At 36.7% G+C, this 230686-nt stretch carries 164 protein-coding genes and 7 tRNA genes (2 of these 171 only partly in view); 81 read left to right on the top strand and 90 right to left on the bottom strand.

The features are described 5' to 3' along the window. From ACN1CN_RS11730 to ACN1CN_RS11720, 3 genes are all read left to right on the top strand, one after another. Positions 1–948, top strand: the 3' portion of a protein-coding gene (locus ACN1CN_RS11730; RefSeq protein ID WP_419135799.1) for a sensor protein KdpD. The gene continues 174 nt to the left of window position 1, outside the view; the window shows 948 of its 1122 coding nt (coding positions 175–1122); its start codon lies off the left edge, out of view; it ends in the stop codon at positions 946–948. Positions 949–1038: 90 nt separating this feature from the next. Further along, positions 1039–2760 carry a cell wall metabolism sensor histidine kinase WalK gene (locus ACN1CN_RS11725; protein ID WP_264523035.1) on the top strand — a complete coding sequence of 574 codons (1722 nt, stop codon included), beginning with the start codon at positions 1039–1041 and terminating at the stop codon, positions 2758–2760. 737 nt (positions 2761–3497) lie between these two features. After that, entirely contained in the window at positions 3498–4259 is a 762-nt protein-coding gene (locus ACN1CN_RS11720; RefSeq protein WP_419135798.1) for a phosphatase PAP2 family protein, read from the top strand. Positions 4260–4407: 148 nt separating this feature from the next. On the opposite strand, the gene ACN1CN_RS11715 is transcribed toward ACN1CN_RS11720, so the two are convergent. Further along, positions 4408–5181, bottom strand: coding sequence for an XRE family transcriptional regulator (locus ACN1CN_RS11715; RefSeq protein ID WP_264523033.1), 774 nt, complete (start codon positions 5179–5181; stop codon positions 4408–4410). Between the two features lie 85 nt (positions 5182–5266). On the opposite strand from ACN1CN_RS11715, the gene dinB reads away from it, so the two are divergent. The 5 genes from dinB to ACN1CN_RS11690 all read left to right on the top strand — a co-directional run bounded on the left by dinB (position 5267) and on the right by ACN1CN_RS11690 (position 12349). After that, positions 5267–6448: a DNA polymerase IV gene (dinB, locus tag ACN1CN_RS11710; RefSeq protein ID WP_264523032.1), complete on the top strand. Its 1182-nt coding sequence runs from the start codon at positions 5267–5269 to the stop codon at positions 6446–6448. A 3-nt stretch (positions 6449–6451) separates the two neighbouring features. After that, entirely contained in the window at positions 6452–9505 is a 3054-nt protein-coding gene (locus ACN1CN_RS11705) for a DNA polymerase III subunit alpha (RefSeq protein ID WP_419135797.1), read from the top strand. A gap of 144 nt (positions 9506–9649) precedes the next feature. Further along, on the top strand, positions 9650–11038 hold the full coding sequence (locus ACN1CN_RS11700) for an exonuclease domain-containing protein (RefSeq protein ID WP_419135796.1): 1389 nt from the start codon (positions 9650–9652) through the stop codon (positions 11036–11038). A 48-nt stretch (positions 11039–11086) separates the two neighbouring features. Further along, positions 11087–11713 carry an alpha-ketoglutarate-dependent dioxygenase AlkB family protein gene (locus ACN1CN_RS11695; RefSeq protein ID WP_291285326.1) on the top strand — a complete coding sequence of 209 codons (627 nt, stop codon included), beginning with the start codon at positions 11087–11089 and terminating at the stop codon, positions 11711–11713. Positions 11714–11887: 174 nt separating this feature from the next. Then, positions 11888–12349, top strand: a complete 462-nt coding sequence (locus tag ACN1CN_RS11690; protein ID WP_291285327.1) for a DUF1810 domain-containing protein — start codon at positions 11888–11890, stop codon at positions 12347–12349. A 198-nt stretch (positions 12350–12547) separates the two neighbouring features. Here the strand turns inward: ACN1CN_RS11690 and ACN1CN_RS11685 are convergent, their stop codons facing one another. After that, on the bottom strand, positions 12548–13960 hold the full coding sequence (locus tag ACN1CN_RS11685; RefSeq protein WP_264523027.1) for an APC family permease: 1413 nt from the start codon (positions 13958–13960) through the stop codon (positions 12548–12550). 534 nt (positions 13961–14494) lie between these two features. Between ACN1CN_RS11685 and ACN1CN_RS11680 the strand changes: the two genes are divergently transcribed. Together ACN1CN_RS11680 and ACN1CN_RS11675 are read left to right on the top strand one after the other, a co-directional pair. Continuing rightward, positions 14495–15919, top strand: a complete 1425-nt coding sequence (locus ACN1CN_RS11680) for a sensor histidine kinase (RefSeq protein ID WP_419135795.1) — start codon at positions 14495–14497, stop codon at positions 15917–15919. Continuing rightward, positions 15909–16298, top strand: a complete 390-nt coding sequence (locus tag ACN1CN_RS11675; protein ID WP_419135794.1) for a response regulator — start codon at positions 15909–15911, stop codon at positions 16296–16298. The genes ACN1CN_RS11680 and ACN1CN_RS11675 overlap by 11 nt, the downstream gene beginning before the upstream one ends. 3 nt (positions 16299–16301) lie before the next feature. Here ACN1CN_RS11675 and ACN1CN_RS11670 read toward each other — a convergent pair whose 3' ends face one another. Continuing rightward, the gene (locus ACN1CN_RS11670; RefSeq protein ID WP_419135793.1) at positions 16302–17441 is read right to left on the bottom strand and encodes an NlpC/P60 family protein; all 1140 of its coding nucleotides are present in this window, start codon (positions 17439–17441) and stop codon (positions 16302–16304) included. A gap of 255 nt (positions 17442–17696) precedes the next feature. Here ACN1CN_RS11670 and ACN1CN_RS11665 point away from each other — a divergent pair, with 255 nt between their 5' ends. Then, entirely contained in the window at positions 17697–19082 is a 1386-nt protein-coding gene (locus ACN1CN_RS11665) for a carboxypeptidase-like regulatory domain-containing protein (protein WP_419135792.1), read from the top strand. Positions 19083–19150: 68 nt separating this feature from the next. After that, positions 19151–20530, top strand: a complete 1380-nt coding sequence (locus tag ACN1CN_RS11660; protein WP_419135791.1) for a carboxypeptidase-like regulatory domain-containing protein — start codon at positions 19151–19153, stop codon at positions 20528–20530. An 81-nt stretch (positions 20531–20611) separates the two neighbouring features. Here the strand turns inward: ACN1CN_RS11660 and ACN1CN_RS11655 are convergent, their stop codons facing one another. After that, the gene (locus ACN1CN_RS11655) at positions 20612–22876 is read right to left on the bottom strand and encodes an aconitate hydratase (protein ID WP_419135789.1); all 2265 of its coding nucleotides are present in this window, start codon (positions 22874–22876) and stop codon (positions 20612–20614) included. A gap of 126 nt (positions 22877–23002) precedes the next feature. After that, positions 23003–25774 carry a bifunctional aconitate hydratase 2/2-methylisocitrate dehydratase gene (locus tag ACN1CN_RS11650; RefSeq protein ID WP_419135788.1) on the bottom strand — a complete coding sequence of 924 codons (2772 nt, stop codon included), beginning with the start codon at positions 25772–25774 and terminating at the stop codon, positions 23003–23005. 438 nt (positions 25775–26212) lie between these two features. Between ACN1CN_RS11650 and ACN1CN_RS11645 the strand changes: the two genes are divergently transcribed. Further along, on the top strand, positions 26213–28705 hold the full coding sequence (locus tag ACN1CN_RS11645) for an XrtN system VIT domain-containing protein (protein WP_419135786.1): 2493 nt from the start codon (positions 26213–26215) through the stop codon (positions 28703–28705). Beyond that, positions 28705–29952, top strand: a complete 1248-nt coding sequence (gene xrtN, locus ACN1CN_RS11640) for an exosortase N (RefSeq protein ID WP_419135785.1) — start codon at positions 28705–28707, stop codon at positions 29950–29952. The genes ACN1CN_RS11645 and xrtN overlap by 1 nt, the downstream gene beginning before the upstream one ends. 38 nt (positions 29953–29990) lie before the next feature. Here xrtN and ACN1CN_RS11635 read toward each other — a convergent pair whose 3' ends face one another. Next, positions 29991–30944: an AAA family ATPase gene (locus tag ACN1CN_RS11635; protein WP_264523014.1), complete on the bottom strand. Its 954-nt coding sequence runs from the start codon at positions 30942–30944 to the stop codon at positions 29991–29993. 78 nt (positions 30945–31022) lie between these two features. Then, positions 31023–32456 carry a peptidylprolyl isomerase gene (locus ACN1CN_RS11630; protein WP_264523013.1) on the bottom strand — a complete coding sequence of 478 codons (1434 nt, stop codon included), beginning with the start codon at positions 32454–32456 and terminating at the stop codon, positions 31023–31025. Positions 32457–32987: 531 nt separating this feature from the next. Here ACN1CN_RS11630 and ACN1CN_RS11625 point away from each other — a divergent pair. Together ACN1CN_RS11625 and ACN1CN_RS11620 are read left to right on the top strand one after the other, a co-directional pair. After that, positions 32988–34430, top strand: a complete 1443-nt coding sequence (locus ACN1CN_RS11625) for an alpha-amylase (RefSeq protein ID WP_419135784.1) — start codon at positions 32988–32990, stop codon at positions 34428–34430. A gap of 381 nt (positions 34431–34811) precedes the next feature. Continuing rightward, positions 34812–36404: a peptide chain release factor 3 gene (locus tag ACN1CN_RS11620; RefSeq protein WP_264523011.1), complete on the top strand. Its 1593-nt coding sequence runs from the start codon at positions 34812–34814 to the stop codon at positions 36402–36404. A gap of 331 nt (positions 36405–36735) precedes the next feature. On the opposite strand, the gene ACN1CN_RS11615 is transcribed toward ACN1CN_RS11620, so the two are convergent. From ACN1CN_RS11615 to ACN1CN_RS11495, 25 genes are all read right to left on the bottom strand, one after another. After that, the gene (locus ACN1CN_RS11615; RefSeq protein ID WP_017496730.1) at positions 36736–37047 is read right to left on the bottom strand and encodes a DUF3467 domain-containing protein; all 312 of its coding nucleotides are present in this window, start codon (positions 37045–37047) and stop codon (positions 36736–36738) included. 11 nt (positions 37048–37058) lie between these two features. Then, on the bottom strand, positions 37059–41366 hold the full coding sequence (gene rpoC / locus ACN1CN_RS11610; RefSeq protein ID WP_264523010.1) for a DNA-directed RNA polymerase subunit beta': 4308 nt from the start codon (positions 41364–41366) through the stop codon (positions 37059–37061). Between the two features lie 288 nt (positions 41367–41654). Further along, entirely contained in the window at positions 41655–45467 is a 3813-nt protein-coding gene (rpoB, locus tag ACN1CN_RS11605; protein ID WP_264523009.1) for a DNA-directed RNA polymerase subunit beta, read from the bottom strand. A 264-nt stretch (positions 45468–45731) separates the two neighbouring features. Continuing rightward, complete coding sequence (gene rplL / locus ACN1CN_RS11600) at positions 45732–46103, bottom strand: 50S ribosomal protein L7/L12 (RefSeq protein WP_007807437.1); 372 nt, start codon at positions 46101–46103, stop codon at positions 45732–45734. Between the two features lie 92 nt (positions 46104–46195). Further along, positions 46196–46699 (bottom strand): 50S ribosomal protein L10, encoded by a 504-nt coding sequence (rplJ, locus tag ACN1CN_RS11595; RefSeq protein WP_029273446.1) that lies wholly within the window; start codon positions 46697–46699, stop codon positions 46196–46198. 22 nt (positions 46700–46721) lie between these two features. Further along, positions 46722–47411, bottom strand: coding sequence for a 50S ribosomal protein L1 (rplA, locus tag ACN1CN_RS11590; protein ID WP_017496725.1), 690 nt, complete (start codon positions 47409–47411; stop codon positions 46722–46724). 13 nt (positions 47412–47424) lie between these two features. Beyond that, on the bottom strand, positions 47425–47862 hold the full coding sequence (gene rplK / locus ACN1CN_RS11585; protein ID WP_026713295.1) for a 50S ribosomal protein L11: 438 nt from the start codon (positions 47860–47862) through the stop codon (positions 47425–47427). 67 nt (positions 47863–47929) lie between these two features. Next, positions 47930–48481 carry a transcription termination/antitermination protein NusG gene (gene nusG, locus ACN1CN_RS11580; RefSeq protein WP_173964703.1) on the bottom strand — a complete coding sequence of 184 codons (552 nt, stop codon included), beginning with the start codon at positions 48479–48481 and terminating at the stop codon, positions 47930–47932. Positions 48482–48491: 10 nt separating this feature from the next. Continuing rightward, positions 48492–48689, bottom strand: coding sequence for a preprotein translocase subunit SecE (gene secE, locus ACN1CN_RS11575; RefSeq protein ID WP_008466927.1), 198 nt, complete (start codon positions 48687–48689; stop codon positions 48492–48494). Positions 48690–48707: 18 nt separating this feature from the next. Next, positions 48708–48778, bottom strand: a tRNA-Trp gene (locus ACN1CN_RS11570). A gap of 61 nt (positions 48779–48839) precedes the next feature. Then, positions 48840–50027, bottom strand: coding sequence for an elongation factor Tu (gene tuf / locus ACN1CN_RS11565; RefSeq protein WP_007807448.1), 1188 nt, complete (start codon positions 50025–50027; stop codon positions 48840–48842). Positions 50028–50082: 55 nt separating this feature from the next. Continuing rightward, positions 50083–50154, bottom strand: a tRNA-Thr gene (locus ACN1CN_RS11560). A gap of 82 nt (positions 50155–50236) precedes the next feature. Then, positions 50237–50317 (bottom strand) — tRNA-Tyr (locus ACN1CN_RS11555). Positions 50318–50438: 121 nt separating this feature from the next. Then, a tRNA-Thr gene (locus ACN1CN_RS11550) sits at positions 50439–50512 on the bottom strand. Between the two features lie 90 nt (positions 50513–50602). After that, positions 50603–50905 carry a ribosome hibernation-promoting factor, HPF/YfiA family gene (hpf, locus tag ACN1CN_RS11545; protein WP_264523008.1) on the bottom strand — a complete coding sequence of 101 codons (303 nt, stop codon included), beginning with the start codon at positions 50903–50905 and terminating at the stop codon, positions 50603–50605. 31 nt (positions 50906–50936) lie between these two features. Next, positions 50937–51833, bottom strand: coding sequence for a tyrosine-type recombinase/integrase (locus ACN1CN_RS11540; RefSeq protein ID WP_419135781.1), 897 nt, complete (start codon positions 51831–51833; stop codon positions 50937–50939). Positions 51834–51969: 136 nt separating this feature from the next. After that, a complete protein-coding gene (gene rpsU, locus ACN1CN_RS11535; RefSeq protein ID WP_035684969.1) occupies positions 51970–52164 on the bottom strand; it encodes a 30S ribosomal protein S21 in 195 nt (64 codons plus the stop codon). Positions 52165–52419: 255 nt separating this feature from the next. Further along, positions 52420–52935 (bottom strand): hypothetical protein, encoded by a 516-nt coding sequence (locus tag ACN1CN_RS11530; protein WP_419135780.1) that lies wholly within the window; start codon positions 52933–52935, stop codon positions 52420–52422. Positions 52936–53020: 85 nt separating this feature from the next. After that, positions 53021–53479, bottom strand: coding sequence for a hypothetical protein (locus tag ACN1CN_RS11525; protein ID WP_419135779.1), 459 nt, complete (start codon positions 53477–53479; stop codon positions 53021–53023). A gap of 81 nt (positions 53480–53560) precedes the next feature. Then, positions 53561–54016, bottom strand: a complete 456-nt coding sequence (locus tag ACN1CN_RS11520; RefSeq protein ID WP_419135778.1) for a hypothetical protein — start codon at positions 54014–54016, stop codon at positions 53561–53563. Positions 54017–54307: 291 nt separating this feature from the next. Beyond that, positions 54308–54694 carry a hypothetical protein gene (locus ACN1CN_RS11515; RefSeq protein ID WP_419135777.1) on the bottom strand — a complete coding sequence of 129 codons (387 nt, stop codon included), beginning with the start codon at positions 54692–54694 and terminating at the stop codon, positions 54308–54310. 129 nt (positions 54695–54823) lie between these two features. Then, positions 54824–55297: a hypothetical protein gene (locus ACN1CN_RS11510; RefSeq protein ID WP_419135776.1), complete on the bottom strand. Its 474-nt coding sequence runs from the start codon at positions 55295–55297 to the stop codon at positions 54824–54826. Beyond that, on the bottom strand, positions 55285–57069 hold the full coding sequence (locus tag ACN1CN_RS11505) for a hypothetical protein (RefSeq protein WP_419135775.1): 1785 nt from the start codon (positions 57067–57069) through the stop codon (positions 55285–55287). The genes ACN1CN_RS11510 and ACN1CN_RS11505 overlap by 13 nt, the downstream gene beginning before the upstream one ends. Before the next feature lie 56 nt (positions 57070–57125). After that, positions 57126–58268, bottom strand: coding sequence for an acyl-CoA dehydrogenase family protein (locus tag ACN1CN_RS11500; RefSeq protein WP_419135774.1), 1143 nt, complete (start codon positions 58266–58268; stop codon positions 57126–57128). Positions 58269–58285: 17 nt separating this feature from the next. Continuing rightward, positions 58286–59173: a ComEA family DNA-binding protein gene (locus tag ACN1CN_RS11495; protein WP_419135773.1), complete on the bottom strand. Its 888-nt coding sequence runs from the start codon at positions 59171–59173 to the stop codon at positions 58286–58288. A gap of 274 nt (positions 59174–59447) precedes the next feature. Here ACN1CN_RS11495 and ACN1CN_RS11490 point away from each other — a divergent pair, with 274 nt between their 5' ends. Further along, complete coding sequence (locus tag ACN1CN_RS11490; protein ID WP_291285343.1) at positions 59448–60917, top strand: APC family permease; 1470 nt, start codon at positions 59448–59450, stop codon at positions 60915–60917. Between the two features lie 52 nt (positions 60918–60969). Here the strand turns inward: ACN1CN_RS11490 and ACN1CN_RS11485 are convergent, their stop codons facing one another. The 7 genes from ACN1CN_RS11485 to ACN1CN_RS11455 all read right to left on the bottom strand — a co-directional run bounded on the left by ACN1CN_RS11485 (position 60970) and on the right by ACN1CN_RS11455 (position 71476). Further along, entirely contained in the window at positions 60970–61197 is a 228-nt protein-coding gene (locus tag ACN1CN_RS11485; RefSeq protein WP_007810860.1) for a PspC family transcriptional regulator, read from the bottom strand. 108 nt (positions 61198–61305) lie between these two features. Next, positions 61306–62574: a DUF2851 family protein gene (locus ACN1CN_RS11480; RefSeq protein WP_419135772.1), complete on the bottom strand. Its 1269-nt coding sequence runs from the start codon at positions 62572–62574 to the stop codon at positions 61306–61308. Between the two features lie 71 nt (positions 62575–62645). After that, positions 62646–63128 (bottom strand): 3'-5' exonuclease, encoded by a 483-nt coding sequence (locus ACN1CN_RS11475; RefSeq protein ID WP_419135809.1) that lies wholly within the window; start codon positions 63126–63128, stop codon positions 62646–62648. An 86-nt stretch (positions 63129–63214) separates the two neighbouring features. Further along, entirely contained in the window at positions 63215–64576 is a 1362-nt protein-coding gene (locus tag ACN1CN_RS11470; protein WP_291285345.1) for a pyridoxal-phosphate dependent enzyme, read from the bottom strand. Positions 64577–64626: 50 nt separating this feature from the next. Further along, positions 64627–66594, bottom strand: coding sequence for a putative porin (locus ACN1CN_RS11465; protein ID WP_419135771.1), 1968 nt, complete (start codon positions 66592–66594; stop codon positions 64627–64629). A 183-nt stretch (positions 66595–66777) separates the two neighbouring features. Then, positions 66778–68361: a RagB/SusD family nutrient uptake outer membrane protein gene (locus tag ACN1CN_RS11460; RefSeq protein WP_291285347.1), complete on the bottom strand. Its 1584-nt coding sequence runs from the start codon at positions 68359–68361 to the stop codon at positions 66778–66780. Between the two features lie 10 nt (positions 68362–68371). Then, complete coding sequence (locus ACN1CN_RS11455; protein ID WP_419135770.1) at positions 68372–71476, bottom strand: SusC/RagA family TonB-linked outer membrane protein; 3105 nt, start codon at positions 71474–71476, stop codon at positions 68372–68374. 385 nt (positions 71477–71861) lie between these two features. On the opposite strand from ACN1CN_RS11455, the gene ACN1CN_RS11450 reads away from it, so the two are divergent. Together ACN1CN_RS11450 and ACN1CN_RS11445 are read left to right on the top strand one after the other, a co-directional pair. Beyond that, on the top strand, positions 71862–72518 hold the full coding sequence (locus tag ACN1CN_RS11450) for a ribonuclease HII (RefSeq protein ID WP_419135769.1): 657 nt from the start codon (positions 71862–71864) through the stop codon (positions 72516–72518). A gap of 270 nt (positions 72519–72788) precedes the next feature. After that, a complete protein-coding gene (locus tag ACN1CN_RS11445) occupies positions 72789–73718 on the top strand; it encodes an OmpA family protein (protein WP_419135768.1) in 930 nt (309 codons plus the stop codon). A gap of 142 nt (positions 73719–73860) precedes the next feature. Here the strand turns inward: ACN1CN_RS11445 and ACN1CN_RS11440 are convergent, their stop codons facing one another. From ACN1CN_RS11440 to ACN1CN_RS11415, 6 genes are all read right to left on the bottom strand, one after another. Continuing rightward, positions 73861–76236: a TonB-dependent receptor gene (locus tag ACN1CN_RS11440; protein ID WP_419135767.1), complete on the bottom strand. Its 2376-nt coding sequence runs from the start codon at positions 76234–76236 to the stop codon at positions 73861–73863. A gap of 67 nt (positions 76237–76303) precedes the next feature. After that, a complete protein-coding gene (locus ACN1CN_RS11435; RefSeq protein WP_419135766.1) occupies positions 76304–76885 on the bottom strand; it encodes a Crp/Fnr family transcriptional regulator in 582 nt (193 codons plus the stop codon). 95 nt (positions 76886–76980) lie between these two features. Continuing rightward, a complete protein-coding gene (locus ACN1CN_RS11430; protein WP_419135765.1) occupies positions 76981–77571 on the bottom strand; it encodes an NAD(P)H-dependent oxidoreductase in 591 nt (196 codons plus the stop codon). Between the two features lie 78 nt (positions 77572–77649). Beyond that, complete coding sequence (locus ACN1CN_RS11425; protein ID WP_419135764.1) at positions 77650–78471, bottom strand: AraC family transcriptional regulator; 822 nt, start codon at positions 78469–78471, stop codon at positions 77650–77652. A 25-nt stretch (positions 78472–78496) separates the two neighbouring features. Continuing rightward, entirely contained in the window at positions 78497–79195 is a 699-nt protein-coding gene (gene lipB, locus ACN1CN_RS11420; RefSeq protein WP_264522994.1) for a lipoyl(octanoyl) transferase LipB, read from the bottom strand. A gap of 5 nt (positions 79196–79200) precedes the next feature. Further along, on the bottom strand, positions 79201–79956 hold the full coding sequence (locus tag ACN1CN_RS11415; protein ID WP_264522993.1) for a hypothetical protein: 756 nt from the start codon (positions 79954–79956) through the stop codon (positions 79201–79203). A 219-nt stretch (positions 79957–80175) separates the two neighbouring features. On the opposite strand from ACN1CN_RS11415, the gene lysS reads away from it, so the two are divergent. The 3 genes from lysS (at position 80176) to ACN1CN_RS11400 (ending at position 82540) form a co-directional block, all read left to right on the top strand. Next, complete coding sequence (lysS, locus tag ACN1CN_RS11410; RefSeq protein WP_017496702.1) at positions 80176–81876, top strand: lysine--tRNA ligase; 1701 nt, start codon at positions 80176–80178, stop codon at positions 81874–81876. A gap of 140 nt (positions 81877–82016) precedes the next feature. Beyond that, on the top strand, positions 82017–82250 hold the full coding sequence (locus tag ACN1CN_RS11405; protein WP_419135763.1) for a hypothetical protein: 234 nt from the start codon (positions 82017–82019) through the stop codon (positions 82248–82250). Then, positions 82235–82540 carry a type II toxin-antitoxin system RelE/ParE family toxin gene (locus ACN1CN_RS11400; RefSeq protein ID WP_419135761.1) on the top strand — a complete coding sequence of 102 codons (306 nt, stop codon included), beginning with the start codon at positions 82235–82237 and terminating at the stop codon, positions 82538–82540. The genes ACN1CN_RS11405 and ACN1CN_RS11400 overlap by 16 nt, the downstream gene beginning before the upstream one ends. 57 nt (positions 82541–82597) lie before the next feature. Here ACN1CN_RS11400 and ACN1CN_RS11395 read toward each other — a convergent pair whose 3' ends face one another. The 4 genes from ACN1CN_RS11395 to ACN1CN_RS11380 form a co-directional block, all read right to left on the bottom strand. Further along, positions 82598–83200, bottom strand: coding sequence for a hypothetical protein (locus ACN1CN_RS11395; protein ID WP_419135760.1), 603 nt, complete (start codon positions 83198–83200; stop codon positions 82598–82600). A 75-nt stretch (positions 83201–83275) separates the two neighbouring features. Continuing rightward, a complete protein-coding gene (locus ACN1CN_RS11390) occupies positions 83276–84301 on the bottom strand; it encodes a 2-hydroxyacid dehydrogenase (RefSeq protein ID WP_419135759.1) in 1026 nt (341 codons plus the stop codon). An 88-nt stretch (positions 84302–84389) separates the two neighbouring features. Continuing rightward, positions 84390–84806: a hypothetical protein gene (locus tag ACN1CN_RS11385; protein ID WP_419135758.1), complete on the bottom strand. Its 417-nt coding sequence runs from the start codon at positions 84804–84806 to the stop codon at positions 84390–84392. A gap of 77 nt (positions 84807–84883) precedes the next feature. After that, complete coding sequence (locus tag ACN1CN_RS11380; protein ID WP_419135756.1) at positions 84884–85807, bottom strand: DUF4274 domain-containing protein; 924 nt, start codon at positions 85805–85807, stop codon at positions 84884–84886. Between the two features lie 243 nt (positions 85808–86050). Here ACN1CN_RS11380 and ACN1CN_RS11375 point away from each other — a divergent pair, with 243 nt between their 5' ends. Continuing rightward, positions 86051–86491 carry a hypothetical protein gene (locus ACN1CN_RS11375; protein WP_264522988.1) on the top strand — a complete coding sequence of 147 codons (441 nt, stop codon included), beginning with the start codon at positions 86051–86053 and terminating at the stop codon, positions 86489–86491. A 55-nt stretch (positions 86492–86546) separates the two neighbouring features. Here the strand turns inward: ACN1CN_RS11375 and ACN1CN_RS11370 are convergent, their stop codons facing one another. The 5 genes from ACN1CN_RS11370 to ACN1CN_RS11350 form a co-directional block, all read right to left on the bottom strand. Further along, positions 86547–89021: a zinc-dependent metalloprotease gene (locus ACN1CN_RS11370; RefSeq protein WP_419135755.1), complete on the bottom strand. Its 2475-nt coding sequence runs from the start codon at positions 89019–89021 to the stop codon at positions 86547–86549. Between the two features lie 287 nt (positions 89022–89308). Beyond that, complete coding sequence (hemL, locus tag ACN1CN_RS11365; RefSeq protein WP_419135754.1) at positions 89309–90595, bottom strand: glutamate-1-semialdehyde 2,1-aminomutase; 1287 nt, start codon at positions 90593–90595, stop codon at positions 89309–89311. A gap of 82 nt (positions 90596–90677) precedes the next feature. Then, positions 90678–91571 carry a glucosaminidase domain-containing protein gene (locus tag ACN1CN_RS11360; RefSeq protein WP_264522985.1) on the bottom strand — a complete coding sequence of 298 codons (894 nt, stop codon included), beginning with the start codon at positions 91569–91571 and terminating at the stop codon, positions 90678–90680. Further along, positions 91564–92460, bottom strand: a complete 897-nt coding sequence (locus ACN1CN_RS11355) for a 1-aminocyclopropane-1-carboxylate deaminase/D-cysteine desulfhydrase (RefSeq protein ID WP_419135753.1) — start codon at positions 92458–92460, stop codon at positions 91564–91566. Before ACN1CN_RS11355 ends, ACN1CN_RS11360 begins: the two co-directional genes overlap by 8 nt. A 3-nt stretch (positions 92461–92463) precedes the next feature. Then, on the bottom strand, positions 92464–92805 hold the full coding sequence (locus ACN1CN_RS11350) for a hypothetical protein (RefSeq protein WP_419135752.1): 342 nt from the start codon (positions 92803–92805) through the stop codon (positions 92464–92466). Between the two features lie 111 nt (positions 92806–92916). On the opposite strand from ACN1CN_RS11350, the gene ACN1CN_RS11345 reads away from it, so the two are divergent. From ACN1CN_RS11345 to ilvA, 4 genes are all read left to right on the top strand, one after another. Beyond that, positions 92917–93102 carry a DUF5522 domain-containing protein gene (locus tag ACN1CN_RS11345; RefSeq protein WP_264522982.1) on the top strand — a complete coding sequence of 62 codons (186 nt, stop codon included), beginning with the start codon at positions 92917–92919 and terminating at the stop codon, positions 93100–93102. A gap of 353 nt (positions 93103–93455) precedes the next feature. Beyond that, a complete protein-coding gene (locus tag ACN1CN_RS11340) occupies positions 93456–95432 on the top strand; it encodes a urocanate hydratase (protein ID WP_419135750.1) in 1977 nt (658 codons plus the stop codon). A 101-nt stretch (positions 95433–95533) separates the two neighbouring features. After that, positions 95534–96073, top strand: a complete 540-nt coding sequence (locus ACN1CN_RS11335; RefSeq protein ID WP_419135749.1) for a DUF4136 domain-containing protein — start codon at positions 95534–95536, stop codon at positions 96071–96073. A gap of 242 nt (positions 96074–96315) precedes the next feature. After that, the gene (gene ilvA / locus ACN1CN_RS11330; RefSeq protein WP_419135748.1) at positions 96316–97560 is read left to right on the top strand and encodes a threonine ammonia-lyase IlvA; all 1245 of its coding nucleotides are present in this window, start codon (positions 96316–96318) and stop codon (positions 97558–97560) included. Between the two features lie 80 nt (positions 97561–97640). Here the strand turns inward: ilvA and ACN1CN_RS11325 are convergent, their stop codons facing one another. Beyond that, positions 97641–99797, bottom strand: a complete 2157-nt coding sequence (locus ACN1CN_RS11325) for an RICIN domain-containing protein (protein ID WP_419135747.1) — start codon at positions 99795–99797, stop codon at positions 97641–97643. Positions 99798–100181: 384 nt separating this feature from the next. Here ACN1CN_RS11325 and ACN1CN_RS11320 point away from each other — a divergent pair, with 384 nt between their 5' ends. The 3 genes from ACN1CN_RS11320 (at position 100182) to ACN1CN_RS11310 (ending at position 103137) form a co-directional block, all read left to right on the top strand. Beyond that, the gene (locus ACN1CN_RS11320; RefSeq protein WP_419135746.1) at positions 100182–100568 is read left to right on the top strand and encodes a group III truncated hemoglobin; all 387 of its coding nucleotides are present in this window, start codon (positions 100182–100184) and stop codon (positions 100566–100568) included. 226 nt (positions 100569–100794) lie between these two features. Next, positions 100795–101235: a hypothetical protein gene (locus tag ACN1CN_RS11315; RefSeq protein WP_291285368.1), complete on the top strand. Its 441-nt coding sequence runs from the start codon at positions 100795–100797 to the stop codon at positions 101233–101235. Positions 101236–101379: 144 nt separating this feature from the next. Next, a complete protein-coding gene (locus ACN1CN_RS11310; RefSeq protein ID WP_419135745.1) occupies positions 101380–103137 on the top strand; it encodes an aromatic amino acid hydroxylase in 1758 nt (585 codons plus the stop codon). Positions 103138–103289: 152 nt separating this feature from the next. Here the strand turns inward: ACN1CN_RS11310 and ACN1CN_RS11305 are convergent, their stop codons facing one another. The 3 genes from ACN1CN_RS11305 to ACN1CN_RS11295 all read right to left on the bottom strand — a co-directional run bounded on the left by ACN1CN_RS11305 (position 103290) and on the right by ACN1CN_RS11295 (position 111429). Further along, on the bottom strand, positions 103290–103919 hold the full coding sequence (locus tag ACN1CN_RS11305) for a DUF4230 domain-containing protein (protein WP_419135744.1): 630 nt from the start codon (positions 103917–103919) through the stop codon (positions 103290–103292). Positions 103920–104036: 117 nt separating this feature from the next. Next, a complete protein-coding gene (locus ACN1CN_RS11300; protein ID WP_419135743.1) occupies positions 104037–106355 on the bottom strand; it encodes a BamA/TamA family outer membrane protein in 2319 nt (772 codons plus the stop codon). Then, a complete protein-coding gene (locus ACN1CN_RS11295) occupies positions 106339–111429 on the bottom strand; it encodes a translocation/assembly module TamB domain-containing protein (protein WP_419135742.1) in 5091 nt (1696 codons plus the stop codon). Before ACN1CN_RS11295 ends, ACN1CN_RS11300 begins: the two co-directional genes overlap by 17 nt. 596 nt (positions 111430–112025) lie before the next feature. Between ACN1CN_RS11295 and ACN1CN_RS11290 the strand changes: the two genes are divergently transcribed. From ACN1CN_RS11290 to ACN1CN_RS11280, 3 genes are read left to right on the top strand one after another with little or no spacing between them, the layout of a single operon-like run. Then, on the top strand, positions 112026–116612 hold the full coding sequence (locus ACN1CN_RS11290) for a gliding motility-associated C-terminal domain-containing protein (protein ID WP_419135741.1): 4587 nt from the start codon (positions 112026–112028) through the stop codon (positions 116610–116612). A 58-nt stretch (positions 116613–116670) separates the two neighbouring features. Then, the gene (locus tag ACN1CN_RS11285) at positions 116671–117594 is read left to right on the top strand and encodes a type IX secretion system membrane protein PorP/SprF (protein WP_419135740.1); all 924 of its coding nucleotides are present in this window, start codon (positions 116671–116673) and stop codon (positions 117592–117594) included. 11 nt (positions 117595–117605) lie between these two features. After that, the gene (locus ACN1CN_RS11280) at positions 117606–119543 is read left to right on the top strand and encodes an OmpA family protein (protein WP_419135739.1); all 1938 of its coding nucleotides are present in this window, start codon (positions 117606–117608) and stop codon (positions 119541–119543) included. A 114-nt stretch (positions 119544–119657) separates the two neighbouring features. Here ACN1CN_RS11280 and ACN1CN_RS11275 read toward each other — a convergent pair whose 3' ends face one another. Together ACN1CN_RS11275 and ACN1CN_RS11270 are read right to left on the bottom strand one after the other, a co-directional pair. Further along, positions 119658–120614 carry a GSCFA domain-containing protein gene (locus ACN1CN_RS11275; RefSeq protein ID WP_419135738.1) on the bottom strand — a complete coding sequence of 319 codons (957 nt, stop codon included), beginning with the start codon at positions 120612–120614 and terminating at the stop codon, positions 119658–119660. Between the two features lie 97 nt (positions 120615–120711). Next, positions 120712–121467, bottom strand: coding sequence for a hypothetical protein (locus ACN1CN_RS11270; protein WP_419135737.1), 756 nt, complete (start codon positions 121465–121467; stop codon positions 120712–120714). A 380-nt stretch (positions 121468–121847) separates the two neighbouring features. Between ACN1CN_RS11270 and ACN1CN_RS11265 the strand changes: the two genes are divergently transcribed. Continuing rightward, positions 121848–123593 (top strand): ABC transporter ATP-binding protein, encoded by a 1746-nt coding sequence (locus ACN1CN_RS11265; RefSeq protein ID WP_419135736.1) that lies wholly within the window; start codon positions 121848–121850, stop codon positions 123591–123593. A 251-nt stretch (positions 123594–123844) separates the two neighbouring features. On the opposite strand, the gene alaS is transcribed toward ACN1CN_RS11265, so the two are convergent. Then, the gene (alaS, locus tag ACN1CN_RS11260; RefSeq protein ID WP_419135735.1) at positions 123845–126475 is read right to left on the bottom strand and encodes an alanine--tRNA ligase; all 2631 of its coding nucleotides are present in this window, start codon (positions 126473–126475) and stop codon (positions 123845–123847) included. A gap of 265 nt (positions 126476–126740) precedes the next feature. On the opposite strand from alaS, the gene ACN1CN_RS11255 reads away from it, so the two are divergent. The 7 genes from ACN1CN_RS11255 to ACN1CN_RS11225 all read left to right on the top strand — a co-directional run bounded on the left by ACN1CN_RS11255 (position 126741) and on the right by ACN1CN_RS11225 (position 133425). After that, positions 126741–127718, top strand: coding sequence for a M23 family metallopeptidase (locus ACN1CN_RS11255; protein ID WP_419135734.1), 978 nt, complete (start codon positions 126741–126743; stop codon positions 127716–127718). Between the two features lie 47 nt (positions 127719–127765). Continuing rightward, positions 127766–128098 carry a MerR family transcriptional regulator gene (locus ACN1CN_RS11250; RefSeq protein ID WP_291285379.1) on the top strand — a complete coding sequence of 111 codons (333 nt, stop codon included), beginning with the start codon at positions 127766–127768 and terminating at the stop codon, positions 128096–128098. 41 nt (positions 128099–128139) lie between these two features. Further along, a complete protein-coding gene (locus ACN1CN_RS11245; protein WP_419135733.1) occupies positions 128140–128724 on the top strand; it encodes a LemA family protein in 585 nt (194 codons plus the stop codon). A 91-nt stretch (positions 128725–128815) separates the two neighbouring features. Then, a complete protein-coding gene (locus ACN1CN_RS11240) occupies positions 128816–129253 on the top strand; it encodes a TPM domain-containing protein (protein ID WP_419135732.1) in 438 nt (145 codons plus the stop codon). 3 nt (positions 129254–129256) lie between these two features. Beyond that, a complete protein-coding gene (locus ACN1CN_RS11235; protein ID WP_419135731.1) occupies positions 129257–130084 on the top strand; it encodes a TPM domain-containing protein in 828 nt (275 codons plus the stop codon). A 130-nt stretch (positions 130085–130214) separates the two neighbouring features. Continuing rightward, the gene (locus ACN1CN_RS11230) at positions 130215–130628 is read left to right on the top strand and encodes an RrF2 family transcriptional regulator (RefSeq protein ID WP_173964655.1); all 414 of its coding nucleotides are present in this window, start codon (positions 130215–130217) and stop codon (positions 130626–130628) included. A gap of 250 nt (positions 130629–130878) precedes the next feature. Then, positions 130879–133425, top strand: a complete 2547-nt coding sequence (locus ACN1CN_RS11225) for a TonB-dependent receptor (protein WP_419135729.1) — start codon at positions 130879–130881, stop codon at positions 133423–133425. Positions 133426–133559: 134 nt separating this feature from the next. Here the strand turns inward: ACN1CN_RS11225 and ACN1CN_RS11220 are convergent, their stop codons facing one another. After that, positions 133560–136310, bottom strand: a complete 2751-nt coding sequence (locus tag ACN1CN_RS11220) for an outer membrane beta-barrel protein (protein ID WP_419135728.1) — start codon at positions 136308–136310, stop codon at positions 133560–133562. 226 nt (positions 136311–136536) lie between these two features. On the opposite strand from ACN1CN_RS11220, the gene ACN1CN_RS11215 reads away from it, so the two are divergent. From ACN1CN_RS11215 to ACN1CN_RS11205, 3 genes are all read left to right on the top strand, one after another. Continuing rightward, positions 136537–137202, top strand: coding sequence for a hypothetical protein (locus ACN1CN_RS11215; protein ID WP_419135727.1), 666 nt, complete (start codon positions 136537–136539; stop codon positions 137200–137202). Between the two features lie 151 nt (positions 137203–137353). Then, positions 137354–138094: a hypothetical protein gene (locus ACN1CN_RS11210; RefSeq protein ID WP_419135726.1), complete on the top strand. Its 741-nt coding sequence runs from the start codon at positions 137354–137356 to the stop codon at positions 138092–138094. A gap of 165 nt (positions 138095–138259) precedes the next feature. Beyond that, complete coding sequence (locus ACN1CN_RS11205; RefSeq protein WP_419135725.1) at positions 138260–138997, top strand: methyltransferase domain-containing protein; 738 nt, start codon at positions 138260–138262, stop codon at positions 138995–138997. A gap of 491 nt (positions 138998–139488) precedes the next feature. Here the strand turns inward: ACN1CN_RS11205 and der are convergent, their stop codons facing one another. Together der and era are read right to left on the bottom strand one after the other, a co-directional pair. Beyond that, positions 139489–140796 (bottom strand): ribosome biogenesis GTPase Der, encoded by a 1308-nt coding sequence (der, locus tag ACN1CN_RS11200; protein ID WP_017498805.1) that lies wholly within the window; start codon positions 140794–140796, stop codon positions 139489–139491. Between the two features lie 365 nt (positions 140797–141161). Beyond that, complete coding sequence (gene era / locus ACN1CN_RS11195; protein WP_291285385.1) at positions 141162–142043, bottom strand: GTPase Era; 882 nt, start codon at positions 142041–142043, stop codon at positions 141162–141164. A gap of 116 nt (positions 142044–142159) precedes the next feature. Here era and ACN1CN_RS11190 point away from each other — a divergent pair. Continuing rightward, positions 142160–142232, top strand: a tRNA-Met gene (locus tag ACN1CN_RS11190). A 189-nt stretch (positions 142233–142421) separates the two neighbouring features. Here ACN1CN_RS11190 and ACN1CN_RS11185 read toward each other — a convergent pair. The 3 genes from ACN1CN_RS11185 to ACN1CN_RS11175 all read right to left on the bottom strand — a co-directional run bounded on the left by ACN1CN_RS11185 (position 142422) and on the right by ACN1CN_RS11175 (position 144950). Further along, the gene (locus tag ACN1CN_RS11185) at positions 142422–142934 is read right to left on the bottom strand and encodes a DUF4304 domain-containing protein (RefSeq protein WP_419135723.1); all 513 of its coding nucleotides are present in this window, start codon (positions 142932–142934) and stop codon (positions 142422–142424) included. A 163-nt stretch (positions 142935–143097) separates the two neighbouring features. After that, the gene (locus tag ACN1CN_RS11180; protein ID WP_419135722.1) at positions 143098–144276 is read right to left on the bottom strand and encodes an immunity 26/phosphotriesterase HocA family protein; all 1179 of its coding nucleotides are present in this window, start codon (positions 144274–144276) and stop codon (positions 143098–143100) included. 377 nt (positions 144277–144653) lie between these two features. Continuing rightward, the gene (locus tag ACN1CN_RS11175; protein WP_419135720.1) at positions 144654–144950 is read right to left on the bottom strand and encodes a hypothetical protein; all 297 of its coding nucleotides are present in this window, start codon (positions 144948–144950) and stop codon (positions 144654–144656) included. Positions 144951–145407: 457 nt separating this feature from the next. Here ACN1CN_RS11175 and ACN1CN_RS11170 point away from each other — a divergent pair, with 457 nt between their 5' ends. Both ACN1CN_RS11170 and ACN1CN_RS11165 read left to right on the top strand, forming a co-directional pair. Continuing rightward, positions 145408–145908: a GNAT family N-acetyltransferase gene (locus ACN1CN_RS11170; protein WP_419135719.1), complete on the top strand. Its 501-nt coding sequence runs from the start codon at positions 145408–145410 to the stop codon at positions 145906–145908. A gap of 340 nt (positions 145909–146248) precedes the next feature. Beyond that, on the top strand, positions 146249–147553 hold the full coding sequence (locus ACN1CN_RS11165) for a M20/M25/M40 family metallo-hydrolase (protein WP_419135717.1): 1305 nt from the start codon (positions 146249–146251) through the stop codon (positions 147551–147553). A gap of 297 nt (positions 147554–147850) precedes the next feature. Here ACN1CN_RS11165 and ACN1CN_RS11160 read toward each other — a convergent pair whose 3' ends face one another. The 3 genes from ACN1CN_RS11160 to ACN1CN_RS11150 all read right to left on the bottom strand — a co-directional run bounded on the left by ACN1CN_RS11160 (position 147851) and on the right by ACN1CN_RS11150 (position 150045). After that, positions 147851–148363, bottom strand: a complete 513-nt coding sequence (locus ACN1CN_RS11160) for a hypothetical protein (protein ID WP_419135716.1) — start codon at positions 148361–148363, stop codon at positions 147851–147853. 1 nt (position 148364) lies between these two features. Next, positions 148365–148640 (bottom strand): hypothetical protein, encoded by a 276-nt coding sequence (locus ACN1CN_RS11155; protein WP_419135715.1) that lies wholly within the window; start codon positions 148638–148640, stop codon positions 148365–148367. Between the two features lie 244 nt (positions 148641–148884). Continuing rightward, the gene (locus tag ACN1CN_RS11150; protein WP_419135714.1) at positions 148885–150045 is read right to left on the bottom strand and encodes a histidine decarboxylase; all 1161 of its coding nucleotides are present in this window, start codon (positions 150043–150045) and stop codon (positions 148885–148887) included. Between the two features lie 153 nt (positions 150046–150198). Between ACN1CN_RS11150 and ACN1CN_RS11145 the strand changes: the two genes are divergently transcribed. The 4 genes from ACN1CN_RS11145 (at position 150199) to ACN1CN_RS11130 (ending at position 153597) form a co-directional block, all read left to right on the top strand. After that, positions 150199–150651, top strand: a complete 453-nt coding sequence (locus ACN1CN_RS11145; RefSeq protein ID WP_419135713.1) for an Lrp/AsnC family transcriptional regulator — start codon at positions 150199–150201, stop codon at positions 150649–150651. A 439-nt stretch (positions 150652–151090) separates the two neighbouring features. Beyond that, positions 151091–151162 (top strand) — tRNA-Glu (locus ACN1CN_RS11140). Between the two features lie 337 nt (positions 151163–151499). Then, a complete protein-coding gene (locus tag ACN1CN_RS11135) occupies positions 151500–151949 on the top strand; it encodes a hypothetical protein (protein WP_419135712.1) in 450 nt (149 codons plus the stop codon). 91 nt (positions 151950–152040) lie between these two features. Further along, complete coding sequence (locus tag ACN1CN_RS11130) at positions 152041–153597, top strand: S41 family peptidase (RefSeq protein ID WP_419135711.1); 1557 nt, start codon at positions 152041–152043, stop codon at positions 153595–153597. A 229-nt stretch (positions 153598–153826) separates the two neighbouring features. On the opposite strand, the gene ACN1CN_RS11125 is transcribed toward ACN1CN_RS11130, so the two are convergent. Together ACN1CN_RS11125 and ACN1CN_RS11120 are read right to left on the bottom strand one after the other, a co-directional pair. Beyond that, complete coding sequence (locus tag ACN1CN_RS11125; protein ID WP_419135710.1) at positions 153827–155821, bottom strand: hypothetical protein; 1995 nt, start codon at positions 155819–155821, stop codon at positions 153827–153829. Positions 155822–155863: 42 nt separating this feature from the next. Next, complete coding sequence (locus ACN1CN_RS11120) at positions 155864–157582, bottom strand: alpha-keto acid decarboxylase family protein (RefSeq protein WP_419135709.1); 1719 nt, start codon at positions 157580–157582, stop codon at positions 155864–155866. A gap of 779 nt (positions 157583–158361) precedes the next feature. On the opposite strand from ACN1CN_RS11120, the gene ACN1CN_RS11115 reads away from it, so the two are divergent. The 18 genes from ACN1CN_RS11115 to ACN1CN_RS11030 all read left to right on the top strand — a co-directional run bounded on the left by ACN1CN_RS11115 (position 158362) and on the right by ACN1CN_RS11030 (position 185311). Next, a complete protein-coding gene (locus tag ACN1CN_RS11115) occupies positions 158362–158964 on the top strand; it encodes a DUF4255 domain-containing protein (RefSeq protein WP_291285401.1) in 603 nt (200 codons plus the stop codon). After that, positions 158961–159812: a hypothetical protein gene (locus ACN1CN_RS11110; RefSeq protein ID WP_419135708.1), complete on the top strand. Its 852-nt coding sequence runs from the start codon at positions 158961–158963 to the stop codon at positions 159810–159812. Before ACN1CN_RS11115 ends, ACN1CN_RS11110 begins: the two co-directional genes overlap by 4 nt. A gap of 19 nt (positions 159813–159831) precedes the next feature. Next, positions 159832–161928 carry a phage tail sheath C-terminal domain-containing protein gene (locus ACN1CN_RS11105; protein ID WP_419135707.1) on the top strand — a complete coding sequence of 699 codons (2097 nt, stop codon included), beginning with the start codon at positions 159832–159834 and terminating at the stop codon, positions 161926–161928. 34 nt (positions 161929–161962) lie between these two features. Next, the gene (locus ACN1CN_RS11100) at positions 161963–162391 is read left to right on the top strand and encodes a phage tail protein (protein ID WP_264522945.1); all 429 of its coding nucleotides are present in this window, start codon (positions 161963–161965) and stop codon (positions 162389–162391) included. A gap of 2 nt (positions 162392–162393) precedes the next feature. Continuing rightward, positions 162394–162840 (top strand): phage tail protein, encoded by a 447-nt coding sequence (locus tag ACN1CN_RS11095; RefSeq protein ID WP_264522944.1) that lies wholly within the window; start codon positions 162394–162396, stop codon positions 162838–162840. A gap of 2 nt (positions 162841–162842) precedes the next feature. Beyond that, entirely contained in the window at positions 162843–163001 is a 159-nt protein-coding gene (locus ACN1CN_RS11090; RefSeq protein WP_291285404.1) for a DUF5908 family protein, read from the top strand. Positions 163002–163004: 3 nt separating this feature from the next. Continuing rightward, entirely contained in the window at positions 163005–163688 is a 684-nt protein-coding gene (locus ACN1CN_RS11085) for a CIS tube protein (RefSeq protein WP_264522942.1), read from the top strand. Next, on the top strand, positions 163688–165433 hold the full coding sequence (vgrG, locus tag ACN1CN_RS11080; RefSeq protein WP_264522941.1) for a type VI secretion system tip protein VgrG: 1746 nt from the start codon (positions 163688–163690) through the stop codon (positions 165431–165433). The genes ACN1CN_RS11085 and vgrG overlap by 1 nt, the downstream gene beginning before the upstream one ends. Before the next feature lie 101 nt (positions 165434–165534). Beyond that, on the top strand, positions 165535–165825 hold the full coding sequence (locus tag ACN1CN_RS11075) for a PAAR domain-containing protein (protein WP_264522940.1): 291 nt from the start codon (positions 165535–165537) through the stop codon (positions 165823–165825). Positions 165826–165827: 2 nt separating this feature from the next. Beyond that, positions 165828–166238 (top strand): GPW/gp25 family protein, encoded by a 411-nt coding sequence (locus ACN1CN_RS11070; protein ID WP_264522939.1) that lies wholly within the window; start codon positions 165828–165830, stop codon positions 166236–166238. A gap of 11 nt (positions 166239–166249) precedes the next feature. Then, positions 166250–169462 (top strand): baseplate J/gp47 family protein, encoded by a 3213-nt coding sequence (locus tag ACN1CN_RS11065; protein ID WP_419135705.1) that lies wholly within the window; start codon positions 166250–166252, stop codon positions 169460–169462. Next, a complete protein-coding gene (locus ACN1CN_RS11060) occupies positions 169450–172197 on the top strand; it encodes a hypothetical protein (RefSeq protein WP_419135703.1) in 2748 nt (915 codons plus the stop codon). The genes ACN1CN_RS11065 and ACN1CN_RS11060 overlap by 13 nt, the downstream gene beginning before the upstream one ends. Before the next feature lie 12 nt (positions 172198–172209). Further along, positions 172210–174903, top strand: coding sequence for a hypothetical protein (locus ACN1CN_RS11055; RefSeq protein WP_419135702.1), 2694 nt, complete (start codon positions 172210–172212; stop codon positions 174901–174903). A 211-nt stretch (positions 174904–175114) separates the two neighbouring features. Further along, positions 175115–177184 (top strand): contractile injection system tape measure protein, encoded by a 2070-nt coding sequence (locus ACN1CN_RS11050; RefSeq protein WP_419135701.1) that lies wholly within the window; start codon positions 175115–175117, stop codon positions 177182–177184. 12 nt (positions 177185–177196) lie between these two features. After that, a complete protein-coding gene (locus ACN1CN_RS11045; protein ID WP_419135699.1) occupies positions 177197–178270 on the top strand; it encodes a DUF4157 domain-containing protein in 1074 nt (357 codons plus the stop codon). Between the two features lie 21 nt (positions 178271–178291). After that, the gene (locus ACN1CN_RS11040) at positions 178292–182725 is read left to right on the top strand and encodes an eCIS core domain-containing protein (protein ID WP_419135698.1); all 4434 of its coding nucleotides are present in this window, start codon (positions 178292–178294) and stop codon (positions 182723–182725) included. 2 nt (positions 182726–182727) lie between these two features. Next, on the top strand, positions 182728–183954 hold the full coding sequence (locus tag ACN1CN_RS11035) for a hypothetical protein (RefSeq protein WP_419135697.1): 1227 nt from the start codon (positions 182728–182730) through the stop codon (positions 183952–183954). A gap of 52 nt (positions 183955–184006) precedes the next feature. Then, positions 184007–185311 (top strand): ATP-binding protein, encoded by a 1305-nt coding sequence (locus ACN1CN_RS11030; protein ID WP_419135696.1) that lies wholly within the window; start codon positions 184007–184009, stop codon positions 185309–185311. A 25-nt stretch (positions 185312–185336) separates the two neighbouring features. On the opposite strand, the gene ACN1CN_RS11025 is transcribed toward ACN1CN_RS11030, so the two are convergent. Further along, complete coding sequence (locus tag ACN1CN_RS11025; protein ID WP_419135694.1) at positions 185337–186026, bottom strand: LytR/AlgR family response regulator transcription factor; 690 nt, start codon at positions 186024–186026, stop codon at positions 185337–185339. Next, a complete protein-coding gene (locus ACN1CN_RS11020; protein ID WP_419135693.1) occupies positions 186023–187045 on the bottom strand; it encodes a sensor histidine kinase in 1023 nt (340 codons plus the stop codon). The genes ACN1CN_RS11025 and ACN1CN_RS11020 overlap by 4 nt, the downstream gene beginning before the upstream one ends. Positions 187046–187184: 139 nt before the next feature. Here ACN1CN_RS11020 and ACN1CN_RS11015 point away from each other — a divergent pair, with 139 nt between their 5' ends. The 5 genes from ACN1CN_RS11015 (at position 187185) to ACN1CN_RS10995 (ending at position 192432) form a co-directional block, all read left to right on the top strand. After that, positions 187185–189575, top strand: coding sequence for a TonB-dependent receptor domain-containing protein (locus ACN1CN_RS11015; protein ID WP_419135692.1), 2391 nt, complete (start codon positions 187185–187187; stop codon positions 189573–189575). Positions 189576–189755: 180 nt separating this feature from the next. Beyond that, on the top strand, positions 189756–191285 hold the full coding sequence (locus tag ACN1CN_RS11010) for an ArnT family glycosyltransferase (protein WP_419135691.1): 1530 nt from the start codon (positions 189756–189758) through the stop codon (positions 191283–191285). Next, a complete protein-coding gene (locus ACN1CN_RS11005) occupies positions 191278–191802 on the top strand; it encodes a DUF4269 domain-containing protein (protein ID WP_419135690.1) in 525 nt (174 codons plus the stop codon). The genes ACN1CN_RS11010 and ACN1CN_RS11005 overlap by 8 nt, the downstream gene beginning before the upstream one ends. Positions 191803–191929: 127 nt before the next feature. After that, positions 191930–192002, top strand: a tRNA-Met gene (locus ACN1CN_RS11000). Positions 192003–192177: 175 nt separating this feature from the next. Beyond that, positions 192178–192432, top strand: a complete 255-nt coding sequence (locus ACN1CN_RS10995) for a GIY-YIG nuclease family protein (protein WP_419135689.1) — start codon at positions 192178–192180, stop codon at positions 192430–192432. A 156-nt stretch (positions 192433–192588) separates the two neighbouring features. Here ACN1CN_RS10995 and ACN1CN_RS10990 read toward each other — a convergent pair whose 3' ends face one another. After that, positions 192589–193137, bottom strand: coding sequence for a hypothetical protein (locus ACN1CN_RS10990; protein WP_419135688.1), 549 nt, complete (start codon positions 193135–193137; stop codon positions 192589–192591). Between the two features lie 137 nt (positions 193138–193274). Here ACN1CN_RS10990 and ACN1CN_RS10985 point away from each other — a divergent pair, with 137 nt between their 5' ends. Further along, positions 193275–194165: a winged helix-turn-helix domain-containing protein gene (locus tag ACN1CN_RS10985; protein ID WP_419135687.1), complete on the top strand. Its 891-nt coding sequence runs from the start codon at positions 193275–193277 to the stop codon at positions 194163–194165. A gap of 316 nt (positions 194166–194481) precedes the next feature. Here the strand turns inward: ACN1CN_RS10985 and ACN1CN_RS10980 are convergent, their stop codons facing one another. Then, entirely contained in the window at positions 194482–196494 is a 2013-nt protein-coding gene (locus ACN1CN_RS10980; RefSeq protein WP_419135686.1) for a M13 family metallopeptidase, read from the bottom strand. A gap of 655 nt (positions 196495–197149) precedes the next feature. Between ACN1CN_RS10980 and ACN1CN_RS10975 the strand changes: the two genes are divergently transcribed. The 3 genes from ACN1CN_RS10975 to ACN1CN_RS10965 are packed head-to-tail and all read left to right on the top strand — an operon-like array spanning position 197150 to position 202653. Next, positions 197150–201319 (top strand): DUF6531 domain-containing protein, encoded by a 4170-nt coding sequence (locus ACN1CN_RS10975; RefSeq protein WP_419135685.1) that lies wholly within the window; start codon positions 197150–197152, stop codon positions 201317–201319. A 3-nt stretch (positions 201320–201322) separates the two neighbouring features. Beyond that, positions 201323–202171: a leucine-rich repeat domain-containing protein gene (locus ACN1CN_RS10970; protein WP_419135684.1), complete on the top strand. Its 849-nt coding sequence runs from the start codon at positions 201323–201325 to the stop codon at positions 202169–202171. 47 nt (positions 202172–202218) lie between these two features. Then, entirely contained in the window at positions 202219–202653 is a 435-nt protein-coding gene (locus ACN1CN_RS10965; RefSeq protein WP_419135683.1) for an SMI1/KNR4 family protein, read from the top strand. Between the two features lie 93 nt (positions 202654–202746). Here ACN1CN_RS10965 and ACN1CN_RS10960 read toward each other — a convergent pair whose 3' ends face one another. Further along, on the bottom strand, positions 202747–203481 hold the full coding sequence (locus ACN1CN_RS10960; RefSeq protein ID WP_419135682.1) for a class I SAM-dependent methyltransferase: 735 nt from the start codon (positions 203479–203481) through the stop codon (positions 202747–202749). A gap of 633 nt (positions 203482–204114) precedes the next feature. Here ACN1CN_RS10960 and ACN1CN_RS10955 point away from each other — a divergent pair. Beyond that, positions 204115–205212 carry an exopolyphosphatase gene (locus ACN1CN_RS10955; protein ID WP_419135681.1) on the top strand — a complete coding sequence of 366 codons (1098 nt, stop codon included), beginning with the start codon at positions 204115–204117 and terminating at the stop codon, positions 205210–205212. A 98-nt stretch (positions 205213–205310) separates the two neighbouring features. Here the strand turns inward: ACN1CN_RS10955 and ACN1CN_RS10950 are convergent, their stop codons facing one another. Next, complete coding sequence (locus ACN1CN_RS10950) at positions 205311–207260, bottom strand: outer membrane beta-barrel protein (protein WP_419135680.1); 1950 nt, start codon at positions 207258–207260, stop codon at positions 205311–205313. 483 nt (positions 207261–207743) lie between these two features. Next, complete coding sequence (locus ACN1CN_RS10945; protein ID WP_419135679.1) at positions 207744–209480, bottom strand: hypothetical protein; 1737 nt, start codon at positions 209478–209480, stop codon at positions 207744–207746. 218 nt (positions 209481–209698) lie between these two features. On the opposite strand from ACN1CN_RS10945, the gene ACN1CN_RS10940 reads away from it, so the two are divergent. Both ACN1CN_RS10940 and ACN1CN_RS10935 read left to right on the top strand, forming a co-directional pair. Then, on the top strand, positions 209699–210415 hold the full coding sequence (locus ACN1CN_RS10940) for a S24 family peptidase (RefSeq protein WP_419135678.1): 717 nt from the start codon (positions 209699–209701) through the stop codon (positions 210413–210415). Between the two features lie 123 nt (positions 210416–210538). Continuing rightward, positions 210539–211087, top strand: coding sequence for a DUF4494 domain-containing protein (locus ACN1CN_RS10935; RefSeq protein WP_264522909.1), 549 nt, complete (start codon positions 210539–210541; stop codon positions 211085–211087). Positions 211088–211294: 207 nt separating this feature from the next. Here ACN1CN_RS10935 and ACN1CN_RS10930 read toward each other — a convergent pair whose 3' ends face one another. From ACN1CN_RS10930 to ACN1CN_RS10880, 11 genes are all read right to left on the bottom strand, one after another. Continuing rightward, the gene (locus ACN1CN_RS10930) at positions 211295–212299 is read right to left on the bottom strand and encodes an isoaspartyl peptidase/L-asparaginase family protein (protein WP_291285774.1); all 1005 of its coding nucleotides are present in this window, start codon (positions 212297–212299) and stop codon (positions 211295–211297) included. A 93-nt stretch (positions 212300–212392) separates the two neighbouring features. Then, on the bottom strand, positions 212393–213295 hold the full coding sequence (locus tag ACN1CN_RS10925; RefSeq protein WP_419135677.1) for an ROK family protein: 903 nt from the start codon (positions 213293–213295) through the stop codon (positions 212393–212395). Between the two features lie 119 nt (positions 213296–213414). Continuing rightward, the gene (locus tag ACN1CN_RS10920; RefSeq protein WP_291285776.1) at positions 213415–214875 is read right to left on the bottom strand and encodes a glycoside hydrolase family 125 protein; all 1461 of its coding nucleotides are present in this window, start codon (positions 214873–214875) and stop codon (positions 213415–213417) included. Between the two features lie 4 nt (positions 214876–214879). Further along, positions 214880–217165 carry a GH92 family glycosyl hydrolase gene (locus ACN1CN_RS10915; RefSeq protein WP_419135676.1) on the bottom strand — a complete coding sequence of 762 codons (2286 nt, stop codon included), beginning with the start codon at positions 217163–217165 and terminating at the stop codon, positions 214880–214882. A gap of 124 nt (positions 217166–217289) precedes the next feature. Further along, entirely contained in the window at positions 217290–219566 is a 2277-nt protein-coding gene (locus tag ACN1CN_RS10910) for a GH92 family glycosyl hydrolase (RefSeq protein ID WP_419135675.1), read from the bottom strand. A gap of 233 nt (positions 219567–219799) precedes the next feature. After that, positions 219800–221788, bottom strand: coding sequence for a beta-mannosidase (locus ACN1CN_RS10905; RefSeq protein ID WP_419135674.1), 1989 nt, complete (start codon positions 221786–221788; stop codon positions 219800–219802). 561 nt (positions 221789–222349) lie between these two features. After that, entirely contained in the window at positions 222350–223867 is a 1518-nt protein-coding gene (locus ACN1CN_RS10900) for a SusD/RagB family nutrient-binding outer membrane lipoprotein (protein WP_291285780.1), read from the bottom strand. Positions 223868–223882: 15 nt separating this feature from the next. After that, positions 223883–226972 carry a SusC/RagA family TonB-linked outer membrane protein gene (locus ACN1CN_RS10895; RefSeq protein ID WP_419135673.1) on the bottom strand — a complete coding sequence of 1030 codons (3090 nt, stop codon included), beginning with the start codon at positions 226970–226972 and terminating at the stop codon, positions 223883–223885. 313 nt (positions 226973–227285) lie between these two features. Next, positions 227286–228296: a LacI family DNA-binding transcriptional regulator gene (locus ACN1CN_RS10890; protein ID WP_264522900.1), complete on the bottom strand. Its 1011-nt coding sequence runs from the start codon at positions 228294–228296 to the stop codon at positions 227286–227288. Between the two features lie 299 nt (positions 228297–228595). Further along, entirely contained in the window at positions 228596–229564 is a 969-nt protein-coding gene (locus tag ACN1CN_RS10885; RefSeq protein ID WP_419135672.1) for a type I phosphomannose isomerase catalytic subunit, read from the bottom strand. Positions 229565–229878: 314 nt separating this feature from the next. Then, positions 229879–230686: the 3' portion of a glycoside hydrolase family 97 protein gene (locus ACN1CN_RS10880; RefSeq protein ID WP_419135671.1), read on the bottom strand. Its footprint extends 1295 nt past the window's final position; 808 of the gene's 2103 nt are visible here — the last part of the coding sequence; its start codon lies off the right edge, out of view; it ends in the stop codon at positions 229879–229881.

Raw genomic sequence — 230686 nt, 5'->3', positions numbered from 1 at the left:
ACGCACATGCGAAAAGAAACGCATGAGCTTTTATCTGGTTTGCCTGTGATTCCACGGCGAACCATTTTCTATAAAGGGAAAGAGCTCGAAGAACTCGACGTACAGGCGATAATCAACCTTAGACCCGAAGTTGTCATTGTTGATGAACTCGCGCACACCAACGTTGAAGGAAGCAAAAACGAAAAACGCTGGCAGGATGTTCTGGAAATTCTGGAAGCCGGAATCAATGTGATATCGGCAGTGAATATTCAGCATATTGAAAGTTTAAATGAAGACGTTAAACGCATCACAAGTATTGATATTCAGGAACGTATTCCTGATAATGTTTTGCGACTGGCCGATGAAGTTGTAAATATCGATTTGACCTCTGAAGATTTGATTGCACGTTTAAAAGAAGGAAAAATTTATACGGCAGATAAGATTCAGACCGCTTTGTCTAATTTTTTCAAATCGGAACAAATTTTACAATTGCGTGAATTGGCTTTGAAAGAAGTAGCCAGTCAGGTAGTTCGAAAAGTAGAAAACGAAGTACCCCAGTTGCATGCTTTAAGACACGAAAAATTACTGGCCTGTATTAGCAGCAACGACAAAACAGCAAAAATTGTAATCAGAAAAGCGGCACGTTTGGCAAGTTATTATAATGGATCCTGGTATGTTTTGTATGTAGAAACTCCCAAAGAAAGCAGTACCAAAATTGCATTGGACAAACAACGGCATTTGATTAATAATTTTAAACTGGCTGTTCAACTGGGTGCCGAAGTGATTAAAACAGAGAACAAAAATATTGCCGACGCCATTTTAATGACGGTCGAAGAAAAGCACATTACAACTGTATGTATTGGGAAACCGCATTTAAATTTATTTAAAGTAATTTTGTCTACAACAATTTTCAGACGTCTATTGAATAGTCTGTCTTTATCAAATGTTGATCTTGTTATATTATCGTAAAATGTGAAATGTTTTATGTAAAATGTGAGATGTTTTTGCGAAATACATTTTACATTTCACAACTAACTTTTTTACTAGAAAAAGCAAAAAATGAGAATTAAAACCAAATTGAATCTGGGAGTCGGGTTGTTATTTTTAATGATTATTATACTCTCGTTAGTGAGCGGATATGCTGTTTTTTTAATCAAAGCAGATACCGAGAATATTCTGAAAGCGAATTACAATACGCTGGAATATTCCAGAAATATGATTTTATCTCTGGACGAAATCAAAGTGAATACTGATAGTACGATTCATACTTTTAAGGAATATCTTGAAAAACAAACCCGAAACGTTACAGAACCCGGAGAGAAAGAAGCCACTGCCAAACTAGAAAATGACTTTGCGCTTTTAGAAAAAAATGGTTCTAATGAAACCGTGAAAGCACAAATCAGGCAGGATATTTTTTCGATTATGAAACTCAATCTGGATGCCATCAAGCAAAAAAGTGATATTGCCAGACATACCGCCGAAAATGCCAATTTATGGATTGCCATTGTGGGAACGCTCTGCTTTTTAATCGCCTTTAACCTACTCGTTAATTTACCCAATAATATTGCCAATCCAATTAAGGAATTAACGCAGAGTATTAAGGAAATTGCCAATAAAAATTATTCTGAACGGGTACATTTTACCAATCACAACGAATACGGTGATCTGGCAAAATCCTTTAATACCATGGCGCAAAAACTACAGGAATACAACAATAGTAATTTGTACAAATTATTCTTCGAGAAAAAACGACTGGAAACCCTGATTAATAACATGCACGATCCTATTATTGGATTAGACCAGGAAGGCGTGATTTTGTTTGTGAATGATGAAGCCCTCAAAATCATCGGAATGAAACTCGAAGATGTTATTGGTCAATCGGCTTCAGCTTTGGCTGTCTCCAATGATTTAATTCGCTCTTTGATTCTCAAAGAACCGGCTGCCGATTCTCAGAAGAAACACCCAATGAAAATTTTTGCTCACGGGAAAGAAAGTTATTTTGATAAAGAAACCATCAACATCACCATAACTCCAACGGGCGAAGAAAAGGAAATTAATATTGGTGACGTAATCATCCTGCGAAATATTACCTTGTTTAAAGAACTCGATTTTGCAAAGACTAATTTTATCGCAACCGTTTCGCACGAATTAAAAACACCCATTGCTTCTATAAAACTAAGCCTTCAATTGCTTCAAAACAATAAAACAGGCGAAATGAACGACGATCAGAAACAACTTGTCGAAAGCATTAAAGAAGACAGTCAGCGCTTATTGAAGATTACAGGCGAATTGCTTAATTTATCACAATTAGAAACCGGAAATATTCAGTTAAACATTGAGAAAAGCAATCCTTATTCGATTGTAAATTATGCCACCGAAGCCGTAAAAATTCAGGCCGAACAAAAACAAATCAAACTCATTGTTGAAGCCAATGAACACCTGCAAGATGTAAAAGCCGACAGTGAAAAAACAGGATGGGTTTTGATTAATTATTTGTCGAATGCGATTACCTATTCGTCTGAAAAAAGTACAATTACCATCCGGTTAAAAGAAGAAAACGATCAAATTACATTTGAGGTTATCGATACCGGAAAAGGAATTGATGCCCGCTATAAAGACAAAGTCTTCGATAAATATTTTCAAATTCCGGGAAGCCAGAAATCAGGAACCGGATTGGGGCTCGCCATCAGCAAAGAATTTATCGAAGCTCAAAACGGAACTATTGGTGTTGAGAGTAATTTGGGATTAGGAAGTACGTTTTGGTTTTCGTTGAAGGTTTAGATATTTTATTTTTCGAAGAAAAAGAGCAATCGGATCAAAAAATTTCCAATACAAAAGAACCATAGGTTCGTACATATTTATAGGACCGGATTTTAATCCGGTCAATCAAGTAAACCCGCGAATCAAAGAGCCATAGGCTCGACCTATTTTGTCGGCCGGATTTTAATCCGATCCCGTTATAATAAAAATTAAAACATGAATCGTTCCGATGGAACTCTTTAAATACACATCAATTTTCGACGGATTAAAATCCGTCGCTACAATTATAAACCATTCCTACGGAATTATATAATATTTAGCCAATCTTAACTCAATTCTCTATTTTAAAGCCGGATTTTAATCCGATTGGTAAGAAATCCCACAATACAAAAGAACCATAGGTTCGTACATATTTATAGGGCCGGATTTCAATCCGGTCAATCAAGGAAACCCGCAAATCAAAGAGCCATAGGCTCGACCTGTTTTGTCGGCCAGATTTCAATCCGGTCCCGTTATCATAAAAATTAAAATATGAATCGTTCCGATGGAACTCTTTAAAATGCACACCAATTTTCGACGGATTAAAAATCCGTCGCTACAATTATAAACCATTCCTACGGAATTATATAATATTTAGCCAATCTTAATTCAATTCTCTATTTTAAAGCCACCGGGTTAATATTCGCTTAAGGTTCAATTAAACCAAAAATACTTAGGTCAGACATACGTTATTATTGCAACTTTTAACAATAACGAAGATGTTTTACAAAGCGATTTCTCTGGTATTTTTATTTGGTTTTTTGGGTGCCAATGCACAGCAAAATGATTCTATTACAAAAATTGACAGTACTTCACGACAATTAAAATTCAACTACAAACAACTAATCATTCCGGGGGTATTAATTGGCTACGGAGTAATTGGACTTGAAAGTGATCAGTTACTGAGTTTCAATTCGCAAATTAAGAAAGAAGTTACCGAAGACATTGACAACAAAATCACTATTGATGATTTCTCTCAATATGCGCCGGCTGCTTCGGTTTATGCGCTGAATGCTTTTGGTGTGAAAGGAAAGAATACTATACGGGATCGGTCTGTCATTTTTGTAACTTCATACGTTATTATGGCTTCAACTGTTTTGGGTTTAAAATCGATTTCACATGTAGAAAGACCTGATGGAAGTTCGAACAACTCTTTTCCTTCAGGGCATACCGCGACTGCTTTTGCCGGAGCGGAGTTTTTATGGCAGGAATACAAAGACAAATCAATTTGGTACGGAATTGCCGGTTATGCCGTAGCAACCGGAACCGGACTTTTCAGAATTTACAACAACCGTCATTGGTTAACGGATGTTGCTGCCGGAGCCGGAATCGGGATTTTGAGTACTAAAATTGCCTACTGGATCAATCCCTATATTACCAAAAAACTATTTAAATCATCTTCCGAAAACAAATCAACTTCTATGGTAATGCCTTTTTATAATGGCAAACAATACGGATTGGGGTTTGTGAAGGTTTTTTAGTTTTTTTATCACAGATTAAAGGGATTGTCTTTTGCCACAAATTCACGAATTCTAATTTAAAATAATTCGTGAATTACTTCGTCCGTTCGCTATCGCTCGGGTTGTGGCGGAAAAAAAATAACCTGTGCCATCTGTGGCAAAAAAACTTTTACGTATTCGAAGTATTATTCTTTATCTCCATTACCTCTCTTTTTACCTCCAGAAGTAAGTCTTTCATACTTTGAGATTCTGTCTGTTCATGGCGTTTATCACTTCTTCCAATATTACATTCGTATTCCCAGATTTCTAAGATATCAGAGGCTTTCACTTCATAATTTGGATAAAAACGATTATCAGATTCTAAAACCAAAGTGTTCTTTTTGTTTTTGTTCAGACGTTTGTAAACCATTCCTTCATTTTTGGTAATCAGGATATACGTCTTACCGTCCATCACCTCTCCCAGCCTTTCTACATAACGGCCAATAATAATAGATCCGTCTTCATGTGGCGGCATCGAATCGCCTTCAACAGGAAATCCGCGATGTTTACCCGGTCCCAAAAACGGAAGCGAAACTTGCTGTAAACTTTCGATATATTCCGGATCGGCATATCCGTTTAGATAACCTGCTTTTGCTCTTTGGGATACAATTTCGATATAATTCTCCCCAAAACGGTCTACCTGTATGGGCAGAATGAGTCGGTTGCCTTCCAGTTTTATCAAATTTTCGATATCAATCTTTCGTATATCGACAGACAATAGTAAATCAATACTAGTATGAAAATATAAGGCAATTTGTTTCAAGATATCGTACGGCGCCTCAGAGGTTCCGTCCTCGTATTTAACATATCTTCCTCGGGTAATCTTTAGGTTCTCAGCTAATTTCTCCTGCGATATTTTATGCTTAACCCTCAATGCTCTGATGTTATCTGAAAATAGGGACATAATTAATTTGTTATAATTTGGAACAACAAATATACAAAAAAATGTTATCATCTGTACTAATTTTGTTTACTACAAAAACAAGAAAATGGCAAGGGCAATTGTACATATGGATCTGGATACCTTTTTTGTATCCTGTGAAAGACGCACCAACTCTGAACTCAACGGAATCCCGCTTATTATAGGCGGCGGAGACCGTGGTGTTGTGGCCTCTTGTTCGTATGAAGCCCGTAAATTTGGTGTCCGTTCTGCTATGCCGATCCGTATGGCATTAAAACTTTGTCCGGACGCAAAAGTCATGAAAGGCGATATGGAATTGTATTCGCAATTATCGCATGATGTTACACAAATTCTTCAGGATAAAGCGCCTGTTTTAGAAAAAGCCAGTATCGATGAGTTTTATCTCGACATTACCGGAATGGATAAATTTCACGGAAGTTATAAATGGACCAACGAACTGGCACAATCTGTAATTAAAGAAACCGGATTACCCATTAGTTTTTCATTGTCTATTAATAAAACCGTTTCTAAAATAGCCACCGGAGAAGGCAAACCAGTAGGAAATCTTGAAATTCCGGAACAAGGGGTACAGGACTTTTTAAATCCTTTATCCATTCAGAAAATTCCAATGGTTGGGGCGGTTACTTTTCAGCTTTTGTCCAGAATTGGCATTCGTAAAATTCAAACACTAGCCGAAATGCCTGCCGAAGTTTTACAACAGATGATTGGTAAAAATGGTCTCGAGCTCTGGAAAAAAGCCCACGGAATTGACCACACTCCCGTAGAACCTTACACGGAAAGAAAATCAATATCTACCGAAACTACTTTTTCTCAGGATACAATCGACATTGCAAAACTGAGAAGAATACTTTTAGGAATGGTCGAAAAACTGGCTTTCCAGCTTCGGGCTGAACAATGGCTCACCTCAACGGTTACGGTTAAAATACGCTACGCCAATTTTGATACCGAAACCAAACAATCTAAAATTGCCTATACCTCAGCAGACCACATTCTGACCAAAAATGTGACAGAACTCTTTGAAAAAGTTTACCAGCGCCGAATGCGACTTCGCCTGATTGGCATTCGCTTTAGCGGACTCGTACGCGGAACTTATCAAATTGATCTTTTTGAAGACACCCAGGAAATGTTATCGCTCTACGCCGCTATGGACAAAATGAAAAGCCGTTATGGTTTTGATGCCGTAATGCGTTGTGCAGGAGCTCATTTTAAACCCAATACTAAGGACGAAATTTTAAAACGTATCAAATAAATCATGTATCTCAACTGCCATTCCTTCCACTCGCTTCGCTACGGCACAATTCCGCTTAAGGATTTGGTCGGGCATGCCGCTTCTTGTGGTGTAAAAGCTATGGCACTTACAGATATTAATACGATAACCGGAATTTATGATTTTATAAAAGCCTGTCAGCAAAAAGAAATTAAACCTTTAGTTGGGATAGAATTTCGATACCATCATCAATTCCGATATATTGGTTTGGCTCAAAATACGGAAGGTTTAGGCGAAATGAACCGCTTCTTAACCGATCACAATTTCAGCGGAGCACCTTTGCCTTTGATTGCACCCGAATTCAAATCGGTCTTTGTGATTTATACGCTGGAAAATGCTCCGGTAACCCTTCGCGAAAATGAATTTATCGGGATTCGAACAGATGAAGTTTCTAAACTTTTTACGGCTGAATTTAAAAGCCGAATTGCTAAAATGGTCATTCTTCAACCGATAACTTTTACAAACAAAAGAGAGTTTAACCTACATAAAATTCTGCGGGCGATTGATACCAATACTCTTTTATCGAAGTTAACGGAATCTGATTATTGCAAAAATTCTGAAACAATACAGCCTTTAGAAGCGCTGTTGCCTTACTATGAGAATTATCCTGAAATTATAGCCAACACTCAGCAAATAATCGATTCCTGTAATTTTGAATATGATTTTGGAGTTCCAAAAAACAAAAAATTCTACACCAAAAGCCGCCAGGAAGATTTAGAAAAACTGACCGATTTGGCTTGGGAAGGATTCAAAAACCGTTATGAAGACGAAAATCTGGAAGCCAAAAAACGTGTCGAAAAAGAGCTGAAAGTTATTGATGAATTAGAATTCAGCGGTTATTTTCTTATCACCTGGGATATTGTACAATACAGCAACAGTCAAGGTTTTATGCATATTGGCCGGGGCAGTGGTGCCAACAGTATTATTGCCTATTGTCTCGGAATTACAGACATCTGCCCTATCGAACTGGATTTATACTTTGAACGTTTTTTAAACCTCAACCGCAAAACGCCTCCCGATTTTGATATTGACTGGAGCTGGAAAGAACGCAACATCATTTTAGAATATATCTTCGATAAATACGGTCGTGATCGTGTCGCTTTCTGTGGCACCAATGTCGAATTCAAATACCGGTCGATTTTTAGAGAAGTTGGAAAAGTATTTGGTCTTCCGAAAGAAGAACTCGATATGCTGGCCAAAAATCCAATGGCGTTGCACGAAACCAATTCGATTGTAAAATTGGTACAGCAATATGGCATGATGCTCGAAAAATACCCCAATCACCGCAGTATGCATGCCTGTGGTATTCTGATTTCTGAAGAACCTATTACGAATTATACTCCCTTGGAAATGCCTCCAAAAGGCTTTCCTATCGTGCTTTTTGACATGCACATTGCCGAAGAGATTGGTTTTGAGAAATTCGATATTTTAAGTCAGCGTGGTATTGGACATATTGACGACAGCGTAAAACTGATCGAAAAAAACCGTGGTATAAAAGTGGACATCCGCAATACTTCAATTTCTAAAGACGAAGCTTTATGCAACGTTTATTTGGCTCAGGGTCGCACTATTGGCTGCTTTTATATCGAAAGTCCTGCCATGCGCGGTTTATTACGCCGGTTGAATTGTGACAATTATAAAATTCTGGTAGCGGCTTCCTCTATCATCCGTCCCGGTGTAGCACAATCCGGAATGATGAAAGAGTATATTTTTCGTCATAATAACCCAAATCAGTTTCAATATTTTCATGACGTTTTTAAGGAACAGCTTGGCGAAACTTACGGCATTATGGTCTATCAGGAAGATGTGATCAAAATCGCTCAGCACTATGGCGGTCTTCCCGCTGCTGACGGCGATATTCTGCGTCGTGCCATGTCTGGAAAAGGAAGGTCTCTGGAAGCCTTACAAAAAGTAAAAGATAACTTTTTTGCCTGTTGTGCCCAGAAAGGACATCCCGAAATGCTGAGTCAGGAAATTTACCGTCAGATTGAATCTTTTGCGGGATACTCTTTTTGTAAAGCCCATTCGGCTTCTTATGCCGTAGAAAGTTATCAGAGTTTGTTCCTGAAAGTGTATTATCCTGTAGAGTTTATGACCGCAGTAATCAATAATCAGGGCGGATTTTACAGAACCGAAGTTTATGTGCACGAAGCACGTATGTCAGGTGGCAGCATTCACAACCCGTGTGTGAATAAAAGCGAATATCAGACTACTTTGTATGGCACAGACATTTATCTTGGCTTTATGCATTTGAAGAGCCTTGAATCTAAAACAGCGCATTTAATTGAGTCGGATCGGGAGAAAAACGGTGCTTTTCTTTCTTTAGAGGATTTTATCAACAGAATCCCTATTGGCATTGAAAGCATGAAAATTCTAATTTTTATAGATGCTTTTCGTTTTACCGGAAAAACCAAAAATCAGCTTTTGGTTGTCGCAAGTTTACTTCTTAATAATTTCAAACCCGAAAACAGAAACCTGAGGCTGATGCAGGAACCGGTAAAGGAATACAAGCTTCCTACTCTGGAACGTTCTTTATATGAAGATGCTTTTGATGAAATTGAGCTATTAAGTTTTCCTGTATCCTGCACTGTTTTTGATCTTTTACAAACCAAATACCGCGGCGATATTATGGCCAAAGATTTAGTAAGCCATCATAAAAAACAAGTTCGCATGCTCGCTTATCTCATTTCAAGAAAACAAGTTCCTACCAAAAAAGGAACGATGTATTTTGGCACCTGGATCGATCATGAAGGTACTTATTTTGACACTGCCCATTTTCCGGACAGCCTGACCAACTATCCTTTTCAGGGTGGCGGCTGCTATCTTTTGTTAGGCAATGTCGAAGTCGATTATCATTTTCCAACAATTACCATAACCAAGATGGCCAAAATGCCTTTTATTCCGGATCCGCGTTATATGGATGCTAAAGATCAGTTTAAAACACAACGCCAAATTAAGGAAGATGTTAGTCCAACACATCGGGCCCCTTATCCTCAAGGACATGAGATTAATTTGCCCCGGCACCGAATGAAATTTTAAAACACATAACCAGTTGAGCACAATTTTTTAAACACATAGAAAAACATAGTTTCAAAATAATAACAAAGGCGTTTCACTTGCCGACTATGTCCCTATGTGTTAAAGTTTTAAACATTAAATTAAGTTTGACGTTATATAAATGAGATGAAAAAGCAAGAATATGCCATAGTCGATATTGAAACCACAGGCGGGAATGCCAGTGGCAGCTGCATTACAGAAATTGCCATTGTCATTCACGATGGCGAAAAAGTAACAGACCGCTTTGAAACACTTGTAAACCCACAGAAGGAAATACCACTTGCTATTTTTGCCTTAACGGGAATTAATAACGAAATGGTAGCTAATGCGCCAATCTTCGATGACATTTCAGATAAAGTATTAGAGATGCTTACCGATCGAATCTTTGTGGCTCATAATGTCAATTTTGATTATTCGTTTGTTCGTCATGAACTTGAACAAGCCGGTCTTAAATGGACCGCCAGAAAGTTATGTACCGTTCGCGCAGCCCGAAAAATCAGACCGGGTTTTCCCTCCTATAGTTTAGGAAAGCTTTGCCATTCGCTCGACATCCCTTTAGAAAACCAGCATCGTGCCGGCGGAGATGCAGATGCTACCGCTATATTGTTTTCGCGATTACTCGAATGGGATGAGGAAGGTTATATAGAACAAATGATCAAAAACACGGCACAAGATCAGCGTTTACCTCCTAACCTTCCGCCAGAAGATTTTAATCAATTGCCCGAAAAACCGGGTGTCTATTATTTTTATAATGAGGTAAAAAAAGTAATCTACGTGGGAAAGGCGGTTAATATAAAAAAACGTGTTGCCTCTCATTTTAGCGGTCACAAAATTAATCCGCAAAGACAACATTTCTTACGCAATATTTATTCCATTTCCTATGAAGTTTGTGGCAACGAGTTAATGGCGCTGCTGTTAGAATGCACCGAAATCAAGCATCTTTGGCCAACTTACAACAGGGCTTTAAAACGATTTGAACCAAAATTTGGATTGTACGAATATGAAGCCCGCAACGGATATAAATATCTGGCTATCGGGAAACTCAATAAATTTCAGCAGTGTATTGAGCATTTCAGCAGTTTACACGAAGCAACCAATATGCTGCGGGGTTTAGCAGAACGATTTGAAATTGATTATAGATTTTGCAAATATTCAAAACCTGAAGAAGGAGAATCATTTCAGAATAATGATGTAAAAGACTTGCCGGAGGTTTCCCTTCACAATGAACAAGTCGACAATGCTATTGATTTTTTATTAAGCAACAGACCCACTTTTGCCATTATAGAAAAAGGAAGAACAGCACACGAACGCAGCTGCATCTGGATAGAAAACGGTCATTTTTATGGCATGGGATATATTCCGTTGGATGTTGCGATTACAGATCCTTCAGAAGTAAAAAATTATGCCACGCCTTATAAAAGCAATCAATACATTGTGCAATTGATTTTTGCTTACGCAGAGAAAAATCCCCGAAAAGTTTTTTTCAACAAAAATTTGCTACAATCAAGGATCTAAAACGAACCTAATTTTTAAAATAGAGCTATAACCCTAAAGTATTGACTTATGACACTATTTAGCGATACCGAATTATTTGCCACAGGTTTGGAAGGAAAAAAAATATTTGACCTGCCTGATGCAGAACTTATTTTGATCGATAACTTCTTCAGCAAAGAAGAATCTGATCGTTTTTATGAAAAATTACTTCGTCAAACGAAATGGAGAGAATATGAAATGGAAATGTATGATAAAATTGTTACAGCTCCCCGAATGATTTCCTGGTACGAAGACAAAGATAATGTTGGAGCAGATCAAAATGGTCCTGACTGGACTTATGAATTGTTAAGAATTAGAGGCCGTGTCGAAAGAGAAACCCAACTCGAATTTAATAGTCTGCTGCTTAATTTATATCGAGATGGCAATGATGGTGTTTCCTGGCACAGCGACAAAGAACATAACTCCGGACCAAACCCAATTATCGCTTCGGTCACTTTTGGCGAAACCCGAATGTTCCGATTGCGTCATAAATTCCGAAAAGAGATTCCACAAGTAGAGATTCCGCTGCATCATGGTTCTTTTCTATTAATGTCCGGAACGACCAATAGTTTTTGGCAACATCAGGTTCCCAAAACTGCTCGTGATGTTTTACCCAGGATCAACCTCACCTTTAGGAGAACCAACAGAAAAAGTTGATTTTGTAAAACTTGTCCTGAAATATAATAACTCAAAGGGCGTTATTTCTACTGTAAAATAGTGTAGAAAATTCCTCCTCTAAAAGTTAAAATACTCAGTGTATGAACCTTTTATTAGGCAAACCCTATCTTTTTTACTACTTTTGCAACCTTTTTTTACATATACATTACCACAATGGCTTATTCAAACAATGATTTAATGCGTTTTTTAGATGCGCAAAACAAACTTTATCTTACTGCCCTTTCTGAAATTAAAAAAGGAAAAAAGGAGACACACTGGATGTGGTTCATTTTTCCTCAAATTAAAGGATTGGGTAAGAGCGATACTGCAAATTATTATGCCATTAACGATCTAAAAGAAGCAACCGAGTTTTTAGAACACCCTATTTTAGGAAAACATCTTATCGAAATTTCAGAGCTGTTTTTAACTTTTAAAAGAAAGTCAGCCGATGGAATTTTAGGTGATTTAAACGCGCGTAAATTACGTTCGTCTATGACTCTTTTCTCTTTAGTCGAAAATACAAATCCTGTATTTCAGGAAATCTTAGATGCTTTTTTCTCAGGAGAAACGGATCCTCTTACATTGTCTATTATTAATTCAACTATAGAATCATCTGTTGAAGCTGAAATGGCTTAGTTTGCATAAGCCCGCTTTTTTAGATTATTTACATTTAAGAAACACTACTCCTTTTGCTTTTGCAGATTAGTAGTGTTTTTTTTTAGTCCTCCAAACCGTATACAAAAAATGCCTTGCTAAAAACAAGGCATTTATATTTTGCAGGCAAATTTACAGTTCTCTGAACCTTTGCCTCTCTGAACCTATGTAACTCTAATATTATTCTTTCGGTTTCGTCAAGTAATACACCGGAATTCCCGTTAACATAATCAAAACTCCCCATCCGCAGGTTGAGAATTTGGTAAGCAACAGCGAAATACAAATTGCAGTTGCAATTACAATGTACAGCATTGGTAAAAATGGGTATCCAAAGGCTCTATAGGGTCTTTCGGCTTCCGGCATTTTTTTTCTCAAGATGAAAATTCCATAAATAGTTAAAATGTAAAAAATCAATACAATGATAATTACAAAATCTAATAAATCGCCATACTTTCCTGTCAGACACAAAGCAGAGGCCCAGAAACACTGTGCCCACAAAGCCCAGCCCGGAACACTTGATTCGTTCAAAACGGCTGCTTTTTTAAAGAAAAGGCCGTCCTTTGCCATGGTATAATATACTCTTGCACCAGCCATAATTAGTCCGTTGTTGCAGGCAAAAGTCGAAATCATAATCATGATCGCAATAATCAGCGTACCAATATTACCAAAAATATAATGCGAAGCCACTACCGCTACACGGTCTGATTTGGCTGTAGCAATCTCGTCTAACGGAACTACCGCCAAATACATTAAATTGGTCAAAACATAGATAATCGTTACAATAAAAGTTCCTAAGAACAAACTGAAACCTACGTTACGCTTTGGGTTTTTAATTTCACCCGCAATAAAAGTAACCCCATTCCAGGCATCACTAGAAAATAACGAACCCACCATCGCGGCCGAAATTCCACTAATCAAAGCTGTTCCGCTAATAGGCAGCCACGAGCCGCTTTCTGCATTATAGGTACGCGTTGCCCAGGCATTAGCACCCCAATTGGCATCCCAAATCGAAGCTTTTGCACCTAATGTTAATCCAAAAACGATTAATCCAAGTAAGGATAAAATTTTGATAATAGTCAGAACGGTTTGCAGAATTTTTCCATTCTTCACCCCGCGGCTATTAATCAGGGTTAACACCACAATTGTAAAAATCGAAACCAACTGAGCAGCGTTGAGCTTAAAAGCCCCCAGTTCATAAAGTATATTTTCATCGCTCAATGGCTCATACAAATAAGCGGCAAACTTGGAGAAAGCCACTCCAACCGCAGCAATCGTTCCGGTCTGGATTACAGCAAAAAAACTCCAGCCATACAAAAAGGCAATTAGTTTATTGTAAGCTTCCTTTAGGTACACATATTGTCCTCCTGCTTTCGGAAACATTGCGCTAAGCTCGCCGTAACTCACAGCAGCTATTACCGTAATCAGTCCTGAAAGGAGCCAAATTAATGTTAGCCATCCTGCCGAGCCTACTTGTCTGGTGATATCGGCGCTCACGATAAATATTCCTGATCCAATCATAGAACCTACCACAAGCATGGTTCCGTCTAATAATCCCAGTTCTCTTTTAAAATCTTCCTGGTCGTTTTCTTGCATAATTTTAGTTTTTTGGTTGGTTAAAGATATACTTTTTTCTTAAAAATCAAATTCCAAATTCCAAACTCCAAATTCCAACAATCTAAAAATCGTTTTATAGACTAGCGGAACCTCGTTTTTAAATCACATGAAGAATCGTTAAACAAAACAATAATGCATTCTGGGATATTTTTATTTGTGTTATTTTCCCATTTCTAAGTTAAGTTTTGCACCATACAATACCCCCTAATGGATCAAAATTCGAAAAACAAAAATAAAATGCGCTATAACATTAAATTATATAAAAAAACAACGTGAAAAATAAAATTAACAAGAAAAACTAGCTCATTTGTAAAACTATATCGTTTTTTTATTAAATTTATAAAGGCGCAAATCAATCTTAGGAAATTAAGTTTTTATTAACAATTGTTTATTTCAAAACCGTTAAAAAACAAAACTCTCAGTAACCTGCTTTTTCTCAGAAAGACACGTTCGATCATTAAGTACTCTTACCAGATAAAGAAAAAGCAGCATGAACCTCCAAATCTGAAAATTATGTCTAAGAGTCCGTTTTTTAAAAATACACGTTTCCCGAATGTTTTCATTCCCTTGATAATTGTATTTATTTCCTGCGCTTTACTGATCTGCATCAACTTTTTTACAATCAAAATATTATCTGCCAACAGGGCTTATGTTAATGGGGAATCACATTATTCAAAAGGGCAAAAAGACGCGGCACGATATCTCATTATGTACCTTTTTACTAAAGACCCCAACCAATGGAAACTCTTTTCCCAGGAATTAAAAGTACCTCAGGGGGACGGTACCGCCAGAAGAGCTCTTTTAAAAGAAGGAGATAGCGAAACTGCCCGACAAGGATTTCTGACAGGGCGAAATCACGAAGAGGACCTTGACGATATTATCTGGCTCTTTGTAAACTTTAAAGATGTATCCTTTTTGGCAAAAGCAATTCACGAATGGGGTCAGGGTGACGAATTAATATTCAAATTAGCCACGCTGGGTCAACAGGTAGATGCCGAGATAAAACAAAATCGTCTGACTCCCGCCAGTCAGCAAAAATTTCTAAACGAAATTAGCATCATCAGCGACAAACTGACTATTAACGAACGTAACTTCCTGAATACTTTGGGAGAGGGAACACGAAAAATCAAGAGCCTTCTTATTATAACCAATATTGTTTTTATTCTGATTATCGTGATAAGCGTATGTTCGTACTACGCGATTATGGTAAAACGCTTACTGATTTCCAAGAAAGAAATTGAAGAAAAAAACGAAAACCTGCTCCTTGTCAATCACGAGCTGGATCGTTTTGTTTATAGTGCCTCTCATGACCTGAGATCGCCTATAACGTCCTTAAAAGGTCTGATCGAAATTACGCAGCTTGAAGATGATATTGATCAAATCAGAGACTATTTAACACTGATGCATAAAAGTCTCACCAAGCAGGATCAGTTTATAATTGACATTATAGATTACTCTAAAAACAAACGAAAACAGGTTGTAATCGAACCTGTGAGCTTAAAGGAATTAATTGACGAATCTATTTTGCAATTGATGCACATCGAAAATGCCAACAAAATAAATTTTAAAAAGGAATTATTGGTCGATATCATCCAAAGCGATGACTTGCGTTTAAGAATCATTATTTCGAATTTGCTTTCAAATGCCATCAAATATGCCGATGTCAATAAGCCCGAAATGTTTATTTCGATTAAAACTTATACAGATGAAGGCTATGATAAAATAGAAATAACAGATAACGGAATTGGCATTAAAGACGAATTTAAAGACAGTATTTTTGAGATGTATTTTGGTACAAACAAAAACAAAGGTTCGGGATTAGGTCTTTACATTGCAAAAGAAGCTTTAGAAAACATCAAAGGAACTATTTCGGTTTTCTCTGAAAACACGGTCGGGAGTAAATTTATTGTAGCAATTCCACATTCTCATGCAAACTAAACCCGAATTTCTAATCGTCGACGACAATTTGATCGATCAGCTTGTCATTAAACAGTTACTAAAAAAAGTGCTTGATATTGACGAGGTCTTTATCGCCAACAATGGGAAGGAAGGAATTCAGTGGCTTGCTGCTAAAAGAAACAGTCATCCACTCATCATTTTACTGGATATTCAAATGCCAATAATGAATGGTTTCGAATTTTTGGAAGAATTCCGTAAACTAAAAAAAGACGTAAAAAAAGGGATTCGAATTTTTGTACTATCCTCGACCTTAGATCTGGATGAAATTGCAAAAATTAATAAAAACAAGTATGTAAATGCTTTTTTGAACAAACCTTTTCCTATAGAGGAATTTAAAGCCTTACTGTTTAACTATTAAAAACTATTGAAGAACTCTGTTTACCTGAGAAAAGCTTCTTTGGTAATAAGGCTCCTTAGTAGAGGAAATCATTACACCGCCGTGAGTAGAAGAGTGTACAAATTTAATTTCTCCTTCTGTTACCTCAACGACCATCCCAACATGATTGATACGGCGTCTTCCGTTGGTTTTAAAGAAAATCAGATCTCCCTTTTGTGCCGCTTCGCTTTCAACCCTAACTCCAATTCTGGATTGTTCGATCGAACTTCTCGGCAGCTTAATATCAAAACTATTAAAGGTACAGATCATTAGTCCTGAACAATCAAAACCGGCTTTTGTTGTTCCGCCTGACCGGTAACGTGTTCCAATATTCTCTGTTGCATTTACAATCAGTTGATCAATCAAATCAGCATTATTGCCCAATCTTACAAATGTAGAATCTTTTTTTACGGTAGTATCTTCAGCAATCTGAATCGGTGGTGTTGCTGTACCGGTTTCGGCAGGTTTCATTTCCTGTAAAGCTGCTGCTTTTTCGGGTGAAACATTAATTTTAAGCAGGTAACCCACTTTTAGCCTCTTCTTAATCGCAGGATTTTGTTTTTCTAATTCCTTAACGGTTATCCCAAACTCTTTTGCGATGGCATATTTTGTTTCTTTTGGTAAAACCTCTCTGCTTACTTCAACCTTCGCAGGTTCCTGAATATTCTCGATTACCGGAGCAGTCGTCGCTACAGCGGTGTTTGTGTCGGTATTAGTTGGGATGTTAATTTGTTGTCCAATTTTTAAACCTTCACTTTCTAAAAGCGGATTGGCTTTTTTTAAGTCATCAACTGAAACATTGTATTTTTTTGAAATTCCCCAAAGTGTTTCTTTAGCTAAAACTTCATGAGAACCCGGAGTTACAACCGGAGTAGTATTGGCAACCGTTTCGGCAGTTTTTTTAGCAACTGTCTTATTGCGGTTTGGTATTAATAAAATGGAATTTAGTTTTAGAACTTTGGGCGCTTTCGGATTTGCTTCTGCAATATCTTTTGGTTTTACTCCGTATTTTTTAGCAATTACTGTAAGATTCTCTCCTTGTGAGATTTTGTGCTTAATATACTTTTCTTGTGAAAAAACACCAACACTGAAAAAAAACAAAATTACTATTAACCTGGAAACCATTCTTTATTACATTTTTATCTTTTATTACACGCTCTGAATTGAATTACTTTCTGAATTATAAACTCAGAAAAAGGGAATTATTTTACCCGATAAGCGAATTTAACTTTTTAAAGTAAAAAAAGCACCTTTTTTAACAACTTATTTTGTTCAAATTAACAATTCCGGCATAAAAATTGAGTCAACCCTTTGAAATAATGCTCTTTATAAAAGACACTATTTTCAAACCAAAACAACCAATCCTAACCCAAAAACCGTGTGAAAAAACTACTCTTACTTTTCATTCTATCCCCTTTATTATCAATTGCTCAGAATATAAATGGCATTATAGTTTCTCAGGAAACCAAACTTCCAATTGCAAATACCAATGTATTTGCCTTATCAAGCAAAACTGGAACCGTAACGGATGAAGAAGGTAAATTTTCTTTAAAGCTCCTTTCAAAATTTAAAGACAATGAGGTACTAGAATTCTCACATATTGGTTATGCTTCCGCACAATTCTCTCTCAGCTATCTGAAAAAACAAAACTATAAGGTTTTTCTTGAAGATGAAGTCCAAAATCTATCGGGTGTAACGGTTAAAGCCACTCCCAAATTGAATTTAAAACTTCCCTACAGCAAATTAACTTCAATGAAACATAGTATTTTTTCGTTTGGCTCTTTTTTGAAGGACGATAAAATTTACATCATTGGCGGCGACGCTTCTTATGAGGTGGACCGACTGGAACTAATACGATCCAAAAGAGCCGATTTTACCTTAACCACTTATCTGGAAGCCTATCAGCAAAACGCTGTTCTTTCTTATTTTAGAAGAGATTTCTCTATTTACGACATCAAAACAAATACCTGGGAATATCCGAAATTAGAACCAAAATTAAAGAAAAGAGCCCATCATAACATCCATTACTACAACAATTCGATTTATGTTTTAGGCGGAAAATCACTTAAGGTCAATCAAAAAAGCAATTGGGAATACCTTCAAAATGAAAACGAAGTTCTGGACCTAAACAATCAAACGATTAAAACGGATTATACGACCCCGCATCAGGCAGCTGATTTTGCGTCCTTTACTTACAAGGATAATATTATTGTAATGGGAGGTTCTTTAAAATTGTCTGAAAGTGGAAAAAAAGATTTTACCAACAAGGTACATTTGTACAACATTACTTCAGGATACTGGTATGAACTTGATCCTATGCCAACCGCAAAAGAAACATCCGGAATTGTGATAGACGACACTATTTATCTTATTGGTGGAGATGACGGAAAACCGGTATCTAAAATAGAAACCTTTGACTTAAACACTCAGGCATGGCAAACAGAAGGCGATTTATTTTACGGACTGGAAAAACCAACCATAGCCTATCACGACAATACGATTTATATTTATGAAGATCGCACAATGTACACTTACGATTTAAAAACAAAGCAACTTAAGGAATACGAAACGGAGTTAGCCCTAAAGTATTCCACGATGTATTTTGCCGATAATAAATTGTATGTTTTAGGAGGACGCACGGAAAGTAAATTTGAAAAAGCTCCTTCCTCAAGTATTTTTACATTTGATCTTGAAGATTTCAAAAATACGAAACCTGCCCGAACTAAAACCCTAAAGAGAGAAATGAACCTTGCCAAAGCCAATTAAAAACGCTTTTCAGTATTCGAAACTAATTTACTTTATAACAACCAAAAATCAATCTTAATCTGAACAGTGTGAAAAAATTAATTTTACTTTTTATTTTTTGCCCCTTATTAGCCGTCGCCCAAAACATAAAAGGCGTAGTCGTATCTCAAAAAGGCAATCTTCCGCTTGAAAATACCAATATATTGGCGCTATCAAGCAAAACAGGGACGATAACGGATGAGAACGGTAAGTTTTCTTTAAAACTTCTTCCCGAATTTAAAAATGAGGAGACCATAGAGTTCTCTCATTTGGGATACAAAACAATAAGAATATCACTGAGCTATTTAACAAGGCAAAATTTTACCGTTTCACTTGAAGAAAACGTTGAAAATTTATCCGGAGTAACTATTGCCTCTAATTCAAAATTAAAAACTAAGGTTTCATTCAGCAAATTAGCCTCTTTAAAATATCCTATTTTCTCCTTTGGTTCTTTTTTAAAAGAGGATAAAATTTATGTTAGCGGTGGAGATGCTTATTCGGAAGTAGACCAGCTGGCAAAAGTACGGGCCAAAAAAGCCGACCCAAACTTTCAGGATTTTCTGGAGGAAGCTCAAAATACAGGAAAACGCCATTATAAAAAACACCTTTCTGTTTATGACATAAAGAATGACACCTGGGAGGTTCAGGATTTAAAACTGCTGCCCAGAGCTTATCATAACATTCATTTCTACAACAACCTGATTTATGTTTTGGGTGGTAAAAAAATAATGGTTAACAAGATCAGCAGTTGGGAATACTTACAAGATAAGATTGAAGTGGTTGATCTTGATAAACATAGTATTAAAATAGATAAGGCAAATCCGCATCAGGCAGCTGATTTTGCTTCCTTTAGTTATAACGACAATATCATTGTAGCCGGAGGATCGGTAAAAATGGACAAAAAGGGTAAAAAAGATTTTACCGATAAAATGCATTTGTACAATATCACATCAGGATACTGGTACGAGCTTCCCAGTATGCTAACCGCTAAAGAAACGACGGGGATATTGATTGACAACAAAATTTATTTCATTGGCGGATACAATGGAAAACCTTTGTCGCAAATAGAAACTTTTGACTTGACAACAGAAAAATGGGGGTTTCCCGGTGAATTATTCACTCCCTTAGAAAGGCCTGCTATTGCCTATAACAACAATATCATTTACTTTTTTGAGGATCGAAAAATATACACTTACGATTTAAAAACAAAGCAGTTAAAAGAATTTGAAATCGAACTGGAGTCAAAACGTGCTGCGATGTATTACTACAACAATAAATTATATATTATTGGAGGACGCATCGACAATAGCTATTCTCAAATACCCTCAGAAAAAGTATTCAGCATTGATCTCGATGAATTTGAAACCACAAAACCTAATAAAACGAAGATCTTATCGCAAGAAGTGAGTGCTGCTAAACCTATTGAGTAAACACAAAAGCTTGCCTATTTCAATTATAAAAAAAATGCTCTGTTTTCACAGAGCATTTTTAATAGCAATAAATCGTATCGATTAGGCTTTCCCGGCAGCAATTAAGTTTAGTGCCGAACCAGCAACGAACCAGCCAATCTGGCCTTCGTTGTAGGTATGGTTGGCCAGAATAATATCTTTGGTACCATCAGCGTGAACGAACTCTAATGTTAATGGTTTTCCCGGAGCAAACTCGGTTAAATCTGTAAAATTGATTGTATCGTTCTCCTGAATTTTATCGTAATCGGCTTCATTAGCAAAAGTCAATCCCAAAAGACCTTGTTTTTTAAGGTTTGTTTCGTGAATACGGGCAAACGATTTTACCAACACGGCTTTAACGCCTAAGAAACGTGGCTCCATAGCCGCATGCTCACGAGACGAACCTTCTCCATAATTGTGATCTCCCACAACAATAGACGGAACTCCTGCAGCCTTGTATGCACGGGCTACAGCCGGAACAGCGTCATATACGCCGGTTAGTTGATTTTTAACCGAGTTCGTTTTTTGATTGAATGCATTTACGGCACCAATCAGCATATTGTTGGAAATGTTATCTAAATGTCCACGGAAACGCAACCACGGTCCTGCCATAGAAATGTGATCGGTTGTACATTTTCCGAATGCTTTTATCAGCAGTTTAGCCCCCGTGATGTTTTTACCATCCCAGGCATCAAACGGAGCTAATAATTGCAAACGTTCAGACGTTGGACTTACGACTACCTGAACTCCTGAACCGTCTTCAGCAGGCGACTGGAATCCCGGATCTTTAACATCAAATCCTTTTGGAGGCAATTCGTCTCCTGTAGGCTCTTCTAACATTACTTCTTCTCCATCTTCATTGATCAAAGTGTCTGTTAATGGATTAAAACTTAAATCTCCTGCAATGGCCATAGCCGTCACCAATTCGGGCGAACCTACGAAGGCTAAAGTGTTCGGGTTACCATCTGCACGTTTGGAGAAATTACGATTGAAAGAGTGAACGATGGTGTTTCTTTCTTCCTTCTCTGCCCCTTCTCTGTCCCACATACCAATACAAGGTCCGCAGGCATTAGCAAAAACAGTCGCTCCAATTTTATGGAAGGTATCGATAAAACCATCACGTTCGATGGTATAACGCACTACTTCAGAACCTGGCGTAATTGTAAATTGAGATTTCGTTTTTAAGTTTTTTGCACTTACCTGTCTGGCCAAAGAAGCCGCACGAGAGATATCTTCGTAAGAGGAGTTGGTACAAGAACCTATTAAACCTACCTGAATTTGCAAAGGCCAGTTATTTTTGATGGCTTCCTCTTTCATTTTAGAAATTGGGGTCGCTAAATCCGGAGTAAAAGGACCGTTTAAATGGGGTTCTAATTCGGATAAATTGATTTCGATCACCTGATCAAAATATTTTTCCGGGTTAGCATATACTTCCGGGTCTCCTGTTAAATAAGAAGCCACTTTATCGGCAGCATCCGCAACATCAGCTCTGTTTGTAGAACGCAGGTAACGGCTCATAGAGGCATCATAACCAAAAGTTGAAGTTGTAGCTCCGATTTCAGCTCCCATGTTACAAATCGTCCCTTTTCCGGTACAGGACATAGAAGTTGCTCCTTCGCCAAAATATTCAACAATAGCTCCTGTACCGCCTTTTACAGTCAATATACCGGCTACTTTAAGAATAACATCTTTAGGGGCTGTCCAGCCTGATAATTTACCCGTTAGTTTTACTCCAATTAATTTTGGAAATTTCAACTCCCAGGCCATTCCAGACATCACATCTACAGCATCTGCTCCACCAACACCAATAGCAACCATTCCTAAACCTCCTGCATTTACGGTGTGCGAATCGGTACCAATCATCATTCCTCCCGGGAATGCATAATTTTCAAGCACTACCTGGTGAATAATTCCCGCTCCCGGTTTCCAGAAACCAATTCCGTATTTATTAGAAACTGACGATAAGAAATCGAAAACCTCATTACTTTGTGTTTTTGCTCTGGCCAAATCGGTTGCAGCATCTACTTTTGCCTGAATCAGGTGATCGCAATGTACGGTTGTAGGCACTGCCACCTTAGCTTTACCGGCGTGCATAAACTGCAACAATGCCATTTGAGCTGTTGCGTCCTGGCAGGCCACACGATCCGGTGCAAAATCAACATAATCTACTCCTCTTCCAAACGCCTTTGTCGGATTTCCATCCCATAGGTGATTGTATAAAATTTTCTCTGTTAAGGTAAGTGGACGACCAACAATTTCGCGTGCTTTATCAACACGACCTGGCATGTTCTCATACACTTTTTTAATCATTTCAATATCAAAAGCCATAAGTATAATTGTTTTTGTTTGTTTTTTTGAACATCCCAAGTTACAAAAAATAGAGGAGTTGTAAAAGAAAAAGCCCGAGTTTATCACTCGGGCTCTCTATATATAATGATTATAACTAATCGTATATTACATCACTAATTGTTTGTTTGAAGGTGCAAACTTGGTCAAATTAATTCCTTCAACTGCAGTTGTATACTCTTCTAATGTTGGAGTTCTACCCAAAATTGTAGACAATACCACTACTGGTGTAGAAGAAAGTAAAGACTCTCCTTTTTTACCATCTGTATCCTCTACAACTCTTCCTTGGAACAAACGTGTAGAAGTTGCCATTACAGTATCTCCTTTTGCCGCTTTTTCCTGGTTCCCCATACAAAGGTTACATCCTGGGCGCTCTAAGTACAACATGTTTTCGTATTCTGTACGTGCTGCACCTTTTGGAGCACTATCATCAAATTCAAAACCGGAATATCTTTGTAAAACTTCCCAGTCTCCTTCTGCTTTCAACTCGTCTACGATATTGTAAGTAGGCGGCGCAACAACCAAAGGTGCATTAAATTCAACTTTTCCTGTTTGTGCTTCAACGTTTTTCAACATTTGAGCAAGGATTTTCATATCGCCTTTGTGTACCATACAAGATCCGATAAATCCAAGATCCACTTTTTTCACTCCTCCATAGAACGATAAAGGTCTGATGGTATCGTGCGTATATCGTTTAGAAACATCAGCATTGTTTACGTCCGGATCTGCGATCATTGGCTCAGCAATCAGATCCAAATCAACTACTACTTCAGCGTAGTATTTTGCATTGGCATCCGGCGTTAAAGCTGGTTTCTCAGAAGTTCTGATTTCTTCAATTCTCTTATTTGCTTTGTTGATTAACCCCTGAAGAACACGTTTTTCATTGTCCATTCCTTTGTCGATCATGATCTGGATTCTGCCTTTTGCAATTTCCAATGATTCGATTAAAGTATCGTCCTCAGAAATACAGATAGAAGCTTTTGCTTTCATCTCTGCAGTCCAGTCTGTAAAGGTAAACGCCTGGTCAGCAGTAAGTGTTCCAATATGAACCTCAATAATTCTACCCTGGAATACATTCTCTCCACCAAACTGATGCAACATCTGAGCCTGAGTAGCATGAACCACATCACGGAAGTCCATATACCCTTTCATATCTCCTTTGAACGTTACTTTTACAGATTCCGGAATTGGCATTGAAGCCTCACCCGTAGCAAGTGCAAGAGCAACTGTTCCTGAGTCAGCACCAAAAGCAACTCCTTTAGACATTCTGGTATGTGAGTCACCACCAATAATGATCGCCCACTCATCAATCGTAATATCGTTAAGAACTTTGTGAATTACATCGGTCATTGCATGGTAAACGCCTTTCGGGTCACGAGCTGTAATCAAACCGAAATCGTTCATAAATTTCATCAATTTCGGAATGTTTGCCTGCGCTTTTTTATCCCAAACCGAAGCAGTGTGACAACCAGACTGGTAAGCACCATCAACGATTGGCGAAATTATAGTTGCTGCCATAGATTCTAACTCCTGAGCCGTCATAAGACCCGTTGTATCTTGTGAACCTACGATATTAACTTCAACACGAACATCTGAACCAGCGTGCAGTACTTTTCCTGGTGTTGTACCTACTGCATTTCTGTTGAAGATTTTCTCTACAGCAGTAAGACCTTGTCCTTCAATAGATATTTCTTTTGACGGAGCAAATACAACCGGAGCTGTAACCCCTAAAGTTTTCGCTGCAAATGTTTGAAGTTTTTTACCAAATACGATAGCATAAGAACCACCTGCTTTGATAAATTCCATTTTTTGAGGAGTAAATGCTTTCGAAATGTCGATCAATTCCTGATCTCCATTGTACAGCTTTTTCTCTTTAATATTGATGGTTAAAACTGTTCCTGTAGCAACAGAATAAGTTTGCTCCAAAATTGGTTCGTCATTTTCGTTACGAACAATATTTCCTTCAGCATCAACCTTTTTTACCCAGTTTTTAAGGTCAAGACCAATACCACCAGTAACGTCAACAGTCGTTAAGAAAATTGGAGAAATACCATTTGTACCTCCAACAATTGGAGCGATATTTACGAATGGAATGTATGGGCTTGCTTGTTTTCCTGTCCAAAGTGCCACGTTATTTACACCTGACATTCTTGAAGATCCCACTCCCATTGTTCCTTTTTCAGCAATTAACATTACGCTTTTATCAGGATGTTGTGCCTGTAAAGCTCTAATTTCCTGCTGTGCTTGTGGCGTAATCATACATTGCCCGTGAAGTTCACGATCTGAACGTGAGTGCGCCTGATTTCCCGGAGAAAGTAAATCGGTTGAAATATCTCCTTCACCGGCGATAAAAGTAACGACTTTAATTTCGTCTGCTACTTCCGGAAGTTTTGTAAAGAATTCTGCCTGTGCATAGCTCTCCAAAATTTCTTTCGCAACTTCATTATTATTTTTAAACGCTTCTACCAAACGAGCTGTATCTGCTTCGTAAAGGAAAACCTGTGTTTTAAGAACTTTTGCAGCCTCTTTTGCAATAGCAACATCACTACCTAAAGCCAAATCAAGCAGTACCTTAATAGAAGGACCACCTTTCATGTGAGATAATAATTCAAAAGCAAAAGCAGGAGTAATTTCGTTTACTACAGCTTCACCAAGAATAATTTCTTTTAAAAACTCAGCCTTTTCACCTGCAGCACTAGTAGTACCAGGCAAAGTATTGTAAATAAAAAATTTAAGAGAATCTTCTCTATATGGATTGTTTACATCCTTAATCTGCGAAATGATTTCACTTACTAATTCTGCACCATCGATTGGTTTTGGATGAAGACCCTGGCCTTTTCTTTCCTCGATCTCTTTAATGTAATCTTGATAAGTATTCATAATATTATAGAAGTCTTTTTATTTTTTGTTTGCAAATTTAGCTATTAAAGCCGAGAATTAAAAAAAATATAACAGAAGTCGCCTTTTCAAAAATTATTATTGCTAAAAAACAATTTTCGTTGCTTATTTTTGCCAAAATTCCAATTTTTTATTAAAAAACTGAATTATTACTATTTTAAAATCCTTTCTTTAGCAAAGTCGAAATTCGTTGTTATAAACGAAGTGAGATTTTACTTCCGCTTTAACGAAGAACCTTTCTAAATAAGCAATTACAACGTTATAGTAGCACTTTTTTCCCTCCCCTTTTTTTCATTTTAAAACATCATTTGTCCGCGTTACCCTTTTTCGTGATTCAAAAAAAAAAAGTAAAATAAAAAACCTGTAAATCAAATTCTTTAATAACTTTGCAATTCAAAGTACTTTTAAACAAATACAACTATGAAAAACAAACTAGCCGCTTTCGAACTTTACACTCAAAAAACCGGAGTGACCATTGGTTTAATCGCAACCTTTTTCAGCAGCCTTTTCCTGATTGCTGCTCTTATCTCTAAAGAATTTCGATTTCATGATTTTGAAACAATTGCTATACCTAGCCTTATAGCTGAATTTGTATATGGAATTGTTCTTTCGTTTATGATCTTAAAAAACAAAGAGACTTATATTCACCTGACTCCTTTTTTAATCCTGAACTGGTTTATCGGATGTTTCTCTTTAAATATCCTTGTTCCTATTTTCCATGATCTTCAAATATGGGTTTATTTGGCTACGCTGTTTTTTTGTCTGTCTAATTTTTTCATCTACAACAAGGCAGACGAAAATCAAAGCAGATCTGTTTCCTTTTTCATAAATGGTTTATCTTTTGGGATCATCTTGTATTTTGCAATCTACCTGATTCCGATCATGCCATTTTCTTTCATGGCCATTATAGTTTTAGGGTTAGGATTTTACGGATTAGTCCCTGCATTGGTTCTTGTCATCCATCTGATAACAATGGCTCGCTATCTTAATCGAAATAAAAATTACACCCTTGCTTTTGGCGCCGGTTTCTTAGCTGTACTCCTGAGCTTAACTTTTTTTACCATTGGATTGCGTATCGAAAGCAATAAAATAGTACAATCGGCTGCAATCAGTTCCTTTGATCAGAATGAGAACTTACCCCGTTATATTTCGATCTCTCAGAATTTAAAACCTAACTTTTTCAATGAGATATTATTAAAAAAAGACATCGTTTACATTCCGCTTCATGACCTCTTTTCTTTTAACCGTTTTGGTTCCTTCAGCACTAAACAGTTCAATGAGGAAAAAATACACAATCCGTTTATATCTGTTGCGTATCTGTTCTGCAAAGACCTGAATATTCACAATGATGACAAAATCAATATTCTGAAATCAAACTTTGACAAACGATTAGAAACTGAAGAACAACTGTGGAGCGGCAAAAGTTTATTTACCAAAACCATTAAGGAAGATGTAAAACTGTACCCTGACGCGCATCTGGCTTATACTGAAGTTACCATGAAGATTGCCTGTCCTGAAGATACCTGGAGGGATCAGGAAGCTATTTATTCTTTCCAATTGCCGGAAGGTTCTGTTGCAACCTCATTGTCACTATGGGTAAACGGAGTTGAAAGAAAAGGGGTTTTGACTACGAAAGAGAAAGCGAAGGCGGCCTATAATCAAATTGTAGGTGTAGAAAGCCGTGATCCGTCTTTAATGCAATGGAAAGAAGGAAATGAAGTCGTGGTTAGAGTTTTTCCTATCAATGCCAGGACTCCACGAACTTTTAAATGTGGTTTTACAACTCCTTTAAAAGTGGAAGACAACCAAATGAAATACCAGAGTCTTTCTATTAAAGGTCCAAACATTTCGAATGCCGAAACGATATCACGAATTCAAAGCGTTGGAAGTACAAAAATTGAAACCAGCAAAGATTTTGAACGAAACAAAGGCCATTACATCAATCAATCAAAAGGACTAGACCATTGGGAAGCTTATATGCCGCTCACCAAAGCCTCAAACTCATTCGCATGGAAAAACAAAGTTTACGAAGTAAAGAACATTCAAAAAACGACAGTTCCCTTTACTCCTTCAGAAATTATACTGGACTTAAACAGCAGCTGGACAACCAAACAAATAGAATCGTATGTGAATTTAAACAAAACCAACTTATTTGTTTTTATAAATGACGAAAAGAAAGAAATCAACAAAGACAATTTTAGAGCCCTTGCATTAGAGTTTGAAGATCTTCATTATTCGTTGTTACCTCTTTATAAAATGGCTAAAAACAGTTTAATCGTTACCAAATGCGGGACGTTCTCTGCCAATTTTGAGGAGCTTGAAGATTGCAACTATTTAAAAAGAATCAAAACCGAAACAAAACCGAAAAATTTAAAAGTGATTAATATTTCATCCGATATTAATCCGTTTTGGCAAACGGTAAAAGAACAAAAATATGTCGATTACTTCCAGACCAGTTTAAGAAACAGCTTAGAACTGATTGATAAAAAACAATTTGTACTGTTTAAAACAGCACCGAATGCGGTTAATATCGAAGCTGCCAATATTGTGATTACAGAAAACCCTCAAACCAATATCCCTAAAAAAAGTGGGCCGGATCACATTTACAGAATGTACGCTTTTGGAAAAGTACTTGAAGAACAGGTAAAAATTCAAAACGATACTTTAGTGCAGAATCAATATGTGGATTTAGCCAAAGATGCCAATATTGTTACACCGATAACTTCCTTAATTGTTCTTGAAACCGATGAAGATTACAAAAATAACGGCATTGAGAAAAACGTTGATACCCTTGGAAATGCTTCTGTCAATAATGACGGCGCTGTTCCTGAACCTCATGAATGGCTAATGATTATTCTGGGATCGACAATCCTTTTCTTTTATTACAGAAAACACAAAAAGCAAACGATTTAATGAAATCATTTTTATTTCAATACCAAAATGCCATTGCGATCCTGACGCTGCTGCTATTATTGGGTATCAACTTTGATATCGTCCGCTCCGGTTTGGATCGCAATCTTTTTGGAATTTCATTTTCAATAGTCTTATTCATTATCGGGGGTAGAAAAACGTCATTTAATATGAACTACCCCCTTTTGGGATTGATTCTTTTACTAGAATTCATAAGCTATCGGCTGCACACCAAATCGCTGCATTTTTTAGCTTTGGCGCTATCCGCCTGTTTTCTATTTTACAGTCTTACGAGGAAATTTTCGTTTATCGCTTTTATCTGCATTCTGTTATTCTCCTCACTGTTTACTACCTTTTTTGATTATTTGACCGTCGAAATTAAACAGACGCTTTGTTACGGGGTATATTTAACGTTAAAAAATTTCATTCCTATTACCAAAATCGAAGGTGTTAATTTCTATATCGATAATGCAAAAATCACCATCGACACCGCCTGCATGGGGCTCTCGATGTTTAAAACTGGTTTACTTGTTGGTGCTTTTTTATTGACTTTGGAAGAACGCAAGCAGCATAAATATTACAACGTCAAACAAATTTTCCTCTTCTGTTTTGTGATGATTCTACTCAATCTCATTTCAAATTATTTCAGAATCATCGTTTTAATTTTAGTGGATTGTACCGAAGAAAACACCTTACATCATAGCATTGGCTTACTCTGTTTTGTCTTTTATCAAATTATACCGCTGTTGTTTTTAATACGCTTTTTTAAACCAAATCAGGAAGAAATTGCTGGCCGCCCGACTTCTGGCAAATTTGCCTTGTTTCCAATTGCCATCGCTTTTTTAATACTATTGGTAACTAGTTTTGAAATCAAAAAAGAACTAAAACATAACTTGCTTGAAAATCTGAATACAACGTATACTAGCACGAAAGGAATATGGGTTACCAATGAAGTTTTTAAAATTGCAACTCCCGAAAAGCTTATTTACATTAAAACACCCTCTCACAATCCTTTGATTTGCTGGACCGGAAATGGTTATAAAGTAATCGAATCTAAAGTGATTCAAAAAAACAATGAAGAAATCTGTTTTGTCCGAATGGAGAAAAACCAGGCACAGTATTACTCGTATTGGTGGTACGAATGCGGTGGTAAAAAATACACCTCTCTTGTCGAGGTGCTTTTCATAAAGCTTTTGTACAATAAACCTGTTCGCTTAATAAACGAAACCAGCCGTACAAAATTGCTATAAAAAAAGCCTGATACAAATTGTATCAGGCTCTATATCGTTTACAACAGTTTCTGAATAATTTTTTCTTCTGTTATTCCTTCGGCATCTGCTTTATAATTTTTAATAATTCTGTGTCTTAAAATTCCGGTTGCCACTGCTTTGACGTCTTCAATATCCGGGGAAAATTTCCCATTGAAAGCAGCATGGGCTTTTGCAGCCAAAATCAAGTTTTGAGAAGCTCTTGGTCCTGCCCCCCAGTCTAAATAATTTTTAACGAAATCATTTGACAAAGCATTGTCCGGACGTGTTTTGCTTACTAAAGTTACTGCATATTCAATAACATTATCGGCTACAGGGATTCTGCGAATCAAATGCTGAAAATCGATAATTTCCTGCGCGCTAAACAATGGATTAATGGTTGTTTTAGCATCAGAGGTGGTACGTTTCACTACCTGAACTTCTTCTTCAAAAGTTGGGTATTCCAACTTAATCGCAAACATAAAACGGTCTAACTGTGCTTCCGGCAACGGATAGGTCCCTTCCTGTTCAATTGGGTTTTGAGTTGCCAATACGAAATAAGGCAAATCTAATTTATAGTTTTGACCCGCGATGGTAACAGAACGTTCCTGCATGGCTTCCAATAAAGCGGCCTGCGTTTTAGGCGGAGTTCTGTTGATCTCATCAGCCAAAATGATGTTGGAGAAAATAGGCCCTTTGATGAATTTAAATTGTCTGTTTTCATCCAGAATTTCACTTCCCAAAATATCCGAAGGCATTAAATCCGGCGTAAACTGAATTCTCTTAAAATCTAAACCCAAAGCCTGAGACAAAGTATTAATCATTAATGTTTTTGCCAGACCCGGAACACCAATCAAAAGAGCATGACCACCTGAAAATATACACAGTAAAATTTGGTCTACAACGGCATCCTGGCCTACAATAATTTTTGCTATTTCGTTTTTTAATTCGTTTCGTTTCTGAACTAAATTATGAATTGCTGTTACGTCAGACATTTAGATATGTTTTTAAATTTAAAAAGAGTTAGTATTATGAATTCATAAAACTAACTCTTTTTCTTTATTTAATAAAAATTATTTTTTAAGCCAATTGTACACAAAGTTACAATCTCTGTACTCTCCAATAATTTTGATATAAGTATCTTTTATTTTGTTATCAAACCATTTTGAAATGGTCGTGATCTGCTTTTCTTTCAATGCCAATTCTTTAATTTTGGTATAATCCTTAGCATAATCTGCAACGTGCTGCTCAATTCTATTGGTAACGGTAATTAATTTGTATGTTTTTTTACCTTTATCGTCTGTATTTAAAAGCGGTTGTGAAATTTCATCGTCTTTTAAGTTAGAAACCTGGCTGTATAAAGTCGGGTCCATTTTAGTCAATTCAAAACGGGTGTCCTGAGTATTTGGATTTACCAGCGTTCCTCCGTTTGCTCTTGTTTCTTTCTCGTCTGATTCTGTTCTTGCAGCATCTGCAAAAGTAATCTCCTTATTAACAATCTTGTTTCTGATGTTTGCAATTCTTTCTTTCGCCTCTTTCAACGCTGCTTCTGAAACTGTTGGAGCAATTAAAATATGGCGCAGTTCCACTTCCTGACCTTTAATTTTTTCAACCATTATGATATGGTATCCAAAAGTAGTTTTAAAAGGTTCTGAAATCTCTCCTGCTGCTAAACTAAAAGCAACATCTTTAAATTCTTTTACGAAAGGTGTTTTTCGGGTCATTTTATAAAAACCTCCCGTTGGTGATGATCCCGGATCTTGTGAATACAGTACTGCTTTTGTTGCAAAACTCGATCCTTCAAGCACATCTTTTCGAATAGCATTAAGTCTGTCTTTTACCTTTTGCTCATCTTCTGCCGAAACTTTAGGCTCTACCACGATTTGTGCTACTTCCATCTCTGCTCCAAAAGTTGGCAATTCATCTTTTGGTATCTTTTTAAAGAAATTACGAACTTCTTCCGGTGTAATTTCAACGGCATCCACAATTTTCTTAGTCATTTCTGACGCTAATTTTTGCTCTTTTAAGATATCTGCAAAATAGGTTTTAAATTCTTCTACTGAGTTCTTTTTGTAATACGCTACAACTTTATTGATGTCACCCACCTGTTGTACCATATAATTCAATCGCTCGTCCATCATGCTTCTTACTTCGGCATCACTTACTACGATACTATCCTGAATCGCCTGATGCGCATACAGTTTATCTTCTAAAAGTTTCCCCAGCATTTGACATCTTGTAATGTCTTTTGTAGATCCTCCCTGTGCTGAAATTTCTAAAAATCCTTTATCAATATCTGAATCTAAAACAATATAATCTCCAACTGTAGCAATAATACCGTCAATTTTCAGCTTTTGCCCGGATGGTACGGTAAGAGCCGGTTTGCTAACTACTGTATCCTTAATAACTTCCTGAGCCGAAATAATTGAGTTGAAAAAAAATAAAAAACACATTGTCAACACGAATTTGAAATCAATTGTTTTTAGCGATAATTTTTTTAATAACATTATTTAAAATTTAATTTGAATGTAAAGGTCTTGCTTTAGAATTTCGTCTTAAACCGAACTTACTTTGAAATACTTCAGGGATATACTTCCGGAAACATTAAACAATTAAGATCTAGTTCATTTTGACTTATAACGAACAAAAATAACAATTCAATTACATAATACAACTATCAGCAATACTATTAACAAAAAATTATAGGGCTGATCTTCAATTTCAACTGAAACAGACTTCATAGCGCTGTTAAATAGCGGCGACAAACGGCTACAACTTACGATTAAACCCTGAAACAATGCGCTTTAGAAATCGTCCTTATTAAATTCTAAAGCATTAAATACGGCTGCAATAAAAAAAGTTATCCATACTACAACGTTTTCGTGGGATAACTATTTTCCTGCAAATTCAAATGAAATCAAAAAACACATACTTTAGATACGTAATTACTAATTTAAAAGGGTATAAATTACGAATAACGCTTCTTTTTGTCTCGACAGATTACAATTACAAACTTTATTAACCTATCTCAACCAATTATGAAAAAACCAATTCTACAACTTTACCTGCTTGCAGCGATGACTGCATTTTTAGGTTCCTGTTCGCAAAATGAAACCATTGAAACAGAATCAAAAGCTCAGAGTGAGCAATTTGAAATTATTAACGTTACCCATCATGACGGAAGACCTTTTAGTACAGGCACTTCCAATTCGTCCTTAACCGGAAAGTATGTAGACAATCCGGGTGGCGGAGTGATGATGCAGGCCTTTTACTGGGATGTTCCGTCTGGTGGAACCTGGTGGAATACGGTAAGTGGCAAAGTTACGGCCTGGTCTAATGCAGGAATCGGGTCTATATGGCTGCCTCCAGCTTCTAAGGCACAAAACGGCGCTTTCTCGATGGGATACGACCCTACCGATTATTTCGATTTTGGCGATTACAACCAAAATGGTTCTGTAGAAACCCGATTTGGTTCTAAAACCGAATTGGTGAACTTAATTACCGCTGCACACACAGAAAACATGAAGGTATACGCCGATATTGTGATCAATCATAATAGTGGCGGACAATCCGAAGCCAATCCTTTTACGGGAACGAATACGTGGACTAATTTTAGCGGCGTGGCTTCCGGAAAGTTTACCCGTAATTATAACGACTTCTACAAAAACAGTTATGGCAATAATGACGAGGGTGCTTTTGGAGGCTTCCCTGATTTATGCCATGCCAACCCGCATGTACAGGACTGGCTCTGGCTGAGAGCTGACGGTGTGGGTAAATATTACAAAAACACGATGAAGTTTGACGGCTGGAGATTCGATTATGTAAAAGGTTTCGGTGCCTGGGTCGTAAATTCGTGGAATGCGAATGTTGGCGGATTCTCGGTTGGAGAATTATGGGATTCGAATGTAAACGTGTTAAATGACTGGGCAAACAGCGCAAACAGTTCTGTTTTTGACTTTGCCTGTTATTACAAAATGAATGATGCTTTTGACGGAAACAATCTGGCATTACTGAATGATGATATGATGTGGAAAAGAAACCCTTACAAAGCCGTGACCTTTGTAACCAATCATGATACCGATGAAATCTGGAGCAAATTATTAGCGTATTCCTACATCCTGACACATGAAGGGTATCCGACTATTTTTTACCGCGATTATGAGGAATGGTTAGACAAAAGCAAACTAAACAATCTGATCTGGATTCACAACAATAAAGCAACCGGAACAACTTCTATCCTCTATTCTGACAATGATGAATATGTAGCGAGAAGAAACGGTTACAACGGAAATCCCGGATTGGTTGTTTACATCAACAACTCTGACACCTGGCAGGAAAGATGGATTCAAACCAACTGGGCCAGTACCCAAATTAAAGATTTCACCGGAAACTCGAGCTGGTATCCTACTACCCAGGCCGACAAATGGGTAAAAATACAATGTCCTCCAAAAGGATATTCTGTTTGGTCGATTAATCAATAGCTTAAACTAAAAATAACTATTAGGGCTGTCTTAAAACAAGACAGCTTTTTTTTTACTGCATCCCGGAAGGGCATAATTTTGATAAAAAAAACACACTGCACTTTTAAAAGAACCCTCTAGAGATAAGACATATCGCTCCTCCGGAGCTTTTTTCTATCCTCGATACTGTTTGCTTTAAAGATTTCGCTCCGCTGGAGCAAACGACATCAAATCTAAATAAAATATCACACCCCATTTCATCTTCAAGAACCTTTTAAATTAAAAAAAAGAGAATATTTTACTTTAAAATATCTTTTTAAAAGAAAGTCTTCCAAATTTAAGAACTGAATATTTTTATAAAGCTGTATTTAATAGTACTTTTGCAACCTATTTATACGAAATATGAGCTTTTTAAAAGAAATACAACGCAGAAGAACATTTGGAATTATATCGCATCCTGATGCCGGTAAAACAACTTTAACAGAGAAGTTATTGTTATTTGGAGGGGCTATTCAGGAAGCGGGAGCTGTAAAAAACAATAAAATTAAAAAAGGAGCAACGAGTGATTTCATGGAAATCGAACGCCAGAGAGGTATTTCGGTTTCAACATCTGTACTTGCTTTTAATTATAAAGACAAAAAAATCAACATCCTTGATACTCCGGGACACAAGGATTTTGCAGAAGATACTTTTAGAACTTTAACCGCTGTTGACAGTGTTATTGTTGTAATTGACGTTGCAAAAGGGGTCGAAGAACAAACAGAGAAATTAGTAGCTGTTTGTAGAATGCGTAACATCCCGATGATTGTTTTCATCAACAAATTAGACCGTGAAGGAAAAGATGCTTTTGACCTTATGGACGAAGTGGAGCAAAAACTTGGTCTTACCGTTACACCACTAAGTTTCCCTATCGGAATGGGGTATGATTTTCAGGGAATTTATAATCTTTGGGAACAAAACATTAACCTTTTCAGCGGAGACAGCCGTAAAAACATCGAAGAGACGATTGCTTTTTCTGATGTTCAAAACAATCCTGAATTAGATAAAATTGTGGGTCAGAAAGCTGCTGAAAAACTTCGTGAAGAATTAGAATTGATCGACGAAGTTTATCCAAAATTTGATCGTCAGGATTATTTAGATGGTAAACTACAACCGGTATTTTTTGGTTCGGCTTTGAATAATTTTGGGGTTCGCGAATTGTTAGATTGTTTTGTTACAATCGCTCCGTCTCCAAGACCAAAAGATTCTGAAACCCGTTTGGTTGATCCGGCGGAGGAAAAAATGACTGGTTTTGTGTTTAAAATCCACGCCAATATGGATCCGAAACACAGAGACCGTCTGGCCTTTATTAAAATTGTTTCGGGAACTTTTGAAAGAAACAAGCCTTATTACCACGTTCGTCAAAAGAAAAATTTAAAATTCTCGAGTCCAAATGCATTTTTCGCTGAGAAAAAAGAAATTGTAGATATTTCGTATCCTGGGGACATCGTTGGTTTACACGATACAGGAAATTTTAAAATTGGTGATACCTTAACCGAAGGAGAAATAATGAGTTTCAAAGGAATTCCAAGTTTCTCTCCGGAACACTTTAGATACATCAACAACGCTGATCCTATGAAAGCTAAGCAATTAGAAAAAGGAGTTGATCAGTTGATGGACGAAGGAGTAGCGCAGTTGTTTACTCTGGAAATGAACAATCGTAAGGTTATCGGAACTGTTGGAGCACTTCAATATGAGGTAATTCAGTATCGTTTAGAGCACGAATACGGTGCAAAATGTACGTATGAAAACTTCCCGGTTCACAAAGCATGCTGGGTTAAACCGGATGATGCCAAGAATGATGAATTTAAAGAATTCAAGCGTATCAAACAAAAATTCCTTGCTCATGATAAATACGGTCAGTTGGTATTCCTTGCCGATTCTGACTTTACGATTCAAATGACACAAAGTAAATACCCAAGTGTGAAGTTGTTCTTCACCTCAGAATTTGACTAAGAAATTTCAAAATATCCCATAAAAAAAGCGCTAATTTAAAATTAGCGCTTTTTTTTAATTTGAATTAATCGAACCTTAATTAGTTAATATATTCCAATAATTAATAATCTTTTATTTAGGAGGTGGCAATCTAGAACAATCCATTCAAAACAAAAAATTTTGTCGACGAAAACAAAAATAAATCCGTTGAACTACACTTTCTGTTTGTTTGGATCTCCAACTGTATCCCATTTTCTAAATTTATACCCATCTGTTTTTTAACAACGGTAAAAGCTGTCAAAATTTTCATTTTTTTCCATAAAAAAAGCCCCATCGCTGGGGCTTTTAAAATTTATGCTTGTCCCGCAGGACCAAAATTAAGCGGTATTGGAGCTTGTTCCGTCTCTTTGATTTCGCCATGAGCGACTTCAAAACGATGAATATTTTCACCAATTGCTTTTAATAATCTTTTAGCATGTTGTGGCGTCAAGACAATTCTTGACTTTACTTTGGCTTTAGGAATACCAGGCATAATACTCACAAAATCTAAAACAAATTCTGAGGATGAGTGGTTGATAATCGCAAGATTGGAATAAATTCCTTCTGCGATAGTTTCGTCTAACTCAATATTAATCTGTTCTTGTTGTTGGTTCGGATTACTCATAGTTTCCTAAATTAATAAATATATTCTTCTTTATTAGCCATCATTTCATTGTAATCGTCTTTAGATCCTACGATAGTGTTATCGTATTCTCTCATACCAGTTCCCGCAGGAATTCTGTGTCCAACAATTACATTTTCTTTCAATCCTTCTAAATCATCTACTTTACCAGCTACAGCAGCTTCGTTAAGTACTTTTGTTGTTTCCTGGAAGGAAGCAGCAGAGATGAATGATTTAGTTTGTAGCGAAGCTCTTGTAATACCTTGTAAAACTGGCGTTGCAGTTGCAGTAATTACATCTCTGGCTACAACCAGATTTTTATCATTTCGTTTTAGCAATGAGTTCTCATCACGTAAATCACGAGGTGTAATAATCTGACCTGGTTTTAGTACAGCAGAGTCTCCGGCATCTTCAACTACTTTCATACCGTATAATTTATCGTTTTGAACGATGAAATCTTTAGTGTGAATCAATTGATCTTCAAGGAATAATGTATCTCCCGGATCCTGAACTCTTACTTTACGCATCATTTGACGAATAACTACCTCAAAGTGCTTGTCATTAATTTTTACCCCTTGTAAACGGTATACCTCTTGAATTTCATTTACCAAGTACTGTTGAACAGCAGCCGGTCCTTGAATTCTTAAAATATCGTCCGGTGTAATTGCACCGTCAGACAATGGTACTCCTGCTCTTACGAAGTCATTCTCCTGTACTAAGATTTGGCTTGAAAGTTTAACTAAATACTTTTTAATTTCACCAAATTTAGATTCGATAACGATCTCACGGTTACCTCTTTTGATTTTTCCAAAAGAAACAACACCATCAATTTCAGATACAACTGCAGGGTTTGAAGGGTTACGAGCCTCAAGCAACTCGGTAATTCTTGGTAAACCTCCTGTAATATCTCCCGCTTTAGAAGAACGACGTGGAATTTTAACCAATACTTTACCTGCTTTAATTTTCTCACCGTTTTCAACCATTAAGTGTGCACCTACTGGTAAGTTGTAAGAACGAATCAATTCACCTTCTTTACCGTAAACCAATAAAGTTGGGATTAATTTTTTGTTTCTTGCCTCAGAAATTACTTTTTCCTGGAATCCTGTTTGCTCATCGATTTCAACCATGTATGATTGTCCTTGCTCTAAATCTTCGTAAGCAATCTTACCTGTAAATTCAGAAACAATTACACCATTATATGGATCCCACTTACAGATCACAGATCCTTTAGTAACTACTTCGCCATCCTTAACAAAGATACTAGATCCGTAAGGAATGTTGTGTGTATTTAAAACGATTCCAGTTTTCTCGTCAACTAATTTTAATTCTGTTGAACGTGATACTACGATATCAACCGCATTACCTTCACTGTCCTCACCTTTAACTGTTTTTAAATCTTCAATCTCAAGTCTACCGTTGAATCTTGTAACAATACTAGATTCTTCAGAAATACCTCCAGCAACCCCTCCAACGTGGAACGTACGAAGTGTTAACTGTGTACCTGGCTCTCCAATAGACTGAGCTGCAATAACTCCAACAGCTTCACCTCTTTGTGTCATTTTTCCGGTAGCTAAGTTTCTACCGTAACATTTAGCACAAATACCTTTTAAAGCCTCACAAGTTAATGGAGATCTAACTTCTACTCTTTCAATCGGAGAAGCTTCGATAACTCTCATGATTGCTTCAGTAATTTGTTGTCCGGATTGAACCAGAACTTCATTCGTAAGAGGATTAATAACATCTTGCAATGCAACACGTCCTAAAATTCTTTCTCCTAAAGATTCAACAATTTCCTCATTTTTCTTCAATGCAGAAACTTCAACACCTCTTAAAGTACCACAGTCTTCGATGTTTACAATAACATCCTGAGATACGTCATGAAGCCTTCTTGTTAAGTAACCAGCATCGGCCGTTTTAAGAGCCGTATCCGCAAGACCTTTACGAGCACCGTGAGTAGAAATAAAGTACTCAAGAATCGAAAGACCTTCCTTAAAGTTAGAAAGAATCGGGTTTTCAATAATCTCACCACCACCGGCAGTAGATTTTTTAGGCTTAGCCATCAAACCACGCATACCTGTTAACTGACGAATCTGCTCCTTAGAACCCCTCGCCCCAGAGTCAAGCATCATATATACAGAGTTGAAACCTTGTTGGTCTTCTCTAATATTTTTCATTGCTAATTCTGTTAACTGAGCATTCGCAGAAGTCCATACGTCAATAACCTGGTTGTAACGCTCGTTATTGGTAATAAGACCCATGTTATAGTTTGTTGAGATACCTTCAACTTGCTCTCTGGCATCTGCAATTAACTTAGTTTTTTGTTCCGGGATTCTAATATCACCAAGAGAGAATGATAAACCTCCTCTAAATGCAAATTTATAACCCATATCTTTCATATTGTCCAAGAAAGCTGCCGTTGTAGGTACATCAGTCACACTTAAAATGTGTCCGATAATATCTCTAAGGTTTTTCTTAGTCAATACGTCATTGATATATCCAGCTGCTTCAGGTACTACTTCGTTAAATAATACACGTCCCGCAGTTGTTTGAATAATCTGGTACACTAATTCTCCAGCCTCATTAAAATCTTTCGCTCTAATTTTCACACGAGCATTCAATTCTAATCTTCCTTCGTTTAATGCAATGTTTACTTCTTCAGCAGAATAGAAAGTCAAATCCTGACCTAAAATAATGTGATCTTCTGTAGAAATACGCTCTTTGGTCATATAGTATAGACCCAAAACCATGTCCTGAGAAGGTACCGTAATTGGAGCACCATTTGCAGGGTTAAGGATATTGTGAGAAGCCAACATTAATAATTGTGCCTCTAAAATAGCCTCTGGTCCTAAAGGTAAGTGAACCGCCATCTGATCCCCATCGAAATCGGCGTTGAATGCCGTACATACTAATGGGTGTAACTGAATCGCTTTTCCTTCAATTAATTTTGGCTGGAAAGCCTGAATACCAAGTCTGTGCAAAGTAGGAGCACGGTTCAGTAATACTGGGTGTCCTTTAATTACGTTTTCAAGAATATCCCAAACTACCGGCTCTTTTTTGTCTATAATTTTCTTAGCAGATTTTACTGTTTTTACAATACCTCTTTCAATCAATTTACGGATAACGAAAGGTTTGTATAATTCAGATGCCATATCTTTTGGCAATCCACATTCGAATAATTTTAACTCAGGACCAACAACAATTACCGAACGAGCAGAATAATCCACACGTTTTCCAAGTAAGTTTTGACGGAAACGTCCTTGCTTACCTTTTAAGGAATCAGATAATGATTTTAATGGTCTGTTAGATTCTGTTTTAACAGCAGAAGCTTTACGCGTGTTGTCAAATAATGAATCTACAGATTCCTGCAACATACGTTTTTCGTTTCTTAAGATTACTTCAGGAGCTTTAATCTCCATTAATCTTTTCAAACGGTTGTTACGGATGATTACACGACGGTATAAGTCGTTCAAATCTGAAGTTGCAAAACGACCTCCATCAAGTGGCACAAGCGGACGTAATTCTGGTGGAATAACAGGAACCACTTTCATGATCATCCATTCAGGACGGTTTTCGCGGTTTAAGTTAGACTCACGGAAAGACTCAACAACTTGTAATCTTTTTAAAGCTTCCGTTTTACGTTGCTTAGAAGTTTCGTTGTTAGCGCTGTGTCTTAATTCATAAGATAAAGCATCTAAGTCGATACGAGCTAATAAATCCATAATACACTCTGCTCCCATTTTGGCAACAAATTTATTTGGATCTAAATCATCTAAATATTGGTTTTCCTGTGGAAGAGTATCTAAAATATTCAAATATTCTTCTTCAGTTAAGAAATCTAATCTTTGTAGTGATTCTCCATCTGCATTTTTAGCAATACCAGCCTGGATTACTACGTATCTTTCATAGTAAATGATCATATCTAATTTCTTAGATGGAAGACCAAGGATATAACCAATTTTGTTTGGAAGAGAACGGAAATACCAGATGTGAGCGATAGGCACAACAAGGTTGATGTGTCCTACTCTGTCACGACGTACTTTTTTCTCGGTAACTTCAACACCACAACGGTCACAGATGATACCTTTGTAACGAATTCTTTTATATTTTCCACAAGCACACTCAAAATCCTTAACAGGTCCGAAGATTCTTTCGCAGAAAAGTCCGTCACGCTCTGGCTTGTGAGTTCTGTAGTTAATTGTTTCCGGCTTTAAAACCTCTCCTCTTGATTCTTTCAGGATAGATTCTGGTGAAGCCAATCCAATAGAAATTTTGTTAAATCTTTTTACTGGATTCTTATCTTTATTGTTTCTATTATTCATCATAGTTTTTACTATTGATTTACTGCTGTTTAAAAATTGATTTTAGATTTCATAATCTCCATCTTTCGAAAGTTACCTTCAAAAGAGTTAAATCATCGCGCTTACCTCGGTTTACTTCTCTAAACCTCAAACTTAAATTTGAAGTGCTAGTTATAAAATGCCTTGCATTGTTATAAAAAATCGGAACGGGTTACGGGTATAAATCTTAAAAACTTTAATACTATTAGTAACAGTGAACAGTCTCAGTTTTCAGTGTAAACTGAATGCTGAGACTGTAACTGAAAACTTTTATTATTCTTCCAAACGAAGATCTAAACCTAGACCTTTCAATTCGTGCATTAATACGTTGAATGATTCTGGTAAACCTGGTTCTGGCATAGTTTCTCCCTTAACGATAGCTTCGTAAGTTTTAGCTCTACCAATAACGTCATCAGATTTAACCGTTAAGATTTCACGTAGCGTACTTGATGCTCCATAAGCCTCAAGTGCCCAAACCTCCATCTCTCCAAAACGCTGACCTCCAAATTGAGCCTTACCTCCAAGTGGTTGTTGCGTAATCAATGAGTATGGTCCGATAGAACGTGCGTGCATCTTATCATCAACCATGTGTCCTAATTTAAGCATGTAAATTACACCCACAGTTGCTTTTTGTGCAAAACGCTCACCAGTTCCACCATCATAAAGATAGGTATGTCCAAAACGTGGTACGTTAGCCTCATCAGTCAAAGCATTGATCTGGTCAAGAGAAGCACCGTCAAAAATTGGAGTAGCAAATTTTCTACCCAAGTTCATACCAGCCCATCCAAGAACCGTCTCATAAATCTGACCAATGTTCATACGTGAAGGTACCCCAAGTGGATTCAATACGATATCTACCGGTGTTCCATCTTCAAGGAAAGGCATATCTTCATGACGAACGATTCTAGCAACAATACCTTTGTTACCGTGACGTCCTGCCATTTTATCCCCTACTTTCAGTTTACGTTTTTTAGCGATATAAATTTTCGCCAATTTCAAGATTCCAGATGGTAATTCATCTCCAACTGTAATAGTGAATTTTTCTCTTCTTAAAGATCCTTGTAAGTCGTTTAGCTTAATTTTATAGTTATGAATTAAATCATTCACCATTTTATTAGTAGCATCATCAGCAACCCATTGACCTTTGCTTAAGTGAGCAAAATCTTCCACTGCGTAAAGCATTTTTTGAGTATATTTTTTACCTTTTGGTAAAACTTCTTCACCCAAATCATTCATTACACCCTGAGATGTTTTTCCGTTAACGATCAGAAATAATTTCTCCACCAATCTGTCTTTTAATTCAACAAATTTAGTTTCGAACTCCATTTCTAAAGCGCCTAAAGCATCTTTATCCTGAGTACGTTTACGTTTATCTTTTACGGCTCTTGCAAATAATTTTTTGTCAAGAACTACACCGTGTAAAGATGGAGAAGCTTTTAATGAAGCATCTTTTACATCACCTGCTTTATCCCCGAAGATTGCACGAAGCAATTTCTCTTCCGGAGTAGGATCTGATTCTCCTTTTGGTGTAATTTTTCCAATCAAAATGTCGCCAGGTTTAACCTCTGCTCCAATTCTGATCATACCGTTTTCATCTAAATCTTTAGTAGCTTCTTCAGAAACGTTAGGAATATCGTTTGTTAACTCTTCGTTTCCTAACTTCGTATCTCTAACCTCTAATGAATAATCATCAACGTGGATAGAAGTAAAAATATCATCACGAACTACTTTTTCAGAAATTACAATTGCATCCTCGAAGTTGTACCCTTTCCATGGCATGAACGCAACTTTTAAGTTTCTACCTAAAGCTAATTCTCCATTTTGAGTAGCATAACCTTCTGACAATACTTGTCCAGGAATAACTCTGTCACCTTTTCTTACGATTGGTTTCAGGTTAATACTTGTTCCCTGATTGGTTTTTCTAAATTTAATAAGGTTGTATGTTTTCTCATCAGCATCAAAACTAACCATTCTCTCGTCTTCTGTACGATCGTATTTGATAGTAATGATATTTGCATCAACATATTCAACAGTTCCATGCCCTTCAGCATTGATTAATACTCTTGAATCTGAAGCTACCTGACGCTCTAAACCTGTACCTACAATTGGTGCTTCCGGACGGATCAAAGGAACCGCCTGACGCATCATGTTTGATCCCATCAACGCACGGTTCGCATCATCATGCTCCAAGAAAGGAATCAATGACGCAGAAATCGATGCAATCTGATTAGGCGCAACGTCTGTATAATGAACTACAGATGGCTCAACAACCGGGAAGTCACCTTCCTCACGAGCAATAACATTGCTAGCTGTAATTTTACCAGTTTCATCCATTTCAATGTTTGCCTGAGCAATCATTTTACCTTCTTCTTCTTCAGCACTTAAGTAAATTGGAGTACTTTCTAAATCAACTACACCATTAGTTACTTTACGGTAAGGTGTTTCGATGAAACCCATTCCGTTTACTTTTGCATAAACACCAAGAGATGAAATCAAACCAATGTTTGGTCCCTCTGGAGTTTCAATCGGACATAAACGACCATAGTGTGTATAGTGAACGTCACGAACCTCGAAACCAGCTCTCTCTCTCGAAAGTCCACCTGGTCCAAGTGCAGAAAGTCTTCTTTTGTGTGTAATCTCAGCTAATGGATTCGTTTGATCCATAAATTGAGACAACTGGTTCGTACCAAAGAAAGAGTTGATAACTGATGATAATGTTTTAGCATTAATCAAATCAATTGGTGTAAACACCTCGTTATCTCTAACGTTCATTCTCTCACGAATAGTTCTCGCCATACGTGCTAAACCAACACCGAATTGTTGAGACAATTGTTCTCCAACTGTTCTAACACGACGGTTTGATAAGTGATCAATATCATCAATCTCTGCTTTAGAGTTGATCAATTCGATCAAATATTTTACGATTGTAATGATATCTTCTTTGGTAAGCACTTGCTTGTCCATAGGGATATCTAAATCTAATTTTTTGTTCATTCTGTAACGACCAACTTCACCTAAGTTATAACGTTGATCCGAGAAGAACAATTTATCTATAATACCACGAGCAGTTTCTTCATCAGGCGGTTCTGCATTACGCAATTGTCTGTAGATATGCTCAACAGCTTCTTTTTCAGAGTTTGTTGGATCTTTTTGTAACGTGTTGTGGATAATAGCATAATCTGCCTGGTTATTATCCTCTTTGTGTAACAAAATAGATTTAACGTTAGAATCGATGATTTCTTCAACATTATCTTTGTCGATAATTGTATCACGATCAAGGATGATTTCGTTACGTTCGATAGAAACTACCTCTCCGGTATCTTCATCTACGAAATCCTCGTGCCATGTGTTTAGTACACGTGCAGCAAGTCTTCTTCCGATATACTTTTTAATACCTGTTTTAGAAACTTTAATTTCCTCAGCTAAGTCAAAAATTTCAAGGATGTCCTTATCTCTTTCAAACCCGATTGCACGGAATAAAGTAGTAACTGGTAATTTTTTCTTTCTATCGATATAGGCGTACATAACGCTGTTAATATCTGTAGAAAATTCTATCCAGGATCCTTTAAAAGGAATTACTCTGGCAGAATAAAGTTTTGTTCCATTTGCGTGGAATGATTGTCCAAAGAAAACCCCAGGAGAACGGTGTAGCTGAGATACTACTACACGCTCGGCACCATTGATTACAAAAGTACCACTTGGAGTCATATAAGGTATTGTTCCAAGATAAACATCCTGTACAATAGTTTCAAAATCTTCGTGTTCTGGATCTGTACAGTATAGTTTCAACCTGGCTTTTAAAGGCACACTATAAGTAAGACCTCTCTCTATACATTCTTGAATTGTATAACGTGGTGGATCAACAAAATAATCTAGGAATTCCAATACAAAGTTGTTTCTTGTATCTGTGATTGGAAAGTTTTCCATGAAGGTGTTGTACAACCCTTCGTTGCCTCTTTCGTCAGATTTAGTTTCTAGTTGAAAAAAATCTTTAAAAGATTTAACCTGAACATCTAGAAAATCCGGATAGTCAGGAATATTTTTTGTAGAGGCAAAATTCAATCTTTCAGTCTGATTTGTTATCATCAATGGACAAAATTTTGATTAAAAAAAAGTAATTTTTTTGTGTAAAAACACACTGTTTAATCTATACTTTCTTATTATAATCAATACATCTTTAAAAATAAACCTCTAAAGTTGGTTTAATTTTTTTCTTCGTACTGATCAAAAACTTTTTCGTATTTTAAACTATTTGATAATAAAACTTGATATATTTTATTATACGAAAAATGGTTTAGACCCTTGGATGATTCCACCCAAGGTCTAAACCTAGTTCTAAACTGTGTTTTGTTATTTTAACTCAACAACAGCTCCAGCTTCTTCTAATGATTTTTTAAGACCTTCAGCCTCTTCTTTAGAAACACCTTCTTTAACGTTACTTGGAGCACCGTCAACTACATCTTTAGCTTCTTTAAGACCTAAACCTGTAAGTTCTTTTACTAATTTCACAACTGCTAATTTAGAAGCACCAGCTTCTTTTAATACAACTGTAAATTCAGTTTGTGCTTCTTCAGCAGCACCTTCTCCACCACCAGCAGCAACTACTACAGCTGCAGCAGCAGGCTCGATACCATACTCGTCTTTTAATATTGTTGCTAATTCGTTAACTTCTTTAACTGTTAAGTTAACTAATTGTTCTGCGAATTGTTTCAAATCTGCCATTTTTTCTATCGTTTAAAATGATTTGTAAAATTATATTTTGTTTATTGTGCGCTATTTAAGCAGCAAGGAAAACAATTTCCTCACTATAAGTATTAAGCCTCAGCTTCTTCTTCGCTACCAGCGAATTTGTTTTGTAAAGCTGAAATAATTCTTTGAGCTGGAGATTGTAACAACCCGATAAGCTCTCCAAGAAGTTCTTCTTTAGACTTAATAGTTGCTAATGCCTCTAATTGGTTATCTCCAATGTATACTTCAGAATTGATGTAAGCACCTTTTAAAACTGGTTTATCAGATTTCTTACGGAAATCTTTGATAATTTTTCCAGGAGCATTAGCTACATCAGAAATGAAGATAGCACTATTACCAGTTAAAACTGTAGGTAAATCACCATAATCATTAGCAGAAGCTTCCATTGCTTTTGCAAGCAAAGTGTTCTTTACAACTTCTAATTTGATACCTGCTTTAAAACAAGCTCTTCTTAAGTTTGAAGTTGTTTCTGCGTTTAAACCAGAAATATCAGATACATAAATGATATTTGTACCAGCTAACTGCGCAGTTAAATTTTCAATCGCGATTGATTTTTCTTCTCTAGTCATACTAAAAATTTTTAACTACCAATTATACTGCTTTTGGGTCTAATGCAATAGCAGGACTCATAGTGCTTGTAAGGTGAATACCTTTAATGTAGGTACCTTTAGCAGCAGTTGGTTTAAGTTTTATTAATGTTTGAATAATTTCGTGTGCGTTGTCAACAATTTGCTCAGCTCCAAAAGAAACTTTACCAATTCCTGCGTGAACGATACCAGTTTTATCAACTTTAAAGTCAATTTTACCAGCTTTAACCTCTGCAACAGCTTTTGCAACATCCATAGTTACAGTACCTGTTTTAGGGTTTGGCATTAAACCTCTAGGTCCTAAAATACGACCTAATGGACCTAATTTACCCATAACTGCTGGCATAGTGATGATAACATCAACATCTGTCCAACCGTCTTTAATTTTTTGTAAATAGTCATCAAGACCAACATAGTCTGCACCAGCTTCTTTAGCTTCCGCTTCTTTATCTGGAGTAACTAATGCTAATACTTTAACATCTTTACCTGTTCCGTGAGGTAATGTAACTACACCTCTAACCATTTGATTCGCTTTTCTTGGATCTACACCCAAACGAACTGCGATATCAACAGACTCATCAAATTTTGCAGAAGCAACTACTTTTAATAATGCCGCAGCATCTTTAAGAGAATATAGTTTGTTCTTTTCAATTTTTGAAGCAGCCTCTTTTTGCTTTTTTGTTAATTTTGCCATGTCTTTTTCTTAATTAAAAAGGAGCATCTCCTGATACGGTTATACCCATAGATCTAGCTGTTCCAGCAACCATACTCATTGCTTTTTCTACTGTAAAAGCGTTTAAGTCAGGCATTTTGTCTTCAGCAATTGCTCTAATTTGTTCCCAAGTAACACTAGCTACTTTTTTACGATTAGGCTCACCAGAACCAGATTTTAGCTTTGCAGCTTCCATTAACTGAACCGCTGCTGGAGGAGTCTTAACGACAAAATCAAATGATTTGTCTTTATACACAGTGATTTGCACTGGGCATATTTTGCCAGGTTTATCCTGAGTTCTAGCATTAAATTGCTTACAGAACTCCATGATGTTTACCCCAGCAGCTCCTAAAGCAGGTCCAACCGGTGGCGACGGGTTCGCAGCACCTCCCTTAACTTGTAGTTTAACTACCTTACTAATTTCTTTAGCCATTTTTAAAAAATTTAACACTGCAATCAATGGAAGCGATTGCAATGGATATTATATATGTAACAAAAAATTATACTTTTTCAACTTGCATAAAGCTCAATTCTAATGGTGTTTTTCTTCCGAAAATCTTAACCATTACTTCAAGTTTACGCTTTTCTTCATTGATTTTTTCAACCGAACCGTTAAATCCGTTGAAAGGACCATCGATCACTTTAACCGTTTCACCAAGGCTGAAAGGAATAGAACGAGTATCTGTATTTACAGCTAACTCATCTACTTTACCTAACATTCTATTTACTTCAGAAAGTCTCAAAGGAACAGGTTCTCCACCTTTGATCTCACCTAAAAATCCAATTACACTAGTAATAGACTTAATAATATGAGGTATCTCACCAACCAAATTGGCTTCGATCATAACATATCCAGGGAAATAAACTTTATCCTTAGACATTTTCTTTCCTTCTTTTACAGTAACTACTTTTTCTGTAGGTACCAAAACTTGGGAAACATAATCGCCCATACCTAATCTGGCAATCTCAGTTTCGATGTAAGCTTTGACTTTGTTTTCCTGTCCGCTTACAGCTCTAACCACGTACCATTTTTTCACATTATTATCTGCCATCACAAAAAAATTATCCTTTTAACCAGTTAAAAAATCCAGCCAAAGCTTTTGCAAAAAATTCGTCTACTCCCCATGTTGCCAAAGCGAATAAGATCGAAAATACAGCCACAACAATTGTCAATTTTTGAACCTCAGCCCAAGCAGGCCAAGTAACATTTGACTTTAACTCTTCGAAAGCCTCTGATAAATAATTAGTAACTTTTGTCATTTGATATATTTTTTATTGCACGGGCGGAGGGATTCGAACCCCCATCAACGGTTTTGGAGACCGCTATTCTACCCTTGAACTACGCCCGTAATTAAAAGCCAGTGACTTCAGTTAAGAAAATCAACTGGCTTTTTTATAATTTTTATAGGATTATCCTACAATTTCAGTCACCTGACCTGCTCCTACAGTTCTACCACCTTCACGGATAGCAAAACGTAAACCTACGCTCATTGCGATTGGGCTTAATAAAGAAACATTGATAGTCAAGTTATCTCCTGGCATTACCATCTCTACTCCTTCTGGTAAAGTAATAACTCCTGTTACGTCAGTTGTACGTACGTAGAACTGTGGACGGTAGTTATTATGGAATGGAGTGTGACGTCCACCTTCTTCTTTTTTCAAGATATACACCTCAGCTTTGAAAGTAGCGTGTGGTTTTACTGATCCTGGCTTAATGATAACCATTCCTCTTTTGATAGATTCTTTATCAATACCTCTTAACAATAAACCTACGTTATCTCCAGCTTCACCTCTATCAAGGATTTTACGGAACATCTCAACTCCTGTAATAGTAGAAGTTAATTTATCAGCTCCCATACCAATGATTTCAACTGGATCTCCTGTATTAGCAATACCTGTTTCGATACGACCTGTAGCAACAGTTCCACGACCAGTAATTGTAAATACGTCTTCAACCGGCATCAAGAATGGTTTTGCTACGTCACGCACTGGCTCTTCGATCCAAGCATCAACAGCTTCCATTAATTCAATGATTTTTGGTACCCAAGCAGGATCATTATTCAATCCTCCTAAAGCAGAACCTTGAACTACAGGACCATTATCTCCATCATATTCGTAGAAAGATAATAAATCTCTAATTTCCATCTCAACAAGCTCTAACAACTCAGCATCATCAACCATATCCACTTTGTTCATGAAAACAACGATTCTTGGAATACCAACCTGACGACCTAAAAGGATGTGCTCACGAGTTTGTGGCATTGGACCATCTGTAGCAGCAACTACTAAGATAGCCCCGTCCATTTGAGCTGCTCCAGTAACCATGTTCTTTACGTAATCCGCGTGACCTGGACAGTCAACGTGAGCGTAGTGACGGTTAGCTGTTTCATACTCTACGTGTGATGTATTAATAGTAATACCTCTTTCTTTCTCCTCTGGAGCGTTATCGATTTGATCAAACGATTTTGCTTGACAGTAACCAGCATCAGACAATACTTTTGTAATTGCTGCAGTTAATGTAGTTTTTCCGTGATCCACGTGTCCAATTGTACCTATGTTTAAGTGCGGTTTGGAACGATTAAAATTCTCCTTTGCCATTTTACTTAATTTTTAATCTTAGTTATATATTAATTTTCAATTTCCTACTTACTTGAGCCAACTACGGGAATTGAACCCGTGACCTCTTCCTTACCAAGGAAGCACTCTACCCCTGAGCTAAGTCGGCAGAGAGTTCTGACTTTTGAATTTAAATTTCAAGCTAAACACCTGAAAATCATAGCTCAAAATCTTAACTACTTCTTTATTTGTGGGGAGAGCAGGATTCGAACCTGCGAAGTTCACACAGCAGATTTACAGTCTGCCCTCGTTGGCCGCTTGAGTATCTCCCCTAATAACTTATGATTTCAGATTTGTGATTTTAGATTTTACTCCAAAATCTCTTCCTTAATCATAATTACTTTTTTCAATAATTTTAAAGAACAATTTCAAATCGCATTTGAAATATTTTTGAGCCGATAGAGGGACTCGAACCCACGACCTGCTGATTACAAATCAGCTGCTCTAGCCAGCTGAGCTACATCGGCAATTGCATTAAAAAAGTCCGCTATTTCTAACGGACTGCAAATGTAGCCATTTTATCTTTTAATCAAAACATTTTTTGAAAAAAATTTCAATTATATATGTGCTCTTATTTTTTCTTTCCTTTTTACAAGTAACCTCTCTAGTGATTCAGCCGAAAGTTCGACCGCCTCTTCGAATGTTTTACACTGCTTTTTAACCAAAAAATCATCCCCCGGTACATTAATCTTAATCTCTACTGCTTTATTCTCCTTGTCACTTGTTCTCTCTACTTTTAAGAAAACATCCGCCGAAACAACACGATCATAATATTTTTCCAATTTATCCATTCTCTCCTGAATAAAATCTACCAATTTTCTGTCAACAGCAAAGTTAACTGCATGAACATCTACCTTCATAATACAAATTTTAGGGTTAAACATTTCAGAATTACTGTTTGTTTCTGGGATGCGCATTTGTATATACTTTTTTAAGTTCCGCTAAACTATTATGAGTATAGACTTGTGTAGACGCCAAACTCGAATGCCCCAATAATTCCTTAACTGAATTTAAATCTGCTCCGTTATTTAATAAGTGTGTCGCAAAAGTATGCCGAAGCACATGCGGACTCTTTTTTACCTTTTCAGAGACTTTACTAAAGTAAGAATTTATTAATCGATACACAAAAGATTCACTCAATTTTAACCCTTTGCCCGAAATAAAAAAATAATCCTCATCGACTATCTTTTCAATCAATGCTCTTTCCCTTAAATACAAATTCAACTGCTCCGCAATTATTGGCAATATCGGAATAACACGTTCTTTATTTCGCTTCCCTAAAACCTTAAGTACCCCAGAAGACAAATCAACATTATATTTCATCAAATGAATCAACTCCGCTCTTCGCATTCCTGTAGCATAAAAAAGATCTACAATAAGTCTGTCACGAATTTCTTCGAACCCGCAAGGATTACCAACCTCCAACATTAAATCCGTTAGCTCTTTTTCAGAAAAAGGGATCTGAATAATTTTAGGCGTCTTTAATGCTTTGTGCTTCAGCATCGGACTCACTTCAATTTGCTTTGTTTTTAAAAGAAATTTATAAAACGACTTCAAAGATGCCATTTTTCGATTGACCGAAACATTAGAAACTCCTCCATCAACCAAAGAAACAATCCAACTCCTAATCTGACCGTAACTCACCTGCTCAATTGCATCCTGATCAAAAGCATCCTTATTAAACTCCTCAAAAGACGAGATGTCGTTCAGATAAGCCACAACAGTATGTGCCGAATACTTTTTCTCCAGCTCCAAATACTCACGAAACGCCTCTTTATTTGATTTCATAAAAATACAAGACTACAACACCATTACAGCTGCAAAAACCAGACACAAAACAGTAAATTTTAAACACAAAAAAACCGTTAGCATCAAAGTTATAATTTTTTGATGACTAACGGTAATTATTTTTGAAAAGCTACTACTAACTCTCTAAACTGTCTCTCAAGTTTTGGATGTAAGCCGCTTTTTGAATTTGAGCTCTTTTGATTACAGAAGGCTTAATAAAAGCAGTACGTGCTCTTAATTGACGAACAGTTCCTGTTTTATCAAATTTTCTTTTATAGCGCTTTAATGCTCTATCGATATTTTCTCCGTCTTTAATTGGTATAATTAACATAATATTGACACCTCCTCTCGTTAAGGCTGCAAAAGTATATATTAATTATGAATTACGAGCCATAAAATGTGATTTTTTTTTAATGTGAGATGTAAGATGCGAAATGTAGCATGTATACTGAGTTAATTAATAACCCATATCTCGCATTTTACTTTTTACAATTCACATTTCACAAAATCTACTCTTTAAGTAAGTTTCTCGAAATAACTACTTTTTGAACACACTCAAACCGTGTCAATATTTACAAACAAAGTTCTAGTTTTTCGAAGCTCTTTCTCCATAATCATCATAGCCAAATGGATTTCTCCATTTAACCGGATAAACAACAAACTGCTTATCATTTATAATTTCTATTACATAAGTTTTAAAAATATTGTCTTTTGTTATTGGACGGTGGTAAATATCTTTTTTTCTTTTATAAAAATCCAATAGTTTTTTACGTCCCTCTACCTCTTTCTTTTTCAACTCCATTATACTCAAAACCTTATATTCTTCAATTTTTTTTATATCAATAGTATCGGCCTTATCAACATATAACAATGAAATATAATTATCATTTCCTCCACTACTACAATCCTCAACACCAGTAGTTTCTTTTGTGCAATTCAAATTAAAAATTACACCATTATGCTCTTCGGAAAAAACTTTTTCAACTTTTGGACAAATTGGATTGTAATTATACCCTATATAAATTGTTGCTTTTTCTATTTTCTGCCCATACCCAACAGAAATAAATAGAAAAAGGCAAATGTTAGTTAAAATACGGTTCATTTTAATAAATATTTAAAAACTTTCATCCTGAGAAATTAACACCCAAACTAGAGCTGGGCACAATCTTATATCGTCATTCCACCTATTAATCAACAACATCCATAGTATATGTTTCCCATTTTAAATAGGTACCATCTTTTAGTTGATGAATAATATAACTCGGATCTTTTACAAAATAAATACTATCTTGAAATTGTTTGATAGTTATAAATTTTATCCCTTTTAATGATTTTAATTTTTCAGGCTTTCCACCCCAAGAATAAAACCCTATAGAAAAATCAGGAAGCCTAACTTCGCTAGGGTTTTCCCCACTTGTCCTTATGTTTTTCACCCTCTCATTATAAGTCTTAATTACCTTATCCCTTTCTTTTTTAGATTCATATTTTTTTACATAAATACTAAAATGAACCCCACTTGTATCTTTATCAATAGTATACTCTCTGAGCGCTTTACTTTTTAAATCTAAAAAAACGATCTTACTATTTCGTTTTTTTTCTACTTGTGAAAACCATAAATAAAAACTGCTTAGAAATAAAAAAAACAAGCAAAAATTTTATTGGTGACATGGCGTATTGGTATCTATAAAATTATATTCTAACTACTATTCTTTACTCTATAATCAAAGCTAAATCTCTTCCGTAGTCATAGCAGACCATTGTAAGTAAGTTCCATCCTTTAGCTTATGAATGATATAAGTAGGGCTAGACGTTTTGTATCCACTTTTTTGAAACTGTTTAATGTTAATGAATTTCAAACCCTTTAAAGATTTTATTCTTTTGGGCTTCTCATTTAAAACATACAGACCTACAGAAAAGCTTGAAAGTCCCATACTATCTGGATCATCTATTTGATTATGATACTTCTCTGTTACTCTCTCTCTTTCTTTTTTAGATTCATACTTTTTTATATAAATACTAAAACTAGCTCCGGTTGTATCTTTATTAATAGAATATTCTCGTAGAGATTTATCATTTAAGTCTAGATATATAGTAATCCGTTTGCTCTCTTTTTTTTCCTGTGCCAATAATGTATTTGAAAAAAGAATCACAATACATAAGATTATTCTTTTGATTACTGACATTTGGAATTATTTTTATAAAGTTGGTATACGTTTCTAACATTTGAAGTCTTTCATTTTTAGACTTATTTACCCAAACTGCTGTCGGCTGTCATGGTAACCCTGTTGCCGTCTGGCTTTCCTATTCCTATTACCCTCAACAACTCCTAGCAATAGTTAAGTCCGATACTTATAATTAAGAATTACCAGGTATTTTCTCGATAGAGAGATCACATCAATATTTCATAGCTTCCTTTTCATTATAAAGAATATTACAATAAATCCCCGAGAAAGTATCTTTCGTTTTCTTTACAATTAATCTATGATTTTACCTTTAACAACCCAAATTCTTTCTACAGGATAAAGATATCCTGAATTCTTTTTATGTTCTTTATAAACATATATATCATAAAACATAGAATAATAGAATGAAACATTTTTTCTTGAATCGTAAGCCTTACTTTTTAGTATATATGAATTCATATCATTTAAATTGGATACAAAATTTTTAATAGTATTGAATTTTACATATTTTTTGTTTTCATGATATTTAAAAGTAACCCCATCTATGATAAAAACATTTTGATCAAAAGACATTTCTTGTTTGACAAATAACAAAATCTTCTTCTCTTTCTTAATCTGCCCGAAAAAGCTAAAAGAATTAAACAATATAAATAGAATAAATATTTTATATAGCTTCATTTTATTGATAAACCTTAAATCGATCTTAAAAAAACTCTTATTAACAAGAGATATTTATTCTATAAAATTATAAAAACTCCAAATTCTAACTAATTCTTAAAATGTGTAATTCTTACTTTAAGATCAAAGCTAAATCTCATCCATAGTTATAGCCAACCATCTTAAATAAGTGCCGTCTTTTAATTTATGAATGATATAAGTAGGATTTGATGTTCTATAATCATTATCACGGAACTGTTTAAGAGTAATAAATTTAATTCCTTTTAATGATTTTAATTTTTCAGGTTTTTCATTATAAACAAGAAAGCTGATTGAAAAAGTAGGAAGCCTTACCTCGCTAGGATTTATTTTACTCGTTCTAATATTCTTTACCATATCCTTATATATTTCAGTCGCTTTATCTCTCTCTTTTTTAGATTGATATTTTTTAAAATAGACACTAAAATGAGCATTCATTGTATCTTTGTCAATTTCATAACTCTCTAGCGCTTTATCTTTTAAATCAAGATATATCGAATTCCGATTATATTCATTGTGTCCCTGAGAAAACATAATCTTAATTGAAAATATAAATATGACAATTATTAACTTTATTTTTGACATGATGGATTTGTATTAAGAAAGTTTTTATAAATATTTATAAGTCTCACTCTTTCAGTTTTAGATATATTTACCCAAGCGGCAGTAGGCTGCGGAGGCAAACCTGTTATCGCGTTAGGCTCATCTTTCCCCATTAAACCACTCCAGGCTATGGCGGTATAAACATCTTCAGCTTGTGTATTATCGTATTGTTTAAGAATATCCTTAATCGTATTTATCGAAAGTTGTGCCATATACTCATGCTGTGGATCAGAAATTGAGCCTCCAATAGGAATGTCGTACAAATACATTGTATAATATTCTGCTATTTTAGGCTGATCGTCACGAATACTTTCTATAAATTCTGCTGACCATGATATTTCTTTCTTCCCTGAAAGCGCTAAAAGTTTTTCAAACATTTCTGCATGTAAAATTTCATGTGCAAAATTTTTAGCTATATTAAGAGCTGGAGTATCTAATTTTCCAGGGTTAAATTTTATCTCAATTAAACCATTTTTTGGCTGATAAGTTACTGCACTGGCGTTTGGATGCTCAGGATCAACACCAACACTTAATGTTAAATTGGCCAGAGAAAAATCTCCATCGAATCTCTTTAAATAATTTTGAAAAGTCGCCGAACCACCAAGCTGTGTATAAACTCCCATCAAACACTTATTATCCGAAAAAGTGGGATGCAGTATTATCCTGTATTTCAAATCGACAACACTTCCGTCTTTTAAGGCATCAATCATCGCCAAAGCAAAATTCTTATCTTCCTCGCTTGGATTATTGTAGACCATGCTATACACCAGACTAAGCGCTTCCGGAGTATTCATGAGATAAACCATTTGGGCCTTACTCATCTGGATTTTTGTCTTAATAACCGCTATCGTCTCTGAAGCTGTACTCACCGGAACATAACCCGGAGGTGGTGTTTGATCAGGACAATCGCTTGCCTTTTTACTTGTACCGGGCGCTTTTACCAATGGTCTGAAGTAAAAAAAATAATTCGCACCGCTACCGCCATTAGCACCAGGCGAAACTCCACCGAGAATACTGGTTCCTCCTCCGCTGTAGTATGTGGTTGTTCCTACCGAAACAGAATAGATTCCACCGCTACTGCTTGCCGACACATTATAACCGGCAACTGTAGTGTTAAACCCTGAAGGTGTCGAAGGCGTACCGCCACCACCACCAACTGCCCCTCCAACTGCTCCGGTATTACTACCTGAACCCGAAGGGGGAATAAAAATTTTAGGACAAGGATCGTCACCACTGCTTGATTTACCAGTAAAACTTCCTGAATTTTGGGTTAGAACCCCCATTTCTGTTGATCCTACAAAATAATTAAAATCGAAATTATGAGATTTAAAATTGGGGAAATCAGCGGGGTTGCACGTATATTTTATTACGTACTGTGATTGCTCCCCGGTTGGCAATACATTAATAATTAAATTATAAAATACATTCTCCGGACTATCTTCATAAATAAAACTGATGCTATAGTTTACAACACCCTCATTGTCTTTTGTTTTAACAATGTTCTGCGTTGCAAATATAGCATCAAGTAAACCATTCCAATTTTCACCGGAACGAGCAGTATTATTTATGTTATCCGTACTTATATAATTTTGTATATCTGCCGGCAACTGTTTTAAATTCAACAAATCACTCTTAAAAGGAGCGGTTGCAACTATTTCTTTAGTATCGTCTGATACATCTTTTTCGCACCCTAAAAGAACAATACCAAAACATAGTATAATAAGGTTTGAAAAATTGATAATCTTCAATCTCATAGTTTGTTTGTTTTTTACTCACTACAAACATATGAAAACAACACAGAAAAAACCTACTACTCTTTAAGTAAGTTTCTGGAAATAACCACTTTTTGAATTTCAGTTGTTCCTTCTCCGATCGTACACAATTTAGAGTCTCTGTAAAACTTCTCTACCGGAAAATCTTTGGTATACCCATAACCTCCGTGAATCTGAACAGCCTCATTGGCGATCTTCACACATGCTTCTGAAGCATACATCTTAGCCATAGCCCCAAGTGTTGTAACCGGCTTATGCTGTTGTTTTAAGAAAGCAGCTTTATGCAGTAGCAATTCCGACGCTTCAATTTCAGTAGCCATATCCGCCAGCTTGAAAGAGATTCCCTGAAAATTACTGATAGGCTGACCAAATTGATATCTTTCTTTTGAATATTTCAAAGCTGCTTCATAAGCGCCTTTTGCGATCCCTAAAGATAATGCCCCAATTGAAATTCGTCCTCCATCTAATATTTTCATGGCCTGAACAAACCCCTGCCCTACTTCTCCTAATCTGTTCGCATCCGGAACACGACAGCTATCAAAAACCAATTCGGCCGTTTCACTGGCACGCATTCCTAGTTTATTTTCTTTTTTTCCTGAACTAAATCCTTTCATTCCTTTCTCAAAAACGAAAGCCGTCATTCCTTTTGAGTCGCCTTTTTCACCAGTACGAACAATTACTACGGCAATATCACCTGAAATAGCATGCGTGATGAAGTTCTTAGCTCCATTTACAATCCATTCGTCACCGTCTTTAACGGCTGTAGTGTTCATTCCTCCTGCATCCGATCCAGTATTGTGCTCTGTTAATCCCCACGCTCCAATATATTCGGCTGTGGCTAATTTTGGCAACCATTTTTTCTTTTGTTCTTCGTTTCCAAAAGTCAAAATGTGGTTGGTGCATAATGAATTATGAGCCGCAACCGATAAACCAATTGAAGGATCAACTTTTGCAATTTCTTCTACAACGGTAATATATTCGTGGTATCCTAAACCGGAACCTCCGTATTCTTCGGGAACCAAAACTCCCATATACCCCATTTCTCCCAGTTGTTTAAACAGGGAAACCGGAAAAACCTGAGATTCATCCCATTCCATCACATTGGGTCTGATATTTTTCTCCGCAAATTCTTTTATTGACTGCGCAATCATCAACTGCGTTTCGTTATATTCAAAGTTCATTGTAATTCTGTTTTTTTTTAGAACTCCAAATATAAACTAATTATTTTTGCTTTTTCAATAGGAAAATCTTTAATTTTTGATAAATCCTCAATATTATTAATTTTTCCATTCATGCTTCGATACGTTACAATTTCTTTGGCTAACGCATATCGGAAATACGGAAACTTTGCCAATTCTTTCAAAGACGCATCATTTACAGCTATTCTTTTAAAAGAAGAAGGCATTACAGCTTTATAATGCAAACTTAGTTCATTGACAACTTCAGGCGAAAGCCCCCACACCTCATTCATTTGCTCCATCGAAACAAAACATCCCAAAATCTCTCTTTGTTTTAATATCCTTAAAGATAAAGCTTCACCAATACCATAGAGCTGAATAAGATCTTCCCGGGTTGCCGTATTGATATCCTGAACTATTATTTTTTCTTTTTTAGAAACAAGTTCCCGCACAAACTCTTTTCTTTCGATTTTAGGCTTTGCTTTATTTCCAACCCAATTGGGAAATTTAAACAGAGGAGAGATGACACGAAGTAACGAATCTGAAATTTTTGTGACCGCCTGAAATTCTATTGCTGAATTTACATATTTGTTCTCTTTTCTAAAAGCCAATAGCCGATCGATCTCCTGAACTGACATCCCAAGTTTATAGCCTTTATAATCGGTAATGAAATTTGGATTAAAAGAATACACCTTTCTTTGCTCGTCGGACTTTAAATGTTTTAAAGAATCGATTTCGGACTGCAACGAGAGCCATTGTTTTTCTTCGGGAAAGATTTTATCCGCCGGGCTAAAGTCAACAAAAAAATAAACGGTCTGCAAAACCACTATGATTACAAAAAGCAAAAAAATTCCTTTCCGCTGCTCTTTTGTAAACCTAAAATAGACTGCAAAATCTTTTAAACTCATTTTATTCGAACTTTTTCTTTCTTAAATAGTGCACTAAAATAGAGAAAAAGTGTTGATTTAGTAAGAAAATTAACAAGAATTATGTGTTTCAGAAAATTACACTTTTCATTATTTATGCCCAATTAATTTAATGAATCTCAGTATTTAAAGATCAATCAGCGGGGGTTTTGTCAAAATATTTAATATTTTACAACTAAAAACGAGATAATTGTTTTTAGTTTTTACAAAAAACGATACATTTGGAGCTTAGTAACAAATAAACCAATAAAATAGTATGTCAATTTGGAGAGTTAAACCGATATCAGCCTTTGAGGCCGATATGAAAAAAAGTGATTTAAAAAGAGTTCTAGGAAAATGGAGCCTTACAGCCATTGGTGTTGGTGCCATTATTGGTGGAGGAATTTTTGTACTTACAGGTACTGGAGCATATTACCATGCAGGTCCAGCGTTAGCTGTTTCTTTCATCATTGCGGGGATTGCCTGCGTTTTTGCAGCTCTTTGTTATTCTGAGTTTGCCTCTATTTTACCTGTTGAAGGTTCTGCTTATGCTTATGCATACGGAACAATTGGAGAAATTTTTGCATGGATTATCGGTTGGGGACTTATTCTTGAATATGCAATGGGATCGATGACGGTCGCCGTCTCCTGGTCCGGATATTTCAATAAACTGCTCAAAATGTTTCATATCCATTTACCTGAATGGCTCACAACAGATCCTGCTAGTTACACCGGAGAAGGCTTTTCTATGAACTTACCGGCTTTTTTAATTGTTATTTTGGTTATTTCCATACTTATTAAAGGAACAAAAAGCGCCGCAAAAGCAAACAATTTTATTGTTATCTTAAAGGTTTCTGCTGTAATATTTGTAATTATTGCCGGTCTTTTCTTTATTAATACGGCTAACTGGTCTCCATTTATTCCAGCAGCTACTCAAATTATTGAAAAAGAAACTACTCACAACGCATACGGAATTGGAGGAATTGTATCCGGAGCCGCTGCTATTTTCTTTGCTTACGTTGGTTTCGATGCTGTTTCTACTCAGGCAGGAGAAGCGGTTAACCCTAAAAAGGATGTTCCGTTTGCTATTATTGCTTCCCTATTAATTTGTACTACTTTATATATACTTGTTTCTTTAGTACTAACAGGTATGATGAACTATAAAGATTTTAACCCGCTAGGAAAATATCCAGATGCTATTAAAGCTCCTGTGGCTTATGCATTTGATATTGCCGGACAAGGATGGGCTGGTCTTATCATTACTATTGCTGCAACGATAGGTCTTGTTTCGGTATTAATGGTTATGATTATGGGACAATCAAGAATTTTCCTTGGTATGTCTAAAGACGGATTAATTCCTGCTGTATTCTCTAAAGTTAATCCACTTTCTGGAACTCCAAAAACCAACTTAATCATATTAGGTGGTATTATTGCTACAGTTGCTGCTTTTACACCTATCAATAAATTAGCTGATATGACCAGTTTTGGTACTTTGTTTGCCTTTACAATGGTTTGTATCGCAGTTTGGATTTTAAGAGTAAAACAACCTGGATTAACAAGAACTTTTAAAGTTCCTGCACTTCCTATTATTGCTGTTTTAGGTATAGCGATCAACACTTATTTAATGATCAATTTAAGCCACGATGCTCAATTTCTTTCACTAGGATGGTTAGCTGTTGGTATTTTGGTTTATTTTGGATACAGTAAAAAAAGATCAAGACTTAACAACAGTACCGAAAACGAATAAACATTGTTCTATAAAACTAAAAGCTCCAAATTAAACATTTGGAGCTTTTTTTTTATAAGTCAAAAACAGAAGTTCGTTTTGCTCGGATCAAATCTTTCAACCGAATCCAAAAGGCAAGGGTTAAATAAACGCCAAAACCTAAACCGGCTGTAACAAATGAAATGTAAATAAAAAACAATCTTACACTGGTAACGCGCATCCCCAGTTTATCAGCCAATCTGGAAGATACATGAAAACCATATTTTTCAAAAAAGAACTTTAGTTTTAAAATAGCGGACATGTTATTGATTTTAGATTGTAGATTTTTGATTTGTCACTTTCTACAAAAGTACAAAATTATCACATTTTCTAATTATCTAATTGCCTCATTATCTAATTATCTAATTACCTAATTAGTCTTAAGCAAATCAATTCCCAATGCACATCGCAAACAGGCTTTTTGATTGCAGTACTCTTTTTTAAGTTCTAAAAGGGCCTGAGTTTCAAAAGCATTTTTAGCCTTTACTCCAAAGAAATCAAATTTATCGATAATGGCATTGCGCTCCGGTGCTACCTGATTCATAAAAGCAATTAGCTCTTCAGAAATTAATTCGTCTCTCGTGCGTGCATAGGCAAACTGAAGCGGAATGATGGTATTTATGATGAGCAGATCTATAAATGCAGGAGATAAAGCCTTTGGTTTCCTGACACTTTCTTTATCAAACTGGTAATGATTTCGCCAATACGGACTTGCTGAAACCAGAAACAATTGACGTACTTCTGCTACCGATTTTACAGCAATTACTTTTGAAAACAGGTTTTGCTCCCGGTATAAATTGGCCAATTGCGAGAGTCGAATAGTCGGGAAATTATCGGGACGATGTTTAAAAAACTGAACCGGATCGATATGACACTTCTTCACCTGATATTTGTTCAGCAAATAATCATATCTGGTATTTAAGTCGGTAAAATAGACATCTTCTTTCCCGGAATCTAATAAACCTGTGGTTCCAAAAAACAATGCTTCCAGATTTTCAACTTCAAAACTTTCTTTTCTGATCATTGAAAAAGGGAGCGATTTGGCCATTTGCAGAAAAGAATTCGCATTGGTGTTTAATCCAAAATTCTTTGCGAATAACGAGAATAAAACGGCTTCCCAGTCCTGTTGATTTTCTCTGAGCAAATCATAAATGAATTCGGACTTACGTTCTAAACGTTCAAAAAACAGCCTCTCCTGCCAGTTTTTAAAAACGAATGCGTCAATTTTAGCGATGTCTTTTTCGCAAAAAATCCATGATTTTGGTGTTAACAAGGCATTGTAATTTGAAAGTATCTCCGCGGCCGTATACTCCTTTAAAACCAAAACCGGAATCTCGGTATTGTTTTTACCAAAAATTTCGGTGTCGTGCTCCCAAACCACATGCAAAATTACATTGTGATAGGCCGGGTCCTTTTCGTGACCATGCACATACCAATCTGAAGATTTTAGATGTATTTCGATATTACCAGCCCATTTTTGATTGCCTATTATAATTTGCGCATTAAAAAAATCCGGTCCCGAAAGCCCGAGATAATCGCCAGTTTTAATAATAGTGAGCGGCTCATTTTGAGTAGTTCTTAAATTCAGGGTTTCAAACTTTCTGAATCTCCAGAGATAATGAAGAAAATCTTCTTTCATGTTTAGGCTTATACGATGGTTTGCAAAGCTCTAAATTAATAAAAAATACTATTTATCTTACAAAATATATTTTATTTTAACAGATACAATCTGGCACAGGCACGTGCATCTGATAATGCTTCATGATGATTTAACTGAATTTTCATCTCGCGGCAACAGTCACTCAATTTAGTTGGTTTGAAGCCTTTTGCTTTGTAAATTTTAACCGTACACTCCCACTTAGCTGCAATATTCAAATCCTCATAATTCAGTCCGTAAAGCGCCATTGATTTCATTAGTACGTTGCGGTCAAAACTTTCATTATGTGCCACGACCACTCTGTTTTTTAATCTTTTTTCGATTTCGGGATAAACCTGTACAAAAGATTTTGCAGCAACAGTATCTCGCGGATATATACCATGAACCTGAATGGTGAAGGGATTGTACTGATTGTTTGGCGGCTTGATGAGTGTAACAAATTCGTCTACAATTATTCCGTTTTCTACCGTTACAATCCCAACCGAACACGGATGGTAACTGGTTGCAGTTTCAAAGTCTATGGCGGTAAAGTTCATATGCTGTGTTATAGGAGTAAAAAAATCCATAAATCTAATTGTTTCCAACCAGATTTATGGATTTATAAATTTATTAAAAAATTGCTTTATTTTATTGATCCGATAATATCATATTTTGTAATGATATGATGATTTCCGTTTTCAAGATCTACTAAAACAGCGTCATTTTCTTTGGTAAATAACTTAGATACCTCTTCAATTGGAGTTCCTAATTTTACAATTGGGAAAGGTTTCCCCATTACTTCTTTAATTGGTTTTTCGGCAACGTTTTTATCGGCAACATAACTTCTGAATAAGTCTGTTTCGTCAACAGAACCCACAAACCCGTTGATATCTACTACCGGAATTTGCGAAATTTTGTATTTACGCATACGCTCGATTGCGTGAGAAACTAGTTCTTCGGTACGAACAACGATTAATTGTTTATCGATATGATCTTTTATAACATCCTCGGCTTTTGTTACATTTTCTTCCAAGAAGCCACGTTCGCGCATCCAGTCGTCATTAAACATTTTACCTACATAACGGCTTCCTGAATCGTGAAATAATACTACTACCACATCATCCGGCTTGAAATGTTCTTTTAGCTGTAACAGTCCTTTTATACAGGCTCCGGCAGAGTTTCCAACAAAAATAGCTTCTTCCAATGCAATTTTTCTGGTGTAAACAGCTGCATCTTTATCGGTTACTTTAGTGAATCCGTCAATTAAAGAGAAGTCAACGTTTTTAGGCAAAATATCTTCTCCAATTCCTTCTGTGATGTACGAATAGATTTCGTTTTCGTCAAAAATTCCGGTTTCATGGTATTTTTTAAAAACAGAACCGTAGGTATCAATTCCCCAAATTTTAATGTTTGGATTTTTTTCTTTCAGGTATTTTCCAACTCCTGAAATCGTTCCTCCTGTTCCTACTCCCACTACAAAATGCGTGATCTTTCCATCGGTCTGTTTCCAGATTTCTGGTCCGGTTTGCTCATAATGTGCCAATGAATTAGACATGTTATCGTATTGATTCACATACCATGAATTTGGTGTTTCACTAGCCAGACGTTTTGAAACTGAGTAATAAGAACGTGGATCTGTAGGCTCCACATCGGTAGGACAAACGACCACTTTAGCTCCTACTGCACGCAGGATATCCATTTTTTCTTTAGACTGTTTGTCTGATATTACACAAATCAGTTTGTAGCCTTTGATGATGGCTACAAGTGCCAATCCCATTCCTGTATTTCCTGAAGTACCTTCAATAATGGTTCCTCCTGGTTTTAATCGGCCATCTGCCTCTGCATCTTCAATCATTTTCACGGCCATTCTGTCTTTAACAGAATTCCCGGGATTAAAAGTTTCGACTTTTGCCAATACCAGCGCATCTATTTCAGCAACAATTTTGTTGAGTTTTACCAATGGTGTATTACCGATTGTTTCTAAAATGTTTTTTGAAAAGTCCATTTCTATTTGAATTTTAATATTTGGTTTTTAAAAATATGAGACGCCTAATTTTATTGGAAGAAGTTCCAAACCAAACCAAATCGGATCACAAAATCGCGATAAGGATTATTAGGTGCCGAATAATAATCGCCTTTTGAAAATAAAGCGTTTATGTGTTCTGCTTTTAAATAAAAGCGGGTTTGACGAATTCTGGCATTTACAAAAAGATCGAATAACGGGTAACCCCCTATCTTTTTGTTATGCTGAACAAAAAATTCTCCGATAACCGGATTATAGTCGTTTCCGTAATATTTTGTAAAATAATTAAATACTACTCCAGATTGCATGTACAATGCTTTCTTAAAAAAGTGTCCCGAATAATAGAATGTATTTCTGGTTACGAAATCGGGCACATTTAAAATCAGATCTGATTGTTCTACTTTTTGATACAAAAGTGTATTGTCTAATGCAAATCGCCCAAATTTAAACTCACGGCCTGCTTTAATTTCAAGGTAATTAATAGCACTACCGTATTGAGCCGGCTTAATAATCTGAGTATGTGCCGCAGTCTGAATATCCGAAGATTTGTCTTCAAAATACAAATGATCGTTTAGAACGGTGTATTGCACTTCTGCGTTTACCCAGGGTGTGGCAACACTGGCACTAAGCGAATTAATTTTTTCGTTTTTAAAATTATTCGACCAGTTGTACTCGGTGTAGCTGCTTTGGTATAAATTGAAGTTGTTGTTTGGCAATTTATTGATGTTACGATATCTAAAATCAAACTGAATTTTATCATTCATGTCGTATCTTAATTTCGCATCTAAATTAGAAAGCGACTGATTGGTAATGGATCTTGAATACAAGAAACGACCGTTCCATTTGTTCTTTTGATATTCGTATTGCCCTCCGAAATTATTAATCTGCAAAAATAAATTATCCGGAATGACTGTTTTGTCCTTATGGATTATAATTCTTCCGTATTCATAATTTGATCTGTAATCGTCTACGAAAAAATTAAATTTTCCTAAAAGAGAATTTTCGTAGGCAAGTCCAACCTTATTATATAGTCTTTCGTATTTTGTTTTATCGTTAATCCCACTAGTAACATACGAATCTCCAAATCGCTGAACCAGTGTATTACCAACATTTGAAGTTAATGTCGCCTGAGTGTACTCAAAAAGTTTATTTTCGTAATTAAACTGGTGCGTTACATATAAATTATTGTTTCCGTTTTTCGGATTTACTCGGAATGCATGATCAAAAAACAAACGTCTTCCTTTCAAAAAAGATTTAGCATCTGTTAGGTATACTTGTAGCCTTTGACGGTTTTTATAATCCTTATTATCGCTTTCAAAATCTGTGGAAGTTGTAATCCCTCCATTTTCTTCATTTGAAATGTCCTGATACGTATAGTGAGCATTTATGGCATACCTTTTATCTGTTGTGGCATAACTGGTGGTGAATCTGAAATTTCCTGCACTTACCAATTGGTTTATATAATCTCCTTCTGAGCGTAAGCCTTTGTAAGCGATAGAAAAGTTAAGATTTTTTGAGGTGTTTAACGTAATAAAGGAGTCTACGTTCTGACCTTTATTGATGGTGGTGTTAAAAAACAATTCAGTAAAAGGAGTTGCCGCCGAATAATAACGAATCTGATCGGCTTCCATATAATTAAAATGTTTACCGCTAAAACCAATTTCCGGGTAAGGAGAAAAATTCGTTAAACTGTATTGCAGTGTATTAAAAGTTTGTCCGATGTTTGAGAAAGCCAAAAGCCCGAAATCATCTTTTCTAAGATGATTTTGTTTGTAGGCGCTTTTTAAGGTTAGCGAGGTATCTACGTAAGTGGTATCGTGCTCCAATGTGATAATCTGATATTGATCTATGGTAGCAATCTTGGCTTTTTTCTTTTTTACCGTATCAGTTATACTTGAATATTTGGTGTTCATGTCTAAGTTATTTTTAGATGCAGTTTTTTCCTGAGAAAATACTAAAGTTGGCACAACTAAAAGATATAGAAAAATGAATATTCTCATTTGATGGTTTTATAGGTAATTATTACGACAAAATTTATCAGGCAAAGGTAAAAGATAAAAACGTATAAAAAAACAAATCATTGTTATCTGGATTCTTTTTCAAACCAAACTGTTGAAACAAAAACCCCCAATCAAAAAATTGATTGAGGGCTTTCAAAAAAAATCAAAATATTTATCTTAATTCTACCAGTCTGGGTTTTGTCCTAGACCTGGATTAGTTTGCATTTCAATTTGTGGTATTGGCCAAATAAATTTATAATCTGCATAAGGAAGAGCAGGAACTCCATAAGGACCTGTATAAGGTGTTCCTAAAGTGTATAATGCAGCAGCTGGTGCAGCATTAGCCAATTTTGCAGGTACACCATTAATTGCTACAGCTGCAATTGGATCTCCTTGAAGTCTGCTAATATCAGACCATCTGCGTCCTTCCATTAAGAATTCGATTCTTCTTTCGATAAGAATACCAGCAACCAAATCAGCTGGTGTAGCAAAAGAAGCAGCAGTATAAGCCTGTCCAACCGGATTAGCCGGAGTTGCTACAGGATTACCCAATGCTCTGTTTCTTACAGAGTTTAATAAAGTAAGAGCTACTGTAGTGTTTGACAAACGAGCCTGAGCTTCTGCCATATTCAATACTACTTCAGCATATCTGATAACCGGAGCAGCATCTGTTAAGTTTGTAATGTCAGAATATTTGTTAGTATATTTTCTTCCAGCTACAGTTTTAATCATAACTCCCTCTTCTCTTCTTTTATCATCCGCTAACCATTTGCTATTTCTCCAAATAATAGGGCTAATATTTACTAAAGCTCTATTGTTCAAAATACTAGCCAAACCTGCATTAACTCCAGGGTTAGCTGTAGCTGAATGCTGAATAGAGAAGATAGATTCTGTATTAGACAAGTTACTTGCAGGAACAAATACGTCACCAGGTTTAGCAGTCAAAGTGTATACACCATTTAACTTAACACCTTCAGTAATTACGTTTGCCCAGTCTCTTTTTTGAAGATATACTCTTGTTTTGAAAGCGATAGCTGCAGATTTAGTTGCTTTAGCCACTACTCTACCTCCTGCAAATCCATTTGATGTGATCAATTTTTCAGCATCATTCAAATCTGCAATTACTTTATCATAACATTGAGCAACTGAGTTTCTAGGTTTTACGTTTTCAGCATCAATTTCTGCCTGAGTGTTAATACCAACTTCTCTGTAAGGAATACCCGCGTGAGTAGCACCTGGAGTGTGGAAATAAGGTCTTGCAAAATAGTTTAACAATTCAAAATGTGTAATTGCTCTTAAAAATTTAGCTTGTCCGATATAGTCATCACCAACTGCTTTAGTGATAACACCTTTTGCAACAGCGTCAGTTGTACCTTCGATCATTAAGTTACATCTGTTGATTAATCTGTAACCATCAACCCAGTAGTACACGTTGTTAGCCGATGTAGGATCATACGTTTGAGTATAAGTAAGCTGATAAAAAGTTGCGTTATTTACAGCATCTTCTCCCATACATTCTCCTTGTTCAACAAAAGCAGCTCCCCAAACATAACCTCTACCTCCGTTTGAAGTTCCACTGTTATAAGTACCAATAGCAGCTGCGTTATAAACACCATTCATATATGTTTCGATATAAGCAGGCGTTGAAAAGGCAACATCTGTAGGAACGTTATTTACAGGAACAAGATCTAATATCTTGTCTTCTGAGCATGAGTTCAGCCCTAAGACAACTACAGATAGTAAAATTGATTTTATTATATTTTTCATATTTTTCATTTTATAAACTTACATTAAGACCCACTGATATCACTTTAGAACGAGGAGTACCGTTAATATCTACTCCAGACGTTTCCATCTCTGGGTTAATACCTTTATAATCAGAGATCAACCAAATATTTTGTGCCTGAACATAGATTCTAAAGTTATCCACTTTTAATTTATCTAACAATAATTTTGGTAAAGTGTAACCTAAACTAATATTGTCAAGTGAAATAAAGTCTCCTTTTTCAACAAAACGTGAACTTGCATTTCCAGAAAGGTTAGTAAATGTATTAGAACTAGCCCATAATCTTGGAGTCCATCCGTCTCCAGGATTGTCAACACTTTGCCATCTTCCTAAAATCTCTGTTCCGTTATTGTTAAAGTTTTGGTTCATTAACTCTCTTCTTGTAGAGTTGAAAATTTTATTTCCTCCACTAAATCTGAACATGAAACCAAAATCAATATTTTTATATTTCATTGTAGAACTTACAGATCCGTAATAAGTTGGAAGTGTATTTCCTAAAATAACTTTATCAGTCGCAGCACTTAAAGTCGCCGGAGTTGTCATATTAGCAGGATTGCTTGGATCGAATGCAAAATAAGTTGAAGATGCAAGATTTCCTTGTACTAAACTTCCATCCGCTTTATAGTAAACCGGGTTACCATTTGCTTTGTTAACTCCCCAATATTTAAATCCGTATAATGAGTTCATAGACTCACCTTGTCTAAGGATCAAGTTAGGTGCAATATTAGTATCAGAAGAAGTACCTCCAATAATATCCTGACCGTCTACTAATTCAGTTACAACGTTTTTAGACAATGTTAAGTTAGAAGATACATCCCATTTAAAGTTTTCATTATTGATTGCTTTAAAGCTTACAGCAAACTCATACCCTTCGTTGTACAATTTACCAATGTTTTTGTTAGTTGTATTAAACGGAATACCTAAAGAAGGTGAAACCGGTACAGCCAAAATTAACTTGTCGATATTATTTCTGTAGTAATCAAATCCGATAGTTAATCTGTTGTTGAACAATCCAACATCAGCACCAAAATCGATTTTTTCACTAGATTCCCATTGAAGTACTGGGTTTCCAAATTGAGAATAACCAATACCATTTGTAGGTCCGTAAGGAGACGGAGCTGTTAAATCCATGTATGGGTAGTTTCCAATTTCAGTATTTCCAACTTTTGAGTAAGAAGCTCTAAGTTTGAAATCAGAAAGTGTATTGCTGATAGGCTGCATGAAATCTTCTTTCGAAACTGTCCAACCTGCAGAAACTCCAGGGAAATTAGTCCATCTTTTATCTTTTCCTAATTTAGAGATACCGTCTCTTCTGATCGATCCTTGTAGGAAGTATTTCTCTTTATAGTTGTAAGTGAAACGACCTAAGTAAGACATGATACCATTCTCAGTGATAGATCCACCTGAATCTTTAGTAATATAAGAGTTGGTAACAAGGTTTTTATCGTAGAAATCACTGATGATATCACTTCCCTGACCAAAGAAATATTGGTATTTTTGTTTTTGGTATTCCGCTACTGCAGTTACACCAATATTATGATTTTCTGCAAAAGTCTTTTTATAGTTTAAGATATTTTGCCAGTTCCATCTTGCATACTCTGTGTTATCATTGATTAAATAACCGTTTCTTGAACGACCATCACCATGAACCGGGTTCCAATATTGGAATCCACCAGTGATAGAGTTATCAGCACTTACCTGAAGTCTGTAGCTTAAATCAGAAGTAATTTTAGCATTTGCAAAAACATTCAATAAAGTTCTGTTTACTTTAGAATAGTATTTGTTGTGATCTAAAGCATAAACAATATTCGTAATGTTATCTCCTACAGGATCTGTATTATCCCATTTTCCAACTGTATTAGTTCCCAATGGTAAAGTTAAGTTATATCCAGTTGGGTTAGCAGCATCGTAAATTGGAACGTTAGGTAACTGTCTGATCGTGTTGAAAATGTTCCCTGAAAGTCCATTAGAACTAGTATTTAAACCATTGTATTCTGTTCTGGTAACACTTAAATTTGTACCAATACTCAACCATTTATTAATATCCTGATCAATATTCGCTCTAACAGAATATCTTTTCATGCTATTCGCTAAATTGATACCATCCTGATCAGTATATCCAAGAGATAAATAATATTTCGTTTTATCAGAACCTCCGCTAAAAGAAAGGTTATGTGTCATTTGAGGAGCATTTCTCAAAACTGCACCTTGCCAGTCTGTATTATACGTACTTCCAACAGCCCAAGGAGCTTGTCCTCTGTTTGTTCTTTTCTCGTTAGCAATAACTAAGAAATCAGGAGTTTGTAATAAATCGTATTTTTTTGCAGCACTAGCCACACCAAAATTAGTTGAATACGTTACTTTTAAACTTCCTTTTTTACCGCTTTTTGTAGTAATTAAAATTACTCCATTTGCTGCTCTCGAACCGTAAATTGCAGTTGCAGCACCATCTTTTAAGATATCAAATGACTCGATATCATCCGGGTTAATGTCTGCTAATCCATTTGTATTAGCTGAACCTCCGATATCTCCTGAAAGAATAGGCATACCATCTACAACGATTAATGGATCAGTTCCACTTGAAATAGAAGCAATACCTCTAATTCTAATTTTTGGAGCTACTCCAATAATTCCACTATTGGTTACAACCTGAACCCCTGCTGCTCTACCGGCTAATACACCCTCGAAACTTGGAGTTACAAGATTAGAAATGTCGCTTCCTGCAATTTTTGAGATCGAACCAGTTACTTCCTTTCTCTTTTGAACACCGTAACCTACAACTACAACCTCATTCATTAATTGAGCCTCTGACTCTAATACAACATTTACTGAATTTGAAGAACCAACAGTTGCTTGTTTATTATTCATACCTACATATGAAAAAACTAACACATCACCTGTCTTTGCTTTGATAGAATAACTACCGTCAAAATCAGTTTGAGTACTTACTTTTGATCCTTTCACAAGAACATTTACTCCCGGAATAACCCCTGTTTTATCAGAGACCTTTCCAGTCACAGTTCTCTCCTGAGCAAAAGAAAACTGCATAGATAACGCCACAACCAGCGTAAAAATCCATTTAAATTTTAATTTCATTTTAATTTATTTTGAATTAGTATGGCGCAAACATCTTAATTATTTCTTAAAACTCCAAAAGTTTTTAACTTAATTTTAATCTAAATTCCTAAACATCTCTCAATATCCATCACAATTTATTTAGATTTTATTCTTTTTAATAGCAATATTCCTTAATTTTTATTAAAAATATAGATTTATGTAAATTTAACACTTAACAGGCTTTTAACAATTAAGCCCGCAAATAAACAAAGCTGTTAAAAAACGGTATCTGCTTTTGCGAACATCGTTTTTATTGCCTTTTTTTTTATCTTTTCCATAAATTCAGCCTATTTTTAAAAAAAGATTTTAAATGCTATTCACAAAAAATTGTAATATTTTTGATCTTACTATAAAAAAACACAAAATGCTTCAAAAAAATTTTTCAAAATACCTTTTAGAAACCGGAACTGACGAAGCAGGTCGGGGATGTTTGGCAGGTCCTGTAACTGCAGCAGCCGTAATTTTACCAGCTGATTTTGAAAACCAAATTCTAAACGACAGTAAACAATTGTCTGAAAAAACAAGATCCCTGTTAAAACCTGTTATAGAAGAACAAGCCATTTGTTTTGCCGTTACCCATTTACTTCCTGACGAAATCGACGAAATAAACATCCTAAATGCTTCGATGAAAGGAATGCAGGAATGTGTTTTGAAGTTAAATCCTACACCTGAATTTATTATTGTTGATGGAAACCGTTCGCTGAATGCAAAACTGGGGCTTAAGAATACTGTTGGGAAACAATTTACCACAGCTGAAATCGAATTGCTAAAATCGATTCCTAATCAAAGTATCATAAAAGGAGATGCGAAATTTTTAAGTATTGCTGCGGCTTCTGTTCTTGCAAAAACCTATCGTGATGAATACATGGATCTGATTCATGAAGAATTTCCAATGTACAACTGGAAAAAAAATAAAGGTTATCCAACAAAAGAGCACCGCGAGGCTATTAAAAAGTATGGCACTACAAAATACCACCGAATGTCTTTCAGATTACTGCCTACTCAATTGGAATTGTTTTAAAGGAACGACATCCTAATTTTAGCCAGACACCAACAAATTGCTGCTCAACACGCCAAAACACGAAGACAGAACCAATACTAACGATCACTTTTTCAAAATAATAACTCAAAAAAACGGATTAAATTGGGTCATTTTTTTTTGTTAAAATCTCTTCGCTTTGTTATCTTTGATTTTCAACACAAAACTAACCACATGAAAATCAAATTTTTAACATTATCTCTAATTGCGTGTCTCACCCTGGCGTGCAATTCTAACAAAAAGCAGAATGATGTGACAGATAGCACTGATTCGCTTGTATCGACCCCAACTACTCAAACCCCTTCGACAGCAGCAACAAATAAATTCGACAGTAATGCTATCCCGGTTTCAGACAAACCTCTTGGTGCTTTCCCTTACTTTAACCTGCCTGAAAATTACGAAGGCACTCCAAAGAATAATACAGCAGATTACGACGTTGCTTATTTTTGGGTAAAAGACCATTTTGAAAAACCGGAAGGAAAAATGTTCTACGCCAGAATTACTGCAAAAGAAGGAAAATCATACAGTGATCTTGAAGTAGCAAAAAATTTAGACGAGTTAATTAAAAGTGTTGATGGGGTAAAAGTATCTGAAATGAAAGTTCCCGCTGATTCCTCTCATACGATTCCGGATAACAACCGCGTTAAATACATGAACGGCTATGGTTTTATAGCCAATGCAATTACCACCACCTACCTTATTCGACGTGCCGACAGAAACATTTGGGTACAGCTTACTCCTGGTGACGATGCTGTATCGGCCGGATGGATGATTCTGGAAACAAAACCTTTTAAAATGACGGCCTCGCTTACCAAAGCAGATGAAATGAAGAAAGAGCTTGATTCTAAAGGTCACATCGCGCTGTACATTAATTTCGACACCAATAAAGCTACTATAAAAACTGAATCTTCGCCTATAGTTGATGAAATTCAGAAATTGCTAACTGCGAATGCCAGTCTTAAAATTGCTATTGAAGGTCACACCGATAATACCGGGGTTGCAGCACAAAACAAAAAGCTTTCGGAAGAAAGAGCAAATGCGGTAAAAACGGCTTTAATCGCTAAGGGGATAAATGCAGCAAGATTGCAAACAAAAGGCTGGGGTTCTGACAAACCTATTGCCGACAATACCAGTGAAGAAAACAAAGCAAAAAATCGCAGGGTAGAAATTGTAAAATTGTAATACCCCTCAAAGTTTTAATTTGCGATATCTAATAAAAAATCATCCAACTGATTTAGATCAGAGGCAGATGGTTTAAAAACAACAAATGAAAACGGAAGATTCCTGTATTGTTTTCATTTGTTGTTTTCTTCTATGTAAAAAACTAAAATTGAAATTTATATCCAAAATCAGGTGAAAAACCAATTTGATCTTTTTGGTTCACACTATTGGTTAATCGGTTGTATTCCTTCGTAAAAATATTGGTATGGTTGGTCACGTTTTGAAGGTCGATGTAAAACTGATGAAATCTTTTCTTGGTTTTGCTGTTGAATTTAATTCCGAATTTAACATCCAGTCTTAAATAAGGATTGTACTGTTTGCTAAAGGCATTTGCATCATCTCTAATTTCATAGCCCGCATTATTGGAAGCAACCAGATCGACGGGTGTGTAATAACGTCCTCCGGCAGTTGTGAATTTGGTATCAATCGAAAAAACATTTTTCTTTGCCTTCCCTATTCTAAATTCTTTTCCCCCCAACAGGTTAACAATATATCCGTTATTAAAAGGGGAGTTTCGCTCTATACCATCGCTTCCTTTATATTTACTTTCAAAAAGCGAAGTGGTAAACAAAGCATAATAGCCCTCACTAAAGAATTTCTCGACGGTAAATTCAATCCCCTGATTGTATCCACTTCCTTTACTGACCAAAGAAGTTTTATCAATAGAATAACCAAAATCGGCTCCTTCCGTTAAGGTCGAATAACTGCTTGGAAAAGACTGCACTCCTGCCTTGCTGATATCCTGATAATAAAGCTCTACTTTTCCCCTCCATTTTCTGGCCAGTCGCACATCATAGCCCAAAACATAATGCTGACTTTGAACCAAATCCAGATTCTTGTTGGTCTGAACCTGACTACCGTTTACGAATTCATTCAGAAATAGTATTGGAACGGCAACGCTTTGATGGTGCAAACCATAACCAAAACTAATGGTGTTTCTCTGATTTACGGCATAAGCCAGAGCGGCTCTGGGTTCAAAAGCAAATTCTTTATTTATAGAAAAGTACTGCCCGTGTATCCCTGCATTAAAAGTTAGTTTTTCGGTCAAACGAAATTGTCCCTGAGCAAAGGGCTGAATAACATTATAATTCCCGTTGTTGTTTATCAGCTGTACAAAGTCGGGATAACCGTCGCCATCATTGTCCTGCTGTCGGTCACGCGAGGACATTTTAGCATCGAGGGTATAATTCTCGAATAACAAACCCGCTCTAAAAGTTGTTTTTTTATTAATTTTAGAATTGAATAAAGTCGAGAACGTAACCCTATTTTCATTGTTATTGATAGCTGTAAAAGGCAAACGATTTTCTGCCGCTGTATTGAAGTCATAATAACGGAAATTCTCGTAGGAGTTATTTGAATTTGAAAAACCGACAATGGTTTTCAAATACGATTTTGTTCCAATGTCCAGATTGTGTTTCAATCCAAACGAAGCAAATCCCGATTTTACGTAGGCATCTTCATCCTGGGCTGCAAAAGGATCTTCCTTGTCTATTTTATCTCCCAGAAAATCAATATCCGACGTTCCGTAGATTCCAAAAAGGGAAAAATTTCCCGCTTTACTTTTTCCCAAATCAACATTAAAACTGATGTCTCTATAATTGGGCTGTGCATCTGTACCCGCTATTCCCAGAACCCCGACAAAGCCATATCTTGCAGACGCTACAAACGAACCTCCTTTTTTTCCAAGCGGCCCTTCTGCCATAAATTCGACTCCTGGATAAGCACCGGCACTCAGCATGTATTCGTAATCATCGGGATTTCCTTTGCGGAAGCTCAGATCAAAAACACCTCCAATTGCATTTCCATACTCCGCCGGAAAGGCTGATGTTAAAAAATCAGAATTGGCCAAAAGATTTGGATTCAGTGCCGAAATGGGTCCTCCGGTAGTTCCCAATGTTGAGAAGTGATTTGGACTTGGAACCGGCATTCCTTCAATTCTCCACAACATTCCCGATGGCGAATTCCCACGAACCACAATATCATTTCGGCTGTCATCTCCGGTAGAAACTCCGGCAAAATTAGAAACCAAACGTGCCACATCGCTCCTTCCTCCGGCATAACGATTGACTTCTTCTGTAGTAAACTGCTTGGTCGATACTAAGGCCATTTTGTTAATCGGTTTGGCTTTATTAGAGCCTGATGACACTATAATTTCATCAAGGGTATTGAATTTTTCGATCATCGAAACCGTTAACAAATTATCTTTTCCTGTGGTGATATCAAGATCCGAAACAGAAGTGTTTTCATAACCTTGAAAGCTAAAACTCAGACTCTGTCGCCCCAAAGGGACATTCGCCAGTTTAAAATTACCATCCGCATCTGAAGTGGCATTTTTCTTCTCGTCGCCTATCAGGAAAACAACAACTCCAATAAGTGGTTTTTCGGATTGCTTATCGATAATTTTTCCTTTTACAGTTCCCGTCTGAGCATAGCTCAACACCCCTAAAAGGCTTATAATAATCAAGAATATTCTTTTCATTTTTATTTTGCTTTACAGTTATAAAAGCAAAAGTAAAGAGCTGAATTTTCTTAAAAATTGACTTGGGTTAAGATTTACTGTTCAATGTAATTCTGGTTCTGATCCGACTTAAACTTTCCGGTTGAATTCCCAGATAACTGGCGATGTGTTTTAGCGAAACTCTTTCGACTACTTTTGGGCAGTATTTTACAAACCGCAAATAACGTTCTTCGTGCGACAATAAAGACATTGCCATATTTCTGCCCGTTAATCCTTTGATGGTTCTTTCCATCATAATGCGTAGGAAAGAGTTAAACACCGGATATTCGGAAACCAGTTTTTCAAAATCATGTTTGTAGGCCAAATACAGCACGCAGTCTTCCAGCGCTTCGATATTCAGCAATGAAGGTTTGTTGTATAAAAAACTCTCAAAATCAGAGTACCAGTCATTTTCAAAAAAGAAGTTTCCGGTAGATTCAACCCCATCAAGCGAGTAATAATACCGAATGCAGCCCTCGGCAATAAATACTCCAAAATTACAAACGTCGCCTTCCACTAAAAGATGTTCGTTTTTTTTGATTTTCTTTAGTTTAAGTATGTTTTTAAAGGCCATACTTTCCGTTTCATTAAATTCCATAAATCGGGACAGGTCTGTAATTACATTTTGCATGATATCGGGGGTTTTTAGAAAGAAATGGTTTAATAGATAACTAAAACTATTCAAAAAAATTGCCTTAAACAGCTCTAAAGCAGAAATATAACAAATTAGCTACATACCACCTTTTCCTGAAACATTTCTTTAAGCTGGCTGGTCCATTCTGAAATATTTTCGTCAGAAGCTCTGTCGGCCTTATCAAAGTAAAAATGTTTTTGAACTTCCAATCCGCAGTATTTAAAAATTCCGAAGTCTGAGGTTAAGGCCAAAGCTTTATCCATTCCGATGGACTCGTATTCTGCATTTGATTTCCCGTGCGAATTGATTATGACAGTTTGTTTCCCGGTCAACAGCCCTTTTTGAATCCCCTGATCGTAGCGATAGGCAAATCCATAACTAAAAACCCGATCGATATACCCTTTCATGATCGCCGGCATTCCGGTCCACCAAATTGGGTAAATAAAAACAATACGATCGGCCCAGCTGATAAAATCCTGTTCTGTTTTTACCTCGTCGGCGATTTCTCCCATTCTTTGCCCACTCATATCCTCCAGGGATAAAACCGGATTAAAATGGATGGCGTTTAAATCGCGTACGATAACTTCTTGCCCTGATTTCTCAAGATTTTCTACAACAATTTGTTTGAAGTAATGGTTTAAACTAGCTGAATTGGGATGTGCGTAAACAATTAAATTTTTCATGTTTTATGTTTTTTAAGATTGAACATGACAAATGTAAAACTGCTGATCCGATCACAATTGTAAGAAAACGAAAAGGGGCTATTCTGTCTTTGAGTTACAGATATCGTTTTGAAATTTCAGGAATTTGGTTGGAGAGATGTTCATATAATGTTTAAAATCATGTATCAACTGACTCTGATCATAATAACCGCATTGCTCAACAATGGCAAGCCAATCTGTTTTAGAGCTTTTTAAAATATCTTTTTGAATTGCTTCTACTGCTTTTAAAAAACGTTCGTAACGGCTAATTTCTTTGATGGTATAACCAAAAAACTTCTTTTGATTGAGTTGAATGTTTCGTTCTGATTGATTTGTTTTAGAGGCAATCGCTTTTATCGGATTGATGTTTTTTGCTCTAAAATCGCTTAAAAGAGAGGTAATGGAGTGCTGTTCCCGCAAATAAGGCCTGCAAAACTCTAAAATATGATCTACCCGCTCTTTTGGATCCGAGAATTCTTTTAGTTCCTCCCATAAAGCGGTAAAGCAATTTTCGGCCATCAAAGTATCCGGGTGAACCGGCAAAGAATGGGTTAAAAGCGCATTTCCAAAGAACCGATAGAAAGCATCTTCTTTGAAGTTGGCTACCAGAATCTCCGAATCAGGATTTAAGGTGTAATCAAAAGCCTGTTTTATTGGGCCTAAAACAATACATCGTTCTGCTTCCAGAATCGTATTTTGCTGTGATTTTAAAGATGCTCCTTTTCCAAAAACAAAGACTAAGATCGTCTGAAAACTGGGTAATAATGTTTTGGTTACCGGAATATCGGTTTTATTCTCTGCAAAGTAAAAATGCGAGAAAACGGTATCAAATGCTGAAGGAACAGCAATTTTATAATTGTTATTTTCTTCAGCATCTGCCATACTTTTTTATATTTCGAAAGCCTGTTTAAACAAACTCTGCTTCAAACAAACGGGTTAAATGTTTTATGATTTTTGCTTTTACTTCTGCTTCGTCTACTTTTTCAACACCAAGTTCTACCTGCAATGAAGTCACACCTTTACCGCGAATTCCACACGGAATAATGTTATCAAAGTACCCCAAATCGACATTGACATTTAAAGCAAATCCGTGCATGGTTACCCAGCGTGAAGCGCGAACGCCAAGCGCACAAATTTTTCTGGCAAAGGGAGTTCCGACATCTAACCAGACTCCGGTTTCTCCATCACTTCGTCCGCACTTTAAACCATATTCTTCTAAAGTGAGGATAATCGATTCTTCAAGAAAACGCAAATACTTATGAATATCGGTAAAGAAATTTTCCAGATCCAGAATGGGATACCCCACAATCTGTCCTGGTCCGTGATAGGTAATATCGCCACCACGATTGATTTTATAAAAGGTGGCGCCTTTGGCCTCCAATTGTTTTTCATTTAAGAGTAAGTTCTCGAAATCACCGCTTTTTCCCAGTGTATAAACATGCGGATGTTCTACAAACAACAAGTAGTTGGGTGTTTCTAAATCAAGCTCTTCTCTTCGGTTTCTGATTTTTAGGTCGACTATGTCTTTAAAAAGTTCTTCCTGATATTCCCAGGTCGATTTATAGTCTTTACTTCCTAAATCCTGAAGTTGAATTTTTTTATTCATTGTAATTATTTTTCAAACTCAACATCAAAGTTAAGCTTGTCAGGATTCTCCATATAATCCGTGAAAGGGTATTGAATTGTAATTGTTTTTCGGTCTTCACTAAACAAAGCCGTCGGATTTGAGACTTTTTTAATGCGTTTTGGGAAATGGTATTTTATCACATAAGTAGAGGATGAAAAAACCATTTTTGACATTTCGGCGGTTGAATCCTGTACTTTTGCGGCCAGTTTTTGTTTGTCGACTATAGCTTTACGGCTAAATTTCTTTCCGTCATAATTGTAGTTTACTTTACTGCTGTTATCTCCGAAACCTCCTGAAAAAGGTGTTGAAGCATCTGCTCCTCCTGTCAGTTTTTGAAGGGTGTTGATGGATTGTAATATGTCGTGTAATTCGTTTACATTTTTAAAATTTTCTGAAAAGTCCATCAGAAATTCTTTTTTCTCCTCGTTCGTTTTAATATTAACCACAAGGTCTTCCAGTTTTTTAATCTCACTTTGAGCTTCAGGAGATAATTTTGAAATGCTTTCGCTTTTATCCGCCAATAATTGTTTGAAGGTAAAAGTAGAATCTACATTTTTTTTGGCATCAGCTCCCAATTGATCGCCTATCTGATTCCCTGCCATTGCCATTAAAGAAGAACCGTCCATGTTTAAAGAGAACTTTCCGGTTCCGTTATCATTCACATAAATGCTCTCGGTAAAGGTGCAACTTGTCAGTGTTGCTACTAAAAAAGAAAAGCTAAGTAGTTTGTATAATCTCATCGTGGTTAATTTTTTCTCAAAGATACGAAGTTTGGCGGATTCTCAGATTGTTGGATTCTTAGATTCTTAGAACCTAAGAGCCATAGAAAAAAATACAAGCAGATAAGGAGACAAAACTCCCTTGAAAACCCGAAAATTACTGCTTCAAAAAATCTAAAATCAGCATTCTGAAATCTACATTCTTTTCTTTATCTTTGCACACTTAAAAAAGAGCACAAAATGGCACTATCAGAACAAGAAATCATCCGAAGAGAAAAACTTCAAAACTTACGCAACTTAGGAATCAATCCTTATCCGGCTAATCTTTTTCCTGTAAATCATACTTCAAAGCAAATAAAGGAGTCATTTGAAGAGGGTAAGAAGGTGATCGTTGCAGGACGTTTGATGAGTGTTCGTGATCAGGGGAAAGCTTGTTTTGCTGAATTGCAGGATAGCGAAGGACGTATTCAATTGTATGTGAATCGCGATGTTTTGTGTGAAGGTGACGATAAAACGTTATACAATCAGGTTTTTAAAAAATTAACCGATTTAGGTGACTTTATTGGTATCGAAGGTGAATTGTTTACGACTCAGGTTGGAGCAAAATGTATTCGTGTAAGCGGTTTTACTTTTTTGAGTAAAACATTACGTCCGTTGCCTTTACCAAAAGTTGACGAGGACGGAAATGTACACGATGCTTTTAATGATGCTGAATTGCGTTACAGAATGCGTTATGTAGATCTAACGGTGAATCAGCATGTTAAAGAGACTTTCATCAAACGTACCAAGTTATTTACCGCTATGCGTGGTTATTTTAACGATGCAGGATATCTTGAGGTTGACACTCCGGTTTTGCAATCGATTCCGGGTGGTGCTTCGGCAAGACCTTTTATCACGCATCATAATTCGCTTGACATTCCGCTTTACATGCGTATTGCAAACGAATTGTATTTAAAAAGATTAATTGTTGGTGGATTTGAAGGTGTTTATGAGTTTTCCAGAAACTTCCGTAATGAAGGAATGGACAGAACGCATAACCCTGAGTTTACAGCAATGGAAATATATGTAGCCTACAAAGACTACAACTGGATGATGGAATTTGCAGAAGGCCTGCTGGAGCATTGTGCTATTGCTGTAAACGGAACTAGTGAAGTTACTTTTGGCGAGCACCAAATTAACTTTAAAGCGCCTTACGCTCGTGTTACGATGACAGATTCGATCAAACATTTTACTGGTTTTGATATCTCAGGAAAAACAGAAGAAGAGCTGTTTGAAGCTGCAAAAGGAATGGGAATCGAAGTGGATAAAACAATGGGGAAAGGAAAACTAATTGATGAAATCTTTGGTGCAAAATGTGAAGGAAATTACATTCAGCCTACTTTCATTACAGATTACCCGAAAGAAATGTCTCCGTTATGTAAAGAACACCGCGATAATCCAGACTTAACAGAACGTTTTGAATTAATGGTTTGTGGTAAAGAAATTGCGAATGCTTATTCTGAATTAAACGACCCAATTGATCAAAGAGAGCGTTTTGAAGATCAAATGCGTCTGGCTGCAAAAGGTGATGATGAAGCAAATGGCATTATCGACGAGGATTTCTTAAGAGCCTTAGAATATGGTATGCCGCCAACATCTGGAATGGGAATTGGAATGGACCGTTTGATTATGTACTTAACCAATAACGCATCGATTCAGGAAGTTTTATTGTTCCCGCAAATGCGCCCGGAGAAAAAACAGACTGTCGAATTATCAGACGAAGAGAAATTTATCGTAGACTTATTGAAAGGAAATGAAAATAAAATGGATCTTCAGCAACTAAAAATTACTGCGAATTTAAGCGGTAAAAAATGGGATGCGTCTATGAAAAACTTATCTAAACACGGTTTGACTAAAGTAGCTGTTGAAGGCGAATTTAAATTTGTGGAATTGGTAGGATAGTTTTTTTAAAAAAATTCAAATTTTGGAAAATCCAAATTCCAAAACTGATTTATAATAATTCAAACCCGACAGGTTTTAAAAACCTGTCGGGTTTATTTTTAGTATATTTTGTATAACTTTGATATTCAAAACTTATGACGATGGGAACACTAGAACTAAAATTAGAAATATTTGACAGACTCAAAAACATTGAGGATATTACTTTACTTGAAAAAATCAGAGGTCTTTTAAAAAACACAGATACTTCTAAAACCTATCAATTAGAGCAATATGAAATAGATGTTCTTAATGAAAGCGAGGAAGACATAAAATATGGAAGAGTTATTTCTCAGGAGGATTTAGACAAGGAAGATTTAGAATGGCTGTCAAAGTAATCTGGACTAAAACTGCTGTTTTACAAAGAAGAAAAATATTGATTTACTGGACTAAAAGAAATAAATCATCTGTTTATTCTAAAAAGTTAATTGCCGAAATTGCACAAAGAGTTCAGTTTTTAATTCTCAATCCTGAAATCTACGTTAAAACAAATTTTCCTCGCATACGGACATCGACATTAGGACATTATAATATTTTCTATAAATTAACTCCCACAGAACTGATTGTAATAGCCTTTTGGGACAATCGTCAAAATCCCAAAACGTTAACTAAAATTTTAAAAAAATAAAAAGTAAACCCGACAGGTTTTAAAAACCTGTCGGGTTTATTATTTAATACAATTTGATTAAAACGAGTACTTCTCCAACTTCTTCCCATCGATATCCAAAACCGTCGTACTTTCTCTTGTAGCTTCCTCTTTAACAACTTCCTGAACAGATGGGTTTGAAGGATATTTTCCATTTTTCAGTTTTAGAAGATGAAATTTTCCTCCGCTTACCGCTATTAAATCATAAAATTTTTCAGTTACTGAAGTGGTTACATAAATCGGGAAATCGGTTACGGTGAAAGAATTGATCAAACTTCCGTCATTATTCAAAATGTATCCTGAGCAGCCTCCGCTTCCACAAAAATAAGGATTGGAAAAACCGACAAAGTACTCTTCCTTTTTATCATTATTTAAATCAAAAGCACTATAATAAAAGAATCTGTCGTCGGCTGTCATGGCTGGCAGATCTTTCTTCAACAATACTAAAAGCTGTTTTCTGATGGTCTCGACTGCTTTATCGTCTTTGTGCGGAGCATCGCTTACGTCTGCTGTTCCTGTTGCTGTTTTTGTTATGGTGTCAGTTGCAATGGCTTCCACAACATTCTCTTCTCCTGTTTTTTCTTTATTCTGGCAAGAAATCATTCCTAAAACTAGAAATGCCATTAAAATTTTTCTTTTCATGTTTTCTCTTTTTTTTATTTTTACGATTCCGTTTCTAAACCCGACAGGTTTTGAAAACCTGTAGCGTTTGTCAATTTAAACCAACAAAGCGGTTTTATTTTCAATAGCATTATCCGTCAATAAAGACTTAATATTGTTAAAGGTAACCAAAGCAATCTGTGTTAAGGCTTCATTGGTAAAAAACGCCTGATGCGCAGTCACCAAAACATTTGGAAAACTCATTAAACGCTGAATGGCATCATCCTGTATAATATCGGCGGAAAGATCTCTGAAGAATAGCTTTTCTTCCTGTTCGTAAACATCAATTCCCAAATATCCTATTTTGCCTTCTTTCAAACCTTCAATAACAGCGGCTGTTTCAATCAATCCGCCACGGCTTGTATTGATAAGCATTACGCTGTCTTTCATTAAAGCAATAGACTTTTTATTGATAACATGCTTCGTTTGATCGTTTAAAGGGCAATGCAACGAGATAATATCGCTGGACTTGAAAATCTCGTCCAACGAAACAAACTGTACGCCATCTTTCTCCATTTCGGCATTTGTTACGATGTCATACGCCAGAACTTTACAGCCAAAACCTTTTGCAATCTTAGCGAAAGCTTTCCCTATATTTCCCGTTCCGATGATTCCGATGGTTTTCCCAAACAAATCAAAACCTAATAATCCGTTTAGTGAAAATTTTTGCTCCCGAACTCTATTGTAAGCTTTATGTGTTTTTCGGTTCAGCGTTAGAATCATTGCCATCGCGTGCTCTGCAACGGCCTGAGGCGAGTATGCAGGAACCCGACATACTTTGATATTGTACTTTTTAGCAGCATCCAAATCAACATTATTAAAACCCGCGCAACGCAAAGCAATAATCTTCACTCCTTTTTCAGCCAATTGTTTCAACACTGCTTCATTGACGATATCATTTACAAAAACACAAACAATCGAAGCATTTTCGATCAAAATCACGGTTTGGGGATTTAATTGTGTTTCAAAGAAATCCAATTCAAACCCAAAAGCATCATTGTATTTATTGAAGAACGTTTTATCGTAAGGCTGCGTTGAAAAAAAAGCTATTTTGTTTGTATTTACTGTATCCTTTAAACTCATCTTGATTACTATTTTTGAGGTTCTTATCTTCCTGTTCTACTAAATTAAACAATTCTTCTGAAGTAACTTCTGATCCTGAAAAATCAGCTTACTTTAAATATTCTTTTCCATGTGCAACAACCAATCCCTCTTTTGGACAGAGACCCGAAACATCATAACCTAAACATCTAAGAATCTCTAAACCATCTATAACTGCTACTTTATTACCGCCATTCCATCCCATTTTCAAGCCGTATAAAATGCATTCTCTGATATATTTTGGCCGGTTTAAATTGATATTTTCAGTTTCTTTATCAGACACTCTGGTTAACACTACTCCTGTATTTAAAGGGTTTCCGGCATACAAATCTTCCCAGGTAACGAAGCTGATTTTCAATGGAGTTTGTTTATGATCTTCCAGGAATATCGTTATTTCAAATGTTGCCGCTTCTGTATCAAGCGCATATTTAGTAACGCTTTTGTACCAATAAACATTCTCTTCAACTGTAATTTTTCTTAATGCCATACGTTTAAAATGTTACGATTTGAAAAAACAAACGATCTCTTCGTTTCTTTTTTTTAGCAAAAAATCCTCCTAACTTGTTATGCTCTAAACTTCAAATGATCTGTGCTAAACAATAATCCGATTCCGCTGTAAGGGTCTCTCTTAAGATCATAAAAATCATTTACGCCTTCCAGGTCTTTGTACAAATCAGAAATGATCGAAGCAGGCTGAAATCCGTCTATGGTGTGGGCTATAATGGTATCTGCCAGACAAGTCAATTCTTTTGTTGCATTTGCAACTCCCAGATTATTTCCGGTTTCCCAATCCCATACAATCCAGTCCCACTGATGTTTTTTATGCATGCAATCCATCCATAAATACGACAGATTATTGATTTTTATCTTCCCCAGTTCTTTGATTTTCCAGTATTCGACACTTTCAACAATTGCGTTTACTGCCGTATCCGTATCGTCATAAACAAAGTCCGGATTTGAAAGTTGAATAATCTTTACAGCATCCGTTATCCTGGTTGCAATTGTTTTCAACTCCTTTTCGTTGGGTTTCCTTAAAAAAGCAAATTCAATATCCAATCGTTCGAAAGATACTCCTCCAGTTTTAAGCAACATTTCACCCGGAATGCATGCTACAGTAGAATTTTCATCCAAAAATTCGGGATTCGGATCAAACGAAAAGTTCTCGTCCTGATAAAAGCCGGTAAGATATCTTTCCTCGATTTCTTTCAACAATTTATACTGTTCAAAATACAAATCGTCTTTGACTTGCTCTTCACTCGTAAACCGACAAAAATAATCGGGTTGCAGCAGCCAATACAAACAAAGAACTGTTCCTTTATCAAGTGTTTTTTGTTGGATCATCCATTCAAAAGGTTCGATTCCATCATCATAATTCCAGTTTTGCACAAACTGATGCCATTCTGCGGCAGTTAATTTTTGATACGACATTTCTCCGTTTACCGCTTTTAAAACCCGGTTTTTATTTTTTTTGCTAAATGATTCTTCCATTTTTTGATTCTGATGATGGCCGTTCCTGATTTTTAATATTAAAACAAATTTAAAAAACCATTTCTTATAAAAACATGATAAAAAGCATGAACCACCGAAGACACCCCATACCCCTCTAAAATCCAAATAACTAAACTGTTATTCTGTTTAAATTTGTTAAATAATCTATAATTCTGACGATCGGATTAAACCTCTTTAATCCGATAAAGTCTAAACTATATAAACAATTAAAAAACGTACATCATGAAGAAATTACTTATCGCAGCTTTGTTATTCGTTGGAATAGCGAGTTTTGCACAAGAGGCAGATCAAAAACCTGCACGCGAACCAAGAGAAAGACTAAGTCCAGAACAACGCAATGAAAAGAAGTTAAAAAAACTCACTTCGGAACTCAATTTAGATGCCAATCAGCAAGCGCAGATCAAACAGCTTTTAGCGGACAGAAGTGCCAAAGCTGAAAAATATAAAGAAGACCGCAAAAGCAAGAAAGAAAACGGTACAAGCCTGACAACAGAAGACAAAGTTGCTTTTAGAAAACAAATGCTGGATGAACAAGCTGCTAACGATGCCAAAATGAAATCGATTCTAAATGCCGATCAGTATAAAAAATGGACTTCCATTCAGGACGAAAATAAAGAAAAAGCAAAAGAGAAAATGAGAGAACACAAAAAAGCAAACAACTAATATTGTTCATAAAAAAAGAGGCCTTAAAAAGCCTCTTTTTCTTTGTTATAAAATCTTATTTCGGATTAAGTATTAAGTCTATTCTCTTAATACAATCCTCGTAATGATACTTGGTTTCTGCATTTACAGGTCTCGCCTTTGCTGCCAAAAGTGTCGTTCTTAGCGCATTCAACTCACCACGTACCAAAGCTCTCACATCAGACTGGTTTACATTATAATATACCACTGATCGATCAGACGGCTTAATTTCTTCGGTCATTAATGCCCCCATTCGATCGATATAACCGCGTTGCAGGTTTCTTCTGTAGATGGTCACATTTCCGGGTGCTGCTGCTTCTTTCCAGATTCCTTTTCGTGTATCTCTCAATAAATCCAGCGCTTTATAAGTATCTCCTCCAACAATTTCATTATCTACTAATCTTCCAATACGGCCAATACTAAGCAAACTATTCAACTGTCTTACCTGTAAGCTTCTGAATCTTTCCGCATAACCTGCAAAATCAGTATTCTTCAAAGTCGTAACATTTACCATCCATGTTGGCGAAGCAAAAGCATTTGCCTGGAGCCAGTTCATTGCTTCAATCTGTTTGGCTTTCGGTACTACCTCGTAAACATTTCCGGTCTGATTTGGATTTTTCGTATTTTCATAAACTCCGCCAACATTAGTCACCACATGACCTACATAGCGACTCCAAACGTCCAGCATTTCTTTGTACAATTCGTCCAGATCGTCGTAGTTATTCGTCACATTACTCGTCCATTCGTTCAAATGTGCGGCTACATATTCCAGATTTTTAAGTCCGTAAGTACTTGCTTTCATTGAATTATTCCCGATATCTTCTGTTTGTGAAGAAGGATCAAAAGCACTGCTTTGTTTTCCAAATTTGTACAAAGGATTTCCTGCTTTATCCAAAATCCATTTGTCTAAAGTAGCGGACTCGTCCTGAGGAGATTTCGCATTCGGAATAACTCTATACCCCCAGTTTAAGGCATAGTGATCATACGCTCCCATTTTACGAATAAAGCGAATGTTTTTATCTCCCGGCTGTGCAATATAATTGTACCTTGCATAGTCCATTATACTCGCCGAAATTCCGTTTTGCTGCGTAAAATCACCATTTCGGTAACTTTCTACATCATACGCACAGCTTGCGCCCATATTGTGCGGAAAGCCTAAAGCATGCCCCACTTCGTGAGCAATTACCATACGCATCATTTCTCCCATTTCCTCGTCGCTCGTCTGCAAAGTTCTTGCTGACGGATTTGCCGCTCCGGTTTCCAACAAATACCTGTTTCTGTACGAACGTAAATGGTTGTGGTACCAGATCACATCGCTTTCGATAATTTCACCGCTTCTTGGGTCTGAAACACTCGGACCAACTGCATTTCGGGTGGTACTTGCAACGTAACGAACCACCGAATAGCGAACATCTTCCGGGCTAAAATCAGGATCTTCCTCTTTTGTTGGGGCATCTTTTGCAATAATAGCATTCTTAAAACCTGCCGTCTCAAAAGGTTTTTGCCATTCTTCTATCCCTTGTTTGATGTATTTTCGAAGTTTTTCAGGAGTAGCAGGGTCTAAATAATAAACGATAGGTTTTACCGGTTCAACCAATTCTCCTCTTGCATACGCTTCCGGATCTTTTGGTTCCAGTCTCCAACGGCGAATGTAGGTTTTAAGATCCGATTTCAATTCATTGCTTCCATAATCGTACTGACTTACCGTAAACCAGCCTACCCTTGGGTCAGCCAGCCTTGGTGTCATAGGTACTTCAGGCAGCAAAATCATCGATTGGTTCATTTGAATACTAATCGATTCGGTATCTTCCAGCATCGATGGTTTAGAAGCATTATAAGTCATATCCTGAATTACTTCGATGTTCATTGGAAAACTTTTGATCGTATTGATAAAACTTCTTGAATCGTCAAGTCCTTTTACTTTATACGTTTCGCGCATTTCTGACGAAATTCCACTGATCGCCTTAACATCTGTACTGTAAAATTTAGTAACATCAACCACCGTGTTTGCAGAATCTTTACTAAAAGCTACGATATCAAAAGCGAATAAGGTAGGCTCATAATTATTTGATTTTACCGAAATACTAATCGGCAAACTATCATTGGCAACTGCATTGTATGATTTTGACTTGATCAGAATTTTATCCTGAAAACGCTGCCAGACTATTAATTGCTCATTGGTTTCTGATCCGGCGTTTACATAACCTCCACCCAAATTAGAAGGCAGTTTTGACAATCTGCTTACTAAAAGCATGTCTTTGTTCAGGTATTTATTCGGAATCTCGAAATAGTATTTTTTATCGACTTTGTGCACTTTAAAAAGTCCGTCATCAGAGACCGCGTCTTTGGTAATTACCTTACTGTAGTCTTTAATGGCAGATTCTGGTTTTTTCTCCGGTGCGGCAGCTGCGGGGTCGTCTTTTTTTGATTTTTTCTTGTTTGATTGCGCAAACTGAGAAACAGGAAATAGCATAAAGGCAGCTATCGTAGTAGAAATGAAAAATTTCTTCATTTATTACGGGTTTAATGGTTATTTAATAAACAAAAATAATTTTTATCCTGAATATACACCCCAAAACCTATTTATTAACTTTTCATTAACTACTTGCAGTTTTTAGAGTTTAAATTGTGAAAATGAGACTGAATAGTGTGAGATGTGAGATGTGAGATGTGAGATGTAAACTGCGACTGAACACTGAGACTGAACACCGTGACTGAAAACTAAAAAAAAAGACCCAGCTTTACTAAAAAAACTGAGCCTCCAATTGAAAAAAAATATATGTTTTTAACTGCTAAGATCTAAAAGGTCTTTGAAACTTTATCAATCGCATTAATGGTAAAATCCAAATCTTCATAGGTTAAGGCATCTGTAATAAACCAGGTTTCATAAGCCGATGGTGCGATATAAACTCCTTCCTGCAATAAGCCATGGAAGAATTTCTTAAACGTTTCATTATCACCTTTTGCGGCAGTTTGAAAATCAACAACCGGATTTGCATCAAAATGAACAGAGATCATCGATCCTACTCTATTGATGGTGAAAACAACATTATTCGCTTTTAAAACCCTGTCGATTCCGGCTTCCAAATAAGCCGTTTTTTCTTCCAATCGGGTGAAAATAGCACGATCATTATCTAACGATTGCAGCATCGCCAATCCTGCCGCCATGGCTAGTGGATTACCCGATAATGTCCCAGCCTGATAAACAGGTCCAAGCGGTGCCAGATAGTTCATGATTTCTTCACGGGCAGCAAAAGCTCCTACAGGCAAACCTCCACCAATTACTTTTCCGAAAGTTACAATATCGGCATTGATATTATACAATTCCTGAACTCCTCCGCGAGCCAGACGGAAACCTGTCATAACCTCATCAAAAATCAGTAAAATTCCGTTGGCCGTACACAATTCTCTCAAACCTTCCAGAAAACCTTTTTGAGGAGGGATACAACCCATATTTCCTGCAACAGCTTCGATGATAATGGCAGCGATTTCGCCTTTATTAGCTTCGATTAAAGTTTTTACATTCTCTAAATCATTGTACTTCGCTAACAAAGTATCTTTTGCAGTACCTTCTGTAACTCCCGGGCTGTTTGGCGATCCAAAAGTTACTGCCCCGCTTCCGGCCTGAATCAAAAATGAATCTGAATGTCCGTGATAGCAGCCTGCAAATTTGATGATTTTATCTCTTTTTGTAAATCCGCGAGCCAGACGAATTGCACTCATACAAGCCTCGGTACCTGAATTTACAAATCTTATTTTATCGATATTCGGAACCATAGAAACTGCCAAAGCAGCAATCTCCGTTTCTAATTCCGTTGGCATTCCAAATGAAGTACCCAATTTTGCTTTTTCAATTACAGCATCCACAACCGGTTGGTAGGCATGACCCAAAACCATTGGCCCCCATGAATTGATATAATCGATTAATTTATTTCCGTCCTCGTCATACAAATAAGCACCTTTGGCACTTTTTACAAAAATTGGAGTTCCACCAACTGCTTTAAACGCTCTTACCGGTGAATTTACCCCTCCAGGAATTACTTTTTCTGCTTCAGCAAAAAGCTGACTACTTCTTTTATATATCATTATGATTTTAGATTTTTTGAATTCTGATTTTAGATTTTAAAGAACTTAAACTAAGACTTAAAACTGAGACTGAGACTAAACACTACTTCACTCTAAGCTTCTGCCCGACAGAAAGTGCGTTGTCTGAAAGATTATTTTTCTGTTTTAAATCGTCAACCAAAAGGTTGAATTTTTTTGAAATCGAATATAAGGTATCTCCTTTTTGAACTTCGTATAAATTAGGATCGTTCGAATTAGCATTAGAAGGAGAACCAGAAGGTGAAGAACTTTTTACCGGAGCTGATTTCTCAAAAGGTTTGTAGCTTTTTCCGGTAACCTGACAATCGTACTGGTGCAGATTGTATCGTTCGATATAACTAATTAATTTATCCGGGTAATTGGGATCTGTGGCATAACCAGCCGCTCTTAGCCCTTTTGCCCAGGATTTATAATCGTCTTTTTCGTAAGTAAATAAAGTGGCATATCTATTTTTGCCAACCAAAAACAAGGCATGATCTCTATACGATTCTGCAGCTTCTGTATATTTCCTGAAACATTCCTGAGCCGAATCATCATCATGACGCACACTCTCTCCCAGCCAGTCTTTGTGACATTTAATTCCAAAATGATTATTGGCTTCCAGCGCCAAATCGCCTTTTCCGGCACCGGATTCTAAAATTCCCTGCGCCAGAATAATACTTGCAGGAATACCGTATTTCTGCATATTCCCTATGGCAATATCTTTGAATTGTAAAATATAATTGTTGATTAAATCGCTGGTTACAACTGTTTTTGAAGTAGACTGGATGACCTCGGTTGTATTATTTGTAGAAGGGTATTTTTTGCCAATTGGTTTGGTGTACGTTGGCTTTTTGGTTGTCGCCACTTTAGGCCTCTGGATTGCCGCCGCTTTTTTGGTCGTCGCGATAGTAGGTTTACTTGAAGAACAACCTACTAAAGTCACCAGCATTAAAAGTGCTATTATTTTTTTAACCATTGCTTTTGAGTATTGGTAATTTTTTCTGCTTCAATTTAATATTCATCCCTTCAATTCCCTGCAATCCGCCGGTATGGATCAATAAAATTCTTGAATGTGCAGGAAAATAGTTTTTATGTATTAAATCTATAACGCCAAAAACCATCTTTCCCGTATAAATTGGATCCAAAGGCACTTTATTTTCTTCAAAAAAAGCATTGATAAATTCAATTAATTCTAAATTTACCTTCCCATAACCTCCAAAATGATAGTCAGAAATTAAATTCCAGTTATCTTTTTGTGCAAAAATACGAATTTCATCGGTTAAAAAGTCACCTTTTAACGCCGGAAACCCTAAAATTTTCTGATGTGGCAGTGCACTATTAATCAATCCCGCTATCGTGCCGCCTGTTCCTACCGCACAGCAAACAAAATCAAAACGTGCATCTTCTTCGGTCAAAATCTCTTCACAGCCTTTTACTGCCCATTCATTGGTTCCGCCTTCAGGCACTAAATAGAAGTCGCCAAACTTGTCTTTTAGCTTTTCGATAAAGGCATTTTCATTTTTAAGCCGATACTCCTCCCGCGTCACAAATTCAAACTGCATTCCGTTTTCCTGAGCAAATTTTAGCGTTGGATTCTCCTCTGTTTTATCCCAAAGCTCCTCGCCTCTAATCACGCCAATCGTTCTAAAACCCTGCTCTTTTCCAGCATAAGCAACGGCTGCAATATGATTGGAAAAAGCACCACCAAAAGTCAGCAGAGTCTCTTTATTTTCGGCTTTCGCCTGAAGCAAATTGTATTTCAGTTTTCGGAACTTATTCCCGGAAACAAAGGGATGAATCAAATCTTCCCGTTTTATGCTCAACGAAATAGCATTGGGGAAGGCGATATGAATTTCCTGATTCAAAATCTATTTGTGTTTTAAAGTTAAGTAATTTAAAAAGCCAAAGAAAGGTCGGTTTTTCAAATAATTTAAATGGGTTTCATTGGCGTAAGCTTCTCTCTCAAAACTTATATTGCGATAGGCCAGCTCCTTGTTTTTATATTGAATCAGCCGAATGGCATATTCTAAAACATAAAAAACATAAAACGGAATTACCAATAATTCTAATTGCTGTCTCAGGTGAATTTTTTCATGATGCACAAAAACAGCATTTTCTTTATCGGTATCGTATTTCAAAATGACAAACGGAAACACAGCCATTCCCCGATACCCTTTTGGAATTAAATATTTAGCAACAATCAGAAACATTAGCTGTAAAATTTATAAATTTGTAGATGAAAATTGTCCGATTTCATTAAAACCACAATCAATTAATTATTTTTGACTTTAAAAAGCGGGACCGGAACTCAATGCAGATTTATGAAAGAGCAAAGTAATGAAAATAAATTAATCGAAGGGGAAGATTTTTACTATACGCCTGAAGGTTATAAATGCTTTACTGAAAAATACCATCTAAAACGTGGTTATTGCTGTAAAAGTGGCTGTCGTCATTGTCCGTACGGATTTGATAAACGAACTGGACAAATAAGAAAAAACGCGAATTAGAGAATTTCTTAAATTTTAAAACTAACTAATTTTACACGTTGTCGCCCTGAGCGAAGTCGAAGGACAAATCTAAAATCTAAAATCAACAATCTAAAATATTTATATGGATATTCTGTTTCGAAAATTTAGGATTACCATCCACAAATCCTATCACAGGTCGGATATCCGTTATCCTTAGTTATTTTTTAATTAGAGAATGGGGCAATTTGAAAATGAGATAATTATTTTATTTCTTTAATTGCCATGTCGCTCCGATGGAGCTTATAGCCTATTTAATAAATCGCAGATTATTGCTTGCTTAGATCAAAACCTTAGCAGCTTAGAATCTTAGCAACTTAGTACCTTAAAAAAAAATGACTTTTAAAGAACAAATACAACAAGGAATTCCAACAATATTACCTCCAAAGGCAACATACGATTTAGCGATTAACCACGCGCCAAAACGAAAAGAAATTTTATCGGCAGAAGAAAAAAAACTGGCTTTAAAAAATGCATTGCGATACTTTGAAGCAAAACACCATACCGAATTAATTCAGGAGTTTTCAGAAGAATTAGAAACGTACGGACGTATTTATATGTACCGTTTTCGTCCGGATTACAGAATGTATGCCCGACCAATTGACGAATATCCGGGAAAATCAGTACAAGCAAAAGCAATTATGCACATGATTCAGAACAATCTGGATTATGCTGTAGCGCAACACCCGCACGAATTGATTACCTATGGTGGAAATGGAGCCGTTTTTCAAAACTGGGCACAATATTTATTGACGATGCAATATTTGTCTGAAATGACAGACGAGCAAACACTGACCATGTATTCAGGTCATCCGATGGGATTGTTTCCTTCACATGCAGAAGCACCAAGAGTTGTAGTAACAAACGGAATGGTGATTCCTAATTACTCTCAACCGGACGATTGGGAGAAAATGAATGCTTTAGGTGTTTCACAATACGGACAAATGACCGCCGGAAGTTATATGTACATTGGACCACAGGGAATTGTACACGGAACAACGATTACGGTTTTGAATGGTTTTAGAAAAATCAAACAAAATCCGGAAGGAAATCTGTTTGTAACTTCAGGACTTGGTGGAATGTCGGGTGCACAGCCAAAAGCAGGAAACATTGCAGGCTGTATCACCGTTTGTGCAGAGGTAAATCCAAAAATTACAAAAATTCGCCACGAACAGGGCTGGATCAATGAAATTGTTACCTCAACTGACGAACTGGTCAAAAGAGTGCTTACGGCAAAAGCCAATAAAGAAGTGGTTTCCATCGCTTATTTAGGAAATGTGGTAGACGTTTGGGAATGTTTTGACAAAGAAAACATCAAAATTGATTTGGGTTCTGACCAGACTTCTCTTCATAATCCGTGGGCCGGAGGTTATTATCCTGCCGGAATTTCGTTTGAAGAGGCTAATGAAATGATGGCCAGCAATCCGGAACTTTTCAAAGAAAAAGTACAGGAATCTTTGCGCCGTCAAGCCAAAGCCATTAATAAACATACCGCAAAAGGAACTTACTTTTTTGATTACGGAAATGCCTTTTTATTAGAAGCTTCCCGAGCAGGTGCTGATGTGATGGCCGAAAACAATATTGATTTTAGATACCCTAGTTACGTTCAGGATATCATGGGACCAATGTGTTTCGATTACGGTTTTGGTCCGTTTAGATGGGTTTGTACTTCCGGAAAACCTGAAGATTTACAAAAAACAGATACCATAGCAAGTCAGGTATTGGAAGAAATGGCCAAAACAGCTCCGGATGAAATTCAGCAGCAAATGCAGGATAACATCAAATGGATCAAAGGTGCACAGGAAAACAAACTGGTTGTGGGTTCACAAGCCAGAATTTTATATGCCGATGCAGAAGGCCGAATTAAAATTGCCGAAGCTTTTAACCAGGCTATTGCCAAAGGTGAAATTGGAACGGTTGTTTTAGGACGCGATCATCATGACGTTTCGGGAACGGATTCTCCATACAGAGAAACTTCCAATATCTACGACGGATCCCGCTTTACAGCCGATATGGCGATTCAAAACGTGATTGGCGACAGCTTTAGAGGTGCAACCTGGGTTTCTATACATAATGGCGGCGGAGTTGGCTGGGGAGAGGTTATAAACGGTGGCTTTGGTATGGTTCTTGATGGCTCTAAGGAGGCTTCAAAACGTTTAGCATCAATGCTTTTTTGGGATGTTAACAACGGAATTTCAAGAAGAAGCTGGGCCAGAAATGACGAAGCTATTTTTGCGATAAAAAGAGCAATGGAAGTTCAGCCTTTATTAAAAGTAACTTTGCCTAATATCGTAGATGAAAATCTGTTTTAGAAAAAAGGAACTTCAGCTACGCTCAGTCTGACAGATCGATTGTTCATTCTGACCAATAGCTCAGCCTGGCAGATCAAAGAGAACATTAAATTTTTAAACATATGAAAACATTCAAATTAGTACCCGTTTTTTTGCTTTTAATACTAGCATCATGCAGCACAGTTAGTGTTTACTCTGATTACGACAAAAACGTAGATTTTGCCTCTTACAAAACGTATGCTTTCTTTAAGCCCGGAATTGATAAGGTCGAAATATCTGATTTGGATAAAAGACGTATTCTACGTGCCATCGATGATCAAATGCAGGCCAAAGGTTTTACCAAAAGCGAAAACCCTGATTTATTAGTGAATATTTTTACTAAAGCAAGGGAACAAGTAAATGTAAATCAATTTAGTGCCGGCTGGGGTTACGGTTGGGGTTGGGGATGGAATCCATACATGATGTACGGAGGAAATCAGACTACCGTTTCAACTTCTACCGAAGGAACTTTATTCATTGACCTGATTGATGCTAAAAAGAAAGAAATGATCTGGCAGGGAGAAGGTGTTGGAACTTTAACCAAAAACGTTGCTAAAAAAGACGAAAAGGTTGCTGAGTTTGTAACTAAAATTTTAGCACAATACCCTCCTGTTAAAAAATAATTCATACATTTGCGATTCAATTATCTGAAATGAAAAACTTAAATAACATTATTATCTCTATTACTATTATTGCAATTCAGCAATAATGGCGAGGTAACATGTAAATAAGTAAACAAAATACAATTTATAAAACCTCCCACAACGGGAGGTTTTTTTTATTTAAAAAATATTGCAAAACATTTTATCACAGATTAAAAATCTTATCAAATCCTTTAAGCTGTGGCAAAAACAATTTAATCATTATGAATTTATTTAACGAAGTACTTGCTGCTAAAAAGCAACTTGAAAATGTAGTTGCCGCTACTCCACTCACCCAAAATTTAAATCTTTCGGAAGAGTTTAAATCGACCATTTTATTAAAAAGGGAAGATTTACAAATTGTTCGGTCGTACAAAATCAGAGGGGCTTACAACAAGATTTCCTCGTTAACTGAAACTGAAAAAGCAAGCGGAATTGTATGTGCCAGTGCAGGAAATCATGCACAGGGAGTTGCTTATTCCTGCCATCTTTTGCAAATCAAAGGCAAAATATACATGCCCAAAACCACTCCGAAGCAAAAAGTAAAACAAGTACAGCTGTTTGGAAAATCGTTTGTTGAAATTGTACTTACCGGAGATACTTTTGATGATGCTTATGCCTCGGCCACAGCAGATGCTGCCGAAAGCAAAAAGATCTTCATTCACCCTTTTGACGACGATAAAGTTATTGCCGGTCAGGGAACTGTAGGATTGGAAATTTTAGAGAGTTACAACGAGCCTATCGATTATGTTTTTGTGCCCATTGGCGGTGGCGGACTGGCTTCGGGGCTGTCTGAAGTTTTTAAACAGCTGAGTCCAAATACAAAAATTATTGGCGTTGAACCCAAAGGAGCTCCATCGATGAAAACCTCTATTGAGAAAAAGAAAAACACCGCTTTAAAAACAATTGATAAATTTGTGGATGGCGCTGCCGTAAAACAAGTTGGCGATAAAACTTTTGAAATCTGCCGTCATAATTTAGACGACATTGTTCTGGTTCCCGAAGGAAAAGTCTGCACTACGATTTTGCGTTTGTACAACGAAGAGGCTATGGTAGTAGAGCCGGCAGGAGCACTGACGATCGCTGCTTTGGATTTTTACAAAGATAAAATCAAAGGCAAAAAAGTCGTTTGTGTAGTGAGCGGAAGCAATAATGATATTGAAAGAACTGCCGAAATAAAAGAACGTTCTTTGCTGTATGAAGGCCTGATGCATTATTTTATGATTCAGTTTCCGCAGCGTCCGGGGGCTTTAAAGGAATTTGTAAACAATATTTTAGGTCCTGATGACGATATCACCTATTTCCAGTTTGCAAAGAAAAACAGCCGCGAAGTTGGCTCTGTAGTCGTTGGTTTAGAACTAAAAAACAAAAAAGATATTCTCGCCATTAAAGTAAATATGACTAAGAATGGTTTTGAATTTCAATACCTCAACGACAATCAGGATTTATTTACGCAACTGATAGGATAAAACAAACGGCTGTCTGAATTTTAAATCAGACAGCCGTTTCAAAACAAAATAAAATTACTACTTAAACTTAGGATTTGTACTTATTGTTTTACTACTTTTTTAGCATATGACGTTTTACTGTCTTTAACTTTTACCACATAAAGTCCTTTTGGTAACTTCGAGATTTCTATCTCCGTTTCATTTCCATTTCTAAATTCAACGGTTCTTTTTAAAACACTTTGACCTGTAACCGCATAAACTTCGACTTCACCTGCACCTGAATTTGGGGTATTGATTTTCAAATAATTATTTGTCGAATTGATGTACGCAGAAAAAGCAGTCTCGCTTGCCGTCACAGTCTCGGCTGTTAAAGCCTGTTTGGCGGTTGAAGCTTCTACCTGTACCAGCTGCCATTGTTGGTTTAAACCTCCTCCGTATGCCCACACCTGGATATTCGCACCATTTGCTGTAGAAACATTTTCAACATCCAGCGATTTCCCGCTATTCACATTAAGAATCTGATAGTAACCTCCGCCAACACTTGTAACCGTCCATTTAAACTCATTTGAAGCGGAGAATGTTTTTTGCTGCACTTTTATCCCATCGGCCGTACTATTATTCTCAGTTGCCAGATACATTCCGGTCGATTTTACAATAATGTAGTAATTGCCGCTTCCGTCAGGAACAAACTTCCAGCGCTGGTTGCTTCCTCCTCCGTTAGTAATGTCATATTGCTGAATGCGGCCTCCGCTTGTTGTCGAATTATCAGCAACATCTAATCCTTTATTACTGTTTCTTGAAATAATATTATAGTAGCCCGGAAAAGAAGTTGACGGCGGTGCTCCTGCTGACCAGTTAAAAGTAACCGCTGATGATGCCGGAACTGAATAATTAAATGCTGAAGATCCTGAAACTACTTTTATGGTATTGGCCGATCCTGAATTATAAACTACAAGTGCGATCGATCCGTCAGGGTTTCTAAAACTTACGGTTTGAATTGTTCCGTTAGTACTTGACGAACCAATTCTTACTGCACCGGGTTTTACAAATTTTGAGATTTGACCAATAATATAATAAGCTACATTTTTGGTATAACTTGTACTATTATTAACGGTAATTGCGCCTAAACAGGTACTGCATCCGCCCGGCGTTCGCGGCCCAAGACCCGAATTATTGGCAGCATTCCATTCCAAAACCGTTTTTGCCCAGTTATTAGTACTTCCAATTACAACATTTTGCATGTGCCAGCCAAAATCACCGCTAAAACTTCCACCTGAGCCGGTGTATTGCTCTGTAAAATAAACATTTTTGTTTGTTGCATTTCGCACTGTTGACATGGCAGAAATATTCCCCAAATACAAATGAAACGCTGCTCCGTCAACATAACTGCTGTTGTTCAAAACATCAATAGGATAGGCTGTATTGTCGCAGTTGTGATCAAATGCTATAATTTTTATATTGCCATAACCCGCTGCTGCCATCTGTGGACCGAGCTGCGTATTGATAAAATTCTTTTGTTCTGTCGAATTCATCAACATACTCGGTTCGTTGTGTGGATTTTCGGGTTCATTTTGAGGCGTGATGCCCCAAATCGAAATTCCCTGTGCCTGCATGGCCGCAAAGTATTTCACAAAATACCTCGCATAAGCAGCGTAATATTGTGTCTGCAAACTTCCACCTACCCATGAGTTGTTAGTTTTCATCCATCTTGGTGCCGACCACGGAGTTGCCAGTATTTTGATGTTTGGATTAATAAGCTGTATCTTCTTTATAATAGGAATCAAATAGGTCAAATCTGGTCCGTTGAGACTAAAATTATTCATATTCACATCACCCGCAGTTTCATTATAACTGTACGAAGAACTGCTTAAATCTGAAGCTCCTATACTAATACGAATTACACTGGCATTCAAACCCGTCACCGGATGATACAAATCATTCAACAGCTGATTTTGCTGTGTTGCCGCCATTCCGCTAATGACTTCGCAACTGCCTTCGGTAAGGGTGTAACCAAAACCGTCCATGGTTTGATAGGTTGTTCCTGCATTAACAGTTACAGTAGAGGGATTACTTCCTGAATTTGTGCCGAAACTTACGGTGCCCTGCTGTTGCAATAATTTGGTCTGATCGCCGCTGGTTATCCATGGAGTAACTGTTTGACCAATCATATTAATCGTAAATGAAATCATAAAAAAGACATACAGCCATACTTTACGATTCCTTTTCTCTGGTAATTTTGGGGTAGTTTTGTTCATCATTTTTTTGTTTTTGGATAATTAAATTTTTCTTATTTTTTAAGATTAATTTTGTTAATACCATCCAATATTATGTCAATTTCTTTTAAATCAACAATTTAAAAGCTTTACAAATACACATCATTCCAAAAACTTACCTTTACAAAACCTTATCCTTTTATTCCACAAATGCCTGATTAATAAACAATTACAAATATAAAAATCAATCAAAATACTGTTTCTCCAGTTTCACCCCTTCCAAAAAGAAATTATTCCTTCTAAAAATGGTTTTTTGAGTGCTGCGAAACTATTTTCCATTGAACAGAACAAATAACCTGAAAATGATAAATATCACCGATTACAGCTAAGTTAATCGTATTTTTGTCTTTCAATTTATAGTAAGAAAACATGGCAGCTCTTAAAGACATCTCAAACCTGGAAGACATAAAATTAATGGTAGACAGCTTTTATGATAAAGTAAGAAAGGACGATTTACTGGGCCCTATTTTTAATGCCAAATTGCAGGATCGCTGGCCTGAGCATTTAGAAAAAATGTATGGCTTTTGGCAAACGATACTGTTTGATGTTCGCGCCTACTCGGGAAGTCCTTTTCCTCCACACAAACAATTACCGGTAGATAAAACTCATTTTGACCGCTGGACATTACTCTTTAACACTTCGATCGACGGACTGTTTTCAGGAACTATAACCGAAGAAGCAAAAATGCGGGCAGCCAACATGGCCTACATGTTCAATTATAAAATTGATTATTTCAGGAACCCCGAAAACCACTAATTACTTTTGAAGCTGCAATTAGTTGGAATTACTATTTGTTATGAAGAAAATATCCTCTATTTTTAAACCAAAATTGACGTTTAACCTCATAGAAACACAGGTTCTATAGCCCTTACAAAAGGCGGTTCACTTCATTTAAATGCACCTAGTGTCTCAAATCATTTTTCACTCCTACACCCCAACAAATTAAATTTACACTAACCTATACCCCTTATTACATTTGAATATGAAAAAAGTACTACTCTCTTTTTTATTATCTCTATTCTTTTTAAACCTCACACAAGCACAATCAGCAAAAAACACTTTGTACAAAGGAACGGTTGACGGAAAAATAAACGTTACCCTTTACATCAAGGCTGAAGAAAACCCGTGCACTGCCGATTTAATGTACACCTCGATGTACCGTTATGATAAATCGGGCAATTGGATTCAGCTTGATATTACTCAGAACATCAAAAACGAAAATCAGCTTGCACTGGTAGAACATGCTTTTACAGGTTTGTTTATTCTAAAAAAAGAAGGAACTGCTTTTAGCGGTTTATGGATTAGTCCTGACAGCAAAAAACAATTAAAAGTGGATCTGAAAGAGGCCTCAATGACCAAAAAAGAGATTGAAAAATACGAGAAGGCACTCGAGAAAGTAAATTACGAAAATAACGATTGCTAGGTATCAATTCTGTTTTTTACTGTTGTAAAAGAAATCCGCGAAAAATGCAATAAAAAATCATTTCGACTAAAAAAATTGTGCAGAATAGCAAAATTTAGCATCTTTAATTTGTAATTTTACATTCTAATCTACAACGTTTTCGAAATGAATGCCAGTATTGAAACAAACCCGTTATTAGAGCGATTGCCTAAACATTTAAAGCAATTTATTAAACCTCAGGATTATGGTGATTACACCCCAATTAATCAGGCGGTTTGGCGCTATGTGATGCGCAAAAATGTAGATTATCTTTCAAGAGTAGCGCACCATTCTTATCTGGATGGTTTGAAAAAAACGGGTATCGAAATTGACTCCATTCCAAGTATGTACGGAATGAATCGAATACTGACTGAAATTGGATGGGCAGCTGTTGCAGTGGACGGATTTATTCCGCCAAACGCTTTTATGGAATTTCAGGCGTATAACGTTTTGGTTATTGCTTCAGACATTCGTCAATTAGAACATATCGAATATACCCCGGCACCAGATATTATCCATGAAGGTGCAGGTCATGCTCCTATTATTGCCAATCCGGAATATGCAGAGTATTTAAGACGTTTTGGAGAAATTGGCTGTAAAGCCATCTCCTCTCATAAAGATTATCAGATGTATGAAGCGATCCGACTGCTTTCAATTTTGAAAGAAGCCGAAGATACGCCTCAGGAAAAAATAGACGAAGCTGAAAAAGCGGTTGCCGATTTACAAAACAATATGGGTGAATTGTCTGAAATGGCCCAAATTCGAAACCTGCATTGGTGGACGGTAGAATACGGTTTGATCGGAACAGTTGAAGATCCAAAAATATATGGTGCAGGTTTGCTATCCTCTATCGGAGAAAGTGCCTGGTGTATGACGGATAATGTGAAAAAAATCCCGTATAACATCTCTGCGGCCAATCAGAATTTTGATATCACACAGTTGCAGCCTCAGCTTTATGTAACACCAAATTTTTCTTATTTGAGTTTGGTTTTAGAAGAGTTTGCTAATAAAATGGCTTTAAGAACCGGAGGTTTATCCGGAATACAAAAACTAATTCATTCCAATGCTTTAGGAACCATTGAACTGAGTACCGGTTTACAGGTTTCAGGTGTCTTTACCAATGTTCTGGAAGACGAAGGAAGACCAATTTACATTCAGACTACCGGAAAAACGGCTTTATCGTACCGCGAAAAAGAATTGGTTGGTCACGGAACTTTAACACACCCACACGGATTCGGAAGTCCGATTGGGAAACTAAAAGGCTTTAACCTGGCGATTGAAGATATGAGTCCAATGGATTTACAGGCTTATTCGATTGTAGAAAATGAAACCGTAAAATTAGAATTCGAAGGTAATATTATTGTTGAAGGTGAAATCATTACAGGCTCCAGAAACCTGCATGGTGAAATCATTCTGATCAGTTTCAGAAATTGTACGGTGACGCATGGTGAGACCGTTTTGTTTCAGCCTGAATGGGGGAATTATGATATGGCGATTGGTAAAAAAGTCGTTTCGGCTTTCTCCGGTCCGGCCGATGTAAATAGTTTCGATCTGATCAATACCGTACCCAAAACAACTACTATAAAAGCAAAACATTCAGACGAACGTGATGACTTAGAAGTCTTGTATCAAACTGTTCGTATGATTAGAGAAAATAAAGGGGCAACGACTGAATTAAAGGATGTATTTTACAAACTAAAAGAAAACCACCCGAATGATTGGTTACTGGCCGTTGAAATTACCGAGCTTTTAGAACACTCCAATGAGAAACAACTTTTACAGGAGGTTTTGGTTCATCTGGATCAGTTGAAGCTGAAACGTCCGGAAGTAGCCCATTTGATTTCGGGAGGTTTGGATTTGATTTTTGATAAGGAGGCGGTTTAGTTTAGAAGTTATTGTAAGTTGCTAAGCTTCTGAGATACTAAGGTTCTGAGTTTAAAAAAAAAAAATCTTGTCATTTTTGACAAACAATAGCAATCTGGTTGAAAATAAAAACTTAGAACCTTAGTATCTTAGCGTCTTAGTACCTCAAATAATCAAAGCTTCAAATCCTGATTCAGTTCTTTCTCAGATTCAATAGTTTTACCGTTGTATTGCAGTTTCCAGCCCATTGAATTGGTCAGGATTAAGATTTTAGACAATTCGCTTATTAATCGGTTCTGAGCATTTGTTTTCAGTGTAGAGCCCTCTATTTTTTTAGCCAGATTCGCTTTTACCGATTTATTGATTTTGTTGTAATCGTCTCCGGTAAATGGGTTCAGTTTGCTTTGTTCTACATCGTAAAACTGTATGTCCGGATTGATGGTGATTTCTTCTTTTGGAATGTTTAAAATCGTAATCGTTTTGTTCTTCTCGTCGATATCGTACTTCATTTTATGCAAATCGTAGGCTACGGTAACATTTGCATTGACCACTACAAGCGCTTTCTTCTCAAAGGAAACCATGTCCATTAAATACTTCTGCTGATTTTTATAGGTAATGACTTCAGAGAAATGGCCTTCGGTAACGACTAACTTTCCAACATTTAAGATTTGCTGTTGAATCAGATTGGTATTATAGTCGATAGTCGAATCGTCGTCTTTTTTGAATTCACAATACTTGAATGCCAGTACTATTACAAGTACGACCGCAACCAAAACTAGTATTCTCTTTATTAAATTTTGCATTCCATTAATTTATTAGACCAATTTACTTCTTTTTTTCAAGAGGTTAAACGTTTTCTGCTACGTTTTTTTTCAGCACCTGAACACTAGCGAAAAGGAAATTAAATTCGCAAAAAAAGACTAAAAAGGATATCCAATTGCAATGTTTAAAATCAAATTGTCTTTTCTCCAGGGGCCGCTTCCAAAATTAATATCGTCGATAACCCATCGCTGTCCTTGTGGCAAATAGGGTTTTCTCAACGGAAATGCCAGATCGGTTCTTAAAACCAGAAAAGACAAATCAAAACGCAATCCGGCTCCGGCTCCTACGGCAATATCTTTCATGAAATCTTTGGTAATTTCTCCGCCCTTCTTGTTTGGATCCGAATTGAGCAGCCACACATTTCCTGCATCTACAAATACAGCACCCCGAACAATACTAAAAAGTTTTGCTCTGTATTCGGTACTAAACTCCAGTTTCAAATCGCCTGACTGATCCGGAAGAAAGTTATTAGTCGTTTGTGTGTTGAGATAACTTCCCGGCCCGAGTGATCTGGCTCTGAAAGCCCGAATGCTATTGGTTCCTCCTACCACAAATTGTTTAGCCGTTGGCAAAGCTCGTGAATTTCCGTACGGAAGTCCTATTCCCAAAATAATCCTGCTGGCCAACTCACTTTCTTTTCCCAGTTTTAAATAATGCCTGAAATCACCTCTCATTTTTACGAACTGACTAAACGGAACGTCAAATATCTTTATGGTATCATTCTTCTTAATATTAGCGCCTGTCACCAGACCTGTAATGTTTCCGGCCAAATCTAAATCACCACTAAAGTAAAACGTATTTTTTCTACGCTTTTGCATGGTATTGGTGTAGGTGTAGGTATAAGTTGGCCCAAAAATAAGCTGCTTTTCAATTACTTTTTCCAAAGATGGATCTTGTTTAATATCTGCTAAATATTCAGCCGTCACGTGATTGGGACTCACATAAGTCACATCAATTACATTCAGTTGATGTTCTTTCCGAATGTTCTCTTTCCACTGGTATCCAAAAGATGTTTTAAACGAATTTAAAGCATACAATTGTGTTCGGTTTTGATATTCATACCGCACTGTTGCTTTGGTTCGCGGCACATATTCACTGGAACCTTCAATATGAAAAAACGGAACGATAAATCTTGGCCAGGTTAAACTGGTTTCTGTTCCAAGTTTGTAAATGTTTCTCCCGTTATTCGCTCCTGAAAGCTGAAAATCGGCACCGCCAAAAATAGAAACCGTCAGTAATTCTGCACCGCGAAATAAGTTTCTGTTGTTCCAATTTAGATTTACTTCTGTTCCAGTATAACTGGCCGAATTTGTTTTCCCCAAAACTTCTACCCGAATAAATTTCTTTGGCAAAAGTGTTAGATAATAATACGCATCCAGCGCATTTGGCAAACTATCAGAAGGCTTAAATTCATTCTTAACAAAACTGAATGTTCCCAGATTCACAAAGCGATTTAGGGTCAGATTGTGGTCTTTACGGTTGTAGACATCTCCTTTTTTGAAGTAGATCGCGCGGTCAAAAACTCTTGGTTTAAAAGTATTCGCCGTATCAATAATGGTGAAGTCTTTGTACTGAACCACATCTTTGGGCTGGTATTTTACACTGTCTTTTGAAATGGTAAAATTCGGATAAACTATAACTTTATTAATCTTGTAAGCGGTAAGCGCTTTTGGAGGCGTATCTGCTTTAATGACCAATCTAATTTTTACTTCATGATCTCCTTTACTGCTGTCGACCTGAGCCAAAAGATAGTCAGGGTTAAAATAATAATACCCTTTCTCCTTCAGTCTGGCGTCGATACGCTCCCGTTCTGCTTTTATAACATCCAAATCATAGGGCTGCCCCACTTTCAACAAACTTCTTCGGCTTGATCTTCCGATTATTCTGGACATTGCCAATGAATCATCAGGAAAAATCACGCTTTTAATCGTGTACTGCTTTTTGGGCACTACTGTATATTCTGCCGTAGCTCTTTTATCGCTAACGGTCGAGTCGGCACTCACGCGGGTTTTAAAATACCCTCTGTTTTCGGTAAAATTCCGAAGAACAGCGGCATTATAGTCTAAGTCGACTTTACTAAAAAGTACTGGAGGTTCGCCCACTTTAGTGCGCAGCCAATATCGGATTCCTTTTTGCTTTTTAGGTTCTCCGGCCATATTATAAAACCATAGTTTAGGCCGCAATCCCAGAAACTGTTTGTTTGGTTTCGGGCGCAGCAAATCATTCAGTTCGCTCTCCAGTTCTTTTCGTTCTTTCTTTTTAAGAATAGAATCTTTTACAGTTACAGAACCTCCTGTGTATAATAAATCGCCTTCCGGCAAATACTTTGTATTACTGCATCCAAAAACAAAAAATAAGGATAGCGCAGCAAAACAGCTGATGTATTTCATGCTCCTGTTGCTATGTTTTTTGCTCATTTCCTTCTATTTGATTTTCCTTTTTTTGCTTCTCTTCTTTCTCTTTGAGTTTATTTTTTTCCTTGCGCAGTTTCTCTTCTCTTATCATTTCTTTTTCGGCTGCACTGCGATGAAAAAGCTCGCGGAATTTATTATAACTCATGGTGATGATAAAGGCAACCCCTGTTTCGACTACCTGTCCTTCAACGGCCACCTGATATTCGTTTTTTCGATATGCACGAACCATATAACGGCCGTCTTTCGTTAATTGATAATCCAGTGCCACATCGCCTGCAATATTCGTACTCTGTTCGTTGGCGCGTTCCTGGCCTTCCACCGCAAAGCTACTTCCTACAGTAACTTTTAATCGGTCGTTTAACAGCTTTTTAGAAACCCCTACGTTCAAATCTGTTCTGTTTTCTCTGCTTCCCGATGTATAATCGTCTGTTGACTCGAGATCAAATTCTAACTGAACTCCGGTGATTAATTCTCCGGCAAGATCATTTAATTGCTGTGACAAAATTTTACTCACACTTTGTCGTGCCAAAGATTCTGCACTGGTTCCCCCGCTTTCGCTCGAAAATGGGTTTTCGCCAATAAATCGGTTCAATAGTAAAAGAGCAAAAACCTGTTTGTTCAATTCTGCCGGTTCTTGTCTTAACTGCTGGAGTTTTGCTTTAGTAAGTGAAACTACATTTGCAGAAACATCATTATTGCCCTCCGGAAGTACGATATCAAAAGTGATTTCAGGTTTTAAAAGCTCCCCGTTCATTTTCAACAAGGTCTGAAACGGAATTTTCTGCTTATAGGTGTTTCGCTCGGTCGGATTATCCGTTGGCAATTGATTGCCCAATAAATCTATTGGTGCGGTGTTTACTTTATAAATCGCCGTTATATTCAGATTGGCCATGGTAGGCTCACCGTTCCAAATGATATAACTTCCTTTCTGAATATCAAATTTTCGTCGGATCATGTTGAAATTCATCTCATAAGCCCCATCCGAAAACTCGTATTTACCCGTTAAAGTTGTTTTTCCTGACGGATCGATTCCACCGGTAAGTTCGGCTTCTCCTTTTAAATTCAAATAATCACCGTTTCCTTTATCGATAACCAGTGTGAGTTCAGCTTCTTTGTCGATCGAAATAGCCACACTTACATCCATCCCCACTAACCTCGATTGATTGAGTTTTTGCTCCATCGCAGCCGTTTGTTTCAGGTACTGATTGTCTTCGTTGACAAACTCTACTATTCCGTCACGATCCGCTATGGAAGGATCGGATTGTGGCATTACCACGGTAAACTTAGTCGCTTTGTTTATTTTGATATTCCCACCAACTACAGGATTTTCAAGTGTTCCTTTGATGTTTAGTTTCGTATCTAACAACAGATCTCCATAAAACAAATCGTTGTCTTTTTCCTTCGAATGTATGGCTCTGAAATTATCTGCAACAACGGTTAAACCAAAGTCAAAACGAGTGTAATCTGTCGATTTGATGGTTCCGTTTACAATCAGTTCATTGTCATTTTCATCATGCAATGTGAAGGTATCAAAGGTGATCACATCGTTTTGAAGTGTTATTTTTTCATCGACTGTTTTAAAATAGGAGTTGAACTTTGTTACTCTGAACCCTGTTTCTTTAAAGTTGAGTTCTCCGTTTACTTTTGGAGCGGTTGCGTTTCCGGTAATTTTGAAATTCCCTGTTAAATACCCCGTCCCTTCAGTTAGATTGCCCATACTAAAGCCCTGAATGCTTTTGATGTTCAGTTTGTTCAGATTTAAATCAAAGTCCAGATTTCCATCGTCTATTTTGTAATTTCCGGTCAGATTCACCTCATTTCCTTCTCCGTCAAGCGTAACATTTGCTGCCAGTAAATTTGCTGTTTTATTGTCGACTTTTACCGCAATATTTCCAACCGGCTCTCCTTTAAAAGCAAACTGATCTATTTTTATGTCCGAAGTAAAAGTAGGTTTCGTCATCACATTTTCAACCAGAGCATTTCCATTGATCAGCCCCTGCATCAACAATTGATCTTTTTTGACGATGTTCATAATCGTCTCTATTTTGAAGTTGACAAAATCAACCTGCAACGGTGCATTATCCTGCTCTCCATGCGATTGAACTCTTAATTCGTTACCCGAATTTTCTAAGTTAAATTTATTGACATACAATCTTTTACCTCCAAACTCCACCACATTTTCCGGATCTATATTCCATTTATCATAGTTCAGAATAAAATTTTGAGCATCAATCCTGAGGCTGTTTTTTGAACCGTCATGTTTTAAATCTCCGGCAATAAAATACTGCTGTTTTTCTTTGGCATCTTTTACTTCCAATGCATAATCGAGAATATTGTTTTCGATTTTTCCGGACAAACTTGTAAACGGAATTTTTAAAGATCCGCTTTCAATCGTGCCAAACGAAACCTTGTATTCTAAAGCATTCTCTTTGGCTTCAATGTTAATTTTCCCATCGGCAATGGTATTGTCTGCATATACAATTCTCGGAATACTTCCGTTGATTTGAAGAGAATCGGTTACATTGTTATATTTCCCTGTCAGGGTAATCGGCTCTAAACCTTTTAATTCCGGGAGCAGTTTCAGTAAAATAGGATCGTTATCCACCTTTATTGTAAACGCCAAACGCTGCTCATCGGATTCGCCCTTTACTTTCGGATTTTTTAAATCAATGTATTTTGAGGCTGTTTTTTTCAGTGCTGCTGCTAAAGTCGTCAGTTTGTATTTACCATCGATTTCGGCGTTTAAAAACTGAGAAGATACTTTGATGTTGTTTCGATTTTGATCAGCAAAGGCAATTACCCGAATTGAATCGAGAATGATCGGTTCTGCCTCCTGTGCAATCTGAATGTTCGAAAGAAACACTTTTCCGTTTAAAAAATCAGGATTACTATTGGCAATATCGGCATCGACATTTCCGCGCAGCTTCATCGGACCGGCATGCAGGTTTAGTTTTTCGAGATCGGCAATGTCCAGGTTTAATTTTAACTGAATCGTAGGATACTTGTCTTTGGTATCTCCGCTTGCCGTTAAATTGAAATTCAGATTCGGGTCTTTCATTCCTGAATTTACCGCAAAAGAACCATTCGCAATATGCCCTTTTAAAGCCAAATCTTTATAGGTATATTTATTAAAGACTGCTTTCTGAACCAATCCGTCAAATTCTGCCTGAGCCGTTTTCGGGTCCAAACCTTTGCCTTTTACTTTTGCTTTAAGCGTAATTCTTCCTATTGAATCGTTTTTAATCAGTCTTCCCAAATCAAAATCGAGTAAGTAAACGGTCGCATCGTATTTTTCTTTTTTCTTGAACCTTTGATCAAACAAGGCGGCTACTTTTGCCTTACCGAAACTGCTGCTCAATGCCAGATTGGTTTTAAAATTCTGAACCGAACCTTTGAACTTTCCTTGTACATTTAACTGAGCGGGCAACTGAATGTTTTTCGGAATGGTTCCTGCTGGTACAAATGAATAAATATCTTTGGAGGTACTGGAAAACTTTTTGATGTCTAAATCATAATCTGCTTTTTGCGCGTCAGGCAGGCCTTTTATCTTTCCCGAAACAGCGACTTTTGTGCTTCCGATTCCACTCATTTCGAACTGTGGAATAGTCAGGTCTTTTATTTTTCCGCTCAAACGGGTGTTGAGATGCAAAACTGCATTTGGATTGCTTTTAAACGGATTGGTCTTTTGTAAATCGGGGGCAAAAAGCAAGATGTCCTTAAATCCGATTTTAGACTGGCTTAAAACGGCATCCAAAGTAAGATTGCCCAAGTCTTTAGAAATGGAAGCTATTGAAGGATAAGCAACCTTAATACTATTTTGAAAAAGTGTTTGCGGAGTTTTTAAATACAAATCGTTCAGGTACGCATTCTTCGGACCATAAAAGAAATTGGTTTTTAAAGCCTGCAACTGTAAACCGCTTTTATCGTTTACCGTCAGCGTTTTTATATTTCCTGAAATTGTATCATTCCCATAATACAATTTCTCTGCTTTAAAATTGAGCTGATCCAAATCCATATGACTATAATCGATTCCTTTAGCAATAGGCTTTGATTGCATATCATCAAATTTGAAGGCTATATTTTGTATGTCGATACGGTTTAGTTTTACTTTCCAGCCGGCCTGTTTTATGGCTGTGGTATCTAAATCAGGAGTTTGAAGCTGTTTGTCTTTTGCGCCCAGTCGTAAATTTCCTTTTAGATTTTTTAGTTCGAAAGCCTCAAAATCCAATAACTGACGGTTCAGATCAATTTTGTTTACCGATAAATTCAGCTCATCCAGTTTGATTCCCGAATCCAATCTGGAGTCTTTGTTGTCATACGCAATATCAATTTTTGCGAACCGGATCTTCCCTAATTTCAAATTGAAATCGGTTCTTTTCGAAATGGTATCAACGGTTTGCACCGATGCTTCTGCGATCTTCTCGACCACATCCTGATTCAATACTACTTTTAATCCGTTTAAATCAATATTCGGAATATTGAAATTCATTTTATCCAGATCGAATTCTTTGAATTTGGTATCAAAATGCGTGAGTTTTACGCGGATGTCATTTTTTGAAAAATCATCTTTAAAATCAAACTTTACATTGTCAAGATTTACTTTTACAACCGAAATTTTAAAAGGTTTGGCATTTGGATCTTCCGTTTTTGGTTCTTTCGATTCAAATGCTTTGATAATATAATCAAAATTAAAAACGCCTTTTTTATCTCTCGAAATACGAGCCGTTGTATTTTGCAGCGAAACAGAGTTAATTTCCAGTTCACTGTTGATCAGTTTAAACAAATCAACATCGAGCTCTAAACGTTTCCCGCTTAACAGTGTATCCTTTTTTTGATCTTCAAAGTAAAAACCTTCCAAAACAATATCTTTCGGAAATTCTATCGAAATGTGTTCTAGGGATACTTTGGTTTTTATCTTTTTATGCAGATAGGTAATCGCCTTATCTTTTACAAAATTCTGTACCGACGGAACCTGAATTAAAATAATAAGAAGCAATAAAAGCGTAATTACAGAAGCCATGCACCAAAGCAGTACACGAAGTGTTTTTTTTAGAAAATGAATGGTCTTTTTATTCATACGTCAATAAAACACATTTGGATTAATTTTAATTCATACAAAACTGTATTTACAAATTTGTGAAATTTAAACTTTAACAATTTACACAATTACCTGCAATTATTCTAAAATTTAGAGACAAATAATTGTTTTCTTACTTTTCTCGAGCCATGAAGGTACGAAGGTGTACACAAAAAACACAACCTTTAGAAACCAAAAACCTCACACTTATCAATGTCAGATTAAAAGGCTGTCATCGTTAATTTTCTCTAAAATTTAGATCTCTAAACACAATCAGACGGCTCCTTCTTGTCTTTTTAAGTTTTTTGTTTTGTACACAAATCTACTGTCTTTTGACCATTTATACTTGTCACCTGTTACTTAAAATAACCTCTTATTTCATTAACAATCCAATTATTGAATCTGAATTATTTGTCTTGATTGTCCTAAATACCTTTGCAGTAAGTTATGATAAAGGATGATGTTAATCAATTCAGCTTTGAAGGCATTACACATTTCATTATTGAGTTAAAAGAAATTTTAATGCCTTCTTCTGAATTGTCATTCTTCTAAACTTACCATACCCAAATCCAAAAACTTAATTTAACGAACTCACTATGAAGCCACTAAAATTAATCGTTGCGCTTTTCTATTTACTGCCTTTTGGTGCAGTTGCCCAAGCGGAAATTTCTGCTGTTGCAACTGATGCTTCCTGTACTGGTGATGGTAGAGCCGATGGTACAATTTCGATCACAGTTAAAAATGTTTCTCAGCCTCTGGTCTATGCTGTTGTAAAATCTCCTTATGATCCGGCTAATATTATTGCTTCTTCGGTTTCTCTGATTACGCATTTAGAACCGGGAGATTATTTTTATGGTTATTACGAAAACAATATTTTTATAAAAGCTGCCACTACCATAAAAGTAGGCAGCACCTATTCTTCCGTTTCACCAAGTATTACACGTTTTGATGCAGAAAATTACACCTATTGTGCATCAGAACCCAATCCTTTAGGCAGCATAAACATTACCATAAATAATGGTAACCCTCCATACACCATTGCCTTACTTAACGCTTCCGATAACAGTATTGTGCAAAATATACAAACCTCCAGCGGCTATTCGTCGCTAAAAGGTATGCCTAGCGGCTCTTATAAAGTCAGAGCCACCGATAATTGCGGTACCGTTATTTCTCCTCCCACCATAGTAAATCTCGCACCCAATGTGACACTTAAAGCCAATGATATTATTCTTGAAAAAGGAGAAATCGGTAACGTTGATCTTGTCTATAACATTCCCGGAAATGTCTGTTCGGGCATTAGCAGTGCTTCACTTCCTAACGGATTATTGGCTGTAGCCACTGGTGGGGCTCATATTAACCCTTTAATCTCTCCCCGTTTTTCAGGAACTCAAAACTATATTTATAAACTTGAAATTCAGAATGGATCAGGCTGGAATGTCTATGATAATTTGACGTATAATCAGGTTCGTCAATCTTTTCCGCTGCCTTCTGATCGCTCTAAATGGGGAATTGTCCGCCTGAGTGCCACTTATTGTAATCTGACCAAAACCGTTGAATTGGATTATGGTGCATCTTCTATTGGAATCCCAAGACCTTTTACCGATTTTGAATTTAGTATCGAAGATGATCCTCTGAATAACAATTGTAATGATACCGGACAGGTTTTGCTAAAAAACGTACCTAAAGATCAGGGAGGATGTCTTCCCTATACTGTAGAAGTAACTGACAACAGTACCGGTATCAAAAATACTTATACGATTACGGCTATAAACAGTTTGGTAGTCTGTAAACTCGATATTGGTAAAAACTACACTATAAAAGTAACGGATCATACCGGAATCGAAACAACAGCGTACACTTTTTTCAACAGAACGTCAAACACATCACCTGTAAAAACGGATATTACCGACCCAAAAAATGTTTTTATCGATCCTAATTACTTTTCTCCGGATAAGGATATAAGAGCCAAAGTACAATTTTTCACAGGGCCAAGCGGTAAATTCTTTGGCAGATCGGCACTGGCGGTATACCCTCCCATGGCTACTCCGGGCTTTGTAGGATTACAGGGAGAGGTTACTGTAAGCCTTGTAAGCGGTCCTTCTCCATTGGCTATAACAAAAGGTTCCGTGATTGGACTGGGAAACCAGTTACTGCCGGGGACCTATGCTATAAGAATCCAGGATTCCGGTTGTTTTAACGAAGTCTTTGACGTTGTTTTAGACAGTTATTTCACCAAAATTGAAATCACTAAGGTTAGCGCTGTACCCTCGCCAAGTGTTTGCGACCGCTATATCAAGAATGTAACGGTACAGGTTTCCGGTGTTGGCAAAACAGCCATGGACGATCATTTAAGAAGGCTCTACGGAATTGATTTTATCGATCTGGGATTTCTTACTGTACCTCCCGGTGCCAATCGTTTAAGCATTCCCGGTAACGCTACTATGTTAAGAACCGGAATTTTCAACTTTTCTTTTGAACCGGATGTGGCAGGGAACTATGAAATCGGTTTATCGCGACGTGTTGTGATGGGTATTTTGAATAAAAATCAATTATGGGAAAATACTTCGACCGCTGCCTTAAAGGTTACGCCTAACTTCCCTGTTTTTGATTTATCTAAATCAGGCGGAATTATCTGTTCAGGAAATGCTACAGGGGAGCTTCATGTCAAAGTGGATCAGGTCACTGAAGCAGTCACTTATTTTATAAAAAAAGAAACGGATACCGATTTTCCGTCAACCGGGCAAAAAGATCCTGTATTTAGAGGGCTGACATCAGGAAATTATATCGTAAAAGCAAAAACAACCTGCTATGAAGTCCTACAGCCTCTGATTTTAAGAAGTTCATTTTCAAAGCTAATAAGCGGAGAGAGTACCGTTTGTATCGGAGGGAACATCAAATTATCTGTCATACAAATTGGACCAGTAAATTCTATAAAGTGGACCTTGCCTAATGGTACTCAAATTGATGCCGCGGAACTGAATATCAATAATGTGACGGCTGCACAAATTGGCACCTACAAAGTAGAAATTAGTTCTTTAGGAGGATGTTATTTTACAGAATCTGTCAACGTTAGACTTGGAGGTCTTTCTACCCCAACAGGAAACGCTACACAGCAATTCTGCGCTGCTGCTAAGGCTACAGTAGCTGATTTAATAACCACAGAAACCGATGTTATCTGGTACGATGCATCAACAGGAGGAAATATTATTCCATCCGCAGCACTATTAATCGATGGTAAAACCTATTACGGAGCTGTAAAGTCCGGTACATGTGAGAGTACCGACCGTTTGGCTGTAAACGTTAGTATTACTGATCCAAAAACACCAACTGGCGCTGCTACACAGCAATTCTGTACTGCCGTTAAGGCCACAGTAGGGGATCTAGCAGTTTCGGGAACCGGTATTATTTGGTACGATGCATCAACAGGTGGAAATATCATTCCATCCGCAACACTACTAATTGATGGTAAAACCTATTACGGAACTGCAAAATCTGGTACATGTGAGAGTACCAACCGTTTGGCCGTAACCGTTAGTATTAGTGATCCAAAAACACCAACTGGTGCTGCTACACAGCAATTCTGTACCTCCGCTAAGGCTACGGTAGCTAATTTAGCAGCCTCTGGAACCGGTATTATTTGGTACGATGCAGCAACAGGTGGAACTATCATTCCATCTACAACACGACTAATTGACGGCAAAACCTATTATGGAGCTGTAAAGTCAGGTACATGTGAGAGTACCAACCGTTTGCCCGTAACCGTTAGTATTACTGATCCAAAAACACCAACTGGTGCTGCTACACAACAATTCTGCGCTGCTGTTAAGGCTACAGTAGCTAATTTAGTAGCCTCTGGAACCGGTATTAGCTGGTACGATGCATCAACAGCTGGAAATATTATTCCATCCACAACACGACTAATTGATGGTAAAACCTATTACGGAGCTGCAAAGTCAGGTACATGTGAGAGTACCAACCGTTTGGCCGTAACTGTTAGCATTAGTGATCCAAAAACACCAACTGGTACAGCCACACAGCATTTCTGCGCCGATAAGGCTACAGTAGCCGATTTAGCAGCTTCCGGAACCGGTATTATCTGGTACGATGCACCTACAGGAGGAAATATCATTCCATCCGCAACACTACTAATTGACGGTAAAACCTATTACGGAGCTGCAAAATCTGGTACCTGTGAGAGTACCGACCGTTTGGCCGTTACTGCAATTGTTAAAAATAATCTCCCTAATAAGGAGCCCGATTGGCATGCATCAACCTGTGTTACTGAAAAAGTAACCTACAACACTGTTCCCGGAATGTCCTCTTACAATTGGCATGTTTCAAAAGAAGGGACTATCGTAAATGGAGGTCACCCATCAGATGATTTTGTAACGGTTTTGTGGAATCATATAGGAAAAGGTTCTATAGAAGTCAATTATATTGATGAAACGAAATGCGACCCTCTTGTAATTATTCATTTTTCTATAGATGTAGTATCGTGTTCAAAACCCGATGGAGATTTTGATGGAGATATTGCATTAAAGAAAACCATAAACGATCCAATGGCAAACATCGGCCAACAGATTGTATTTACTATAGCTGCTGAAAATCTGGGAGAGCATAATTTCAACGATGTTCAAATTAGAGATATACTTCCGTCAGGATACATTTATACCTCGTCCAAAACTTCTTCCGGAGATTATAATGTAACAACCGGAATATGGAATTTACCCAACTTATCAGGCAAACAAACGGAAACATTGACTATAACAGCAAAAGTAAAATCAACAGGAAATTATCTGAACATTGTCTTTCTGGAAAATTCAACTCCGGAAGATCGCAATCCGCATAATAATAAAGCTCAGGCCGGTATTATAAATCCGGAAGTAATTGTTTTCAATATGGTTTCCCCAAATGGAGACGGCCGAAACGATTACTTCGAGATTAGAGGTCTCGAACGGTTCCCAAACAATACAGTAACAATATATAATTCCTGGGGAGTCAAAGTATTTGAAACTCAAAATTATGGTGCAAATAATAATTTCTTTCGCGGAATTTCTGAAGGCCGGGCAACCGTAAATAAACATGAAGGATTACCTCCGGGGACCTATTTTTATGTGCTCTCCTATGGAAACGGTGCGCTGATGACGGAAAAAAGCGGATACTTACATCTTACTTTCAGATAAAATACAGAGGATTTCAACATCCATTCGCAAAGAAGTTTCACCAAAAATAAAGATACAAATGAAAAAAAAATTAATTTTTTTAAGGTTCTTATTGCTTTTTAATATCATAAATATTGCCGCTCAACAAAATGCTCAATATACACAATACATGTACAATACCATAAATATCAATCCTGCTTATGCGGGATCAAGAGGGGTACTGAGTACTTTTGGGCTGTATCGGGCACAATGGATTGGTCTTGAAGGAGCTCCGAAAACCAGCACTTTTTCAATTAACTCCCCTATAAACAATAGTAATTTAGGTGTGGGTGTTTCTCTTGTAAATGACAAAATTGGTGCCTCTGATAAAAACTCTTTTTCAACAGATTTTTCGTATACGGTTCAGACTTCAGACAATTTTAAACTTTCATTCGGTCTTAAAGGAACTGTCAGTCTTTTTAATCTGGACACCAGCAAACTCAATCCCGCAGATTTGAACGATCCGCATTTACAAAATTTAAACAATGTCATCTCTCCAAATATCGGAGCCGGAGTCTATTGGCATTCTGACAAGGCTTACATCGGTTTGTCGGTACCGGATTTTATAGAGACCAATTATTATGATGATAATGAAGTTGCCATATTCAAAAATAGAATCAACTACTACTTAATGGGAGGATACGTATTCAATTTAAGTCCTTACAATAACATAAAATTCAAACCCGCAGTGCTTGCAAAACTAGTACAGGGTGCTCCCCTGCAGGTGGATGCCTCGGCCAATTTTATGTTCAACGATAAATTTATGGTTGGACTCGCCTATCGATGGGATGCCGCTTTTAGTACCATGGTTGGTTTTCAGGTTTCGGATGGTATGTACATCGGTTACGGTTATGATCTTGAATCGACAAAACTAAACAATTACAGTAATGGTTCACATGAAGTATTCCTGCGTTTTGAGTTTACCCGAAAACAAAGTAAAATGACAACTCCACGTTTCTTTTAAAATTATTTATTATGAAAAATTATATGCCCTTTTATATATTGCTAATAAGTTTATTTTCATTACACCTCTATTCGCAAACCACTAAAATAGCCACGGCAGACAAACAATATGCCAACTATGCCTATGTTGATGCCATTAAAACTTACGAAAGAGTGGCCTCAAAAGGCTACAAGTCTGCAGATATGTTCAAAAAGCTGGGTAACTCTTTTTACTTTAATGCTGAATTTGATAAGGCTGCAAAATGGTATGACGAATTATTTGCGGTGACTGGCGATGTGGAACCTGAATATTATTACCGATATGCACAATCGTTAAAATCAACAAACCGCACAGAGAAAGCCAATCAGATGCTTGATGTATTCAATCAAAAGTCAAAAAATGACACAAGAGGCAAGCTGTACAAAAAAAATGAAAACTATCTGGATTTGATTAAAGCCAATTCCGGACGCTACACGATTGAAAACGCTGGGATAAATAGTAAATATTCGGACTATGGAACAGCATTTTTCCAAAACAAAATTGTTTTTGCCACAGCAAGAGATACGGGAAGGCTGGGGCAACAAAGACATAAATGGACAGGGGAAAATTTCACCAATCTCTATGAAGCCGATTTGGATAAAGATTTTAACCCTGGTACACCCAAAAAAATAAAGTCGAAAATCAACAGCAAATTCCACGAATCATCCCCTGCTTTTACAAAAGACGGAACAACTATTTATTTTACACGCAATAATTATATTGATGGAAAAAAAGGAAAAAATGAACAAAAAATTACCTTCATAAAAATATACAAAGCCACTCTTGACAAAAAAAATGAGTGGAGCAATATTGTAGAACTACCTTTTAACAGCAATGAATACAGTACTGCGCATCCTGTTCTCAGCCCGGATGAAAAAACCTTATACTTTGCGTCGGATATGCCGGGAACAATAGGACAATCTGATATTTACATGGTCAAAATTCTTGGCAATGGAGGATACAGTCCGCCTCAAAATTTAGGCCTAGGAATCAATACTGAAGGAAAGGAAACATTTCCTTTTGTAACCGATGACAATGAAATTTATTTTGCTTCAGACGGACATCCCGGACTTGGTGGCTTAGATGTTTTTGTTGGAAAAATTAGCGATACCGGTGTGAGTAATATTCAAAATTTAGGAGCGGATATCAATTCTCCTAACGATGATTTTGCCTATATTATAGATGCCAAATCACGAAGAGGTTTTTTCTCGTCGAACAGAAAAAGCGGGCAAGGATCAGATGACATTTATAAATTTTTAGAAACACAAAGATTAAATACGGCTCACGAATTGTATGGCGTTGTAACTGATCTGGAAACCGATGAAGTTTTGCCAAATGCCAAACTTACCTTGTACGATCATGATCTGAATGTAAAAGATTCTACCTACTCTGATAAAAAAGGAAACTATAGTTTCATTATAGATCCTGATGTTCCGTACTACATCAGGGCCAAGAAAGAAAACTACACCACCTGGGAGCAAAGAATAGTGCTGTCAAAAGACCGCTCAAAAACCAATTTACCCATTCCGCTTGAAAAATCCCGTTACATCGTAACCGTCGGAGATGATTTAGGTAAATGTTTTGGTATCAAAATGATTTATTTCGATTTAGACAAATCCAATATTGGAAAAGAAGCCGCTTTAGACCTTGAAAAAATTCTGGATGTACTGAATCAGTATCCTAAAATGAAATTAGACATTCGCTCGCATACAGACAGCCGTCATACGCATCAATACAATCAGCTGCTATCGGATAAAAGAGCTAAATCTACTATAGACTGGCTGGTAAAAAATGGTGTGGATAAAAACAGATTAACCGGCAAAGGTTATGGTGAAACACAGCTTGTGAACCACTGCTCTGATAATGTAAAATGTACGGAAGAAGAGCATCAGATGAACAGAAGAAGTGAGTTTATTATTTCTGCACTCTAAAAACAACTGTGCTAAATCGCGGGAAATACAACGTTTCGTTTAAACTTTGTATTTCCCGCGATTTCGTTTTTCCGGTTTATTTATTTGGCCTGTTTAAAAACATAAAATCAGGATTTAAAACCTGATATGAGAAAATTTAGCGTTTAGACTTTCTGCTTTTTGATGCAGTTTGGCTAAGAATTTCTGATGTTGTTCAGACTCGGGATTGAAGCTTCGATGACGCAGACTCTTCTGAATTTCATCTACCTCTTTCATGGTCGAAGTACTGTTTTCGGCAATATAGTTTTCGCTGAATCGCTGCCAGATATAATCAATTGCTACAGCGTTGGGGTGCAGCATATCTTCGGCATAAAAGCGGTAATCCCGAAGTTCGTCCATCATAATTTCGTAAGACGGAAAATATCCTAATTTTTGATTGTAGATTGTAGCTTGCAGATTGTGGTGAAGTCCTGCAAATAAATGTGATTTACTCAGTTGATTTTCGGCAAAACCATCTTTGATATGTCGGACAGGAGAAACGGTAAAAACGAAATTTACATTCGGATTTAAAACCTGAATCAAATCTATTGTATGCTGAATGCTTTTTTGAATTACGTCAACTGATAGCAGCTCTTTTGCGAATTGTTTTTGAGGGACTTTATGGCAATTGGCCACAATCTGATCGCTTTCTAAATTCCGGTAAACCCACGAAGTTCCGTAGGTGATAATGATATGTGACGCTTCCTGTAAGTGTCTGGCCGTTTCTGAAACGGTTTTGTTTAAGGTTTCCAATAATTCCTGTCGGTCCGAATGGCTTAAATCCGAATGTACCTCAAAACAATGCCAGCGTTCGTTATGAAAAAAAACATCTTTTTCGGTGTATACTTCCTGCTTTACTACCCGGCTGATTATCTTCTCAATTGAAACCGGATTAAAGATAATCCCAAACGGATTTGTGGCGTTTTGAAACTTGAAGTAATCAAATTTCTCCGCCATATTCTCTGCAAAGCAAGACCCTATCGCCATTACTTTCGAAGTATAATCGATTGGATTATTGGTTTTAGAAATTGGAATTTGGGTTCTGAATTGCATGACATTTAATTTGAACACGAATTTCACCAATTTTCAGCAATAAAAAAACCAAATACAGAAGTATTTGGTTTTTCATATAAATTCTAAAAACTGCTTTTTAGTATGTGTACTGCGCTGTCTCGTTTAATGCACCGCCATTTCCAAATTGTTTTTTCTCAGTTGGGAAATTACTATCGTTGTAAAGATAAGAGAAAGTACTAACAAAAGTTGACGTTGATGAAGTACCTGTAATTTTAACAACATTATTAGCCGAAGCACTTTCTTCCATACCTAACAAAAGTTTAATCCCCGTAACATTAGCAGTAGGATTCTTTTTTGAATCATATTCGTAAGTATAAGTAGAGTTTGGTTTACCATAGAAAGAGCTCTCGTATTTCACTAAGTTACCGTCTTTGTAGGTATATTTTCCAATCTTTCCACCTTCTTCTTCAACTCCTGTTTTAGCATTAATATAAAACTCTGCAAAAGAAACGGTACCGTCTCCGTTATGTGTATATTTTGTTTTATAATATCGAGTCTCCCCTGTATTTTTTACAGTTTCAGAAGCTAATTTTCCTGCAGAATAGCTATACTCAGTAGTCGATTGAAGTGCTTTATCTGTTCCGAATTCTTCCGTTTTTGAGATTAAATCGTCAATATAATGGTATTTTATAGTGTAACCGTCATCATCAGTTTCAGTTACCAATTTATTCCCCTCATATTTCATTTCTGAAAAGTAATTGTCTTTAGCATCAGAATAAGAATATGCTACTTTTGATGGTTTTAATGAAGAAGATGCATCTGCAGCATCATCGCTTGAACATGAAGTTAGTACCAGGGCTAAAGCACTAAAAAGGCATAAAATTTTTTTCATTTGGGTTTGATTAAATTATTTTGCTGCAAACGTAATACAACCCAAAATGAAAACCTTACGGTATCCCACATTGAAAAATATGACATACCCCAAAAATTGCTGTCAATTCACTAATAACAAAGCATGTATCTAAAAATTAGTAGTGCTAAAAATTCATAAAAAAAGTAAAACACCTCATAAATGCTTAGCTTTTTTCTTAGTTTTTATTCTATTGCTCTAGTGTTTAAAAAAGATGTTTTATGAAAAATTAAAACATTTAGGAGTAAAAAAATACCGGTAATTTCAGCTGTAAAAAAATTTACATTTTTAATAACAAAAAGCAACTTAACAGCGTTAAACTATTCATTACTTTTGCATCTTCCACAAATTCAATTTTACTTATGAAATTATTGTATTCTTATATAATCAAACACAAAATGCTCTTGTTTTTTGCTTTGGTTATGGCTTCTATTAACATCTGTTTTAGCTTGTCAGACTCTATTATTACGGGTAAACTTATGCAGGATTGCGGTGTTGGTTTACATAAATACGCCGGAAACGAAATTGGTTTTATCAAATCGCTGTCGTTCTGGCTCGGACTATCTCTTGGTGCTGCAATGGTTTCCAGAATTACCAAAAACTTTCAGGACTATTTTACGAATGTAGTAATTCAGCGCACCGGAGCGCAAATGTATACGGATGGAATTAAAAAATCACTCGATCTGCCGTTTGCTGAATTTGAAGATCAGCGAAGTGGTGAAACTTTGAGCAAATTGACCAAAGTACGCTCTGATTCTGAGAAGTTAATTACACTATCAATCTCTTTAATTTTTCAAACTGTCATTGGTTTTGTATTCGTGATTGTTTATGTCGCCCGAATCGATTATCGTATTTCGCTTATCTTTTTGGTTACGGCTCCAATTATTGCCTTGGTAAGTTCGTACTTAGGTAAAAAGATAAAAGTTGTTTCTAAAAAAATCGTAAATCAAACCAATGCTCTGGCTGGTTCTACAACCGAAAGTTTAAGAAACATTGAATTGGTAAAAAGTCTTGGTTTAACGTATCAGGAAGAAAAACGTCTTAACCTGAACACCTTTAAAATTCTGCAACTCGAACTTCAGAAAATCCGTTTTATCAGAAGTTTGAGTTTTATACAGGGTACAACAGTTCATTTTTTAAGAACCTGCGTGGTCTTTACGTTGTATTATTTCTTGTTTGGGAATAAAATTATTGTAGGTGATTTATTGACCATGGTGTTTTTCACCTTCTTTATTTTTGGGCCTTTACAAGAACTAGGGAATTTTATTATCGCGCTTAATGAAACAAAGGTTTCAATGGAAAATTTCAAAACCTTACTGAGTGCTCCTAAAGAATTTCGCCCAAAGAATCCTAAACACGTTGGAGCAATCCAGTCCCTGCTTTTCTCTAATGTGAGTTTCCAGCACAAAACAGCTAAATTTAAAGCTGTAGAAAATATTAATTTCGATATCAAACAAGGTCAAACCGTCGCTTTTGTGGGGCCTTCAGGATCAGGGAAAACCACTTTGGTAAAATTACTGGTTGGATTGTACACACCCGCTGAAGGTCAGGTGTTTTACAACGACATCGATTCGGCAGAAATTGATTTGCTGGATCTAAGAAAGCAATTAGGATTCGTTACTCAGGACGCACAACTGTTCTCAGGAACCATTCGGGAGAATTTATTATTCGTAAGACCTAATGCAACCGATGAAGACTTATACGACGCTTTAAAAAGAGCGAGCTGTGAAAAACTGCTGCAACGTGCAGAAGACGGCCTAAATACCACAATCGGTGAAGGAGGAATCAAAGTTTCCGGTGGAGAAAAACAACGTTTATCGATTGCCCGCGCTATATTAAGAAATCCGAATTTATTGATTTTTGATGAAGCTACCTCTGCTTTAGACTCTATTACCGAAGAAGAAATCAATACCACAATTCGTAATATATCAGACAAAAACAGAATCACGGTTTTAATTGCGCATCGTTTATCAACCGTAATGCATGCGGATAAGATTTTTGTTCTGGAACAAGGAAAAATCATCGAACAGGGAAAACACGAAGATTTAATTTTCGAAAAAGGATTGTATTATGCGATGTGGCGCCAGCAGATAGGTGAACGTAAATAATGTTTTTAAGGTGCTGAGGCGCTAAGGTACTAAGGTTCTAAGATAAAAATAAATTAAGACAAAGGGCTTTAGCCAAACGTAACAGTTTAGCTAAAGCCCTTTTCTTTTTAACTTCAAGAAACATCCAGCTGAAGCTGAACGCTGTTGAATTTACATTAAATACAAAACCCGACAGGTTTTAAAAACCTGTCGGGTTTGTTATAAAATTTTAAAAGCTTAGAACCTTAGATCCTTAGCGACTTAGAAAAAAATTACTTCACAAAATCCACTGCTTTAGCTAGAGCCTCAGCGATTCCGTCAGCATTTTTACCTCCTGCGGTAGCGAAGAAAGGCTGTCCTCCTCCTCCTCCCTGGATGTATTTTCCTAATTCACGAACTACTTGTCCTGCGTTTAGTTTTCTTTCGGCAACTAATTCTTTAGAGATGTAACATGTTAACATCGGTTTTCCATCTTCGGCAGTAGCCAAAAGTAAAAACAGATTGTTTCCTAAATTCCCTAAATCATAAGCCAGATCTTTTGCTCCTTCGGCATTCAGATCCACTTGTTTGGCAAGGAATTGGATTCCGTTTACTTCTTGTAATTCTTTTGCCAAATCACCTTTCATGTTTTTGGCTTTATCTTTCAATAGTACTTCCAGTTGTTTTTTCAACTGAATGTTTTCTTCCTGTAAAGACTGGATCGCTTTCACAGGATCCTGAGCGTTCTTCAAGGTCTCTTTAATTTCGTCATAAGAAAGCAATTGCGACTCAAAATAATCTTTTGCAGCTTCACTGGTGATTGCCTCAATTCTTCTGATTCCTGCTGCTACAGCTCCTTCTGAAACAATTTTAAAATGCCAGATATCTGAAGTATTTGCTACGTGAGTTCCACCGCACAATTCGACAGAATCGCCAAACTTAATCATACGAACCAGATCTCCATATTTCTCACCAAACAAAGCAATTGCTCCTTCTTCAAGAGCCTGATCTTTGGAAATGGCTCTTTTTTCAATTAAAGGCAAACTCTCACGAATTCTTGCATTCACAAAATTCTCTACTTCTTTCAATTCCTCATCGGATACTTTTGAGAAGTGAGAAAAGTCAAAACGCAAGGAAGCATTTCGAACCATAGATCCTTTTTGCTCGATATGAGTACCTAATATTTTACGCAATCCCTGGTGCAATAAATGCGTAGCCGAGTGATTTGACGATGTTTTTGCTCTTTGATTCGCATCAACAACAGCATTAAAAGTTCCTGTTAGATTTTCAGGTAACGATTTTGCCAAATGTATCGTTTGATTGTTTTCTTTTTTAGTATCGATGATGTAAACGATATCACCATTTTGAGACTCCAGATACCCCTTATCTCCGGTCTGTCCTCCGCTTTCTCCATAAAACGGAGTTGCATTGAAAACCAACTGGTAAATTTCACCATCTTTTACACTATCTACCCTGCGGTATTTCGTGATTTTTACCTGATGTGATAATCTGTCGTACCCTACAAATTCCTGAATATCATCTTCTACAAGTACATTCCAGTCACCAGCAGTAACTTTTGAAGCTGCACGCGAACGTTCTTTTTGCAATTGTAGTTGCTCCTGAAATCCTTTTTCATCCAGTTTCAATCCTTTTTCAGAAAGAATCAAAGCCGTTAAATCGATAGGAAAACCATAAGTATCATACAATTCAAAAGCTTTTTTACCATCAATTGTATCTCCTGTATTGTTTAAAATCACAGCATCTAAAAGCACCAATCCCTGATCAAGCGTACGTAAGAAAGAGTTTTCTTCTTCACGAATCACATTCGAGCAAAGTGCTTTTTGAGTTCTGATTTCCGGGAAAGAATCTCCCATTTGTTCACTCAAAGTTTCTACTAATTTATAGATAAAAGCTTCTTTTATATTTAAGAAAGTAAATCCGTAACGAATTGCACGACGCAAAATTCGACGAATTACATAACCAGCCCCCGTGTTAGATGGTAACTGTCCATCAGCAATAGCAAAAGCTACCGCACGAACGTGGTCAGCAATAACACGAATCGCAATATTTACTTTTTCTTCCGCTTCATTTGATGCTTTAACCGTATAATTTGCTCCGGTAATCGTTTCAATTTCTCTAATCAAAGGCATGAAAACATCGGTATCATAATTCGATGTTTTTCCTTGTAATGCCATACACAAACGCTCAAATCCCATTCCGGTATCTACGTGTTGTGCCGGAAGTTTTTCTAACGAACCATCAGCCTTACGGTTGAATTCCATGAATACATTATTCCAGATTTCAACTACCTGTGGATGATCGTTGTTTACTAAACTTTTACCCGAAACGGCTGCTTTCTCTTCCGGAGTACGCAAATCAACATGAATTTCAGAACAAGGTCCGCAAGGTCCCTGATCTCCCATTTCCCAGAAATTGTCTTTTTTATTTCCTAGAATAATTCGGTCTTCATCAATTAATTCTTTCCAGATATCCCAGGCTTCCTGGTCAAACGGAACGTTATCTTCTTTACTTCCTTCGAAAACCGAAACATAAAGGTTTTCTTTTGGAATTTTATATACTTCTGTCAGTAATTCCCAAGCCCAGTTGATTGCTTCTTTTTTGAAGTAATCACCAAAAGACCAGTTTCCTAACATCTCAAACATGGTATGGTGATAAGTATCAATACCTACTTCTTCAAGATCATTATGTTTTCCGGAAACACGAAGACATTTTTGCGTATCGGCAATTCTTGGACTTTTTGGCGTTCCATTTCCTAAGAAATATTCTTTAAACTGGGCCATTCCCGAGTTGTTGAACATTAAGGTTGGGTCGTCTTTAAGTACAATAGGAGCTGATGGCACGATAGTGTGTCCTTTACTCTCAAAAAAATCTAAAAATTGTTTACGTACGTCTTGTGATTTCATATTAAAATTAGAAAATGTGTCAATTGAAAATGTAATAATTAATTAGGGAATATGTGAATCTGAAAATGTGATACTTACCTCTTTTTAGCACAAAAATTAAAGTTAAAAACAATAAATTTCGCTTTTAAGACATTATCTAATTATCAAATTGACACATTATCTAATTTGTTTTAATCTTGAAAAAAGCTGCGAACATCATGAAACATTTATTAAATTTGTTCGACTAACTTATTTTACAAGCTGCAAAAATAGGGTATTTTAAAATATGGCGAAAGTAAAATATTATTACGACTCAGAAAATCTGGCTTATACGAAAATAAAGACCCGAAAAAGGGCTAAAATTGGCTATGCTTTACTATTTTTATTGGCTTCGGCACTGTTTGGCTTTTTAGTTTTTATCCTTTTAATCAATACGCCTTATTTCGAAACACCAAAAGATCGCTTACAGGCACGTGAAATTGAAAACCTGAAATTACAATATGCCGTTTTAAACAGAAAAATGGACGAGATCGATGCCGTTGCAGAAGCATTAGAAAACAGAGACAATAACATATACCGAGTCTATTTTAATAAAGCCGAAATTCCGGATTCTCTTCGAAAAGCAGGTTTTAGAGATTATAGAAAATACAAAGATTTAGAAGGTTACAACAATTCTCAGCTGGTTTTAAACACCACAAAACGAATCGACCGCCTCTCTAAAGAATTGGCCATTCAGTCCAAATCGTTGGATGAAATTCTAAAGCTGGCAAGTACAAAAGGCAATTTATTACTGGCGATTCCGGCAATTCAGCCTGTACGAAACGAGAATTTAATACGTATGGCTTCGGGTTTTGGATACCGAACCGATCCGTTTACCAAAGTAAGAAAAATGCATAACGGAATGGATTTCACCGCCAAAACAGGTTCTCCGGTTTATGCTACAGGAGATGGTGTTATCGATCGGGCTGATAATTCGGCGTCAGGATTTGGAAACCATGTGGTCATCAGGCATGGTTTTGGCTACGAAAGTTTGTATGCACATTTAAGCAAATACAATTGCAGACCCGGACAGCGTGTAAAACGAGGCGACGTTATTGGTTATGTGGGAAGTACGGGAAGATCTGAAGGACCACACTGTCATTATGAAGTGCACAAAGACGGAAAAGTTGTAAATCCGCTGAACTTCTACTACGGTAATATTTCGGCAGTCGAATATGTGGCCATTTCACAAATGGCGAACCAGGAAAATCAGTCATTAGATTAATACTGTAAAAAGTAGTATTTTTGGAATAAAATAGAAAATTAAGAAACATGCATATTGAGCTTTCAAAAGATAAACGATATTATAGTATTGGCGAAGTAGCCAAAGCTTTTAATGTCAATGCATCATTGATTCGGTTTTGGGATAGCGAATTTGATATTTTGAAACCTAAAAAAAATGCCAAAGGCAACAGAATGTTTACACCCGAAGACATTACCAACTTACAATTGATTTATCATTTGGTTAAAGAAAGAGGTTTTACGCTTGAAGGTGCCAAAACACATTTGAAAGAAGGACAAAAGAAAACATTAGATAAATTCGAAATAATACGTAAATTAGAGACCATTAAAATACAATTAACCGAAATTAAGAACGAATTATAACATATTAAATAAATCAGAAACAAACTTAAATCAAAACAGATATGAAAAAATGGTTAATCCCCGTAGGAATTATTGTAGCACTAGTTATAATTATTGCAGTTTGGTCAATTGGAATTAAAAATAGCGCTTTACAACACAGTCAGGCTGTTAATAAAGAGTGGGGAAATGTGAGTACCACTTACCAAAGACGTAATGACCTTATCGGAAACTTAGTGAACACTGTAAAAGGGGCTGCCGATTTTGAAAAATCAACTTTAACGGCTGTTATTGAAGCAAGAGCAAAAGCAACTTCTGTAACAATTGACCCAAGTAATGTAACTCCTGAGCAATTAGCACAGTTCAATCAGGCACAAAGCGGAGTATCCTCTTCTTTGTCAAAATTGTTAGTTTCTGTTGAGCAGTATCCAACGTTAAAAGCAAACGAAAACTTCCTGAAATTACAGGATGAACTGGCTAGTACTGAAAATCAAATTTTAACGGCAAGAACCCGTTTTAACGAATCGGTACAAACCTACAACGGATATGTTCTTTCTATTCCTAACAAATGGTTTTTAAGTGAATACAAAGAAAAACCATACTTTGAAGCGGTTGCCGGAGCAGAAAAACCAGTTGAAGTAAAATTCTAAAAATTAGATTTAATATTTTTGATTAACGATTTTAGACTACAGTTTAATGCTGAAAACTAAAATCGTTAATCTTCACTCAAAAATAATTTCGATGTCAAAAGTAGAAGATTTTTTATCCAAAGAAGAAGAGCTGGAAATTGTTGAAGCGATTCGCGTGTCCGAAAAAAACACTTCTGGCGAAATTAGAGTACATATAGAACAAAGCTCTTCCAAGGCTCCTTTTGACAGGGCTCTGGAAGTTTTTCATGAATTAAAAATGCACGAAACCTCACTTAAAAACGGGGTGCTGTTTTACTTTGCCGTAGCCGATAAAACTTTTGCAATTTGTGGAGACAAAGGCATAAACGATGTGGTTACCACAGATTTTTGGGATTGTACCAAAGACGCCATGATTGTACAATTTAAATCAGGAAAATTTAAACAAGGTATTGTTGACGGTATTTTGAATGCCGGCGAACAATTAAAAAAATACTTTCCGTGGTCTGAAGGTGACACCAACGAATTATCAAACGAAATATCAAAAGGATAAATAATGAAGAATTCCAAATACAAAATCTCAAATTCCAACAGAATTTTTCAGCTTACTCTTTTGTTTATCGCGCTTATTACCTGTAACAGTATTTTTGCACAATTTACAATTCCGGAAAAACCAACTTTACAAACTTCAGTTTACGATTATGCCAACATTTTAAGCGCAACTGAAAAAGCACAGCTGGAACAAAAACTAATACGTTATTCAGATTCGACTACCACTCAAATTGTAGTGATCACCATCGAGAGTTTAAAAGGCGAAGATGTAAGTCAGTTGGCCACTAAATGGGGACAAACCTGGGGAATTGGAGGAACTGCAAAAGACGATAATGGTGTAATTATCCTGCTGGCAAAGAACGAGAAAAAAATTGCCATAAATCCCGGTTATGGTCTTGAAGACAGACTGACTGCGGGAATTGGCGGAACGATAATCCGAAATATCATTATTCCGGAGTTCAAAGCCGGAAGTTTTTACAACGGACTAGACAAAGGAACGGATGCGATCATTGATGTTTTTAAAGGAAAATTTAAAGGCGAGCGCAAGCAAACCAAAGGAAAAAGTTTTCCGATACTGCCTTTCATTGTAATTGTTGTAATTGTATTAATTTTGCTGTCCCGAAATAAAAGAGGCGGCGGAGATAATTCAGGCAACAATAGCGGTGGCGGAGGCCCTAGCCTGCTTGATGTGATCATTCTAAGTAACCTTGGAAGAAGCAGCGGAGGCGGATTTGGAGGCTTCGGCGGTGGATCATCCGGTGGCGGAGGTGGTTTTGGCGGCGGTTTTGGCGGTGGAGGCTTCTCTGGAGGAGGTTCAAGCGGAGGCTGGTAGAGTTGCTCTTTTTGCAGTCGCAGTGACAGTCTCAGTCTCAGTTCACAGCTTACATTTCACAGCTTACATTTTACAGCTTACATTTCACATTTTACAGCTTACATTTTACAAATTTATAATTCAAAAATAGATGTTATCACATAAAGCAAAATACGCCCTTAAGGCCTTACTTTATTTAGCAGAACAGGAAGAAAATCACATTTCAAGAACCATTGAGATTGCTGATGGAGCCAATATTCCTAAAAAGTTCCTCGAGCAGATTTTATTGGATCTGAAACGAGGTCGTTTTGTGAGCAGTAAGCAGGGAAAATTTGGCGGATATTATCTGATACGCTCTAAAAATGATATTACTCTGGCAGAAATTCACCGTTTATTTGACGGTGCAATTGCGCTATTGCCTTGTGCCTCATTAAACTTTTACGAACCTTGTTCGGATTGTAAAACCGAGGAAGAATGCAGTCTAAGACACGGTTTAATGATCATCCGCGATGAGACTCTTAAAGCCATGCAAGGCATCACAATCGCCTCATTGGTAAAGAAATAAAAAAATATTTTTTAATTCCTAGTAAATCGATAGAATTTATATATATATTTGCAAAAAATAATTCACAAACCATTTACAAAATTTTAACTATGAAAGTACATTCGCAACCAATCAATGTATCAAAAAATCTTTTGCAAAGAAATTATAATATTCAGTTCACTACCGTGAAAAACAATTCTTCTACAATGTGTATGTGTTGGTAAAAAAATTTTATTTTAAATTCTACTAATCACATATACTTAATATAAAAATGAAAAATTCGATAAAAAATATACTTACTATTCTCTCCATTTTTACTTTCTCCATATCATTTGCCCAAAACATTGAAGGTGTAGTTAAAACAAGTGAAAACATCCCATTAGAAGCGGCTAATATTGTTATAAAAGGAACAACTTCCAATACGACTTCGGATCAAAACGGAAAATTCAGTATCGACAGCAAAGGAAAACTTCCTGTAACCCTGTTAATTCAATATGTAGGATACAAAACTACCGAGATTGAACTTGTCGATTTACCAACAGCTCCTTTGCAGGTAACGATTAAAGAGGAAAACGAACTTATTGAAGTGGTGGTTTCTTCAAGACGAAGAATCGAAAAAGTACAGGATGTGCCTATCGCAATATCCGTAATTACAGGAAAACAAGCAGAACAAACCGGAGCTTTTAACGTAAACCGTATTAAAGAACTAGTTCCTTCTGTACAATTATACTCCTCAAATCCAAGAAATACCGGAATCAACATTCGTAGTCTTGGTTCTCCTTTCGGACTTACTAATGACGGAATCGATCCCGGAGTTGGTTTTTATGTAGATGGTGTTTATTATGCCCGTCCTGCCGCAACTACTCTTGACTTTATTGATGTAGATCAAATCGAGGTCTTACGCGGGCCACAAGGATCTTTATTTGGTAAAAATACTACCTCAGGAGCTTTTAACATTACAACACGCAAACCAAGTTTTACCAGTGGTGCCGATTTTGAGGTGAGCTACGGAAATTATGCTTTTCTTCAGGCTAAAGCATCGGTTACAGGAGCTTTAAGTAAAAAAATAGCAGGTCGTATCTCTTTTTCAGGTACGCAGCGTGACGGTTTAATCGACAATGTGGCAACCGGAAGACCGACCAACAGCTTAAACAATCAGGGGATTAGAGGTCAATTACTTTTTACTCCATCAGATAATACCAATATTATTTTGGCTGCCGATATCACAACTCAGCGTCCGGATGGATACGCACAGGTTGTTGCAGGTGTTGCGCCTACGCAAAGAGCTGCTTACAGACAGTTTGATGCGATCATTAAAGATTTAAACTATCAGCTTCCAAGTCAAAATGCTTTTGACCGAAAAATTGATCATGATACTCCATGGCGTTCAGGACAGGACATGGGTGGTGTTTCGCTTAATATAGATACTAAAATTGGATCAGGAACACTTACCTCAACTACTGCATGGCGTTTTTGGAACTGGGATCCTTCAAATGACAGAGACTTTACAGGATTACAGGTTTTGGCTAAATCTCAAAACCCAACTAGACAAACACAATTTACTCAGGAGGTACGTTATGCAGGTCAGCTGACCTCAAAAATTAGCGGTGTAGTGGGCGCTTTCTTTATTGATCAGACTTCGCAGACAAACGGAACAGAGGAATCGGGTAATGCACAATGGAGATTCTCTCAAAGCAGTACCAGCGCATTATGGAAAACTCCGGGTCTTTTTGAAGGATACGGAATTAAAACAGACGCCAGAATCAGAGCTTCGAGTGCTGCCGTTTTTGGTCAGATTGATTGGGCTATTACAGAAAGATTACACGTATTACCAGGTTTAAGATATAACTTTGACAAAAAAGATGCTAATTACAGCCGTACAACCTACGGTGGTCTTCAAACTACCGATCCGGCTTTACTGGCGCTTAAAAAATCAGTTTACTCTGATCAGTCTTTTGCTTCTAACACTGACAATACCGATTTTTCAGGAAACATAACGGTATCTTACAAAGCATCAGACAAAATCAATGCTTATGCGACCTATGCTAAAAGTTACAAACCGGTGGGTGTGAATGTTGCCGGACTTCCAACAGATTCAAAAGGATTGCCATTATTGGATCTTGCCGTAATCAAACCTGAAAAAGTAAATCATTATGAGGTAGGAGTAAAAACTTCTCCATTTAAAAACTCAGTATTCAACGTGACTTTCTTTAATACGGAAATCAAAGATTTTCAAACCAATGTTCAGGCTGCCGAACTTGGAGTAAACCGTGGTTACCTTGCCAATGCTGATAAAGTACGTGTAAGAGGTGCTGAAATTGATGCAAGTTTTGTTTTTAGCCAGCACCTGACTGTAAATGCAGCTGCTACTTATACCGATGCAAAATATGTTAAGTTTACGAATGCACCACTTCCGTTAGAAGAAACAGGAGCTCCTGTAGCCTTTAAAGATGTATCAGGATCAGAATTACCCGGAGCATCAAAATGGGCAGGATCTTTAGGGGGTGAGCTTTCTGACAATGCAAAATTCTTCGGAAACAAAGGAAAAATATTCGTAGCGGTTGATTCTTATGCACGTTCTAAGTTTTCATCAAGCCCTTCCGCTTCAAAATACCTAGTCGTTCAGGGATATGCTATTTTCAACGCACGTTTAGGATTCCGTGCATCAGAAGGATTATCCGTTCAATTCTGGGGAAGAAACCTTTTAAACAAAGATTACTACGAGCAATTGTTACCTGCAGGTGGAAATTCCGGACAATATGCAGGAGTAATTGGAGATCAAAGAACTTACGGAGTAACTTTGAAATATTCTTTGTAAACAGTTAGTTAATTTTCAATACATCAAACGAGACCGGTTTTTAAATCTGTCTCGTTTTTTTATTTCAGGTTCTCGAATCCATTTTAAGTATAAAAGCTTAGCCCCTCAGCAACTCAGTAACTCTGAACCTTCCTTTACTCCATCTGCCTTCTCTTCTTCCCTTTTTCAGCAGCAGCAAAATTCCCTATTTTGTAGCTCAATGAAAACATCACATAACGTTTCAGAACTGTATTTTCTTCATCCCGAATGGAAGTCGCCGAAATGGTTCTGGTAGCACTTTGATTTTGATTTAAGACATCGTAAACTTTTATTTTAGCATATACCTTTTTATCAAAAAAGCCATAGGAAAGGCTGGTATTCCAGAGATAAAAATCCTTTTTGAAATTGCCCGAAATATCCGAATTATAAGTGTACCCAAAATCGTTTCCGAAAATTAAGTTTGCAGGCCAGTAACTTGTTGTTTGCAAATTGATCCGGTGCACTACATTTGAACTGGCATCTCGTGAAGAGTTCTCGTATTTGGTTTCATTATAGGACAAACTATAGGCAGGAGAAATAATAAGCAGCTCACCATATTCATACGTAAAATTGACTTTTGGAGTAATCGCTGTCGATTTTGCATTGTACAATACCGCATTTGTAAACCCTTTATCGAAAGAATAGCTGCCATTTAATCCGAAACCATATCTAAAAAGATGTGCCCCTCTTTTAACGGACTGATTCCAGTTTCCGCCAATCGAAGTCGTGTAAGTTCCTGAGATATTCGCGTAAGTTGTGGTTCTTTTTCCGCTATCATCATAAATTGAAGTTGAAACCACATCGTTGTTGTAGTAGTCCCCTTTTATGAACAAACTGTAACCGGAACGGGTTCGGAAATCATAGTCTCTGAAACTAAAATTAGCACTGTTTTTTTCGATAAGATTTAAATCAGGATTCCCGGTAATGGTATTCAACGGATTGGTTAAATTTAAAACCGGCAGCAGCTGAACCGCTGTAGGAAGCGCATTCGAATAATCGTACCTGAATGACATATTTTTGGAACGGCTAAATTTATATCGAATCTGAAAATCGCCATAAGGTAAAATATATCGTTTGTTCAAATCAGTAGTATTGTTCAGATATAGCGAGTGATTGTCAAATTCTACCATTGCTGTACGCGAATTTAGATTGACCGTAAACTTTCTCTTTTGCCAGGTTAATCCAACTTTTGGGCTGAACGAATTTTGCTTTGAGGAAGTATAATTTGTTAGAGACGCATTGAGATCTGAATACGATTGTGTCGCATCATCAAAATCGAATGTTTTGGCATCTTTAATTTCCTTCGTCCAATCAAAATTAGAGCCGAATCTTATTCGCAAAGAATCCGTCACAGGCTCTGTATATTCAAGTTCAAGCGAATACGTATCACTCTTATTATTGTTTAAACTCTTCTGATTTCTATCGTCATTAGGTTTACTGTCCTGATAAAAAATAGTTTGAGACAGATTTTGCACCTCATTATCGGTACTGGTATTGTTGCTGTCAAAAGAAAGATTAAAATTGCGGTGTTCTTTCTTGAACCCTTTATTAAAATTTATGGTGTTCCCTAAACTGGTATTTGTACTTTCTGAATACGATTTAACATTACTTTCATTCAGAGAATTTCCATTCTCGTCTTCAGAAAAGCTCGAAGAAGACGAATTACTGTTCGAACGCGATTGATTCACTTTTGGTATGATAACCAATCGGCTTGTCGGGTCGATCACATATTCTAATTCAAAATTCACATTGTTTCCGGTGGTTTCATTTCTTGCCTTAGAATCAGAGGATGTGGCAATATTTCCGGTAGGCAAAAAACTAACCTGATCGGATTTGCTATCGTTATTGTTAATCGAATTCGAAAAATTATAACTCCCCATAGCCATCAAACTTTTCGACCAATCGTCAGAGTAATTAAGCCCAACGAGGTTTGATTGTGTAATTCCTTTACTGCCTCCCGAATTTCCACTATTGCTCCTGCTATTTCGTCCTCCGCCCATATTATCAAATACTTCATCCATCGCAAAACCGCTAGAATTAATATTGTTTGAGGAGGCCAGTACGCTTATTTTTTGCTTGTTGTTAAAAAAGTTCAGGAGCAGACTGCTTTCATATCGTTCATCAGAACCATAACCGCCCAGTATTTTTCCAAAGTAGCCTTTATTTTTCTTTTCGTCGATCGTGATATTGATACTCGAAAAATCCGAAGTCGACTCTTGTTTGGCAAGCTCTTCCTTCTTCGTTTTAAAATCAGACACCTGAATTTTTTTGATTATTTCAGCAGGAAGGTTCTTCAATGCTATGGCACCGTCTTTATTAAAAAACGTCTTCCCGTTTACCAGGACCTGATTGACTTCTCTCCCGTTCACCGTAACTTTACCATCAGCTGCCACATCAAAACCCGGCAATTGTTTCAATAAAGTTTCTACATTCGAGTCCGGGCGCACTTTGTATGATGATGCATTAAATTCTAAAGTATCTTTTTTAATGGTAATTGGCGGAACTTCGCTTTTAATCACGACATCCTTTAAAACATTTACATTTTCAAGCAAATACAATTTCCCAAAATCTTTACTTTCGGGAATGCTCTTTTCTTCCTCAAAATAAGGCTGGTATCCCATATAGTTAACCTTCAGAAAAACAGGTTTGTCGTACTTTTTGGTTTTAATGCTAAAAGCACCGTTTTTATCTGTTGTGGCATATTCGATTACCGTAGAATCTTTAACGGTTGTAAAATAAACCGTTGCCAGCTCGAGTGGCAATTGGGTGTTGATATCTACGACGGTTCCTTTAAGAACAATGTCATTCTGTGCACTGGCCGAATAACAAAAAAGGAAAACAATCAGATAATACAAAAATTTGGTCATGAAAAGGATTTGTTAGAAATAGTAAGACTGCAAAAGAGTCAAAAGGTTTATTGTGAACGAAACATTCGGTCAAATAGTATATTATTTGGTTTTAGACTAATGCTTTAAGAAACAGCTAGTCATAAAGAATTCCTTTTATGAGTTATTAAGAATTATCTATATATTTGGTTAAATAAAATACCACATTTATCATATATCCAAGTTAACTACAATTAAACTTAAAAACATGCTACCATTAAAAATTAAGACAAAACTTTTCACATTAGAAATATTTAGAAGAGGCATTGTATTTACGATCGCTTCTGCCTTATTTGCTTCTGGTGTTAACCTTTGTAATGGCAATATAATACTTTTAATAGTTTCAATATTTAATAAACAAGTATTCAATGAAGAAAATAATGAATATGGCTTTTGGGTAGGCCTAATCTTGATAGTAATATCGCTTTTTCTTTTTTATTTAATAATCATAAATTGGAGGATTGAAATTTACTCAAAAACTTTTCTTCAACTAAGAAGAACGTTTGATAAATACGGTACAGCAATTAATCACAGAACATCATACGCTAGCTCAACAAAACTTAGAGAACTTCATACTGAAGCGTATGAATCATATAAAAATACTGTTGAATTCTTAAATGAAAACCAAACATACTTAGATATTGAAACTTATAATTTAGCAAGAAATATAAATTTCAATATTGGAAGTCAATTCATAGAATTAGATATTTACATTAAAGAAGTATGTAAAATCGAAAATGATGTTAAAACTGATTATCGTCCTGAGTTAGCAAATAAAGCCTTAACAGGTGATATTGAGGATTTAAAAGAAAAATTTAATGAATTTGTTACAATTATTAAGCAAAAAGAAAAATTTAAGATAAGTACAAATTAACAGCAGTTAGCAGCTACAACAATAGAATCAATTGGCTTAATGAAAAGTTAATTTTATATTTGGGATAATTTAGCAAATCCGAATAATGAACTTAATTTAGTCCCAAAACGACCGTAGTATCAGAACGTTGTGTAATAATAAACAAAAAAATATGGAAATAGCCCGTTTTTTAAAAGGTAATTTTGGAAATATATTAGGAATAATCGGAATTATCCTTGCTTATTATTTTTACTATAAAGGAAAAAGTAAAAAAGAAATTTTTTATGAAATCATAGGCTTTAATCTAATAAACGAAAACTTAAACCAAAAAGTTTCTGAATTAAAAATTTCATATAAAAACAAAGACATTAAGTATTTAACCGTTTCAAAAATAGCGATTTGGAATTCTGGAAATACTACAATTTGGGAAAATGAAATTCCCGAAAACAATAAAATACAAATTAACATTTGTAATAATTATGAAATACTAGAATACGAATTAATAGAAAATGAAGATGTTGATTCTAAACTTAATATAACTAAAATTGACGATAAGCATTTAGAAATTAATTTCAAATTTTTAGAACCTAACAAAGGGGTCGTTCTAAAATTGATACATACTAGTAAGACTTCTAATGATGTGTCAATAAAAGGAAGAATTATAGGAGGCTCAGAAATAAAGCGAATAAATGATATAGGCCGAAATAATAAAGAAAGAGAACATTGGTCAACAAAGTATTTTGGTTTTCTCTTCGGTGTTATTTTGTTACTAGGTTCATTTCATTACGAATTCATTTCTTTTACTTTTATATTTCTCTTTTCTTTTGGAATTCTAATTACACTTACTGCGATATATCAAATAACACTAAAAAAAGTTCCAAAAAGTTATGAAAAAATATACTTAGATAAATAAAACAATATTATACAACAGCTAAAACAACGATTTTAGAGAATAAGCTTCATTGAAAAGTGGTTTTGCAATTGAGATGATTTTGCAAATCGAAAGAATGGGCTTAATTTCCAAGCCTGTTGCAATATCAGAACATCTTGAACAATTTTAATTCAAACCGCTTAAATTATGGATGAAACTTTACGGATATATTGGGAATTATATAACGAGATATTTTCTAATGAATTAATGATTCACAAGAGTCATAATTTACTAAGAAATTTTGAAGAAGAATTTATTGAAGGACCAATACTTGAATTAGGCTGCGGACAGAGTAGTTTCTTGGTAGAGTTTTCAAAAACTGGAAAAGAAATATTTGCAATTGACAATGAAGAGTTCCAATTAAATTTATTAAAAAAAAGAATCGAATCATACGCTGGAAAAGATGCTGGTAAATTACATTTATTGAATATTACAATTCCAAAGAAAGAAATTCCTCAAGAAATATTTTCATTGGTTATTGCTTCTGATTTTTTACATTTTTTTTCAATAAATGAATGTAAAAATATTATTTCTCAGATAATTTCAAGAACACAAAAAAAATCTTTAATATATGTTAGGGTTCATTCACAATCACATTCTTATAGTGATTCTCCTGATCCGGAAATACACGAATATTTTAAACATTTTTTCACAGAAAGTGATTTAACAGACCTTTTTGATCAAAAATATTTCGAAAGAATGATTTTTTCCAATACAGTCCAAAATATTAAAGACAAATTTACAAGAGAAATGGAAATAAAATGGACGGAAAAAGTACTTGATGAATATCAAATTTTTGACCCACATGAAAGACAAGAGCATTTCGAAGAAAATAATAAAGAATTAAATGTTGGCTATCTAGAATGTATTTATAGACGAAAATAAAACTGTCCACAATGGCTAGTGCAACAAGTTTACTCAATTACTTAATGGGAAGTTGGTTTTGTAATTGGTATATTTCCGAATAATGAGTTTAATTTAACCCTAAATCCGATGTAGTATCCGAACGTTAGTGAACATTTGATAAAAAAGTAACATGAAAGAATATGAGGAAAATACCAATGAATATAAAAGAACTAGCAAAGTTGAAGCAAATTCTTGTAACACAATCTTAGAGAGATTTGAAAAAATCGAAAACAAATTAGGAAATTTTCGTGACATTATTCTTAACATTTGACAATATTTTATTTTATATCTTAATTCGCAACAACTACTGAATTCAAGAAATACAGTTTCTTCAATTTATCTTTATGCTTCAGATGGCAAGTTTGCTAAAAAGTTATCATGAAATATAAATATAACATACGAAAATAACAAACAAGAAAAAACCCTTATAAATCTGCTTATAAGGGTTTAATGTATCTTTATTATCTAATTTATTTCTCTCTGATATAAATATCGATTGGCACTCCTGCGAAATCCCAATTTTCTCTGATCTTATTTTCCAGGTAACGTTTGTAAGGTTCTTTAACGTATTGTGGCATGTTGGCAAAAAATACAAACTGAGGCGTTTGCGTTGGCAACTGCATACAATATTTAATTTTCACATACTTCCCTTTTGTTGCCGGTGGCGGATAAGCTTCAATTACCTTCAACATGTATTCGTTGAATTTTGAAGTAGCAATTCTTTGTTTTCTGTTTTCAAAAACCTGAACAGTAGCTTCTAATGCTTTCAACAAACGTTGTTTGGTTAAAGCCGAAACGAATAAAATTGGCACATCGGTAAAAGGCATTAATTCTTTTTTGATTTTCTCTTCGTAATCGCGAGTCGACATGGTATCTTTTTCTACCAAATCCCATTTGTTTACTAAGATCACAACCCCTTTACGGTTTTTCTCTGCCAGCCAGAAAATACTCTGATCCTGACCTTCAAATCCACGGGTTGCATCAATAACCAAAATACAAATATCAGCATGCTCAATCGCACGAACCGAACGCATTACCGAGTAAAACTCTAAATCTTCCTTTACTTTAGCCTTACGACGGATTCCCGCAGTATCAACCAAATTAAATTCAAAACCAAAACGGTCAAATTTTGTATCAATGGCATCACGGGTTGTTCCTGCAATATCGGTTACGATATAACGATCCTGACCAATCAAAGCGTTGATAAAACTTGATTTACCAGCATTCGGACGTCCTACAACAGCAAAACGAGGCAAATCTTCTTTAACCTCAACTTCCGGTTTCTCCGGGAACGCATCAATTAAAGCATCCAATAAATCTCCTGTTCCACTTCCTGAGATACTTGCAAACGTAAAATAATCTCCTAAACCAAGATTATAAAACTCAATTGCATCTTTCTCACGCATTGCGTTATCTACTTTATTTACAGCCAATAAAACGGGTTTTGTCACTTTACGCAACAATTTCGCCACTGTTTCATCCATTGGTGTAATTCCTTCTTCTACATCAACCACAAAAATAATAACATCAGCTTCATCGATAGCAAGCTCCACCTGTTTGCGGATTTCACCTTCAAATACGTCATCAGAACCGCGAACGTATCCACCGGTATCAATTACAGAAAACTCTTTTCCGTTCCACTCGCTTTTACCATAGTTTCTATCACGGGTAACCCCAGATACCGAATCTACAATAGCTTCTCTTCTTTGTATCAGCCTATTAAAAAGGGTTGATTTCCCTACATTAGGTCTTCCTACTATCGCAACAATGTTATTCATTTTTTTGAATTTTAGATTTCAGATTCTAAATTTTAGATTTTTAGTTTCCTAAAATCCTATCACTTATAAATCCAAAATGCTTTATTTTAATTTTTTGCAAAGGTAGTCTTTTTTTGTTAGCAGTCGCAGTTTTAAGTATTCAGTCAGAAAACTACTAAAACGGCCACTTTTAACTCAAAACTAATTCCTTTTTTTCAGGAGCTATTCCTGCTATCCGTTTCAATCTTTTGTTTCGCTAAAGCTTCACAAAAGGATTTCCACTACTATCAGGGCTAGGACTTCAGTTTTCAGTATCCGTTTTCAGCTATATACTAAATCTTCCACCTTACAAAACTGAGACTGAACTCTGCGACTGAAAACTCTTTTTATTGATTGTACCCGAATCGTTTCAACATATTGGCATTGCTTCTCCAGTTCTTGTTCACTTTCACGTAAAGTTCAATATGAATTTGTTTTCCGAAGAACTTCTCTAAATCGGCACGAGCGTCTGTTCCAACCTTTTTTAAAGCGGCACCTTTATGCCCAATGATGATTCCTTTTTGAGTTTCTCTTTCGACCATAATCACAGAACGGATTCTGATAATTTTTTCATCTTCAAAAAACTCTTCCGTTACGATTTCAACGGCATACGGAATCTCTTTGCTATAGTTCAATAAGATTTTCTCACGAATCGTTTCGTTTACAAAGAAACGTTCCGGTTTGTCTGTCAATTGATCTTTTGGATAATAGGCAGGTGATTCCGGCAACAACTCAATGATTCGGCTAAAAACTTCCGGTACATTAAAATTCTGTAAAGCCGAGATTGGGAAAATTTCGGCATTGGGCACTTTTGCCGCCCAAAATGCTACTTGTTCCTCTAATTGTTCCTGATTGGAGTTGTCGATTTTATTCAACAATAATAAAACCGGAATTTTAGCATGGATAATTTTATTAAAGAAAGCTTCATCTTTTAAGTCCTGCTCTCCTATTTCGACCATGTAAACTAAAATATCAGCATCTTCAAAAGCCGATTTTACAAAGTTCATCATCGACTCCTGCATTTCATAAGCGGGCTTGATGATTCCGGGAGTATCCGATAATATAAGTTGAAAATCTTCGCCATTCACGATTCCAAGAATACGATGACGGGTTGTTTGTGCTTTTGATGTAATAATCGATAATCGTTCTCCAACAAAGGCGTTCATCAATGTTGATTTTCCAACGTTTGGATTCCCGATGATGTTTACAAAACCTGCTTTATGTGACATTTGTGTTCTATTTATTTTGCAAAGGTAGTCATATCAACTCAATACAGAAAATAAAACATTTTTTAATGTTTTCGTTGGATTTCTCAAAAATCGGCGTATCTTTGCACCCGAAACATCGCGGGATAGAGCAGTAGGCAGCTCGTCGGGCTCATAACCCGAAGGTCACAGGTTCGAGTCCTGTTCCCGCTACTAAGACAAAGCTTCAGAGAAATCTGGAGCTTTTTTGTTTTAAGTAAATTTGTTTCAATCATAATTCATTTAAAAATTACTTGTAAAAAAAGAAGGCTTTTATCGCGTTTACAATTTCTAAGAAACAAAAAATGCGCAAAGTCAGAGACATTTGCGCAGCTTTTCATGAGAATACTTTGGAGAACAGGACTAAGCTTTAAGCCCAAATTTTTCAACTTGTACTTCTAATATTTCTCCCCAAATTTTCATTTTACCATAAAACTCAACACAATCTTTTAAAGTTTTAAGTTTTTCCAATATTATCAGTATTTCATCTTCAAAATCAATTTTTAATTCACTAATAAATTCATCTATATTAGTGTTTTCTGTTATTAAATAACCTAACCAACCATCTTCTCTATATTTACTTTTTTTTCTGCTTTCACTCAAGTAAGTTTCTTCTCGAGTGTAAGTAAGAATGTCAAAATGTGTTGCTTTCTTTTTGTTGGGATCTTTAATTTGTTCTGTTAGGGCAATCCCAATATTGAAACAAAAACTTAATTTTTCTTTACTGTTCCACTGTGAGTTTTGAAGATTAATAATTATAAAAAAATCACCCATATTTTTCCACCAAGTTTGTCCGCTAGTTAGGTAGCCAAAACTTTTCAATGTTGGTTTTAAATAAGTTTTGATAAATTCAGATTGCATTTCTTTAACGTTCATTTTTTGCATTTTCTTTTAACCGCATTTTTCTCATAGCCAGTCTAAAACGTTCTGGTACTAAAGCAGGTTTGGTACTAAATTAAGCGCATTATTCGGATTTGTAAAATCATCCAAATGCAAAACCATTCTCCATTAAGCCTATTGCACAAATCCGTTGTAGCTGTTACCACTCGTTTTTTTGTAGATTTTCTGAATACAATTTATTTGAATCAAGTTCAAAAAAATCAAATATTTCTTTTTTAATTTCCATATTTATTGGATTTCTTAAATCAGTATCACGACCATAAAATTCTTCATTCCAATATGATTGATTTGAATTTTCTGATATTGCTTGTAGTAAACTTGACTTATTAAAATCTAATCCAAATTGAATTGATTCATTCCTATATGGATTGAATTTCAAGCATTTATCCCAATCTCCTTTAGGATCTGGGTTTGGTATTTCAATGTATTTATAAAATTTATCTCTTTTAGTTTCTTTGTATATTTTACCATACTGTAAATAAACAGTATCAAAATCACCATAAGAAATACTTCTCGCATATGAAATTGGAAAATCTATTTCCCAATCTTCTAATGGTAAGTTTCCGATTATTTCAAAATCACCATAATATAGTAAATTGTCCATAATATATTGTGACGGTAAACTTTTCAAAAATTTTAAATAAGTTAAATCTATTTCTTTCGAATTCTGAATGATATGATATATTTTAATAACTAAAGGTTGTGTCATCAAGTTCGAGAAGCCATAATTTTTATTTGTTTTAAAATTTGGATTTTTTCTTATTTTTCTAATATCACAAATTAAACGACCAAATCCGAAGTTTCTCCTATCAACTTTGTAAATAAAAAAATCACCTTCTTTTAAATTTATTCGTTTTCTTTCTTCGGTTGCTATTTTTTGCAAATCGTTTAAATCACTTTCGGTTGTATTTGATATATAATTGTCTAACCAAAGAGGCAAATCCTTAATACTCTTAAATCTAATATTTTCAAAACTTGTAGAATAATATGTTTTCTCTGTTGAGTGATTTCCTATAATAATTCCTCCAATGTTGAAAGTAAAATACATACCAATTCCGTTTCTAGCTTCTAGAGAAGAGAAGTTTAATTTTTTCTCTTTTCCTCTGCTCGTTTTCGGTAATAATATTGTTCGATTTACAGTTTCTTCTTCTAATTTGATTTCTTGATAGGAATAATCACCCACACTGATTTTTTTTCGAATTGTATTGCCATCAAAATAGACGAATATTTCTTTAGTGATTTCTACTTTTTCCCAATTATCAGGAACAATTTCAAGACCTAAATATTTTCTTTGGTGATTGTTTAATTCAAATTTCATCAGTTTTTCCTTAAAATTAGTGGTAACTTATATATGTAAAACCCACACAAACTCATCCACATTTGGTAGATATGTGTGATAAATTTCACACATTACTTATTTTCAAATATATAATTTTTTCACTACATACTATCAAAAGGACTTTTAATTTGATTGATGCTTTTTGGCACTTGTGTGATTGGCTATACAAACAAAAAAAGAGAAAAAATTAAGATGTGCATGCTAAAATATTGTAATAATCCTGGATAATCTGGTTAGATATTTGAATGCTTCCCGCTACTAAGACAAAGCTTCAGAGAAATCTGAAGCTTTTTTTGTTTTTGACTGCATCTAAAAAACTTTACATTCGTGAACGAGACACTCGCGGCAGCTAAGAACTAAGGATAAACAGCTTTCACTTTTGAATTATTTTCTCTATTTAGTCGAATTTCAACCTTTAATACATTTGACACTCTACAAACATTTAGATAATTTCCCTTAACACTCTTTTCCCAATTAATATAGTCTAGATTACTTTTAAACTCATTTAAGGATAAATTGTCTTTTGAATTTATCGTTTTAAAAAGCCCTCCTAAAGGAACTATCTCCACCTTTCCATCATCTTTAACAATTAAAAAAGCATCCATTCCTCCATCAAAACCCGAATAGGTTTCCTCAATGTATGATTGTGGCAAAGCTTCCTCTTTTTTATATTTACCATAATAAAAAAAATCCTATTCCCTCTATCCACCCTGGTTACTGTCGTTTTCTTATTACTGTAGTAAATATAACTTTCTTCAGATGAGCAAGCTCCTAAAAAAAGAGTCATCAATAAAACTATTATATTTTTCATCGTTTTTGTACTATTTCACCTCGCTCTCCGAGGTACTCTTATGAATGTTATACCAATATCTCCGTCTCTGCGTCTCCTCTAAAAACAAATCTAGTACAAAAAACTAAAACACCATAAAATCGCTGACCTTGTCCCAAATTTAATATCGATACTATTGGTTAAATGATTTAGCATTCAAAACATTTTAAAAGCGAGAAGTTTTCTCTATTTATTTTCTGTAAATTTGACTGTATTTACAAAAACAAATCTGCTAATACTTTTAGCAAACAACTTCTAAATTAATTCTCTTACTATAACCAATGTCTACTCTTTATCAAAGCCCAAGAATTATTATTCGCGAATTTTTATCTCAAGAACAACAAACATTTTTAAATCTTTTTAAAGATAATCAAGTTACACAATACCTTCCTGATGCTTCACCAGAAAGATATGTAGAAATGTTTAATGAATTGCTTGAAAATTATGAAAAGAAAAATCTTAGTCGATGGGCGATATTTGACACTACAAATAATAATTTCATAGGAATGTGTGTTGCTCGTATTTTTATACATAACACAAACCAAATAGAGATTGGGTATGTACTCAGTAGAGAATATTGGGGAAAAGGTATTGCTACAGAAGTATGCAAAGCATTAACGCAATATAGTTTTGCAAATACAAATACAAAAGAAGTTGTAGCCGTAACAGATCTCAATAACACCGGATCACAAAATGTACTGCAAAAAGCCGGATTTGAACGATTAAATAATCTGATCAGAAATGAAGAAGAACTAGCTTATTTTAAGGTAGGGAGATTATAACCTCATTTCTGTTGAATATGTAAACCAAACAAAAAGACCAAATATTTCTTGCTCCTCGCTACGCAAAGTCAGGAGACTTTGCGTTTTTAACCCATTTGCACAGCCTTTCATAAGAAACTCTTCGTAAAGCAAGGGTAATCAACCAAAAAAACAATTAAAAAATGCTGCTAATCAAATTATATTGCGGCTTCATTATCTCCATTTTCACTGATGCAATTACAATTTATAATTCAGCAATGTTGTCAGTTTTTTTTTAATTAAAAACTTTTACCAGTGCTAAGTTTTGCAAATAAATAACATACTTTTGAATTAACTAAAACCTTATTTATAAAAGTAGAATATGAGAAAAATTATTGTAAGTATGTTTGTTCTAAGTCAATGTATTAATGTACATGGACAATCGATAGATAAAATTATTACGAATAAGGAAGTAACTCGCATAGAGAAAATACTTTCGGCTGATGATATGCAGGGCAGAAGAACTTTTACTCCCGGTATTGAAAAAGCATCAGCCTTTATAGAATCAGAGTTTAAAGAAATTGGTTTGCAAACTTTCAATGCAGCAGCAAATTACAGACAAGAATTTTCGATGACTTCCTCTAAAGCCGTTTCTTCAAAAATTACTATTGACGGCAAAGAAATAAATAACAATCAGGTTGTAACATTCTCCTACCTTCCTCAGGTTTCTTTAACTGAAAAAAGCGATATTTCTGTTGTAAAAATCAATAAAGGGGATAACATTGGCGAGAAATTTAATGAATATTATAAAAGTTCAAAAAATCTTTTGGTACTAGTTGACTCTTCATTTGATAAGGTTTTACCGAATATTCAACATATTGACCGAATCAGTGCGACTCCGGGAAACAATACAGTTATGTTTGTTTTTGGTACCACAGAAGCGACCACTTTTTCTGTTGAATTAACAAATACAGTCTCCAAAAAAACATTGAATAATGTTGTTGGAATATTACCCGGGAAAACCAAACCAAATGAGTATGTGATTTTTTCAGGGCATTATGATCACTTAGGAGTAGGCTCTCCCGAAGAAGGTGCTCCGCATCCTGCAACAGATTCTATTTATAATGGCGCTAATGATGATGCTGCCGGAACAACAGCAGTAATTATGCTTGCGAAGTATTTTAAAAAACTAAACAACAACGAGCGTACTATTATTTTTACCACATTTACAGCTGAAGAATTAGGTGGTTATGGAGCTAAATATTTTTCTAAACAGCTTGCGCCAGAAAAAGTGATTGCGATGTTCAATATTGAAATGATAGGAACAGAATCTAAATGGGGTAAAAACTCTGCTTACATTACAGGCTACGAAAAGTCGAATATGGGGCAGATTTTACAAACTAATTTAACCGGAACAAGCTTTAACTTTTATGCAGATCCTTATCCGGACCAACAATTATTTTACCGCTCAGACAACGCTACTTTAGCCAGACTTGGAGTTCCTGCTCACACCATTTCTACTTCAAAAATGGATAATGAGCTTACGTATCACACAGCCGATGATGAATTTGAAACGTTAGATATTGATAACATGACCCAAATCATAAAATCAATTGCACTAAGTTCTTCTTCGATTATTAGTGGAAAAGATACGCCAACAAGAGTAAACACTACTCAATTAAAATAACAGTAAGTAAATTATTAGACCGGTTAGAGTCTTCGCCTCGGCACACTACTAAGACAAAGGCTTCAGAGAAATCTGGAGCTTTTTTTATTGTAAATTACGCAGGGAGCAAAGTTAGAGACATTTGCGCAACTTTTTACAAAGAACTCTTCGAAGAATAGCGAACAGGTGAAGCACATCGCCCTGGACACAAAAAAACAACCTCCACTATAAAGTAAAACACCACTTATTACAAGTGGTGTTTTTTACTTATAACACTTTGCAATATCTATTGCTTTTGTGCGTATGTTAACCATAAGATCACTTTTTATTATAATTTATCGTGAAATTATTCTTTATCAATTCATCTATTGTAACCTCAAGTCTTCTATCTACAAGACTGTCTTTTAAAACTTCATCCCAATTTTTGTTTGCAATAAAAACTGAATCAAAAACATAAATGTATAATCGCTCGTCAACATGTAACATGTCTTCAATACATGTTGGCTTGCCACCACCAGTAAAACGAATTTCTCCAATTTCTATCTTACCATTACCTGCAAATGCAGCCGTGGTCTTAAAATATGGATCTGAACGAAAGTCTCCTAATGGCATAACTGAATCGAGTCCTCTATAGAGATACAAAACCTTATCGGTATTATTTTTAACTTTAATGCTATAATGGCAATTATTACTGTCTTTTGGTTCCCGACAAGCATTTATCAGATTAAATACAATCATTAACAACACTATTTTTTTCATATTTACTAATAAATTATCTTCTTTGCCACTAGTCCTCAATTCAGTAGAGAAACTGTTTTTAACAACAGACATATCACTCTTCTATGCCAATTTCATCAATTACTGTAGCATTCATTTTTTTCTTTCGAATTAACTTCAAACCTAATTTTACTAAAAAATAGGTCATCAAAATATAAAACAAAAAACAAGTAAGAAATCCAATTGTATAACCTGGAGCACCTACTACTCCATCTTCAAATTTTTTCTTGCAATTTTCAAATAGAATTGGGAATACATGTACCGCAGGAAAACAAAGTAAAATTGTAAATACTATTATTATAATTCCTGCTATCTTTTTGAATATGTTCATTTATTTTTTTGAGTTCAACGTTTTGAATTTTTCCTACCAGTGTTATATAGCTCTCCAAGATATACAATTGAACACCGTACACATGGATATAACTTTACCTCAAATTTAATATAAATTGTATGAGTTAAATAATTTAGTATTCAAAGCATTTACCATATCATAAAAAAATTGCGTAAAGTCGGAGACATTTACGCAATTTTCATAAGCTCTTTTACAGAACAAAATTAACAATACTATTAAAACACTACCAACTGAATTCCGCCATTTCTTCCGGGGTTTCAATGCAGTTTTCTACGTCGTTGATAAAAAGATCGATTTGTTCTTTGGTCACGTTTGGCATGCAAATAATATGAGAAATATCGCCCTCAGTGGCTAATTGCCATTTTGATTTAACTTCTTCGGTTATTTTTGGAAAAACGACTGTGATAGAATTTGGGTTTCTCCAGGCGGCAATCCCCATATTTTTTAATCGCTGCTCACAGTATTCCGCTACTTCCAAACTGTGTAAATAACGCTTTTTCAGACCTTCAATACCTAGTTTTTTTAAGGTAAACCATAAAAACAAAGGAGAGTGTCCATTTCTGGACCCTGTAATTGTGGTGTCTAAGGAACCGATATACGATATTCCTTTTGAAATTCTATCCCTATTGGAACGCTTCGTGATAATAACACCCGTTGGAATAGGCGAACCTATAAATTTGTGTCCACTGATAGAAATACTGTCCGCACCATCCATAAAATCAAAGGGAAGTCGTGGCTCCATAAAAGCACCATAACTTCCGGATAAGGCTGCATCGCAATGGATGTAACTATCTTGTATGGCTAATGTTTTTAGAATATTCTTAATTTTTGATACGTCATCTTTGGCTTCTTTCATGGTAGTACCAAAAGTAGTCAGTACGATAGCCGGTTTATGACGATTCAGTTTTAAAGTATTTTCAAAATCTTCATAATCGATTTCACCATTTTCCTGCGAACGAATAACAATACTCGGAATGTTGAGCAAATGAATGTTTTTACGCACACTGTAATGGGTTGATTCCGAATAATACACCATTGCTTTCGAGTATAACTCTCGTGCGAGATACAGCCCGTACAAATTACTTTCAGAACCACCATTGGTTACATACCCCCAATAATCTTTTGGATTGGCGCGGAATAATTTGGCAAAAAAGCCAACCACTTCTCTTTCCAGTTCGTGTGTCTGCACTTTGTAGGTACAATCTTCAAAAGGATCTCCAAGGTTATTGATCGGATATTTTAAAAAATGACTGATTTCCGAATAATCAAAATCTTTGGATACCGGATAACCTAAGAAATTATCTCTGGCATTTTCGATGTATTGATTCAAATCAAACAAACGTTGATTGTCTTCTATGGATAGTGATTCTGAGATAGGTGTCATAACATTTATTTTTTTAGTAAATGTACTTTTAATAGTTTAATATTCTACATTAACAACAATACTCGAAATATAATTCTACATTTGACAAATATTTAAGTTTTTTAATATTGAATTTACTATTTATTTTTTCTGAAACCATATAATTATTCTGAGATGGATGCCATAGACAAAAAAATATTGATGCTTTTACAGCAAGATTCGAAACAAAATACAAAAGAAATTGCCGAAAAAATAGGATTATCTGTTTCTCCTACCTTTGAGAGAATCAAGAAGCTGGAACAAAAGCAGTACATCAAAAATTATGTTGCTTTGCTGGATGCTACCAAAATTGGAAAATCAATCAGTGTGTATTGTCAGGTTACTTTGGCGGTGCACTCACGCGAGTTGATTGATAATTTTAAGCAGCACATCCTGGTATTACCCGAAATAATGGGTTGTTTTCACGTGTCCGGGAATTATGATTTTTTGCTAAAAGTAGCTGTTAACGACATGAACGAATATCAAAAGTTTGTGATCGATAAGTTATCGGTAATCAAAGGGATTTCAAATGTGCAGAGTTCTTTTGTGATGGAAGAAATAAAAAATGATTTTGCCTATAATTTATAAAACTGGAATTCTACGATAGGCTTTCCCAAAAAACTTTATGCCTCTTTTCAGAAGTGACTTTTTAGGGAGCGTTTTTTTTACTTTAAAACAATTTTGCATTCGCAAACGGGGTATCTACGGCAACGAAGAGAAAAAAGCTGCACAAAAACAACAAATAAATCATGTGTATTTTCTCTCAAAACAAATAATCCTAAAAATAATTTTATTTTTTTTCGAAGGCTATCATTTCAACAAAAGAAAAGAAAAATCTTATTTCCGGTTTTTTACTGCTAAAACAACCAATTATTAATCAAACAAATACATCTCCGGTAAATTTTCACCGTTTGTGATTGCTTGTTTCTAAAGCTGCTGTTTTCAAAATAACCCTGAAAAAATTTTTCAAAATTTCCATTGTGTATTTTAAAAATAGTTGCACTTTTGCACCCGCAACGAACAAGAAGGCCCGTTCGTCTATCGGTTAGGACGCATGGTTTTCATCCATGTAAGAGCGGTTCGATTCCGCTACGGGCTACTAAAAACAAAGCTTCAGAGAAATCTGAGGCTTTTTTGTTTTAGAACGTAAATCGTCCGGGGCATTTCAGGAATCAACACAAAACTTCTTAAATTTGATTTTTCATTCCCGAAAAGCAAATCATATCCTGTAAAGTAATTGTATCGAATTATTTAAATTTTAAAAATCGCTGTCGATTAATTTCCAATGAAAATTAATGCCATTCCTCCTATCCTTTAAATTTGATAAAAAACATCTGATTTGAAAGGAATTTCTTTGATATATTAGTATATTCGAAAAATAAAAAGCAAAGATTTTTTTAAAGACTGACACCCGCAAAAGCATCAAATTTTAAATCATGAAAATTAAAACCTTAAATGTTACCTTTATGGTAATCGCTTATTTAATTTCTATCCCGCTTCAAGCATTTTTCTGGGCCATTATAGGACTTAAAGCACACTATCTTATCCTCTTATTTTCTCATTTTATTTTCTTCATTTTTTTAATATACATATTCACCGGTACCTTAATTATTGATTTCAACAACGACAAAGACACGCTTACATTGGAGTGGGATAAAAAACCAATCTATACTAAAATAGAAAATCAGGTTATTCTTTTATCTGAAATTAAAAACTGGAAGTTTTTTAATGGCCGTGGCGCTGACCGGTTGAAAATATATTTTAATAGCGGCGAGTCCTTAATAATCGATTTTAATAATTTGATAGACTTTGGAGAAAATTCTAAAAAAGTAGACCAATTACTCTTTTTTCTAAATACCAAAAACATCAAACAGCAGCTGGCATAGCTACTTTAACCATCAAAACTAAAAAACTACCAAAAACATGTCCCCTACCTCTATTACTCACCAGATTTGCTTACGAATAACAAATGCATATGTGAATCCTAAAAAACTGCCATCCATCTTTCTCCTCTTATTGCTGTTTTCCTTCTCCTGTACCATTCAGGCGCAAAGCTCTAATAAGACCATGAAGGATAGTTTAATGCTGTACAATAAAATGCTTTCGCAAAAACAAATGCAGGAGGATCTTAGAACGCTCCTTGCTATAAATGAGAAAGCAAATTCCGGTTTATACCAATACCGTTCTAAAAAACAAGTAGATAGTATTTACAATAGTGCCATTAAAAGTATTAAAAAGCCCATGAGCACTATCGAGTTTTACAAAATAATGCTGCGTTTGTCCGATTATGAAGGAAGTTTACACAATTACACCATTCCTGATCTCGGTTTAATCAATTTTCTGAACAGACAAAAATCATTTTTTCCTTTTCCTTTGGTCTATATTAACGGGCAAATTATTTTTGACGGTCAATCATCGGATATCCCTCCCGGCTCGAGAATAAAAAGTATAAACGGAATAAATGACGCACAATTAATGCGCTCTTTCTATAAATATTATACAACAGATGGTCATCATGTTACCCAAAAATTATCGGCCAGTGTAAATAAATCGTTTGGATTAAACTATCTGCTCGAATATGGTCTTTGTGATGAATTTATTGTAGAATACAGTGCCCCAAAATCTGAGTCTCTTCAAAAAACAGTGCTTCGTGCAGTAACGCTGAAGGAAAGAACGGCCAACCTTAAAAATAGATTTAGTGCTCCGGTTACTGATTTACTAGATTATAAAAAGCAGTCTCCCTATAGCTTTCGTATGCTTAATCCGTCTGTAGGTTTGTTGAATCTAAGATTTTTTGGTATGGCCTATGGATCAGACGATCCTAAGTTTAAACCGTATGTTAGATTTTTAGATAGCGTTTTTGCAGAATTGGACAAAAACAAGGTTGCTAATTTAATCATTGATGTTAGAAATAATCCGGGAGGTAGTGACCCTATGTTTGAACAGCCTGTGATGTACCTTACCAATAAATCCTTCAAAGAAAATGAAAAGGCTACCATCATCTTTGATCCTTCTGTTTTACCTTTCGAAAAGTATTTTTGGGGTACCTCAACTTCAGAACGAATGGATAGTACTGCTCTAAAAGCGGGAAAAGAATATCTAAAGTCACTGTATCCGGTTTTCGAAAACAAAATAAGTATTCAGAATCAAAAATACAATCCGGTTTATCATCCTAAATCACCACTCTTTAAAGGCAAGCTTTATCTTCTGATTAATGAAAATGTGGCATCAGCTGCTTCTCATTTTGCCTCTCTGGTAAAAGGTTTTGTGGATAATGTTACCATCGTGGGTGTGGAAACCGTTGGAGGTTACTACGTTCACAACGGACATTCACCATTGGTTTACGAACTTCCCAACTCAAAAGTAAAAACACAATTTTCAATTGTCAATGTAATACAGGATGCTCCTAAAAAAGAGAATCAGCCGGAAGGCCACGGTACTATGCCTGATTACGAAGTTTGGCCTACTTTGGAGGACTTCTTTCAACATAAGGATACACAAATGGAATTTGTTCTTAAGCTGATTGCAAAATAAATAAAAGCGTGATATTGTACGCGGATTGAACAGATTCGCCAGGGCGAAAACGCGGATTAATACGGGTTTTATATTTCATTCGTAACACTGCTTTAATTGCAGTTTATCGCTAAAAAAACAGGCCATTATATTGGAGCGCAAACTCCAACATAATGGCCTGTTGTATTACTTTCTTTAATCCTTTTTGTTCCTGATTTGAAAATATAAATTTCAAATCATTAAAACACTTTTATTCCCGACTAATGAATGGATAGTATTTTTCATCTATAATTGGTTCGATACCAAAGAAGTCATTCAGAACCGATTCGGCGGTACAGAAAGCTCCTTCAACCCAAGCCTGATCATTAGAATAGGTTTCACCAACGATAAAAATATCGCTATCTGCTTTTGGCACTAGTTGTGACGGTTTTCTAATTTTTCTTTGTACATCGCCTAAATTATAGTGCGATTTATAGGCGTGATATCCGGCATTAAATGGAGGAAGTGACCAGTCCATATACCTTGTTTCCAGAGGTTCCGGCACTGCCGAGTAATCGGCTTGTGGTCCAAAATGTAATGCTGCAAGTTGCGAACGAAGCATTTTGACCATTACCGGAGTAGCTAAACGTGGCCCTTCGAGTGTCTGGCAATCTCTGGACTCCGGAATTTCACGTGTTCCATGAGGGCCTAGTTCTAAAGCTTTCCAAAATGTGGTGTATTGAATGTCGTCATAGCTGGCCAAAATACCATATACTTTTTCCCCTTTTTGATTGATGGCGTTATCACCAAAATATACCACTTGTCGGATTGGCATATCGGTAATACTTGGGCCAATAGTATCCAATTCGGCTATTGCTGAAATTTGCTTTTCTTCTTTAAAAGTCAAACGTTCCTGAATTGCATTTTCTACCGCAGCAATAAAACTAGCCTTATCGTTAAACGATGTCGCGATAATAACCGGATTTTTTGCTGATTCAATTGCTTTCAGATAATTAGAAGGAAATTTTTCTTTTTTCAGTTTAGCAATTCCTTCCTGCGTTAAAAAATAACTGGTTAGTTTGGCAGGATAAGTCGGGCTTCCGGCTTCGGTTGTTCTCCACCATGGTGTCGTGAAAAACATCCCTATTTTGTAGGAAGGTTCCATAATTACAGATTCCAGATAGAGCTGTACTTCTTCGTGGTTTAATATGTCCTGACCTTCATCATCCGTATAACGTGTTGCCTGAGCTACCAGTTCAATAGATGCGCGAGGCATGGCAAGAAATGCAGCATCACATATTTTACTTTCGGCAAGTTTATCAGGAGTTTCGCGTTTTGCAGTAGTAAAACGAATCCCTGCCTTGGTATGCAAAATCGAGCGTAATCGGGTATTCGGAAAATAATTCAGCGTAATTCCTTTTTGTTTGGCCAGTTTTTCGACTTCATCAAATAAGGCAACAAATAAGCTGGAGTATCCCTTTATCAGCGTTTTATATTCGGTTCCCGGCGTAAACTCGTCATTAACATTAAACGACTGGGCACTATGACTATTTACTACATTGGAGCTATAGCCGTTACCATCTGCCAGATAGCCAAATCCTTCTTGTCCAAGTCTGTCATAAGCAAGATTCCAATATCCAATATCCTTTAGTAAGTCTCCTTTCTGAAAGATTGAAGTGTCAGGCATGTCGATATTGATCTTTCCATTTTCATAGAATTTGCACCATTCTCTTCGGGTAACAGGACCTGATGTTGCTGTGATTGCTACCGATTGTATGGTGGTGAATCCATCATCCGGTGGAGCATCTTCACCATAATTATTAGTAAAATAAGGAGCCGGCTGATTCGAATTAACATCTGAAACATACATGTTTTTAGTACGCAAAGACATTAAAGGATCAGCAGATTCGTTAAATTCAACTGAGTCCTTCTTTAAATCCAGTTCTTCTATTGTTTTAGTGACCAATCGGTGTCCTGCTCCTTGTGGAGTGCCGTCCCAATATGAATATCTCATACCGCCCAATTCCAGATACGAATTGTCTTTGTTGTCTTTATAATGCCACGTACAAACGCGTGCTCCCGCCTCTCTGGTTCCCGGATTTTTTTTAGAAAAATCATATTTCCCCCAGTCGTAGAGTTCTAATACATCGCCTTTTACCAGCATTTTTTCATTTTTTTCGCGTTTGGATTTTCCATCCAGTAATCGCCACGCTGTATAGAGTCCGGCCGCACCGGCTCCAAAAATAGAGTACGTTTTTTTGCTCATGATCGTATATTTTAATTTTTTTATTTGTTTTTAGTAGTGGATTTATTCATTGCCCAGCCTTTCCATTTGCTGTGCCAGATCTTTTTGAGGAATTATAATTTCTACCAGAGTTGGAAGATTTGTTTTTTTCTTAAGTTGTGACAGGACTTCGTCTAATTCTGCAACGGTTTCGGCACGGTAACTGTTGGCTCCAAAGGCTTTGGCAAGTGCCTGATAGTCCCATTTTGGCAGAATATCAAATTCGTCAAACTTATGAGTCGGGCCTGCTTTAAACGAATCGATGTCTACATATACCTGCTCTATCGCATATACGCCATTGCTCATGACAAAAATGACGGAGTTGATGTTGTATCTCACCAAGGTAGAAAGTGATTGTGCAATCATCATAAAACCGCCATCTCCGGCTACCGTCCAGGCCTGTTTACCGCTTCCCAGCTGAGCACCTGAAGCCGCACCGGTTTCAAAACCAATACACTGCCAGGCTGCCGAGGAGATATAGGCATTTTTAGATAGTCCGTAAATATTGGTGGCTACGTACATTGACGTACTTACGCCAAAAGTCATCACAATATCGTCCAGCATTTTCTGTTTTTCCAGAAAAAATGTTGCACGTTCAAAAAAGCGGTTGAACGTTATTACTTCGGGCGTTTTATCGTACTTAGGATCTGAGTTGGATCGCCATGGCTCGGGGAATTTTGGCTGAGCCGGAGCTACTGTTTTCAAAGGGTATCCTGCTGCTTTTTTAAAGCGTGCCGTTAAAGCTTCAATAAAGTCTTTCAGCGTTACACCGGTGTACGTAAAATACCCCACCCGCATTTCCTGCGTGGTCGCCTGAATCATATCTGAAAATTTATTTTCTACCAGCCACAAATAATCGTCGGTGATAATAGTCCCCAGAGATAAAATACAGTCTGAAGCTTCAACCAATTTTATGACTTCGGGTATGGAAGCCTGATCAGAATAGGTACCTATGAATTTATCTCCTTTTTCGTCCAGAACCGTTTTCCCAAGTGACGTTGTGGTGTACAACATACCACTCGCTTTAATAAGCTCTTCTAACTGTTTTGTTAAGTTATGTCGTAAAAGCTCTACTCCTGCAAAAATCAAAGGTGTTTTTGATTTACTAATCTGGCTCCAGGCCTGAGCAACAGCATTCTCAAGTTCTGCTGCTTCGCTTTTTATGATTTGAGGCTCCAGTTTTTTAGCGGAAGGCTTTGGACAAGGCTCGCCCCACACCTCTTTGTAACAAGCGATATATACAGGACGCTGATGTGTAAGCGCCGCAATAATTAATTGATCGATTTTTTCAGGTGCATCTACCGAACTGCTCAGGGTTTCGGCCGCAACCGTTACTCTTTCAAAAATTTCCTGATCGGCATTGAGATTACCTGTCGAATGATGGTAAAGCACGTTGTACATGCTCCCAATTTGCCTTGCATCTGCTCCGGGTGTCGCGCTAATTACAACCACAGGGCTGCGCTCTACATAAGCTCCGGCAATAGCATTTAAGGCACTATATGTACTTACGCCATACTGCAAAGATACCGCTCCCAGACCACGGGTACGTGCGTAGGCATCTGCTGCATATGAAGCATCCAATTCGTTTGAAGTTCCAATGGTTTTAATTCCATCAAAGTCTTCCAGAGCCTGTGTAAAATGTTTTACGTAGTCGCCCGGAATCTGAAAGACCTCGGTAACATTTAATTGTTTGAGTCGGGTGAGCAGATAGTCTGCAACTGTAAAATCTTTTGTAGGTTTCATTTTTTGTAGTTCTAAATTAGGAGTTGTTTTTGTTTTTGGCAGTAGCGGTCTTCACTTTGATTTTTTTAAAGTTATCTCCGCTTATTATTTCTATATAAAATTACCTGTCTGTAAGAATTCAAATTAAAAAAAAGGTATGAGTGCCGAATTTTTATCCATAAGAAACCCAAATAACCGCATGAGATGTTTTTTTGTACGTTAGATCCTCTCCGAATCGTACAATTGCGAATATTCTTATGCTTTTAGAGGTTAAAAACTTGTTCGCTATTCTTTTACAAAAACATACTACACTGGAAAACAATTAAATAGACTTAAAAAAACAAGCTTTTTTGATTTTTCTTTCCCTGAATTTTAATAGTATAGAGAAATTCTGACGTTTTCTTTTTCGATAAAAATAAATTCAAAATTCACAAAAACAACTAATTAACTGACTATCAAATATTTACATAATAAAAAGTTATTAAAAAAAAGGTATTTTTACGGTGTTTTGATATCCTAATGTTTTTCTAACTTAGTTCTTCTATAAGCTCTAGTTTTTATTACAAGTTTAAATTTAAGCCTGGAAATACTTCTTTTTGCCTTACAATCTGCGCCTCAGAACTACCTCTTTTTAGCCTATTTATACAGTTTTACTACAAGCGGGATATCACGAAAAAAAGCCAAAAACATCCATGCTGCTTTCAAAAAGGCAGAGATTTGAATTGCCCTTTCTTAACGAATGTTTTGGCAATAGACGATCAAATTAGTCATAATGCATAATGTTAAAACTTTACCGGAAGATGATCTTTGAAGTTATCCAAATAATTGCAGAACAAGTAAACAACTATCTCGATGAAATCGGGCTGGAGAAAACGGTTGTGGCTGAAAACATTGCTTTTTTAGAGTCACAAAACGAAACTGTATCGGGGAATTTAGAAGATAAAGTGGCACTTACCCTCATCAATTTAGACGAAGAGGCGACTTTAAAAAACTTTCCCAATCACAGGGTTGAAAACGACAGGACCATTTATAAAAACAGTGTCATCAATTTAAACCTGTATTTACTTTTTAGCGCCAATCGAAACATTTACATCAATTCGTTAAACGATATTTCAAAAATCATAGCCTTTTTTCAGGGGAAAAAACTTTTTACACAAGCCAATACCATTTACAACCGAAATAATGTGGCCATGACCAATATTGAGAATTTCAGATTTACAATTGAACTTTATACCCCCACTTTTGAAGAGTTGAACTATATCTGGGGGACATTGGGCGGCAAACAGCTTCCATCGGCTTTGTACAAAGTGAGCATGATACAAATTGAACGCAATATCGCACAGGGTGAAGGACAGCTTATCAGTAAGGTCAAAGGTATAACCAAACGAATAGAGCAATCATGAGTTTTGATCTTACATACGGACTGTTATTTGAAGTAACGCTTTTTCACAATTATTTTCTGGATAGCGGAGAGGATATTTTTGAAAGTATGTCGGATGATGATAAAGACAAAATGCTGCAAAAATTCAGTACAGACGCTTTTATAGCCCTAACTCCTACTCAGGAAACCCATACCATCTTCAAGAATTTCAAAATGGTATTCAAAAAAACCAAAACAGGGTTCCGGGTTTATATCAAAGTGAAAGAAACGGATGAACCGATTAAAATAGATCCGTTTATAAAAATCCCTGCCGATCTGAGCCTGAATTTTTTAATCACGATCAACGACTATCAATTTGAAAATTATACCAATTTAGATTTTGCGCTCAACCAAATCTTCCTGTTCAGCAATGTAAGACCTCCAAAAGAACCGCTTACCTTCGAATATCTTCCAAAAATAGATGACAACAAAATAATCTCCGATGCTTATTTAGTATCTGAAGAAACTAGTGCAGATCTAATTTCGACCCTCCAGCCCTCAGAAAAACAAGATGTATTTGGGATTCTTTCACTTACGTTTCAGGGCGATAACAGTTCAGAAAATATTATAAACGATTTGGGCGAAATGCTAACTCCCCATTTTAAAATTCATTTTAACAATCGAAAAACACTTTGGAGGTACATCAACCGCAAAGCTGCCACTGCAATTGAAACCAAAACAACAAAACCCTTAACACGCTCCGGTTTTGTTGAAATTGATCCGGCTACTGATTTTCTGGTGCCGCAACCTGCCAGCAGCAGCTATCCTAATCCCTCTGTAAAATCAATAACAAAAGACAATGGTGCTTACTATTCTGAAATATTTATTTAATAATTAAAAACAATTAATCATGGCAACAACTTACAAAACACCCGGGGTATATGTTGAGGAAATCGTGAAATTTCCTCCTTCCGTTGCCCAGGTAGAAACAGCAATTCCCGCTTTTATTGGCTATACTGAAAAGGCTACGAACAAGATTAATGGAGATTTGAAAATGAAACCCACAAGAATAACATCTCTTTTAGAATACGAACGCTTTTTCGGCTTTGCAAAACCAGAGACAACCATTAGTGTTACCATTAATGATGTTTCAACTGATAAAGGCGAAACCAGATCTATTATTGTAGATCAGCCTACTTCAAAACAGCCTTTTTTGATGTATTATTCTTTACAGCTGTTTTTTGCAAATGGAGGTGGTCCGTGTTATATCGTTTCGGTAGGCCGTTATGGAAATGATTTAGATGACCTTGACAGTCCAGTGTCCGCAATCAACAACAGTACTGCTTTGAATAACGGATTACTGGAGTTAGAAAAGGTAGACGAACCAACACTAATTCTGTTTCCGGACGCTACAAGAGTGTCTTCAATAACGATCACTGATTTCTACGGATTGTACAACAATGCCTTAACACAATGCAAAAATCTTCAGGACCGTTTTACCTTAATCGATACTTTAAATTACGACGAAACAAGTCCGACAGATACCAATATAGACGATTTGAGAGCAAAAATTAGCTCTGAAAAAGATACGATCAAGTACGGAGCCGTTTATTATCCACACTTAGAAACCATACTGGATTATGCTTTTGATGCCAAAAAGATTGTCTTAAAACACTATTCTTATACCGCAAAAGCCTACGATCAAATTGCTGCCGGACTGGTTCCTATTCAAGATCCAATTTCGGGGGTTAATGCTATCGTAACCACATTGGTTAATGTACCTGTTCCCGGAAATATTGCCGGACTCATCAGTAATATGTTTTTGCAGATGTACAGTAACAATGCGACCGGCTTTAATTTAGGTGTTAGCTTTGCGAGTAATCCTGCCAAAAAAACAGCTTTCTTAAACAATCTAACTCCTCTACTGACCGCTTTAGAAAAATTAACCCTTTTAAAAGATGCCGTAAACGATGAGGCAAATGCAGCTATCAGCACCGTATCCGATGAAGATCCGGGCATTGCAAGTTCAATCTCAGGCCTTTTAGGTACATTTAATTTAAATTTTACTGCTCCCGGCAAAATCGATTCTGTCTATAAAAACTTAAAAGCGTTAAAGAAAAAAATACAAGATGAGAACACAGATGCCAAACTGCTTAAAATTATACAAACTGACACTATAAGTTTTGACAAAGAATTAAAAAAACTGGTAACCTATACTGAGCTGAACACTCAAACCGGAATTACAGGTCTTGTCAACAATCTTTCTACCATTGGTAGCGATCTTTCAAATCTTATAACAGCTATTAACAGTGGTAGTTCAATAGATTTAAACAACGGAGCCTTAAACGGAAGAAAACTAAGCACTCTGGAAGCGATTGATAACGCTACTTTTAATAAGATTCTTACCGAAATTTACAACCTTCCTATAACGCTTCCTCCAAGTGCTGCTATTGCCGGGGTTTATGCCCGAGTAGATAGCGACCGTGGCGTATGGAAAGCTCCTGCAAATGTGAGTCTGAACTACGTTATAAAACCAACCGTTAAAATCACCAACAATATTCAGGACAATCTGAATGTGGATACCGTTGCAGGTAAATCGATCAACGCCATCAGAAGTTTTACCGGAAAAGGAACTTTGGTGTGGGGATCCAGAACATTGGCAGGTAACGATAACGAATGGCGTTATGTTCCTGTGAGACGCTTCTTTAACATGGCCGAAGAATCCATCAAAAAAGCAACCGAACAGTTTGTATTTGAACCTAACGATGCCAATACCTGGATCAGGGTGAGAGCCATGATCGAAAACTTCCTTATTCTGCAATGGAGAGCCGGAGCCTTGGCCGGAGCCAAACCCGAACAGGCATTTTATGTCAGAGTTGGAATCGGACAAACCATGTCGGCCATCGATATACTCGAAGGTCGAATGATCGTCGAAATCGGAATGGCAGTAGTACGTCCGGCGGAATTCATTATTCTGCGCTTCTCTCACAAAATGCAGGAATCTTAACTAAATAAATATCAACATTAAAAAAATATAAATCATGAGCTATCCGCTACCAAAGTTTCATTTCTCAGTTGACTGGGGTGGAACAAAAATAGGATTTACAGAAGTTTCGGGATTAGATGTAGAAACTGAAGTCATTGAATACCGTCAGGGAGCAAGTCCCGAGTACAGTAAAATTAAGATGCCCGGCATGCAAAAGTTCACCAACATCACCTTGAAAAGGGGAACCTTTGCCAGTGACAATGAGTATTATGCCTGGTGGAACACGGTAAAACTAAATACCATAGAAAGAAGAGATATTACGATTAAACTGCTCAACGAAGAGCACAATCCCGTAATTACCTGGAAAGTAAAAAATGCATGGCCAACCAAAATTCAGTCCACTGATTTAAAAGCAGACGGAAACGAAGTCGCCATCGAATCTATGGAACTGGTTCACGAAGGTTTATCCATCCAAAATGACTAATCATGTCTAACTATTATCCACCCGTCGGTTTTCACTTTTTGGTTGAATTTGAAGGTCTTGGCTCCAAGGAGAAAGACCATCAGTTTCAATCGGTTTCCGGTTTGTCTGTTGACATTGAAACCGAAGAGATTGCCGAAGGTGGAGAAAATAGGTTCAAGCACAAACTCCCTGTAAAGACAAAATATCCAAACCTGACTTTAAAGAGAGGAATACTGATTGATTCTGTTGTCATCAACTGGTGCAAGGATGCGATCGAGAACTTTACGTTCAAACCCGTTAACCTGACCGTGAAATTACTCAACGAAAAACACCAGCCTCTGATCTCCTGGAATGTGGTTCATGCCTATCCCGTGAAATGGTCAGTGGAAGATTTTAATGCTCAGGAAAGCAAGCTCGTAGTCGAAACCTTTGAGCTTACTTATAATTATTTCACCTTAATTAAAAGCTAGTCATGCCGATAGAAATAAAAGAGCTTCACATTAAAATAAACGTGAACGAAGGATCAAAATCAACTGCTCCCCCAACAGCTCCAAAAAGCAAGGATGGAGATGCAGTAGCCGAATGCGTCGAACAAGTACTGAAAATCATCGAACGTAAAAAAGAACGCTAAGTCATGGCAGGAAAATTAGAAAAACTAAAAGTTGTTGCTTATAGTGACCCGGAATTTAACAACAAAGTTTCCGGTGGTGAGTTTTCTACGCTTATGAATCCGGAGAAGTACACCTATCACTATAAAATTGAAACCGATGCGACTCAGGCTTCGGGAACGAGTACCGTTTCTCCGAAGTTCAACAAAAAATTACCCGAAAATCTGGATCTTGATTTTGTTTTTGACCGAACCGGAGTCATTAACGGCTACAAAAGTTCTAACAACGGCGTTATCAACGACATTGAGAAATTCAAAAAAGTGATTCTGGATTACAACGGAGACGAACACAAACCCAACTACCTCATTATTTCGTGGGGAACCTTGCTTTTCAAAGGGTCTCTGACCGAAATGGAAATTGAGTTTAAACTTTTTAAACCCGACGGAACTCCGATAAGAGCAGTGGCAAAAGCAAAATTTCAGGGTTTTGTGGAAGATAATTTAAGAGCCGCAAGAGAAAATAATAAATCGCCCGATTTAACCCATTACCGAACGGTCAAAGAAGGTGACACGCTACCGCTGATGTCCTTTCGGATTTATGGTGATTCCAAGTATTATCTCGAAGTCGCCAGAGTCAATAACATTGTCAATTTCAGAAAATTAAAAACCGGGCAAAAACTATTTTTCCCACCCTTACAAAAACAATCCTGATGAACAATAGCGGAGTCATACAAACCAGTAAAAGCGCCGATTTAGTAACGCTGAAAATTTTAATTGAAGGAGAGGAACTGTCCAAAACCTATCAGGTAAAAAGCGTTGTGGTGCAAAATGAGGTGAACCGGATTCCAATGGCGCAAATTGTTCTGACAGACGGAGAAACTGCTTCAAGAGATTTCAAACTGAGCAATGAAGACCTACTGATTCCCGGCAAAAAGATCGAAATAAATGCCGGTTATCACAATGATGAAGAAACCATTTACAAAGGAATCATCATCAAACATTCCATCAAAATAAAAGACAGTGCTTCTTTGCTTATTGTTGAATGCAAAGACGAGGCCGTAAAACTTACTATTGGAAGAAAGAGCAAGTATTTTTATGAAGTAAAAGACAGCGAAGCCTTTGAAGAAATCATAGATGCGTACGGATTGGAAAAAGAGGTCGAAGCCACTAATTTCAGTCATAAAGAACTGGTTCAGTACAATACTTCCGACTGGGATTTTATGGTTTCGAGAGCACAGGCCAATGGCAAACTTTGTTTTGTGGAGAATGGAAAAATTACGATCTGCAAACCCGATGTTTCGGCATCGTCTGTGGAGACGGTTACTTTTGGAGCTACTTTAATTGATTTTGACGCCGAAATAGATGCCCGAAATCAATTTGCCAAAGTATCTTCTTACAGTTGGGATTATACCAATCAGGAGCTAGTAGAAATTGAAGCCAGTGATCCGGGCGTGAGCCTCAACGGCAATCTTTCCGTTTCTGATTTGTCTGATATTATGGCGCTTGAAAATTTGGAATTGCGTCATGGAGGCACGATTACCGAAACAGAACTACAGGATTGGGCCGATGCCAAATTATTGTTTCAGCAACTCTCCAAAATTCGCGGAAGAGTTAAATTTCAGGGGATTCCTGCCGCGAAACCCAACACCATCATTACACTCGAAGGCGTTGGCGACCGATTTAACGGAAAGGCCTATATCACCGGAGTTTTTCACGAACTGAGCGAAGGAAACTGGACCATCGATGCACAATTTGGACTCAACCCCGAATGGTTTTCTGAAACGTACGACATTCATACCCCTACTGGTTCCGGAATCATTCCGGCCATCAAAGGGCTGCATGTTGGCATCACTACCCAATTGGAAGGTGACCCGAATGGCGAAGATCGCATTTTAGTAAAAATTCCAATCATCAACAATGAAGAACAGGGAATTTGGTGCCGCGTCGCCTGTCCCGATGCCGGAGAAAACAGAGGTGTTTTTTTCAGACCCGAAATTGAAGATGAAGTCATTATCGGATTTGTAAACGAAGATCCCAACAATGCCATTGTATTGGGCATGCTGCACAGCAGTGGGAAACCCGCTCCAATAAAAGCTTCCGACGATAACCATCAAAAAGGAATTGTAACCCGAAGCGAGATGAAAGTTCTATTTGACGATGACAAAAAATCTATTGGAATTGAAACCCCAGCAGGCAAAAAAATCACGTTGGACGAAGACAAAGGTGTTATTGTAATCGAAGACGAGAACTCGAATGTGATCACCATCGACAGCAAGGGCATTAAAATGGAAAGTGCCGGAAACATTGAGATAAAGGCATCAGGAGATGTCACTATTGAAGGTACCAATGTATCCTTAAAAGCCAAAGCGCAGTTTAAGGCCGAAGGAAGTGCAGGGGCCGAATTATCATCAGCCGCAGTGGCTATCGTAAAAGGAAGTATCGTGCAAATCAATTAAGCCGTTGGGTTTAATTAAAAAAAAATTAAACACATAGAAACATAGATTTTTCTAAGTGTAAAAAGAGCGTAAAAATACTGAACTGAAACTGAAATAAAATTATGGGAGCACCAGCCGCCAGAATTACAGATATGCACGTTTGCCCAATGGTTACCGGAACCGTTCCGCATGTGGGCGGACCTATTTTACCCGCCGGTTCACCAACCGTATTAATTGGCGGAGTTCCTGCTGCCTGTGTAGGCGACATGGCTACCTGTACCGGACCGCCCGATACCATTCTTGCAGGTTCGGCAACCGTATTAATTGGTGGTAAACCCGCCGCACGAATGGGCGATTCAACCGCACATGGCGGCACAATAGTAGCCGGATTAGCAACCGTTTTAATTGGGTAATTATGGAACCAGAATCAAATTTTTTAGGTATAGGATGGAGTTTTCCTCCCGAATTTAGAGAAAGTGCCAAAGCAGTTATAATGCTCACGGATGAAACCGACATTAAAAGCAGCCTGGAGATTTTGCTTTCTACCAAAATTGGCGAGCGCATCATGCAGCCCAAATACGGCTGTAATATGGATGAGCTTTTGTTTAGTCCGTTAACTCAGACTTTAAAAACCTTTGTTTCCGAGCTGATTCGAACGGCCATACTCTATCACGAACCCAGAATTGATGTGGAACAAATTGACATTACACAAGGAGATGATCTTACCGGTGAATTACTGGTGCTGATCGATTTCAGAGTCCGAACTACCAATTCAAGAATAAACATGGTTTACCCGTTATACAAAAAAGAAGGAACCGATTTATAAATTGTTAAAAGATGAGTAATTGTACTACGATATTGAGTATTTTGGCTTCAAATGGCAGCGACCAAAAGCAGCGTTATATCAGTGCGTTACAGCCTGAAAACATTCGCCTTAACGATTTTGAATTAACCGATTGGGTTTTGTTTGCTTATAATTTTTCTGAATATGTAAATTATTTCGAAACTTCCAATCCCAAAAAACCGTCCAGTGACTGGAAAGCTTTTTTTGATTTTTTTAAATGGAATGGAAATCAAAAACCGTCTGTCGAAAATCAAATACGACTGGATCGGATAAAAAAAGAACTGACCGAACTGATTGAGGAAAGCAAAAAAGACTGCGCCATTACACCGCATTTAACCTTGTTTCTTACTTTTTTAATGCTGCTCGAAAACAGTAAAAAAAGATACAACAACCTCACGAAACGTCATCTCGATTTTTATTACAATCAGGTTTTACAAATTGACAAACTGCCTGCCACACCCGACAAAGTCTATCTTGTTTTTGAACTGGCTAAAAATGCGGTTCAGGAAAAAATCGATGCCAAAACCGGTTTTGACGGTGGCAAAGATGCTTTGGGAAAAACCAGAGTCTATACGTCAAACAACGAATTGATTGCCAACAAAACGGTCGTTGCTTCGCTAAAAAACATCTATAACGATGTTGCTTCAAAAAAAATAGTCGCCAGTCCGGTCGCCAATTCTTACGACGGTTTAGGCAAAGCATTTCCGGATCCGGGCAACGCACAATGGTGGCCTTTTGGTTATACTAAAGCCCCCGGTTTTTCAACCGAATTACCCAATGCCGTGCTGGGTTTTGCCATTGCCTCTCCTATTCTTCTTTTAGCCGAAGGAAAACGCAACGTTCAACTCACTTTTACTTTTCGGAACAACATCAGCGAGATAACAGTTGCCAGCATCAAAGACTGTCTGAGTCTTGAACTGACCACAGCCAAAAAATGGTTTAAAGTCCCTGAAATTGTACCCTCCTTACTCTTACGAGAAGGGGAATTCTATACTACTGCTGTTAACGGAAAAGTCATGAAAATTGCTTTTCTGCTGGATGAAAATACCGATCCCATTACAGGATATAACCCTAAAATCTACGGTGAAGAATTTGATACTGATTTACCGGTTGCAAAGTTCTATCTCGATACTGCAGCACTCAACGGCTATGAGCTGTACAAATCGCTGGCACAAAACAGACTGGAAAACATCACGATCAACATCGATGTTCAGAACATCCAGCATGCTGCTTTAGAAAACGATTATGGCAGCATCAATTCGGCAAAACCGTTTTTCCCTTTTTCACCGCAACCCGTAATTGGTTCTAATTTTCACATCGGGTACAAAGAGGCCTTTACTAAAAACTGGACGAACCTCAGCGCTGATATTTTCTGGAAAAACCTTCCGGATGATTTTGTTAAACATTACGCCGCTTACAAAACAACATCAAAAGACACCATCAGTACCAATCAATTTAGAGACAGTGTCTTAATCAAGCAGGCTGAAGAAAAATTTAAATTTAATGATACCAAAGCACTCGTAGAAAACAAGACTTATTTTCAATATCAGTTGTCCGTTTTAACCAATAATATTTGGAAAAATCGCGATACTCCAACCTCGTTTTTTACAGACCTGAGTCCGACTAAAACCAGTATCAGCATCAACAATGCCAATTATATCACCGAGAAAAACGGTCAGATAAAACTAACCTTAACGACTGCATTCCTGCACCAACTGTATGCCAAAACACTGGCTTTGGCTTTATCGAGTGAAAACAAAAATGTCGTGCTCCCCAACGAGCCCTACACGCCGTTGGTTGAACGTGTTGTTCTGAATTATAAGGCTGCTGAAATCACCCGTTTTACCGCTTCGGGAACACAGACGCTGGAAAAAATCTACCAGGAAAACGAAGCCAAATTATTCCACATTCATCCTTTCGGATATGCCGAAGAACACGGTTATCTGAGAGCAGGTCTGAGCTATATCGAAAACAAAGATTCGTATGTACTTCCTACCTACTGCAAAGGCGGAGAATTATTTATCGGTTTGGAGAACGTACAGGAATTGCAGCAAATTACTCTGCTGTTTCAGGTATTGGAAGGAAGTGAAAATCCGCAGACCCTTTCGTTTACCGCAAAGCAAAAAATAGAATGGTCGGTATTGGGTAATAACCAATGGCGTATTCTGAACTATTCGGATATACTGCTGAATGAAACCGATAACTTGTTGCAGTCGGGAATCCTCAAATTCAATTTACCCAAAGAAGCCACGCAAAACAACACCAGGCTTCCCAAAAATTACATCTGGCTTAAAGCCAAAATGCATAAAAAATACGATGTGGTCTGCAAGATGATCGGGATTCATTCGCAGTCGGTTTTGGCTACATTTCAAAACAACGGTAATGATTTGGCACATCTAAAAACCGGATTAGAAGCAGGAACCATTTCCAAACTCCTGCAAAGACTGAGCAATGTAAAATCGGTGACACAGCCTTACAACAGTTTTGACCATAAACCCGAAGAAAATAACGAAGAGTATTACAGACGAATCAGCGAACGTCTCCGACATAAAAACCGGGCAGTAACCATGTGGGATTACGAGCACATCATACTGCAAAAGTTTCCGGAATTGTACAAAGTAAAATGCCTGAATCACACGAGCGAAATTCCCAATAAGGCCAATAAAACATCGTACCAATCGCCCGGCAATGTAACGCTGGTTGTGATTCCCGATACGGTAAACAAAAACGTGTTTGACATTTACCAGCCGCGGGTAAGTACCGCTACGCTCAACAAAGTCAAAAATCATATCGACCAATTGAATTCCATGCACGTAACCACTTATGTCATTAATCCAAATTACGAAGAAGTTACGGTGGATTTAAAGGTAAAATTCAAACCCGGTTATGATGAAAATTTTTATTCGCAGGAACTCAATACCGACATCATCAAATTTTTATCGCCCTGGGCACTCGACAAAAGTGTTCCCATCACCTTTGGAGTCAGCATCCATTCGAGTCTGCTCATTAATTACATCGAAAAATTAGGGTATGTCGATTATCTGCAGGATGTAAAGCTGTTAAAAAACGGAGCCATGTCTGATAAAGTTGTCGTTCCGTCCAATCCGATATCGATTTTAGTTTCGGCAAAAAGTCATTTCATCAGCACGGACATCAAAACATGTACGGTTAAAACCATAGAAACAACAGAAGAATGTCAAATGTAAACCAACATATCAGCATCCCGAAAAACGTCAGTTCCAATGATGACATGAGTTTTGACTTCCTTCGAAAAAAAGGAATCGAGTACATCGAATCATTGGGCAGCCAGTTTTGGACCGATTATAATACGCACGATCCCGGAATTACGATTCTGGAAGTGCTTTGTTATGCCATTACCGATTTGGGTATGAGAATCAATCTGCCCATCGAAGATCTGTTGAGCAATAACTCGAATCCAATTGACGAACAGTTTTTTACCGCTTCTCAAATTTTGCCTGTACAGGCCGTTACCGCTTTTGATTATCGCAAAATTTTAATTGATATCAATCCGCAGAAAATCAAAAATTGCTGGCTTCAAAAAGCAACCAAAAAATTATTTGTCAATTGCAAAGAAGGCAAAATTTCACTTAAAAAAGAGGATTTTAACGACACCTTGCCCACTTTCATCAAAGAGACCGAAATAAGAGGCTATTATACCATATTGGTTGATTTTGATGAAGAGGATCCGGCTAAGAAAAAGCTGCTGAAAAACCAGATCATCGAAAAATTTCACGAGAACCGAAATCTTTGCGAAGATCTTTTAGAAGTACAGGAAGTCGACATTCATCCGATTGCCGTTTGTGCTTTAATTGAAATTGATCCCGAAGCCAACGAAGAATTTATTCATGCCACCATTACCTTAGAACTCGAAAAATACCTGTCGCCGGGCATCCGATACTATTCGTTAGCCGAAATGTTTGAGAAAGGTTATACAAGTGATGCCATTTTTGAAGGTCCTTTTCTGGAAAATGGATTTATTGATACTCAGGAATTGGAAAATTCGGCCTTAAAAACCGAAGTACGTCTTTCTGATATTATGCAAATCATTATGAATGTCAAAGGGGTAACGGTGATCAAAGACATTTCACTGAACAATTGCGAAGCGATAGAAAAAGAAGGAAGTGTCTGGAACATCTGTGTCCCGCCTAATAAAAAACCAAGCCTTTGCCAAAAAAGCACCCTGAACTTCAGCAAAGGCGTTTTGCCCGTTATGGTCAATAAAACAAAAGCCAGACAATATTTGGCGGATTTAAAAGAAGATCTTGCTTACGCGCAGAAAAAAGCGTCTCAAAACAAAGAATTAAAAATACCTCAGGGTAAAATTACCGAAACGGATTATTACACCAGTGTGACCAATAATTTTCCTGAAAACTATGGAATTGGCGAAGTTGGTCTGTCAGAATCGGCCAGCGTAGAGCGAAAAGCCAAAGCCAAACAACTCAAAGGATATCTGCTGTTTTTTGATCAGATTCTGGCCAGTTATTTCAAACACCTGAGCAACATCAAAGAATTGCTTTCGATCCACAACGAGCTGCCGAATACCTATTTTACCCAGAAAATTTCGGATATGACGGGTTTTGAAGAAATTGTAAACCAAAAATACCAGTCTTCAAGTCAGAAAAAACTGGATGAGTTTCTTTTTAGTCATTTGGACGATGCTGTTAAAAGACAAAACCAAATCAAAGATCATCTTATCGCACGATTTGCAGAGCGATTTGCCGAGTATGCCTTTTTAATGAAATCCCTGTACGGAGCTTCTTCTGATGAAATCGTACTGCAAAACAAATCCGATTTTTTAATCAATTACGATACCATAAGCGGCCAGCGTGCCAGCGGTTTTAATTATTTCAATCAGCCTGTGTCTAATTTGTGGAATACTTTTAATGTGACAGGCTTAGAGAACCGAATCGCCGGTTTGTTGGGCATCAAAGGAGATAAAAATCCGGCGACCGGCAAAAGAGGAATCCAGCGAAAAGACATCTCTAATTTGTTTGTTCAGCTTTACGACCCGAGTCCGGGGATGGCTCCGGATCTTTTTAGATGGAGAATCAGAAACAGCACCAATAAAATCATACTAACCGCGACCGAAGATTATGAGAGTCAGTCGACCGCGATTAAAGAAATGTACCTGTCCATCCTGAAGATTTACGAAACCAGTGAAAAAGAAATAGTGCTTGCATTTGAAACGCTGTTCGAAAACAGAGACAATGGAATTGCTTTTAAAGATACGGTGATCAACACTTTTGAAGTAATCGAATCCGATTCTCATAAATATTCATTTCACATCATCAATCCGGAACTGGTGAATGATCTTGATAATCCGGACCGCATCATTGCGCGCCAGTACAAGCTGCACCAGACTTTAGAAGCGGTAAAAACAGCCATGCTGGATTTACTGACTTTCTTTAAGGAAGAATTCAGCGATGAAGGCATTTTTCTGATCGAACACATACTGCTCGTTCCCAACCCGAACGAAGCAATCGATCAAAAATACTATATGCCGATATGCGTAGACGATTGCTCGGATGACTGTTGCATCCCCAATCCGTACTCCTTTAAAATCAGTGTGGTTTTACCGGGCTACACCTATCGTTTTGCAGATGTCGACTTTAGAAATTTTGCCGAGAATGTGATCCGGCAGGAAATTCCGTCTCATATTTTAGGAAAAATCTGCTGGATTGGCTATCGAAAAGACCAAATCGTCCCCAAAGACAATGACCTGCTCGATTTTGAAAAAGATTTCAAGAATTTCCTCACGGATAAAACGCAGGACAAACAAACCGCTTTACCGAAATTCATCAACTCATTAACCAAATTAAACTCTATTTATCCTACCGGTACCTTATACAATTGTACCGATGAAGAAGAAAATATTTCAGGAAAAATAGTATTAGGAAGAACAAATTTAGGAACAATATAAAAATACAAGGTCATGGCAACAAAACTTTCCACCATTACAGGGCATTATCATAGTTATGCAGCAGATCAGGTGTTAACCCACTTTCAGCTCAACGAAACTATCGATTATTTTGATGACCAAAATCGAGTGAACAGAGTATTTCTTACCGGTACAGGAATTGTTTGTGGCTTTGAGGTATCGACCGATGCCGGCTTTACGACCGTAACCATCACTCAGGGAACGGGAATTACTACTGACGGTGATTTGATTAAATTAAATAAAGAAACAGACACCGCAACCTCGATTCTTATCAAACAGAAATTGTTCACGATTGATTTCCCTAAAATGGAGTATAAATCCTATCGTTTGTTTGATAATGACAAAGGCAAATACCTTCCTTTTACCGACGCTAACAAAGTGATTTTGCCGATGTGGGAATTACTGCCTGCAAAAGAAAACCCTGCTCCTTTGGAAAATGGAGAATTACTGTTGTCCAGTCTTGCTAATTTAAAAGATTATGTGGTTATACTTTATCTGGAAAATTATACCAAAGATGCCTCCTTGTGCGATGAAATCGATTGTTCCAACAAAGGTCATGAGGAAATTTTTAATGTAAGAGCATTGCTAGTTACCCAGGCCACTGCCAATGTTATTATTGGTAAAAACGGTTCTCCGGAAAAAGACAGTCTTTTTAACAAATATGATGTTTTTCAAAAATACAGTACACTGGACGAATTGGGTGTGAGAAAAGTAATCCCAACCTTCAACAACACTTCAACGGCAAATCAGATCCGACAGCTTTTTACGGCTGCGATCAACGACAATGCATTTCGGGCAGATTTAAATGCCAATTTAACGACCATACTTTCGGCCTTTGGTTATGCAATCCCGCTAACCGGAATTCTCAACCGCATCAACGCGCTGCTTACCATTGACCCGGGCAATATTCCCCCTGATATTCATTATCGATACGATTTGTTAAAAGATGTTGTGGCCACTTACAAAGAACTGAAAGATCTGTTTCTCCAGCTTAAATCGGAGTGTAATCCGCCCATCAATTCGTTTCCAAAACATTTATTGTTAGGGCTTGTAGCCGAAAATAGTCGTTTTAAAAATTACCGCCATCAATTTTACAAAGCCCCTATTTTAGATCAGAATAAAACGTTCAGCAATTTTGACTCTTTGGTCAGAAGACTCAAAAGTATTCTCGACAACTACCAGATAACGGCCAATAGCATTAAAATTACGCCTTCAAAAGCCATGGGCAAATTGGGGGCTAAATCGGTACCGTATTACTATAATGTCGACGACAATTTATTGCATGCGTGGGATTTTGAGAAAAGCAGCCTTTACATTCATCAAACCAATTTCAGCTATCATACTACAAATTTGGTCAACAATGATTATATCAAAGCGCCGCTGGGCTATTGTACCGACGACTACGATTTTTACAGAATAGAAGGTTATCTCAACGACAGTGTCGACGATGTAAAAGCTTTTTTAAATGCAAAAAGAATAGAATACGGACTTGATTTTGACTTTTATATTCTGGATATTACCGAAAATGCGGCCGATTTAAAAATCCTGTTCAACACCAATTATTCGTTTGAGCACAAAGCCGGTGTCAAAAAAGGCGGGACTTTATTACTGCTCAAATCCGGAACCACCTTCATCACCGATTTTGCCATTGAAGGAAAAATAAGTCCGGACAGTGGATTGGGCTGCTGTACGATAATAGGCTGTATGTATCCGTGGATCAGTTCTCTAAAATACATCAACAACTTATCGCGAAGTCTAAAAGGAACTCCAAGCAAAATCAAAGCGATGCCTACTCATTATGTACTCAATATTCGAAGATACAGCATCAATGGTGTTAACTTAATCAATGCTCCGGTCATTGTCAGAATTCCTTTGAAAGAGGTGTTTCTGCGCCGACTTCACGTGGTCATGGAAACCCTCAATACCCAATTCCCTACTGGCCTTTTGTTTGATTTTATTGAAGAAGAAAAGAAACTCAAAATCCTGAAATTAGACAAAGACAAATTCGAATTTGAAGTTCAGGATATTACTCAAAAATTAACGAGTCCGGTCTATAAATTTACAGAAACCGAGATTACCCGAAACGGCAGAATTTATCGCGCCTCGGGTATTACTTGTTCGATCATTAATGCACACAACCAAAACGTGTACCGCAAAATTCACAACAATTACGATCCGATCAATAAGGATGATGACAACTTTGGAAGATTTGATGAAGACTGGAGAAAATGGGAGATCCTGAGAAAACGTCTGATGCGTCATGATATCACGTCCAGATACCGCAGATTTATTGACAATTTTGAGCAATTTGAGAATATTCCAAGCGCTACCCCTGATAAAAGTGTGGCTCAGGAATTACGCGAAATTGCAAAAGCCATCCGTGCTGTTAACGGAAGAATTACGGATATTAGTATTGGAGGGGATTGGACTAACGGAAACTGGGTAAACAGTACGATGTGCAATTATTTTAAAACCATTTCCTGGAGTACCAACGATGATGTGGTTTTATTCATGAACCTTAGAAAAAAATTACACAACGAAGATCGTGTCAGCAAATACATGATTCACATCACCAGTCCATTACTGATAAATGCAAGCCAATTGGCCAACGTAATTAATCTGTATGCGTATAAGGCGGAGTTTTATTTTCAGAAACCAACAGAAGGAATTTTTATCAAGATACCTTAATAAAAAAAAGATAAGCTTCAGACCCAATAAAGCTAGCAAGTCTGAAGCTTATAAGGGGCGGGGAACGATTGAGAACAAATGAAAGAGACGACATAAAACGATGTACTGCTACACCAGACGAAACCAACACAAGAAACCAACAGAACAGATGCCCAGTATTCCCACTCGGGAGTACCAAAGATAGAAAAAAAAAATATACGATCGTAAAAAAATGACTAAAAATACACATAGCATCCAAAGAGTTTTTTTAGAAATAGACACACCGTCAATGGTGACGGCTGATGCTATCAAAAATAATCTTGCTGTGTTCCTTCAAAATGAGCTCTTTCCGCTCTTAGAAAAACAATTCAACCTCATCGAAGATACTGAGGATCAAATCATTCAAATCGAAAAACTGCAAATTTCCATTCAGTCGGATACCGACAAAAAAAACACTTTTTTATCGGATACTGAAACGAAAAACGACATCAAAAACCGGGTTGAAAAAGAGGTACAAAAGGCTTTAAAGGAGTTCAAAAATACCGCTAAAAAAGAGCCTCAAAAGGATTCGGAATGGACAACGATTTCTGCACACGATAAACAAATAAAAACGCTGCTTTATTTTATAGAAAACGGAAGTATGCCCTGGTGGGTTACTCAAAAAGAAGAGGAAGTATTTTTTGAAAAAAAGGATTTCAGCACTTTTCAAAAGGCTGTTTTCAGCGTTCCGTTTCGCCAGTTGATTCGTCAGAAACAAGTTCAAAAACGTCTTATTAATCAATTTTCAAATGCTGATATTGTGCTTTTGGGCGCTGCTTTTTTAAGTGCTGAAGTGCACCCGAAAACGCTTTCACAAAACCGTTTCTTCAAAATACTCGATAGCCAGTCACACCCTTTTAAAGCTTCGTTCTGGCAATTGATTTTTGAAATCTGGAACGCTCAAAAATATAGCGGTCTTACCTCCTATTATTTAGAAAATCAGGCTCTATTTGTGTCGCAAAAATTGTCTTTTGAACTTTTTATTCAGAGCATAAAAACATTGTTTTCAACTGATTTTAAGGAAGAAGAACTGATTCAAAAATACACCGACTCTTTAATTGCTGAAAAGGAAAAAGCAATTGCAAAAGGTACCGTTTCAAAAAACGATAAAAAGACTTCCATTGCTGAGGAAAAACAAACCGATTCGGACACAACTATCAAAGAAAATACAGCGACACCGGCTATCGCAATTCCTCTTCAAAAAGAAAAAGAACCAGCTGTTGCTCCGGAAATCATCCCGGAATCTTCCATCGAAATGGGTACAATCAAAGACAAATCCATATCCAAAACCAATACAGATAAAGAGCTGGCTGTGGGAAAAATAAAACCGGAAGAAAAAGAAATATCGGAAGAAAACAAAATATCGAATTCTGAGAAAACGACATCCGAAGCAGCTATCGAAATCCATTCCGCTATAACGCCATCCCTTGCTAAAAACGAAGAGAAAAGCGATGATAAAAACAATTGGGAAAACGATAGAAAAAACGATGATAAAAAGAGTGGAAAAAAGGAACCTGATGAAACAGAAGCTCCTAATCCTGATGAAAACATATCGGAGCCAGTGGTTGAAATCGATTCCATCAACGATCAGTTTGTAAATAAAAACGAAGAAGAAGAGGCTATCCAAATTAAAACAGACGCAACAGCAGCGATCTATGCCAGGGAAGACGTACCAGCAGTACCGTCTGAAATTACTCCCGTCAAGGGCTCGTCGATACCTTCGGACAGAGAGGAAGAGGAAGAAGATCTTTTGGACGAGAATACGGATTTCAAATCCTGTTATGTTCAAAATGCGGGGATCATCATTCTGCATCCCTTTTTAAAAGAAATGCTGAAGAACTGTGATTTGATGGATGATGATCATAAGCTATTAAACAAAGAACTGGCAGCACATATTTTGCATTATGCGGCTACAAAAAAAGAAAAGGATTACGAACATGCGATGCTTTTTGAGAAGTTTCTCTGTGGGATTCCGCTCTGGCAATCCATACCAAGAGAAGTTCAAATTAGCGATAAGCACAAGCAGCAGGTAGAAGAAATGTTAGACTCGGCGGTACAGCACTGGTCGGCCTTAAAAAATACTTCTACAGCTGTTTTAAGAACCGAATTTCTTCAACGGGAAGGGAAACTGGATTGGAGTGAATCTAACCCGAAACTGACAATTGAACGAAAAACACAAGATCTTTTATTAGAGAAAATTCCGTGGAATATTAGCATCGTTAAAATTCCGTGGATCGAAAAATTAATCTATACCCAATGGTAAAAACGTATTGTTATGAGAGCATTTGAACAACGAAAAAAAAGCGGTCCTGACACTTCTACTTTTTTTGGACCTAAAATTCAGAAAAAGATAAAAACAGGAACAGTTGGAGACAAATATGAGGTAGAGGCCGATGCTGTAGCCGATAAAGTGGTAAACAACAAACCTTCTGCTGCCGGGCTTCTGCAATCAAAAGAAGAGGTACAGCAAAAACCTATTTCGGAAACAATTTCTTCTGTTCAGAGTAAAGAAAAGAAAGAGGAAGAAAAAGTTCAGAAAAAATCAGACAAAAAAGAAGAGGAGAAAACCGTTCAGGCCAAATGTGCTGATTGTGAAAAAGAAGGTGTGCAGAAAAAAGAGGACAAAAAAGAAGAAGAAAAACCGGTTCAGAAAAAAGGAAAAAACACCGAAAGTGAAATCCATGACAGCAATCTGGAAGGCAGACTCAACAGTTCAAAAGGAAGTGGCGCTACTTTGGATAAAAACACTAAAAATGAAATGGAAGCCGGTTTTGGAACTGATTTCAGCAACGTAAAAATCCATACCGATTCGAGTGCTGTTCAGATGAGTCAGGAATTAGGTGCGCAGGCTTTTACGAGTGGTAATGATGTATATTTTAACGAAGGAAAATACAATCCCGGCTCTACCGAAGGGAAACATTTACTGGCGCACGAGTTAACCCATACCGTACAACAGGGAAACAGAAGCAAAAATATTCAAAAACAAAGTGATGTTGTACAATTGGCCAGCATCCCCTGGAACATCTCACAATGGACCACACACAAACGGGAATCGAGTAACTTTAGTGTTTCAGCAGGTGGTTCGATAGCTTTAAGTTCAAATTTGGATTGGGTTGGCCCTCCCAGATGTCGTGATATTGCCAGTACAATAGAAGTTAAAATATATAAAAGTGTAGACTTATGGTTTGACAGTAAGGTTCATGAAGATACGATTTCATTGTCAGGAGGAAGTACCTCTGTTTCGGGTTTAGAAGGCGGTACGTATTATGTCGAAATTTATCTGGGAGGCTATAATGGCGACCCAACACATTGCAGCCTTACCGGAAGCGTCGGAATAACCACAACTTAATCAGATCACAAGGGTATATTAATGTCAGCATTTGGTACAAAAACAGCATCCTCTACTCCCCACTCTTCTTCTTTTAATTCGAGAAAGGGTGAGGATTTTTTTGGCGTACAGGCAAAGCTCAACATTGGTAAATCAAATGATAAATACGAAGTTGAAGCCGATAAAGCAGCCGACAAATTGGTTTCAAACCAAAAAACCGCCGCTGCCGACCCTTTCTTTTCGGCACCGGCTTTAGTTCAGAATAAAACAGTTCCGGAAAAGCCGGCTGTTGAAGCAATCTCTCCTGCGGTACAACCCAAATTAGAAGCAGCTCCTAATAAATCCGCTGCCACTAACGGTTCTTTTTTTCATCCCGCCCCTGTAATTCAAAATAAACAGCAGCAGGAGCTTCAGCAAAAAAACAATCCTGAAAAAGAGGTTCAAAAAGAAAACACCGTCGAGAAAATTACGCCTGTCGTTTCACTGAAATCAGAAAAAGAAGAATCGACAGTAAATAAAACGGAATCTCCGGAACCAAAAGAAAAAACAAGTTCATCAAAATCTTTGGTACAGCCGAAGAAAGAGGAAGAGCTTCAGCAAAAAAGCGCTGTTGAAAAAGCCGATATTTCAACCCATACAACGGATACGGTTAAAACAGAACATCCAAAAACCAAAGAAACAAACTTTGCTGCAAAACCTTTAGTCCAGAAGAAAAAAGAAGAAGACATTCAGGCTAAAGAAGAGGAAGAAATCCAGGCCAAAGAAGAAGAACAAGAACTGCAACTGAGTGCCGCTGCAGACGCAAACCCTTCTGATACGACTAATCTCGAAAATACCTTAAACAGTAGTAAAGGTGGTGGCAGCCCCTTGCCCGGAAAAGTAAAAAACGAAATGGAAACCGGTTTTGGAACCGATTTCAGCAAAGTCCGCATCCACAATGACGCTACTGCGGTTCAGATGAATCGACAATTAGGAGCGCAGGCCTTTGCCACCGGAAACAATATTTATTTTAACGAAGGCAAATACAATCCAAATTCGCAGGACGGTAAACATTTGCTCGCCCACGAATTAACACATACCGTTCAGCAAGGAGCAAGCACGGTACAGCCGAAAATGATTCAGAAAACGGTAACGGCTCCAGCTCCGCCAAGAGCAGGAAGCGGCGAACGTATTTCTTTGCAAACGGCAACATTTACTCCGCCAGAAGCCATTGCAGCCCAAATTGAAGCGGCAGGAAGCAGAGGTGCAGATGTAAATGTAACTTTTGGCCGATGGGCATCCGGTACCATCAAAATGAAAAAAAATACAGACGGCACCTACAACACCAAAGACAACCGACAAAGTATCAACCTAAACATCAGCTATTTAAATTCCCTTAGCAGTGTCAATATCACTCCGGCTTTGGCGGTTCGAATTGAAAACAATGCTATATCCGGGTATATTACAGTAAAAACCGGCGACAGGCTCGTTGCAAATCCTGCCGGTTTAATCAATGCGATTAAAGACAATAGCGAAGCCTTTGGCTGGGTTGGAATTGATGTAACCAGTGTCCCTAATGTTCAAAACAGTATTGAAGGAGGAAGCTTAACCTTAACCGCAAATGGGATTCCCGTTTCGCTTGGGGGCTTTGTAAATGCAACTCTTGACTTTGGCATCCAGGGAGATGCGATCACCTTTAGAGCCGGTGGAACGATTGAAGTTCCCAACCTCAATCCGGCTCAGATTACAATTGAGCGTAATGCCGAAGGAAATATAACGGGTGAAGTTGATTTGGCCGTAAATATTGCCAATTTTAACGGCAGTATTCACGCTGCTTTTTTAAACGGAACTTTCGATATCAGAGGAACAGTAGGCTATCAAACCGATAAAATAAGCGGTCAGGTGACCTTATTGGTAACCGATGCTGCGACAGCACGAAATGCCGCTTTGAGTCAGCTCGATCCTACTCAAATTGACGAGAGTGCCAGAGAAGCCAATGGAGTTCCTGAAGCAAACAGCGGGCCAACACCAGGCCCAAGAGCGATGGCCGGCTGGGGTGAAGTCAATTTTAGTTTTACCGAATGGATGACGGGCAGAGCCATGGTGATTATAGACAATGAAGGTCATGTTACGATTCATGGAGAAATAACGCCACCCGCAGAAGTCGAATTGTTTGCTCAGCGCGATTACATAAGAGAAATTTTTACGGTAGAAGTTCGCACCTTATATGGCGTGCCGTTGGTGGGTAATGTTTTCTTGTTTGCCAATATTGGCTTAGAAGCACTGGCTAAAATTGGCCCTGCAAAAATTTACAACATCAGGGCTGTCGGAACTTACTCTACTGATCCGGCGGTATTTAATGACTTTAGTCTTTCGGCCTCTTTCAACATGTCTATGTTTGCAGGTCTACGATTGCGAGCTGAAGGCGGATTGGGTGTCGAATTATTAGGTCATGATGTAAAAGTAGGTGTAGGGGTTAATGCCCTTGCCGGAATTAGAGGTTATGTTGATGCTACACCAACAATAGGTTATAGAGAAACTGCTTCTCCCGAAGCTGGAAGACAGGGAGAGTTTTACATACACGGACATGCCGAAATGGCGGCGCAACCCTTTTTGGCATTGGGCGGCGATTTGTTTGTTGAATTAGACAGCCCATGGTGGTCGCCTGCACCTGACGACAAATGGACCTGGCCTTTAGGAGAATTAGAATATCCGCTGCCGGGTGAATTTGGTATTGGTGCCGATGTAGATTATGTTTTAGGTTCAGATCAGTTACCTGAAGTTGAGTTTGCTCCTGTTGATTTTAACTCCGATAAGTTCATGACCGATTTGATGAACGATCATGTACCGCCAGCACAATCAACAGCTGCGGAGCATCCGGCTGAATTTCAGGAAGGAACAACCGGAGGAGAAGGAAGTGCAACTCCTCAGGTGACCGACTCAACAGGAAATCCGAATGCAGGAACAACAGGAACGCCTCCTGGTGCAACTGCCCCGCCAAATCCGCCAACACCCGAAGTTCTGGCACATTGGGGAGATGGATTGCAAGCCTTACGAACCCTGGCGACGGCCTCAGAAAACAATCCTTTAACACAGGCTCAAATTACAGCCGAGTTAAACCCAATCAGAACCAGACATCATTTTACGCATTTAACCGCCAGAAGAAACGGTGAAAATTGGAATATTGATGCCGAAATGCCAAACATCAACAATCACAACACGCCTATTTTAGTAAAAGGAGTAAGAGGCGCTGGCGAAGAAGCAAATGCAGAGGCAAATGGAGAAACGAATGCTGTAAAAGGAGAAATACTGCAAATCGAAAAACCTTTTGAGGAGACAGATGGAGACCGACACACTTTACGATTTAGAGACAATCACAATACGATTCAGCTCATGGTGCATAGTGATCCTAAAGACATCTTTGAATACCTGCATTCTGATGAAGTCGACCAAAATGACAGTACCGTAAGAGATGCTATACGATTGGCTACAGAAATAAGAACTATGGCAAATAATGCCGCCAATACGAGTGGAGTGATCCCTAACCTAAACTCAAAAATGCGCGAGCTTAGTGAGATGATGAGGCACATTAGAGGTAATCTGAGAAGATATTTACCTGCCAATCCGGTATACAATTACCAACCACAAGGCAACAAAGCCCATAAGGCAGAGGTAACTTTACTATCGCCAAACCGATCAGGCGGCACTGAGCCCGGAGGTTCATTTGTACAGGGTTGGGAAGCCATTCAAACCGGAGGTCTGACAAGAGGTGCGGGCCATTGGAAAAGACTCCATCTGATCAATCAGGGATTTGGAGGATTTGGAGTTCCTGAAAACCTGACTCCGGGAACAACATCCAACAATTCGTCTTACGATAATAGGTTTGACGACCCTGTAAAAACCCTGATAGGAAGTCGTCCCAACGATCCAACAAAACAAGGTGTAGTGAAAATTGCTGCTGAAGTAGACCATTATTACAGCGGAGAATTTCCAGCGAATGTTAGTGCCCCTTTAGGCGGGACTTTAGACGTTAAAGATGCTAACAACAGAGTCACAAGAGATAATTATGCGCAACATATAAAATTTGAAGCCTGGGAATATACGTACCACAATCGAAACTGGGAACTAGGAAATAAATTTGTCGATGCCGGGCTGGATATTGACTTACCGGACTGGAATTCGGTTAACCCTCCTGTTATTGGTGTGGGAACCCGAAGTGAAATTGTACGAGCCTACAACTCGCTACAACCAAGAGATAAATACAGAGTGGACTCACTGTTGAGCTCAACTTTTGAAAGTATCCTGACGGACACTGTAATGGATATTATAAGAAGCAGAACCTACAGTAATGTGACTGTTTTCAGAACTGCTATAATCGCTGAAATAACTGCTCCAACAACTCCATCAGGCCGTAGAACAACAGATACTATAGATCGCTTAAATGATATAAAAGATGTTATCCCGATTATGGTCAATGCTAACGTATTAAAATTCTAAACATGGAAAATATACTCGCGGAAATAAAAGAACTTTCAGCTTTGATGCTAAAGAAAAATCACACGCACACTATAAGGCTAACCCCACCCCTGGCCAGTACTAAATTAAAAAAGCTGGGGACAGAATTAAAACTAAACGACGCTTTGTTATCCTTTTACCAAACGGCGAATGGGCTTTTTATATCTTGGTTTTCGGATGTGGAAATTTTATGTTTCGGAAAAATTAATATTCCCAAATTAGAAGTCTTGTCAGAGTATCTGACCAAAATAGAAAAAACAGACCTAAAGGAATATTCAGGCTACATTCAAAAAGGGTATGTTCCATTTGATGTCGACAGCATTAACAAGTTTGTAACTTTCCTAAAACCGGTAAAAGAAAACTACGAAATCATACGAATGAGTCCCGATTTTAGCGAAGTTACCTTAAATTGTACTTTAGAATCTTATCTGATTTTAGGCATTAAGACAGGCGGACTTTACCATTGGCAAAATTATATCTCAAAGGAGGTTTTCAGTAACTATACGAAATACACTAACGATTTTTTTTATTACTTAGTCAGTACCAAGTTGAAACCTGAAATACTGGAATCATTCTATAATGATACAGCTACCCAAACAAAATCGTTGCCTTCTATTGGAGGCGCTCCATTTAAAATCCCTGAAAAGCACCAAATTATAATCAACAAAGAAAACCTTGGCTGCTCCAACCTTGAAATCAGAAGAGTCGAAATCGCACTAAAAGAGAAACTAAACGCTAATTTTGTTTGGTATCATTATCGAAGAAACGGCTTGGAAGTCCACTGGAAATCTGATGCTTACTTTGCCAATTTTCAAATGCTGCCCATTGAAACCATTTTTGGAGGCCCCCTTCATGCTCAGGAACAAATTTGGGACAACAACTATTTTAAGTTCGTTAAAGCAGATAAAAGTTTTGAAGAAAAGCTGAGTAAATTTTATCCTTTGATCATTGAAGAGGGCGGAGATACTGTTTTCACAGTAGAAAATGAAACAATTAGCCTTTATTTTATTTCTTCCTCTTTTGAACCTCAAAAAATAAAACTTTCTTTTGAGTCCTTCATCGAAAAACTATACAGCTGTGGAGGGATTAGCGGATGGCAAAACTTATTTATTGACGAATACTCTAAAGAAAATCCCTTGTATCAGGATATTTTAAAAGGAATTGAACACTGTTTTCCTGCTCTTGACGTGGTCAATTTTCTTAAAACTTAAAAAATAAAATCCTGATTGTAATTTCAATAACAATAGTCAAAACCAAAAGACCATGCAACTCATACTTCAGTTTCTCAAAACCCAATTTCAATTTCAGCTTGATGCTCTTTTTCAGGCGGCAAATCCCACCCAAAAACCCGTCTTTTCTCAACTGGAAACGACTTCTTTTGTGAGCGAATTTATCATTGAAAACCATCTTTCTGAAACCGATATTTTACTGCTGGCTTTGGCGCTTGTTCCGCATGTTCATCCTGATTTTCTGAGCTCGATCATTGCCGAGTATTTGCCTAACGGAGGAGAATTGCCCGAGTTTGGCGGAATGAAAACAAAGAACCATCGCGGGATTTTACCAACAGGAGAAACAGCCCAGTTTTTATTGGGCGGGAATGATCTGGACAGCCGAATCTCGTTCTATAATTACCTTCACAATCAGTCTTATTTGTATCAAAAAAGAATCGTCAAAATAGAATCTGTTCCAAATGGCGAACCCAAATTGAGCGGTTTACTGATTCTTGAAGACGAATACATCGAAAAATTCATCACCGGAAAAATTCTAAAACCTCAGCTTAGCAGCGTCTTCCCGGCACAATTAATTGAAACAGATTTAGACTGGGATGATTTGGTGCTCAATTCTTCTACTTTAAATCAGATTAAAGAGATCGAAACCTGGCTCAAATTCAACGAAATACTGCTGCACGAATGGGATATGAAAGCTAAAATCAAACCCGGTTTCAGGGTGATGTTTTATGGTTCACCGGGAACCGGAAAAACACTCACGGCTTCGCTTCTTGGAAAATACACGCAACGAGATGTGTACCGTATTGATTTGTCGATGGTGATTTCGAAATACATAGGCGAAACCGAAAAAAACCTGTCTTCTCTTTTTGACAAAGCCGCAGATAAAGACTGGATTCTCTTTTTTGATGAAGCCGATGCTGTTTTCGGAAAAAGAACCAATGTGAGGGATGCGCACGATAAATATGCCAATCAGGAAGTCTCGTACTTGCTGCAGCGTATCGAAAATCATCCCGGATTGGTGATTCTCGCCTCCAATTTTAAAACCAATATTGATACCGCTTTTACCCGAAGATTTCAGTCTATCATCGAATTTGAAGTGCCTTCTTCTCAGGAACGTCTACAGCTTTGGGAGAACAATCTGCCCAAAGGAATTAAAATTGCTGAGGATGTAAACCTTCATGAAATTTCAAAAAAATACGAGATCACCGGTGCCAATATTGTAAACATTATTCAATATGCCTGCCTCAAAACATTAGAAGATCAAAACGAAAACATTAAACTGAATCACCTGCTGCAAGGCATTAAAAAAGAATATGCCAAAGAAGGCAAAATGATGTAACCGGGACCTTCTTATTTTTTTGCTGCTAACTTAACCAGTCGCTGACTAACTTTCGATAGGTTTCACCCACCGGAAGCTGCTCTCCGCTGGTAAGTTGTATCTGATTTCCATCGATAACTTTTATTTTATTTTTTGGAATTATATAGGATCGGTGAATCCGAACAAATTGGTTTACCGGAAGTTTTTCGAGAATATCTTTCATGTTTTCCAAAACCATAATTTTTTCGCCTTTTGTATGAATCCGGATGTAATCTTTAAGTCCTTCGATATAAAGAATATTTTCGGTTGCTATTTTATGGTGTTTCCTGTCGGCTTTTACAAATAAAAAATCTTCGGTTTGCTGGTTTTGAAAGGTTTCCTGCCAGCGGATAAATTTCTCAACACTTTGATAAAAACGATTGAAAACGATTGGTTTGAGTAGATAATCTATAACATGAAACTGAAAAACATCCAACGCATAATCGGGATAGGCAGAGGTAATGATAAAATTATGTTTCTGATTGAACATTTGCATCAACTCAATTCCGGTTAACTGCGGCATTTGAATGTCGATAAACACCAAATCAACCACTTCATTGTTCAGTATTTCGATGGCTTTAAAAACATCTGAATCGGCATACAAAACGTTTAATCGTGGCACTTTAGAGGCATAATCTGCCATTAGTTTTACTGCAAAAGGTTCGTCGTCTAAGATGATACAATTTATTTTCTTCATTTTAATTCTATTTCGAGTTCAGCCGTAAACTGATTGTTTTGATTTACTACTTTAATTTGGTGTTTTTGCGGATAATGAATTTCCAGTCTCTTTCTTAAATTACTCAATCCAATACCTCCCAATTTATCCTTCTTTTGTATGGCGATATCATTTGTCACTTTAAAATGGAGCTTTTTATCGGCTAACCGTAGCTCAATTACAATCGGTTTTTCGTTAGAAGTAACCCCATGTTTCATAGCATTTTCAATTAGTGGAGACAAAATATAAGGCGGAATTTCTTCGGAACTATTTTCGGTTTCAATTCTGAAATCAATAAAAGCACTTTCCTGATGCCTCAATTGTTCGAGCTCGATATACGCTTTTATATAATCGATTTCATCGGCCAGTTTTATCTTTTCTTTTTGAGATTCGTAAGTCGTAAAACGCATAATCTGACTTAGTTTTTCAATGGCTGCCAACGATTTATCGGACTGAAAATAAACCATTGAGTAAATGTTGTTCAGCGTATTAAAGATAAAATGCGGATTGATCTGTGCCTTCAAAAATTTGATTTCGGTGTTTTTATTCTCTTCCAGAATATGCTGATTGTACTCGAGCAAGCGGATAAAATAAATGACAAACCAAAGCAGTGAACTTAAAATAACAGGCATACTGCTGTAGTGCAGGTTATCCTCCATATACTTAAAAAAAGTTGGATTGGTATAATTGATTCGGTGAAACAAAACATCGCTTATCTCCTGCTCCAACAGCCATCTTGAAGCTATAAAAAACAAGTAGGAAACGATTACTCCCGCAAAAAAACGCTTCCATTGAAACGATTTGAAAACCAATTTCATTACTACAAAATAATGAAAGTAAAAGGTCATTACAAATACCATCATGTACGTTGAAAGAAACAAATCAGGAATGTAAACTTTTGCCTGTATCAGATTTTTAACAAAGGTGAAATACCCCATCAAAAGCCAATATATGATGTGAACAAACACTTCTACTCTTTTTGATAATGTTCCTTTATACATTTTTCGTTTTTTTTTCAAAGATATACATTCATCAAAAAGTCCAAAGCCGGGTTTGTAGATTAATCAGAGGGGTTTGTCGATAAAAGTAGTTTTCGGCCTCTTTTCAGTGCAGTTTTGCAGCATAATTAATCTAAAAACCATGAAAAATATTAGCCTTTTAGTACTTGTCTTTTTATATCAAACGTATTCTTTTGGTCAGGAATATGAAGTTAAAGGAAAAGTGATCAATCAAAATAAACAAGCCGTTGAATTTGTAATCAGCGGTTTATTAAACCAACAAAAAACTTTAGCTGCTCAGGCTTCAACAGACAGTCTGGGGAATTTTGTGCTGAAAGCTCCAAAAGGAAATTACCGCTTACTACTCGAACAATTTGGTACTGAATTTATGAACCGCGAAATCACCATAGACCAAAATACCGATCTGGGTACGATTGAAATTAAAGAATCGGTACAGCTGGACGGAGTTACTTTAAAATCGAGAAAAAAACTGATTGAACAAAAAGTAGACCGACTTGTTTTTAATGTCGAAAATTCGGTGACCGCTACTGGCGGAACGGCTTTAGACGCCCTAAAAGCAACACCTACCGTTAGGGTTCAAAATGAAGCGATTTCGATTGTAGGTAAAGGTGAAATTTTAGTGATGATCGACGATCGTTTGCAAAGAATGCCTCAGGAAGATTTGGCAGCATTTCTTAAATCAATTCCGGCGGATAATATTAAAAGTATTGAAGTGATTACCACTCCTCCGGCAAAATATGACGCAGAAGGTAATAGCGGTCTGATTAATATTAAACTGAAAACGGCAAAAGCCAATTCATGGAATGCCAATATTGGAACATCCTACACCCAGAAAACATACGCAGGCGGGAACGCAAACGGACTTTTTACATACAATCACGATAAACTTTCGGTACAGGCTACGGTAAGCAAAGGAAAACAAAAATTACTGACTTCTTCTGAAAGCTCTATTTTTTATACCAATGAGACCTGGAAACAAGAAGTTAAAAACAAATCGACCACAGATGTACTGAGCTTAGGTCTTGGTTTTGACTATAAAGTTACCGACAAATGGAGTACCGGACTCAAATATCTGGGCAGTTTTACAGATAAAGTGAACGCAAACACCCCATTTACGACCCGATACAATACTGCGAGCGGAATGGCGGATTCTTATATTACTTCGAATGCCAATGGCGAAAATAACCCAAAGATGAATGCAGTTAACTTTCATAATTCGGTTGCAATCGACAGCTTAGGAAAAAACATCTCAATGGATCTGGACTATTTTGATTATAACAAAAGTGATTCTCGTTTCTTCTCCGGAAATGAATTAGACAGCAGTAAAAATAAGATTCCCGGCGGTTTTTTCTCTTCCATCAATTCCAATGTCAACACCATCCGAAATTACTCGGCCAATATTGATGTCACTTTACCGTACGATTGGGCAAACCTTAGTTTTGGAGCGAAAACTTTCCATACCAATACAAACAACAATCTGGTTGTATACGATCACGAAACTGGGGTGCCCGTTTTTAACACCAATCAATCGAATGTTTTTAATTATAAAGAGTACAATCAGGCCTTGTATTTTTCGGGAAGCAAAAAAATAAACTCAAAATGGGAGACTCAAATTGGTTTACGCATCGAAGCGACACAAACCAAAGGATATTCTGAAAATCTGAATCAAACCAACACCAACCAGTATGTAAAATTATTTCCAACGGCCTATCTGACATATATTCCAAATGAAAGTAATTCTTTCTCGTTAAACTACAGTCGAAGAATCCGCAGACCTGATTTTGATTATTTAAATCCTTTTGTAGTTAAAACGAGCCCTTATTTTTATGCGGAAGGAAATCCTTATTTGAAACCTTCATTGATTGATAATTTTGAGTTTTCGTTTATCCGAAATCAAAAATGGGTAAGTTCTGTTTACTTCTCTCAGGTTTCCGATTTTGGACAAGAATTATCGATCATTGATCCGAATACAAATGTTACGAGAAACACTCCCTTAAACTATGCCAATACGTATCAGATCGGTCTTTCTACTTCATACAATTTCAACAAATGGTCATGGTGGAACAGCTTCACCGGATTCAATTTAAACTATCAAAATGTAAAATCAAAAACCGCTTTTATTCAGTCAATTGATGGTTATAACGGATACCTTTACAGCAATAACGATTTTACGATCAACAGCAGCAAGACACTATTTCTTGGTTTAAATTATGGTTTACAACTGCCTGGTCGTTACCAAATTTTTAATATTTCGACTTTGCATATTCTTGATATTTCGGTGAAGCTGCTCACTTTCAACAAAAATCTTTCTGTTACCTTCATTGGCGAAGATTTACTGAATGCGCAAAAACCGCTAATTTCCTATAGTTCCAACGACATTAAGACCAATGTAAAAAGCTATAGTGACAGCAGAGGATTCCGAATTTCGTTGAGTTATAAATTCGGTAATCAAAACATCAAAGCAAAACAAAGAGATTTTGGAAATGAGGAAGAAAGAAGCAGAGCCAACTAACCATCTTTTGAATTTCATACAAAGCTTCAGATTTCTCTGGAGCTTTTTTTTGCATTTACGCCAAATTTCAAAAATCTCCCTTTGTCCTCCATTTAAAATAAACTTATATTAGCTTTAAATTTAAACGATTACAGAAAATACCAGACCAGAAAATTACCGCTTAAAAAACCAAAAACCACCATGACCAAAAAAACTGCCATTTTACTCGGGTTTATCGCCTTAAAATTTATACTGCAATATCTCTTAATAAGTCCTGAATATGATTTGCAACGCGACGAATACCTGCATCTTGATCAGGCACATCATTTGGCATGGGGCTATTTATCCGTTCCTCCGGTGACTTCATGGATTTCTTACCTTATTCTTTTACTTGGAAATTCCGTTTTTTGGGTGAAGTTTTTTCCGGCTCTTTTTGGAACTTTGACGCTTGTGGTGGTCTGGAAAACTATTGAAACTTTGAAAGGAAATCTATACGCCCTGATTTTAGGTGCTACCTGCGTTTTGTTTTCATCACTATTGCGAATCAATATCCTGTACCAGCCCAATTCATTAGACATCTTATGCTGGACTACTTTTTATTATGTGATCATTCAATACCTTACGACCGAAAACAAAAAATGGTTTTACATTGGCGCTGTCGTTTTTGCCTTCGGTTTTCTGAATAAATACAACATACTGTTTCTCCTTATTGGCCTCTTACCTGCTCTTTTACTCTCCAATCAAAGAAAAATATTCGCAGAGAAAAAACTCTATTGGGCATTGATTTTAGGACTTGTACTGATTTTACCGAATCTTTTATGGCAATACAACAACCACTTCCCTATTGTGCATCATATGAAAGAACTGGCCGAAACACAGCTCGTTAATGTGGATCGAATGGAATTTTTGAAAAAGCAATTGTTATTTTTTATCGGTTCTTTCTTTGTACTTCTTGCTGCTTTGTATGCCTTGCTTTTCTACAAACCTTTCGAAAAATATAGATTCTTTTTTGCTTCGATCATTTTTACACTCATTGTTTTTCTGTATTTCAAAGCCAAAGCTTACTATGCCATTGGTTTATACCCCGTTTATATCGCTTTTGGAGCTGTTTTTCTTTCTCAGGTACTACAAACAGGCTGGAAACGTTATCTGAAACCCGTTTTCATCATCATCCCATTATTGCTTTTTATCCCCATGTACGACTTCGCTTTCCCTAATAAAAGCCCGGAGTATATCATCAAAAATCCCGAAAAATATAGAAAAATGGGAATGCTGAAATGGGAAGATGGAAAAGAACATGCGCTACCGCAGGATTTTGCCGATATGCTGGGTTGGAAAGAACTCGCCCGCAAAACAGACTCTGTTTATGCTTTAATTCCGAATCCCGAAACAACTCTGGTACTTTGTGATAATTACGGACAGGCCGGAGCCATAAACTATTACTCTAAAAAAGGAATCAAAGCGGTGTCTTTTAATGCCGATTACCTCAATTGGTTTGTTCTTGACGTACCTTACAAAAACGTCATCAGAGTTAAAAACTCTTGGGAAAGAACTGCTGAGCTTAAGGAAACCAGTCCTTTCTTTGAGTCTTCCCGTATTGCAGGCGAAATCACTAATAAATATGCAAGAGAGTCCGGAGCCACTATTTTTGTTTTCACAAATGCCAAAATCAACATTAACAAAAGACTCAAAGCTGAAATTAAAGAAGAAACGGATTATAGTAATGATTGATTTTACCACTATCGACTATCTAAAAAAAGGAAATCACAAACAAATTGAGGCCCACCAAATCCTTACTAAACATAAGATTTTGGATGATCTTGTTGCGTTTGATCCAATTTTGGCAGGCACGATCCCACTTTTGATCGATATTGAAAACAGTGATCTGGATGTTATTTGTTACTGGAAAAACAAAACTGAATTCGTAGAGAAACTCAACACTGCCTTTGGAAGCAAAGACAATTATACCCTCCGGGAAGCGATAATCGATCGCACAGAATCTATTATTGCAAATTTTAAAATAGATCCCTTTGAAATTGAGATCTTTGGGCAAAACATTCCAACCAAAGAGCAGAATGCGTATCGACACATGGTCATAGAATATCAAATTTTGCAATCAAAAGACGAAAATTTCCGATTAGAGATCATCAAACTCAAACAAAACGGTTACAAAACCGAACCTGCTTTTGCTTTTTTATTAGGCTTAAAAGGCGATCCATACGCCGAATTACTGACGTACAACATCTAAGCCGCTTCAACACAAAACACAAATGATTAAAAACCAATAACTTACAATTAAAAACTGCATATTTAAAAATAATTCCGAAATTCCTTTGTATAACCGTATTTACTGTGTATCTTTGCACCCGAAACATCGCGGGATAGAGCAGTAGGCAGCTCGTCGGGCTCATAACCCGAAGGTCACAGGTTCGAGTCCTGTTCCCGCTACTAAGAAAAACACCACTTGAAAAAGTTGGTGTTTTTTTTTTATTTCAAAACGAAAACTAGCGAGCTCATATCCGCCGCGGCGGACAGAGGTTCGAGTCTTCGCCGCGGCGAACTACTAATAAAAACACCACTTGAAAAAGCTGGTGTTTTTTTTTGTTTATAACAATTTCATATTATGGAAGAATTCGTTGTTTACATCCTTTATTCAGAAAAATTCAATAAAACCTATACTGGCTTTACTTCTAATTTAATTGAAAGATTCAAATCTCACAATCTTCTTGAAACAAAAGGTTACACCCTAAAATTCAGACCATGGAAAGTAATTCATGTAGAATTTTTCAATTCTAAACCCGAAGCAATGAAAAGAGAAAAATATCTAAAAACTGGAATAGGAAGAGAATTCATTAAAAATATTATCTTAAACTTATAACTCGTCAGACTCATATCCGCCGCGGCGGAGGCAGGTTCGAGCCTTCGCCGCGGCGAACTACTAAGACAAAAGCTTCAGATTTCTCTGAAGCTTTTGTTTCTTAAATAAAAAGTCACAACAAAGCGTAAATTTTGAATGTCTTTCGTAATTTATTTATTAGCAACCGTCTTTAGGAAGTTTACGTTTATAAATTATCCTGCCATCTCGTTCTACATAATCACCCGATATTATTGGGTAAGAATACTTAGGAGTATGCGATACGCTATGGCTTTTTATAATTATTCTGTCGTTAATTTTTAGACCATGTAATTGCCAAAATCCATCGTCATTAAAGTTTTCTGGCCCAAAACTAAGTATATAATCATCCCCTTTAATCCTTACCATTATCCCGAAACCTAATTTTGAGTCAGGTGGAAGAGAAAGCGAGGTTATAATTCCATCCATTTTGGTATAATCATAAATGGACTTCCTTATTTTAGTTTCACTGGCATACACTTTTTTACCTGCCGGAGACTCTTCCCATTTTTTGTACACAGTACCATCTGGCGTAGCCTTCCATTTATTCAATGCAATTTTCCTCTCAGTAATAGAGATTGGTTTTTGAGTTAATTTTTTAGAAGTTTCACTTTTATTTTCACGATTTGCAAATACCAGTCCGCTTACCACAACCAGCGATAAGATCAGCGCATAAATGATTTTTTTCATGTTCTTTTTGGTTTAATTAATAACATAGCTATATCTCTCTTTAAAGTTTATACGGCTAAATTACTTTGACATTTTTCGGTTTAATAGATTTAAATTGTAAATAAAAATGTAAACTTTGTAAATAAAACATTGACAATATGCTTAATAGCCAAAAACTTCTTTATGGAAAACGCAGATACCTGTTTACACTAATAGTATTCTTGTCTATCTCTGTAATCTGTGTGGCTTTGGATATGGGAGATGGTAATGATTTTGATATTTCCAGAAGAGAAGTTTTACTCCGCAAGATCGGTCACGAACTACTTTTACAGTCGGGTGACAGTACATCAAGGGTACTTCCTGTAAAAAAGATTGCCGAAAATGAATATCAAATCAATTTTGAGAATAACTTTACTTTTCAGCCAGATTCTCTACTAAATATTACCAGTCGTTTTTTGGACAAAGCTCCCGGCTCAAGTAATTATATTGTTAATGTTCTTAATTGTGACAATGGTAGCGTAACTTATGGATACGCTATCTCAAAAAATAAGAAAGATGATATTGTCGCTTGTATCGGAAGAAAACAGCCCAAAACATGTTACAGGATTAACATTAAGTTTAAACCAACAGGTATTATTACAGCAAAAAACGGATATCTTCTCGGGGGACTTTCATTTTTAGCATTTGTTGGAATTCTTTTTTTGAAATCAGTTAAACCTCGAAAACATTTACCCGAAAGTCGACACGCTACTACATTCACTTTGGGCTCAGTATTATTCAATGCAAATGATCGCAAGCTTATCATCAATGAAAAGACAATAGACCTGACTGTTACGGAAACCCGTGTATTGCTCATTTTTGCATTGTCACCCAACAAGACCATAGAGAGAAGCCGATTGCAAAAAGAAATATGGGAAGACGAAGGCGTTATTGTGGGCCGTAGTCTGGATATGTTCATATCAAAACTTAGAAAAAAACTGGAAAATGATCCGAACATCAAAATTGTCGTTGTACGCGGCAAAGGATATAAGCTTGATATCCCTTTCTAATTTGAGCATAATATCTGACAAAAAAGACATTTCTATGAGATGTTTTTTATCTTTGAAATTAAGGCTTTTAGTCCGGATAACTTTATCTTTAATTCTTATTCCTATGTGGAAATATTAAATTAAGAAATAATCATTTCTAAAAAATATCAAAAATAAAGCTCCTGAGAAATCTGGAGTTTTTTTCTTTTAAGCTAAATCATAAAAAGTTAGGAGCCTTTTATAAAATTTACAATTTCTAAGAAACCAAAAAAAATACGCAAAGTTCACAGAGATCTTTGCGCATTTTTTTATAGAGACACTTCAAAGAACAAGTGTATTACCAAATTGTTATTCTGTCTTTCTTCGGTAAAAACATTTTATCTCCGGGTTGTACATTAAAGGCGTCGTAAAAAGGTGTTGTATTCATTAAAGTACCATTCACACGCCAAACTGGTGGAGAATGTGGGTTATTATTAATCCACAAACGCAGGAACTCGTCTTTCATTTTTACTCTCCATATTTTGGCTAAAGAAATAAAGAAACGCTGGTCTGGAGTATAGCCGTCTATTTTTGTGTTTCCTTTTCCTTGTTCGGTCATTTTAAAAGCATCATAAGCAACTGCTAATCCTGCAATATCTGCCGTATTTTCGCCAACGGTCATGGCACCATTAATGTGCAGATCACCCAAAACAGTATAGGTGCTGTACAAATTAATCACCTGCTGTATTCTTGACTTAAACTGTGCATAATCTTCTTTTGTCCACCAGTTTTTTAAGTTACCATCCTTGTCATATTGAGCACCCTGATCGTCAAAAGTATGGGTTATTTCGTGACCAATCACCATTCCGATACCTCCATAGTTAAGTGCATCATCGGCATTATTATCAAAATACGGAGGTTGTAAAATACCTGCAGGAAAAACAATTTCGTTTGCTGTAGGGTTATTATAGGCCGTAACGGTTGGAACTGTAGTATACCATTCTGATTTATCGACTGGTTTACCCAATTTTGCCAATTGAAATTGATAGGCAGCTGTAGCGGCCGAAACCATATTTTCAAAATAGGCGTCTCTGGAAATACGCACCTTGCTATAATCTCTCCATTTATCCGGATATCCTATTTTCTTAGTCATGGCTGCCAATTTTTCTTTCGCTTTTTGTTTTGTAACAGGACTCATCCATTCCAATTTATCAATTCTTACGGCATAGGCTTTTTGCAGATTATTCACGAGGATCAACATGCGTTTTTTAGCCTCTTCCGAAAAATATTTCTTTACGTACAATTCGCCCAGCGCTTCGCCTAAGTAAGCGTCAAGAACACTCGCCATTTTTTCGCCACGTGATTTTTGAACAGCCTGACCCGAAAGCACTTTGGTATATTCAAATGAGGCATCTACAAAAGGTTTACTTAAATCATCTGCATATCTTTCTAAAGAATTTGCTTTTAGGTAAATTTTCCAATTATTAATAGGGATGGATTTTAAAAGCTTATTAAGGGCATCATAATAAGCAGGCTGACCTACATTAATGAAATCAGCTTTAGCACCTAAAGTATTTAAGAAAGCAGTCCAGCCAATGTTGGGATGTCTTTTTACAAGATCTGTCACCGCTATTTTATTATAATTGGCCTGCACATCACGAAGTTCAACTTTTGTTTTATGCGCAACAGCGAGTTGTTTGTCTATGTCGTAAACCAAATTAGCATTCTTTTTAGCCTCATTGGCATCGCTACCGGTTTGTTGAAATAACGTCGTAAGGTATTTTTTGTACGATTCCTGTATCGCAACAGTCGATGAATCCGATTTGAAATAATAATCCCTATCAGGCAAACCGATACCCGTTTGATAGATTTGAGCAATATTCATACTGCTGTTTTTATCATCGGTTGATACTCCAAAACCTATAATCGAAGAATTGCCCACTTTTACTTCATTAACCACAAAGTTCATTAAGGAAGGTAAATCGCTAATGGCTTCAATTTTGGCTAGTAAAGGTTTGATAGGCGTATAACCACGTTTGTCAATCGTTACAGTATCCATACCTGATGCATAAAAGTCCCCTACCTTTTGCGCTATACTCCCTTCCGGATTCTTGCTTTGCGAAATGCTGTCCAATATTCCTTGCAGTCGAATTCGTTGTGGATAATTCATAAACATATAAACACCAACTCCGGCCTGAGATGCAGGTATTGATACAGAATCGTACCACTTACCATTTACATATTTAAAAAAATCATTACCAGGTCGCAATGTGGAATCTATTCCAGTGATAGCAATGTTTTTTTCCTTTTGATGTTTTGAGCACGCTGTAAGCGCTAAGAATGCAATGCAGAGCATTAATGATTTTTTCATAATCTAAATGATTTCTATTAAAATGAACTGAAAAACGTTTGAAAGCAGGTATTTTTTAAAATGTATATGCCTGGCATATTTGATTTTAGCAGAACAATATACGAATTCAGTTTTTAATTTTAAAGTCCTTGTTAAAATTACTACTTAAAAAAAGCAGAATCATAAGCCGCTATTTATCATTACTATAGCCATCCTTGTAGATTTTTTGATTCTAAATCTGAGGCATTAAAAAGAAAACAATATTTAAAAACCGGAATAAGAAGAGAATCTATCAACACTTGATCGAAGCTAAAAATTTAATTTCCCCCTTTAGCCTGGTCTCTATTTCTTATTTGAATCTCCCCTGTATCCCCTGTAAAATCAGTATACGAAACAATGGCTCGCAATCACCCGAGAATCTTAACTATTGATATTGTGCAATATAAACGTTATTTTTTCTAACAAATCTTACAAATTTATTGACTTATTCAAATTACTGTTGTATTTTCGTTCATAACTGTATTTCAATACGCTTCTTCTTCCTACAAGAGAAAAAGTAAAGTAAAACATTCATAAAAAAAAGCAATTATCATATAGAGTGACAAACATTTTAGAATAAAGACAATCCAATATCAAATAACCAAAGGAATACCACTTAATCAACATCTACTAAATTATGTTATTAACCGATAACCATTTGACCATTGTGGTGGGGATAGACATCCATTTTACCACCTTACCCCCTTTTAATCCGTTTCACCCTTACATAGGTATTGTCATTGACCCTTTTGATTATGTTCCATTTTTAGGCACCAGTGTGCATGTAAATGGTTTTAAACGAGGAAATTCAGACACCAGTGGTATTATCATTCCATTGGTACACATTCCGCTTTTTACACCGCCCTGGCTGATGACTCCTATTATTGGCCACGAAAGCATGAACTTTTTTGCTTCTCAAACCGTATTCTCAGACAGCACCCGAATGAGTCCCAAAGGTCATATGTTAATGACTTGTAATGATATTGGTATTCCCCTCTCGATGTCTCTGGGAAAAACGAAAGTAGGAAAGAAAATGATACCGTTTGCCCCGACCCTTTTTGCCCCAACTTCATTTTCCTTGCCTATTCCTACCGGGAAACCGGTCATGGTTGGAGGTCCTTATCCGCCCGATTGGGGTGGAATGCTTACCGGACTGGCCGCCAGTATAGGTTTTAGTACCTTAATGAAAATAGGCAAAAAAGCATTCAATAAATTTCTTAAAGGCGCTATAGGCCCCAACAAACTCAGCAAATTGTTGTGTAAAGCGGGTTTCGAGCCTATTAACCTTATCAACGGAGCTGTTTTTTATGAAGGCAGCGATTTTGATATTACAAGCCCTATACCCCTTAATTGGGAACGTAACTGGTATTCAGATTCTCAGTATGTAGGCTGGCTTGGACATGGTGTACATAGTGTATACGACAGAGCCGTAGAATTATATCCTGAAGAAGATGCTCTAGGGCTTCGCATGGACGATGGTAGAGTGGTTGCATTTCCGGCGCTGTTGCCTGAGGAAGAATTTTACCTCCGTCAGGAAAAAACAACCTTGAAAAGAACTCCCGAAGGTTACCAGGCTTACGATCATAAAAGCAAACTCTTTTATGATTTTACCCTTTTTGACGGCAAAAAATACCAGCTCACTCAAATAACCAATCCTGATGGATTGACCACCGTTTTTGAATTTAAAGGATACAGCCTGAACAGAATCATCGATTCAGCAGGAAGAGTAATAAAAGTAAGCACCAAAGACGGATTCATTCAAAAACTTGAACTTGCTGCTCCCGAACAAGACGAGTTGCTGGTGGCTTATGAATACGACGAGCATTATAATATGGTTGCCATTATTGATGCACTAGGAGTACCAACCCGTATAGCCTATCAGGATCATCTTATGGTCGAGAAAACCGATCGTAATGGACAAACTTTCTATTGGGAATACGATACTCAAAACAAATGTATTCACACCTGGGGTGAAGGCGGCTGGCAGGAAGGCTGGATCGAATACCACACCGAAGAAGGCTATAACATCGTAACCGATGCCAACGGAGCTGTAACCACTTATTATTATGAGCCTAACCAGCTTGTGACTCAGGTAAAAGACCCAATGGGGAACAGCACATTTTACGATTATACCGAATTTATGGAACTCTATCGGGAGATTGATCCCGAAGGACGTATTTTGGGCTTTAATTATGATGACAGAGGCAATAAAACCGGAACGGTTTACCCGGATGGTACCGAAGAAATCATGATCTACGACGATGAAAATCGTCCTTCGATTGCCATCGATCCGGAAGGCAACAAAACCATTTATCTATACAAGGCTCAAAAACCACATCAGCTTAAAACCATAATTGCACCGGACAAAACCAGTACTCATTTTGCTTATTATGAAAACGGGCTACTGGCCACTGTTGCCAAAAACAACAACGAGCTTGAACTGGTGTATGATGAGCAATACAACCTCATCGAATGGAGAGAAAATGACAAAAAGCTAAAATCATGGGAGTACGACTATCGCAGTCGTGTACAGGCAATTTACACCCCAATGCAGATGGCAGATTACTTTACCTATGATGCGCTGGACAGAGTGCAGCAAATTGTAGAGAAAGACAGTAACGTTATCGAATTCAGCTACAACAATTATGATGAAATAATTGCCTTAAAAGACAAAAAAAACGATATAAAATTAAGTTATACCCCATTGGGAAGTCTGGCCACCAGAGAGCAAAACGGTGTAAAAGTCCGTTTTAACTACGACAAAATGGAGCAGCTTACCAGCATAAAAAATGAGGACAACGAAAGTTATAGTTTTAGCCGAAACAAGGCCGGATACATCATGCGTGAAACCGCTTTTGATGGCATCGTAAAAAAATTCAATCGTAACCTGGCCGGTGAAGTAACCAGAATAGATCATGGAGGCGGAAAATTTACCGACTACGAGCAGGATGCACTGGGACGCATCACCAGAGCCGATTATCACGATGGCACCTGGGAAACCTATACCTATAATAAAAATGGATTGCTGATAGAAGCCGTCAATCAAAACGTAAGTATTCGTTTTGAACGAGATGAAATGGGGCGTATCATAGAGGAAACGCAAAAACAACAGTTAGACGCCAACGAAAATGGCATAACACTTACATCTACTTATAACGAATTAGGACAACGTATTCATATCAGTACCAGTCTTGGTGCCGACATCAGTACTCATTACAACCAAAAAGGACAATTAGAGCGTATCGAAGCTCAAAGTAAGGAGCTTAAAGAACAGCATCAGGCTTGGGAGACCACCTTGAAACGAGACGAATTAGGACACGAAATAGAGCGATTTGCCACAGGAGGTTTGCACATCAAAACCAGCTACAACAGCAGCGGTAAACAAAAAGAGCAGGACGTTTTTGCAAACGGCAAACGTACCGGCTCGCGTTATTATAACTGGGATACCAACCAGCAGCTCCGCAGTAAAGTCAATCAGCTTACCGGTGGCATGATCTATTTTGATTATGATGACTTTGGTAATCTGGCTAAAAGTTACAATGGGAACGAAGAACTCTATAAAACCCCGGATGCGGTAGGTAATTTATACAAAACGCAGGACCAAAGTGACCGTAAATATGGCAAAGGCGGCAAACTGTTACAGGATGAAAAGTACTTTTATAAATACGACGAACTCGGGAATCTAGTACACAAAAGTACCCGTGACATTACCAAGGCACTCGTTTTTGAGGAGCCTACCAGTTGGATTGACAAACTTGCAGTTAATAAAGAAGAAAAACTGAAATTACAGCAAGAACACGAGCAGTGGCAGTACGGCGATACCACTTATACCTGGCTGGCCAACGGCATGCTTGAGAGTGTAACCAACCCTGATGGTAAAGCTGTACGTTTTGAATACGATGCACTGGGAAGACGTACTGCAAAAATTGCAAACCAGAAAATAAATCGTTATGTTTGGGATGGAAACGTTCTTATTCACGAGTGGAAATACGATCTAAAAGACAGACCTCAACTTGTTATTCAAGACGATGATTTAGTTTATGACAAAACTGAACCCGTTGATAATCTCATAACCTGGATTTATGAAGGAGGTTCTTTTGTACCAAGCGCTAAGATTATTGGTGAAGAAAAATATAGTTTAATAAACGATTATATTGGAAGACCAGTACAGGCCTATTCAGAAACAGGCGAACTGGTTTGGGAAACCGATTATGATATTTATGGAGCCTTAAAAGATTTAAAAGGCGATCGAAGCTTTATACCTTTTAGACAGTTGGGCCAATATGAGGATGTGGAGACGGGTTTATATTACAACAGACATCGTTATTATTCTTCTGAAACTGGGCTGTACTTATCGCAGGATCCTATAAGACTTTTAGGAGGTAGAGAATTTTATGCATATGTATTTAATTCTAATTTCTGGATAGATGTATTTGGTTTAACAGGGACGTATATGTTTCAGTTTCCGACAGGTGAGTATTATATTGGGAAAGGCCCCATCGATAGAGCCGTAACTTCTCAAGGTGTAAGAGCAAGGGAAATTGGTTCAAGTACCTCAAGTATTACTAAAGGAGTCCATGTTGACTATGGAAATAATGATACAGGTTTTTTAGTTGAACAAGAATTAATAAACAGGAAAGGGGCTGTTAATGACCCAAAAGGATTAAATAGAATTAACCAACCGGGTAATAAACCTTTAGAAGCGATGAAAATAAATGATCCTGTAGCATATGCAGATATAGTTAAAAAAGCGGATGATTTAGAAGCTAAATTTAACGCTAGCACAGGTAAAATTAAATGTCCATAAAATATGTATAGAATAGAAGAGAAAGAACCATTTTGCAAAAAAATGATTACCGTTTTTACAAATGATTTTGAAAATGGAATAAATTATGCAATAAAAGAAAAATGTGATGGTGTTTTTATTAGAAAATTTTTAGAAAATGATAGTGAAGCAATTGATTTAAGCTTACTTATTCCATTAAAAGAGAATTTATTCCATTTAGCAATTAATGATAATATCCCAATAAATGATGTAAGAAACATTGAACAACTAACTAATTTAAGATCTATTTGGCTGCCTGTAATTACCGATAATTTAGATTTATCTTATCTTGCTAATTTAGAAGAAATTTCGATGAAAGGTGGTTCGACAATAACAAATATTGATAAACTCAGTAAGTTAGATGTACTTTATATCAAAGGTTCTACAGGGAAAAATTTAATGTCTTTTTCAGGAAGTGACTATGTAAAAAAAATAATATTAGCAGATACTAATTTAGAAAATTTAGAAGGCATTGAGAAATTTCCAAACTTAAGCAGCTTAGAACTTTCATACAATAATAAGCTTAATGATTTAAGTAGTTTAATTAGTATGAAGTTAACTAGATTAAAGATATTAAAATGTAAAAAGCTATTATCTACAGATATTCTAAAAGAAAACAAATCAATAAAAGACTTATATATAGATAATTTGACAACACTATCTTCTTTAGTAAAAATACCAACTTTAGAATCAATTGGATTTCAAGATTTGAAAGATGGTGATATTGGGATAGTATTAAGCTCGTCCAATATTAAAGAAGTACGATTTTATCCAAATAAGAAAAATTATACCCACAAAGAATCTGAAATTAATAGTATTTTAAAAAACAGATGATAATCTAGTAGAAATGTTTTTTTAGAGCTAAAATGTAAATAAAAAACATGAAACAAGAATTAATAGATAAAATAAAAGTAATACTATCAGATGATGATTTGTTTGCAGGTAAATCGGTTAATGAAGAAACAATTAAAAATGCTGAAACCGAGCTTAATGTAAAATTCGACAATGATTATGCACAGTTTTTAAGTCTCTTTGGAGGTAGTTATACAGGTTTTCCGGTTTACGGTTTTAATAACTGCGAAATGTTATCAGAAGAAACTGTTATCGATTTAACAAAGGATTTTAGAAGTAACTATCTGGTTGATAACAGATGTGAATTAATACAATCCAGTTATGTCATTTCCGTTAGTGGAAATGGAGATCCGGTATTTATTTCTCCTGATAATAAAGTTTGGATTTATTATCATGATGATGATGAAACGGAAGAAGTAAATAAATCTTTTGAAGAATTAATAGAGGAAAATTTGATGGAGTAATCTAATGGAGTAAAATGAAAAGAAGCTGTTTCAATTGAACTGAAGACGCTTCTTTTCGTTTATACTTGCTTTATGAATTCAAAATTCATCCCTTTATGATTTACCTGCAGAAACCATAATAAAAATTGGTCTTCTTAACTCCTCTTTCATTTCCGGATACTTTTCAATGATTTCCTCTGACGGTTTAGGCTCCGCTATTTGTGTAATACTAAAACCTGAATTAATGACCATATTTAGAATACTTGCTACAGTACGATGGTATTTTACTACTTCATGACCTAAAAAAAATGTTTGTCTCACTCCTTCGTCCTGGTAATTGTCAACTGGCCAATGTAGTCGGTTTTCATTTTCATCCCTAAACCAATCCTGCTCGTTTTTTGCTGTAAAAACGGGATGTTCCATAGAAAAGACAAAACTCCCGCCTTTCTTCAAATACTGATAGATCTTACGAAAAAGAGCTTCCAAATCTTGTACATAATGAAAGGTAAGCGAGCTAAAAATAATATCAAACTGTTCCTTTTCAAATACAATATCTTCAATTGGCATTTGGTGATAGGTTATTGATACTCCCTCTGATTTTTCCTTTGCTTTATCAATCATTTTCTTCGATAAATCAATTCCAATGACATTCTCTGCTCCTTGTTCTTTTGCATAAATACAATGCCATCCATAACCGCAACCGAGATCAAGAACATTTTTTCCCTGAAAATCGGGCAGCATCTTTTTTAAAACATGCCACTCTCCTGCTGAGTTCAGACCATCTATCGAACGTAACATTTTACCATAGTTTTCAAAAAAATCTGTATCATCATAAATATTTTGTTTCATCTCTTCCTTTTTTTATTAAACCCCACTCCCCTTATTGTTCTACTGAATACCACACAAATGTCTCTGACGTTGTGCCACTTCTAAAAACAAAACTACTATAAAAAATGAAAACCTCAGGAAGAATACAACGCAATATCACAATACTTACCCTTCGTTGAAACTGCGGACCATGCTGAAAACAGGAGAATTTTAAGAGTTCCCGTAAATATCAGGGACTCCTCTTATCAGATCATTTCCTGTTAGTATTCTTTTTCAATACTTAAAAAAATACCGAATTGTCTGTCAATTACTTTACGGGATTTCCTTAACAATTAAATAATATGTTTTCTTAATAACCGGGTTTGTATTCGTAATTGTTTTTATAAATTTGCGCCCTGAATATTTAGTAGTTTTTTATCAGTCCTGATGGGCAATTACTCTTTAATCTAGTCATTTAAACATTAACAATTATAAAGCTTTTTTTGCTTTTTAAAATTATCACAACAAAAAACTGAATCACTTTTAAGAACTCATTTCTACGGTTTTAAATTATTTACTTTAAAAAACCGTTATTTTTTTACTTAACCTTATAATTTCTAAACAACAACAACTTACAATCTTTATCAATAAATTATTATAACATAATTAAATACAATGCTTAAAAAAAACACCCCCAAAATCCTAGTTTTTATACTTTTCAGTTTATTTTTTTCCATAAGTACATTTGCTCAAAAAAATCTTTATGCCGGAATTGAAATCGGACGCAGAACAATAAAGGTTACAGTCCTTGAAGTAAACAATATCAAAAAAGCGGACTATAAAATTTCTTACTACTCAAATGATGAAGGTCTTAGTTTTGCCAAACACATCACTACAAATGGCGAACTTACTCAGGAAGACATCAGCAAAGCCGGTTTTATCGTTTTTACTCAATTGACAAAAATAAGAGCACAATTTAAAATCCCAGAAGAAAATATCTTTTTAGTAGCTTCTTCTGTTTTCGGATCTGCCCGCAACCTTGATGCTTTAAAAAACAAAATCAGTACCCTAACCAACAAAGAACTTGATGTTATTAATGTTGACGAGGAAGCTAAAATACTAGTTAAAGGTTCTATACCTCCTGTTGATTATGCTAATGCTCTGCTTCTTGATATTGGTGCTGCAAGTACTAAAGGCGGTTACATTGATGAACTTGCCGATAACAAATTAGAGTTTATTCCTTTAGAACTTGATTTTGGTACTATGTCTCTTACTGATGCTGTAAAAAAGACGGTTGTAAACCAAAGTCAGGCAAGTGATATGTCCGTATACCAGGAAAAGTCTTTTGACTTTAACCCGGTGGTACGTAAAAAGATCAAAGAAATGCTTGATGCAAATCCTCTTTTATTAAAAAAAGAAAAGATCTATTTGTCCGGTGGAGCTGTTTGGGCCTTTACCACATTATATTATAATGAAGATACCAAAGATCATTTCCTGCCTATAAAACTTGAAGATATTATCGATTATGATGCGATCCTGAAGAATAACTTCAACAAGTTTAATAATCTTTCTAAAACCAACAAGGAAGCGGCAAGAGTATTAAACATATACGATCAGAAATACCTTATTTCGGCAAATAACATACTATCGGCCTGCGTAGAAAGTATTCCAAATTTAGAGAAGAAAAAAATATTCTTTGTAAAAGAAGGACCAATAACCTGGCTTATTTCCTATGTTGCGGACCGTTCTAAAAAAGTAAATACAAATTTTTAAGACACCCTCTTATAAAGACAAAGCTTCAGAGAAATCTGAAGCTTTTTTTGTTATAAATGAAAGACTAAAGTTGTAAAAAGCATCAAACAATACCAAATTTACTGCTTCATATCCGAACTAATATTCTGAATGTATTTACGATTTACTTTAAATGTTTTTCCGAAATTATAGGTTGCGTTTATTAAGATCATATGCGATGTGTTTGTATTGTTTAACGCATATTCATTGCTATTATTCATAAACCGCAACTTTACGTTTGCATCAGTATTCAATATATTTCTATACTCCAGATTGATATTTAATCTGTCTTTAAGAAAATTTCGGGATACACTCAAAGACAGATCCGGTTTGACCGAACGGTATAGATTAAAATCGTAAAACCTGTCAATGTAATAAGAGTTAATCGAATACATCGTACTTTTATCGATATTCCCGCTAACAGAAAAATCAAGAGCATTCACAGCTCCTTTATACGTTTCATTTTCCTTCTGCATTTTTAGCTTTGTATAACTATAATTTAAGTTGAACCTCGATTCTTTATAAAATTTAAAGGAAACAGAAGTACCCACTGATCGGCTATTATAAGAATCCAGATTTACATTTTCAGAAATCATTTGGTATGCATCCAATTTATTGACCACAGAAATATTATTGGATGACCTTAAGTAGCCGAAGTTTAATGTTAAATCGACTTTCTTTATGTTTTTCACCAAATCGAGAGAAAAAGAATTATCTATTTGTGGTGCTATGTATGAAGGGTTTACGATTGAATTATTATTAAAATCCTGATACGTGAAATTAGAAATTGATCGGATACTCGGTCTGATAACGTATCGTTTATAATTGAACTCTACATCAAATAGGGATTCAATTTTTGAAAAATAAGTGAAATTTGGCAGATAAAGATTATGATGAAAAACGACATCATTGTTGACTTTATCCTCAGAAAACTGAAATCTGTTTCCAAATACCAATGAATTATTAGGATTGATGTCATAACTAAAACTGACAAAAGGAGTTACGATATTTTGCCTCACTTCGCTTCTGTCCACTACATTATCAAAAACATAATTGCGATATGTTAGTACTAATGCCGACTGAACATATAATTTATTAATTGATTTTGCGACAGAGGAACTCAACGTCCATTCCGTAAATTTTTGATTCGATTTATTAACCTTGTCTTCAATTTTATTATTGTTGCCTACATAATCTAAATTGAGTTTATACTCTAAATCATTTACTGTTCTCTTCTCGTACCTCACATTGGTATTGTAATTGCGAACCAGAAAAAAATAGGCCGCCTCTGATAGATCCGGAAAGAAGCTAAGTCTGTTTTCATCGATTACCGAGTACTTATTTCGCAACGAAATACTACTTGATTTATCAATCTCATAAATATTAAGCATGGAGAAATTGGACTGATACAAAACTCTGTGGTTCGCATAATTTAAAGTATTCCCGTTATACGTTTCCTCCGAGCTGTTATCCGAAACATTTTTGAGACCGGAAATATTCAGAACTGTTGAAAATTTGTTCTTTTTATAAAATACACTCGAACCTAGAAAATTAAATTCCTGCAGAAAACCAAGCGTTCCGTCAACAGAACCTTTTATATTATCGACATTACCGTTATTGTCCATTACCTTTATAACAAGTTCAGTCTCACCAGTTGACAAATTAAAATAATTCTCCACAATCTGAAAAGAAACAATATCCTGAGACATTAGTTTGAAAAATTCTTCCTGAGTTATGACTTTATCATTATAAATGAAATTTTTAATTTTTTTCCCTTTAAAATAAACTGTTTTATTATTGTCTAAAGTAATATTCTCAACTCGTCGTAGAGTTTTACCCATACTTTCATTTTTCAAGATTTCTTTGGGAAATTGAAGTTTATAAACTCCTGCTTTTCTCCTATTCTGAATGATTTTTATCTCTTTAAGAGTCTCTGTTTTTGAAGAATCAATCCGCTCATTTTTAACGACTTCCTGAGAAAAACCAACAAATGAAGTAATGATGAATGTTAATGCAATTATTTTTTTCATTCTGAAATTAAGAATACTATCTATCGACAGCCTTTATACGCTATTAAACAATAGCCTCATATGCTATGACATACTCGCAGAAATACCTCTGCAAATTTCCAACACAACAAAGCTTGTTATTTACAGTACATCATCTTTGCAGCAAACGTGGTCAAAGGCACGCAATGAGGTGTAAATAAAATTCAAATCTCACTCTAAAAAAGCAAAATTTGGCGCAAATAAAACAAATAAAAAAACCTCCATTCAACTATTTTCATAAAAAAAGTACCACAGAAACAACATCCGATAAGATAGTATAAGGCCAGGATAATCTAAGTCAAATTCTAAGGGTTATTTAATTCTAAAAGGACAAACCCCCTGTACCTTCATTAGGTAAAAAAGCGGAAGATATTCACAAAAAGACAGCTGTAGAAAATGAAAAAATTGCACCAAGTCAAAAGCCTTTGTGCAATTTTTACTAGAACTCTTTACAGAGTCCGGGAATTAACTAAAAAAACGTGTCTTCTTATAATCTAATTTTTCGGCTGCTTTCTCTGCCTGATCATTTGCATGCTTCAAAAACAAGATACACTTATACTCAATAAGTTTATCATACTCGTTCTTAACGTACTGTTTTGCTGCACTTATAGGCACTACCGCTGTCTCGGAAAGGTATCGAAAAAGCGTTTTTTCCTTTTCATTGTTACAATCAAAAGGAAGTTCAATATCCTGAATGTATTTTAATAAAGAGAACAGGCTGTCTATTGACAATTTACCCGAAGGATAACCTAAATGCAAATAGATGAGCCCTGCACAAATTTGCTCGATTACTTTTCTGAAAAGTACTTTTTTTATGCCAACAGAATCATAACTGAGAGAATTCTGTGCCTGATCAAAAAATTGTTGTGCCTTTGATAATCTGCTTTGCTGGTATTTTTCGTTAACAGGAGACTCCCATTTTGCAATGCATTTTTTAGGATAAGAAAGATAAAAAGGATTGCTGTACACCAGAAGTCCATTTGTAAAAATGTGATCGAAAAAATATTTCTGATCCTGTCTCTTCTTACTAATCGATTCTGAGCAATGACTAAGAATTGTTACTTTATACTTGCTTTCAAATTTTTCCTGAATTAGCTCTTTCATCAAACGTATTTCATCTTCAAAGGGCTCCGGACTCACGATCAGTAAATAAAAATGATAACGCGGAAGTTTATCCGAATAATTCTTAGCCCCTTCCTCTTTATCATGATTTATCGTATAACCAAAACAATAGATACATCTTACCTCAAAAGCTGCAGCTATTACAGCTCCAATATTCTTCAAAGCATCATCAATAAAATAATTCGACGGAATTTTATCACTGAATATGTGTTTTGCGGTACATTTTTGATAACTCAGTTTCTGCATCTTCTCTCTGCATACTATTTTATACTCTAAAAAAAGTTTATTAATTTCCTTTTGTAACAATTCTACTTTTGCTTTTGCCTTTGCAAGCAGCTCCGGATTAATATCATCTGCCTCCTTATGTTCCATCACACAGGAATAGGTCATATTAAGCATTTTAAGTATCTCGTTATCTGTCGCAACATCTTTGTTGAGTATTTTTTTTAGTTCAGGCGTAAAGCCAATGCTATAATCGTAATGGACAAACAAACAGGTAGAAGTAATAAAAACAGGGGTGAAAAATTCGGAGGCGCAAATGTAAATGTATCTCAGAGTTTGGTACAGAGCAAAAGCTATTTGAATGTTATTACTGCTTCCGGTGTAAACCGATACATTTCTAAAGGACACAACAGCTGCTTCCAAATCAAGGTAAAATCTTTTTCTGGCTCTTCTTATCAGTTTTTTTGATGTATTTTTTTGAGGATAAAAGACTTCAGCACCCGGCTCAAAATAAACCAGTTCTTTTAGCGTGCAATGCCGAATAAAGAAAGGTTTTCCTTTTCTAAAGCCAAGGCTGGCACAATCAGAATCAATAAATTTAAAAATAAAATCGGGATATACCTTTATGAGTTTATCGAGTACCACACTCAGAGCTTCTGTGTCCTGATTAGACTCTTTTTTCATAATAAAAATGATTACCATTACTTTATTACGTCGATTGTACGACACATAAACGGCTTCTGCCGCAACAAACGGAAGCAGGTTTGTAATCGCTTTTTCCAATCGTTCACTATGCGGGTTATTCGGGTCTATTTTTGGCGTATAATTCATGTTTTGTTCTTTTATGTTAAACCTCATCTCTCTTTTTCTATCCTCACATAACTTAAAGAATCCTTGGGAATAGCAAGCGCTACTTTCTTTCTGAAATTTTGACGATCTTACGCTTTATTAATATATTTCGTGTTTTTTTTCGTACGTTTGTTTAAATTACATTTTTGTATCTTTTTACCTACAAATATATAGATTATATTCTACAAAAACTCATAAAAAGATCTAATAATCTAAAAAACAATACAATGATTATAAATAGAATCTTACAAATAATTGATTATAAAGGAATTAACCGAAGAAAATTTTATATTGAAACGGGACTTTCGAATGGTTTTTTAGATAAAGTAAAAGATGTTGGCGCATCAAAAATTGAGCAGATACTTCGCATTTATCCTGAAATTAGTCCGGAATGGCTTTTGACAGGAAAAGGTCATATGCTTGAAAATGCCGCTTTTTTTGAATATGAATGGGGTATTAAAATGAGCGAGATTGAAGAACCTGCTTCGGTCTATGAAGTCACCACTTCAAAAACAATAAAAAAGCAATTTGTACCTGTATTCGATGTTGAAACCGCTGCAGGAGCCGTTTCTTTGTTTAAAGAAACCAACGAAAAACCTATAGATTATGTTTCGATTCCTAATTTACCCAAATGCGACGGAGCCATTTATGTGAGTGGCGACAGTATGTACCCGCTTTTAAAAAGCGGAGATCTTATTATCTATAAAAAGGTAAGCAGCAACATCGAGCATATCATTTGGGGAGAATTGTATCTGATCGCTATCATAACAGCTGATCTCGAAGAATTTTTGCTGCTCAGACGGATCCAAAAATCAGACAAAGGTGACGATTGGGTTGAATTAGTAAGTGAAAACAGCCAGCATCACTCAAAGGAGGTTCTTCTAAAAAATATTGAAGGATTAGCTTTGATAAAAGCAACGATTCGAATAAATTCCACCTTTTAAAGCTTAAGCTCTAAAAATCAAAATCTTACCAAAATAGCGTTGAAATTGTGAATATCTATTTTGTAAATTCCGAGTTTTTTTTCCTGTAAAATCTATCTTTGGCATCCTTAAAAAATAACAAAGATGAGCGCAACTTGGTACGAATGCAAAGTGAAATATAGAAAGACAGATGAAACCGGAGGACAAAAGGTTTTAACAGAACCTTATTTGGTAGATGCTTTGTCTTATACAGAAGCTGAGAGAAGAATTAATGAAGAGATGTCGGCTTATATTAGTGAGGAATTTAAAATCACCAATATAAAAGTGGCCAATTACGCCGAAATTCACCCTTTTGAAAATACAGACCGTTGGTTTAAATCCAAAGTATCCTTATTGGCTTATGATGAAGAAAGCGGTAAGGAAAGAAAGTCAAATATGTACATGCTGGTTCAGGCAAATGATGTAAGAGAAGCTTACGACAACACGCTGCATGTAATGCAAAGCACAATGGGAGAATATTCTATCCCGGCAGTTTCTGAATCTCCGATTATGGATGTTTTCCCTTATTTCAGTGGTGAAGAAGGAGAATCAGAACAATTGGAAAGATTCAATAGATTAAAAGCATCTAAGCCTGCACAGGCAGCCGTAGAAACCATTGACCATATGGAATTTGAAACTGCAATGGAGGAATAGGTTCTAAATTAATATGGGTTACCCCAAAAGAACTGCAAATAATGTACGCGGATGAGACGGATTCTTTAAAGCGAAAACGCGGATTTACACCGATTTCTTTCTTATTTACATCCTTATTAAGCGCAGTTAAAATAAAAAATGCGCAAAGATCCAGTGATCCTTGCGCATTACAAAATAACTAACCCTATCAAGGGCAAAATCAATATCTTACTTCAGAAAAAAGTCGGCATCGATTAAACGGTTTCCGGTGTCGTCATAAACGGCATAGTTAAAACCTCCCTGAATGCAATATGAGCCATATTCTCCAGCTTTGTTGAGAGCGATAAAACCTACCTGAATGTCTTTTAAGTCTTTGTTTCTGTTCTTTGTTAATTTCACAATTCGGGCAACGGCTTCTTCGCAGGCTTTTTGAGGAGATTTACCTTGTCGCATCAATTCAACCACAAGATGACAGCCCGAAATCCGGATGACTTCTTCGCCGTGACCGGTGGCTGTTGCCGCTCCAATTTCATTGTCGACATATAAACCGGCTCCAATAATTGGGGAATCGCCAACACGTCCGTGCATTTTAAACGCCATTCCGCTTGTTGTACAGGCTCCCGAAAGGTTTCCGTGGGCATCCAAAGCGATCATTCCAATGGTATCGTGATTTTCGATATTGGCAATGGGTTTGTATTTACTGTCTTTTAACCACTCTTTCCATTCTTTTTCAGACTCCTCTGTCAACAGATTTTCTTTTTTGAAACCTTGTGCTACGGCAAATTGCAAGGCTCCATCACCTACCAGCATTACATGAGGTGTTTTTTCCATTACTGCTCTCGCAACTGATATGGGATGTTTGATGTATTCTAAAGCAGCCACCGATCCTATATTGGCATTTTCATCCATGATACAGGCATCTAACGTTACGCGGCCATCTCTGTCCGGACGTCCGCCATACCCTACACTTCTTTCTTTAGGATCTGCCTCCGGAATTTTAACTCCGGCTTCGACAGCGTCTAAAGCAGTTCCTTTGTTTTTTAAAACTTCCCAGGCCGCTTCATTGGCCGGAATTCCAAACCTCCAGGTAGAAAGCACGATGGGCTTTTTCCCTTTTTTAGAAACTATGTTTTTTTCTTCTTCTTCCGAATTCGAATTGAAAGATTGCAAGGCTACAGCAACTGAAGCTATAGCTGCCGTTTTTATAAAATTTCTGCGATTTGAATTTGTCATATCTATTCTTTTATGGGCCAACGAACTATTTTTTGCCACAGATTAAAATATTCAAGTGGATTTCTTAATCTGTGGCATCTAATATAATCAAAACTATGCTGTGTAAAGCAAACTTGTTGCGCCTAATAATGCTGCTATTTCATTATCTGTAGAAACAGAAACGTTAACTTCGCTTCCTGCTTCTTTTAATTTTTTATTGAAAACAGGCAGAAAAAATTCGCTTGCATTTGCTATTTTTCCTCCAATAATAAAGCTATCTGCTGAGAATTTTTCTAGCCACGGAATAACAATCGCCGCTAAATCTTCTCCCATTTTTTCAAACACTTTTATCGCTACTTTGTCTTCGGCTTTAGCCAAATTAAAAAGCTCTAAACCATTGTTTGCTTTTTTTCCGCTTAAAGCAAAATAACCCGCTATAAGTCCACGTGCAGAAACATAATCTTCAGCAATTCCTTCTTTATAAGGCAGATTGTATATTTCTCCATCTTCCGGAACTAAATCGCCCGCACTAATCGATTCTCCTTTGTCTATAAAACAAGCTCCAAGTCCGGTACCAAGCGTGATTGCCATTACTTTTTTAGAAAGGTTTTCAGCATCTTTAAAAACTTCTCCTTTACCAAAACAAACGGCATCATTTTCGAAAAGAATCGGGAAATCATTCGACAAATTCAGTTTGTCCTGAAACAAATCGCGAATGTTCAGCCCATAAAAATGTTCGTATTTAGATTGGTCTTTTATCCAGCAAATACCATTCGTATAATCAAACGGGCCCGGCATACAAACTGCCAATCCCGTAGTAATTTCTACTTTTGAATTTTCTATCGCAGTGCGAATTGCTTTTTCCCAAATGGTCATTACTTCCGCTACAGGCAAATTTGAATCGAAAGATTCTTTGTGCAGTGAAAAATCGATCACTTTCATGTCCACTATATCAATGATCGCTGCGGTGATATGTGTACCTCCAATGTCTAATCCAACGGCATATTCTTTATTCATTCTTATTTTATTTTGAATTATTAAGAGATCCGGTAAACCATATGGCGACCTGTTTCTGGCCCTCGCATTAAACCTGAGGGGTTAACGGTTAGGACAATCTCTTAATGGTATATTTATTTTTAAATGTTTTTGTCTTTTAAAATTTGAGGATAATGAATGCTAGTATGTACGATCATTTCTCCAAATAAGGTGTTGGCCCATGCAAACCATTTTCGGGTAAATTTGGTTACATCGTCTTTATGAAAAGATTCGTGCATGAAACCGGTATCCGCATTTGTTTTGATCAGATTGCTGATACACTGTTTTATTTCCTGCTCGTCTACGCTGGTAATGGCTCTTAAAACGATGCTCATTGGCCAGATGGTATCGGTTCCGGTATGAGGTCCACCAATACCTTCTCCTGCTTTTCCTTTGTAGAAAAACGGATTGTTTTCTGAAAGTACTACTTTACGGGTATTCAGATACAGTTGATTGTCCGGTGCTATAGCGCCTAAATAAGGTAACGATAATAAAGACGGAACATTGGCATCGTCCATCATGTGAAAACTACCATAACCGTTGACTTCAAAAGCAATGATCTTTCCGAATTTCGGATGTTCGATGATTCCGTTTTCTTCCAGTCCTTTTTGAACCTGCCCACGCAATTCTTTGGCTTTAGCCACTAAATTGTCATCTTTTAAAGCCGGCAAAGAGAAAATTTCGATCAGATACCCCAATACTTCAATTGCAAACATGTTACTCGGAATCAAATAACCAAACAGCGTACTGTCGTCACTTGGTCTGAAAGTCGAAACAATTAATCCACATGGTTTTACTGGATAACCGTAACCACTTAAAGGTACGCCATCTGTTGCCCAGGCTGTAACTCGCTGAAAATTGTAAGGCCCTTTATCGTGCATTCTCTGCTGCTCTTTGAAAGTTTGCAATACCAAAAGCATCGCTTCTTTCCACTTGCTGTCGAACAAACTAATGTCTCCGGTTTCCTTCCAGTAGCCGTGTGCCAGTCGTATTGGGTAACACAAACTATCAATCTCCCATTTGCGTTCGTGAATACCGGGCTGCATCTTGGTCATGTCATTTTTCCACTCACTTACTTGCGCAAAATCTTTGTAAAAAGCATTCGCATAAGGATCGAGTAAGATACATTTGGTCTGACGGTTGATTACTCCTTTTATCAGTTCTGCCAGTTTTTTATCTTCTTTTATAAACGGAATATAGGGCCAAATTTGTGCTGTACTGTCGCGCAACCACATGGCATCGATATCTCCTGTAATAACATAAGTATCTGGTTTTCCGTCAATGATTTCAAAATCAACGGTGGTGTCTAAGGTGTTTGGAAAACAGTTTTCAAACAACCAGGCGAGTTCCGGATTGGCAATTTGTTTTTTGATTCTTACAATTGCAGCTTCAATAGCTTTACTGGTAAATTTTCGTTCTGCCAGCGGGGGTCTTTTGCTTACAAAATCTTTGATCGAAAAATTGAACGCGTCCGATTGCATACCGAAAACATCAGTTTGAAGGGCCAATAATCCTGCTGAAAAAATCCCTGTATTTTTTATAAATTTTCTACGTGACTGCATAGTATTATTTTGAAGTTGAATAAGAATATGGATAGGCACTTGCCGAAGTTCCTCTTTGTAAATTAGGTTTACTGCTCATGTCAAATTTGAATTCACCTCCCTTTAGTACTTCAAAATGGTTGATGAAGTTTTGAGTATGAGTGGTGTTGTTCCATTTTAATTCCTGAACATATTTGTTGTCGGCCGAATTGTCCGGAGCATTAATAACCAGTTGCTTTCCATTCTCGAGCTCTAACGCAATTTTTTTAAACAAAGGCGCTCCAAGCACATACTCGTCTGTTCCCGGGCAAACCGGATAGAACCCCATTGCAGAGAAAATATACCAGGCCGAAGTTTGTCCGTTATCTTCATCTCCGCAGTAACCGTCCGGAGTTGGTTTGTACAAACGATTCATAACTTCTCTTGACCAATATTGCGTTTTCCAAGGCTCTCCAGCATAGTTGTACAAATAAATCATGTGCTGTATCGGCTGATTTCCATGTGCATATTGCCCCATATTCATAATTTGCATTTCGCGAATTTCATGAATAACAGCTCCGTAATAACTATCATCAAAAACCGGAGGTGTTGTAAAAACAGCGTCTAATTTGGCCGTGAATTTTTTCGCTCCTCCCATTAAATCAATCAATCCCTGCACATCATGGAATACACTCCAGCTATAATGCAAAGCATTTCCTTCTGTAAAAGCATCTCCCCATTTAAGCGGATTAAAGTTTTTAGGAAAACTTCCGTCTTTGTTTCTACCGCTCATCCATCCGATTTCAGGATTATAAAGGTTCTTATAATTCATCATCCTTTTTTCGAACAAACTGATTTCTTTTTTTGGACGGTTTAGTGCTTTGGCTAATTTCCAAATTGCAAAATCATCGTAGGCATATTCTAAGGTTCTGGCTGCATTTTCGTTGATTTTCACATCATAAGGTACATAACCCAAAGTGTTATAATACGATACTCCTTTTCGTCCTACTGCTTCTAAAGGTCCTTCGTTATTGGCTCCGTGCAATAAGGCTTCATACAATTTGTTGATGTCGTAACCGCGTAATCCTTTGATATAAGCATCTGAAACTACAGAGGCCGAGTTGTTTCCTACCATCACGTCACGGAATCCCGGGCTTGACCATTCCGGCAAAAAGCCTCCCTCTTTATAATCGTTGATTAATCCTTCCTGCATTTCTTTATTGATCGAAGGATAAACCAAATTTAACAAAGGATACAAGGCACGGAAAGTATCCCAAAAACCTGTTCCCGCATACATATAACCCGGCAATACTTTACCATTATACGGACTATAGTGCACGATTTCTCCTTTTGCATTTATCTCATATTGTTTTTGTGGAAAACAAACGGTGCGGTACAAGCAGGAGTAAAACGTTTTTAACTGTTCTTCGCTTCCGCCTTCGGCATTTAATTTTCCTAAAACTTTATTCCATTCCTGTTTCGATTGTGCTACGGTTTCGTTAAAAGATGCAGTACCCAATTCGTTCTTTAAATTCAGTTCTGCTTGCTCCGGACTGATAAAGGAAGAAGAAACTTTTACGTTTACAACCTCTCCTTTTTTAGTTTTAAATCCAACAACGGCGCCTACATGATTGTCTTTTAATTCCAGTTTGTCTTTTTCCAGAACTTTATCGTGCCAGGTGGCGTTAGTTGTAAAAGGTTTATCGAATTGCAGTACAAAATAGTTTCTGAAATTCTCCGGAACTCCGCCACTGTTGCGGGTGGTATATCCAATGATTTTATTTTCAGATGGAATTATTTTGATGTAAGATCCTTTGTCAAAAGCATCGATTACGATAGAAGACTGCTCGTTTTCCGGAAAGGTAATCTGGAAATATGCGGCTCTTTCGGTAGTCGTAATTTCTGTAGTTACATCATAATCGGCCAGGTAAACGCTGTAGTAATACGGCTTTGAAACCTCAGCTTTATGGCTGAACCAGCTTCCTCTTTCGTCTTCTGTAAAAGCTACTTTACCGGTTACCGGCATGATCGAAAACTGTCCGTAATCATTCATCCACGGTGAAGGCTGATGGGTTTGTTTGAATCCTCTGATCTTATCGGCGGTGTAAATATAAGCCCAGCCGTCGCCCATTTTTCCGGTTTGCGGTGTCCAGAAATTCATTCCCCAGGGTCTGCAAATCGCCGGATAGGTATTTCCGTTTGAAAGACTATGCAAAGACTGTGTTCCCATTAAAGGGTTTACATATTCGACAGCGTCTATGGTTTTGACTTGCGCATTTACTAAAATGCAACATTGTAGTATCCCTAAAAAAATTAAACTCTTTATTTTCATGTTTTTATTTTTTTGCTTTAGGCTTTAAGCTATAGGCTATAAGCTAAAAACGGTAACTGATCTCTTCTAAAAATCTAAAATCTGTACTCTTTATTCTTTATTCTAAAATCTAAAATCTGCGATCTTAAAGCGGTCTGTCTTCTTTTTTCACTCCAAAAGTGGTCGACGGTTTACTTCCCATATACAATTTCAATTCTCCTCCTTTTACAATCATATCGTGTGTGATGTATGATTTTGTGTAAGGTTTTCCGTTGTACTCTGCTTTTTGGATATAGATATTCGTCTTGCTGTTATCAACTGCTTTGAGGGTAAACGAAACGTCTTTTTTATGATGCAGGGTTGCTGTATTTACTAACGGGCTTCCCAACACATAGATTCCGTTTGCCGGATTAACGGAGTAGAATCCCATTGAAGACAAAACGTACCAGGCCGACATTTGTCCTAAATCTTCATTTCCGCACAATCCGTCCGGTTTTGTCGAGTAGAACTTCTCATCGATTTCACGTATTAACTTAGCTGTTTTCCAAGGTTGTCCTGCGTAGGCGTATAGGTATGGGATATGGTGATTTGGCTCATTTCCTTGTGCATACTGCCCTATTAAACCGCTAATATCCGGAGAGATTTCTTCGCCTTCTACTTTGTCTGTTAGTAGAAAAAGAGAGTCTAATTTGGCCAGAAATTTGTCTTCACTTCCAAACAAATCGATCAAACCATAAGGATCCTGTGGCACCAACCAGGTATATTGCCAGGCATTCCCCTCTACATAATCGTCTTTACGATGTGCTGATGAAAGCGGATTGAATGGTGTTCTCCAATTTCCATTGGTTAATTTCCCTCTCATGAACGTAGTTTCTTTGTCGAAATAAAGTTTGTATAAATTGGCTCTTTTAGAGAAATAGTTATAATCTTCAGTTTTGTTCAGATCTTTTGCCATTAGGGCTACGCAATAATCGTCGATAGCGTATTCCAAAGCATTTCCAACAGATTCTACCATTTTATCGGCAGGAATATATTCCGGTTTTTGTACATAATCCATTCCGTCACGGGTTTGCATCGCTGTTTTTTTGATGGCTTCATAGGCCAACGCAATATCATAACCTCTGTATCCTTTCATGTAGGCGTCTACAATAACGGCAATGGAGTGGTTTCCATTCATGGTATTGGTTTCATTCCCCATTAAATGCCAAACCGGTAATCTTCCCTGCTGCTCGTAAATGGCCAAAAACGATTTTACAATGTCATTGATTTTGTCCGGATGTGTAAGGGTGTACAATGGATGTAGTCCGCGATACGTATCCCAAAGTGAAAAGGTGGTGTAGTTGGTGAAATTTGCTTTTTCGTACACTTTTTTATCGGTACCTCTGTAATCGCCGTTGACATCATTAAAGATGGAAGGTGCAAACATGGTGTGGTACATGGCCGTGTAAAAAACTTTCATGGTTTTATCGTCGGCTTTGATCTGAATTTTATTCAGTTCCTTGTTCCATTTCGAAGTTGCTTCTTTGGCAACAGCCTCAAAATTCCAACCCGGAATCTCGGCTTTAATGTTTGCCGAAGCATTCTCGTAACTTACCGGAGATATCCCGACTTTTACTAATATCTGTTTGTTTTTTAACGTTTTGAAATCCAAAACAGCTTTCATTTTTAAAGCTTCTCCCTCGTTTCCGGCAATTGCAGTGGTAGCATCATACAAGGCCATATTCGAAATTGGCTCAGAAAATTCCATTGTGAAAAAAATACGCTGATCGGCCGCCCAGCCTGCAGAATAACGATAGCCCACAAGAGTGGTTTCGTTGATTTTTTTGATAAATGTTTTTACCGGTTTGTCCCAACCTATTCCGTCCGCAAGATCCAATAAAATGTGATTATCGGTAGTCGCATTAAAAGTATATTTATGAAAACCTACTCTTTCGCTGGCTGTCAGCTCTGCTTTAATTTTATATTTATCCAGTACAACGCTGTAATATCCGGCCTTGCTTACCTCATTTTGATGAGAGAAATAAGATCCGTAACCTGTGGTCATGTCTTCTTTTGTTCCTTTGGTAAGCGGCACTTTTCCAGATACCGGCAATAAAAGAATATCGTTCAGATCTCCAATTCCCGTTCCGCTCAAATGGGTATGTGTGAAACCCAAAATGGTATTGCTGGCATAGTTGTATCCGCTGCACCAATCCCAGCCTTCAAAAACATTTACTGGCCCTAGTTGTACTGCTCCAAAAGGGACATTGGCTCCCACAAATACGTGTCCGTGACCCGCCGAGCCTATAAACGGATTTACATATTGGGTGTAATCTAAATTAGTTTGTTTTGCTTTCTTTTCCTGTGAAATTGCAGGATTGGCAAAAAATAGATTTAAAGCTAAGATGCCGCTAAAAGCTATTTTGTTGTATTTTGTAAACATATATTATTTTATTGAATTGTGTTGATTGGCCACGGATGACACTGATTAAACAGATTTACACAGGTATTTTTTAATTTTGAACCTAAAAAACTAACCGCAAAGTGCGCAAAGTTTTACGCAAAGCTCGCCAAGCAAACGCACTGCCAGAAAACCTATGTCGCTTTGAACCTTTGTACCTTTGAACCTTTGCAACTTTGTACCTAAAAAACTCAGAACCTCAGCCTCTCAGAACCTTAGTACCTCTTAAGAACATCATACAGAGAATAAACTCTAACCTCCGGTTTTGCCATTTTTCCTTCAAACGTAATTGTTTTTTCTTCTCCGGCTTTCAGATCGAAATAGTTGTCGGTCCATTTTCCGGTGTATCCTTTTATCGAAACATTGACGTATTTGGCGAATTTTGAAGCTTTTAAAATGAGCTGATTGCCTTTGACTTGCCAACTGATTTTCGGATCTTCTAGTTTCAGATTGATCGGACGGGTTAAATCAATTTCAGGAGTTTTATCATCGCGATAAGCTTCTTTCATGGCGTACCAGGCTGCTTTAGGCTGTCGGTCGTAATAATCGGTGACACTCCAGCTGGCTACCGGCCAACAATCGTTGAGCTGCCAAACCAATGTTCCCATATTATAGGGCGCTTTAGAACGGTGAATTCCGATAATGTTTTTAAGCGAATAATACTGCAAACACTGTGTGAGGTAGGTATAATCCTCCACATTCATTTTCTTTATTTTGGTCGAATCAATGAAATACCTGTTCAGATACGAATCTAATTTCATGAATCCTTTTCCGGCTTTTTGATGGGCCTGTAAAATATCGGAATATAAATATCGATCTTCAGGAGTTGTAAATCTTTCGATAGACGAATAGTTTGGCATTGCCTGCATACCGTATTCGCTCACAAAACGTCCTGTTTTATTTTGTACGGCTTCAACATCTTCCAGTCCCCACCAGGTTCCCCAATAATGACTGTCGCCTTCAGTTAAACTTTTTGCTTTCGACCAGTGGAATGATGGCGAAGAGCTAATATATGGTCGTTTATTGTCTACTTCTTTTACCCATTTTGGAATACTGTCCTGAAACAAACGAACGTAATCTTTCCATAAACGAATAGAATCCTGTTTGGGCATTTTCATGCTTTTTTGCCATCCCCAATCTTTAAAGGCTTCGTCGATTTCGTTATTTCCACACCACAAAACAATACTCTTGTGATGGCGTAAACGTTTCACCTGATACTGTACCTCTTTTTTCACATTGGCAAAAAAAGCATCATCTCCCGGTACCATTGTTCCGGCAAACATAAAATCCTGCCAAACGTAGATTCCGTTTTTATCACATAAATCGTAGAAATAATCGTCTTCATAAATACCGCCTCCCCAAACACGAAGCATGTTCATGTTGGCATCCTTGGCCCTGCCTATTACTTTTTCGTATTCTTTTTTGGTGACTCTCGAAAGAAATGCATCCGACGGAATGTAATTGGCCCCTTTCATATAAACAGGCTTTCCATCTATTTTAAAATAAAAGGTTTTACCAACCTTATCCGGTTCCTGAACCAATTCGATTTTACGATCTAATACATAGGGTTTCTCCGGAGTTTTTTTGTCGTAGGCTTCTAGTCTCGGTGTTTTCCAGATTCCGCAAGTGGTGAATTTCGGTCCCCAATCCCATCCAAAATGGTATTGCGCTTTACGCACATAGGCACGCGGATTGTCCGGAATTACAAATGGTAAATCTTTCTTAGCCAGAGAATCGACTACATTTTGTGCCGATTTGAACACAATAAGCAAATCGTTATTTCCTGATTTTAATATCTTTTTTACATCAACACGCCATTGCAGGAACATATTATCGGCTTTTAAAACCAGCTGATTGTTCAAATAAACGGTGGCGTAAGTATCCAATCCGTCAAAAACGAGGTCGGTGTTTTTCTTTTTTAAAGTTTCCGCACTTACTTTAAAAGTGGTTTTATATTCCCAGTCTTTCTTTTCAATCCAGGTCAGTTTTTTTTCATTGTCCCGGTAAAATGGATCCGGTATGGTTTTATTGTTGAGTAAATCGGTATGTATTTCTCCCGGAACTGTCGCAGGGTGCCATTGGGTAGTTTTAGTCTCCCGATACTTCCAGCCGGTTTTTAAATCTGTGTTTTGGGCATTTGCCGCCAATGAAAAATTGGCGAGACAAACGCCGACAAACCAATAAAATCTTTTTGTATACTCCATTTTATACCAATTATAATTATATATCTAGTCTTTTTATTTTCTGGTACAATGCCGATATCCTATGAAAAAAGTCCAATTTGTATTAGACTATATTGAATACTGAATCGGTATTAGCTGAACAATAAATTAACGCTTTGGGTGTAATTCATTTTTTTTAATTCGATCGCCGGCAGTTGGAGAAGGATAATTATTTTTTAATTATTTCCTTCTCGCTTAAAGGTTTAATACGGAATAAAAGTAACTAACAAAATACTCTGAAATCATTTCCTTTTTTTACGGCTGCCTAGCTTTAATTCGTTTTAGATTGTTGACTTTAGATCTTCGATTTCTGATTTTCGATTCCTTAAAAGGCGGTCTAATTATAAGTTCTTTGAATGGTTATTCCATCTTTTTCAGCAGAAGCAACTTGTCTTTTGCGAAAAAAAGGGATTTAAACCTGGCGAACTATTTTCGATACCATTCCTCTAATGTAATGAAAATCAAACAGAAAATTAAAAATAAGCCGGGAGGTACAGGTATCCCTACCCGGCTTAACTCAACTAACTCACCACAATTTTTAAACTATTGTTTATCCCACCAGATTCTGGTTGTCATTAAATCTAACCCCTGGCGTGCTATGGCTTCTTTATAATTAGCCGAATTTGTGATCAATTCGGACTGATCGTAGATTAATCTTCTTGGTACAGTTCCTTTTGTTTCTCCTGTTGGATCATTCACAGGAACTAAAACCGGATATCCTGTTCTTCTGTATTCTGAAAATGCTTCAAAACCATTGAAAAGCAATACAATCCATTTTTGAGTGATAATCTGCTCGATTTTCTGAGCTTCGGTTCCTGCCGCTTTAAACGGATTCGCCGCGATATACGTATTGTATTCTGCAGTGGTAACCGCCGGTACTTTGTCTCCAAAAATTACCAGAATTTGCATCGCAGCTTTTACACCGTCTTCATAAAACTTTTGTGCATTTCCTCCAACATTCCAGCCTTTTACAGCAGCTTCTGCCAATATAAATTGTACCTCAGCATAAGACATGATTAAAGTTGGTGCATCTAAACGTAAAACCGTAGAAGTGTTCGGATCTGAAAACAGTTTTTTGTCTCCTCCCGGAAATTCTTTAGCATCGTTTGCAAGACCTTGCTGAACTGCCGGATTGTTGTTTCCTGAAGCTTCCAGTTTAGCGTAGATTCTTAAACGCGGATCGTTACTGTTTTTCAACGCATCGATATAGGTTTTACTGAATTTGATGTTTGCATCTCCTTTGTTCAGATCATTCTGAACCCATGAAGAGGTAATTGGATTGGTTTTAACCCCAGCCGGACCTGAATCGTGTTTTAAAACAAGACTGTCGTCATTAGAAGTAAAAACACCTTTTGATACTGCTTTCTCTACGTATTGTTTTGCTTTGGCAGGATTTACTTTAGACAAACGCATCGCTACTCTCAACATTAAAGAGTTCGCCAGTTTTTTCCATTTGGCAACATTACTTTGGTAGTACAAATCGGCGTTACCAACAAATGGTTTATTAGCATCTAAAGCATCACCTGCTTCGTCTAATTCTTTTAATAGGTCATTGTAGATCGCCTCCTGCGTGTCGTATTTTGGAGCAAAAACGTTTCCATTGTATCCTTTACCTGCATCAAAATAAGGAACTTCACCGTAAGTATCTGTCAATTTTTGAAACATAAACACTTTCATGATTCTACAAGCCTGAATCATGTTTGAGTTTTCCGGTGCATCTTTTGCAACCGACATTAATTGAAAAATCTGATTCAATCCTTTACCGTAAGACTCCCCAAAAAGTGCTGCAGAATATTCCGGAGAATAGGTATATTTTGAACCTGGCCCTCCTAATGAAGAAAATTGCTGAACGATTTGTGCCGCATACAGGTTATTTCCTCTGGTATTTGAAAAATCTTGTCCGTCAACGTAGATCTCAGCAAGTGTAAACATTGATTTTACAGCCGGATCAAGCAAAGCATTTGGATTCCTGTTTAACTCTTCGAATCCTTTATCGCATGAAGCCAATGTCATTGCCCCCACAACTGCGATACAAAATATTTTTATATATTTATTTTTCATCTTTCGGTTTGATTATTAAAATTTCACATTAAGTGTCAATCCATAGTTTCTGGTCAAAGGCATAGAAGCTCTTTCCATCCCTTGGGCATTACTATTAGAATAGTTTGATTCCGGGTCAATGTTTGGAACTTTGTCGTAAATCGTCCATAAATTATGTGCTGAAAACGCTAAGCTGATGGCTTGAAATGGTGTTTTTGACAAATATGTTTTTGGGAAATTATAGCTAAATGAAATGGCTCTTAGTTTCACAAAATCGGCATCGTAAACAAAATTTGAAGTTACATCACTATAGCTTCTCCAGTAATCGTAAGCTGAAACAGTTGTGTTTACCGCATTTCCATTAACATCTTTTCCGGTTACGGCAACTCCGCCTTCACGACCAGAAAGTGTTTGTTCTGTTAATCCGTAACGGGCTCCTAACTGGTTGGTAGCAGAATAAATCTCTCCTCCAAATTTAGCATCTACAAAAACTGAAAGTGTAAAGTTTTTATATTGAAAATCATTTGAAAGTCCCATAGATGTTGGTGCAACACCTTGTCCTGCAATAATCAGGTTCCCTCTCAGGAATTTCCCATTAGTATCCAATACAACGTTTCCGTTAGCATCTCTTAAATAGTCATAGGCTTTGATTACTCCAAAAGGCTGTCCTTTTTCTAACACCACAGAAGCTCTTCCGTCTCTGTTTCCTTCCAATGATTTGGTCGTAATTTTATCTGAAAGGTTAAGAACCTCACTATTGTTATAAGCAAAATTATAGCCTACACTCCAAGAGAAATTTGGTGTTTTAACCGCTTTTACATTAACTGCAAATTCAACCCCTTTGTTCAGGATTTCTCCCACGTTAATTTTAGTTGTTCTGTAACCTGAAGCCTGAGAAATATCAGCATCTGTAATATCATTCGTCGTTTTCTTGCTGTAGAAAGTCAAATCTGTACTTACTCTGTTGTTGAAGAATGTATTTTCGAAACCAAACTCGATTGTAGTTACGTTATAAGGTTTTAAAAATTTGTTAGGAACTGTTTCTCCTTTAACACCCAAAATTGGTTGTCCCAAAGAATCCGTTTGTCCGTCTGGTGAAGTATAATTTAAAGATAAAGCATAAGCTTCCTGCAATCCACCTCCTACGTTACCCCAACCTGCTCTGAATTTTCCGTATGACATCCATTCTGGTAAATCGATTACTTCAGAATAAATAAAACTTGAACTTACAGATGGGTAAAACGTGCTGTTGCTGGATGGATCTAAAGTAGAGAACCAGTCTTCACGACCTGTTAAACTTACATATAAGAAATCTTTGTATCCGATATCAGCCGAATAAAAAAGAGAGTTTACTTCAGTTTCACCAAATAATTTCTCCGTTTGAGCCGGTTGTGTATTTCCATAGAAATATTGGAATGGAACAATGAAGTTATTCCCTTTCATTTTAATTCCGCTAAATCTGTTGTGTTGACGGTTAGCTCCAATGAAAGCATCTAAAGAAAGGTTTTTAACGATATCGCCTTTGTACCCTAAATAGCCCGAAGCATTGTATTCTGAACGGTTTTCTAATCTGTTTTCATAAGATCCGCCCGGAAGGTAGTTGATTCCGGTAGGCTCAATCTCTGTGTACTCATAGTTAATATCATCCACTCCAAGAACTGCTCTTGCGTAGATTTTATCAGTAATGTTGTAATTTACTTTTGCAGAACCGATAAAACGTTTTCTAAGGTCATCGTTTAAAGGTGATTGTGATGCAAAGTAAGGATTTGTGTGGTAGTTGTTTGTTCCAAAATAATCAGCCTCGCCACCATTTTCATCAAAACCATTACTGATCCATCTGATATCAGTACCCGGTGTCAGGAAAGTAGTTGGAAAAGAAGGGTTTCTTGGAGAGTCATTCAAATAAGGTCGATTGCGACTTTTCTCTGTGATGTACTGAGCGTTAGACTCGATGCTTATTTTTTTATTTACTGCTGAATTTAAACTTAAAGCAATGTTATTTCTGCCAAAGTTTGTTCCCGGCATGATCGATTCATCTTTTGTATTTCCGAAAGACAATCTGAAATTTGTAGTTTCGCTTCCACCTGAAATAGCCAACGTGTTACTGAAAGAAAATCCGGTTCTGTAGAAGTTTTCAACGTTATCTTTTCCGTAAGCCTGGTAAGGTTTAGTAGTTCCGTCAATAGCTAAAGAAGGTGTTCCGTCGTATTTATCTCCCCACGCAAAATAATACGCATCTCTAAGTTCCTGTAGGCTTTTAAATCTTGTAGCGACACCATTTACCGGTGCTCCCGCTCCGTATTGATCCTGCCATTTCAATAAACTTGCCGGTGTATTAAAAGTAGAGTTGGTACTAAAATCTACTCCAATTCCGGTTCCTGTTTTTCCTTTTTTAGTCGTAATTAAGATTACACCGTTTGATCCTCTGTATCCGTAAAGAGCAGAAGCGGCACTACCTTTTAATACCGACATAGAAGCGATATCATCAGGGTTGAAAGAAGACATACCGTCTCCTTTATCAGCTCCTCCCCACATTCCTGCGTTTCCTTGCTGGCTGTTATCAATAGGGATACCATCAACAACATATAAAGGCTGGTTCAATCCTGAAGCCGAAGTTGCTCCACGAATTACCACACGGCTGGATCCTGACGGCCCCGTAACCGGCGCAGAAACGTTAACCCCGGCAATTTTCCCCTGAAGGGCATTCCCTAAGTTAATTTCTTTATTTTTTGTCAGGTCATCGCCTTTCAGTTCTCCAACGGCATAACCTAAACTTTTCTTTTGTTTTTTAACTCCAAACGAGGTTACTACAACGTCTTTTAATTCCTGAGTATTTTCTACCAATACCACTGAAATTTTGTTTTGGTTTTGCTGCAATACGATTGATTGCGATGTAAAACCTATAGAGGATACCTTTAAAGTAACCGGTCCTTCGGGAACATTCATTTTAAATCGGCCTTCCGCATCAGTAATTGCACTATACGGTTTTCCCTGAACCTCAATCGATGCAGCAACAATTCCCTTGTTCTCTGCATCAGCCACTATGCCTGTTATCAATCGGTTTTGCGCCACAGCTCCTAAGCTGCTGAACAACACCATTCCTAACACTGCCAATATTCGTTTCATAAGCATTTTTTTTTGGTTATTTGTTTGTTTTGATTTTTGTGATTGTTTTTAATTTGATTGTTTTTAAATAATTAATAAAAATTTTGCACTCGGTTTTAGAATTAAGGTATCTATAAGGCTTTCACCTTATAAATACCTTGGTGTAATAGTCATGTTTATTAGCCTTTCTTTTAAGAAATCGATATCGTAAACCGGTCAAAAAAACAATTGATTCTCCATTTATCCGACCTAAAATTTACTAAAACGATTTAGTAAAAGGAGTAAAAAAAAACAATACGTTCCTTTTTCTCTTTATTTTTTTCTTCCCAAAAAATTAAACCGATTCTCTAACAATCAGTTTTCCTTTTTTAAGACTTTTTTCTATTTCAAATTTCTCCATATCCGTCATCTGACTCATTAACAACTGGATGGATTTTACAGCGATATCTTCTATCGGCTGTGCAATAACAGTTATCGTTGGCGTATGCAATTTAAAACTGTCGTGGTCGTCAAAACTAATCACCGAAATGTCTTCGGGAATCTTAACTCCCATTCTTCTAAAAGCCTGAAGTCCCGCAAGCCCCATATAATTTGCCAAAAACAAAACAGCATCGATCTCCGGATTTTTCTCAAAGAACCCAATTATACCGGCTATTCTTGTTTCTTCATTGGTATGGTAATCCATATGAAGAACAAGCGACGGGTTGTACATTTCTGCTTCTTTCAAAGCATCCCTGTAGCCATCCTCACGCAGTTTCATCTGAATCATTTCGGAGGTATTGTTTACCACCGCTATGTTTTTACGGCCTTTAGCTATCAGATACTTCGCAGCCGAGTTGGAGGCTTCATAATTGTCCATCACCACATGACTCACTCTTTGTCCCGGAAAATACCTGTCGATTAATACGACGGGTTTTTTTAACTTTAAAAGAAGGTCAATACTATTTTCCAAATTCTGCGTTGGTGTCACAATAAAACCGTCTACATTTGCCTGTAATAAACTGTGTATTAATTCTTCAGAACGTCCGTCATCTCCTCCTGTACTGCAATAAAAAACTCTGTAATCAATACTCTTTGCTTCATCTTCGATAACTCTGGCAAGGTCTGCAAAGAACTGATTCGAAATATCTTCGACAATAAGTCCGATAGACCTGGTTTTCCCGGTTCTCAGACTGGTCGCAATCATACTTGGTCTGTAATTCAGCTTTTCAGCCACTTCCTGCACCTTTTTGATTACTGCCGGACTGATGCCCATTTTCTCCCCTTTACCGTTGATGACAAAAGATACAGTAGATATGGATACCTGAGCCTCTGTAGCAATATCCTTAATAGTAATCTTTTTCATCTAATGAGTTAATTTTTTATTAAGCAGTTATTAATTATATCACAAATATATACAAAAACAGTTACTAAAACGATTTTGTAAATCTTTTTTTTATACAAATCATTATTTTAAAGTTAATTAAACATATAATCATCAGTATTTACAGGTATTTTCTCTATTAATCATTTTTTCTGTTCCTGATCATCGCTATTGTTTTTAATATGAATTCTCTTCAATTCTCTATTTTTCAAAGCGATAAACTTTTTACGAACCCTAATTAAAAGCCTGTAATGTGACAAAAATAGGCTCCGTTACCTTCTTTATGAGATGTATACTTCTAAAATGGAAGCGGTCCCTTTTAGGACGTAACTGTGCATCCCGGCCGGAATCAGGACGGTATCGCCTTGTTTGTACTGATAATTTACATTTTCATAGCGAATTTCAAAATGACCTTCGGTACACATATAAACAGTAAAGCTTGTTCCTTTTTTACTGATTTCAACTGTCCCGTCAAGCGGAAGAAAGTTAGTGGTAAAATATGGGCAATCCACCATCACATTCGATTTGTTTGCGGCAGTTTCATATTTTTTTTGTGTATCGACTTTGTTATAATTAATCGCATCCAATGCCAAATCAATATGTAATTCTCTTTTATCCCCCTGAGCATCTGTGCGGTCAAAATCATACAAACGGTACGTTATGTCTGATGTTTGCTGAATTTCTGCCACAACCAGTCCAGCACCTATCGCGTGAACTGTTCCGGTTTCCAGAAAGAACACATCACCCGCTTTGGCTTTTACATCATCCAGAATCGAAACCAGTGTTTTATTGTTAAGATTTTCCAGATATTCTTCTTTGCTGGAATCTTCTTTAAAACCAACAATAATTCTCGCATCGGCATCTGCCTGCATGATATACCACATTTCCGTTTTTCCAAAAGAATTATGACGTTCTTTGGCCAATTGATCATTCGGATGTACTTGTATCGACAAATCTTCTCTTGCGTCCAAATATTTAAACAGTAAAGGAAACTGGTTCCCGAATCGTTCGTAAACTGCAGTTCCTAAAATTTCATTTGGCGACTGATCAATTAAATCGGTCAACGATTGCCCTTTTAACGCTCCGTTGGCAACCATACTCACGTCTCCCTCTATGGTAGACAATTCCCAGCTTTCTCCTGTAATTTTTGAGGTAATAGGTTTATTCAGAATGGTTTTTAGTTTTTCACCTCCCCAGATTCTGTCTTTTAGTATGGGTTCAAATTGTAAAGGATAAATTTTCATGCTCATTTTTTATGTCATTGAGAGGAGCGGGTTGGTCTCGTCCTCTGGTTATTTATTATTTTTTTTTGCCACGAATTGGAAGGTTTTTTAATCCTTTTATAAGCTATGGCTAAATTTTTTCTCTCGCAGATTAGGCAGATAATGCAGATTTTTTTTAGCTGTTTTTTTTTAATCATTCCAATCTATTTAATCTGTGGCTATTTTTTTCTCTCGCAGATTAAGCAGATAATGCAGATTTTTTTTAGCTGTTTTTTTTAATCAGTTTAATCCGCGTTTTCGCTTTAGCGAATCTGTGGAATCCGTGTACCACTTTTCACTTCTTACTTAATAGAAATAGCAACTCCGCCGCTGGAAGCTAATTTTTGCTTTAGTTTCGTTTTACTGTTTACTGTCACTTTGCGAATGTTATACGATTGTGGGTTGGTTTTGTAATCTGCCGTTTTTCCATCTTCGTAGATCGTTGCACTATACGATTTTCCTGCCGGTAAAAAGCTAAAATCAATCAAAGCTGTACGCGGGTTTTCATCTGTGATTCCGCCTACAAACCATTCTTGTTTTCCTTTGGTTTTTCTGGCTATTGTTATATAATCGCCCGGTTCTGCTTCAAGAATGTAACTTTCATCCCAGTCTAATGCAACCTCTTTGATAAACTGAAAAGCATCTTTGAAACGCATATAATTTTCAGGTAAGTCAGCCGCCATCTGCAACGGGCTGTACATGGTCACATAAAGCGCCAGCTGCTTCGCCAGGGTTGTACTCAGTTTGTTTTTCTTAGATCCATATACCGATAAATCTCCCTGGAAAATTCCCGGTGTATAATCCATCGGACCTCCCATAAGACGTGTAAACGGTAAAATTGTAGTGTGATCCGGATGAATTCCTTCCATTGCCTCAAACTCAGTTCCGCGAGCTGATTCCTGCGCAAACCAGTTGGGATAGGTACGGTGTAATCCTGTTGGACGAACCGCTTCGTGAGAATCGACCATAATTTTATGTTTGGCTGCCTCCTTGGCCACATAGGTATAATGATTGACCATTTGCTGCCCGTCATGGTGTTCGCCTCTTGGAATAATTGGCCCCACATAACCTGTCTTTACTGCGTTGTACTGGTTGTCAGTCATAAAATCT

This window comes from Flavobacterium sp. T12S277, from assembly GCF_048514875.1.
In the GTDB taxonomy this organism is placed as follows: domain Bacteria; phylum Bacteroidota; class Bacteroidia; order Flavobacteriales; family Flavobacteriaceae; genus Flavobacterium.
Note: the sequence above shows the minus strand (reverse complement) of the source record. Positions and strands in the feature narration are given on the sequence as shown.

Bases quoted from the DNA above. Each gene is read 5' to 3' on its own strand.
- ACN1CN_RS11030 (WP_419135696.1), top strand. From the start codon at position 184,007: ATGCAACTCATACTTCAGTTTCTCAAAACCCAATTTCAATTTCAGCTT.
- ACN1CN_RS10945 (WP_419135679.1), bottom strand. From the start codon at position 209,480: ATGAGGTTTAACATAAAAGAACAAAACATGAATTATACGCCAAAAATA.
- ACN1CN_RS10975 (WP_419135685.1), top strand. From the start codon at position 197,150: ATGTTATTAACCGATAACCATTTGACCATTGTGGTGGGGATAGACATC.
- ACN1CN_RS11035 (WP_419135697.1), top strand. From the start codon at position 182,728: ATGGAAAATATACTCGCGGAAATAAAAGAACTTTCAGCTTTGATGCTA.
- ACN1CN_RS10940 (WP_419135678.1), top strand. From the start codon at position 209,699: ATGATTATAAATAGAATCTTACAAATAATTGATTATAAAGGAATTAAC.
- ACN1CN_RS10885 (WP_419135672.1), bottom strand. From the start codon at position 229,564: ATGAGCATGAAAATTTATCCTTTACAATTTGAACCCATACTAAAAGAC.
- ACN1CN_RS10900 (WP_291285780.1), bottom strand. From the start codon at position 223,867: ATGAAAAATAAATATATAAAAATATTTTGTATCGCAGTTGTGGGGGCA.
- ACN1CN_RS11635 (WP_264523014.1), bottom strand. From the start codon at position 30,944: ATGTCTGACGTAACAGCAATTCATAATTTAGTTCAGAAACGAAACGAA.
- ACN1CN_RS10910 (WP_419135675.1), bottom strand. From the start codon at position 219,566: ATGTTTACAAAATACAACAAAATAGCTTTTAGCGGCATCTTAGCTTTA.
- ACN1CN_RS11040 (WP_419135698.1), top strand. From the start codon at position 178,292: ATGTCAGCATTTGGTACAAAAACAGCATCCTCTACTCCCCACTCTTCT.
- ACN1CN_RS11335 (WP_419135749.1), top strand. From the start codon at position 95,534: ATGAAAACATTCAAATTAGTACCCGTTTTTTTGCTTTTAATACTAGCA.
- ACN1CN_RS10930 (WP_291285774.1), bottom strand. From the start codon at position 212,299: ATGACAAATTCAAATCGCAGAAATTTTATAAAAACGGCAGCTATAGCT.
- ACN1CN_RS11315 (WP_291285368.1), top strand. From the start codon at position 100,795: ATGAAAAAAGTACTACTCTCTTTTTTATTATCTCTATTCTTTTTAAAC.
- ACN1CN_RS11505 (WP_419135775.1), bottom strand. From the start codon at position 57,069: ATGAGATTGAAGATTATCAATTTTTCAAACCTTATTATACTATGTTTT.
- ACN1CN_RS11220 (WP_419135728.1), bottom strand. From the start codon at position 136,310: ATGACCAAATTTTTGTATTATCTGATTGTTTTCCTTTTTTGTTATTCG.
- ACN1CN_RS11235 (WP_419135731.1), top strand. From the start codon at position 129,257: ATGAAGAATTCCAAATACAAAATCTCAAATTCCAACAGAATTTTTCAG.
- ACN1CN_RS10935 (WP_264522909.1), top strand. From the start codon at position 210,539: ATGAGCGCAACTTGGTACGAATGCAAAGTGAAATATAGAAAGACAGAT.
- ACN1CN_RS11720 (WP_419135798.1), top strand. From the start codon at position 3,498: ATGTTTTACAAAGCGATTTCTCTGGTATTTTTATTTGGTTTTTTGGGT.
- ACN1CN_RS11045 (WP_419135699.1), top strand. From the start codon at position 177,197: ATGAGAGCATTTGAACAACGAAAAAAAAGCGGTCCTGACACTTCTACT.
- ACN1CN_RS11415 (WP_264522993.1), bottom strand. From the start codon at position 79,956: ATGAGATTATACAAACTACTTAGCTTTTCTTTTTTAGTAGCAACACTG.
- ACN1CN_RS10995 (WP_419135689.1), top strand. From the start codon at position 192,178: ATGGAAGAATTCGTTGTTTACATCCTTTATTCAGAAAAATTCAATAAA.
- ACN1CN_RS11285 (WP_419135740.1), top strand. From the start codon at position 116,671: ATGAAAAAAAAATTAATTTTTTTAAGGTTCTTATTGCTTTTTAATATC.
- ACN1CN_RS11385 (WP_419135758.1), bottom strand. From the start codon at position 84,806: ATGGCATTAAGAAAAATTACAGTTGAAGAGAATGTTTATTGGTACAAA.
- vgrG (WP_264522941.1), top strand. From the start codon at position 163,688: ATGAACAATAGCGGAGTCATACAAACCAGTAAAAGCGCCGATTTAGTA.
- ACN1CN_RS11300 (WP_419135743.1), bottom strand. From the start codon at position 106,355: ATGAGCAAAAAACATAGCAACAGGAGCATGAAATACATCAGCTGTTTT.
- ACN1CN_RS10895 (WP_419135673.1), bottom strand. From the start codon at position 226,972: ATGAAACGAATATTGGCAGTGTTAGGAATGGTGTTGTTCAGCAGCTTA.
- ACN1CN_RS11725 (WP_264523035.1), top strand. From the start codon at position 1,039: ATGAGAATTAAAACCAAATTGAATCTGGGAGTCGGGTTGTTATTTTTA.
- ACN1CN_RS11675 (WP_419135794.1), top strand. From the start codon at position 15,909: ATGCAAACTAAACCCGAATTTCTAATCGTCGACGACAATTTGATCGAT.
- ACN1CN_RS10965 (WP_419135683.1), top strand. From the start codon at position 202,219: ATGAAACAAGAATTAATAGATAAAATAAAAGTAATACTATCAGATGAT.
- ACN1CN_RS11295 (WP_419135742.1), bottom strand. From the start codon at position 111,429: ATGAATAAAAAGACCATTCATTTTCTAAAAAAAACACTTCGTGTACTG.
- ACN1CN_RS10915 (WP_419135676.1), bottom strand. From the start codon at position 217,165: ATGAAAATAAAGAGTTTAATTTTTTTAGGGATACTACAATGTTGCATT.
- ACN1CN_RS11150 (WP_419135714.1), bottom strand. From the start codon at position 150,045: ATGACACCTATCTCAGAATCACTATCCATAGAAGACAATCAACGTTTG.
- ACN1CN_RS11210 (WP_419135726.1), top strand. From the start codon at position 137,354: ATGGAAATAGCCCGTTTTTTAAAAGGTAATTTTGGAAATATATTAGGA.
- ACN1CN_RS11010 (WP_419135691.1), top strand. From the start codon at position 189,756: ATGACCAAAAAAACTGCCATTTTACTCGGGTTTATCGCCTTAAAATTT.
- ACN1CN_RS11005 (WP_419135690.1), top strand. From the start codon at position 191,278: ATGATTGATTTTACCACTATCGACTATCTAAAAAAAGGAAATCACAAA.
- ACN1CN_RS10920 (WP_291285776.1), bottom strand. From the start codon at position 214,875: ATGCAGTCACGTAGAAAATTTATAAAAAATACAGGGATTTTTTCAGCA.
- ACN1CN_RS11280 (WP_419135739.1), top strand. From the start codon at position 117,606: ATGAAAAATTATATGCCCTTTTATATATTGCTAATAAGTTTATTTTCA.
- ACN1CN_RS11450 (WP_419135769.1), top strand. From the start codon at position 71,862: ATGCTTCAAAAAAATTTTTCAAAATACCTTTTAGAAACCGGAACTGAC.
- ACN1CN_RS10985 (WP_419135687.1), top strand. From the start codon at position 193,275: ATGCTTAATAGCCAAAAACTTCTTTATGGAAAACGCAGATACCTGTTT.
- ACN1CN_RS11690 (WP_291285327.1), top strand. From the start codon at position 11,888: ATGGCTTATTCAAACAATGATTTAATGCGTTTTTTAGATGCGCAAAAC.
- ACN1CN_RS11090 (WP_291285404.1), top strand. From the start codon at position 162,843: ATGCCGATAGAAATAAAAGAGCTTCACATTAAAATAAACGTGAACGAA.
- ACN1CN_RS11160 (WP_419135716.1), bottom strand. From the start codon at position 148,363: ATGTCTGTTGTTAAAAACAGTTTCTCTACTGAATTGAGGACTAGTGGC.
- ACN1CN_RS11350 (WP_419135752.1), bottom strand. From the start codon at position 92,805: ATGTTTCTGATTGTTGCTAAATATTTAATTCCAAAAGGGTATCGGGGA.
- ACN1CN_RS11345 (WP_264522982.1), top strand. From the start codon at position 92,917: ATGAAAGAGCAAAGTAATGAAAATAAATTAATCGAAGGGGAAGATTTT.
- ACN1CN_RS11520 (WP_419135778.1), bottom strand. From the start codon at position 54,016: ATGTCAGTAATCAAAAGAATAATCTTATGTATTGTGATTCTTTTTTCA.
- secE (WP_008466927.1), bottom strand. From the start codon at position 48,689: ATGACAAAAGTTACTAATTATTTATCAGAGGCTTTCGAAGAGTTAAAG.
- ACN1CN_RS11075 (WP_264522940.1), top strand. From the start codon at position 165,535: ATGGGAGCACCAGCCGCCAGAATTACAGATATGCACGTTTGCCCAATG.
- ACN1CN_RS11255 (WP_419135734.1), top strand. From the start codon at position 126,741: ATGGCGAAAGTAAAATATTATTACGACTCAGAAAATCTGGCTTATACG.
- ilvA (WP_419135748.1), top strand. From the start codon at position 96,316: ATGAATTTATTTAACGAAGTACTTGCTGCTAAAAAGCAACTTGAAAAT.
- ACN1CN_RS11020 (WP_419135693.1), bottom strand. From the start codon at position 187,045: ATGTATAAAGGAACATTATCAAAAAGAGTAGAAGTGTTTGTTCACATC.
- ACN1CN_RS11095 (WP_264522944.1), top strand. From the start codon at position 162,394: ATGTCTAACTATTATCCACCCGTCGGTTTTCACTTTTTGGTTGAATTT.
- ACN1CN_RS11540 (WP_419135781.1), bottom strand. From the start codon at position 51,833: ATGAAATCAAATAAAGAGGCGTTTCGTGAGTATTTGGAGCTGGAGAAA.
- ACN1CN_RS11135 (WP_419135712.1), top strand. From the start codon at position 151,500: ATGAAAATTAAAACCTTAAATGTTACCTTTATGGTAATCGCTTATTTA.
- ACN1CN_RS11490 (WP_291285343.1), top strand. From the start codon at position 59,448: ATGTCAATTTGGAGAGTTAAACCGATATCAGCCTTTGAGGCCGATATG.
- ACN1CN_RS11225 (WP_419135729.1), top strand. From the start codon at position 130,879: ATGAAAAATTCGATAAAAAATATACTTACTATTCTCTCCATTTTTACT.
- ACN1CN_RS11680 (WP_419135795.1), top strand. From the start codon at position 14,495: ATGTCTAAGAGTCCGTTTTTTAAAAATACACGTTTCCCGAATGTTTTC.
- rpsU (WP_035684969.1), bottom strand. From the start codon at position 52,164: ATGTTAATTATACCAATTAAAGACGGAGAAAATATCGATAGAGCATTA.
- ACN1CN_RS11715 (WP_264523033.1), bottom strand. From the start codon at position 5,181: ATGTCCCTATTTTCAGATAACATCAGAGCATTGAGGGTTAAGCATAAA.
- ACN1CN_RS11240 (WP_419135732.1), top strand. From the start codon at position 128,816: ATGTCAAAAGTAGAAGATTTTTTATCCAAAGAAGAAGAGCTGGAAATT.
- ACN1CN_RS11170 (WP_419135719.1), top strand. From the start codon at position 145,408: ATGTCTACTCTTTATCAAAGCCCAAGAATTATTATTCGCGAATTTTTA.
- ACN1CN_RS11180 (WP_419135722.1), bottom strand. From the start codon at position 144,276: ATGAAATTTGAATTAAACAATCACCAAAGAAAATATTTAGGTCTTGAA.
- der (WP_017498805.1), bottom strand. From the start codon at position 140,796: ATGAATAACATTGTTGCGATAGTAGGAAGACCTAATGTAGGGAAATCA.
- ACN1CN_RS11290 (WP_419135741.1), top strand. From the start codon at position 112,026: ATGAAGCCACTAAAATTAATCGTTGCGCTTTTCTATTTACTGCCTTTT.
- ACN1CN_RS11015 (WP_419135692.1), top strand. From the start codon at position 187,185: ATGAAAAATATTAGCCTTTTAGTACTTGTCTTTTTATATCAAACGTAT.
- rpoC (WP_264523010.1), bottom strand. From the start codon at position 41,366: ATGATGAATAATAGAAACAATAAAGATAAGAATCCAGTAAAAAGATTT.
- ACN1CN_RS11205 (WP_419135725.1), top strand. From the start codon at position 138,260: ATGGATGAAACTTTACGGATATATTGGGAATTATATAACGAGATATTT.
- ACN1CN_RS11480 (WP_419135772.1), bottom strand. From the start codon at position 62,574: ATGAAAGAAGATTTTCTTCATTATCTCTGGAGATTCAGAAAGTTTGAA.
- ACN1CN_RS11085 (WP_264522942.1), top strand. From the start codon at position 163,005: ATGGCAGGAAAATTAGAAAAACTAAAAGTTGTTGCTTATAGTGACCCG.
- ACN1CN_RS11630 (WP_264523013.1), bottom strand. From the start codon at position 32,456: ATGTTATTAAAAAAATTATCGCTAAAAACAATTGATTTCAAATTCGTG.
- rplL (WP_007807437.1), bottom strand. From the start codon at position 46,103: ATGGCAGATTTGAAACAATTCGCAGAACAATTAGTTAACTTAACAGTT.
- ACN1CN_RS11245 (WP_419135733.1), top strand. From the start codon at position 128,140: ATGAAAAAATGGTTAATCCCCGTAGGAATTATTGTAGCACTAGTTATA.
- ACN1CN_RS11265 (WP_419135736.1), top strand. From the start codon at position 121,848: ATGAAATTATTGTATTCTTATATAATCAAACACAAAATGCTCTTGTTT.
- ACN1CN_RS11515 (WP_419135777.1), bottom strand. From the start codon at position 54,694: ATGAAGCTATATAAAATATTTATTCTATTTATATTGTTTAATTCTTTT.
- ACN1CN_RS11120 (WP_419135709.1), bottom strand. From the start codon at position 157,582: ATGAAACCTACAAAAGATTTTACAGTTGCAGACTATCTGCTCACCCGA.
- ACN1CN_RS11230 (WP_173964655.1), top strand. From the start codon at position 130,215: ATGTTATCACATAAAGCAAAATACGCCCTTAAGGCCTTACTTTATTTA.
- ACN1CN_RS11650 (WP_419135788.1), bottom strand. From the start codon at position 25,774: ATGAATACTTATCAAGATTACATTAAAGAGATCGAGGAAAGAAAAGGC.
- ACN1CN_RS11275 (WP_419135738.1), bottom strand. From the start codon at position 120,614: ATGCAATTCAGAACCCAAATTCCAATTTCTAAAACCAATAATCCAATC.
- ACN1CN_RS11215 (WP_419135727.1), top strand. From the start codon at position 136,537: ATGCTACCATTAAAAATTAAGACAAAACTTTTCACATTAGAAATATTT.
- rplA (WP_017496725.1), bottom strand. From the start codon at position 47,411: ATGGCAAAATTAACAAAAAAGCAAAAAGAGGCTGCTTCAAAAATTGAA.
- ACN1CN_RS11165 (WP_419135717.1), top strand. From the start codon at position 146,249: ATGAGAAAAATTATTGTAAGTATGTTTGTTCTAAGTCAATGTATTAAT.
- tuf (WP_007807448.1), bottom strand. From the start codon at position 50,027: ATGGCAAAGGAGAATTTTAATCGTTCCAAACCGCACTTAAACATAGGT.
- rplK (WP_026713295.1), bottom strand. From the start codon at position 47,862: ATGGCTAAAGAAATTAGTAAGGTAGTTAAACTACAAGTTAAGGGAGGT.
- ACN1CN_RS11310 (WP_419135745.1), top strand. From the start codon at position 101,380: ATGAATGCCAGTATTGAAACAAACCCGTTATTAGAGCGATTGCCTAAA.
- ACN1CN_RS11470 (WP_291285345.1), bottom strand. From the start codon at position 64,576: ATGGACTTTTCAAAAAACATTTTAGAAACAATCGGTAATACACCATTG.
- ACN1CN_RS11625 (WP_419135784.1), top strand. From the start codon at position 32,988: ATGAAAAAACCAATTCTACAACTTTACCTGCTTGCAGCGATGACTGCA.
- rpoB (WP_264523009.1), bottom strand. From the start codon at position 45,467: ATGATAACAAATCAGACTGAAAGATTGAATTTTGCCTCTACAAAAAAT.
- ACN1CN_RS11620 (WP_264523011.1), top strand. From the start codon at position 34,812: ATGAGCTTTTTAAAAGAAATACAACGCAGAAGAACATTTGGAATTATA.
- ACN1CN_RS11390 (WP_419135759.1), bottom strand. From the start codon at position 84,301: ATGAGTTTAAAGGATACAGTAAATACAAACAAAATAGCTTTTTTTTCA.
- ACN1CN_RS11460 (WP_291285347.1), bottom strand. From the start codon at position 68,361: ATGAAAAATATAATAAAATCAATTTTACTATCTGTAGTTGTCTTAGGG.
- ACN1CN_RS11100 (WP_264522945.1), top strand. From the start codon at position 161,963: ATGAGCTATCCGCTACCAAAGTTTCATTTCTCAGTTGACTGGGGTGGA.
- ACN1CN_RS10960 (WP_419135682.1), bottom strand. From the start codon at position 203,481: ATGAAACAAAATATTTATGATGATACAGATTTTTTTGAAAACTATGGT.
- ACN1CN_RS11360 (WP_264522985.1), bottom strand. From the start codon at position 91,571: ATGGTTAAAAAAATAATAGCACTTTTAATGCTGGTGACTTTAGTAGGT.
- ACN1CN_RS11510 (WP_419135776.1), bottom strand. From the start codon at position 55,297: ATGTCAAAAATAAAGTTAATAATTGTCATATTTATATTTTCAATTAAG.
- ACN1CN_RS11325 (WP_419135747.1), bottom strand. From the start codon at position 99,797: ATGATGAACAAAACTACCCCAAAATTACCAGAGAAAAGGAATCGTAAA.
- ACN1CN_RS11125 (WP_419135710.1), bottom strand. From the start codon at position 155,821: ATGAGCAAAAAAACGTACTCTATTTTTGGAGCCGGTGCGGCCGGACTC.
- ACN1CN_RS11145 (WP_419135713.1), top strand. From the start codon at position 150,199: ATGGATGCCATAGACAAAAAAATATTGATGCTTTTACAGCAAGATTCG.
- ACN1CN_RS10950 (WP_419135680.1), bottom strand. From the start codon at position 207,260: ATGAAAAAAATAATTGCATTAACATTCATCATTACTTCATTTGTTGGT.
- ACN1CN_RS11070 (WP_264522939.1), top strand. From the start codon at position 165,828: ATGGAACCAGAATCAAATTTTTTAGGTATAGGATGGAGTTTTCCTCCC.
- ACN1CN_RS11405 (WP_419135763.1), top strand. From the start codon at position 82,017: ATGGGAACACTAGAACTAAAATTAGAAATATTTGACAGACTCAAAAAC.
- ACN1CN_RS11500 (WP_419135774.1), bottom strand. From the start codon at position 58,268: ATGAACTTTGAATATAACGAAACGCAGTTGATGATTGCGCAGTCAATA.
- hemL (WP_419135754.1), bottom strand. From the start codon at position 90,595: ATGATATATAAAAGAAGTAGTCAGCTTTTTGCTGAAGCAGAAAAAGTA.
- ACN1CN_RS11530 (WP_419135780.1), bottom strand. From the start codon at position 52,935: ATGAACCGTATTTTAACTAACATTTGCCTTTTTCTATTTATTTCTGTT.
- ACN1CN_RS11340 (WP_419135750.1), top strand. From the start codon at position 93,456: ATGACTTTTAAAGAACAAATACAACAAGGAATTCCAACAATATTACCT.
- hpf (WP_264523008.1), bottom strand. From the start codon at position 50,905: ATGAAGGTAGATGTTCATGCAGTTAACTTTGCTGTTGACAGAAAATTG.
- dinB (WP_264523032.1), top strand. From the start codon at position 5,267: ATGGCAAGGGCAATTGTACATATGGATCTGGATACCTTTTTTGTATCC.
- ACN1CN_RS11435 (WP_419135766.1), bottom strand. From the start codon at position 76,885: ATGCAAAATGTAATTACAGACCTGTCCCGATTTATGGAATTTAATGAA.
- ACN1CN_RS10970 (WP_419135684.1), top strand. From the start codon at position 201,323: ATGTATAGAATAGAAGAGAAAGAACCATTTTGCAAAAAAATGATTACC.
- ACN1CN_RS10925 (WP_419135677.1), bottom strand. From the start codon at position 213,295: ATGAATAAAGAATATGCCGTTGGATTAGACATTGGAGGTACACATATC.
- rplJ (WP_029273446.1), bottom strand. From the start codon at position 46,699: ATGACTAGAGAAGAAAAATCAATCGCGATTGAAAATTTAACTGCGCAG.
- ACN1CN_RS11685 (WP_264523027.1), bottom strand. From the start codon at position 13,960: ATGCAAGAAAACGACCAGGAAGATTTTAAAAGAGAACTGGGATTATTA.
- ACN1CN_RS10980 (WP_419135686.1), bottom strand. From the start codon at position 196,494: ATGAAAAAATCATTAATGCTCTGCATTGCATTCTTAGCGCTTACAGCG.
- ACN1CN_RS11115 (WP_291285401.1), top strand. From the start codon at position 158,362: ATGATCTTTGAAGTTATCCAAATAATTGCAGAACAAGTAAACAACTAT.
- ACN1CN_RS11440 (WP_419135767.1), bottom strand. From the start codon at position 76,236: ATGAAAAGAATATTCTTGATTATTATAAGCCTTTTAGGGGTGTTGAGC.
- ACN1CN_RS11185 (WP_419135723.1), bottom strand. From the start codon at position 142,934: ATGAACGTTAAAGAAATGCAATCTGAATTTATCAAAACTTATTTAAAA.
- ACN1CN_RS11055 (WP_419135702.1), top strand. From the start codon at position 172,210: ATGGCAACAAAACTTTCCACCATTACAGGGCATTATCATAGTTATGCA.
- ACN1CN_RS11110 (WP_419135708.1), top strand. From the start codon at position 158,961: ATGAGTTTTGATCTTACATACGGACTGTTATTTGAAGTAACGCTTTTT.
- ACN1CN_RS11465 (WP_419135771.1), bottom strand. From the start codon at position 66,594: ATGAGAATATTCATTTTTCTATATCTTTTAGTTGTGCCAACTTTAGTA.
- ACN1CN_RS11270 (WP_419135737.1), bottom strand. From the start codon at position 121,467: ATGAAAAAAATTTTATGCCTTTTTAGTGCTTTAGCCCTGGTACTAACT.
- alaS (WP_419135735.1), bottom strand. From the start codon at position 126,475: ATGAAATCACAAGACGTACGTAAACAATTTTTAGATTTTTTTGAGAGT.
- ACN1CN_RS11025 (WP_419135694.1), bottom strand. From the start codon at position 186,026: ATGAAGAAAATAAATTGTATCATCTTAGACGACGAACCTTTTGCAGTA.
- nusG (WP_173964703.1), bottom strand. From the start codon at position 48,481: ATGGCAGATAATAATGTGAAAAAATGGTACGTGGTTAGAGCTGTAAGC.
- ACN1CN_RS10955 (WP_419135681.1), top strand. From the start codon at position 204,115: ATGCTTAAAAAAAACACCCCCAAAATCCTAGTTTTTATACTTTTCAGT.
- ACN1CN_RS11695 (WP_291285326.1), top strand. From the start codon at position 11,087: ATGACACTATTTAGCGATACCGAATTATTTGCCACAGGTTTGGAAGGA.
- ACN1CN_RS11700 (WP_419135796.1), top strand. From the start codon at position 9,650: ATGAAAAAGCAAGAATATGCCATAGTCGATATTGAAACCACAGGCGGG.
- ACN1CN_RS11305 (WP_419135744.1), bottom strand. From the start codon at position 103,919: ATGCAAAATTTAATAAAGAGAATACTAGTTTTGGTTGCGGTCGTACTT.
- ACN1CN_RS11495 (WP_419135773.1), bottom strand. From the start codon at position 59,173: ATGAGTTTAAAAGATTTTGCAGTCTATTTTAGGTTTACAAAAGAGCAG.
- ACN1CN_RS11615 (WP_017496730.1), bottom strand. From the start codon at position 37,047: ATGAGTAATCCGAACCAACAACAAGAACAGATTAATATTGAGTTAGAC.
- ACN1CN_RS11155 (WP_419135715.1), bottom strand. From the start codon at position 148,640: ATGAACATATTCAAAAAGATAGCAGGAATTATAATAATAGTATTTACA.
- ACN1CN_RS11380 (WP_419135756.1), bottom strand. From the start codon at position 85,807: ATGGAAGAATCATTTAGCAAAAAAAATAAAAACCGGGTTTTAAAAGCG.
- ACN1CN_RS11320 (WP_419135746.1), top strand. From the start codon at position 100,182: ATGGCAGCTCTTAAAGACATCTCAAACCTGGAAGACATAAAATTAATG.
- ACN1CN_RS10905 (WP_419135674.1), bottom strand. From the start codon at position 221,788: ATGGAGTATACAAAAAGATTTTATTGGTTTGTCGGCGTTTGTCTCGCC.
- ACN1CN_RS11455 (WP_419135770.1), bottom strand. From the start codon at position 71,476: ATGAAATTAAAATTTAAATGGATTTTTACGCTGGTTGTGGCGTTATCT.
- ACN1CN_RS11670 (WP_419135793.1), bottom strand. From the start codon at position 17,441: ATGGTTTCCAGGTTAATAGTAATTTTGTTTTTTTTCAGTGTTGGTGTT.
- ACN1CN_RS11485 (WP_007810860.1), bottom strand. From the start codon at position 61,197: ATGTCCGCTATTTTAAAACTAAAGTTCTTTTTTGAAAAATATGGTTTT.
- ACN1CN_RS11705 (WP_419135797.1), top strand. From the start codon at position 6,452: ATGTATCTCAACTGCCATTCCTTCCACTCGCTTCGCTACGGCACAATT.
- ACN1CN_RS11065 (WP_419135705.1), top strand. From the start codon at position 166,250: ATGAGTAATTGTACTACGATATTGAGTATTTTGGCTTCAAATGGCAGC.
- ACN1CN_RS11395 (WP_419135760.1), bottom strand. From the start codon at position 83,200: ATGAAAAGAAAAATTTTAATGGCATTTCTAGTTTTAGGAATGATTTCT.
- lipB (WP_264522994.1), bottom strand. From the start codon at position 79,195: ATGAATAAAAAAATTCAACTTCAGGATTTAGGAAGTAAAGACTATAAA.
- ACN1CN_RS10890 (WP_264522900.1), bottom strand. From the start codon at position 228,296: ATGAAAAAGATTACTATTAAGGATATTGCTACAGAGGCTCAGGTATCC.
- era (WP_291285385.1), bottom strand. From the start codon at position 142,043: ATGTCACATAAAGCAGGTTTTGTAAACATCATCGGGAATCCAAACGTT.
- ACN1CN_RS11400 (WP_419135761.1), top strand. From the start codon at position 82,235: ATGGCTGTCAAAGTAATCTGGACTAAAACTGCTGTTTTACAAAGAAGA.
- ACN1CN_RS11370 (WP_419135755.1), bottom strand. From the start codon at position 89,021: ATGAAGAAATTTTTCATTTCTACTACGATAGCTGCCTTTATGCTATTT.
- ACN1CN_RS11050 (WP_419135701.1), top strand. From the start codon at position 175,115: ATGACTAAAAATACACATAGCATCCAAAGAGTTTTTTTAGAAATAGAC.
- ACN1CN_RS11425 (WP_419135764.1), bottom strand. From the start codon at position 78,471: ATGGCAGATGCTGAAGAAAATAACAATTATAAAATTGCTGTTCCTTCA.
- xrtN (WP_419135785.1), top strand. From the start codon at position 28,705: ATGAAATCATTTTTATTTCAATACCAAAATGCCATTGCGATCCTGACG.
- ACN1CN_RS11475 (WP_419135809.1), bottom strand. From the start codon at position 63,128: ATGAACTTTACCGCCATAGACTTTGAAACTGCAACCAGTTACCATCCG.
- ACN1CN_RS11430 (WP_419135765.1), bottom strand. From the start codon at position 77,571: ATGAAAAATTTAATTGTTTACGCACATCCCAATTCAGCTAGTTTAAAC.
- ACN1CN_RS11060 (WP_419135703.1), top strand. From the start codon at position 169,450: ATGTCAAATGTAAACCAACATATCAGCATCCCGAAAAACGTCAGTTCC.
- ACN1CN_RS11105 (WP_419135707.1), top strand. From the start codon at position 159,832: ATGGCAACAACTTACAAAACACCCGGGGTATATGTTGAGGAAATCGTG.
- ACN1CN_RS11645 (WP_419135786.1), top strand. From the start codon at position 26,213: ATGAAAAACAAACTAGCCGCTTTCGAACTTTACACTCAAAAAACCGGA.
- ACN1CN_RS11375 (WP_264522988.1), top strand. From the start codon at position 86,051: ATGAAGAAATTACTTATCGCAGCTTTGTTATTCGTTGGAATAGCGAGT.
- ACN1CN_RS11250 (WP_291285379.1), top strand. From the start codon at position 127,766: ATGCATATTGAGCTTTCAAAAGATAAACGATATTATAGTATTGGCGAA.
- ACN1CN_RS10990 (WP_419135688.1), bottom strand. From the start codon at position 193,137: ATGAAAAAAATCATTTATGCGCTGATCTTATCGCTGGTTGTGGTAAGC.
- lysS (WP_017496702.1), top strand. From the start codon at position 80,176: ATGGCACTATCAGAACAAGAAATCATCCGAAGAGAAAAACTTCAAAAC.
- ACN1CN_RS11655 (WP_419135789.1), bottom strand. From the start codon at position 22,876: ATGGCTTTTGATATTGAAATGATTAAAAAAGTGTATGAGAACATGCCA.